We start from the raw sequence: 230,686 nt of genomic DNA, 5'->3' as shown, positions 1-230,686 counted from the left end.
AACGCCCGACGAATTACTTGTTGAGGTTGTAGTCTTTTTCCGCTGCATCAAAACGCTCGACCATACCGGCGGTCGGTGCGCCCATCTTGCTCACGAAGTAGATCGCCAGGCTGGCGAAGATGAAGCCTGGGATGATTTCGTACAGACCCAGCAATTCGAAGTGCTTCCACACGATCACGGTGATCGCGCCCACCAGGATACCGGCCAGCGCGCCGTTGCGGGTCATGCCCTTCCAGATCACCGAGATCAGCACCACCGGGCCAAACGCAGCACCGAAACCGGCCCAGGCGTAGCTGACCAGACCGAGCACGCGGTTCTCAGGGTTGGCGGCCATGGCGATGGCGATCAGGGCAACCAGCAGCACCATCAGTCGGCCAACCCATACCAACTCAACCTGGGAGGCGTTCTTGCGCAGGAAGGTCTTGTAGAAGTCTTCGGTCAGGGCGCTGGAGCACACCAGCAGTTGGCAGCTCAGGGTGCTCATCACCGCAGCCAGAATGGCCGACAGCAACACACCCGCAATCCATGGGTTGAACAGCAACTTGGCCAGTTCAATGAACACACGCTCGTGGTTCTCGTTCACCGGGCCGGCGACTTCAGGGTGCGCCGAGAAGTAGGCGATACCGAAGAAGCCCACCGCCACGGTGCCGCCCAGGCACAGGATCATCCAGGTCATGGAGATGCGACGCGCGTTGGCGATCGACTTCACCGAATCCGCCGCCATGAAGCGCGCAAGGATGTGTGGCTGGCCGAAGTAGCCCAGGCCCCAGCCCATCAGCGAAATGATGCCGATGAAGGTGGTGTTTTTCAGCATGTTGAAGTTGTCAGGGTTCTTGGCTTCGATCGCCAGGAAGGTGGTGTCGACGCCACCGGTCGCCAGCAGCACGATGATCGGCGTGAGGATCAACGCGAAGATCATCAGCGTGGCTTGCACGGTATCTGTCCAGCTAACTGCCAGGAAACCACCCACAAAGGTGTAGGCAATCGTCGCCGCAGCACCGGCCCACAGTGCGGTCTCGTAGGACATGCCGAAGGTGCTTTCGAACAAACGGGCACCGGCTACGATGCCGGAAGCACAATAGATGGTGAAGAACACCAGGATCACCACCGCAGAGATGATCCGCAGCAGGCCACTTTTATCTTCGAAACGGCTGGAGAAGTAGTCCGGCAGGGTCAGGGCGTCGCCGTTGTGTTCGGTTTGTACCCGCAGGCGACCGGCCACGAACAGCCAGTTGAGGTAGGCACCGACGATCAGGCCGATGGCGATCCAGCTTTCCGACAGGCCGGACATGTAGATCGCGCCCGGCAAGCCCATCAACAACCAGCCGCTCATATCCGAAGCACCGGCCGACAAGGCCGTGACCACGCTACCGAGGCTGCGACCGCCGAGGATGTAATCGGAAAGGTTGTTGGTGGAGCGATAGGCCATGAAGCCGATCAGCACCATTGCTGCGATGTAGATCACAAACGTGATCAGGGTTGGATTACTAACGCTCATAAGAGTGACGCCCTGGCTTTGTTTTTATGTAGCAGCGGTCTGTCAGACGGCCACCCACTGATAAGTGAGTAAACGTAACTGCGTGCCGCGCATTTATGACTGACGTTTCCCCAGGAAAGCCGTCAGCCGATGAACCAACTGTTTAAGTGGTTGCACCTTGGGCGCGAATGCTATTCAACAAAGCAAATAAGGTGCAACCAGTTTCTTGAGAATAAGTTGCACCTAAGTATGTTTTAAGCAAAACACCGGTTTTTTGCTCCTTTTCGGAGCAAGAACAGCCGATCTCAGAAGAAAATGCACCACGTCGAAGCGGTTTCGGCTGAGGGTGTGATTTTTTCTCGATCACCTTCAAAAAATTCCTGAATAAAAAGGGTTGCACCCGGTTGCACCTCTTATCACGCAAAGCTAATCTTGCCGCCAGCTAATGCCACTCGGTAGTGGCACCCATGAGGATAAGAAAATGGCTACGACCACCCTTGGGGTCAAACTCGACGACCCGACCCGCGAGCGCCTAAAGGCAGCCGCGACCTCCATTGATCGCACGCCGCACTGGCTGATCAAGCAGGCGATTTTCAATTACCTGGAGAAACTCGAGGGTGGTGCAACCCTGACCGAGCTCAATGGCTTGAGCAGCAAGGACGCCGAAGACGCAGGCGAGGTCCAGACCGACCACGCCCACCAGTGCTTCCTCGAATTCGCCGAGAGCATCCTGCCGCAATCCGTATTGCGCGCCTCGATCACCGCCGCTTACCGCCGCCCGGAGCCGGAAGTGGTGCCGATGCTGATCGAGCAGGCCCGCCTGCCGGTACAAATGGCCGAAGCCACCAACAAGCTGGCCGCTTCTATTGCGGAAAAATTGCGCAATCAGAAGAGCGCCGGCGGCCGTGCCGGGATTGTTCAGGGCCTGTTGCAGGAATTTTCCCTGTCATCCCAGGAAGGTGTAGCCCTGATGTGCCTGGCCGAGGCGCTGCTGCGCATCCCGGACAAGGGCACCCGCGACGCACTGATCCGCGACAAGATCAGCACCGGCAACTGGCAGCCGCACCTGGGCAACAGCCCGTCGCTGTTCGTCAACGCCGCCACCTGGGGCCTGCTGCTGACCGGCAAGCTGGTCGCCACCCATAATGAAGCGGGTTTGACCTCGTCCCTGAGCCGCATCATCGGCAAGAGCGGCGAGCCGATGATCCGCAAGGGCGTCGACATGGCCATGCGCCTGATGGGCGAGCAGTTCGTCACCGGCGAAACCATCGCTGAAGCCCTGGCCAACGCGAGCAAGTTCGAAGCCAAGGGCTTCCGCTATTCCTACGACATGCTCGGTGAAGCCGCGCTCACCGAACACGACGCGCAGAAGTACCTGGCCTCGTACGAACAAGCCATTCACTCCATCGGCAAAGCCTCTCACGGCCGTGGGATTTACGAAGGTCCGGGCATCTCCATCAAGCTGTCGGCACTGCACCCGCGCTACAGCCGCGCCCAGTACGAACGCGTGATGGACGAGTTGTACCCGCGCCTGCTGTCCCTGACCTTGCTGGCCAAGCAATACGATATCGGCTTGAACATCGACGCCGAAGAAGCCGACCGCCTGGAACTGTCCCTGGACCTGCTGGAACGCCTGTGCTTCGAGCCGCAATTGACCGGCTGGAACGGCATCGGCTTCGTGATCCAGGCCTACCAGAAACGTTGCCCATACGTGATCGACTACGTAATCGACCTGGCGCGCCGCAGCCGCCATCGCCTGATGATCCGCCTGGTAAAAGGCGCGTACTGGGACAGCGAAATCAAGCGCGCCCAGGTCGAAGGCCTGGAAGGCTACCCGGTGTACACCCGCAAGGTGTACACCGACGTTTCCTACATCGCCTGCGCACGCAAACTGCTGTCGGTGCCGGAAGTCATCTACCCGCAGTTCGCCACGCACAACGCCCATACCCTGTCGGCCATTTACCATATCGCCGGTCAGAACTATTACCCCGGCCAGTACGAGTTCCAATGCCTGCACGGCATGGGTGAACCGCTGTACGAGCAGGTTGTAGGCAAGGTCTCCGAAGGCAAGCTGAACCGTCCGTGCCGCGTGTACGCCCCGGTTGGTACCCACGAAACACTGCTGGCCTACCTGGTGCGTCGCCTGCTGGAAAACGGCGCGAACACCTCGTTCGTCAACCGTATTGCCGACCAGTCCATTTCCATCCAGGAGCTGGTGGCCGACCCAGTAGCCAGCATCGAGCAGATGGCGACGCTGGAAGGCGGCTTCGGCCTGCCGCACCCGCGTATTCCACTGCCGCGTGACCTGTATGGCAGCGACCGCGCCAACTCGGCGGGTATCGACCTGGCCAACGAACACCGCTTGGCCTCGTTGTCCTGCGCCTTGCTGGCCACCGCGCATAACCATTGGAAAGCCGCGCCGATGCTCGGTTGCGCTTCCAGCAATGAAGCTGCCGCACCGGTGCTGAACCCGTCCGACCTGCGTGATGTGGTCGGCCATGTACAGGAAGCCACCGTCGAAGACGTCGACAACGCGATCCAGTGCGCCATCAATGCCGGCCCGATCTGGCAAGCCACCCCGCCCGCCGAGCGCGCCGCGATCCTGGAGCGCGCCGCCGACCTGATGGAAAGCGAGATCCAGCCGCTGATGGGCCTGCTGGCCCGCGAAGCCGGCAAGACCTTCGCCAACGCCATCGCCGAAGTGCGTGAAGCCGTGGACTTCCTGCGTTACTACGCGGTGCAGGCGCGCAACGACTTCACCAACGACGCCCACCGCCCGCTGGGCCCGGTGGTGTGTATCAGCCCGTGGAACTTCCCCCTGGCGATTTTCAGCGGTCAAGTCGCCGCCGCACTGGCCGCAGGTAACCCGGTTCTGGCCAAACCTGCGGAACAGACCCCGCTGGTGGCCGCCCAGGCCGTGCGCATCTTGCTCGAAGCGGGCATCCCGGAAGGCGTGCTGCAACTGCTGCCGGGCCAAGGCGAAAGCGTCGGTGCGCGCCTGGTGGGTGATGATCGCGTCAAGGGCGTGATGTTCACCGGCTCCACCGAAGTGGCGCGCCTGCTGCAACGCAACGTCGCCGGCCGCCTGGACGCCCAGGGCCGCCCGATTCCTCTGATCGCCGAAACCGGTGGCCAGAACGCAATGATCGTGGATTCCTCGGCCCTCACCGAACAAGTGGTGATCGACGTGGTGTCCTCGGCCTTCGACAGCGCCGGCCAACGCTGCTCGGCCCTGCGTGTATTGTGCCTGCAGGAAGATTCGGCAGACCGTGTAATCGAAATGCTCAAGGGCGCCATGGCTGAATGCCGCCTGGGCAACCCGGAACGCCTGTCGGTGGATATCGGCCCGGTGATCGACGCCGAAGCCAAGGCCGGCATCGAGAAACACATCCAGGCCATGCGTGACAAAGGCCGCGCTGTGTACCAGGTGGCGATTGCCGACGGCGAAGAGATCAAGCGCGGCACCTTTGTGATGCCAACCCTGATCGAGCTGGAAAGCTTCGACGAGCTGCAACGCGAGATCTTTGGCCCAGTACTGCACGTGGTGCGCTACAAGCGCAAAGAGATCGACCAGTTGATCGGCCAGATCAATGCGTCCGGCTACGGCCTGACCCTGGGCGTGCATACCCGTATCGACGAGACCATCGCCAAGGTGATCGACAACGTCAACGCCGGTAACGTGTACGTCAACCGCAACATCGTGGGTGCCGTGGTCGGCGTGCAGCCATTCGGCGGCGAAGGCCTGTCGGGTACTGGCCCGAAAGCCGGTGGCCCGCTGTACCTGTATCGCCTGCTGTCGACTCGTCCTACGGATGCGATTGAGCAATCCTTCGTACGTGGCGACAAGTTGGCCGCACCGGATGTGCGCCTGCGTGATGCCATGAGCCAACCGCTGACCGCCCTGAAAGCCTGGGCCGACAGCCACCAGTTCAGTGAGCTGAGCGCATTGTGCAGCCAGTTCGCCGCGCAATCGCAAAGCGGTATCACCCGCCAACTCGCCGGCCCGACCGGCGAGCGCAACAGCTACGCGATCCTGCCGCGCGAGCACGTGCTGTGCCTGGCCGAGGTGGAAGGCGATCTGCTGACCCAACTGGCGGCGGTCTTGGCCGTCGGCGGCTCGGCGGTATGGCCGGAAACCGAGCTGACCAAGGCCTTGTTCTCACGCCTGCCGAAGGACATTCAGGCGAAGATCAAGCGCGTGGCCGACTGGACCAAGGATGAGGTGGTGTTCGACGCGGTCATTCATCACGGCGATTCCGACCAACTGCGCGCGGTGTGCCAGCAAGTGGCACAGCGTGGTGGTGCGATTGTTGGCGTGCATGGTTTGTCGCAGGGTGAGACATCAATTGCCTTGGAGCGCTTGGTGATCGAGCGCGCGCTGAGCGTCAATACCGCTGCGGCAGGCGGTAACGCCAGCCTGATGACCATCGGGTAATTAATGTGGGAGGGGGCTTGCCCCCTCCCACATTGGACCTCATTTCAATTCACTGCCTGCGTTCTGCCCCTCCATCACCCAGATCAATCTTGCTATCCACCCTCCATTCGCGCACTTAGACTCAGGCCTATTCCCACATAGGTAAGCCGCCATGTCCGAGACGCTGCTCAGTTCCCGCAATCTGGCTTTCGAGCTGTACGAAGTCCTCGATGCCGAGGGCCTGACCCAGCGCGAGCGGTTTGCCGAGCACAATCGCGAAACCTTCGATGCGGCCATCAGCACCGCGCGCAACATCGCCGAAAAATTCTTCGCGCCCCACAACCGTAAAAACGATGAAAACGAACCGCGCTATGAAGACGGTAAGGCGATTCTGATTCCGGACGTGAAACCGGCCGTGGATGCCTTCCTCGAAGCCGGCTTTCTCAACGCAGCGCGCAGTTTCGACGCCGGTGGCATGCAACTGCCTACCCTGCTGTCCCAGGCCTGTTTCGCGCATTTCCAATCTGCCAACGCGGCATCTACGTCCTACCCGTTCCTGACCATGGGCGCCGCCAACCTGATCGAAAGCTTCGGCACCGAGGAGCAGAAAAAACGCTTCCTGCAGCCGATGATCGACGGACGCTTCTTCGGCACCATGGCCCTCACCGAGCCCCATGCTGGCTCATCCCTGTCGGATATTCGTACACGCGCAGAGCCTGCGGCCGACGGCAGCTATCGACTCAAGGGCAATAAAATCTTTATCTCCGGCGGTGATCATCCATTGTCGGAAAATATCGTCCATATGGTGCTGGCCAAGCTGCCGGACGCACCTGCCGGGGTTAAGGGCATTTCGCTGTTTATCGTGCCCAAGTTCCTGGTCAACGAGGATGGCAGCCTGGGCGAGCGCAACGATGTGCTGCTGGCCGGGCTGTTCCACAAGATGGGCTGGCGCGGCACCACCTCGACGGCGCTGAATTTCGGCGATAACGGCAACTGCGTCGGCTATCTGGTGGGCAAACCGCACCAGGGCCTGAGTTGCATGTTCCAGATGATGAACGAGGCACGCATCGGCGTCGGCATGGGCGCGGTCATGCTCGGTTACGCCGGCTACCTGTATTCGCTGGAATACGCCCGCGAGCGCCCGCAGGGTCGCCTGCCCGACAGCAAAGACCCGAGCACCGCGCCGGTTTCGATCATCCAGCACGCCGATATCAAGCGCATGCTGCTGACCCAGAAAGCCTATGTAGAAGGCGCTTTCGACCTGGGCCTGTATGCCGCACGGCTGTTCGACGACACCACCACCCTGGAAACCGAGGCCGAACGTAAACAGGCCCATGAACTGCTGGACCTGCTGACCCCCATCGTCAAATCCTGGCCATCGGAGTTCTGCCTCAAGGCCAACGAGCTGGCGATCCAGATTCTCGGCGGCCACGGCTACACCCGTGAATACCCGGTGGAGCAGTACTACCGCGACAACCGCCTGAACCCGATCCACGAAGGCACCCATGGCATCCAGTCCCTGGATTTGCTGGGGCGCAAGCTGGCGCAGAATGGCGGTGCGGGCTTGAAACAGCTGGTTCGCCTGATCGCCGAAACCGGCGCGCGGGCGCAGGAGTACCCATCGCTCACAGCATTACGAGAACCTTTGGAGCAACTGGTCAATCGCCTGCAAAGCGTGACCATTGGCCTGCTGACAGACCTCGCCCACGGCAAAGTCAACAGCAGCCTGGCGAACTCGGCGCTGTACCTGAAGGTATTCGGGCATACGGTGATTGGCTGGCGCTGGCTGGAACAGGCGATTCGCGCCGAAGAGGGGTTGGCCAAGGGTAATGCGGCGGACGTTGCCTTCTATAAAGGCAAGCTCCAGGCCGCCCGGTACTTCCTGACCTGGGAAGTACCGAGCTGCCATCATGAACTGACGATCCTGGAGGCACGTGATGACACCTGCCTGGGGATGCAGGATGCGTGGTTCTAAGGCTGGATCGCCTTGGAAATCACCTCGACCGTGGCGCTGACTTGCTCTTGGTAACGGTCGAGTTCCTGCTGGTGAGCCTGCTGCAGCTCGATTTGCTCGGCGCACAGGTTAAGCGCCGCCAGCACCAGTAATTTGTCACCGATCAGGGTCGGGTACTTTTTCTTGGTGGTGGCCAGGGACGCCTTGAGCATGGTCACGGCGTGCATCAGGGTTTTATCTTCCCCGGGCGGTGCCTTGATCGAGTAATCCTCTCCGAGAATCGAAACGACCTTTATCCCTTCATTCATGCGCTGACAGGCCCTGCGCTCACACGCTCAACCAGCGCCTGGATACGCGCAGCGGTAGCGCCGTGCTTCTCTTCCTGCTCCATCAGGTTCAATTGCAGGCTGTCGTTTTCATCCTTGGCGCGGGCCAGTTCCGCCTTGAGGGATTCGTTGCTGCCAAGCAGGTCCTGGTTCTGTTGTACGAGGTCAGTGACAAGCTGTTCAAGCTGGCTGAGGGATGCTTCTAACATTTTGATTTCTCGGGTTTTTTCAAAGGGCGGTGAAGATAAAGAAAATTCACCTCGCAAGCCAGGGTTATCCCCGGCGCGCAGCCCGTTTTTTAAGGGCCGGGCCGCACTTTCGAGCCTTAGTGACTGCATTTACCCCATCTGGTTCCTGAAACCGCGAAACCCCTCGTCAGATGCGACAAAAACGCACATGCCCCTTTAGACTTTAGTCGTACGTCCGATAGAGAAGCACACCCCGTCTTACGCCCGCATGGATCGCGCTTCTCCCCAGGATTCCAGCATGTCGCTTCGTAATATGAATATTGCTCCGAGGGCCTTTCTCGGCTTCGCGTTGATTGGTGCCCTCATGTTGTTTCTCGGCGTGTTCGCCCTGAACCAGATGAGCAAGATCCGTGGCGCCACCGAAGACATCACTCTGTCCAGCGTGCCGAGCATTCGCGCGCTCGACGATTTCACCCAACTGACCCTGCGCCTGCGAGTGCTGTCGTATCGCTTGCTGACCAACCGTGAGCCGGAGGTCCAGCAAAAGACCCTGGAATCCTTCGAGCTGCGCAACCAGCAGATCCGCGCGGCCCAGGCGGTCTACGAAAAGCTGATCGACAGCGGTGAAGAGCGCTCAATCTACGATGAATATGTGCGCCTGCTCGCCCAGTACCATCAGATCGAAGACCGCATGAAGAGCTTGTCGCAGGCCAATCAGGTCGACGAGTTGCGCAAGCTGCTCAACACCGAGTTGCTGAGCAACTCCGAGCAGGTCAACTCGGTGCTGAACCGCCTGCTGGACTACAACAACAAGTCAGCCCTGGCCACCAACCAGCAGGCCAAAGACCAGTACGACCTGGCTTTTGATCTGGTGGTGGGCTTGCTGGTGATCGCCACCGCGCTGACCCTGTTGTTCGCCTGGCTGCTGACCCGCAGCATCACCCTGCCGATTTCCCAGGCCCTGGATGCCGCCGAAAAAATCGCCGAAGGCAACCTGACGCGCCCGATCCAGGTCGATGGCAACGACGAAGCCGGCCGCCTGCTGGCCGCCATGGCCAAGATGCAGGAAAAGCTGCGCGACACCCTGCAACGCATCGCCGGCTCCGCCACCCAGTTGGCCTCCGCCGCTGAAGAACTGAACGCCGTCACCGATGAAAGCGCCCGTGGCCTGACCCAGCAGAACAACGAAATCGAACAGGCCGCCACCGCCGTCAACGAGATGACCAGCGCCGTCGAAGAAGTCGCCCGCAATGCGGTGAGCACTTCCGAAGCCTCGCGCAACGCCACCACCTCGGCGGGCGACGGGCGTGACCTGGTGCAGGAAACCGTCAGCGCCATCGAACGCATGAGCGGCGATGTGCAAGCCACCGCCACGTTGATTGGCGACCTGGCCAACGAATCACGCGATATCGGCAAGGTGCTGGACGTGATTCGCGGCCTGGCCGACCAGACCAACCTGCTGGCGCTGAACGCCGCCATTGAAGCCGCCCGTGCGGGTGAGGCCGGTCGTGGCTTTGCGGTGGTCGCCGATGAAGTGCGGGCCCTGGCCCATCGCACCCAACAGTCCACCAGCGAGATCGAGCGGATGATCGGCAGCATCCAGGCCGGTACCGAACACGCCGTGGATTCGATGCGCAACAGCACCGAACGCGCGGAATCGACGCTGAACATCGCCAAAGGCGCGGGGATGTCGCTGGATACCATCAACACCGCGATTGTCGAGATCAACGAGCGCAACCTGGTCATCGCCAGCGCGGCGGAAGAACAGGCACAAGTGGCGCGGGAGGTGGACCGCAACCTGGTGAACATTCGTGATCTTTCAGTGCAATCGGCGACGGGTGCCAGCCAGACCAGTGCGGCGAGCAGTGAATTGTCGCGCTTGGCGGTGGATTTGAATGGGATGGTCGGCCGTTTTCGTCTGTAACTGACACCACTTGGCCAAAATGTGGGAGCAAGCCCCCTCCCACATTTGTATCCGTGCGATTCAGCAAAAGCTTTTTGACAGCGCAGCAATTCAACAGGTTAGAATCGCTGGCACGCAGACTGCATGGTCAGTTTGCGCCCCGTCTTGTTTGCTCATGGAGTACTGCCTTTGAATGCGACGACCATCAACAGCCTGTTCTTGATCGGCGCGTTGCTGGTGAGTGCGAGCATTCTGGTGAGTTCTCTTTCGTCCCGCTTAGGCATCCCGATCCTGGTGATCATCCTGGCCGTGGGCATGGTCGCCGGCGTCGATGGCGGCGGCATCATTTTCGATAACTACCCGACCGCCTACCTGGTGGGCAACCTCGCCCTGGCGGTGATCCTGCTCGACGGCGGCCTGCGCACACGCGTGGCGAGTTTCCGCGTGGCGTTGTGGCCGGCGTTGTCGCTGGCCACCGTGGGGGTGCTGATCACCACCGGCCTTACCGGCATGGCGGCGGCCTGGCTGTTTGACCTCAATATCATCCAGGGCCTGCTGATCGGCGCCATCGTCGGCTCCACCGACGCCGCCGCGGTGTTCTCGCTGCTCGGCGGCAAGGGCCTGAACGAGCGGGTGACCGCCAGCCTGGAAATCGAATCCGGCAGTAACGACCCGATGGCGGTGTTCCTCACCGTCACCCTGATCGACATGCTTGCCAGCGGCCAGACCGGCCTGCACTGGAGCCTGCTGACCCACTTGGTGCGTGAATTCGGCATTGGCGGCATCGTCGGCCTCGGCGGCGGCTGGCTGATGCTGCAGATGGTCAACCGCATCAACCTGGCCACCGGCCTGTACCCGATCCTGGTGATCGCCGGCGGCCTGTTCGTGTTTGCCGTGACCAACGCCCTGCACGGCAGCGGCTTCCTCGCCGTGTACCTGTGCGGCCTGGTGATCGGCAACCGCCCGGTGCGCAGCCGTCATGGCATTTTGCATATGCTCGACGGCATGGCCTGGCTGGCGCAGATCGGCATGTTTTTGGTGCTGGGCCTGCTGGTCACGCCCCATGATTTGCTGCCCATCGCCTTGCCGGCGCTGGGCCTGGCGCTGTGGATGATCCTGTTCGCGCGGCCGCTGTCGGTGATGGTCGGCCTGCTGCCGTTCAAGGCGTTCCACGGTCGCGAAAAGGCCTTTATCGCCTGGGTCGGCCTGCGCGGCGCGGTACCGATCATTCTGGCGGTGTTCCCATTGATGGCCGGCCTGCCCCATGCGCAGCTGTACTTCAACCTGGCGTTCTTTATCGTGCTGGTCTCACTCCTGGTGCAGGGTACAAGCCTGCCGTGGGTGGCCAAGCTGCTGAAAGTGACTGTACCGCCGGACCCCGCCCCCATCTCGCGCGCGGCCCTGGAAGTGCATGTCACCAGCGAGTGGGAGCTGTTCGTTTACCGCCTGGGCGCAGAAAAATGGTGCATCGGCGCAGCCCTGCGCGAGCTGAAAATGCCCGAAGGCACGCGCATCGCCGCCCTGTTCCGTGGCCAGCAACTGCTCCATCCGTCGGGTAGTACGGTGCTGGAAGTCGGCGACCTGCTCTGCGTGATCGGCCACGAACACAACCTCCCGGCCCTGGGCAAATTGTTCAGCCAGGCGCCGCAACGCGGCCTGGATTTGCGCTTCTTCGGCGACTTCGTACTCGAAGGCGACGCCCAGCTGGGCGCGGTTTCGGCGCTGTATGGCCTCAAGCTCGAAGGTATCGACCCGGACATGCCACTGAGCCGCTTCATCACCCAGAAAGTCGGTGGCGCGCCAGTCGTCGGCGACCAGGTGGAGTGGAACAACACCATCTGGACAGTCGCGGTCATGGACGGGAACAAGATTGGCAAAGTGGGCGTCAGATTCCCCGAAGGAAGTCGCCCGGGCCCCGGACTCTTCCTCTAAACTGCGGGGCGACGACGCCCCCGATTCTTCACCTTGCAAGACCGGTCACTATGCCAACCCTGCGCACTTTTCTCGCCACTGCCCTGCTGGGCCTGACCCTTTGTGTCGGCAGCGTCTACGCCGCCGACCCGCCCAGCGCCGATGCCATCCAGCAAACCCTGGACAAGCTGCCCGACCGCAAGCTGCCCGACGCCGACATGAAGGCGCTGCAGAGCATCCTGCAACAGACCCTGACTTACCTGGGCAACAAGCAGGATTACGAGCAGCGCCTGGCCGACCTCAAGCGCCAGCTCGAAGACGCGCCGCGCCAGACCAGCGACAACCAGCGCGAACTGACCCGGCTCAAGGCCACCAAAATCATCCCGGTGGCCCAACGCTACGCCACCCTGCCGGTGCCGCAGCTTGAGCAATTGCTGGTGCAGCGCACCACCCAGCAAGGTGACCTGCAAAAAGAGCTGGCCGACGCCAACAGCCTGACCATCGCCGCCCAGACCCGCCCCGAGCGCGCCCAGACCGAAATCAGCAGCAGCCAGACGCGCATCCTGCAGATCAACTCGATCCTCAAGGCCGGCAAAGACAATGGCAAAACCCTCAGCAGCGACCAACGCAACCAGCTGAACGCCGAACTGGCCGCCCTGAACGCGCTCATCCCACTGCGCCGCCAGGAGCTGGCCGGCAACAGCCAGTTGCAAGACCTGGGCAACAGCCAGCACGACCTGGTGATGGAAAAGACCGCGCGCCTGGAACAAGAGATCCAGGACCTGCAGACCCTGATCAACCAGAAACGCCTGGCCCAGTCCCAGCAAACCGTTACCCAACAATCGATCGAAGCGCAGAAGGCCGGCGGCAGCAGCCTGCTGGCCACGGAAAGTGCAGCCAACCTGAAGCTGTCCGACTACCTGCTCAAGAGTACCGACCGCCTCAACGACCTGACCCAGAAAAACCTGCAGACCAAGCAGCAACTGGACACCGTGACGCAAAGCGACTCGGCCCTGGACGAGCAGATCAACGTGCTCAAGGGCAGCCTGCTGCTCTCCAAGATCCTCTATAAACAGAAACAGGCACTGCCGCGCCTTACCGTGGACCGCGACCTGGCGGACGACATCGCCAACATTCGCCTGTACCAGTTCGAGGTCAACCAGCAGCGCGAGCTGATCAGCTCTCCCAGCACCTACGTGGATAACCTGCTGGCCAACCAGCCACCGGACGATATCACCCCACAACTGCGGCGCACCCTGCTGGAACTGGCGATTACCCGCAGCGACCTGCTGGAGCGCCTGAGCCGCGAGCTGAGCGCGCTGCTGAACGAATCCATCACCCTGCAACTGAACCAGAAACAACTGCTGAGTACCGCCACCACTCTGCGCGCGACCCTCGATGAGCAGATGTTCTGGATCCCCAGCAACAAGCCGCTGGACACCGAGTGGCTGGAAACCGTGCCGGCGCACTTGAGCAAGCAGGTCACCACCCTGCCCTGGGCCTCCAGCGTCAGCGAACTGTACGACGGCCTGACCCAGCGCCCGCTGCTGTTCCTGCCGCTGCTGTTGTTGATCGGCGCGCTGCTGTGGCGCCGCAAAAACCTGTACCAGCGCCTGAACAAGGTGCATCTGGACATCGGCCACTTCAAACGCGACAGCCAGTGGCATACGCCGCAGGCCATCCTGATCAATATCCTGCTGGCCATGCCGGTCGCCCTGGGGCTGGCGCTGTGTGGCTATGCGCTGCAGATCGACGCCCGTGGGCAAAACGCCAACCTCGGCGCGGCGTTGCTGCAAATCGCCCAGGCGTGGCTGGTGTTCTACACCGCGTACCGCATCCTGGCGCCGGGTGGCGTGGCCGAACTGCATTTCCGCTGGGAAAAACCCCAGGTCGAATTCCTTCAAGGCTGGGTGCGCAAGCTCGGGCTGGTGGTGCTGGCCCTGGTGGCCGTGGTGGCGATTGCCGAGCATCAACCGGCGGCGCTTGCCGACGACGTGCTGGGCATCGGCGTGGTATTGACCTGCTACGCGCTGATGGCCTGGCTGCTCGGCCGCCTGCTGCTGAATAGCCCGACCCACGAAAAAGCCTCGCTGTTCCGCAAAGCCGTGGGCCTGGTGTTTACCGCCCTGCCCGTCGCGCTGTTTATCGCGGTGTGCTTCGGCTACTACTACACCGCGCTCAAGCTCAGCGACCGCTTGATCAACACCCTGTACCTGCTGATGTTCTGGCTGGTGATCGAAGCCACCTTCGTACGCGGCCTGGGCGTTGCCGCACGGCGCCTGGCCTATGCGCGGGCGCTGGCCAAACGCCAGGCCGCCAAGGAAGCGGGCGACGGCGAAGCGGTGATCGAGGAACCGACCCTGGATATCGAGCAGGTCAACGAACAGTCCATGCGCCTGATTCGCCTGGCCTTGCTCGGTGGTTTTATCGCCGCGCTGTACTGGGTGTGGTCCGACCTGATCTCGGTGTTCTCGTACCTCGACAACGTCACCCTGTACGAATACACCAGCGGCACCGGCGCCAATATCAGCATGGTGCCGATCAGCATCGGCGACTTGCTCGGCGCGCTGATCATCATCGGTATTACCTTCGCGCTGGCGCGTAACCTGCCGGGTTTGCTGGAAGTGCTGGTGCTGTCCAAGCTGGAGCTGGCCCAGGGCAGCGCCTACGCGACCACCACGTTGCTGTCCTACGTGATTGCCGGCGTAGGTTTTGTCTCTACCCTGTCCACCCTCGGCGTGAGCTGGGACAAGTTGCAATGGCTGGTGGCGGCGCTGTCGGTGGGGTTGGGATTCGGGATGCAGGAGATCTTCGCCAACTTCATCTCCGGCATCATGATCCTGTTCGAGCGCCCGGTGCGCATTGGCGACACCATCACCATCGGCAACCTATCGGGTACGGTGAGCAAGATCCGTATCCGCGCCACCACCATCACCGACTTCGACCGCAAGGACATCATCGTCCCGAACAAGACGTTCATCACCGGGCAACTGATTAACTGGTCGCTGACCGACACCATCACCCGCGTGACCTTGAAGCTGGGTGTGGACTACGGCTCCGACCTCGACCTGGTGAAGGAACTGTTACTCAAGGCCGCCAGGGAAAACCCGCGCGTGCTGAAGGAACCAGAACCGCACGTTTACTTCCTCAACTTCGGCGAAAGCACCCTCGACCACGAGCTGCGCATGCACGTGCGTGACCTGGGTGACCGCAACCCGGTGCTGGATGAGGTCAACCGCTACATCAACCGTGAGTTCAAGAAACAGCACATCAACATCTCGTTCCGGCAGATGGAGGTGTACCTCAAGAACATGCACGGCCAAGAGTACAAACTGGTGCCGGTCGAGGATGATCGCAAGACCATCGCCGGGCCTGCCGCAGAGCAGGACGCGCCCGAGCCGCCCCCCGGCAAAGTCGAGGATGCGCCGGAACCACCGCCCAGCAAACTCGACTAAACGCCCTATCCCCAGCAGAATGCTCGGACATTCTGCTGGAGATGGCCGGTGAAAGCCCTCGACGAACTGACCTTCGACAACCGCTTCGCACGCTTGGGCGACGCGTTTTCAACCCACGTGCTGCCCGAGCCCCTCGACGCGCCGCGCCTTGTCGTGGCAAGCAACGCCGCCATGGCCCTGCTCGACCTCGACCCCGCCGTGGCGGAAACGCCAGTGTTCGCCGAGCTGTTTGGCGGGCACAAGCTGTGGGCCGAGGCGGAGCCACGGGCGATGGTCTATTCCGGGCACCAGTTCGGCGGCTACACCCCGCAATTGGGCGATGGCCGTGGGTTGTTGCTGGGCGAGGTGTATAACCAGGCTGGCGAGCACTGGGACCTGCACCTCAAGGGCGCCGGGATGACCCCCTACTCGCGCATGGGCGATGGCCGCGCGGTGCTGCGTTCCTCGATTCGTGAGTTTCTTGCCTCCGAAGCCCTGCATGCCCTGGGCAGTCCCAGCAGCCGCGCACTCTGCGTGATCGGCTCCGACACCCCGGTATGGCGCGAAAAACAGGAACGCGGCGCCATGGTGCTGCGCCTGGCGCCCAGCCATATCCGCTTCGGGCATTTCGAGTATTTCTACTACACCAAAAAGCCCGAGCAACAGGCGGAACTGGCCGAGCACGTTTTGAACCTGCACTACCCCGAGTGCCGCGAACAGCCCGAGCCCTACCTGGCGATGTTCCGTGAAATCGTCGAGCGCAACGCCGAGATGATCGCCAAATGGCAGGCCTATGGCTTTTGCCATGGCGTGATGAACACCGACAACATGTCGATCCTGGGCATCACCTTCGACTTCGGGCCATTTGCGTTCCTGGATGACTTTGACGCGCACTTCATCTGCAACCATTCCGACCACGAAGGGCGCTACTCCTTCAGCAACCAAGTGCCGATCGGCCAGTGGAACCTGAGTGCGCTGGCGCAGGCGCTCACGCCGTTTATCAGCGTCGACGCCTTGAAGGAAGCCTTGGGCCTGTACCTGCCGCTCTACCAGGCCCATTACCTGGATTTGATGCGCCGCCGCCTGGGGCTCACCACCGCCGAAGACGACGACCAGGCCCTGGTGGAGCGCCTGCTCAAACTGATGCAGAACAGCGGCGTGGATTACACCCTGTTCTTCCGTCGCCTGGGGGATGAGTCGGCCGCGCTGGCAGTGACGCGGTTGCGCGATGATTTTGTCGATATGGCCGGGTTTGATGCCTGGGCTGAGGCATATAAAGCCCGCGTCGCCCGGGACGGCGATAGCACCGAGGCAGAGCGCCGCGAACGCATGCACGCGGTAAACCCGCTGTACATCCTGCGCAACTATCTGGCGCAAAACGCCATCGCCGCCGCCGAGTCAGGCGACTACAGCGAAGTGCGGCGCCTGCATGAGGTGCTTTCCAAGCCGTTTGAGGAACAAGCCGGGAGGGAGCAATACGCACAGCGGCCGCCGGATTGGGGCAAGCATTTGGAGATAAGTTGCTCGTCTTGAAAGCCTCAGATAAAGGTTTCCACTGACACGCCAAACCGCTCAGCCAGCCAACGGATTTGCCGCACGTTGAGCTGGCGCTTCCCGCTCAGCACTTCGGAAACCACCGATTGGGCGCCAACGCCCGGAAGGTCGCTTTGGGTGAGGTTGTGTTCACGCATCATGTAGCGCAGCACATCGACACCACTGGCGACGGGCATTGGGCGATGCTCGCGGTCGTAGGCTTCGATCCAGTCGCTGAGGATGTCCACCAGGCTCATCAGCGGGCTGTTCTCATCTTCACCGACCAGGCTCATTAACTCGTCCAGCCCCCACACCAGGGCATCGTAGTCCGCCTCACTTTCTGGTTTGCGCAGCACGGGCGCAACAAATTGCCAGTGCTCTGCCGCCGTTCGCATAAGCGCGCTCATCTTGATTTTTCCTTCCATTTGTCTTTCTCATAATCGCGATGATCAAGCACATTCTTGATGTAAACGCGCTGCAACTGATACAGCACACAAGCAATCAACCTCAGCTTGTTACCCCCGATATCAAACACATGAAATTCTCCGACCTTATCCGTGGCGGGGAACATGGTTTTCATCGCCGCAAAGTCTCTGGGGGCGTTGCGCTTGATCACGCGGTACCACTGATCCAATGCCGTTGCGGAGCGCGGCCAATTTTCCTTTGCTTCCCAAATCTTTTTTTCACTGATGACTCGCATGCAACATCCTTATCGCATCTTGCTATGAAGGTTAGGCCTGATTCCTGAATATCGCAATTTGCTATAGCGGCAAGCAGACGAGCGGCGCAAACCAGAACAGGCTCTAACAGCCTAGATAGAGGGGCCGACATCAGCCTGAGCAAACTGTGAGCGGATGCGTCCTGCGCTCGCCTCCTTGATAAACCAGAGGCCTGACTCCAAATACACTCCATTGGCCATACTCCAGGAGCCCACCATGTCCGACCCTCTCGTCATCCCCTGCCCGCATTGCAACGGCCTCAACCGCATCCCCGGCGAACGCCTGGCTGATGCGCCCAAATGCGGGCGCTGCAAGCAGCCGGTGTTGTTGAACAAGCCGTTTGAGCTGAAGCAAGGCGACTACGCCAGCCAGATCAAGGGCGATTTGCCGTTGCTGGTGGACGTGTGGGCCGAGTGGTGCGGGCCGTGCAAGTCGTTTGCGCCGGTGTTTGAGCAGGCGGCCGGGCAGTTGCAGGGCAAGTGCCGGCTGGCCAAGCTGGACAGCGAGGCTAACCAGCAGCTGTCAGCGCAGTTGGGGATTCGTTCGATTCCCAGCTTGATTCTGTTCAAGAACGGCCGCGAAGTGGCGCGCCAGAGTGGGGCGCTTCCCTTGCCACAGTTGATGAGTTGGTTGCGTAGCCAAGGGATCTAACCCGGTCTCAAGAACACTGTGGTCAACATGTGAGAGGGGCAAGTCGAATCGTCGCACCGCCCCTCCCACATTTTTTACCGCGTTTTACCTTGAGGCCAAAGGTGCCTCGCGGTCCATCATCTGGCCCACCAGCAACACGCCCAGCTCACTCAATTGATGAATCGCCAGCGCCACGTCGCGGTGTTCGCCGGTGAGGTCGTTGGATAGGTTGAGCAATAACGTGCGGACAGAGGAGAAGGTTTCGTAGCTGTTGAGCACGAGCGTTTCGGTGGGGAGGTTGGGTGCAACGGTATAAAGGTTAACCATGGAACGTCTCCGAGTAAGAGCCGCAACCAGCCGCTACTAAACGGAGGGTGGCAGCTGTACGCAGGTTAGTAGACCGGGGAGACTCACCGGCGCGCTCGAAAGCGCCCTCCGTACAGCCACCATCAAATACAGGACAGTCCTGATCAATGATTTGCTGTACGTCTCACCACGGGCTACTAAACCCGATCACCGAACATTCAGTGACCGGCAAACCTTAGAGACGCCCATCCAGACGCACAAGCCGGGCGATTCTGGCTTAGCTGTAGGCAATGAGACAAGGCACAAGGCCCATTGCCAGACCCTTCCTACAGCCTCTGTGGGAAAAATCCAATCCACCTATAGAAACACAATACAAATGTGGGAGGGGCGGTGCGACGATTCGACTTGCCCCCGATGGCGGTGTATCAGTACCAGGTAGGCTGGCTGACACACTGCTATCGGGGGCAAGCCCCCTCCCACATTGGTTCTTCGTAGTGCTTCAGATCAGGCGTTTTCCAGCAGGTTGTGCAGCTCCACAAACTGCAATGTCAGCTTGTGCCGGGGGTCGAGGTGAATCAGCGGTTTACTCTCCTGGTGCGACTCGCGCATGCGCACGGAGCTGGCCAGGTACACCGGCAGCACTGGCAACCCTTCGGCGATCAACTCATCGAGCATCTGCTGCGGCAGGCTCGCCCGGGCCTGGAACTGGTTGACCACGATGCCTTCCACTTCGAGGCCTTCGTTGTGGTCGTCCTTCAATTCTTCGATTTCACGCAACAGGCCATAGAGCGCCTGGCGGGAGAAGCTGTCGCAGTCGAAGGGGATCAGCACGCGATCAGCGGCGATCAGCGCCGAAACCGCGTAAAAATTTAAAGCCGGCGGGGTATCCAGGTAAATCCTGTCGTAGTCTTCGCTCAACTCATCGAGCAGCTTTCGCAGCTTGTTGATCTTGTGCTTGGCTTCCAGCTTGGGTTGCAGGTCGGCCAGCTCGGCGGTGGCGGTGATGACGTGCAGGTTGTCGAACGGTGTTTCGTAGATATCCACCTGGTTTTTCTTGGAAAACGGCCCGGAAGACAGGGTTTGCTTGAAAAAATCCGCGATCCCCATAGGGATGTCGTCGCCCGTCAACCCAGTCAGGTACTGGGTCGAATTGGCCTGTGCATCGAGGTCCACCAACAGGGTTCGATAGCCTTCGCTGGCGCTGACCGCCGCCAGGTTGCAGGCAATGCTGGACTTGCCAACGCCGCCTTTCTGATTGAACACCACACGCCGCATGGAAAAACCTCCGTGTATCAATGAATGTCCGAGTGTAGAGGGCAAAAGCGCCTGTTAGCTACCTCGTTCATCGATGCATTTCTGCATCAACGGCAAGTCACGTACATGCGAATAGGAACGGTCCGACAACCCAACCAGACCCCAGGTAAAGGACAATCTGTAAATCTTTTCCAGCAAATTGTATTTAGCCATGCACAATTCTTTACCAAAGTTTGCTAGAACCCCACAGCACCGGGATAATGCGCGCCATTCGGCTATTGCTCCCTGTCCCGGTATTCGGGGCCAAAAGCCGCACATGGAAGCCCGCAGGGGCGGGATACTTTCTCAGTGATCACTTTCAACATCGCCCAATGGCGTGCCTGGGGCCCTGGCCTTGAGAGCGCGGACGACTGGCACGCCTGGTGCCGGAACCCGGTGTTGCTGCCCATAAGTGATGCGGCCCCCGATGTGTCGTTCCTGCCGGCAATGCAACGCCGCCGCCTGAGCCGCCTGGCGCGCATGGCCTTCAGCGTGGGCTGGCCGCTGGCCGAAGGCCTGCAGGATCTGCCGCTGGTGTTTGTTTCGCGTCACGGCGAAACCCCGCGCACCCTCGATATCCTCAGTGACCTGGCCAACGAACAGCCGCTGTCGCCGACCCAGTTCAGCCTGTCGGTGCATAACGCGGTGATTGGCCTGTGGTCGATCCTGCGCAATGAAACCAGCGAAATGACCGCCCTCGCCGCCGCCGGCGACGGCCTGGAACACGGCATGCTCGAAGCCGCCGCGCTGCTCAATGAAGGCGCGCCGGCCGTGTTGCTGGTGATCACCGAAGAACAGCCGCCCGAGGCCTATGCCGGCTGGATCCAGGACGTGCCGTTCCCCTACGCCCTCGGCCTGCTGCTGACGCCGGGCGACGAATGGCAGCTGGAACTGAGTACCGGCACTGTCCAACCCACTCAAACCCAGTGGCCCCACGCCCTGAACCTGCTGCGCACCCTGCTCACCGAACAGGTCGCCTGCCAACATGCCTGGAAGAACCGCGTATGGAACTGGCAACGCAAGCCCTGACCGACAAACCACGGGACGCCTACTACTGGCGCCTGTTTGCCACCGCCGCCAGCTTCGCGCTGTTCGGCTTCGGTGGGCTGTGCCTGCGGCTGCTGGTTTTTCCCCTGCTCAGTTGCCTGCCGGGGGACGCCGCCAAGCACCGGTGTCGTGCGCGCCACACCATCAGCTGGTTGTTCTGGTTCTTTATCCAGCTGATGCAAAAGGCCGGCGTGTTGACCTACAGCGTCGAAGGCGCGGAAAAACTCGGCCGCCCCGGCCAGATGATCATCGCCAACCACCCGTCGCTGATCGACGTGGTGTTTCTGATCGGCCTGGTGCGCCAGGCCAACTGCGTGGTCAAGCAGAGCCTGTGGCAGAACCCCTTCACCCGTGGCCCGGTGCGCGACGCCGGCTACATCAGCAACGACGGCAGCGCTGAAATGCTCGATGCCGCCGCCGATGCGCTGAAAAGCGGCCAGACCCTGATCATCTTTCCAGAGGGCACCCGCACCACACCCGGCGCGGCTCCTGCCTTTCATCGCGGGGGCGCCGCCATTGCGTTGCGCGGTGCGACAATCATCACCCCCGTGGTGATCAAGGTCAGCCCCACCACGCTGACCAAGGCCGAACCCTGGTATCGCATCCCAAAATGCCGCGTGCACTTCAGTTTGCGGGTGGGTGCCGATATAGAACCACAGGCCTTTGCTGCACTCGGGCCTGCGCCCCAGGCTTCACGCAAGCTCAACGATTACCTGCATCACTATTTTATTAAGGAGCTCGCCGAAGATGAGCGACCAACACCGCCTTGAGCACGACATAAAGACGCTGATCATCGAGGCCCTGGGCCTGGAAGACATCAGCGCCGACGACATCGGCAGCGAGCAAACCCTGTTCGGCGAAGGCCTGGGCCTGGATTCGGTAGACGCCCTGGAATTGGGCCTGGCGATCCAGAAAAAGTACGGCATCAAAATCGATGCCGACGCCAAGGACACCCGCAATCACTTCACCAACGTGGCGAGCCTTGCGGCCTTCGTCACGGCCAGACAGGCAGCTTGAGACCGGACCATGCAAACTCGTGACGATATTTTCAACACCCTGCGCGATGCCTTGGTGGAACTGTTTGAACTGCCGCCTGAGCGCGTCACCCTCGATGCCAACCTGTACCAGGACCTGGAAATCGACAGCATTGATGCCGTGGACCTGATCGACCACATCAAGCGCCAGACCGGCAAGAAGATCGCCGCCGAAGAGTTCAAAGCGGTGCGCACCGTGAATGACGTGGTAGAGGCGGTGTACCGTCTGGTCACGCCTGCCGCATGAGCCGGCTGATCGGCCTCGGCCTGTTGCTGGCGGGGCTGCTGTACCCCTTTGCGGTGTATTACGGCACCGAGCATTTTGCGCCGTGGCAATTCGGCTTGTTGCTGGGCAGCTTGTGGCTGTTGCGCGCACTCACCGGCGCACGGCGCCCTGGCAGCCGCTGGATGGCCTTGGCCGTGATCGTGTTTTGCCTGCTGCTGGCCTGGTTCGACAACCCGCACCTGCTGCGTTGGTACCCGAGCCTGGTCAGTGCGTTCATGCTCTCGCTGTTCGGCTTGAGCCTGAAATACGGCCCGCCGATGGTGGAGCGCCTGGCGCGCATGACCGACCCGGTGCTGCCGCCGCACGCCATTGTGTATACACGCCAGGTCACCGTGGTGTGGAGTGTGTTTTTTCTGTGTAATGGCCTGCTCGCCGCCGCGCTCACCCTGTGGGCGCCGCTGAGCTGGTGGACGTTGTACAACGGCCTGATCGCCTACGGGTTGATGGGCCTGTTGTTTGCCGTGGAATGGCTGGTACGACAAAGGGTTCGAGGCCGCGTATGAATGGGTTGAAACTTGAGCACTTGCTGCTTGAGCCGCTGGAACAGCGTTGGGTCACCACCGAACCTGCAATGAATCACGCCCAGTTGTGGGCACACGCCCTGAGCCTCGCGGCAGGCCTGCAGGCGCGCGGCATCCGGCGCCTGGCACTGCATCTGGAAGACGCCGGCCTGCTGGCGATTGCGCTGCTGGGCGCCTGGCGGGCCGGGGTCAGCGTGCTGCTGCCCGCCGACCTGCAAGCGCAAACCCGGCAACGCTGGGACACATCCGTCGATGCCTGGCTGACCGACGCGGCCGATCTCGACGCGCTCTACCAGGCCCCCTTGCCGCCGGCCGCCCTCGACCTTGACGCCTGCCAACTGAGCCTGTGCACCTCCGGGTCCAGCGGCGAGCCCAAGCGCATCGACAAGACCCTGCGCCAACTGGCCAACGAAGTCCAAGCGCTGGAAGCCCTGTGGGGCGCCGATCTTAAAGACGCGTGCATCATCGGCAGCGTCGCGACCCAGCACATCTACGGTTTGCTGTTCCGCGTGCTGTGGCCGTTGTGCGCCGGCCGCAGCTTTGCGCGCAAGCAACTGGCCTTTCCCGAGGATATGCAGCGCGCCAGCCGCGAGCACGCGCAATTTGCCTGGGTGGCCAGCCCGGCGTTGCTCAAGCGCATGGGCGACAACCTCGACTGGCCCGCGCTGAGCAAGGTGTGTCGAGTGTTTTCCTCCGGCGGCGCGTTGCCCGTCGAGGCCGCCGGAAGCCTTTACGACCGCCTGCAGCAGTGGCCAACGGAAATCCTCGGCAGCTCGGAAACCGGCGGCATTGCCTGGCGCCAAGGCGCGCAACCCTGGCAGCCGTTCGCCGATGTGCACCTGAGCCAGGATGCCGACGGCGCGCTGCGCATTGCCTCGCCCTACCTGCCCGCCGGGCATATCGAACAAACCGCCGACGCGGCGCGCATCCACGCCGATGGCCGCTTCGAGCTGCTTGGGCGCCTGGACCGCATCGTCAAGCTGGAAGAAAAACGCATCTCCCTGCCGATGCTCGAACAGGCATTGATGACCCACCCGTGGGTCGCCGAGACCCGCTTGGGCGTGGTGCAGGAGAACCGTGCCTCCCTCGGCGCGCTGGTGGTACTCAGCGCCGAGGGCCTGCATGCCCTGCGCAACCAGGGTCGTCGCACGCTCACCCAGACCCTGCGCCAGCACTTGAGCCAACATTGCGAAGCCCTGGCGTTGCCGCGCCGCTGGCGATTGCTGAGACAGTTGCCGCTGAACAGCCAAGGCAAACTACCCCAGGCCGACGTCGAGGCGCTGCTGCTGGCAGCCCGCCCGAAGGCGCCGGAAGTGCTGGAGCAGGTCGAAGCCGACGGCGAGTGGACCTTGCAACTGAGCGTGCCGCCGGACCTGGCCTACTTCAGCGGGCACTTCCCGGTCACGCCGGTGTTGCCCGGCGTGGTGCAGGTGGAATGGGCCTTCAACCTGGGCCAGCAACTGCTGGACCTGCCGCCAACCTTTGCCGGCATGGAAGTGCTCAAATTCCAGCAACTGGTACGCCCCGGCGACCGCATCGAACTGCACCTGCGCTTCGACGCAGAGCGCGGCAAGCTGTATTTCGCCTACCGCAATGGCGTCGCCGCCTGCTCCAGCGGCCGCATTCAGCTGGAGAAGGTTGATGGATAAGCTTCCGTGGCGAGCGGGCTTGCGGTGGATAACGGCCTTGCCGTGGCGAGCGGGCTTGCGGTGGATAACGGCCTTGCCGTGGCGAGCGGGCTTGCTGTGGCGAGCGGGCTTGCCCGCGTTGGGCTGCGCAGCAGCCCCAAAACTACCACCCGAAATTATCCTGACACTCCGCGGCGCCTGGATGGGGAGTGCTTCGCACTCCAACGCGGGCAAGCCCGCTCGCCACAGCAAGCCCGTTATCCACAGCAAGCCTGCTCGCCACAGGGATTGCAGCAATCACGGGAACTTCCAGTATGCATAACCCCTGCGCCTTGATCCCGGTCTACAACCATGAAGCCGCTGTGCCGGCCGTGATCCGCAGCCTGCTCAACAGCGGCTTGCCCTGCCTGTTGGTGGACGACGGCAGCAGCCCGGCGTGCGCGGCGGTACTGGCGCAGTTGGCGAGCCTGGATAACGTCACCCTGCTGACCCTGCCGAATAATCAAGGCAAAGGCGGCGCAGTCATGGCCGGCTTCCGCGAAGCCGCGCGCCTGGGCTACACCCATGCCCTGCAAGTGGACGCCGACGGCCAGCACGACCTGCGTGAAGTCGAGACCTTTATCGACACCTCGCGCCGGCACCCCGACGCAATCATCTGCGGCTACCCCGAATACGACGACAGCGTGCCCAAGGGCCGCCTGTACGCGCGCTACCTGACCCACGTGTGGGTGTGGATCAACACCCTGTCGCTGCAGATCCGCGACTCGATGTGCGGCTTTCGCGTGTACCCGCTGGCACCGGTACTGGCATTGATGGACTCAGCCTACATCGGCACGCGCATGGACTTCGACTCGGACATCCTGGTGCGCCTGGCCTGGCGCAACCAGCCGATGCGCTGGCTGCCAACCCAGGTGCATTACCCCGCCGACGGGCTGTCGCACTTCCGCCTGTTCCGCGACAACGTGCGCATTTCCGCCATGCACACCCGGCTGTTCTTCGGCATGTTGGTGCGTGCACCGATGATTTTATGGCGACGGTGGCAAGCATGAGCGACAGCAGCAAACACTGGGCCGACCGCGAGGAACGTGGCAGCTTCTGGTTGATGAAACTCACCGCCGTCGCCGCCAAGGTCCTCGGCCGCCGGCTGCTGAGCCCGGTGCTGTACGGCATCGTGCTGTACTTCTTCCTGTTCGGCCGCACCGCGCGCCAGAGCGCCTGGCAATACCAGCAGCGCCTGGCCGACTGGAGCGGGCGCGACGCGCTGCGCCCCACCCAGCGCAAAGTCTTCGGCCAGTTCATGGCTTTTGCCGACGCCCTGCTCGACAAGCTCGACGTGTGGAACGGCAAGCTGCGCCTGGAGCAGATCGAGATCAACGACCCGGCGCAATTACGCGGGCAACTGCGTGGCGAGCGCGGGCAGATGTTGGTGGGCGCACACCTGGGCAACCTCGAAGTGTGCCGCGCGCTGGCCGAAATCGGCGAGCAAGTGACCATGAATGTGCTGGTGCACACCAAGCACGCCGAGCGTTTCAACCGCCTGCTGGGCGAAGCCGGCGCGACCCACTTGCGCCTGATCCAGGTCAGCGAGCTGGACCCGGCCACCATGCTGCTGCTCAGCCAGCGCCTGGACGACGGCGAGTGGCTGGCGATTGCCGGTGACCGCGTGCCATTGCATGGCGGGCGCACGGTGCGCGTGGATTTTCTCGGCCATGACGCGGCCTTCCCCCAAGGCCCGTGGCTGCTGGCCGGCCTGCTCAAATGCCCGGTGAACCTGCTGATGTGCCTCAAGCACAACGGCCGCTATCGCCTGACGATTGAGCCGTTCGCAGCGTTGATCGAATGGAAACGCAGTACCCGCGAGCAGGTGATTGCCCTGTGGACCGCGCGCTACGCCGCACGCCTGGGCCAGTTCTGCCTGGAAGCGCCCCAACAATGGTTCAACTTTTACCCTTTCTGGAAGACCGATGACGACGCATCTTGAGCCAGTAACCTTTGGCGAACGCCCCCTGCGCATCGAAGACGTGCTGGCCCTGGCCAACCGTCAGGCGCCTACCCAGCTGCAAGGCGATGCCGCCTATCGCCAGCGCATCGCCAAGGGCGCGCAGTTCCTCGACTCGCTGCTGGACAAGGAAGGCGTAATCTACGGCGTCACCACCGGCTACGGCGATTCGTGCGTGGTGGCCGTACCGTTGCAGCACGTCGAGGCCTTGCCACGTCACCTGTACACCTTCCACGGCTGCGGCTTGGGCAAACTGCTTGACGCCCAGGCCACCCGCGCGGTGCTGGCCGCGCGGTTGCAGTCACTGTGCCATGGCGTATCCGGGGTGCGCGTGGAGCTGCTGGAGCGCCTGCAGGCGTTCCTTGAACACGATGTGTTGCCGCTGATCCCGGAAGAAGGTTCGGTGGGCGCCAGCGGTGACCTGACGCCGCTGTCGTACGTGGCCGCGACCTTGTCCGGCGAGCGCGAAGTGCTGTTCCGTGGCGAACGTCGCCAGGCCGCCGATGTGCACCGCGAACTGGGCTGGGACCCGCTGGTTTTGCGCCCCAAGGAAGCCCTGGCGCTGATGAACGGCACCGCCGTGATGACCGGCCTGGCCTGCCTGGCCTTCGCCCGCGCCGACTACCTGCTGCAACTGGCCACGCGCATCACCGCGCTGAACGTGGTGGCGCTGCAAGGCAACCCGGAACACTTCGACGAGCGCCTGTTCGCCGCCAAGCCGCACCCGGGGCAGATGCAAGTGGCCGCCTGGTTGCGCAAGGACTTGGCCATCGACGCACCGACCGCGCCGCTGCATCGCTTGCAGGATCGCTACTCGCTGCGCTGCGCGCCCCATGTGCTCGGCGTGCTGGCCGACAGCCTGAGCTGGCTGCGTTCGTTCATTGAAATCGAACTGAACAGCGCCAACGACAACCCGATCATCGACGCCGAAGAAGAGCGCGTGCTGCACGGCGGGCACTTCTATGGCGGGCATATCGCGTTTGCCATGGACAGCCTCAAGACCCTGGTGGCCAACGTCGCCGACCTGCTCGACCGCCAGCTCGCACTGCTGGTGGACGTGCGCTACAACCACGGCCTGCCGAGCAACCTGTCGGGCGCTCCGGCTGATCGCGCGATGATCAACCATGGCTTCAAGGCCGTGCAGATCGGTACCAGCGCCTGGACCGCCGAAGCGCTGAAAAACACCATGCCGGCCAGCGTGTTCTCGCGCTCCACCGAGTGCCACAACCAGGACAAGGTCAGCATGGGTACCATCGCCGCCCGCGATGCGATCCGCGTGCTGGAGCTGACCGAACAGGTCGCCGCCGCCACCCTGCTCGCCGCCAACCAGGGCGTGTGGTTGCGCGCCCAGGCCGAGGACGCGCGCCCACTGCCACCGGCATTGGCCAGCATGCACGCAGAGCTGGCCGAGGACTTCCCGCCAGTGATCGAAGACCGCGCCCTGGAAGGCGAACTACGCCTGTGCCTCAAGCGCATCGCCGAGCAACACTGGAGGCTGCATGCGTAGCCCAGGCGTGTTGCACTGCGACACTGAAATCCTCGTACCGTTTTTCGACGTCGACACCATGAACGTGGTGTGGCACGGGCATTACGTGAAGTACCTGGAAGTGGCGCGCTGCGCGCTGCTGGACAAGCTCGGCCACAACTACACGGCGATGCTCGAAGCCGGCTACGCCTGGCCGGTGATCGACATGCAACTGCGCTACGTGCGTGGCGCGGTGTTTGGCCAGACGATCAACGTGCGCGCCAGCCTGGTGGAATGGGAGAACCGCTTGAAGGTGAACTACCTGATCACCGACCTCGCCAGCGGCGAACGCCTGACCCGCGCCACCACCGTGCAGGTCGCCGTCGAAATCGCCAGCCGCGAGATGCAGTTGGCCTCACCCAAAGTCTTCACCGACGCCGTAGAGAGAGCCTTGAAATGAGATCCCCTGTGGGAGCGGGCTTGCTCGCGAAGGTCGTTAACGATAACGCTGGTCAACTGACACTGCGCGGCGCCCTCCGGCTCTTCGCGAGCAAGCCCGCTCCCACATTACTCGCGCTGTTCCTGTTGCTGGGTATTCCAGGATTCGCCCACGCCTTTGACCTGCAGCAACTCAGCGAACAGTTAGCCAAGCCCTCAGTGATCCACGGCAGCTTCACCCAGGAAAAACACCTGCGCGCCCTGCCCCAGCCCTTGGTCAGCAAAGGCACCTTCGTGCTCGCCAAAGACCACGGCCTGCTCTGGCTGCTCAAGACCCCGTTGCAACAGGACTACCGCATCAGCGCCCAAGGCATTGCGCGGCGTGACGCCACGGGCTGGCAATTGCTGCCGAACAAGAGTGCCGGAGCCGAACAGAATCGCCTGTTCCTTGCCGTACTGCAGGGCGACAGCAGCGGCTTGCAACGTGACTTCGAGCTGCAACTGCACGGCGAAGCCAGCCAGTGGAAGCTCACCCTGATTCCGCGCTCACTGTTGCTCAAACAGGTCTTCACCCAGATCAATATCGACGGCGGCGAGTTGGTGCAGACCATCGAACTGCTGGAAACCCAGGGCGACAGCACCGTGCTGCGCATGCAGGACAGCACGGCCAAACAGCCGCTGAGCGAAACGGAGAAACACAACTTTGCCCAGTGAGCGCCTGCTGCCCCGCCTGTTCCTGATCCTGCTGGTGGCCGTGCTGGCTTTGGCCGGCTGGCAATGGCGCCACGGTGCGCCGCTGTCGGCCAACCTGATGGAACTGGTACCGGGCAGCACGCCGGACGCCCTCGAGTTGCAAGCCGAACAGCGCATGCAGGAGCCACTCAACCGCGAAATGCTGGTATTGGTCGGGCACACCGACCGCCAGCAGGCCGTGGCCGTGGCGCAGCAGTTGGGCGAACGCTGGCAGGCCAGCGGCCTGTTTGAAAAGGTCCAGTGGAACTTGCAAGCCGACCTGCCGGCCTTGCGTGAGCAATTGCTGCGCGGCCGCCTGGCGATGCTCTCGGCCAAGGACCGCGAGCAACTGATCGAGCAGCCCGACGCGTTTATCCAGCAACGCGTGCAAGCACTGTTCGACCCGTTCACCGGCTTCAGCCTGGTGCCGAGCCAGGACGACTGGCTGGGCCTGACCGGGCGCATCCAGAACAGCCAGCCGCAGCACGGCTCGGTGCAACTGGATATCGGCAGCGGCGCGTTGATCGCCGACGCCGACGGCAAAAGCTGGGTGCTGCTGCGTGCGCGCACCACCGGCAATGCCTTCGATATGAAATTGCCGCTGCAAGTGGCGGATTTGCTCCAGGCCAGCCGCGCGCAAGCCGGCGAGCACGGCGCACAATTGCTCGCGGCCAGCGGCTTGCTCTACGCGGCCAACGGCCAACAGCAAGCCACCCGGGAAATCACCTGGGTCGGTGGCGGTGCCACGCTTGGCATCCTGTTACTGCTGTTGCTGGCGTTTCGCCGATGGCGGGTGCTGCTGGCCTTTGTGCCGGTGCTGGTGGGCATGCTGTTTGGCGCGGTGGCCTGTGTGGCGCTGTTCGGCCATATGCATGTGATGACCCTGGTCTTGGGTTCCAGCCTGATTGGCGTTGCCGTGGATTACCCGCTGCACTACCTGTCGAAAAGCTGGAGCATGAAACCCTGGCGCAGTTGGCCGGCGTTGCGCCTGACCCTGCCGGGGCTGAGCCTGAGCCTGGCCACCAGTTGCATCGGCTACCTGGCGCTGGCCTGGACGCCCTTCCCCGCCTTGACGCAAATCGCGGTGTTCTCCGCCGCCGGCCTGGTCGGCGCCTACCTTTGCGCCGTGTGCCTGCTGCCCGCGCTGCTCAAGGGCGTGGAGCTGCGCCCGGCGCAATGGCCGCTGCGCATCGCGCAAGGCTTGTGGCAGATACGCGCGGCGTTGCTGAAACGCGTGCCGAGTGCGGCGCTGCTGGCGCTGGTGCTGCTGTTTTGCGCCGGTGGCCTGTGGCAGCTGAACAGCAAAAACGACCTGCGCCAATGGATCGGCGCCCCGCCGCAATTGCTGCAAGAGGCCCAGGCCGTGGCGCGCATCACCGGGTTCCAGCCCACCAGCCAGTTCTTCCTGGTGCGCGCAGACAACCAGCAGCAGTTGCTGGAGCGCCAGGCCGCGTTGGCCCAGCGCCTGGATCAACTGGTGAATATGGACAAGCTGCAGGGCTACCTGGCGCTCAACCAACTGGTCAACCTGCCCGCCGAACAGCAGCAACTGCGCGAGGCGCTCAACAGCCTGGCGCAACATTGGCAACCGCTGCTGGACCTGGGCGTGCCCGCCAGCGCCCTGCAAGCCGAAGTCGCGCAACTGCAGGCGCTGCCCACCGAAGACATCGACGCCGCGCTGGTTGGCCCGTTGGCCGAGCCTTGGCGCACGCTGTGGCTCGGCCCGGTGGACGGCGGCGTGGCGGCGATGGTCAGCCTGCAAGGCCTGAACAACCCGGCGCTGCTGCGCGTGCAGGCGCTGGATCTACCCGGCGTACAGCTGGTGGATCGCCTGGGCGATTTGAACCGGGTGTTTGCCGACACGCAGATCAGCGCGGCTGAATTGAAGTTGATGTCGTGTGTGCTGATCGTGCTCTTGCTGATTGCGCCCTTCGGCGTTGGCGGTGCCTTGCGCATCGTCGCCCTGCCGCTGCTGGCCGCGCTGTGCAGCCTGGCGAGCCTGGGTTGGCTGGGCCAGCCGCTGACCCTGTTCAGCCTGTTCGGCCTGCTGCTGGTCACGGCCATCAGCGTCGACTACGCGATCTTGATGCGCGAGCAGATCGGCGGCCCCGCCGTGAGCCTTCTGGGCACACTGCTGGCGGCGCTGACGACCTGGTTGTCGTTCGGCCTGCTGGCGGTGTCCAGCACCCCGGCGGTGAGTAATTTCGGTCTATCGGTCAGCCTGGGCCTGGCGTTCAGCTTTATGCTGGCGCCCTGGGCCGGCCAACAGAAGCACGCCTTATGAATGTGATTATCGCCAATGCGGCAAGGAGCCCTCGTGCCCACAGTTGAAATGGAACGTCGCCAGGTCGTGGTAATCGGTGCCGGCCCGTCCGGAGCCATCGCCGCGGCGCTGTTAAAGCGCAACGGGCATGATGTATTGATCATCGAGCGCCAGCATTTCCCGCGTTTCTCCATCGGCGAAAGCCTGCTGTCGCACTGCATCGACTTTATCGAAGAAGCCGGCATGCTCGACGCGGTGCAGGCCGCCGGCTTCCAAGTGAAAACCGGCGCCGCGTTTGCCTGGGGCGAGCGCTACAGCGCGTTTGATTTCAGCGACACCTTCAGTAACGGCAAACCCACCACGTTCCAGGTGCAGCGCGGTGAGTTCGACAAGTTGCTGGCCGACCAGGCCGCGCTGCAAGGCGTGGAGATTCGCTACGGCGAAACCATCGTCGGCGTAGACTTCAAAGGCGAATGCCGGTACCTGCATGTGCGCCGCGAGAACGGCAGCGAATACCACCTCAAGGCCAAGTTCGTGCTCGACGCCAGCGGCTACGGCCGCGTACTGCCGCGCCTGCTGGACCTGGAGGCGCCGTCGAACTTCCCGGTACGCCAGGCGGTGTTCACTCACGTTGAAGACCGTATCGAACACCCAGGTTTCGACCGCACCAAGATCCTCGTCACCACCCACCCGACCCAGCGCGATATCTGGTTCTGGACCATCCCGTTCAGCAACGGGCGTTGCTCGGTGGGTGTGGTCGCGGCCAAGGAGCATTTCGACGGCCGCGACAGCGACCTCGACGCCTGCCTGCGCGGCTTTATCGACGAAACCCCAAGCCTGTCCGGCGTGCTGCACAACGCCGTGTGGGATACCCCGGCGCGCACCATCGGCGGTTACTCGGCCAACGTCAAAACCCTGCACGGCCCTGGCTTTGCGCTGTTGGGCAATGCGGCGGAATTCCTCGACCCGGTGTTCTCATCGGGCGTGACCATCGCCATGCGCTCGGCGAGCATGGCCGCCGGCCTGTTGCACCGTCAGCTGCAAGGCGAAACCGTGGACTGGCAAACCGAATTCGCCGAGCCACTCAAGCGCGGCGTCGACACTTTCCGTTGCTACGTCGAGGGTTGGTACGCCGGCACGTTCCAGGATGTGATTTTCCACCCGGGCAGCTCGCCGGACATTCGCCGCATGATCAGCTCGATCCTCGCCGGCTACGCCTGGGATGAGCGCAACCCGTTTGTCAGCGAGCCCAAGCGGCGGTTGCGGATGTTGTCGGAAATCTGTGCGAGTGAGCCGGTATGAGCAGCCCTGCCGTTGAAAAAAACTACCTGAGTAAAAACTACGTCGAAGAAACCAGATTCGGCTTCTGGTTCCTGCGCAGCCACACGTGGCAGCACCACGTGCTGCGCGTAGCGATCAATGACCTGCGCAGCCTGTTCAGCGAGCCGCTGCCCGAGGCGCCGGTATTGCTGGATGCCGGTTGCGGCCAGGGCAAGTCGTTCCAGTATCTGCAGCAAGTGTTCGCCCCCGAACGCCTGATCGGCCTGGATGCCGACCCCCACAGCCTGGCACTGAGCAAGGTCGAAGCCGCGCGCCAGGGCCTGGCCGTGGAGCTGATCGGCAGCGACTGCGCCACCCTTGAGGTGCCGGACGCCAGCGTCGATATCCTGTTCTGCCACCAGACCTTTCACCACCTGGTTGAACAGCAGCGCGCACTGCAAGAGTTCTACCGCGTGCTCAAGCCCGGCGGTTACCTGCTGTTTGCCGAATCCACCGAAGCCTATATCGACACCTGGGTGATCCGCTGGCTGTTCCGCCACCCGATGCATGTGCAGAAAAGCGCCGAAGAGTACCTGCAGATGCTGCGCGAACAGGGCTTCGAGTTTGGCGCACAGAACGTCTCGTACCCGTATTTGTGGTGGAGCCGTTCCAGCGATTTCGGCTTGCTGGAACGCTGGGGGTTGCGCAAGGCGCCGCCGGTGGGCCAACGCGAGGAAACCCTGGTCAATTGCGTGGCGCGCAAACCGCTGGCGAGCGCTGCACCATGATGCGCTTGCTGCTGATCAGCTGCCTGTTGCTGCTGAGTGCCTGCGCCAGCCAGGCGCCGCTGCCCGAGAAAATTCCGGCGCTGACGCTGCCGATGCAATTGCATGTGCAGCGCCAGGCCGATGGCCAGAGCCAGGACTGGCTGCTGGTGATCCAGCGCGAAGGCGCTGGCATTCGCTGGTCGATGATGGACCCGTTGGGCATCCCCCAGGCCCGGCAAAAATTGATCGATGGGCAGTGGCAGGCCGACGGCTTGCTGCCGCCCAACCCCCAGGCCCGCGAGCTGTTTGCCGCCTTGCTGTTCGCCCTGGCCTCGGCGGATGACCTGCGCGCGCTGTACCCCAACGCCCAGGCGCGCGACCTGACGCGCACGCTGCCGGGGCATTGGCAGATCGTGTATCAATCCTCGGAGGTGTTCAGCGTGAACATGGCGGGCCAGCCGTTGAGCTATCGAATCACGCCACTTGGGGCTGCCCGATGACGGCTTATCTGAATGCCCTCGGCGTGATCTGCGCCCTCGGCCGTGGCCAGGCCGACGTTAGCCGCAGCCTGTTTGCCGGCGACTGTTCAGGCATGCGCGCCGAAAGCGGCTGGGTGCCGGAGCGCGTGCTGCCGGTGGGCGGCGTGCGCGGCGAACTGGCGACCATCCCGCCCGAGCTGGGCCAACAAAGCAGCCGCAATAACCAACTGCTGCTGGAAGCCGCGTTGCAGATCGAGGGCGAGATCCGCCAGGCAATCGGCACCTACGGCGCCTCCCGGGTCGGCATTGTGCTGGGCACCAGCACCTCGGGTATCGACGAAGCCAGCCGCGGCATCGCCCATTACCTGCGCGACCAGCAGTTCCCCGGCGACTACGACTACCAGCAACAGGAACTCAGCGCGCCGGCGAATTTCCTCGCCGACTGGCTGCAATTGAGCGGCCCGGCCTATGTGATTTCCACCGCGTGCACCTCCAGCGCCCGCGCGCTGATGAGTGCCCAGCGCCTGTTGGATTTGGGCGTGTGCGACGCGGTGATCTGCGGCGGCGTCGACAGCCTGTGCAAGCTCACGCTCAATGGCTTCAGCGCGCTGGAAGCCGTGTCCAACAAACGCTGCAATCCATTTTCGGTGAACCGCGACGGCATCAATATCGGCGAAGCGGCGGTGCTGTTTCTGATGACTAAAGCGCCGGCGGCGGTTGCCCTGTTGGGCAGCGGCGCCAGTTGCGATGCACACCATATCTCCGCCCCCGAGCCGAGCGGCAAAGGCGCGTTGCAGGCAATGCGCAAGGCCCTGGCCAGTGCGAAACTTGCGCCCGAGCAGATCGGTTATCTGAACCTGCACGGCACCGCCACCCAACACAACGACGCCATGGAAAGCCAGGCCGTCGCCAGCCTGTTCCCGGGCGGCGTGGTGTGTTCGTCGACCAAACCCATGAGCGGCCACACCCTGGGCGCCGCCGGTGCGCTGGAAGCGGCGTTCTGCTGGCTGAGCCTGACCCACGGCCGTGTGCCGCCCCATGTGTGGGATGGCCAGGCCGACCCGGCGCTACCCGCCCTGCGATGGGCGCACACCGGCGACACCTTGGAAAAACGCTGCCTGATGAGCAACTCGTTTGCCTTCGGCGGCAATAACGTCAGCCTGATTATTGGAGAGGCCCCATGATCGATTGGCCACTCGCCGAACTGCTGCCCCATGCGGGCGACATGATCCTGATCGACCAGGTGCTGTCGTTTGATGAAGAGCAGATTCACACCCGCGCCACGGTCAAGCCCGGCGGGCTGTTCAACCGCCCCGACGGCAGCCTGCCGGCCTGGGTCGGCATCGAGCTGATGGCGCAAAGCGTCGCCGCCTACGCCGGTTGCCGCGCCCGCCAGCACGGCGCAGCGGTGGAGCTGGGCTTCCTGCTCGGTACACGCAAGTTCGAGTGCAACGTGGATCATTTCCCGGCAGGCACAGAGCTGACAATCCACGGCCTGCGCTCCCTGGAAGACGACAACGGCATGGGTGTGTTCGAATGCCACCTCACCGGTAGCGGTATCCAGGCCAGCGCCCGCTTGAACGTATTTCGACCGCCCCAGGCGGCCAACTATTTAGATGAATCGAAGGACGAAACGCCATGACTGAATCCGTACTGGTCACCGGCTCCAGCCGTGGCATCGGCCGCGCCATTGCCCTGCGCCTGGCCCAGGCCGGCCATGACATCGTGCTGCATTGCCGCAGTGGCCGCTTAGAGGCGGACGCGGTGCAGGCCGAAATCGAGGCCCTGGGCCGCCAGGCGCGGGTGCTGCAATTCGACGTGGCAGACCGGGCAACCTGCAAGCAAATCCTGGAGGCCGATGTGGAGCAGCATGGCGCCTATTACGGCGTGGTGCTGAATGCCGGCCTGACCCGCGACGGCGCCTTCCCGGCCCTGTCGGAGGACGATTGGGACGTGGTGATGCGCACCAACCTGGATGGTTTCTACAACGTGCTGCACCCGGTGATGATGCCGATGATCCGGCGTCGTGCCGCTGGCCGCATCGTGTGCATCACTTCGGTTTCCGGCCTGATCGGCAACCGTGGCCAGGTCAACTACAGCGCCTCCAAAGCCGGCCTGATCGGCGCGGCCAAGGCGTTGGCCATCGAGCTGGGCAAGCGCAAGATCACCGTCAACTGCGTGGCCCCCGGCTTGATCGACACGGCGATGCTGGATGAGAACGTGCCGGTGGAAGAGTTGATGAAGATGATCCCCGCGCAACGTATGGGTACCCCGGAAGAAGTGGCCGGCGCGGTGAATTTCCTGATGTCGGCTGAAGCCGGCTACATCACGCGCCAAGTGCTGGCCGTGAACGGAGGCCTGTGCTGATGAAACGCGTGGTAGTAACCGGCATGGCCGGCATGACCTCCCTGGGCGGCGATTGGGACACCATCGCGGCCAACTTTCGTGCTAACCGCAGCGGCATCCGCCGCATGGACGAATGGGACCGTTTCACCGAACTGAACACGCGCCTGGCCGGGCCGATTGATGATTTCGTGGTGCCTGCCCACTGGACGCGCAAGCAGCTACGCAGCATGGGGCGCGTGTCGCGCCTGGCGGTGTGGGCGGCGGAGCAGGCGTTGCAGGATGCCGGCTTGCTGGGCGACGAATCGATCAAGGACGGACGCATGGGCGTGGCCTGCGGTTCGTCCACCGGCAGTACCGACGAGATCAAGGCGTTCGGCAATATGCTGCTGAACTCGGTGGCCGAGGGGCTGAATGCCAACTCCTACGTGCGCATGATGCCGCACACCACAGCGGCGAATATCAGCATCTTCTTTGGCCTCACCGGGCGCTTGATTCCAACATCCAGCGCCTGCACCAGCGGCAGCCAGGGCATCGGCTATGCCTATGAGGCGATCAAGTTCGGCCGCCTGCCGCTGATGCTCGCCGGGGGCGCCGAAGAACTCTGCCCTACCGAAGCCATGGTGTTCGACGCGCTGTACGCCACCAGCCTGAAAAACGATGCCCCGCAAACCAGCCCACGCCCCTACGACAGTGGCCGCGATGGCCTGGTGATTGGCGAAGGCGGCGGCATGCTGGTACTCGAAGAACTCGAGCACGCCCTGGCGCGCGGTGCGCATATCCATGCGGAACTGGTCGGTTTTGGCAGCAACGCCGACGGCCAGCACACTACCCGCCCGGAGCAGAAAACCATGCGCCGCGCCATGGAGCTGGCCCTGGAAGATGCCGGGCTGGAGCCATCCGCCATTGGCTACGTGAACGGCCATGGCACCGCCACCGATCAGGGCGACATCGCCGAAACCCTGGCCACCAGCAGCCTGTTCGGCAGCCGCATGCCGATCAGCTCGCAGAAAAGCTTCCTCGGCCACACCTTGGGTGCGTGCGGCGCGCTGGAATCCTGGTTCAGCATCGAGATGATGAACCGCGACCAGTACGTGCACACGTTCAACCTGGACGCCGTCGACCCGCAATGCGGCGCGCTGGATTACCTGCAAGGCGGGTTCCGCGAGATGCACAACGACTATGTGATGAACAACAACTTTGCCTTTGGCGGCGTCAACACGTCGCTGATCTTTCGCCGCTGGTCCTGACTTTTTAATCGATTGGAGAATACGGAATGTCTTCCTTGCTACGCGCCACCCTGATCACCTTGGCCCTGCTGACCACCGCCGGTTGCACCAGCAAACCGGTGCTCAACACCCAGCACGACCTGCCGGCCAACACCCAGGCCAGCGAAGAAAAGATCAAAACGGTCATCATCAACGCCCTGCAAAAGCGTGAATGGACCGTGCAACGCCTGAGCCCGCAACTGGTGCAGGCCGAGATCACCGTGCGTAACCAGTTCTACGCGGCCATCGACATCCACTACACCCGCACCAGCTACGCCATCACCTACCGTGACAGCCGCGACCTGGGCTACAAGGACGGCAAGATCCATCGCAACTACAACCGCTGGATCAACATGCTGGACCGGGACATCCTGGCGGGCTTGCGCAACTACGGCGTGAATGAAGCGAATACTTCGCCGCAAAACTAATCGGCCCCGTACCTGTGGCTGCACGCGCTGAATGGCAAGCAGCCTTGTGTGGGGAGCGGGCTGTTGTGGCGAGCGGGCTTGCCCGCGTTGGGCTGCGCAGCAGCCCCATCAAGGCCCCCGCGTTCTAACAGACAGCTCACAGTGTCAGGTTTTGGGGCTGCTTCGCGGCCCAACGCGGGCAAGCCCGCTCGCCACAACAAGCTCGCTCGCCACAGCAGCCCCGTTCGCCACCAATAACTCCACAAACGCCTTCGCCATCGGCGTTTGCACGCCTTTGCGTTGTACCAGCCACACGGCCGTCACCGCCTCCTGATCGAGCAGGGTGCGGTACACCACGCCGTCGATGCGGATGCGCTGGTAGGACGCCGGCAACACCGACACCCCCAGCCCCGCCGCCACCAGACCGATGATGGTCATCGCCTCCCCGGCCTCCTGGGCAAAGTGCGGGCTGAAGCCGGCATCACGGGCCAGGTTGAGCAGTTGGGCATACAGGCCGCTGCCGTAGGTGCGTGGGAAAAACACAAAGGGTTCGTCAGCCAGTTGCGCCAGATGCAAGCCGCGCTCGCTGCCTTCCGCTAACGGGTGACCGGCGCTCAGCACTGCGACCAGCGGTTCACGCATCAACTCGATAACCCCCAGCGAGTCAGGCAACGGCAGCGGCCGCATCAGTCCCACCTGGATCGACTCATCCACCAGCGACTCGGCCACCTCGGTACTGCTCATTTCCTGCAAATTCAAATGCACTGCAGGGAAGGCCTGGCGAAACGCGAAGATCGCCTGGGGGATGCTGGAGTTGAACGGGGCCGACGAAGTGAAGCCGATCTTCAATTCGCCCAGTTCACCCAATTGCGCGCGGCGCGCCACGTCGGCGGCCTTGTCGACCTGGGCCAGCACCAATCGCGCCTCTTGCAGGAACAACCGCCCGGCCTCGCTCAGCTCAACCCGACGGTTGGTACGCTCAAACAAGCGCGCGCCCACCTCTTGCTCCAGCGCCTGGATCTGCTGGCTCAGGGGCGGTTGCGAGATGCCCAGCACCTGCGCGGCGCGGCCAAAATGCAGCTCTTCGGCGACGGCAATGAAGTACCGCAGATGACGTAATTCCATGCCAGCCTCATTAGGTCGTTAAAGCTATCAAACAGGTCGAACAATATATTGGAAAGAATCATTAGGCAGCTATATTCTTTTTTGCATTGCCCGCCCTGGCCGGCTTTCCCGCCCCGAGGTCCCCGTGAAATCTGCTGTCGCTCCACTCGCTCAAGAAGTCCCGCCCACCGCCCTCGATGAAGTCGTGGCGCAACTCAACGAGCAGTACATCGAAAAAGGCACGCCGATGTTCATGCGCACGGTGCTGGCGCTGTTCTCCGGCGGTTTTGCCACCTTTGCGCTGCTGTATTGCGTGCAGCCGATGATGCCCGCGCTGTCCCATGAATTTTCCATCAATGCGGCGCAAAGCAGCCTGATCCTGTCGGTGGCCACGGCGATGCTCGCCTTTGGCCTGCTGATAACCGGGCCGATTTCCGACACCCTGGGGCGCAAACCGGTGATGGTCGCCGCATTGTTCTGCGCGGCCCTGGCCACCATCGCCAGCGGCCTGATGCCGTCCTGGGAAGGTATCCTGCTGATGCGTGCGCTGGTGGGCCTGTCCCTGAGTGGGCTGGCCGCTGTGGCGATGACCTACCTGAGCGAAGAGATCCACCCGCAACACATCGGCCTGGCCATGGGCTTGTACATTGGCGGCAACGCGATTGGCGGCATGAGCGGGCGCCTGATAATGGGCGTGCTGATCGACTTCGTCAGTTGGCACACCGCAACGCTGATCATCGGCGCGCTGGCGCTGATCGCGGCCACGGTGTTCTGGAAGATCCTCCCGCAATCGCGCAACTTCCGCGCCAGCAGCCTCAAGCCGCGCAGCCTGGTGGACGGCTTTGTGATGCACTTCAAGGACGCCGGCCTACCGTGGCTGTTCCTCGAAGCCTTCCTGCTGATGGGTGCGTTCGTGACGATGTTCAACTACATCGGCTATCGCCTGCTTGCCGATCCGTATGACCTGAGCCAGGCGGTGGTCGGCCTGCTGTCGCTGGTGTACCTCTCGGGCATCTACAGTTCGGCAAAAATCGGCTCCCTGGCCGACCGCCTCGGCCGCCGCCGCGTGCTGTGGGGCACCATCGTGCTGATGCTCGCGGGCATGGCCCTGACCTTGTTCACCCCACTGTGGCTGGTGGTGCCGGGCATGCTGATCTTCACTTTCGGATTTTTCGGCGCCCACTCGGTGGCCAGCAGCTGGATCGGCCGCCGCGCGGTCAAGGCCAAGGGGCAGGCGTCGTCGCTGTATCTGTTCTGCTACTACGTGGGGTCGAGTATCGCGGGGACGGCGGGCGGGTTCTTCTGGCACTTCGGCGGGTGGAACGGGATTGGGGCGTTTATCGTGGCGCTGTTGATTGGCGCACTGCTGGTGGCGTTGAAGTTGGCGAAGTTGCCACCGTTGGGGCATGTGAAAGCCTGAGGCAATTTTGCTTTTAATGTGGGAGCGGGCTTGCTCGCGAATGCGCTGGTTCAGTCACGAATTTGTCGACTGACATACCACATTCGCGAGCAAGCCCGCTCCCACATTGGTTTTGCGTTTATTCGTGGTACTGCGCGGACAGCTCGTGCACCGCGCGCAGGAACGCGCCCGCATGCTCCGGGTTCACTTCAGGCGTAATGCCATGGCCGAGGTTGAACACATGCCCGGTGCCCTTGCCGTAGCTGGCCAGGATCCGGCCGACTTCGGTGCGGATGGCTTCCGGCTTGGCGTACAGCACGGTCGGGTCCATGTTGCCTTGCAGCGCCACCTGGTTACCGACGCGGCGGCGAGCTTCGCCGAGGTCGCAGGTCCAGTCCAGGCCCAGTGCGTCGGCACCGGCATCGGCGATGCTTTCCAGCCACAAGCCGCCGCCTTTGGTGAACATGATCACCGGCACTTTGCGCCCTTCGTGCTCGCGGATCAGGCCGCTGACGATCTTGCGCATGTAGGCCAGGGAGAACTCCTGGTACGCCGCCGCCGACAGGTTGCCGCCCCATGTGTCGAAGATCTGCACCGCTTGCGCGCCGGCCATGATCTGGCCGTTGAGGTAGCTGGTGACCGACTGTGCGAGCTTATCCAGCAGCAGGTGCATGGCTTGCGGGTTGTCGTAGAGCATGGCCTTGGTCTTGCGGAAGTCTTTCGACGAGCCGCCTTCGACCATGTAGGTGGCCAGGGTCCACGGGCTGCCGGAGAAGCCGATCAACGGCACGCGACCGTTCAGCTCGCGGCGGATGGTGCTTACGGCGTCCATCACGTAGCCAAGGTCTTTGTGCGGATCAGGGATCGGCAAGGCTTCGATATCGGCCAGGGTGCTGACGACTTTCTTGAAACGTGGGCCTTCGCCGGTTTCAAAGTACAGGCCTTGGCCCATGGCATCGGGGATGGTGAGGATATCGGAGAAGAGGATGGCCGCGTCCAGTTGTGGATAGCGGTCCAGCGGCTGCATGGTGACTTCGCAGGCGAACTCCGGGTTCATGCACAGGCTCATGAAATCGCCGGCGTTGGCGCGACTGGCGCGGTATTCCGGCAGGTAGCGACCGGCCTGGCGCATCATCCACACAGGGGTGACGTCCACGGGTTGCTTGAGCAGGGCACGAAGGAAACGGTCGTTCTTGAGGGCAGTCATGTCGGCATCCGCAAAAAAAGTGCGGGCATTTTCTCAGAGCGCGACGCAAAAGGCACGGAGTGAGCCGTGCCTTTTGTCTATCGGGTCAATTTGTCGCGGTAGCTTGAACACACCGCAAAACAAATGTGGGAGGGGGCTTGCCCCCGATTGCGCTAGTTCAGTCAATGAATCTGTTGACTGACACTCTGCTGTCGGGGGCAAGTCGAAGCGTCGAACCGCCCCTCCCACATTTTGATCCCATTCCAAGCCTGGGATCTGGATCAGACCTGCAAGTAATCCAGGATCCCTTCAGCCGCGTTACGGCCTTCGAAGATCGCGGTTACCACCAGGTCAGAGCCGCGCACCATATCGCCGCCGGCGAAGATTTTCGGGTTGCTGGTCTGGTGCTTGTACTGGCCTTGTTCCGGGGCAACAACGCGGCCCTGGCTGTCGGTCTGGATTTCGAACTGCTCGAACCACGGCGCCGGGCTTGGGCGGAAACCGAAGGCGATCACCACGGCGTCGGCCGGGATGATTTCTTCGGAACCCGGGATCGGCTCAGGGCTGCGACGGCCACGGGCATCCGGCTCGCCGAGACGGGTCTCGACCACCTTCACGCCTTCAACGCGGTCTTCACCGACGATAGCGATCGGCTGGCGGTTATAGAGGAATTTCACGCCTTCTTCCTTGGCGTTCTTCACCTCTTTGCGCGAGCCCGGCATGTTGGCTTCGTCACGACGGTACGCACAGGTCACCGACTTGGCGCCCTGGCGGATCGAGGTACGGTTGCAGTCCATCGCCGTGTCACCACCGCCCAGCACCACGACCTTCTTGCCTTTCATGTCGACGAAATCTTCCGGCGACTTTTCAAAGCCCAGGTTGCGGTTGACGTTGGCGATCAGGAAATCCAGAGCGTCGTAAACGCCCGGCAGGTCCTCACCGGCGAAACCGCCCTTCATGTAGGTGTAGGTGCCCATGCCCATGAACACGGCATCGTATTCTTCGAGCAGCTGCTCCATGGTGATGTCTTTGCCGATTTCGGTATTGAGACGGAACTCGATACCCATGCCGGTGAAGACTTCACGACGATGGCTCAGCACGGTTTTTTCCAGCTTGAACTCGGGAATGCCGAAGGTCAGCAGACCACCGATTTCCGGGTTCTTGTCGAACACCACCGGGGTCACGCCGCCACGCACCAGCACATCGGCACAGCCCAGGCCCGCCGGGCCCGCGCCGATAATCGCGACGCGCTTGCCGGTCGGCTTGACCTTGGACATGTCGGGGCGCCAGCCCATGGCGAACGCGGTGTCGGTGATGTACTTCTCCACCGAACCGATGGTCACCGCGCCGAAGCCGTCGTTGAGGGTGCACGCACCCTCGCACAGACGGTCCTGCGGGCACACCCGGCCGCACACTTCCGGCAGGGTGTTGGTCTGGTGCGACAGCTCGGCGGCCGCGAGGATGTTGCCCTCGGCCACCAATTTCAGCCAGTTCGGAATGAAGTTGTGCACCGGGCACTTCCATTCGCAATACGGGTTACCGCAACCCAGGCAGCGGTGGGCCTGGTCGGCCGAGTGCTGGGGTTTGAAGGGTTCGTAGATCTCCACGAACTCTTTCTTGCGTTGACGCAACAGTTTCTTCTTCGGATCTTTGCGCCCGACATCGATGAACTGGAAGTCGTTATTCAGACGTTCAGCCATGTTAAAACCTCATCAAACTCTTCAGGCGCATATCACTGCGGGTTGGCACGGATGCTGGAAAGCAACGATTTCAGGTTGGCAGCCTTGGGCTTGACCAGCCAGAAACGACGCAGGTAGTCATCGAGGTTCTCGGCGAGGTTACGACCCCATTCGCTGCCGGTTTCCTCGACGTACTCGTCCAGCACGTGCTGCAAGTGGTTCCGGTAGGATTCCATGGCTTCGCCGCTGATCCGCTGGATCTCGACCAACTCGTGGTTGACCTTGTCGACGAAGGTGTTGTCCTGGTCGAGCACGTAGGCGAAACCGCCGGTCATGCCTGAACCGAAGTTGTAACCGGTCTTGCCCAATACCGCGACAAAGCCACCGGTCATGTACTCACAGCAGTGATCGCCGGTGCCTTCCACCACGGTGTGGGCACCGGAGTTACGCACGGCGAAACGCTCACCGGCAGTACCGGCGGCGAACAGCTTGCCACCGGTGGCACCGTACAAGCAGGTGTTGCCGATGATGGCACTGTCCTGGGTCTTGTAGATGCTGCCTTTAGGCGGAACGATCACCAGCTTGCCGCCGGTCATGCCCTTGCCCACGTAGTCGTTGGCGTCGCCTTCCAGGTACATGTGCAGGCCGCCGGCGTTCCACACGCCAAAGCTCTGGCCCGCAGTGCCCTTGAAGCGGAAGGTGATCGGCGCCTTCGCCATGCCCTGGTTGCCGTGCTTGCGCGCGATTTCGCCGGAGATGCGTGCGCCGATGGAACGGTCGCAGTTGCAGATATCCAGGGCGAATTCGCCACCGCTGGCGTCATTGATCGAGGAGCCGGCCATGTCGACCATCTTCTCGGCCAACAGGCCTTTGTCGAACGGCGGGTTGCGCTCCACACCGCAGAACTGCGGTTTGTCAGCCGGGATGTGATCGCTGCCCAACAGCGGCGTCAGGTCCAGGTGGTGCTGCTTGGCGGTCTGGCCCTGAAGGATTTCCAACAGGTCGGTACGCCCGATCAACTCTTCCAGCGAACGTACGCCCAGCTTGGCCAGCCACTCACGGGTTTCTTCGGCGACGTAGGTGAAGAAGTTCACCACCATGTCGACGGTGCCGATGTAGTGATCCTTGCGCAGCTTCTCGTTCTGGGTGGCCACGCCGGTAGCGCAGTTGTTCAGGTGGCAGATGCGCAGGTATTTGCAGCCCAGGGCGATCATCGGCGCGGTGCCGAAACCGAAGCTTTCGGCGCCGAGGATCGCGGCCTTGATCACGTCGAGGCCGGTTTTCAGGCCGCCGTCGGTCTGTACCCGCACCTTGCCGCGCAGGTCGTTGCCGCGCAGGGTCTGGTGGGTTTCGGCCAGGCCGAGTTCCCACGGCGCACCGGCGTACTTGATCGAGGTCAGCGGCGAGGCGCCGGTGCCGCCGTCGTAGCCGGAGATGGTGATCAGGTCGGCATAGGCCTTGGCCACACCGGCGGCGATGGTGCCTACGCCGGCTTCAGCTACCAGTTTCACCGAGACCAGCGCCTTCGGGTTGACTTGTTTCAGGTCAAAAATCAGCTGCGACAAGTCTTCGATCGAATAAATGTCGTGGTGCGGCGGAGGCGAAATCAGGGTCACGCCTGGCACTGCGTAACGCAGCTTGGCGATCAGACCGTTGACCTTGCCACCTGGTAGCTGGCCGCCTTCACCGGGCTTGGCGCCCTGGGCTACCTTGATCTGCAGCACTTCGGCGTTGACCAGGTATTCCGGGGTCACACCGAAACGGCCAGTCGCAACCTGCTTGATTTTCGAGCTCTTGATGGTGCCGTAGCGCGCCGGGTCTTCGCCACCTTCGCCGGAGTTGGAACGCGCACCCAGGCGGTTCATGGCTTCGGCCAGGGCTTCGTGAGCCTCCGGCGACAAGGCGCCCAGGGAAATACCGGCGGAGTCGAAGCGCTTGAGGATCGATTCCAGTGGTTCGACTTCGCTGATGTCCATCGGCGTGTCCAGGGTCTTCACCTTGAACAGGTCGCGGATCATCGACACCGGGCGGTTATCCACCAGCGAGGTGTATTCCTTGAACTTGGCGTAGTCGCCCTGCTGCACAGCGGCTTGCAGGGTGTTGACCACGTCCGGGTTGTACGCGTGGTACTCGCCACCGTGCACGAACTTGAGCAGGCCGCCTTGCTGGATCGGCTTGCGCGCGCTCCAGGCTTCGGCCGCCAGGGCTTTCTGCTCGGCTTCGATATCAACGAAACGCGCGCCCTTGATGCGGCTCGGCACGCCACGGAAGCTCAAGTCGCAGACTTCTTCGGAGAGGCCGATGGCTTCAAACAACTGAGCGCCGCGGTAAGACGTGACCGTGGAGATGCCCATCTTCGACAGGATCTTCAACAGGCCCTTGGTGATGCCCTTACGGTAGTTCTTGAACACCTCATAGAGGTCGCCCAGCACTTCACCGGTGCGGATCAGGTCGCCGAGCACTTCGTACGCGAGGAACGGATAAACCGCCGAGGCGCCAAAACCGATCAGCACCGCAAAGTGGTGCGGGTCGCGGGCGGTAGCGGTTTCCACGAGGATGTTGGAGTCGCAACGCAGGCCCTTTTCGGTCAGGCGGTGGTGCACCGCGCCGGTGGCCAGGGAGGCGTGGATCGGCAGCTTGCCCGGGGCAATATGACGGTCGGTCAGCACGATCTGGGTGCGACCGGCACGCACAGCTTCTTCGGCCTGGTCGGCGACGTTGCGCACAGCGGCTTCAAGGCCGAGGCTTTCGTCGTAGTTCAGGTCGATGATCTGGCGGTCGAAGCCCGGGCGATCCAGGGTCATCAACGAGCGCCACTTGGCCGGCGAAATCACTGGTGAGCTGAGGATCACGCGGGAAGCGTGCTCAGGCGATTCCTGGAAGATGTTGCGCTCGGCACCGAGGCACACTTCCAGGGACATCACGATGGCTTCGCGCAGCGGGTCGATCGGTGGGTTGGTCACCTGGGCGAACTGCTGGCGGAAATAGTCGTACGGCGTGCGCACGCGCTGGGACAGCACGGCCATCGGCGTGTCGTCGCCCATCGAGCCGACGGCCTCGTAGCCTTGCTCGCCGAGCGGGCGCAGCACCTGGTCGCGCTCCTCGAACGTGACCTGGTACATCTTCATGTACTGCTTGAGCTGGTCCACGTCATAGAAAGCCGAACCGTGGTCGTTGTCTTCCATGGTCGCCTGGATGCGCAGGGCGTTCTTGCGCAGCCATTGCTTGTACGGGTGGCGCGACTTCAAGCGGTTGTCGATGGCGTCGGTGTCGAGGATCTGCCCGGTTTCGGTGTCCACCGCCAGGATCTGGCCTGGGCCGACACGGCCTTTGGCGATCACGTCTTCGGGCTTGTAGTCCCACACGCCGATTTCCGACGCGAGGGTGATGAAACCGTTGGTGGTGGTGACCCAACGCGCCGGGCGCAGACCGTTACGGTCGAGCAGGCACACGGCGTAGCGGCCGTCGGTCATGACCACGCCGGCCGGGCCGTCCCACGGCTCCATGTGCATCGAGTTGTACTCGTAGAACGCACGCAGGTCCGGGTCCATGGTTTCGACGTTCTGCCACGCAGGCGGAATGATCATGCGCACGCCACGGAACAGGTCGATGCCGCCGGTGACCATCAGCTCGAGCATGTTGTCCATGCTGGAGGAGTCGGAACCCACACGGTTGACCAGCGGGCCGAGTTCTTCCAGGTCCATCAGATCGTTGGCGAACTTGGTGCGACGGGCCACGGCCCAGTTGCGGTTGCCGGTGATGGTGTTGATCTCGCCGTTGTGGGCGAGGAAGCGGAATGGCTGGGCCAGCGGCCATTTCGGCAGGGTGTTGGTGGAGAAGCGCTGGTGGAACACGCAGATTGCGGTTTGCAGGCGCTCATCGCTCAGGTCTGGATAGAAGGCGGTCAAATCCGCCGGCATCATCAGGCCTTTATAAATGATGGTCTTGTGGGAAAAGCTGCAGATGTAATGTTCAGCGTCTGCGGCGTTGGCCACGGACGAGCGACGACGCGACGTGAACAGCTTGATCGCCATGTCCTGGTCGCTCAAGCCGTCGCCGGCGATAAACACTTGCTCGATCTGCGGCAGGCGCTCCAGGGCCAGGCGGCCGAGCACGCTGGTGTCGATCGGCACTTTGCGCCAGCCGACGAGCTGCAGGCCGGCGGCCAGGATCTCGCGGTTCATGTTTTCGCGAGCGGCCTCGGCTTTTACCGGGTCCTGGTTGAAGAACACCATGCCCACGGCGTACTGCTTGGGCAAATCGGCGCCAAAGGTTTCCTTGGCGATTGCGCGCAGGAACTGGTCGGGCTTTTGAATCAGCAAGCCGCAACCGTCACCGGTTTTGCCGTCGGCGTTGATCCCACCGCGGTGGGTCATGCAGGTCAGGGCCTCGATGGCCGTTTGCAAAAGGGTATGACTGGGCTCGCCCTGCATATGGGCTATCAGGCCGAAACCGCAGTTATCCTTGAATTCATCGGGTTGGTACAGACCTGCTTTCATAGACACTTTCTCACCAGGCTGCCTCTTATACCGAGGCAAATTTCTTTTCAATTCAACCGGTTACCTTCCACGCCGAACGTACGCCGGCTTAGCGGGGGCAAAAGGGAGGTCATTGTACACACCGACACAGACGCTCACAAATTTAGCGACGAAATGTCGCAAATCTATGTCGCATTTATGAAAGGTTTAAAGCGACATGCTGTGCTAGTCAAAACTTTTTTAATTCTGACCGCTACGACTCAAAAGCTACTGTGACGCAGACACCACAAAGCGCGCGGCCTGTAGAGGTCGCACGCACTTGCGGTTTTAATTTTGAGGTGCCGGGAGGGCGGCCTGGGTAAGGCCGCCGGATCTTCAGCGAGTTGTTGCCAGTTCTTGTTGAACGCTGGCGACAGTGCGAGGCCAAGGTTTACCAGCCTGAACCTTCGCTGGCAAGGCCTTGATGGCAGAATCAGCGGCTGCACGGCTGGCAAAGTTGCCGTAGGTGATCACGTAGAGAGGCTTGCCGTTGAGCACTTTCTTGAAATAACGGTACTCGCCGCCCTGCTCTTTCACGAACGCCTGGGCGTTGGCTTCGGAGCTGGTGCCGAGGATCTGCACCACGAAGTTGCCAGTAGGCTGGCTGGCGTACCAGCTGCTGCCTGCGGCACCGGCCTTGGCAACGGTGGCGGCTGGTTTTTCAGCAGGCTTGGCTGCCGGTGCCGGGGCTGGCTTGGCGGCTGGCGCAGGCGCGACCGGCTTGGTCACTGGCGCAGGCTTGGCGGTGGCGACCGTTGGCGCAGGTGTCGGCTTGGCAGCCGGCTGACCCGCTGGCACGCCCGCAGGTGGCGCGGTAGTGGTCACAGTCGGCGGCGTAGCGCTGGAGCCTTCCACCGGCACACCGTCGTCACCTTCGGAGATACCACCGGCCTCTTCAGCGAGCGGGCCGCGCATTACCGGCTGGCCGACCATCGGCAGGTTGGTGGGTTGGCCGGAGTTGGCGAATTCGACATTTGGCGTTGGCTTGCCCAGTGGCAATTGCGCCTGCTCGGTTGGCGCGCCGGCGGTGGTCGGTGCCTTGCTGCGACCTGGAATCAACCAGGCGGCGGCAACAGCGACCACAACCACGGCGGAAATGGCCAGTACGTGTTTCTTAGGCATGGTGAACCCCATCTTTGGACGCTTGACCGCAGAGCGGCTGGCAATCATGGCTTCGATCATGGCATCGCGGGCAACCTGGTTGATGGTGCCAGGCCAGCCGTCGGAGCTTTCGTGAATATCAGAGATCTGCGCTGCGGAGAAAAGTTCGATACCGGCCCCGGCGCCTTCGAGGCGTTGAGCCAGGTATTCGCGGGTTTCTTCCTCTTCGTACGGCTGCAGCTCGATGACGTGGAACAGTTCCTGATCACCGCTGATCTGCTCCAGTTCGGCGATCAACGACGACTCACCAAACAGGAATACGTGCGGGCGACCTTCCGGGGTGCCCGCTGCCAGCGCCAGCAGCGCCTCCAGGGCAGATTCGTCGAGCTGCTCGGCGTCATCCACCAGCAGGTAGACTTCCTGGCCGGTCAGCCCCAGCTGCACAACCTGCTTGAGGATCGCGTTCGGCTCAGCGGTGGCTACATCCAGCGCCTGGGCCACTTGGCGCAGCACGCCAGCCGCATCACCGGCACCACGGGCCGACACCACCACGCTCTGTACCGATTGCTTGTTGGTGCTGGCCACCAGCGCCTGGCGCAACAGGGTCTTGCCGCTGCCCAACGGGCCGGTGACCACCAGCAGCAACTGGCTGTAGCGCGCGAGGTGGTGCAACTGCCCAAGCACCGGCTTGCGCTGGGCCGGGAAAAATTTGAAACCAGGCACCCGTGGAGCAAAAGGGTCGTGGCTTAACTGGTAATGGCCGAGGAACGCCTCGTCGGCATGCAAACTAGTCATCGGGATCTTATTAACCTTTAAGCTGAGCCAGGGCGCGGTAATCCGCTCCCAGCGTGGCCTGTAAAATCTCTTTCGGATAATCGTCGGTCACCACCGCTTCGCCCATGTGGCGCAGCAACACCAGTCGCAGTCGACCGTCGATCACTTTCTTGTCTATTGCCATATGTTCGAGGAAGTCCGCCTCGGTCATTTCCTCAGGCGGAATGACCGGCAAACCGGCGCGCTGGAACAGGCGGATACCGCGATCGCGCTCTTGGGCGCTGATCCAGCCCAGGCGTTGCGACATCTCCAATGCCATCACCGTGCCAGCCGCTACGGCCTCCCCATGCAACCACACACCATAGCCCATGTGCGTTTCGATCGCATGGCCGAAGGTGTGACCCAGGTTCAGGGTGGCCCGCACACCGGACTCCCGTTCGTCGGCATTCACCACCAGGGCCTTGGCGGCGCAGGAGCGCGAAATCGCTTCGGTGAGTGCCACCTGGTCGAGGGCGCGCAGGGCGTCCACGTGTTGTTCCAGCCAGGTCAGGAACGGCTCGTCGCAGATCAGCCCGTACTTGATGACTTCCGCCAGGCCCGCCGACAGCTCGCGCGGTGGCAAGGTGTTGAGGGTTGCGGTGTCGATCAGCACGGCCTGGGGCTGGTAGAACGCGCCAACCATGTTCTTGCCCAGCGGGTGGTTGATGCCGGTCTTGCCGCCCACCGACGAATCGACCTGGGACAACAGGGTGGTCGGCACCTGGATAAAGTCCACGCCACGCTGGTAGCAGGCCGCTGCGAAACCGGCCATGTCGCCGATCACACCGCCGCCCAGAGCGATCACGGTGGTGCGGCGGTCATGCCGCGCAGTCAGCAGGCCATCAAAGATCAGTTGCAGGGTTTCCCAGTTCTTGTGGGCTTCGCCGTCGGGCAGAATCACAGAGATCACGGAATACGCCGCCAGGCTGCGGCTCAGACGCTCAAGATACAGCGGCGCGACCGTTTCGTTGGAGATGATCGCCACTTGCCGCCCGGCAATATGCGGTGCGAGCAACTCGGGCTGGTCCAACAGACCTTCGCCAATATGGATCGGGTAGCTGCGCTCGCCTAGATCGACCTTAAGTGTCTGCATGTGTCCCCGCGTTGAAGATATATTGACGACCGGCGATGTCGATATTCGACGTCGCCTGATGGCTCTACGCCACACCCCACAGGCTGTTGGCGCGCCGCCGAGAATAGCGCATTTCGGGCCAGGCTTTAACGGGGTGGCAGCCGTTGCAGGCGCTCAAGAATGTCGAGTACCACCATCCGCGGTGGCCGCTCATCGGTTTCCACCACCAGATCAGCGATTTCCCGATAAAGCGGATCGCGCAGCGTGAGCAGATCCCGCAAGGTTTTTTCCGGGTTGGCCGTCCGTAGCAGCGGGCGATTGCGATCGCGGGCGGTGCGGCCCACCTGCTGCTCGACCGACGCATGCAGATAGACCACCCGACCGCCGGCATGCAGCGCGCGGCGGTTTTCATCGCGCATCACCGCGCCACCGCCGGTGGCCAATACCACGCCATCGCAGCCGCACAGCTCGGCAATCATCGCCTGCTCGCGGTCGCGAAAGCCCAGTTCGCCTTCCTTATCGAAGATCCATGGGATATTGGCACCCGTGCGCAATTCAATTTCCTTGTCGGAATCTTTGAATGGCAGGCGCAGCTCTTTGGCCAGCAAACGGCCGATGGTGCTTTTTCCAGCCCCCATCGGTCCTACAAGAATCAAATTTCGCACAGAATCAACGACTCACAGCAATCGCCTGGTTATTCATAATACGCGGAGTCAGGAATACCAGCAGCTCGGATTTTTTCTCCGCCAGCACATCGCGCCGGAAAAGGCGGCCAAGATACGGCACATCGCCCAAAAATGGCACTTTATCTACCACTTTGCTTTGGGTATTGGAGAAAACCCCGCCGATCACGATGGTCTCGCCATCCTTGACCAGCACTTTGGCGTTGACCTCGTTTTTCTTGATCGGTGGCACGTCGTTGAGTTTGTTCAGGTAGTCGGGCTCATCCTTGGTGACTTTCACCTCCATGATCACGCGGTCGTCAGGCGTGATTTGCGGGGTGACTTCCAGGGACAACGAGGCCTCCTTGAACGACACCGAGGTGGCGCCACTGGAGCTGGATTCCTGGTAGGGAATCTCGGTGCCCTTGAGGATGCGCGCGGTTTCCTTGTCGGAAGTGACCACCTTGGGTTGCGAGACAATTTCCCCATTGCCGGTTTTCTCCATGGCGGTCAGTTCCAGGTCCAGTAACAGGTTGTCGGTGATAAAGGCGATGCCCAGGCCCGACGTACCGGTCAGCGACCCCAGGTCGACAAACGGTGAGCTGGGCGGGTTTTCAGGTGGCTCAGACCCTTCCGGCACAGGCTTTTGAATACCCCCCGCGCCCCAGTTGCCTCGATTGAGACGCCCACCCCAGCGCATGCCAAGGCTTTTGTCGTAGTCGACGTTGGCCTCGACAATCCGCGCCTCAATCATCACCTGGCGCACCGGGATATCCAGTTGCGCCACGATCCGCCGCAGTTCTTCCAGGCGTTCCCCGGTCTGGTAGGCGATGATGTTATTGGTGCGATCGTCCACCGCCACCGAACCGCGCTCATCGGTGGTGCCCTCAAGGCCGGTCACCGATTGGAACAGCTTGGCCAGGTCCGCTGCCTTGGCGTAATTGACCTGCAACAGCTCCCGGCGCAAAGGCGCCAGCTCGGCCATTTGCTTGCGCGACTCCAACGCCAGCAGTTCACGGGCGGCCAACTCCTCGGCCGGCGCTACCAGCAATACGCCGGCCTTCACCCGCTTATCCAACCCCTTGGCTTGCAGCACCAGGTCCAGCGCGTGATCCCAGGGCACGTTCTTGAGCCGCAGGGTGATCGAGCCCTGCACGTCGTCGCCGGCCACCAGGTTGAGGCCCGCGACATCGGCGATTTGCTGCAAGGCGGCGCGCAGCTCGATGTTCTGGAAGTTGAGGTTCAGGGTGTCGCCGCTATAGGTGCCTGACACAGCGCTGCCAGGGGGCGGCAGCTGGATCAAATCCACACGATTGGGCACAGCAGCAGCCATCGGTGCCGTGAACGCTATCCATAGCGCCACACCGAAGGACGAAAAAGTCCTTTTCATTTTTTTGCTTCCGTTATGAGTTGACGTTCAAAACCAGGGTTCGCGAGCGCTCCAACCACGCGCCGCGCTCATCAGGGAACAGCTCCACCAGTTCGATATAGCCATCATGGATGGCCGCTACCCGGCCGTGGTCCGGCCCCAGGTAATCACCAAGTGCCAGGCGATACACCGTAGATGCGGCCTGCAGCAAAGCGAAGGTCTGCAGCCCACGGGACAGCGTTCCGACCATTTCGAATTGATCCACCGCGACGCGTTCCAGGGCGCCACGTGGTCGGCTCAGGTCCGGCGCCGGGGCGGGTCGCCCAGGCAAGTGATCGACCTGAACAGCCAGCGGCTGGAACGGATCACGCAGACCAGCGGCGTCATAGACAAAAGGCCGCGCCAGTACCACCGCCGCGCCCAGCCTGTCACCTTGCAGCCTGTGCCAATAAGTCTTGGCCAGCAGCTCAAGGTGCAGCTGGTCGCCATCGCGTCGCAAAGCAACGTCGTGCACCGTGGCGATTCGCGAAAGGCCACCCAGGGCGCCCATGAACGTCGCCAGGTCGTGATAGGCGCCAGTCACGCCGATTTGCACAGGCTGCTCGTCATAGAACGACTGCGATTGCGCATCCAACGGGGTCACGCTTTCGATCAGCAAACCGTTGGCCAGCGCAGCCCGCGCGATGTCTTCCAGCATGCCGGGCATTTGCGACCGGCCAGGAATCGCCTGCAACAGCCCATCGAGCTTCGCCTGCATCAGCCCCAGCTCACGCGTCCGCGCCTCCAGGCTGGCGGATACGGCTAACTTTTGCGCAAGCTGCTGGCGCAGCGCCACTTCCTGCGCCTCTACCTGGTGCAACCGCGCCCGTGACGGACTCAGGCACGTGAGGTCACCCACCACCCACACCACACCGGCCAGCGCACAGCCCAGCAGAGCCTTGCCGGGAAGTGGCCATTTTGCAGCGTTGTGGGTAAGCGCGCAGATATCGAGCCTGGGCAGGCTCATGGTTGGGCCTCGGTGGACGCTCCCTGGCGCACCATCAGCTGGAATTCATTATTACCGCCAGCGCCTTCGGCTCGCACATGCTGCAACCGGGTGGCGTGCGCCCCTTCGGTAGCCTCCAGACGGCGCATGAGTTGAGCGATATCCTGGCTGGATTCAGCACTGCCGCTGATGCTGAGCGCGTTGCCCTTGGCCACCACTTCATGCAGATGCACGCCGTCGGGCACTGCACGCGCCAACTGGTCCAGCAACTGCGCGCCGGACGAACGGGAGTCGTGCAGGTCTTGCACGACTTTCATACGTTGCGCCAATTGCTGGCTTTGCTCCTGCAGGTCGTCGATGGTTTTGATGCGCGCATCCAGCAGGCCGACGTCCTTGCCCAGATGCTCATTGCGCGTCACTTGCCGGTCTATCGCCTGGTCGATCACCTGGTCTGCCAGCCACACGGCCGCGAGCGCCACACCGGCGAACGCCAGCAAAAACGCCAGGAAGTACTTGCGCCGCCGCTCTGCCAGCGCCTGGCGCCAAGGCAAAAGATTGATTCGTGTCTTCAAGCGAAACTCCTCAGGGCCAACCCGCAAGCAATTCCCATCCCATGGGCATCCACGGCCCACTGTGCACCATCGACGCGATGGCCCGGCGTGAAGCTGGCGAAATCCTGACCGCAAGCGCGTGCCAATGCAAACGCTTCGACGTCGACAACCTTGGGCACCAGCCCGGCCAGGGCCAAAACCGCCTCGCGGGCTTCTACCTGCGCCTTCAGGCAGGCCGCCAGCAGCACCTGCACTCGCGCCGGGGCCTGGGTCGACGGCCCCTGTACCTGGAAGTCGATGGCCACCTCATCCAGTGGATACGGAATGTACTGGTCGGCCTCCATTTGGATCATCCATGTCATCTCGTCATCGCTCAGCCCGGCCTCCATCTCGACCAGCCGCGTAATGACCGACGGCCCGGCCACCGCCACTGCGGCGCCACGGGCTGACGTACCCAGCCGGGACAACGCAGCATGCAGGGCACCCGCGACCCCTTCAAGATCCAGCACAGTACCATCAGCCACAGCATGGGCCGGCAACGCCTGCGTGGCGTAGCCCTGAATGGCGTAGCCGGAGCTTGAACGGCTTAGCTCGACCAGCCGGATGGCCGTGTCATTGATGTCGACACCCAGGAGGATGCCGCCTTTTCGCCTGAAAAATCCCTTTCCCATAAAACTCCCTAAAACTTTGCCTGTCATACCGCCTGATTGGCGCCGCGCATCATGCATTCGGTCGACTTGTTTGAGCGGTGCGAATGACGCCCCAGGCCGAAAATGCTTTAATGCCCAGCGTTTTTCCCCGCTTTTTATCTGCCGCCCGGGTTGATCCATCGTTTGCCATGCATGCCCCGACGCCTAACTCATTCTTTTCTCTGGAAATCCAAAAGCCTTGATTCGTCTGCTGAAGTTTTTCGGGTACTCCATTGTCGCGATCGTCTGCGGGTTGATGCTCGTACTCAGCGGGGCATACCTCTACCTTAGTCCGGGTTTGCCCTCCGTAGAGGCCCTGAGAAGCATCCAGTTGCAGATTCCTTTGCGGGTCTACAGCAGCGATGAAAAGCTGATCGCGGAGTTCGGCGAAATGCGCCGCACACCGATCCGTTTTGCCGATATTCCGCCCAATTTCATCAGCGCCCTGCTGTCGGCCGAAGACGATAATTTTGCCAACCACTATGGCGTCGACCCCAGCAGCCTGGTGCGCGCGGCCACGCAATTGGTAAAAAGCGGACACATTCAATCCGGTGGCAGCACCATCACCATGCAGGTGGCGAAGAACTTCTTCCTCACCAGCGAGCGCAGTTTTTCGCGTAAAGCCACCGAGATTCTGCTGGCCCTTCAGATAGAGCGCCAACTGACCAAGGACGAGATCCTTGAGCTGTACGTCAACAAGATCTACCTGGGCAACCGCGCCTACGGGATCGAGGCGGCATCGCAGGTGTACTACGGCAAGTCGATTCGTGACGCCAGCCTGGCGCAGATGGCCATGATTGCCGGCCTGCCCAAGGCTCCGTCGCGCTTCAACCCCCTGGCCAACCCGGCGCGCAGCAAAGAGCGGCGCGACTGGATCCTGGGGCGCATGTACAAGCTGGGCAAGATCGACCAGGCCGCGTATGAAAGTGCTATCGCCGAGCCGTTGAACGCCAGCTACCACGTGCCGACGCCGGAAGTGAACGCCCCTTATATTGCCGAAATGGCCCGCGCCGAGATGGTCGGCCGCTATGGCAGCGAGGCCTACACCGAAGGTTTCCGCGTAACCACGACGGTTCCGAGTGACCTACAGGAAATCGCCAACACCTCGGTACATTCCGGCCTGATCACCTACGACCAGCGCCACGGCTACCGTGGCCCTGAATCACGCCTGCCGGGCAAGACCCTGAGCGCCTGGACCGCCGAACTGGGCAAACAGCGTGCAATCAGCGGCCTGGAACCGGCCATCGTCACCCAAGTGAAGAAAGACGGCGTACAGGTACTGACCCGCACCGGCGAAGCGCATGTGGCCTGGGACAGCATGAAGTGGGCGCGCCCCTTCCTGAACACCAACAGCATGGGCGCACTGCCCAAGCAGCCGTCGGACGTGGCACAAGTCGGTGACTTGATCCGCGTGCAACGCCAGCCGGACGACAGCCTCAAATTCAGCCAAGTGCCGCTGGCCCAAGGCGCCCTGGTGTCGCTGGACCCGCAAAACGGTGCAATTCGCGCCCTGGTGGGTGGCTTCGCTTTCGAGCAGAGCAACTACAACCGCGCCACCCAGGCCAAGCGCCAACCGGGTTCGAGCTTCAAGCCGTTCATCTACAGCGCCGCCCTGGATAACGGCTACACCGCGGCCAGCCTGGTCAACGATGCACCGATCGTGTTTGTCGACGAGTACCTGGACAAGGTCTGGCGCCCGAAGAACGACACCAACACCTTCCTCGGCCCGATTCGCATCCGCGAGGCGCTGTACAAGTCGCGCAACCTGGTGTCGATCCGCTTGCTGCAGGCGATGGGCGTGGGCAAGACCATCGACTACATCACGCGCTTTGGTTTCAACAAGTCGGACCTACCGCCTAACCTGTCCCTGGCCCTGGGCACCGCGACCCTCACACCGATGGAAATCGCCACCGGCTGGAGCACCTTTGCCAACGGCGGCTACAAGATCGCGCCGTACCTGATCGACAAGATCGAAAGCCGCAACGGCGACACCCTGTTCACCGCCAACCCGCCACGTGTGCCGGGTGACGTGGTCAACGGCGTCGCAGCCACCGACGGCCTGGCAGCGCCAAGCCACGGCGGTATCACCATCGAGCCAACCCCAGGCGCGGTAACGGCCACCAACACTGCAGCCCCGGCCGAACCGCAGGCGCCAGCCGTGGCGGAGCGCATCGTCGATGGTCGCACCACCTATATCCTCAACAGCATCCTTGAAGACGTGATCAAGAAAGGTACCGGCCGCCGTGCCCTGGCCTTGGGCCGTGCGGATATCGCGGGCAAGACCGGTACCACCAACGAATCCAAGGACGCCTGGTTCTCCGGCTATAACGCCGACTACGTGACCACCGTATGGACCGGCTACGACCAGCCGGAAAGCCTTGGCCGTCGCGAATTTGGTGGCACCGTCGCGCTGCCGATCTGGATGAGCTACATGGGCGCAGCCTTGAAGGACAAGCCCCTGCACACCCAGCCGGAACCGGAAGGCATCCTCAGCCTGCGGATCGACCCGGTCAGTGGCCGCGCCGCATCGCCTAGCACACCGAATGCGTATTTCGAGCTGTTCAAGAGCGAAGACACGCCGCCGTCGGTCAATGAACTGGGCAATGGCGTTGCACCAGGCAGCCCGCTGCCGGCGGATGAGGCGGCGCCGATCGATTTGTTCTAACCCGATCTGTGACTCAGCGCAGATCCAATGTGGGAGCGGGCTTGCTCGCGAAGGCGGTAGATCAGTCAGCATTTGCAGGGACTGACACACCGCATTCGCGAGCAAGCCCGCTCCCACATTTGGATCGTCACAAGCCTTTGAGCTGATCAACAGGCTAAAAAAAAGCCCCGACTCGCGAGAGCCGGGGCTTTTTTTGGTGCGCTACAACGGCTTAGCCGTTGAACACATCATCCACGCTTTGCAGCGGGTAGTGTTTCGGATACGGCAGAGTGGCCACACCGGTCTCGATGGCGGCTTTGGCCACGGCATCGGAGATCAGCGTGATCAGGCGCTTATCCATTGGTTTCGGAATGATGTACTCACGACCGAATTCCAGCTTGATGCCGCCGTAGGCGTCGCACACTTCCTGAGGCACCGGCAGCTTGGCCAGTTCGCGCAGGGCGTTGGCGGCCGCTACTTTCATCTCTTCGTTGATGCGCTTGGCGCGAACGTCCAGGGCACCACGGAAGATGAACGGGAAGCCCAGTACGTTGTTGACCTGGTTCGGGTAGTCCGAACGGCCAGTGGCCATGATCACGTCATCACGGGTGGCGTGCGCCAGTTCAGGGGAGATTTCCGGATCAGGGTTGGAGCACGCGAACACGATCGGGTTGGCCGCCATGGACTTGAGGCCTTCGGCGCTCAGCAGGTTCGGGCCGGACAGGCCAACGAACACGTCGGCACCGTCGAGGGCGTCAGCCAGGGTGCGCTTGTCGGTGGCGTGGGCAAACATCGCCTTGTACTGGTTCAGGTCGGTACGCTCGGACTGGACCACGCCCTTGCTATCGACCATGAAGATGTTTTCCAGCTTGGCGCCCATGCTCACCAGCAACTTCATGCAGGAGATGGCCGCAGCGCCGGCGCCCAGGCAGACGATCTGTGCGTCGCCGAGGGTTTTGCCAGCGATTTCCAGGGCGTTGATCATGCCGGCGGCGGTAACGATCGCGGTGCCGTGCTGGTCATCGTGGAATACCGGGATGTCGCACTGCTCGATCAGGGCCTTTTCGATCTCGAAGCACTCAGGTGCCTTGATGTCTTCCAGGTTGATGCCACCGAAGGTGATGGAAATGCGCTTTACGGTGTCGATGAAAGCCTGCGGGCTCTCGGAATCGACTTCGATGTCGAAAACGTCGATGCCGGCAAAGCGCTTGAACAGCACGCCTTTACCTTCCATGACTGGCTTGGAAGCCAATGGGCCGAGGTTACCCAGGCCCAGAATCGCGGTGCCATCGGAAATCACTGCAACCAGGTTGCCTTTGCCGGTGTACTTGTACGCCAGTTCAGGGTCGCGCGCGATTTCACGTACGGGCTCGGCCACGCCAGGGCTGTAGGCCAGCGACAAGTCGCGGGCGGTGGCAGTGGCTTTGGTGAGCTCTACACTCAGCTTTCCTGGACGAGGATGGGCATGATATTCGAGAGCGGCAGTTTTCAAATCAGACATATCGGCATTCCGCTTTTACTGTTGGTCGACGGACCGCCGAGGATACGCGTGTCGTAAAGCCCCTACAAGACTGGTCAGTCACAGGTGTCAAGGGCCCGAAGCGACGTACTTTAGTCTAAAGCCACGCTGCACAAGGGCTGGACTGTTCACAATCGACTTAAAAAATGTCTACAATTTTTTCTTAATGCGTCGATTTGAGCATGCCGGGATCGGTCAACGGCAGCAGCCAGCGCGCCTGGTCGTGTTTCAGGCCGCCGCGCCTGGATCGATCCTGCACCCAGCCACGCGCCTCGATGGTCTTGCCTTGCAGACCATTGAGCTGGGCGACGTCGAATTGGCTGATGAGATTCGGTGCAATACGTAATACCAGTGAACCGTGCAATTCGATCCAGATTCCGCCGCGATTGCGCTCGATCTTGCTCACCCGACCACTGACCAGGGCGAAGCCGGATTGCCTGAGCTGCGCCACGCTTTGCACCGGCGACTGCCGCCACACGCCCAACCGTGCCGCGCGGGCGGTGTTTTCGGCAGCCTGCTGGCAGGCCACAAGTGCGACGTTCGGCGCCACGCCCACCTGGAAGCCCAGGCCTTCAGCGAGCAATTGCGCCTCGAGGTTCTCACCGTCGGCGCCATAAAGGTGCGCCAGGGTACGGCCGTAATGATCCTTGCCCTCACGCCCCGGCGCCAGGCCGACGCGACCGCCACTGGCGGCCACCAAGGCCTGCAAGCGCTGGCGGGCAGCAACCGCATAGGGCTCGTCTGCGCGAGCCTTTTTGCCGGTTTCCGGCGCATTGAGGCCGATCATGCGCACACTGCGGCCATCCTTGAGGCGTACCGTGTCGCCATCCACCACGCGCTGCACGTCTACCTGCGCCAGGGAGGCGGGGGCCGGGCAATACACCTGGGCCTGGGCGACGCCGGGCCAAATCCAAGGCACAAAAAAGGCGCCCGCAAGGGACGCCTTTTTCAACAGCTGGCAAAAGCCCATAAGGCTTTTGAGCCTTACTCTGCTGGAGTAGCAGCAGGCTTCTTGCCGAAAGCACCAAAGCGATCAGCAAAGCGCTGTACACGGCCGCCGGTGTCCAGAGTTTTCTGCTTACCGGTGTAGAACGGGTGGCACTCGTTGCATACGTCAGTACCCAGTGGCTTGCACAGGTTCGAACGAGTTTCGAACTTGTTGCCGCAGCTGCAGGTTACTTCGATGGTTTCGTACGCTGGATGGATATCGGCTTTCATGGCACTTCCTCGGGCTAGCGTGCCGCCACTCGACACTATTGTCGAATACCGCACGTAATTAGGCCGCGGATTCTACCAGACCTTTTTAAACGCGCAAGCGGCGGCGCCTATGGTTTGCGCCTATAAAAGCCCCTTTCATCAGAAAATAGCCGCGACAGCTATACGGTTTTATCGACCGATATGGCGAGCGGGCTTGCCCGCGTTGGGTTGCGAAGCAGCCCTAAAACCGGCCAGCGCGGTTTGTCTGGAAAAACGCGGTGTTCTTGCTGGGGCCGCTTCGCAGCCCAACGCGGGCAAGCCCGCTCGCCACACAAGCCCGCTGCACACACAAGCCCGCTCGCCACATGAGCGCGCTCCTCATATAAGCCCGCTCACCCTATAAGCGGGCTTGCAAACTTACGCCCGCCGGTTATAACAGCGCGTCGCCTGCGATTTTGGGGTTATAGGCAGTTGTGTAGATACCGATGCCGCCGGTCTGCTAGGCTCCCGCCCCTGCGCCACCGCCTGCCTTTATAGATGAGACCCCTCGCGTGCCCGACGCCATTTTGCGCCTAGCCCTGCCCTCGCCCCTGCGCCGCCTGTTCGATTACCGCGCCCCGGCCGGTGTGCTGCGGGCGCAGTTGCAACCGGGCATGCGCGTGCGCGTACCGTTCGGCCGGCGGGAAATGATCGGTATCCTGATCGAAATCGCCGACCACAGCGAAGTGCCTGCCGAAAAGCTCAAGCCGGCCCTGGCCATCCTCGACGCCACGCCGCCGCTGCCGCCCGCACTGTTCAAGCTGTGCCTGTGGACGGCCCAGTATTACCAGCACAGCCTGGGCGACACCCTGAGCTGGGCGCTGCCGGTGCTGTTGCGCCAGGGCGAATTGGCCGAAGCGCGCCAGGAACGGTTCTGGTCGATGGTGCCCGGGGCGCGTCTCGACGATCCGCGTATCGCCCGCGCCCCGCGCCAGCGTGAAGCCCTGGCGACCCTGGCCCAGCACCCCCACGGCGTGGCCCATCAGCTGTTGAGCAAGCTGATGCTGAACAAAGACAGCCTCGACCTGCTGCTGGCCAAGGATCTGGTGCAAGTGGAAATCCGCAAGCACGCCCCCGACCCACGCCACGAACACTGGCTGGCCCAGCCGGAACTGCCGCTGAACCCCGAGCAGCGCGCCGCGTATGAGGCGATTCGCGCTGGTTTCGACAGTTTTCATGCGTTTCTGCTGGCCGGCGTCACTGGCAGCGGCAAGACCGAAGTGTATTTGCAACTGATCCGCGAAACCCTGCAGGCCGGCAAACAGGCGCTGGTGCTGATCCCCGAGATCAACCTGGGCCCGCAAACCCTGGCGCGTTTCGAGCAGCGCTTCAACGCGCGCATCGCCCTGGTGCACTCGGCCGTCAACGACCGTGAGCGCCTGGAAGCCTGGCTGGCTGCGCGGGACGGCGAGGCCGACATTATTATCGGCACCCGTTCAGCGCTGTTCACGCCGATGAAAAACCCCGGGCTGATCATCATCGACGAGGAGCATGACGGCTCCTACAAGCAGCAGGAAGGCCTGCGTTACCACGCGCGCGACCTGGCACTGGTGCGTGCGCGCCAGGAAGACATCCCGATCGTGCTGGGCTCGGCCACGCCGTCCCTGGAAAGCCTGCACAACGCGTACACCGGCCGTTATGGGCTCCTACGCTTGAATGAGCGCGCCGGTGGCGCCAAGCAACCGCGTTTCCTACGCCTGGACGTAAAAAGCCGCCCATTGGACAGCGGCATTTCCGGGCCGATGCAACAAGCCATCGGCCAGACCCTCGCCGCCGGCCAGCAGGTACTGGTGTTTCTCAACCGCCGTGGCTTTGCACCGACCCTGCTGTGCCATGACTGCGGCTGGATGTCCGAGTGCGAGCGCTGCGACGCGCGCATGACCGTGCACCAGCGCCAAGGCGAACTGCGCTGCCACCATTGCGGCCATGTGGAACGCGTGCCGCGAAACTGCCCGCAGTGCGGCAAAGTCGACCTGCGCCCGGTTGGCGCGGGCACCGAGCGTGCCGAAGAGCGCCTGGGCATTCTGTTTCCGGATTACCCGGTGCTGCGGGTCGACCGTGACAGCACCTCGCGCAAAGACGCGATGAACCAGCTGTTCGCCACCATCCAGAAGGGCCAGCCGTGCATCCTGGTGGGCACGCAGATGCTCGCCAAAGGGCATCATTTTCCACGGGTCACCCTGGTGTCGATCCTGGATGCCGACGGCGGCCTGTTCTCCGGCGACTTCCGCGCCAGCGAGCGCATGGCGCAGCTGATCGTGCAGGTTGCCGGGCGCGCCGGGCGGGCCGAAGAGCCGGGCAAGGTAATTATCCAGACCCACCTGGCCGACCACCCCCTGCTGATCCAACTGACCGAACAAGGCTACTTTGCCTTCGCCGAGCAAGCCCTGAGCGAACGCCGCGCCGCCGGCCTGCCGCCGTTTGCGCACCTGGCGCTGTTGCGCGCCGAAGCCCACAAGCCGGGCCAGGCCGAAGGTTTTCTGGATGAAGCCTGCAGCGTCGCCGAAGGTTTGCTGGGCGAGCTCGGCCTGAGCGGCATCGAATTGCTCGGCCCGGTGCCCGCGCCCATGGAGCGCCGCGCCGGGCGTTACCGCGCTCAGCTACTCTTGCAGGCAACCTCCCGCGCGCCGCTGCATCGGCTATTAAGTAGCTGGTTGCTTGCCCTGGAGCAAATGCCCAGCGGCCGGCAAGTGCGATGGTCGCTGGATGTAGACCCGGTAGATTTGTATTGATGGCAATTACGCCATCGCAGGCAAGCCAGCTCCCACATTTTGAAATGTGAACACCCTTAAATGTGGGAGCGGGCTTGCCCGCGATGAGGCCCGCAGGTCCGCCATCTGGTCTGAACGGTTGGCAAGCCCGCCCTCGCCACGGATAATGCCCAGTTTTTCCACCTGCGCATCGCGCACCGCCGCTTGCGGTCGAAAGAGAACACCATGAAAGACACCATTCGCCAGCTGATCCAACAAGCCCTCACCCAACTCGTCAACGAAGGTGTGTTGCCTGAAGGCCTGACGCCGGCGATCCAGGTGGAGAACACCCGCGACAAGACCCACGGTGACTTCGCCAGCAACATCGCAATGATGCTGTCCAAGCCTGCGGGCATGAAGCCGCGCGACCTGGCGGAAAAAATCATCGCTGCGCTGCCGGCCGACGAGAGTGTGACCAAGGCCGAAATCGCCGGCCCGGGTTTCATTAACTTCTTCCAGAACACCCAGGCATTGGCCAGCCGTCTCGACGCGGCCCTGGCCGACGCCAAGATCGGCGTGCGCAAGGCCGGCCCGCTGCAGCGCGTGGCGGTCGACCTGTCGGCCCCCAACCTGGCCAAAGAGATGCACGTGGGCCACTTGCGCTCCACCATCATCGGCGACGGCGTGGCACGGGTGCTGGAGTTCCTTGGCGACACCGTGATCCGCCAGAACCACGTGGGCGACTGGGGCACCCAGTTCGGCATGCTGATGGCTTATCTTCAGGAAAACCCGATCACCAGCAACGAGCTGTCGGACCTGGAGAACTTCTACCGCGCCGCCAAAAAGCGCTTTGACGAATCCGAAGAGTTCGCCGACCGCGCCCGGGGCCTGGTGGTCAAGTTGCAGGCCGGCGACAAGGAATGCCTGGAACTGTGGGGGCGCTTCCGTGAGATTTCGCTGTCCCACTGCCAGGAAATCTACGAGTTGCTCAACGTTAAGCTGACCATGGCCGACGTGATGGGCGAAAGCGCCTACAACGACGACCTGATCAACGTGGTCAACGACCTCAAGGCCGCCGGCCTGCTGGTGGAAAGCAACGGCGCGCAGTGCGTGTTCCTCGAAGAATTCAAGACCGCCGACGGCGAGCCACTGCCGGTGATCATCGTCAAGGCCGATGGCGGCTACCTCTACGCCACCACCGACCTGGCGGCCGTGCGCTACCGCAGCGGCGTGCTCAAGGCTGATCGCGCGCTGTATTTCGTCGACCAGCGCCAGGCCCTGCACTTCCAGCAGGTGTTCGAAGTGGCGCGCCGCGCGGGCTTCATCACCCACCCGATGCACATGGAGCACATGGGCTTCGGCACCATGAACGGCGCCGATGGCCGCCCGTTCAAGACCCGCGACGGCGGCACTGTGAAGCTGATCGACCTGCTCACCGAAGCCCAGGAACGTGCCTACACCCTCGTGAAGGAGAAGAACCCTGAGCTGGCCGAGGCCGACCTGCGCAACATCGCCCGCGTGGTGGGGATTGGCGCGGTGAAATACGCCGACCTGTCCAAGCACCGCACCAGCGACTACAGCTTCAACTTCGAACTGATGCTCAACTTCGAAGGCAACACCGCGCCGTACCTGCTGTACGCCTACACCCGTGTGGCCGGTGTATTCCGCAAACTGGGCAAGGACTTCAGCGAAGTCGAAGGCCAGATCGTGCTGGATGCCCCGCACGAACAGGAACTGGCGGCCAAACTGGCGCAATTCGGCGAAGTGCTGAACAGCGTCGGCGAGAAAGGCACGCCGCATATCCTCTGCACTTACCTGTACGAAGTCGCCGGTCTGTTCTCCAGCTTCTACGAGAACTGCCCGATCCTCTCCGCCGACGACGAAGCCCAGAAGCAGAGTCGCCTGCGCCTCGCCGCACTGGCCGGACGGACCCTCAAGCAAGGCCTGGAACTGTTAGGCCTGGAAACCCTGGAGCGTATGTAAGTTGGCTGCCAAGAAAAAACCTGCACCCAAGCGCGGCGCCAGCCGCTACCAGGCCCCGGCAAAGAAGCCGATTCCAGGCTGGTTGTGGATGGCCATCGGCCTTACGGTCGGCGCGTTTATCGTGTTCCTGATGAAGCTGGACCCGGGAAAAGGCGATGACGTCAAACGGGTCAAGCAGGAACAGCAGAAGGCCACGAAAATGGCCGAAGCCAACAAAACCGCGCCGAGCCCGACCGCACCGGTGAAGCCGAAGTACGACTTCTACACCCTGCTGCCGGAATCGGAAGTGATCGTGCCGCCCGACGCCGTGCCGGAGAAAACCCTGCCGACGCCGCAAGTGCCGACCACGCCGGTAACGCCAGCGGAAGCGGCCAAAATCGACACCGCCCGCGCCCAGGCCGCATTGGCCGGGATCACCCCGCCACCGCCGCCGCCGGTTGCAGAAACCAAGGCGGCGCCGGTAACCAAGTTCTTCCTGCAAGCGGGCTCGTTCCCGAAACAGGCGGATGCGGATCGTGTGCGGGCGCAGATCATTTTGCTCGGGCAGGCGGTGACCGTGGAGTCCGGCACGGTGAAGGATGCGACCTGGTATCGCGTGCTGGTAGGCCCGTTCAGCAACCGTGAACAGCTGACTGTGGCGCAGAAACAACTGGCCGGCGCAGGGTTTAGCAACCTGTTGTTACAACAACGCCAGAGCCGCTGATCCAAAGATCACAGCGGGCCATATGTGGGAGGGGGCTTGCCCCCGATGGCGGTAGATCAGTCAATATTTTCGGTGACTGATGCACCGCTATCGGGGGCAAGCCCCCTCCCACATTTGGTTTTGTGGTGTTTATGAAAATGTGTAAAACACATAAACACCGCTCGTCCGCACTGAAGTCCTACGGTTGAAATCATCCCCACCACCCCCATATCAGTTTCCATCAGGGCATTTTCGCCCCGCTGCGTGGAGACTCTCCCCTTGACCACCATCGTTTCAGTACGTCGCCACGGCAAAGTCGTCATGGGCGGCGACGGCCAGGTTTCCCTGGGTAATACCGTGATGAAAGGCAACGCCAAGAAAGTGCGTCGCCTGTACCACGGCCAGGTGCTTGCCGGTTTCGCCGGCGCTACCGCCGACGCCTTCACCCTCTTCGAGCGTTTCGAAGGCCAGCTGGAAAAACACCAGGGCCACCTCGTGCGCGCCGCTGTCGAGCTTGCCAAAGAATGGCGCACCGACCGCTCCCTCAGCCGCCTGGAAGCCATGCTGGCCGTGGCCAACAAAGACGCCTCCTTGATCATCACCGGTAACGGCGACGTGGTTGAGCCCGAGCATGGCCTGATCGCCATGGGTTCCGGTGGCGGCTACGCCCAAGCCGCAGCCAGCGCACTGATGAAGAAAACCGACCTGTCGGCCCGCGAAATCGTCGAGACTGCCCTGGGCATCGCCGGTGATATCTGCGTGTTCACCAACCACAACTTCACCATTGAGGAGCAGGACCTCGCCGAGTAAGCCGTAGGCTTATTCCCGCTTGAGGCCGCCAGACACTATGTCCATGACCCCCCGCGAAATCGTCCATGAACTTAACCGCCATATCATCGGCCAGGACGATGCCAAGCGCGCCGTAGCCATCGCGCTGCGTAACCGCTGGCGCCGGATGCAATTGCCCGAAGAGCTGCGCGTTGAAGTAACCCCCAAGAACATCTTGATGATCGGTCCTACCGGCGTCGGTAAAACCGAAATCGCCCGGCGCCTGGCCAAGCTGGCCAATGCGCCGTTCATCAAGGTCGAAGCCACCAAGTTCACCGAAGTCGGCTATGTGGGCCGTGACGTCGAGTCGATCATCCGTGATCTGGCCGACGCCGCCCTGAAGCTGCTGCGCGAACAGGAAATGACCAAGGTCAGCCACCGCGCCGAAGACGCCGCCGAAGAACGCATCCTCGACGCCCTGCTGCCCCCGGCACGCATGGGTTTCAACGAAGACGCCGCGCCGGCCTCGGATTCCAACACGCGCCAGCTGTTCCGCAAGCGCCTGCGTGAAGGCCAGCTGGATGACAAGGAAATCGAGATCGAAGTCGCCGAAGTCGCAGGCGTCGACATCTCCGCACCGCCTGGCATGGAAGAAATGACCAGCCAGCTGCAGAACCTGTTCGCCAACATGGGCAAGGGCAAGAAGAAAAGCCGCAAGCTCAAGGTGAAGGAAGCGCTGAAACTGGTGCGCGACGAAGAAGCCGGGCGCCTGGTGAATGAAGAAGAACTCAAGGCCAAGGCCCTGGAAGCGGTCGAGCAGCACGGCATCGTGTTTATCGACGAAATCGACAAGGTGGCCAAGCGCGGCAACTCCGGCGGCGTCGATGTGTCCCGCGAAGGCGTACAGCGCGACCTGCTGCCGCTGATCGAAGGCTGCACCGTGAACACCAAGCTGGGCATGGTCAAGACCGACCACATCCTGTTTATCGCCTCCGGCGCGTTCCACCTGAGCAAGCCAAGCGACCTGGTGCCGGAGCTGCAAGGCCGCCTGCCAATCCGCGTGGAGCTCAAGGCGCTGACCCCGGGCGACTTCGAACGCATCCTCAGCGAGCCGCATGCGTCGCTCACCGAGCAGTACCGTGAGCTGCTGAAAACCGAAGGCTTGGGCATTGAGTTCCTGCCGGATGGCATCAAGCGCCTGGCGGAGATCGCCTGGCAGGTCAACGAGAAGACCGAGAACATCGGTGCCCGTCGCCTGCACACCTTGCTTGAGCGCTTGCTTGAGGAAGTGTCCTTCAGCGCCGGTGATATGGCCGGCTCGCAGAATGGCGAAGCGATCAAGATCGATGCTGAGTACGTGAATAGCCACTTGGGCGAATTGGCGCAGAACGAAGATCTGTCTCGCTACATTCTGTAAGCCTCACTCAGAACTGCTTTGCTTTATTGCTTCAATGTGGGAGGGGGCTTGCCCCCGATTGCAATGTGTCAGTCAGTACATCTGATACTGATACACCGCAATCGGGGGCAAGCCCCCTCCCACATTTTGATGTCGGTTCCTTCAGGATGATCATCAATGACCAAATTCCCCACGGCTGTAAACCTGCACAAAACCTCCAACACCCTCGGCCTCACCTACGGGCCCGACGAGGTGTACCAACTTTCCGCCGAGCTGCTGCGCACCCACTCGCCTTCCGCCGAGGTCCAGGGCCACGGCAAACCCATCCTGCAATTCGGCAAACTCAACGTGCGGTTGACCAAGATAGAACCCGCCGGTCAGTACGCACTGAAATTGACCTTCGATGACGGCCATGACAGCGGGCTGTTCACCTGGGACTACCTCTACCAACTGGCCGTGCGTCAGGACGCGCTGTGGGCCGATTATCTCGCCGAGCTCAAGGCCGCCGGAAAAACCCGCGATCCGAGTGAGTCGGTCGTGCGGCTGATGCTCTAGCCCGAGCCTCTTGCTCTTTAGAGGGCATTTTCTAATTTCATCTGCTTGAATGCCCTGTCGCGTGGCCAACGATTGGCCCGCTTGCGAAAAAAATTAAACTCGGGTAACCAATGGAACTGGCAAGTTCCCTGCATTTGACGATGCGGTATCAACGGTCACCCGAGTCGCAGTACCAGGCTTGTGTTGTGTATCGAAACTTCGTACGCAGCGGTACCCGGTACTCGTCTTTCGGACAATGGAGCGTCGTAGATGAGTAACAAGAACAACGATGACTTGAAACGCCAGGCCTCGGAAAACACCCTGGGGCTCAACCCGATCATCGCGTTACGGAAAAAGGACTTACTCGCCTCGGCGAAGATGGTGCTGACCCAAGCCATCAAGCAACCGTTGCACAGCGTCAAGCATGTCGCCCACTTTGGCGTCGAATTGAAGAACGTGATGTTCGGCAAATCCGAGCTGGTACCCGAGAGCGACGACCGTCGCTTCCACGACCCGGCCTGGAGCCAGAACCCGCTCTATAAACGCTACCTGCAAACCTACCTGGCGTGGCGCAAGGAACTGCACGACTGGATTGGCGACAGCAACCTGTCGGAGCAGGACATCAGCCGTGGCCACTTCGTGATCAACCTGATGACCGAAGCCATGGCCCCCACCAACAGCGCGGCCAACCCGGCGGCGGTCAAACGCTTTTTTGAAACCGGCGGTAAAAGCCTGCTCGACGGCCTGTCCCACCTGGCCAAGGACATGGTGCACAACGGCGGCATGCCGAGCCAGGTCAACATGGGCGCGTTTGAAGTGGGCAAGAGCCTGGGCACCACCGAAGGCGCCGTGGTGTTTCGCAACGACGTGCTGGAGCTGATCCAGTACAAGCCGATCACCGAACAGGTGCATGAGCGTCCGTTGCTGGTGGTGCCGCCGCAGATCAACAAGTTCTATGTATTCGACCTGAGCCCGGACAAGAGCCTGGCGCGCTTTTGCCTGCGCAATGGCCAGCAGACCTTTATCGTCAGCTGGCGCAACCCGACCAAGGCCCAGCGCGAGTGGGGCCTGTCGACCTATATCGAGGCGCTCAAGGAAGCGGTCGATGTGGTCACCGCGATTACCGGCAGCAAAGACATCAACATGCTCGGCGCCTGCTCCGGCGGCATTACCTGCACCGCCCTGCTCGGCCACTACGCGGCGCTGGGCGAGAAGAAGGTCAACGCCCTCACCCTGCTGGTAAGCGTGCTGGACACCACCCTGGATACCCAGGTGGCGCTGTTCGTCGACGAACAGACCCTGGAGGCAGCCAAGCGCCATTCCTACCAGGCCGGCGTGCTCGAAGGCCGCGACATGGCCAAGGTATTCGCCTGGATGCGCCCCAACGACCTGATCTGGAACTACTGGGTGAACAACTACCTGCTCGGCAATGAGCCGCCGGTGTTCGACATCCTGTTCTGGAACAACGACACCACGCGCTTGCCGGCGGCGTTCCACGGCGACCTGATCGAACTGTTCAAGAACAACCCACTGGTACGCGCCAACGCCCTGGAAGTGTGCGGCACGCCCATCGACCTCAAGCAGGTCACCGCCGATATCTACTCACTGGCCGGCACCAACGACCACATCACGCCGTGGCAGTCCTGCTACAAGTCGGCGCAGCTGTTTGGTGGCAAGGTGGAGTTTGTATTGTCCAGCAGTGGGCATATCCAGAGCATCCTCAACCCCCCTGGCAACCCCAAGGCGCGCTACCAGACCAGCGACAGCCTGGCGGGTAAACCGCTGGAGTGGCAGGAGAATGCGACCAAGCACACAGACTCGTGGTGGCTGCATTGGCAGGCATGGCAGGCGGAGCGGGCAGGTAAGTTGAAGAAAGCACCTACGAGTTTGGGTAATAAAACCTATGCCGCCGCTGAGGCTGCGCCGGGAACCTATGTACACGAACGCTAGATTGAAATGCGTTCAAATGTGGGAGGGGCGGTGCGACGATTCGACTTGCCCCCGATTGCAGTGCACCAGACACAGATCTGTAGCTGACACACAGCCATCGGGGGCAAGCCCCCTCCCACATTGATTGCATTCCAACCGCACACCTCACAGGGCTTGAACATGCCGCAACCGTTCATCTTCCGTACCATCGACCTGGATGGCCAGACCATCCGCACGGCGGTGCGCCCGGGCAAGCCTCACTTGACGCCGCTGCTGATCTTCAATGGCATCGGCGCCAACCTTGAGCTGGTGTTTCCGTTCGTCCAGGCGCTGGACCCGGACCTGGAAGTGATCGCCTTTGATGTGCCGGGCGTGGGCGGCTCCTCAACGCCCAACCGGCCCTATCGTTTTCCCGGCCTGGCCAAGCTCACCGCACGCATGCTCGACTACCTGGATTATGGCCAGGTCAGCGTGGTCGGGGTGTCGTGGGGCGGGGCGTTGGCGCAGCAGTTTGCCTACGACTACCCGGAACGCTGCAAGAAGCTGATCCTGGCAGCCACGGCGGCGGGTGCGGTGATGGTGCCGGGCAAACCCAAAGTACTCTGGCTGATGGCGAGCCCGCGGCGTTATATCCAGCCGTCCCATGTGGTGCGCATTGCGCCGATGATCTACGGCGGCTCGTTCCGCCGCGATTCAAAACTGGCCGCCGAGCACGCCAGCAAAGTGCGCTCGGCCGGCAAGCTGGGTTACTACTGGCAGCTGTTTGCGGGGCTGGGCTGGACCAGCATCCACTGGCTGCACAAGATCCGCCAACCGACCCTGGTGCTGGCCGGGGACGACGACCCGCTGATTCCCTTGATCAACATGCGCATGCTGGCCTGGCGCATTCCCAACGCGCAACTGCACATCATCGATGACGGGCACCTGTTCCTGATTACCCGGGCCGAAGCCGTGGCGCCGATCATCATGAAGTTTCTTGAGGAGGAGCGCCTGCGCGCAGTGATTCACCCGCGACCGGCCGTGTAAGGACTACACCGCCTCGCAACTTGCCCAGAACCAACTATGGTTCTGAATTGGCGTGCCCGTTGTTGGCTTGACGAAGGAGTGTTGGCTCATGCGAGAAAGACCCGTGACGAACCCAGCCCCCACCCCCGCTGCGTTCATCAACGCGCAAAATGCGATTACCGGCCTGCGCGGCCGGGACCTGCTCTCGACCCTGCGCAGCGTGGCCGTGCACGGCCTGCGCAACCCGGTGCATACCGCCCGCCACGCCCTGGCCCTGGGCGGTCAACTGGGCCGCGTGCTGCTGGGTGAAACGGTGCATGAGCCCAACCCACGCGACAGTCGCTTCCTCGACCCGACCTGGGCCCTCAACCCGTTTTACCGCCGCAGCCTGCAAGCCTACCTGAGCTGGCAAAAGCAAACCCGCCACTGGATCGACGACAGCTCGTTGAGCGCCGACGACCGCGCCCGCGCGCACTTCGCCTTCGCCCTGCTCAACGACGCGGTATCCCCCTCCAATACCCTGCTTAACCCGCTGGCCATCAAGGAGCTGCTCAACTCCGGCGGCAACAGCGTGGTGCGCGGCGTGAGCAACCTGTTCGACGACCTGCTGCATAACCACGGCCTGCCGCGCCAGGTGAGCAAGCAGGCGTTCGAGGTGGGCAAGACCGTGGCCACCACCCCGGGCTCGGTGGTATTTCGCAATGAGCTGCTGGAGCTGATCCAGTACAAGCCCATGAGCGAAAAACAGTACGCCAAGCCGCTGCTGATCGTGCCGCCGCAAATCAACAAGTACTACATTTTCGACCTGAGCCCGGCCAACAGCTTTGTGCAGTACGCGCTGAAAAACGGCTTGCAGACTTTTATGGTCAGCTGGCGCAACCCGGATGTGCGGCACCGTGAATGGGGCCTCTCCACCTATGTCGCGGCACTGGAGGAAGCACTCAACGTGTGCCGCGCGATCACCGGCGCCCGCGAAGTCAACCTGATGGGCGCCTGCGCCGGCGGCCTGACCATTGCCGCCCTGCAGGGCCACCTGCAGGCCAAGCGCCAGCTACGACGCATCTCCAGCGCCAGCTACCTGGTGAGCCTGCTCGACAGCCAGATCGACAGCCCGGCCACGCTGTTTGTCGACGAGCAAACCCTGGAGGCGGCCAAACGCCGCTCCTACCAGCAAGGCGTACTCGACGGCCGCGACATGGCCCGCGTATTCGCCTGGATGCGCCCCAACGACCTGATCTGGAACTACTGGATCAACAACTACCTGCTGGGCAAAGAACCGCCCGCGTTCGACATCCTTTACTGGAACAACGACAACACCCGCCTGCCCGCCGCGCTGCATGGCGACCTGCTGGACTTCTTCAAGCACAACCCGCTGAGCCATCCCGGGGGCCTGGAGGTGTGCGGCACGCCCATCGACTTGCAGAAGGTCACGGTGGACAGCTTCAGCGTGGCCGGGATCAACGACCACATCACGCCGTGGGACGCGGTGTACCGCTCCACGCAGTTGCTGGGCGGCGAGCGGCGCTTCGTGCTGTCCAACAGCGGGCATATCCAGAGCATCCTCAACCCGCCGGGCAACCCCAAGGCCAACTATGTGGAAAACCCCAAGCTGAGCAGCGATCCGCGCGCCTGGTACTACGATGCCAACCACGTCGAAGGCAGTTGGTGGCCGCAGTGGCTGGACTGGGTCCAGCAACGCTCCGGCGTACAGCGCGAAACCCTGACCGCACTGGGCAACCAGAACTACCCACCGATGGAAGCGGCGCCGGGCACTTACGTGCGGGTGCGCTAGCTCAACGCTCACATTAAGAAGACTGGATGAAGACCCGCGACCGTATCCTTGAATGTGCCCTGCAGTTGTTCAACCAGAAGGGCGAGCCGAATGTGTCGACCATGGAGGTGGCGAATGAAATGGGGATCAGCCCCGGCAACCTCTACTACCACTTCCATGGCAAGGAGCCGCTGGTGCTCGGGCTGTTCGAGCGTTTTCAAAATGAGCTGGCACCGCTGCTCGACCCACCGGCGGATGCGCAACTGGAGGCTGAGGATTATTGGCTGTTCCTGCACCTGATCGTCGAGCGCATGGCCCATTACCGGTTTCTGTTCCAGGACCTGTCGAACCTGGCGGGGCGCCTGCCGAAGTTGGCCAAGGGGGTTCGTGGCCTGTTGACCGCCCTCAAGCGCACCCTGGCTTCATTACTGGCACGCCTGAAGGCCGCGGGGCAATTGGTCAGCGATACCCAGGCGCTGGGGCAACTGGTGGAGCAGATCACCCTGACCCTGCTGTTTTCCCTGGACTACCAGCGGATTCTCGACCGTGAAGGCGAGGTGCGCGTGGTGGTTTACCAGATCATGATGCTGGTAGCGCCGCATTTGCTGGTGCCAGCCCGTCAGGCAACGGAGCGGTTGGCCCTCAAATACCTGGATGACCCGGATTAAAAAAGGTGGGAGGGGCGGTGCGACGATTCGACTTGCTCGCTCCCACATTGGAACGATGGTGTTCATAAGACCGCCAATAAAAAACGCCCGACCTTTGCAGGCCGGGCGTTTTTGTATCCTGGAAAAATCAGGACTGACTGGATGGCGTCGGGGTTACCGGCGTTGCAGTCGGGGTTACGGCAGCAGGCGTCGGTGCGGAGACCGAGTTGGCTGTCGAAGCCGTGGGTGCCGGGGTTGCAGGTTTGGCGGCAACAGCTGGCTTGGCGGCGGCTGGCTTTTTCGCTACTGCGGGTTTCTTCGCGGCGGCTGGTTTTGCCGCTGGCTTGGCGGCGGCCGGCTTGGCTGCAGGTTTCGCAGCGGCTGGCTTGGCAGCAGGTTTGGCCGCAGCGGTTTTAGCTGCAGGTTTCGCAGCCGGTTTGGCAGCGGCTTTAGCTGCTGGCTTAGCGGCAGCCTTCACGGCAGGTTTGGCAGCAGCTTTAGCAGCCACTGGTTTGGCCGCAGGCTTGGCGGCCGGTTTGGCCGCAGCAGTTTTGGCCGCTGGCTTGGCTGCAGGTTTAGCTGCGGCTTTTACCGGCGCCTTGGCTGCAGGTTTTGCAGCGGCTTTCGCTGCCGGCTTGGCGGCGGCTTTCACCAGTGGCTTGGCAGCCGGCTTCGCGGCCGGTTTGGCAGCAGCGGTTTTAGCGGCAGGCTTGGCAGCGGGTTTAGCGGCTGCAGTTTTTACCGGAGCCACTTTGGCGCCGGTGAGTTTTTCGATCTGCTTGGTCAGGGTATCGACCTTGCTGTGCAGCGTCTTCAACTCTGCTTTGCTAGGCACGCCCAGTCGCGAAATGGCACTGTTGAGGCGTTTATCGAAAGTTTCTTCCAACTTGCCCCAAGTGTCAGAAATGCTCGACTTGGCGGAACCGGCAGTTGCCTTGGCAGCTTCAACTTTTTTACCAACCGTGGTTTTGGTCAACTTCTCGGCCTTCTCGCCGTCCTTGACCAAAGTCTCGAAGTATTTGCCGCCGTCACTGCTAACCTTCGAGTACACGCCTAAACCAGCAAGCCAGATCTTACGGGAATATTTTTCAACTTCCCCGACCCACGAGCTGCCTTCTTTCTGAGTAGTCTTTTTAACAGCCATCCCGATGTCTCCTTAGTGTTTACGCGCGACACGTTCGAGCAATGCCGTCAGCTCTTCGAGCTTAGCAGAGAGTGTCTCAACGTCATGTTTAGACGCAATGCCGATTCGATTCAAGGCACTGGCAACACGAGTATCAAAAGCTTTTTCAACTTTATCCAGCTGAACTTCTACCAGACCTTTGACCGCGGAGACATTACTCTTTACTTGGTCAATCTGACTGTTGGCGGCATCAAGTTGTTCAATAGCAACTTTTTTGCCTTTACTTTCAACATGTTGACCGGTCTTAACCAGCTCTTTGAAGTAGTCGCTGCCCTCGCTTCCGACCTTGGCATAAGCACCAAGACCTGCCAGCCAGATCTTGCGGGCGTAGCTTTTAACGTCGCTCAGGGCAGTAGTCTGGGCGTCGATTTTTTTCTTCAAGATAACTTTGGCCATGGTGCACCTCACGCAGAAAAGGGGGGAGGAACGGCCCACAGGAGTTGAGGGCTTGGGCACAAAGTAGGCTGGAAAATTAGAATCGGCACCCTAACAACTGTCAGGTCAGGCCAGCGCCTTATCCAAGGCTTTCTCGATTTCGGACTTGATAGTGCCACTCATGGCCGACATCAACAGGCCCAGTTCCACATCAATACGCAGCGAATCATCCGCGACTAATACCGTGCCCTTAACCCCCGAACGCTTGAGGTTCAAGGTATCGCCGGACCATGAAGGTTCCAGGCCATATTGCTCCTGGAGTTTTTGCGCCAACTTGTCGGCCTTGGCGCGCGCGCCTTCTTTACCCAGGGAATGTGCACGCTCAACGGTAATACGGGCCATTGCAATGACTCCTCTTTATACGACTCGGAACACCGGCCATGCGGCAAAAAGCCTCGGTGACCGCCTATCTTACCTTCAGCCTTGCCAAGACAAAGCAGGCCTTGGGGATTATCATGTCCCGCATTCTCTTTTGGTGACAGCGATATGACTGATCAGCGCAAAGGCAGCGATGCCGAACCCACCACTCACTTCGGCTTCAAGAACGTTCCGGAAAGCCAGAAAGCGGAAAAAGTCGCTGAGGTGTTCCACTCCGTCGCCGCCAAGTACGACCTGATGAACGACGTGCTCTCCGGCGGCATGCACCGCCTGTGGAAGCGCTTTACCATCGAGTTGTCGGGCGTACGCACCGGCAACCGCGTGCTGGACATCGCCGGCGGCACGGGCGACCTGGCGGCCAAATTTTCCAAGCTCGTCGGGCCTACCGGCCAGGTGGTATTGGCCGACATCAACGGCTCGATGCTCAAGGTCGGCCGCGATCGCCTGCTGGATAAAGGCGTGGCCGGCAATATCGAATTCGTCCAGGCCGACGCCGAAAAACTGCCGTTCCCCGACAACCATTTCGATTGCGTGACCATCGCCTTCGGCCTGCGCAACGTGACCCATAAAGAGGACGCGATCCGCTCGATGCTGCGCGTGCTCAAGCCGGGCGGCCGCCTGTTGGTGCTGGAGTTCTCCAAGCCGACCAACGCGCTGATGTCCAAGGTCTACGACACTTACTCGTTCGCCTTCATGCCGTTGATGGGCAAGCTGATCACCAATGACGCCGAGAGCTATCGCTACCTGGCCGAATCGATCCGCATGCACCCCGACCAGGAAACCCTGAAGTCGATGATGGTGGAAGCCGGTTTCGACCGCGTGACCTACCACAACATGACCTCGGGCATCGTCGCCCTGCACCGCGGCATCAAGCCCTGATGCTGTTCGCAGGCCTTCTCGCCAGCGTCGAACACGGCCTCAACCGTGTGCTGCGCCTGGACAGCACCGCCCTGGCGCGGCTGGCGCACTTGAACGGCAAGGTGATTGCCGTCGACTGCAGCAGCCCCGCCGTGCAGCTGTTTATCCTGCCCAGCGATGAAGGCCTGCTGCTGGCCACCCAATGGGCCGCCGAGGCTGACTGCACGCTGCGCGCACCGGCGTCGAGCCTGTTACACCTGGCACTGAGCCGCAACAAGACCGCGATCATGCATGGCCCTGAAGTGCATCTGGAAGGCGACAGCGCGGTGCTGATGGACCTGGCCGCCGTGCTGCAAGACCTGGAGCTGGATTGGGAATACGAGCTGTCGCGCTGGATCGGCCCCGTTGCCACCCAGCTGATCAGCGGGCACCTGCGCAGCCGCTCGCGCTGGTACCAACAGGGGTTTGCCAGCCTCAACCAGAACCTCGCCGAATACCTGAGCGAAGAATCGCGCACCCTGGTCGGAGAACGTGAAGCGCAAGCGCGCTTTCGCGAACTCGACAAGGCCAAAATCGACCTGGAACGCCTTGAGGCGCGCTTCGAGCGCCTGAGCCGTTCCCTTGATCCAAGCGATAACGCATGAAGCTGCTCGCCGTCCGCCGTTTGTTTCGTATCCAGCGCGTCGTAATCCGCTACCGCCTCGATGACCTGCTGTTCGCCCTGCCCCTGCCGTGGTTCCTGCTGGCCGTGCGCTATGTGCTGCCGTGGCGCTGGTTTCCGCGCAAGCCGCTGGAGCTGAGCCGTGGCGCGCGCCTGCGCCTGGCGCTGCAGGACCTGGGGCCGATCTTCATCAAGTTCGGGCAGATCCTCTCGACCCGCCGCGACCTGCTGCCCGAAGACATTGCCGACGAACTGATGCTGTTGCAGGACCGCGTGCCGCCGTTCGACTCCCAGCAATCGATGAAGCTGATCGAAGAACAGCTGGGCCACAAGATCAGCGAGGTGTTCAGCCGTTTCGACGTTGAGCCCCTGGCGTCGGCCTCGGTGGCCCAAGTGCACGCCGCGCAGCTCAAGACCGGCGAAGAAGTGGTGGTGAAGGTGATCCGCCCGGGCCTCAAGCCGATCATCGGCCAGGACCTGGCGTGGCTGTTTATCCTTGCGCGCGCCGCCGAGCGTTTCTCTGCCGATGCGCGCCTGCTGCACCCGGTGGATGTGGTCGCCGACTACGAAAAAACCATCTACGACGAACTCGACCTGCTGCGCGAGGCTGCCAACGCCAGCCAGCTCAAGCGCAACTTCGAAGGCTCGCCTTTGCTGTATGTGCCGCAAGTGTACTGGGACTGGTGCCGCCCCAAAGTGCTGGTGATGGAGCGCATCTACGGCGTGCAGGTCACCGACCTCGCAACCCTGGCCGACCAGCGCACCGACATGAAGATGCTCGCCGAGCGCGGCGTGGAGATCTTCTTCACCCAAGTGTTCCGCGACAGTTTCTTCCACGCCGACATGCACCCGGGCAACATCTTCGTCAGCACCGTCAACCCGTGGAGCCCGCAATACATTGCGATCGACTGCGGCATCGTCGGCAGCCTGACCCCGGAAGACCAGGACTACCTGGCCCGCAACCTGTTCGCCTTCTTCAAGCGTGACTACCGCCGCGTAGCGCAACTGCATATCGATTCGGGCTGGGTACCGGCGGAAACCAAGCTGAATGAATTCGAAGCGGCGATCCGCACGGTGTGCGAGCCAATCTTTGAAAAACCGTTAAAAGATATTTCCTTCGGCCAGGTGCTGATGCGCCTGTTCCAGACCGCGCGGCGCTTCAATATGGAAGTGCAGCCGCAGCTTGTGCTGCTGCAGAAAACCCTGCTCAACATTGAAGGCCTCGGCCGCCAGCTGTACCCGGATCTCGACCTGTGGAACACCGCGCAGCCGTTCCTGGAGCGCTGGATGCGCGAGCGCGTCAGCCCGAAAACCCTGCTGGGCAACCTGCACAGCCAATTCGAACAACTGCCGCACCTGGCCAACATGACCCGCGACCTGCTGGAGCGCATGTCCCAGCCTCACGCCAAGGACCCGCCGCCGCCGTGGCACAAGCGCAAGGACGACTGGTTCCTGCGCCTGCTCGGCGCCGCGCACTTGGTGGGCGGGGTGATGCTGGCGATTGGCGGGCCGTTGAACCAGTTGGGCCACTGGCCCGCCGGGATCATGGTCGCCGTGGGTATTTATCTGATCGTGCGTCGGTAGCCAATCCGGTTATACACTGTCGCAAATTGCCGGAGCCGAACATGAAAGACTGGCTGGACGAGATCAAGTGGGACAGTGACGGCCTGGTGCCGGCCATTGCCCAGGACTACAAGACCGGGCGCGTGCTGATGATGGCCTGGATGAACCGCGAGGCCCTGAGCCTGACTGCCGCTGAGCAGCGCGCCATTTACTGGTCACGCTCGCGTGGCAAACTGTGGCGCAAGGGCGAAGAGTCCGGGCACGTGCAGACCCTGCACGAGATGCGCATCGACTGCGACGCCGACGTGGTGATCCTCAAGGTCGAGCAGATCGGCGATATCGCCTGCCACACCGGCCGTCACAGCTGTTTCTATCGCGTGTTCGAGAACGGCGAATGGAAGGTTGTGGAACCGGTGCTCAAAGACCCGCACGCCATCTATTCCGCAGGACACTGAACATGAGCGATACCCTGAACCGTGTGGCCCAGGTGCTGGAAGACCGCAAAGGCGCGGACGCCGACAGCTCCTACGTCGCCAGCCTGTACCACAAGGGCCTGAACAAGATCCTGGAAAAGCTCGGCGAAGAATCCGTCGAGACCATCATCGCCGCCAAGGACGCGCAAATCAGCGGCGATTGCAGCGATGTAATCTACGAAACCGCCGACCTGTGGTTCCACAGCCTGGTCATGCTCGCCCAACTGGGGCAGCATCCGCAGGCCGTACTGGATGAACTGGACCGTCGCTTCGGCTTGTCCGGGCATGCCGAAAAGGCCTCGCGCCCGTCCGCTTGAATAACTTAAGACTAGAGGATTTGCAGCATGGGCATTTTTGACTGGAAACACTGGATCGTCATTCTGGTGGTGGTAGTACTGGTGTTCGGCACCAAGAAGCTCAAGAACCTGGGCACTGACGTGGGCGAGTCGATCAAGGGCTTCCGTAAAGCCATGAACGATGACGAAAAGCCCGCCGACCCAGCCGCCAACCCAGTGCCGCCGGCGCAGCCTGTACACCCGCAGGCCACTCAGCCGATCACCGAGCGTCGTACCTTCGACGTGCAGGCTGAGAAAGTCGAAGAGCCAACCCGCAAAGACGTGTGAGCACTGACTAATGTTTGGTATCAGCTTCTCTGAACTGCTCCTCGTCGGCCTCGTGGCCCTGCTGGTACTGGGGCCGGAACGCCTGCCCGGTGCCGCGCGCACGGCCGGCCTATGGATCGGGCGCCTGAAACGCAGTTTCAACGCCATCAAACAGGAAGTTGAACGGGAAATCGGCGCCGACGAAATCCGTCGGCAACTGCACAACGAACACATCCTGTCGTTGGAGCAGGAGGCGCGCAAGATTCTGTCGCCCGTGCAAGAGCCGGCCAAACCGGTAGAGCCTGTGGTTGAAAACAGCATCGCACCGGCGCCTGTCGCCGAAGCCGCACCTGTTGCCCCCACCCCGACCGAGCCAGCGCCGGCGCCTGTTGCGGCGCCCGCTCCCCATGACCCTACATTGCCGCCGCGAGCCCCATGAGCGCTGATAAACCGGAAAACGACCAGCATATGCCGCTGGTCTCGCACCTCACCGAGCTGCGTACCCGCCTGCTGCGTTGCGTAGCGGCTATCTTCATTATCTTTGCCGGGTTGTTTGCCTTTACCCAGCAAATCTACACCTTTGTCTCCACGCCACTGCGCCAGTACCTGCCGGCCGGCGCGACGATGATCGCCACCGATGTGTCGTCGCCGTTCCTAACGCCATTGAAGCTGACCATGATGGTCTCGCTGTTCCTGGCGATCCCGGTGATCCTGCACCAGATCTGGGGCTTTATCGCACCGGGCCTGTACAAGCATGAAAAGCGCATCGCCGTGCCGCTGCTGGTGTCGAGCATCCTGCTGTTCTACACCGGCATGGCGTTCGCCTACTTCCTGGTGTTCCCGCTGATCTTCAAGTTCTTCGCCGCCGCCACCCCGGCCGGTGTGGAGATGATGACCGACATCACCAGCTACCTCGACTTCGTGATGACGCTGTTCTTCGCCTTTGGCGTGGCCTTCGAAATCCCGGTGGCGGTAGTGCTGCTGGTGTGGATCGGCGTGGTCAACGTGGCGTACCTGAAGAAAATCCGCCCGTACGTGATCATCGGCTGCTTTGTGGTCGGCATGATCCTCACGCCGCCGGACATCTTCTCCCAGACCCTGTTGGCCGTGCCGATGTGGATGCTGTTCGAAATCGGCATCCTGTTCAGCAGCTTGATCACCAAGCGTGGCGAACACCCGGATGACCAACCCGCCGACGACGACCAGCCGCCAGCGACGCAGCCGTGAACCTGCTGCTGTTGGAAGAGGCCGACTTTATCGCGGCCGACCGGGTGGTGCTGCGTGATCGACGCCTGGTGCACATGCAGGAAGTCCACCGCGCGGCGGTGGGTGACAACCTGCGTGTCGGCCGCATCGGCGGGCTGATGGGCAACGCGCAATTGCTGCGCCTGGAGGCCGGTGAAGCCGAGTTGCAGGTCAGCTTCGACCTGCCGCCCCCGGCCAAGCTGCCGCTGACCCTGCTGCTGGCACTGCCGCGCCCGAAGATGCTGCGTCGAGTGCTGCAAACCGTGGCGGCCATGGGCGTGCCCAAGGTGGTGCTGGTCAACAGCTATCGGGTCGAAAAGAGTTTCTGGCAAACCCCGTTCCTGGAACCCGAAGCGATTCGCGAGCAACTGATCCTCGGCCTGGAACAGGCGCGCGACACCGTGCTGCCGGAAATCATTATCGAGAAGCGCTTCAAACCGTTCGTCGAAGATCGTCTGCCGGCCATGACCGAAGGCACCCTGGGCCTTATCGGCCATCCAGGCGACTACCCCGCGTGCCCGCGCGGGCTGGACGAGCCGGTGACCCTGGCGATCGGCCCCGAAGGTGGCTGGATCCCTTATGAGGTGGACCTGCTGAGCAAAGCCGGCCTGCAACCGGTACAGCTCGGCGCCCGCATCCTGCGGGTCGAAACCGCCGTGACCGCCCTGCTCGCCCGCTTGTTCTGAACACAGCGCAAATCCAATGTGGGAGGGGGCTTGCCCCCGATGGCGGTGTATCAGTCACCCAATGTATTCACTGAACCACCGCCATCGAGGGCAAGCCCCCTCCCACATTGGTCTAGCGTCCTACAGAATCCCGCATGCAGGCCGATAACCCCTGAATAAGTCCAAGCCTTGTTCCAGGGGAGTTCGCAGCATGTATCGTTGGTTAGCCGAAAAGCTGGGGAATGTCAGCGTAAAAACCAAACTGGGCGTGGGTTTTGGCCTGGTATTACTGCTCACATTGATGATCACCTTCACCGGCTGGACCGGCCTGGGCGACGTGATCAGTCGCGGCGACAAACTGGGTTATATCTCCAGCCTCAACGGGCTGACCAAGGATTTGCGCCTGGCACGCCTGGACTTCGAAATGCGTCGCGGCGAACAAGGCACGGGCGCGGTCACCGAGCTGCTGACACAGCTGGACGCTGGCCTGAAAAAGGCCGCCGAGCTGATCGAGCAGCCCGACGACAAGGCCTTGGTCGAACAGCAACAGGACGCCTTGAACCAATACAAAAAGGCCTTCGGCGCCATGGTCCAGGCCGGCCTCAAGCGTGAAGGCGCGCGCAGCAAGCTCGGCGACACCGCCGACAATGCCGTGGCCAAGACCAACGAAGTCGAAAAAACCCTGCTGCAAGGCGACAGCGTCACCCAGTTCAATAGCGTGGTCGACCTGAGCAAGCTGATCCAGCAAGCGCGCTTCCAGGTGCGCGGCTACACCTACAGCGGCAAGGTCGAGGCTGAACAGCCGGCCCTCGACGCCATCGACAACGCCCTGAAAAAAATCACCGAACTCGAGGGCCAACTGCCCGCCCAGCTCCAGGCCAACCTGCAGGAAGCCAGTGCCTCGCTGCAGGCCTACCGCGCCGCCGTCAGCCAATACCGCGACTCCCAGGTTGCCAGTGCAGCCGCGCTGAAAATCATGGTTACCCAGGGCGATATCCTGCTCGGGCATAGCGAAAAGCTCACCACTTCGCAGACTGTGGTGCGTGACAACGACGCGGCGCGCGCCAAACAACTGTTGCTGCTGGCCACTGTGCTCGCGCTGATCTTCGGCCTGGTTGCGGCCTGGGCCATCACCCGCCAGATCACCATTCCGCTGAACCAGACCCTGCAAGTCGCTGAGCGCGTGGCCTCGGGCGACCTGAGCCACAACCTCACATCCCTGCGCCAGGACGAACTGGGCCAGTTGCAACGCGCCATGCAGAGCATGAGCGTGGGCCTGCGTGAACTGATCGGTGGCATCAGCGACGGCGTCACCCAGATCGCCAGCGCCGCCGAGCAACTGTCGGCCGTGACCGAACAGACCAGCGCCGGGGTCAACAGCCAGAAGGTCGAGACCGACCAGGTGGCCACCGCCATGAATGAAATGGCCGCCACCGTGCAGGAAGTTGCGCGTAACGCCGAGGAAGCCTCTGAAGCCGCTGTAGCCGCCGACCAACAGGCCCGCGAAGGTGACAAGGTGGTCGGTGAAGCCATCGCCCAGATCGAACGCCTGGCCACCGAGGTGGGCAACTCCACCGAGGCCATGGGCCATCTGCAACGCGAAAGCGACAAGATCGGCAGCGTGCTCGACGTGATCAAGTCCGTGGCCCAGCAAACCAACCTGCTGGCCCTCAACGCCGCGATTGAAGCGGCGCGCGCCGGTGAAGCCGGGCGTGGTTTTGCCGTGGTGGCCGACGAAGTGCGCAGCCTTGCCCAGCGCACGCAAAAATCCACCGAAGAAATCGAAGAACTGATTGTTGGCCTGCAAACCGGCACCCAGCAGGTGGCAAGCATCATGGACAACAGCCGCAGCCTCACCGACAGCAGCGTCGAACTGACCCGCCGCGCCGGCAGCGCCCTGGGCAACATCACCCGTACGGTCTCGACCATCCAGGCGATGAACTCGCAGATCGCCACCGCCGCCGAGCAACAGAGCGCCGTGGCCGAGGAGATCAACCGCAGCGTGCTCAACGTACGCGATGTGTCCGAACAGACGTCGGCCGCCAGTGAAGAAACCGCCGCCTCCAGCGCCGAACTGGCGCGCCTGGGGATTTACCTGCAAACCCTGGTAGGCCGCTTTAAGGTCTGAAGCCCTTTCGCGGCGGCTATCAGAGCCGCCGCCTTTTAATTTGTGAAATTTCCTACGCGTTTTTCAGGTCGTGAATCACACGCCCAGCGCCGAATAAAAGTAGCGTTTCAATTCTCCTGACGTGTGTCAGGCGGTTCCCGAAACGCTCCTTTTAATTCGTTGGAGATTGACCATGTTTCGTCCACTGACCCGCCTGCTGGAAAATATCAGCATCAGCCTCAAACTCGCCCTGGGCTTTGGCTTGGTGCTCAGCCTCAGCCTCGTCATCGCCGTCACGGGCTGGCAAGCCTTGAACACCTCACTTGATCGCTCGCAAACCCTGATCCAGCTCTCGCAATTGGCCGCGGTAGGCGAAGAGTTACGCGCCGATCGGATTGTGTATCGAACCGTCAATGATTCCGAGAGCCTGAGCAAGATCGGCCTGCACATGGAGAAAATCGACCGGCACCTGGTCGAGCTCTCGCCACGGCTGCCCGACCCGCTCAACCAACAACAACTGCAGGAAGGCCGCCGCATTGCGACCAGTTTCAAAACTGCTCTGGGTGGCCTGGAGGGGTTGATCAAGCAACGCGAAAACGCCCGTGAACAGCTCAAGCGCAGCTCAGTGCAGAGCAGCGACAGCCTCTCGGAGCTGGCGAGCAACTTGCCCAATCAAGACGACGAAAAAGCCCTCGATGCCATAGAGCAACTGCGCCAAACCATGGAGCAAGCCGAAGATCGCGCCCAGAGCCCCGCCTGGGCCAGTGACACATTGGAGGCCTACACCAACGGCGTGAATGACGCGTTGCTGGCCCTTGATCGCGCCCAGGCGGTGGTAAGCGCATTGCCGGTGGATGCTGGCGCGCTGAAAAACGCCCTGCTCGACTACCGCACCCAACTGACAGGCCTCAGGGAGGCCCAGCTCACCACCGAGACCAGCCAGAACCAACTGGAGCAATGGCTGGATCAGTTGCTCAAAGAAAGCGACCTGTTGAGCCAGGACCAAACCGCCAAGCGAGACCGCGAAGCCAGCCTCGCGCGCAGCGTATTGCTCTACATCACTGCCGCCGCGTTGTTGCTCGGTAGCCTGGCGGCCTGGTTGATCGCCGGCCAGATCGTCGCACCGCTGCGCCAGGCCCTGCAGGCGGCCAACAGCATTGCCGAGGGCAACCTCACCCAAGCCATCCAGACCCAGCGCCGCGACGAACTGGGACAGTTGCAGCGCAGCATCGGCCAAATGACCAGCAACCTGCGCGGGCTGATCGGCGGCATCGGCGCGAGCGCACAGCAGATTGCCAGTGCTGCCAAGCAACTGTCCGCCGTCACTGCGCAAACCCGCGCCGGAATCGACGACCAGAAGCTCGAAACCGAACAGGTGGCCACCGCCATGAACCAGATGCTCGCCACGTCCCAGGAAGTCGCACGGCATGCCGAGCAAGCATCCGTTGCAGCCACTGAGGCCGACCAACAGGCAGGTGCCGGCGACCAGGTGGTGGCGGAAGCGATCACCCACATCGAACACCTGGCGCAAGAGATGGCGCGCTCAAGCCAGGCCATGCGCGGGTTGCAACAGGAAAGCCAGAAGATCGGCAGCGTACTGGAAGTGATCAAGTCGGTCTCGGAACAGACCAACTTATTGGCCCTCAACGCCGCCATCGAAGCGGCGCGTGCCGGGGAAGCAGGGCGCGGTTTTGCGGTGGTCGCTGACGAAGTGCGCGGGCTGGCGCAACGCACGCAACAATCGGCGGAGGAAATCGAAGCGCTGATCAGCGGCCTGCATCGGGGCACACAGCAGGTGGCCGACATCATGGACAACAGCCGCAGCCTCACGGACAACAGCGTGCAATTGACCCGCCGCGCAGGTGATGCGCTGGCCAGCATCACGCGCACCGTGTCGGTGATCCAGGAAATGAACCCACAGATCGCCGCGGCGGCCGAAGAGCAAACGGCGGTGGCCGAAGAGATCAACCGCAGCGTGCTGAAGGTCAAGGATGCGTCGGAACAAACCTCGGCCGCGAGTCAGGAGACGGCGGCGGCGAGTGTCGAACTGGCCCGCCTGGGCATGGATCTGCAGGCGCTGGTGGGCAAGTTCAACGTTTAGTCGTTACAACACCTGGCGCAGGAAGGCCTGGGCACGAGGGTCCTGGGGCGCATCGAAGAACTGCGCCGGGGCGGCATCTTCCAGCAGTTTGCCGTGGTCGAAAAACAGCACGCGGTCAGCCACTTCGCGGGCAAAGCCCATTTCGTGGGTGACGCAGACCATGGTCATGCCTTCCAGGGCCAGGGTCTTCATCACATCCAGCACTTCGCCGACCATTTCCGGGTCGAGGGCCGAGGTGGGCTCGTCGAACAGCATGACCTTGGGCTCCATCGCCAGCGCCCGGGCAATTGCCACGCGCTGTTGCTGGCCGCCGGAAAGGCGCGACGGAAATTCGTTGGCCTTCTGTGCAATGCCGACTTTTTCCAGCAGCGCGAGGGCCTTGGCCTCACGCTCTTTCTTGCCGCGTTTGCGTACGACTTTTTGCGCCAGGCAGAGGTTTTCCAGCACGGTCATGTGCGGGAACAGGTTGAAATGCTGGAACACCATGCCGACTTCGCGGCGATAGGCGTTCACGTCGGTTTTCGGGTCGGCCAGTTGCAGGCCGTCGATGCTCACCGAGCCCGAATCGAACTCTTCCAGGCCATTGAGGCAACGCAGGAAGGTCGATTTGCCGGACCCCGACGGGCCGATCACTACCAGCACTTCGCCCTTGGCCACCTGAGTGGTGACGTTATCCACCGCGCGCACCACATGGCCACGGGTGTCGAAGACTTTTACCAGATCGCGGACTTCAATCACTTTGCGCGAGCCTCCGCTCAAGCCGGCTGGCCATTTTCGACAGCGGCAGGTTGATCAACAGGTACAGGCCTGCCACGCAGAACAGGATTTCAAACGGCGAGAACGAGGTGGTGATCACTTCGCGGCCGCTTTTGAGCAGTTCGGTAATCGCGATCACCGACACCAGGGACGTGTCCTTTACCAAGCTGATAAATTGCCCCGCCAGTGGCGGCAGCACGCGCTTGAAGGCCTGCGGCAGCACCACATGGCGCATCGACTGGCCCGCACTCATGCCCAGGGAGCGTGCGGCTTCATTCTGGCCACGGGTGATGGACTGCACGCCGGCGCGCACGATTTCCGCCACGTACGCACCGGTGAACAACGACAGCGCGGCGATCCCGGCAAACTCCCGGGACAGGTTGAGCACCGTGCCGATAAAGAAATAGAAGATGAAGATCTGCACCAACAGCGGCGTTCCGCGCACCAATTCGACGTAGATCGTCGACAGATCGCGCAAGGTCGGGTTACTGGACAGTCGGCACAGGCCTGTTGCCAAGCCAATCGCCAAGCCCAGGACGCCGGACACCACCGACAGCCACAAGGTGGTCCACAAGCCCCACATCAACGGCCCCAGCGCCCATTGCCGGGTAACGCCGACCACGTCGCCTTCGGCCACGTCGTCGCCGCGCGCCACTTGCAGGCTGTTGTCCGCCACGATCAGCTTCTGCTCGGCACCCGCATCGTTGCGCAGGGTCACTTCGGCGACATCGCCTTTGCGCACCAGCTCAACGACGGTGGAGATATCCGCCGCGCGCTGGGAGGTTTCGGCCTGATAGGCGAAGTATTGCGGCACACGGTTCCAGCGCCACTCGTAGGACATCAGCGAGGTGGCGTAGTACAAGGCGCCAGCCAGGCCGACCAGCACGACCACGGTCAGCAGGTGCCAGGGCCATTGGGCTTTTTTCTGTTTCATTTTACTTTCCGGGATTGATGTCGCCTGTCAGGCCGCTTTCGCGAGCAAGCCCGCTCCCACCCTTGACCGAGTTCCAACATGAGAATGCGGTCAAAATGTGGGAGCGGGCTTGCTCGCGAAGGACGCGACTCGGTATTCAGCCGAACTTATTCCATGTCCTTGAGCCACTCGGAGCTCTTGAACCACTTGTCATGGATGCGATCGTAGGTGCCGTCGTTGCGGATCTGGTGCAGGAAATTGTTGATGAAGTTGATGCTGTCGTAATCGCCTTTTTTCAGGCCAAACGCCAGGGGTTCGAAGGTGAAGGGTTCTTCCAGGAACACCAGCTTGCCGTTGCCGACTTTCTTCTCGGCAACCACGTTGTACGGCGCGTCATACACAAAGGCATCCGCCTTGCCGTTGACCACGTCCAGCACACCTTCCTGCTCGTTGTCGTAGCCGTGGTACTTGGCCTTGGAAATCAGCTTCTTGGCGACCATCTCACCGGTGGTGCCGAGCTTGGAGGTGAGGCGGTATTTCTCGTCGTTCAAGTCTTTGTAGGACTTGATGGTGCCTTCCAGGTCCTTGCGGATCAGCAGGGTCTGGCCCACCACGATGAAGGGTTCGCTGAAGTTCAGGCGCAGGTTGCGTTCCTGGGTCAGGGTCATGCCGCTGCCGATCATGTCGAACTTGCCGGTCAGGAACGCCGGGATAATCCCGTCGTAGCCAGTGGACACCAGCTCCAGCTTGACGCCCATGGACTTGGCCATGGCCTTGAGGATGTCGACTTCAAAGCCGATGATTTCACCGCGCTTGTCGGTCATTTCGAACGGCATGTAGGTCGGGTCCATGCCGACTTTCAGCGTGCCGCGCTTGACCGCATCATCGATGGCGCCGGCCTGGGCCGCATTCGCGGCAACCAGTGCGGTGACGCCTAGCAGCAGCATCGAAAGATACTTTTTCATCATCAAGTCCCCTGAACGATTCTTATGAGGTCGGCGCGCAAAAGGGCTGCACCATTTCGGGGTGCGATCCTAACCCACTCGCCTCCTGTCACAAAGGTTTCACGGGTAATTGTTATTGCGTATGTCGGAAAGGCCCCACAACAGTGCAGCTGAACACAAGGGATAGACCGATCAGCGCGCGACGCGGGTAATTGGCTGATGTGTAAGAAGTTATGACGGTCAGTCGATCTCGGCCATCCAGGCGGTGTCCTTGAACCACTTGTCGTGCAGGCGATCGTAGGTGCCATCCTGGGCGACCTGGCTGAGGAAATGGTTGATCCAGTTGAGGCTGTCGTAGTCACCTTTCTTCAGGCCAAACGCCAGCGGCTCAAATGTGAAAGGCTGCTCCAGGGCCAACAAGCTGCTGTTCTCCGGCCGGGTTATCGCGATCAGGTTGTACGGCGCGTCATGGATAAAGGCATCGGCCTTACCCTCTACCACTCGGCGTATGCCTTCTTGCGAAGTGGCGAAACTGCTGAGCTGGGCCGACGTCAGAAAGCGTTGTGCCGCGGTCTCGCCGGTGGTGCCCTCGGTAGCCGCAATGCGGTAGCCGGCCTCGTCGAGGTCTTCGATACTGGACACCTTGTCGGCCAGGCTCGGATGCAGCAACACGGTCTGCCCCACCACGATAAAGGAGTCGCTGAAATTCAGCTTGAGGTTGCGCTCCTGGGTGACCGTCATGCCGCTGCCGATCAGATCGAATTTGTTCGCCAGCAACCCCGGCAGCAGCTCGGTATAGGGCACCGCCACCAGTTCCAGCTCGACGCCCAGCGCGCGGCTCATGGCCTGCAGCAAATCGATTTCGAAGCCGACGATACGCCCCTGCTTGTCCTTCATTTCGAAAGGGATATAGGTCGGCGTGGTACCGACCTTCAGCACCCCGCGCCGCACGGCGTCGTCAATGGCACCCGCCTGCACCAGGCCGAGCTGAATGAATGCCAGGGCGCCGGTCAGCAGCGCCAAACAATAGCGTTTGTTCATGAATACCCCTGTGGCTACGTCAAATTCGGGGCGATGCTAACTCAGCCACAGGCACGGCAATACGCCTTGAACCAGGGTCTTTTGTTTCGAAATAACAAGGAGTTAGGGCGATAGAGAACGGACTTGAAACGCTGTAGGACCAGCGCTTCGAACGCCCCCGAAGTGAACCCTCGGGGGCGTCTGAATCAGGCCGGTTGGGCCTGGGACGACAGCGGTTGCAGCGGCAGCAACGGCGCGTGCGGGTCGGACTTGATCGAATCACGCCACGCAGCGAGCCATTCGGCATGCCCTTCGCTCCAGACCTGCTCGTGCAGGCGCGCCAGGGCTACCGGATCGCTGAGCAAGGCCAGGCGTTCGCCGTTATTGAGGCCGGCCGGGCCGACTTTCAATGCATGACGCACACGCTCGACACGCAGGTACTCGATCGGCTCCGCCTCACGGTGACGCGAGGTCGCCAGGGCGCAGGCCAGGGCGTTCTGCTGCGGGTCGACCACCGAACGTACAAACCCGTCGTTGAGGGCGTGCCAACGGTTTTCGTGGGTGTACTTCTCCGTCGACAGCAGTGCTTGCGGCGGGTTGTATTCCTCAGGAATCAGGAACAGGCTCTCGTCGCGCGACTTGAGGCCCAGCTTGACCCGGCTGGAAATCACCGACACCGGGATCGACAGCATCAGCGAGCCGACAATCGGGATCAGCCACCACAGGAAGCTCGGGTTCAACCACACCACCAGCAGGGCCCACAGGAAGCCGAGTACGGTTTGCGGACCGTGGCGTTTGACCGCCTCGCTCCACGGGGTGGAGTCGTCGTCACGCTGCGGCGAGTTCCAGGTCGCAGCCCAGCCGAGGAACGCGGCGAGTACGAAACGCGTGTGGAAAATCATCCGCACCGGCGCCAGCAACATGGAGAACAACATCTCCAGCAGCATCGACAGGGTCACCTTGAACTTGCCGCCGAACTCTTTCGCGCCCTTGGCCCAGATCAGGATGATGCTCAGCAGTTTAGGCAGGAACAGCAGCACGATGGTGGTGGAGAACAACGCCACGGCCTTGTCCGGATGCCATTGCGGCCACAGCGGGTACAGCTGGCGCGGCGCCATGAAGTACTGCGGCTCCATCAGGGTGTTCACCGCCAGCAACGCTGTCGACAACACCAGGAAGAAGAACCACAACGGCGCCGACAGGTAGGACATCACGCCCGTCAGGAACACCGCACGGTGCACCGGGTGCATGCCTTTAACCAGGAACAGGCGGAAGTTCATCAGGTTGCCGTGGCACCAGCGACGGTCACGCTTGAGTTCGTCCAGCAGGTTCGGCGGCAGTTCTTCGTAGCTGCCCGGCAGGTCGTAGGCAATCCACACGCCCCAACCGGCGCGGCGCATCAGCGCTGCTTCAACGAAGTCGTGGGACAGAATCGCACCGGCGAACGCGCCTTTACCCGGCAACGGCGCCAGGGCGCAGTGCTCGATAAACGGCTTCATACGGATGATTGCGTTGTGGCCCCAGTAGTGCGATTCACCCAACTGCCAGAAGTGCAGGCCGGCGGTGAACAGCGGGCCGTACACGCGGGTAGCGAACTGCTGCATGCGCGCATACAGGGTGTCCATGCCCGACGCCCGTGGCGCGGTCTGGATAATCCCGGCATCCGGCGTGGCTTCCATCAGGCGCACCAGGCTGGTCAGGCATTCGCCGCTCATCACCGAGTCAGCGTCGAGCACCACCATGTACTTGTAGTCACCGCCCCAACGACGGCAGAAGTCGTCGAGGTTGCCGCTCTTGCGCTTTACACGACGGCGACGGCGGCGATAGAAGATCTTGCCGAAACCACCGGCTTCGCGGCACACGTCAAGCCAGGCTTGCTGTTCGGCGATGCAGATGTCGGCGTCGTTACTGTCGCTGAGTACGAAGAAGTCGAAGCGGTCGAGGTCACCCGTGGCCGCCACCGATTCAAACGTGGCGCGCAGCCCGGCGAACACCCGCGGCACGTCTTCGTTACAGATCGGCATCACCAGCGCGGTGCGGGCGTCTTTCGGAATCGGCTCGTCGCCGGCACTTTTACCGGAGATCCGGTATTTATCGTGACCGGTAAGCAGCTCGAGGAAGCCCATCAACGCGGTCCAGAAACCCGCCGACACCCAGCAGAACAGAATCCCGAACATGATCAGGATGCTGGTTTGCAGGGCGTAAGGCAGTACCTGGGTAGCGGTTTGCAGCAGGGTCTGGTTGCGGATTTCGTCGAAGTCGACCAGCGACCAGCCCTGGTACGGCATGATGCCTTTCATGTACCAGCCGGCCACGATGGTCTGGCCGAGCATCAGCACCAGCAGGATATAACGACGGATCGAACCAACGGTGCGCCAGCGCGCAGCCGGCAGCACACGGTCGTCTTTCGGCGGCTTCGGCGGGTTGGTGCGACCGGTCAGGCGGCGCCAGCCACGCACCAGGATATTGGTGCGCCACGGCTCCGGCACGACCTTGGTGCGACGGATCGGTGGCGTGGCCTTGAGGCACACACGACCGCTGGCGTCGAGCGCCAGCATTTCGGCGTCCTCCAGCTCTTCGGCCGTGTTGAGGGTCAACCGGCGGCCAACCGAGGCTTGGGCAGCGTCGGCCGGCGCATCGAACGTGGAGGACGACAAGCGCTGGTGCAGCTCGCTGAAGGATGAGCAGCCGGCCAGTTCGGCGCGCTGCTCAGCGGTCATTGGGAGGTGCGCCAGATACTCGGACAGAGTCTCTGGCTGGACTTGAGAATTACTCATCGGCAGGCAACTGATAGCTCCAGGTTTCGGTCAGGACTTGCTCGGTCTTGATCGGCTCCGGTGTGGCTGGGGCAGCTTCTGGCTGCTTGGCTTCCTTGTCTTTCGCGTCTTTCTTGGCCTGTTTCTCGTGTTGCTTGGCCAGGACCTTGTCAGCCTTGAGCACCTGGGTGGAGACTTTCTCCGGCTCAGGCGGCGTGATGTCTTGCACCAGCGCTGCACGCATCTCGGTCGGCTTGCCTGCGTCCTTGATCTTCAAGCGCAGGGTCAGGCGCCAGCCTTTGGTGTGCTCGTTGTAACGCACGCTGTTTTCAACCACTTCAGCGTTGTCACCGACGCTCACCTGGCTGCGCACCGGTGCGTCCGGCAGCAGTTTTTTCAGGGATGGGCCTTCGAAGTCCACCAGGTACGCAACGCTGCCGTCCGGCTGACGGATCAGGTTGGACTGCTTCACATCACCGGTGGAACGCAGGGTCTGCTTGACCCAGGCGCTCTCCGGCGAATGGAATGCGGCATCGTCCAGGGTCCAATGCAGGCGGTAGGCGACGTCCAGCGGCTCGCCGACTTTCGGCAGCTCGGCCGGGCTCCAGAAGGCCACGATGTTGTCGTTGGTTTCGTCGGCGGTCGGGATCTCCACCAGGTCGACGGAACCCTTGCCCCAGTCGCCTTCAGGCTCGATCCAGGCGCTTGGGCGCTTGTCGTAGTTGTCGTCCAGGTCTTCGTAGTGGCTAAAGTTGCGGCCGCGTTGCAGCAGGCCGAACCCGCGCGGGTTCTCGACGGTGAAGTTGCTGACCGACAGGTGTTTAGGGTTGTTCAGTGGGCGCCAGATCCACTCGCCGTTGCCGGCATGGATCGACAGGCCGCTGGAATCATGCAGCTCACGACGGTAGTTGAGCACCTTGGACGGCTGGTTCGCGCCGAACAGGAACATCGACGTCAACGGGGCAACGCCCAGCTTGCTGACCTTGTCGCGCAGGAACATCTGGGATTTCACATCGACAACAGTGTCGGTGCCTGGGCGCAGGATCAGGCGATAGGCGCCGGTGGCACGTGGCGAATCCAGCAGGGCGAAGATCACCAGGTGCTTGTCACCCGGCTTCGGACGTTCGATCCAGAACTCGGTGAAACGCGGGAATTCTTCGCCGGACGGCAGCGCGGTATCGATCGCCATGCCACGGGCGGACAGGCCGTACACCTGGTCCTTGCCCACGACGCGGAAATAGCTGGCGCCGAGCATGGTCATGATTTCGTCTTGCTTGTCACCCTTGTTGATCGGGTACAGCACACGGAAGCCGGCATAACCCAGCTGTTCGGTGGCCTTGGGATCAACCTTGACGTCGCCGAAATCGAAGCGCGACGCGTCGTACTTGATTTCCTGCACGCTGTCGGCGGTGACTTCGTTGATTTTCACCGGTGTATCGAAGTGCATACCCTGGTGATAGAAGGACAGCTTGAACGGGGTGTTCTGATCGGCCCATTCGGCTTTGTCGGTGCGGAAACGAATCTTCTGGTAATCAGCGAATTTCATTTCGCGGAATTCGTTCGGCAGATTGCTGCGCGGAGCTTCGTATTTCTGCCCGGCCAGCTCTTTTGCCTTGGCCGACACATCATCCAGACTGAATGCCCACAGTTGACCGGCGCCGAACAGGCAAAACAGGGCAGAGCCCGTCACCAGTGCGTTTCGTAACCGTTTGGCAGACAATTTTGGTGCATTACAGGGACTAACAATCACGAGCAACCCTCGCCGAAAACAGATCAAAAAACCAACTGCCAGCTATCTATATGCCAGGTTGGCGAGCATTGTTCCGACTCCCCCTGGGCAAAATGATTCCCCAATGGTTGTCGGACAAGTCTCTACCTAAGTCAAAAATGGACCAACCAACGCTGATCCCCGTAGCGCGCGATTATCTAGTAGCCCGCGAAACAACGCATCAGGGACAACGAAGTATTTGTAGCGAAACCCTGCGTTTTTAGGCATTAAAGTCGTTTTTAATACATTCACGTCTGTAAGAGGAAGGTCACAGGGCCATCATTGACCAAATGCACCTGCATATCGGCGCCAAAACGCCCCGACGCCACCTTGCCATGCAATTGTTGCGCTTGTAACAGCAAGTGATCAAATAGCGCTGCTCCCAGGGCCGGAGGGGCCGCCGTGGAGAAGCTCGGCCGCAGCCCGCTTTTGGTATCCGCCGCCAGGGTGAACTGCGACACCAGCAGAAGCCCGCCGTCGATGTCCTTCAACGACAGGTTCATCTTGCCCGCGTCGTCGCTGAACACCCGGTAGTTAAGCAGCTTGTGCAGGAGTTTGTCGGCGCTCTCGGGTGTATCCGACGGTTCGACGGCCACCAGCACCAGCAAACCCTGGTCAATCGCCCCTAGGGTTTCGCCTTCTACCTCGACCCGGGCGCCACGCACCCGTTGCAACAGGCCCTTCATGCTTCTTCTGGCGGCAGATCAAGCAGGCGCCGTGCCATATCGGCAGTCGCGCGTACCAGCGCGTCGGTAATACCGGGCTCGGAGGCCGCATGGCCCGCCTCGCGGATTACTTGCAGCTCGCTGTTGGGCCACGCCTGATGCAGCTCCCAGGCGTTATCCAGCGGGCAGATCATATCGTAGCGACCGTGAATGATTACGCCAGGCAGATGGGCGATCTTGTGCATGTCGCGAATCAGTTGGTCAGGCTCCAGGAAGGAGTTGTTGGTGAAGTAGTGGCACTCGATGCGCGCAATGGACAGGGCCCGCTGCGGCTCGGAAAAGCGTTCTACATGCTGCGGGCTCGGGCACAGGCCGAGCATGCGCCCTTCCCAACCGGACCAAGCCTTGGCCGCGTGCATCTGGGCGATCTGGTCGTTGCCGGTGAGGCGCTTGTGGTAGGCCGCGATCATATCGTGGCGCTCGTCCGCCGGGATCGGTGCGATGTAATCCTGCCAGTAGTCCGGGAACAGGCGGCTCGCGCCTTCCTGGTAAAACCAGTGAATGTCCTGTGGGCGGGCGAGGAAGATACCGCGCACGATCAGGCCATGCACGCGCTCGGGGTGGGTTTGCGCGTAGGCCAGGGCCAGCGTCGAGCCCCAGGAGCCGCCAAACAACACCCATTTATCGATGCCCAGGTGTTCACGAATGCGCTCGAGGTCGGCAACCAGGTCCCAGGTGGTGTTGTTTTCCAGGCTGGCGCGGGGGGTGGAGCGCCCGCACCCACGCTGGTCGAAGGTGACGATGCGGTACAGGTTCGGGTCAAAATAGCAGCGGCTCTGGGCGTCGCAACCGGCACCGGGGCCGCCATGGATGAAGACAACGGGCAAACCTTCGGGGGAGCCACTCTCATCGACATACAGTGTGTGGGTGTCATCGACGGCCAGATCGTGCCGGGCGTAGGGTTTGATCTGCGGGTACCAAGTCTGCATTGCGCGCTCCGTAGGGGGTCGGGTTCATCCCTGGGGGGACGTCTTTTATTTTGCCGTCTGGCACTATAAACCCGAATTGTGCAATGAGCATGTCCTTGAGCGCTTAGAGCTGTGTCAGTAGTTCGCGCCTCAGGTAATCCAGGAGATGCGCAACGAGCGGTGGAGAAAGCCGATATATGTGCGCCATCTCTGACAACGGCGACCAATAGGTGGGAGCGGGCTTGCTCGCGAATGCGCTGAGCCAGTCGCCAGATATGCTGACTGACAAACCGCTTCCGCGAGCAAGCCCGCTCCCACATTTGGCCGGTGCAGGTTCCTAAGGTTTGAGTCTGGCTTTTACGACTTCGACACCAAACTACCGGTAGTGACCCTGCCCCCAGGCGAGCAAACCCTGCAGCAACTGCTTCAACACTACCCGCGTCGGCTCGGCCAGGTCCGGGCGATAACGGAACGGCTCGAACTCTTCCATATACGTGCTCTGGCACAGCTCCAGTTGCACGGCATGAATATCCTGCGCCGGGTCGCCGTAATGGCGGGTGATATGGCCGCCTTTGAACCGCCCGTTCAGCACGTGGGTGTACTGGGGATGGCCCGCGCAGATGGCTTCCAGTCGGGTCGCCAACGCGGGATCACAGGCGGCGCCATTGAAGGTGCCGAGGTTGAAGTCCGGCAGCTTGCCGTCGAACAGGTGCGGGATCACCGAGCGGATCGAGTGCGCGTCGAACAGCAGCGCGTAGCCGAACTCGGCCTTGAGCCGCGCGAGTTCCTCTTGCAACTGCCGGTGATACGGGCCCCAGATCTTTTGCAGGTAGCTCGCGCGCTCGGCCGCGCTTGGCTCCAGCCCCTCGCGGAACAGCGGCACACCGTCGAACAGCGTCGCCGGGTACAGCCCGGTGGTGGCGCCTGCATACAGTGGCTTATCGTCCGACGGCCGATTCAGGTCGATGACAAACCGCGAGTATTCGGCCGACAAGGTGCTGGCACCGAGCTCTTCGGCAAAGTCATACAGCGCAGGAATGTGCCAGTCGGTGTCCGGCAGGCTTTGCGCCTCGGGGATCAACCCGGCCTCGACCGCAGGCGTCAGGCGCAGGCCGGCGTGGGGCATGCTGATCAGCAGCGGCACACGGCCTGGTTTGAAGTTGAGAACCTTATCCACAGCAGCACTCCTTAGATGTTTACGTCAACGCCATGGCGCACGACGCGTTTATCCAGCTCGCCGCCCAGCCAGTAGGCCAGGTCGGCCGGGCGATCGATCTGCCAGGCGACAAAATCGGCGACCTTGCCCACTTCCAGCGAACCATGGGTGTCGCCCATGCCCAGTGCGGTGGCCGCGTGCTGGGTGGCGCCGGCCAGGGCTTCTTCCGGGGTCATGCGGAACAGGGTGCAGGCCATGTTCAGCATCAGGCGCACCGAGAGTGCCGGCGAGGTGCCGGGGTTGAGGTCGCTGGCGATGGCGATTTTCACCCCGTGCTTGCGCAGCGCGTCCATCGGCGGCAACTGGGTTTCCCGCAGGAAGTAAAACGCCCCCGGCAGCAGCACGGCGACGGTGCCGGACGCAGCCATGGCAATGGCGTCTTCTTCGGTCATGAATTCCAGGTGGTCAGCCGACAGCGCGTGGTAACGCGCGGCCAGGCTGGAGCCGTGCAACGACGACAGCTGCTCGGCGTGCAGCTTCACCGGCAGGCCGAGTTGCTGGGCGACTTTAAATACCCGCTCGACCTGCTCGGTGGAAAACGCCAGGTACTCGCAGAACGCATCCACCGCATCCACCAAGCCTTCCGCCGCCAGGGCCGGCAGCATTTCGTTGCAGATGTGGTCGATGTAGGCGTCGGCGCGGTCTTTGTATTCCGGCGGCAGGGCGTGAGCCGCGAGGCACGTGGCGCGCACGCTGACCGGCAGCGCTTCACCGAGGCGCCGGGCCACGCGCAACATCTTGCGTTCGTTGGCCAGGTCCAGGCCGTAGCCGGATTTGATCTCTACCGTGGTCACGCCGTCGCGCAGCAGACTGCGCAGGCGCTTGTGGGCGCTGGCAAACAGTTCATCCTCGCTGGCGGCACGGGTGGCGCGCACAGTACTGGCAATACCGCCACCTTTGGCGGCGATCTCGGCATAGCTCACGCCTTCAAGGCGTTGCTCGAATTCGCCGCTGCGGTTGCCACCGAACACCGTGTGGGTGTGGCAGTCGATCAGCCCGGGGGTGACCCACGCACCTTGCAGGTCATGCACCTGGGTGTAGTCCGCCGGCGGCACCTGGCTGCGTGGGCCGACCCACTCGATCAGCGCACCGGCGGTGACCAGGGCGGCATCCTCGATGATCGAGTATTTGCCCTGGGCCATGGTTGCGACGTGGCAGTGTTGCCAAAGCGTTTTCATCCCACCCTCCTCGGTTACAGGCTTGGCAGCAGCTTGGCCGGTACCAGCTCATTCAGGCAGCGGCTGGCCAGCAGCTCAGTGGCGGCAATGATGTCCGGGGCAAAGAAGCGGTCCTTGTCGTAGAACGCTACTTCGCCGCGCAGGGTGCCGCGCGCCTGTTCAAGCTTGGGCGAGGTTTTCAGGCCTTCGCGCAAGTCCAGGCCCTGGCAGGCGGCCAGCCATTCCACGGCGAGGATGCCACGGGTGTTTTCGGCCATTTCCCACAGGCGCTTGCCTGCAGCCGGGGCCATCGAAACGTGGTCTTCCTGGTTGGCGGATGTCGGCAGGCTGTCGACGCTGTGCGGATGGGCCAGCGCCTTGTTCTCGCTGGCCAGCGCGGCGGCGGTGACCTGGGCGATCATGAAACCGGAGTTGACCCCGCCATTGCCCACCAGGAACGGCGGCAATTGCGACATGTGCTTATCCATCATCAACGAGATGCGCCGCTCGCTCAGGGAGCCGATTTCGGCAATGGCCAGGGCCATGTTGTCGGCAGCCATGGCCACCGGTTCGGCGTGGAAGTTACCGCCGGAAATCACGTCACCTTCGGCCGCAAACACCAGCGGGTTGTCCGACACGGCGTTGGCCTCCACCACCAGCACTTCGGCGGCCTGGCGGAACTGGGTCAGGCAGGCGCCCATGACTTGCGGCTGGCAACGCAGGGAGTACGGGTCTTGCACCTTGTCGCAGTTCTGGTGCGACTGGGACACTTGGCTGCTTTCGCCCAGCAGATCGCGATAGGCCGCCGCCGAGTCGATCTGCCCACGCTGACCGCGCGCCGCATGAATACGCGCATCGAACGGCGAGCGCGAGCCAAGCACGGCTTCCACCGTCAGGCCGCCGCACACCAGCGCGCCGGCGAACAAGTCTTCACCTTCGAAAAGGCCGCGCAAGGCGTAGGCGGTGGACACCTGGGTGCCATTGAGCAGCGCCAGGCCTTCTTTGGCGGCGAGGGTCAGCGGCGTAAGGCCGGCGACTTTCAGCGCGTCGGTGGCTTCCAGCCATTCGCCTTTGTAGCGCGCCTTGCCTTCGCCCAGCAGGACCAGGGACATGTGCGCCAACGGCGCGAGGTCGCCGGAAGCGCCTACCGAACCCTTGAGCGGGATGTGTGGGTAGACCTCGGCGTTGATCAGCGCGATCAGCGCGTCGATCACCTGGCGGCGAATCCCCGAGAAACCCCGGCTCAGGCTGTTGACCTTGAGCACCATGACCAGCCGCACCAACGCATCGCTGATCGGTTCACCGACGCCCGCGGCGTGGGACAGCACCAGGGAACGCTGGAGGTTTTCCAGGTCTTCGCTGGCGATACGGGTCGAAGCCAGCAGGCCGAAACCGGTGTTGATGCCGTAGGCGGTGCGGTTCTCGGCGAGAATCTGCTCCACGCAGGCCACACTGGCTTCGATCTGCGCCGTGGCGCTGCCATCCAGGCTGAGGGTTACCGGCTGCTGATAGATGGCCCGCAGTTGGGCAAGGCTCAGTTGGCCTGGAATCAGATTTAGCGCAGTCACGTTCATGCTCCTTTTGAATTCTTTTTTTAATAAGTGATTAGTGCAAATGGGGGATGGCTGAGTGCAGCAAAGCACTGTCCTTGAGCAACGCCGCGGCGCTCGCAATGTCCGGCGCCAGCCAGCGGTCCTGTTCATACGCGGGGACCACTTCACGCAGCAAACGCCAGGCTGTGTCGGTGCCCGCGCCGAAGCGCTGGTCCTTGAGAAATTCGAAAGCCTGGGCCGCCAGCAGGTACTCGATAGCGAGGATCTGCGTGACGTTGGCCAACAGCTGATGCAGCTTGAGCGCGGCGTTGGTGCCCATGCTCAGGTGGTCTTCCTGCAAGCCCGAGGTGACGAAATTGTCGAGCACCGCCGGTTGCGCCAGCTGGCGGTTTTGCCCACACAGCGAGGCGGCGACGTACTGCACGATCATCATCCCGGAGTTGACCCCGGGGTTGCTGACCAGGAAGGCCGGCAGGCCGCTGACGTGCGGGTTGATCAGGCGGTCCAGGCGGCGCTCGGCCACCGAGCCGATTTCGGCCATGGCAATGGCCAGCATGTCGGCGGCCAGCGCCACGGACTGCCCGTGGGGGTTGGCCTGGGACACCACGCGATAGTTGTCCGGTGTGCCGAGTACCAGCGGGTTGTCGGTGGCGCTGTTCAGTTCGGTTTCGATCTGGCGCGTGGCGTGGTCCACCTGGTCACGCGCCGCGCCGTGGATCTGCGGGATCGAGCGGATGCTCAGCGCGTCCTGGGTGCGGATGCCTTTGCTGCTGGCGATCACTTCACTGCCATCGAGCAATGCGCGCAGGTTGATGCCCACATGCTGCATGCCCGGGTGTGGCTTGAGGGCGATGATGTGTTCATCGAAGGCATCGATCTGGCCGCGTTGGGCCTCAAAACTCATGGCGCCGATCACGTCGGCCCATTGCAGCAGGTGGTGCGCGTCGGCCAGGGCCAGGCAGCTCAGGCCGGTCATGCACGGCGTGCCGTTGACCAGGCATAGGCCGTCCTTCGCGCCGAGGATTACCGCCTGCAAACCTTCCTCATTCAGGGCCTGTTGCGCCGGAACGATCTGGCCGCGATAGCTCACATTTCCCACGCCCAGCAGCGCCACGCCAACATGGGCCATGTGGGTCAGGTAACCCACCGAACCCTGGGACGGCACTTGCGGCGTGATGCCGTGGTTGAGCAGCGCCAGCAATGCGTGCACCACTTGCGGGTGCAGGCCGGATTTGCCGTGGCTGTAGTTGATGATGGCGGCGCAGATGATCGCGCGAGTCTGCTCGTCGCTCAGCACCGGGCCGACGCCGCAGGCGTGGCTCAGCAGGGTATTGCGCGACAACTGGCTGAGTTGCTCACCCGCCAGTGACACATTGCACAGCGCGCCCAGGCCGGTGTTCACGCCATAGGCGCGCTCGCCGCTGGTGACGATGCGCTGCACGATGGCTTGGGCATTGTCGATGCGCGCCCAGGCGTGGCCCGAGAGTTCGAGCACCGCACCAAAGCGGGCGACGGCGACTACGTCGTGCCAGCGCATTGGGGTGTCGGCGATGATGATCTTTGCTGCCTGGGACATCTTCATTCCTTCTTTAATTCTTGTGCAGCTTTGCCGGCCTCTTCGCGAGCAAGCCCGCTCCCACAGGGGGAATGCGTTCCAACTGTGGGAGCGGGCTTGCTCGCGAAGAGGCCAGCCAACTCACCACAAAACCTGGGTCAAACCACCGCCGCCCGCCGCTGAACAAACCGGTCCACATACTCATCCGCCGGCGAATGCAGGATCTCCCGCGGCGTGCCGACCTGGATCAGCTTGCCGTCCTTGAGGATCGCAATACGGTTGCCGATACGCACGGCCTCGTCGAGGTCGTGGGTGATAAACACGATGGTCTTGTGCAGGGTCTTCTGCAGCTCCAGCAACTGGTCCTGCATCTCGGCGCGGATCAGTGGGTCGAGCGCACTGAAGGCTTCGTCCATCAGAATGATGTCGGTATCGGCAGCCAAGGCGCGGGCCAGGCCCACGCGCTGGCGCATGCCGCCGGAGAGCTGGTGCGGGTATTTGTTTTCGTAGCCCTTGAGGCCCACGGTTTCGATCCAGTGCAGCGCGCGTTCGGCGCACACCTGCTTGGTTTCGCCACGCACCTTGAGGCCGTAGGCAACGTTGTCGAGCACGCTCTTGTGGGGCAGCAGGCCGAAGCTCTGGAACACCATGCTGATTTTGTGCCGACGGAATTGGCGCAGCGCGTCCATGTCCAGTTGCAGGATGTCTTCGCCGTCCACCAGGATTGCGCCGCTGGTAGGATCGATCAGGCGGTTGAAATGGCGCACCAGCGTGGATTTACCGGAGCCCGACAGGCCCATGATCACGAAGATTTCGCCGGTACCGATGCTCAGCGACAGGTCATTCACACCCACCACGCAGCCGGTTTCGGCCAGCACCTGGTCCTTGGTCTTGCCCTGGCCGACCATGGCCAGCGCGTCCTTGGAACGCGCGCCAAAGATCTTGAAGACGTTTTTAACTTCGATTTTGCTGACAGTAGTCATTTGCTCGCCTCATGCCGTGGACGACCATAGGCCTGGGTAATGCGGTCGATGACCACTGCGAGAATCACGATCGCCAGCCCGGCTTCGAGGCCACGGCCGACGTTAAGGGTCTGGATGCCGACGAGCACGTCTTCACCCAAGCCACGGGCGCCGATCATCGAGGCGATCACTACCATCGACAACGCCATCATGGTGGTCTGGTTGATGCCGGCCATGATGCTGGGCAACGCCAGCGGCAGTTGCACACCGAACAGTTGCTGCCAGCGGTTGGCACCAAAGGCGTTGATGGCTTCCATGACTTCGCCGTCGACCTGGCGAATGCCCAAGTCGGTCAGACGAATCAGCGGCGGCGCGGCGTAGATCACCGTGGCGAAAATCGCCGGGACCTTGCCCAGGCCGAACAGCATCAGCACCGGGATCAGGTACACGAAGCTGGGCATGGTTTGCATGATGTCGAGCAGCGGCATCAGCACCGAACGCAGGCGATTACTGCGCGCCGAGAGAATGCCGAGGGGGATGCCGATCAGCACCGAGATCACCGTGGCGACCATCATCAGCGCCAGGGTTTGCATCAGCTTGTCCCATAGGCCAACCGCGCCCACCAGGAACAACAGGCCGACGATCACCGCCGTGGTCAGCACCTTGCGGGTGGCATGCCAGGCAACGCCGCCAACGATGGCCAGCATCAGCCACCAGGGCGCCGCGCGCAGCACCCCTTCCAGGTTGACGATGGCCCACAACAGGGTGTCGGAGATGTGCCGGAACACATCCCCGTAGTTGGTGACCAGTGAATCCACCCAACCGTTAACCCAGTCGGCAATGGAAAACGTAAAACTCTCAGGAAACATATCGTGCTCTCGATCCAGTGGGTTGAGGCCAGGCACCCGGCTACCCCAAAGGGTAGCCGGGCACACTTGACCTACAAGGCCGCGTCGATTTTCTTGGCTGCGTCGTCGCTCACCCAGGCGTGCCAGACTTCAGGATGTTCCTTGAGGAAAATTTTCGCCAGCTTCGGCGACTCAATTCGCTCCTTGGCCATGCGGCCCAGGTTCTGGTTCAGCAGGTCGATGGGCAGGTTGACCTTTTCCAGCACGGCCACCAGCTCTGGCGCTTGCTCGTGGAACGTCTTGGACAGGCCAACTTTGATGCTCACGCTCTTATCCACACCGGGCTTTTCTTCCAGCTTGACCAGGTCGACCTGGCCCATCAGCGGCGTCGGCGACCAGTAGTAGAACAGGATCGGCTCGCCACGCTTGTAGCTCGACAGCACGGCCGCATCCAGCGCCGGGCCGGTGCCTGGGCGGAAGTTTGTGTAGGAATTTTCCAGGCCGTAGCTTTTCAGCATTTCGCTGTTATCCAGCTCGCAGGTCCAGCCGGCCGGGCAGTTGTAGAAACGGCCCTTGGACGGCTCTTCCTGGTCCTTGAACACGGCGGCGTACTTGGCCAGGTCGGCGATGTTTTTCAGGTCCGGTGCCTTGGGTTCCAGCTTGCGCTTGGCATCACCCTCGATCACATAACGCGGCACGTACCAGCCTTCGATCGCACCCACCACCGGGGCGCCGACACCGACGACTTTGCCGGCCTTCTCGGCCTTGTTCCAGACTTCGCTGCGGCCTACCCATTCTTCGGCAAACACTTGGATATCGTTGCTGCTCAGGGCGTTTTCCATGGTGATGGAGTTACCCGGCAGGCTGTCGGTTTTGCAGTCGTAGCCTTTTTCCAGAACGGTTTGCAGGATGTCGGTAAGCAACATGCCGCTTTCCCAGTTCAGGCCGGCGAATTTCACCGGTTTACCGGACTCGCACCAACCTGCCGCCTGGGCGCCAGCACTGGCCAATACGCCCGCAGAGAGCAAGGTGGCCAACAGGGTCTTATGCATTTTCATTGTTGTGACGCTCCCAATCTTGAAATGGATTACGGCAGTCAGTAGGCATCCTGCCCTGTCCACGTCCCATCAGGCCTGTGATACCAGCCCGTTTGTCGTCGTCGGTGCAGCGCCCTGCTCTGTCGGCAGGATCAGGTGTTCAGGGTGTGTATGCGGCCATTTTTTCGCTGCCCAGTAGTACAGCGCAGCGGGCAGCACCAGGCCGATGATCCAGGAAATGTCCACATCCCCCAGGGCCGCCACCAGCGGGCCGGTGTAGAACTTGGTGGAGATGAACGGCAATTGCACCAGCACGCCGAACACATACACGCTGATACCAATCGGGTTCCAGCGGCCGTAGCGGCCATTGGGGTTGGCCAGCGCCGGCACGTCATAGCGGTCGCGGGTGATGCAGTAGTAGTCCACCAGGTTGATCGCGCTCCAAGGCGTGAAGAACGCCAGCAGGAACAAGATGAACGACTTGAACGCCCCCAGGAACGAGTGCTGGCCGAGCAACGCGATCAGGGTTGCCGTACCGACGATGGCCAGTACGAACAGCAGGCGCTGCAAACGCGTGACCTCCAGGCGGCCACGAAAGCCGCTGATGATGGTCGCGATGCACATGAAGCTGCCGTAGGAGTTCAGCGTGGAGATAGTCACCTTGCCGAACGCGATGCTGAAATACAGCAGCGCCGACGTGGCCCCCGTACCGCCGAGGCCGACGATGTAGGCCACTTCATGACCGGCAAATTTCCCGTTGGACATCGCAGCGGCAAACACCCCGAGGATCATCGCCACCTGCGCGCCCACCACCGAACCTGCACCGGCGGCGAGAAAGGTTTTCACCGAAGACGTCTTGCTCGGCAGGTAGCGCGAATAGTCCGCCACGTAAGGGCCGAAGGCGATCTGCCAGGAGGCCGCGAGCGACACCGCCAGCAGGAAGCTGCTCCAGCTGAAGTGGCGGATTTGCAGGAGTGCACCGACGTCGGCCTGGCCCATCAAGCGGCTGAACAGGTAGACAAAGGCAATCACGCCAATGACGCTGGCGACCCGGCCAATGAAGTGGATCACCCGGTAACCCAGCACCGTGACCAGCACGATGACACTGGCGAAGAGCAAGATGCCAACACTGTCGCTGACCCCAAACAACTGGCCCAGCGCCTGGCCGGACAGCACCGTGCCAGTGGCGGTGAAACCCAGGTACATCAAGCACACCAGCACGATCGGGATGGCCGCGCCATACACACCAAATTGCACGCGGCTGGAGATCATCTGCGGCAGGCCCAGCTTGGGCCCTTGCGCCGCATGCAACGCCATGACCCCACCGCCCAGCAGTTGGCCGATCAACAGACCGATCAACGACCAGAACACATCACCGCCCAGCACCACGGCCAGGGCCCCGGTGACAATCGCGGTGATCTGCAGGTTGGCACCCAGCCACAGGGTGAACTGGCTCAATAGACGACCATGTCGTTCCGCTTCCGGGATGTAGTCGATCGAACGTTTCTCGATCAACGGGGTGGTGTCATTTGCAGCCATGGGTGTTCAACCTCTGATGGATTGTTTGCTGGTTCAGTGTGGGAGGGGGCTTGCCCCCGATTGCGGAGCTTCAGCCAATTGATCAAGTGACTGACCCACTGCTATCGGGAGCAAGCTCCCTCCCACCTTGGTTACTTGATCATCGGGAGATTGAGGCCTTGCTCCTTGGCGCAATCGATCGCGATCTGGTAACCGGCGTCCGCATGACGCATCACCCCGGTGGCCGGGTCGTTGTGCAGCACGCGGGCAATGCGCTCGGCCGCTTCGTCGGTACCGTCACACACGATGACCATGCCGGAGTGCTGCGAGAAGCCCATGCCCACGCCGCCGCCGTGGTGCAGCGACACCCAGGTCGCGCCGCTCGCGGTGTTGAGCAGGGCGTTGAGCAATGGCCAGTCGGATACGGCGTCGGAACCATCCTGCATGGCTTCGGTTTCGCGGTTCGGGCTGGCGACCGAGCCGGAGTCGAGGTGGTCACGGCCGATCACGACCGGCGCCGACAGCTCGCCACTGCGTACCATTTCGTTGAACGCCAGGCCGAGCTTGGCGCGCTGGCCCAGGCCAACCCAGCAGATACGCGCCGGCAGGCCCTGGAAGCTGATGCGCTCGCGCGCCATGTCCAGCCAGTTGTGCAGGTGCGCGTCGTCGGGGATCAGCTCTTTGACTTTGGCGTCGGTCTTGTAGATGTCTTGCGGGTCGCCGGACAGTGCCGCCCAACGGAACGGGCCGATGCCACGGCAGAACAGCGGGCGGATATACGCCGGTACGAAGCCTGGGAAATCGAAAGCGTTTTCCACGCCTTCTTCCTGGGCCATCTGGCGGATGTTGTTGCCGTAGTCGAAGGTCGGAATGCCTTGTTTCTGGAATTCCAGCATGGCTTTGACGTGCACGGCCATCGACTGCTTGGCAGCCTTGATCACGGCAGCCGGCTCGGTCTTGGCGCGGGCGCGGTATTCGTCCCAGGTCCAGCCGGCGGGCAGGTAGCCGTTGAGTGGGTCGTGGGCGCTGGTCTGGTCGGTGACCATGTCCGGGCGCACGCCGCGCTTGACCAGTTCCGGCAGGATCTCGGCCGCGTTACCCAACAGGGCGATGGAGATGGCCTTGCCTTCCTTGGTGTATTTGGCGATACGGGCCAGCGCGTCGTCGAGGTCGGTGGCTTGCTCGTCGACGTAACGGCTGTTCAGACGGAAGTCGATGCTGACCTGTTGGCACTCGATGTTCAGCGAGCAGGCACCGGCCAGGGTTGCCGCCAGTGGCTGTGCGCCGCCCATGCCACCGAGGCCGGCGGTGAGGACCCAGCGGCCTTTGAGGTCGCTGTTGTAATGCTGGCGCCCGGCCTCGACGAAGGTTTCGTAGGTGCCTTGGACGATGCCCTGGCTGCCGATGTAGATCCAGCTGCCGGCGGTCATCTGGCCGTACATGGCCAGGCCCTTGGCGTCCAGTTCGTTGAAGTGCTCCCAGCTGGCCCAATGCGGCACCAGGTTGGAGTTCGCGATCAGCACGCGCGGGGCGTTGCTGTGGGTCTTGAATACGCCAACCGGCTTGCCGGATTGCACCAGCAGGGTTTCGTCGTCATTCAGGTTGGTGAGGCTTTCGACGATCTGGTCGTAGCACTCCCAGTTGCGCGCTGCACGGCCGATACCGCCATACACCACCAGTTCTTTCGGGTTCTCGGCCACTTGCGGGTCGAGGTTGTTCATCAGCATGCGCAGCGGCGCTTCAGTCAGCCAGCTTTTGGCGGTGAGCTTGTTACCGTGGGCAGCACGGATTTCGACATCACGGTATTTAGTAGGCTTGGTCACTGCTAGGACTCCTCGGCGATCGATGCGCGAACATTGATGGTGCGAAGGAGAGTCTTACGCACACATCTTTACTTGTATGTACAAGCATATGCAATCAAGCGGCCAACTTTTCCGTCGAGGGCTTTGGTTTTTTTTAGAAAGCGTGTGGGGGCCTTGGAAATTAAGGCTTCAAGGCTTGATGAAATTTCTTGGGAGGGGGTTTTACAGCGAGGGCGGTTTGTCACGACAGTGTGGTTTTGCGCCACGCTGGGGCATTCGGTAACAATTTGGTGCGGGGGCTGGAAACAGATTTTATGAACAGTGGAAAACAAATGTGGGAGGGGGCTTGCCCCCGATAGCAGTGTTTCAGTCATAGATGTACCGACTGATCCACCGCCATCGGGGGCAAGCCCCCTCCCACATTTTTAATCGCGCTGAGTCAGTTCGATCAGGCAGCAACGACCTGTTACAGAGATATCCAAGAGGCCGTTGTTACCGTCCACCTGCAGGCAGTCATGATGCCCCAGCTTCTCGCCCAGCACCTTCACCTCATCCGCCACGCTGAACACCAGCACGGTCTGCGCCGAGCTGAAAAAGCGCTGCTCACCGTCTACCCATTGCAAGCGCGCGTGGTAACGCTGGGGCGAGTAGATCAGGTTGAAGTCGCGGATCGGCCCGGTGATCAGGCGGCACGACACCTGGCTGTCACCCTTGAACGCGAATGGCTGCAGCGGTAACAGGCCGCGCTGTTCTTCGCCATCCACGGTCAACACCATGCCCGCGCCCTTGATCACGGTGATCACGCGCTGGTAGCCGGCAAACGTGGAAAACCCGCCCGACTCACCGATGTCGGCAATCGACAGGCGCCAGCCGAAGCCATCCAGGCCAGCGCCGGCATCACGGGTGATTTCTTCGGTGCTGCCGCCGCCGTTTTTCCACGGCATGCGCACGTAATCGGTGGCGCGCCAGACTTTCACTGCAGTCATTTACTGAAACGTCCTTCGAGGCTATGTCGGGAACCGGGGTGGATCAACCGCGCGGCGGTCACCGGCTGGCGACCGGACCACGTGCGCCGGCGAATCAACAGGCACGGCTCGCTGGGTTCGATCTGCAACAGCTTGCACTCGGCGGCGTCGGCGAGGATCGCTTCAACCACGTGCTCGCCTTCGGTCAGCGGCGCGACCTGGTTCAGGTAGGCATAGGGGGTTTGTTGGGTGAAATCCTGTTGCAGGTATTCCGGCGCGACCAGCGCGTTAACGAAGCGGTCTTCGATTTGCACCGGGATATCGTTTTCAAAGTGCACGATCAACGAGTGGAACACCCGCCCGCCTTCGCGCATCTCCAGGGCCACGGCGCGCTCGGAGCCTGCGGCCTCTTCGCCCAGGTGGATGACCTGGCAAGTATGCCGATGACCACGCGAGGCGATCTCATCGGCAATGTTGTGCACTTCAAACAGCGCAGACTGGCTTTTGGGCTCGGCGACGAAAGTACCCACACCCTGCATGCGCACCAGCAAACCTTCGGCGGTCAGCTCGCGCAGGGCGCGGTTGATGGTCATGCGGCTGAAGCCCAACTGGCTGACCAGCTCGCTCTCCGACGGTACGCGGTAGTGGGGCGGCCAGTTGCCGTTGAGGATCTGCTGGCTGATCATCTGTTTGACGCGGGCATACAAGGGCGCCGGACTTTCGTCCATGTGGGCAGCCAGCGAAGACTTGGCAGGCGGAGTCGGCACAGGGAATCCTTGCAGGGGGAAAAGATGCATAGATTGCCGGAGTTTACCGAGCAGGCAAACGTCTGTATATGTATATACAAATAAACACACGACCGGGGTGCTCTGATCATGTCCGCTTTCTTTGCCGAACGCGCACTGCTGCCTAATGGATGGGCCAACGATGTACGCTTTGAAGTCAGCGCCGATGGCCTGCTGACCCACGTTGAGGCCAACGCCAGCGCAGACGCCGCCGAACGGCTAAGAGGCCCGGTATTGGCGGGGATGCCGAACCTGCACTCCCATGCGTTCCAGCGCGCCATGGCGGGTTTGGCCGAAGTGGCCGGCAACCCGAATGACAGTTTCTGGACCTGGCGCGAGCTGATGTACCGCATGGTCGGCAAGATCAGCCCGGACCAATTGCAGGTCATCGCGCGCCAGCTGTATATCGAAATGCTCAAGGCCGGCTACACCTCGGTGGCCGAATTTCACTACGTGCACCACGACGTCAACGGCCAAGCGTATGCCGACCGTACGGAGCTGTCGCGGCAGATCAGCCAGGCGGCCGCCAGCAGCGGGATTGGCCTGACACTGGTGCCGGTGCTGTACACGCACTCCGGGTTCGGCGGCCAGGCACCCAATGCGGGCCAGCGGCGATTTATCAACAGCACGGAAAACTATCTGGACTTGCAGGCGCGCCTCAAGCCCATCCTCGCGGCGCAACCGGCGCAGCAGCTGGGCCTGTGCTTTCACTCGCTGCGCGCGGTCACACCGGAGCAAATCAGCGCAGTGCTGGCAGCCAGCGACAAGGCGTGCCCGGTGCATATCCACATCGCCGAGCAGCAAAAGGAGGTCGACGACTGCCTGGCCTGGAGCGGCAAACGCCCGCTGCAATGGCTGTATGACAATGTTGACGTGGATGAGCGCTGGTGCCTGGTGCACGCCACCCACGCGGATGCCGACGAAGTGGCACGCATGGCCAAAAGCCGCGCGATTGCTGGTTTGTGCCTGACCACCGAGGCCAACCTGGGCGACGGAATTTTCCCGGCCGTGGATTTCCTCGCCCAGGGTGGGCGCATGGGTATCGGCTCCGACAGCCATGTATCACTCAGCGTGGTGGAAGAACTGCGCTGGCTGGAATACGGCCAACGCCTGCGCGACCAGCGGCGGAACCGCTTGTATCGCAGTGATCAGCCGATGGTCGGGCGTACGTTGTTTGATGCGGCATTGGACGGCGGCGCCCAGGCGCTCGGGCAGCCGATTGGTCGCTTGGAAGTGGGTAAGCGTGCGGATTGGATTGTGCTGGACGGTAATGATCCGTACCTGGCCACGGCGACAGAGGATGGGATTCTCAACCGCTGGCTGTTCGCCGGGGGTGATCGGCAAGTGCGTGATGTGCTGGTGAACGGCAAGTGGGTGGTGCGCGATGGGCATCATGCCGGCGAGGAAGACAGCAGCCGGGCATTCACACAAGTATTGAGGGATTTGCTGAGCTAACAGGCAACACACAACAAATGTGGGAGCGGGCTTGCTCGCGAATGCGGAGTGTCAGTCAATAAATCAGGTGACTGAACCACCGTATTCGCGAGCAAGCCCGCTCCCACATTTGGACTGGCGGTGACCCGAATTTACTGCGAAGTCTTCGCCATCTGCTTGTCCGACGTACGCCAGATCAACCGCGTGGTGTCATACCCCTGCTGCCGCGCCCTGCTCAGCAGGTCTTCGCGGGTGTCGGTGCTCACCGTCGGTGTGCGCGACAGAATCCACATATAGCGCCGGCTCGGGCTGCCGACGATAGCGGTCTTGTAGTCATCGCTGACGTACAGCACCCAGTAATCGCCCTTGGCAACGCCCGGCAGCAGCGCCGTAAACCAGTTATTGAATTCGACCCAGAGCTTGTCGGTCTTGCCGGGCACTTGCGGGGTAGCCGTGCCCTTGGCTTCTTCCCACTTCCATTCGGTGGTCAGGCAGCGGTTGAACACCGACATGTCACCGTCAGGCAGCAAGGTGTAACGGGCTTCGGACTGCGCGCAGTTGCGCTGGAAGTACATCGGCAATCGGGCCAACTCATACCAGGTGCCCTGGTAACGCTTGAGGTTGACGTTGCTCGCGGTCTTGGGTTGCAGATCATCGCCAGAATGGCTGGCACAGCCCGCCAATAACAGGCTGGCACAAAGGAACAAAACAAAACGCATCATTCTTCTTCTCCCGCAGGCTCTCGCCCCGGTTTACTTCAGGCCTTGCCCGGAAAACATCAGAACCTTGTCACCGGCATATTGAACGCTGATAAAGCTGTTTTTATCGCCCCAGGTGCAGCTGGACATACCCAGCGCGCCGGAACAATCGGTCGGTTTACCCAGCAACGATTCCACCTCAGCCTTGGCCATGCCAGCCGATAACTTCGCGTAGTTTTCTTGGTTGACCTTGCTGCAAGCGGCCAACAGCACGCAAAAAGCCAGCAAAGCGAGACGGCGTAACGACATGGAAAAACTCCTGGAGGGACAACGCAGCTCTGGTATCTGCCAGAAGCTTAGAAGGGAAAAGAGGTGTCTGGTTCCCGACGAACGAAAACAAAAAAGCCCCGAAAACGCTGAATCGTTTCGGGGCTTCTTCAAGGGTGAACCGGCTCACAACAACGCGGTTCACTTATCGCAACAGGTTACTTCTTGTGGTAGGCCGTTACGCGTTCAACTTCTTCCTTCGAACCCAGGAAAACCGCCACACGCTGGTGCAGGCCTTCCGGTTGAATGTCGAGGATGCGCTGGTGGCCGTCGGTGGACGCGCCGCCTGCCTGTTCAACCAGGAACGACATCGGGTTGGCTTCGTACATCAGGCGCAGCTTGCCCGGCTTGGACGGCTCGCGGCTGTCGCGCGGGTACATGAACAAGCCACCACGGGTCAGGATACGGTGCACGTCAGCCACCATCGCCGCCACCCAACGCATGTTGAAGTTCTTCTTCAGCGGGCCTTCTTCGCCGGCCATCAACTCGCCGACGTAGCGGGTCACCGGCTCTTCCCAGTGGCGCTGGTTGGACATGTTGATCGCAAATTCCTGGGTGGAGGCAGGAATGGTGATGTCTTCGTGGGTGAGTACGAAGCTGCCCATTTCGCGGTCCAGGGTGAAGCCTTTGACGCCATCGCCCAGGGTCAGTACCAGCATGGTCTGCGGGCCGTAGATCGCGTAACCGGCAGCGACCTGCTCGGTGCCTGGCTGCAGGAAGGCCTTTTCATTCAGCGCTTCGTTCTGGCTCAGGTATTCGTTGGGGCAACGCAGTACCGAGAAGATGGTGCCGACCGGTGCATTGATGTCGATGTTGGACGAACCGTCCAGTGGGTCGAACACCAGCAGGTAGGCGCCTTTCGGGTATTTGCCGGGGATCTGGTAGGCATTGTCCATTTCTTCGGACGCCATGCCGGCCAGGTGGCCGCCCCATTCGTTGGCTTCGAGCAGGATTTCGTTGGAAATCACGTCGAGTTTTTTCTGCACTTCGCCCTGCACGTTTTCTGTGCCCATGCTGCCCAGGACACCACCCAGCGCGCCTTTGGACACGGCGTGGCTGATTTCCTTGCAGGCACGCGCCACCACTTCGATAAGGAAGCGCAGATCGGCAGGCGTGTTGTTGCTGCGGGTCTGCTCAATCAAATAGCGACTCAAGGTAACGCGGGACATGGAAGGCTCCGGAGAATGGGGGGGCTAAAAACCCGCGCAGTTTAGCGCGAGTCGGGGCGTATTTCCTCCTATCAGAGGATTTAAACCCAATAGAGTTCATGGACTTTATTTAACGTGCCACCGGCGGCTTGCGCAGCAAACTGTAGGCCATGGCGCCCAGTGCCGCCACGCCAAGCAGCAGTACCGCCCAGAGCCCGAGCTTTTTCCAGCCCGGCCCACTGTCCGTAGCGGCTACGACCGCCGGCGACGCGACCACGATGTCCCCGGCCACCTTGGCCTGTCCCAGCGTGTTGAGGCGCTCGGCACTGTAGCCGGGAATCAACGTCGACAGCGGCAGGCTCGCCGCCTTCACCGTGGCGTTGCCCAGCGCCAGGCTGAACGGCGGCTCACCACGCGCCAGGAACACCAACTGCGTGGCGCGCACCGCAAAGCGCAGGGCCGGCGCGTCAACGCCTAGGCCGCCACCTCGCTCGTCCACCTGCAACTTGAGTTCGGTGACGGCCTGGCCTGGCAGCTGCAATTCATCCTGGACCACGTCCTGGCCATTCTGGGTCAGGCGATACAACAAACCATTGCTCAACGGCTGCCAGGCCTGCTTGCTGTCCCGGCGCCCCGATAACGTCACCGGGGCCAGCGTGTTGGGCTGTTTCAGCTCAACACGCAACCGCTCAAGATTCAGCCCGGTAGGCAACTGCCAGCTGTATTCCCCCGCCTTGAGCCGCGTGCCGGCGACGGGCTGTGACCACACCAGCGGCATCGGCAGGCTGCTGCTGGACGCGCTGGCCAATTTGGCCGAGGTCAGCAGCGGCGCCGCCTGCCCCTGCCACACCAGGCGCAGGTACCGCGCCGACTGCCCCGGCAGGCTGACGTCATGCTGCTCCACCCGTTCGTCGGCAAACGACAGCCGCGCCACTTGCCCATCGCCCCAGGATTGCCAATGCTGCAAGTCATCGCTGGCTTCAATGCTGAAACGCTGGAAGCCCTCCTGCTCGTGGCTCCAGTCGAGGCTCAATTGCTGCAACGGCGCCTTGATTGCGCTGGCGTCGAGTACCCAGCCACGCAGCACCTGCTTGCCGGGCTTGGGCGCGGTGGCCGGTTTGATTTCCACCAGGGTGCCTTCGGTCGTGGCTTTCATCACCACGCCGGGCAGGCTTTGCTGGGTGTCGGCGGCGTACAGCGGGAACCACTTCACCTCGGTGACGTTGCGGCTTTCGGTACGCGCAGCGGTCTGTCGCGACAGCGCGTAGGCCTGTGGCTCGCCGGCCGCGTTGAATACACGCACATCGCTGAGGTCAGCCTGGCGCGCGCTCAACTGCACGGCCAAGGGCAACTCAAGGCGATACCACGGGCCGCTGCCACTCACCGCCAGCGGCACTTGGGTGGTGAAGTCGCCGGGCGCTTCTTGGGCCCACACCGACCACGTCGTACACACGCCCAGCACAACCATGCTCAACTTACCGATCAAGAGGATGCTCCTTCAGTTTCCACCACAGGTTCGGCGCGCTTGGGCGGCAGCGGGGCAAAGTAACCCACCACCAGCAAGAGGCCGCCCACGCCGATAAACGAGACGATCCGCGCCAGACCGCCACGGTTGCTCAACTCGACAAAGAACAGCTTGGCGACCACCACCGCAATCAACGCCGCACCGATCAGCCACACCTCGCGACGATGGCGCAGGTGGCCGCCGATCATCAGGCCGAGGGCGATCAGGGTCCAGACAATCGACAGGCCGGCCTGCACCAGCATCGATGCCAGCAATGCGTCCAGATGAAACGGCACGCCGCCCCAATGGTGAGCGGTGCGCATGACCAGCGCGGTAAAGAACGCGAACAGCGAAACACCCGCGACACCCTGGGCGAGCAATTCGGCACGCGGCCCACGTTGCGGTGCCACGCTGCGCGACAACAGGTACACGCCCAGCAACGCAAACAACAGGCCCAGGTCCAGCGGGTTAAGCAGCGGCACATAGGGCAGCGGCTTGGCCGTGCCATCACTGAAGATATTCGCCAGCCAGAACCAGCCGAGCATCAGCACCGCCAGGGGCAGTGCCGCCAATACGCGATATTCCCTTGCATACGTCGACAGCGGCCACGGCCAGTTGCGCGGCGCAGCGGCCAGCACCAGGTACAGGCTCGGCAGAATCGCCCAACCCAGCCAGCGCCAGGCGTTGTATTCGGCTGACAAGCGCAGCAGGCCGTAGCGCAACTCCAGCGCCAGCATGCCGATCAACATCCAGCAGCCGAGCACGTGGGCGATGCTCAGCGCCGTGCGCGGAACCACGCTCGCCAAGCGCCGCAGCGAGATGAAATGCACCACAAACACCGCCAGCCAGGCCAGCCAGCCGTAGTTCGCCGCCGGGTGGTAATAGTCGCTGGCAGACACCAGCAACCCCACGCCCGCCGCCGGCATCAACAAGGTGCACAGCACACCCAGCGAGGCCCAGCGCAGCCGCACCGCGAGCAGCGCCCAGATCGCGACGCTCACCGCCGCAAGCCCCAGCAGGCACGCGCCCAGCAGCTCTTTCGGGATAAAGCGCAACACTTCACCCGCCAGGGCCAACGTCCACCAGCCTGCGCCCCACACCAACAGCACATCGGACAGGCGCTGCAGTTTCAACACGGTAAACACCGGCGCCTGCGGTTCACGCTGCAAGCGCCAGGCGCCGACCAGGGCGGCCAGGCCCAACACCATCGGCGTCCAGAACCCGCTGTGGGCCAGTGGGCGCAAGCCCTCGCCGGTCAGCGGCCCCAGCAGCTGCGGCACCGCCAGCAGGAACGAGGCGCCGCCGACCACTTGCAGCAGCAACCCGAACACAAAACTGACGCGCTGCTGCAGGTACAGGCTCAACCAGATGATCAACAGACCACTGGCCGCCCACACGCCGCTGGCGCTTTCCCACGGCAGCACGAACAGCACCGCGAGGTTGATCAGCATCAGCCCGGCCAGCAGTACCACCGACAGCCCACGCAGCAGGCGCACGTCGCCGCGCACCATATCGTCGCGTGCCGCCAGCAGCATGCCGCCGACCAGGGCCAGGCCGATCAACGAGGCGGTCAGCAACCCGCTCCAGCCAGCATTGAACACCGCCGCACCGTCACCGCCCTGTAAGCGCAGCAGGAACAACGCGCCGCCCAACAGCTGCACGGCGAAAGCGCTGAACAGGAAGGTGCGCGAGCCAATGCGCAAGCCGACAAACAGCGTCACCAGGCCGGCGATAGCCCAACTGATGGCCGTGCCTTGGGTCAGCAGCAACAGCGGCGCCAGCAGGTACACACAGCTCAGTCCCAGGCTCGCCAGCACCGGCAGGCCTTTGCGCTCCCAACTCGACGCCTGCTCGGCGGGGGCCTTGCGCAACTGGTCGAAGCTGAACAGCAACGCCGCACCAAGCAACAAAGCGCCCAACGGCGCGCCATCGAGCAAGCTGAGTTCGCCGACACGCAATTCACTGAGGAACGCCAACGCCGAACCTAGCTGCAATAACAGGCCAAACGCGCGCGCCAATGGGCGCTGCTGGCGCAGGCCGAGCCAGAAGATGCCCGCGCCCTCTACCGCCCACGCGGCAGCGGTCCAGCGCGCATCCAGGCCCAAAGGAATCGCCAGGCTGGCAAAAATCACGCCCAGTGCCAGGCAGGTTTCTGCCAGCAGCAAAGCGCGCCCGCCACTGAGCACGCGGGCCAGGCCCATGTAGATAATCCCCAGGCCCAACGCGCTGAACGCAGCGGCGAACTCCAGGTGCTGCACCAGTGCGAACTGCAAGCCAAAGCCCACCAGTGGCGGGCCGAAGAGCATGCTGCCGTCGACGTAATCGCCCTTGGCCGCCGACCATCGCAGCAGTGCCTCACGGCCCGCGGGCGCGTCGCCCATCTCCAACAGTTTGCGCCGTGCGAACAACAGGCCGATGGCCAGGTACATCAGGAAAAACACGATCAGGAACGGCTCGGTGCTCCACAGCAATTCAGGCGTATACGAGCGCATACCCCAGGCAAACCCGATCCCAAAGGTGCCGACAAACCCGATCAGGTTGAGCAGGCGCCAGGCCTTGAACCAGGCGATGGCGAGAATGCCCGCGTTAAGCAAGGCAAAGTAACTGAACAGCGCCACATGGTTGCCGGCGCCGGTGGACGTGAGGATCGGCGCCGCAAAACCGCCGAGCGCCGCTGCACAGGCCAGCCCGAGCGCATCCTGGGTAATCGCCAGGATCGCCGAAAACACCGTGACCGCCACCAGCAAGCCCAGGGCCGCACCAGGATCGATCAACGGGTGCAGGCGCATCGCAGCAAACACCGTGAGGTACAACACCGCGATCCCGGTGCCTTGCAGCATCAGACCATAGTTGCTGTTGCGCAGCCGCAGCCACCAGCCCAACCCCAGCAGGCCCAATGCGGCAGCGGCCACCCCGGCGTAACGCAATTCGATTGGCACCACCATGCCTTCGGTGGCATAACGCAACAGGAACGCCAGGCCGAGGAACAACAGCACCACGCCGACACGCAGCACGGTGTTGCCGCCGAACAACCAATTGCGCGCGCCACTGATGGCGCGCTCGATCAAGTTGGGGCCACGGGGGATCGCAGGTTCTTTGGGTTCTGGTATCGGGGCGGGCGCCCATACATCAGCCGGCAGCGGCTGGCTTGGTTCGGCAACGATGGCAACCGGCGTTAATTCGGCAGGCAGCTCCCAAACCAGCTCGGGCGCCTTGGCAACAGGTGTGGGTTCAGGGATTGGGGCTTCAACGACAGTAGTGCTCGGCGGCGTGGGCACTTCCAGCTGCCGCAGACGATCACCCAGCGCAATCAACGCCTTCTGCGTGGTTTCCAACTGACGCGCCTGTTGGTCCGCCTGAGTCGCCAGCTTTGACAGGCGAATCGCCTGGCCAATGCCCAAGCCCAACAGCGCACCGATACCCGCGTCACTGAACGACTCATCGAGCGTCCAGCCGAGCACCAGGCCAATCAGCATGAAAATCCATTGCATGGTCGATATTCCCTAGACGAACCGAGGCCTAGTATATCGACGCGCAATCAATGTGGGAGCGGGCTTGCTCGCGAATGCGGTGTGCCAGTCGACATATTTGTTAACTGACACTCCGCATTCGCGAGCAAGCCCGCTCCCACATTTGGATTTGTGGTGCTTAATCCAATGCTTTCCAGATCTCCGTCGCGTACTCGCGGATCGTGCGGTCCGAGCTGAACCAACCCATCCGCGCCGTGTTCAGCACCGCCGAGCGCCACCAGGCCTTGGAGTCATGCCAATGCGCTTCGACCCGCGCCTGCGCGTCCCAGTAGGAGTCGAAGTCAGCACACACCAGGAAGCGGTCGTAGTCGATCAAGCCGTCAATCAGGCCCACATAACGGCCCGGATCATCCGGCGAGAACACCCCGCCGCGAATCGCTTGCAGCACATCGTTGAGGCGATGGGAGGCGGCGATGTCCGGCCCGGCGTTGAATTCGCCAGCGTGCTTGCGGGCTTCCACCTGCTGCGCGCTGAGGCCGAAGATAAACATGTGGTCGGCACCGACGCGCTCATGCATCTCCACGTTGGCGCCGTCCATGGTGCCGATGGTCAGCGCGCCGTTGAGGCCGAACTTCATGTTACTGGTGCCCGACGCCTCAAAGCCTGCGGTAGAGATCTGCTCCGACAAGTCCGCCGCTGGGATGATGCTTTCCGCCAGGCTCACGTTGTAGTTGGGCAGGAACACCACCTTGAGCAAACCGCGCACGGTCGGGTCGTTGTTGACGGTGCGCGCGATGTCGTTGGTCAGCTTGATGATCAGCTTGGCCTGGTGATAACTGGCCGCAGCCTTGCCGGAGAAGATCTTCACCCGCGGCACCCAGTCGGTGCCCGGCTCGGCACGGATCGCCTGGTACAGCGCCACGGTGTGCAGCAGGTTGAGCAGTTGGCGCTTGTATTCGTGAATCCGTTTGACCTGCACATCGAACATCGCCGCCGGGTTCACCGAAATGCCCAGGCGCTCATGGATGATCTCGGCCAGCGCACGCTTGCTGTGCAGGCGCTGCTCAGAGAAGGCTTTGCGGAACGCCTGCTTCTCGGCGAAGGTTTCCAGCTCGGTGAGGCGGGTTTCCATGGTGTCGAGAATGTCCGGCCCCAGGGCATCCACCAGCATCTCGGTGAGCTTGGGGTTGGCCTGGTACAGCCAGCGGCGGAAGGTAATACCGTTGGTTTTGTTGTTGATGCGCTCCGGATAGAGCTTGTGCAGTTCGGAGAACACTGTGCTGCGCATCAATTGGGTATGCAGGCCGGACACGCCGTTGACGCTATGGGAACCGAGGAACGCCAGGTTGCCCATGCGCACGCGGCGGCCGTTGTCTTCTTCGATCAACGACACGGCGCGCAATACGTCGAAATCGTGAATGCCCTTGGCGCGCAGCGAGTCGATGTGCTGGGCGTTGATCAGGTAGATGATCTGCATGTGCCGCGGCAGCATGCGTTCCATCAAACCTACAGGCCAGGTCTCCAACGCCTCGGGCAACAAGGTGTGGTTGGTGTAGGAAAGGGTTTCAACCGTCACGTCCCACGCGGCTTCCCACGGGATGTCGTGCAAATCCACCAACTGGCGCATCAATTCGGCCACGGCGATGGACGGGTGGGTGTCATTGAGCTGGATCGCCGCGTGCTCGCCCAGGCTCAGTACCGAGCCGTGCATGTTCTTGTGGCGGCGCAGCAGGTCTTGCAGGGAGGCGGAGACGAAGAAGTATTCCTGGCGCAGGCGCAGTTCCTGCCCTGCTTCGGTGCTGTCGGCCGGGTAAAGCACTCGGGAGATGCTTTCGGCGCGGGCCACTTCGGCCACGGCGCCCAAGTGGTCACCAGCGTTGAAGCGCTCCAGGTGCAGGTCTTCCACGGCGCGTGCACGCCACAGGCGCAAGGTGTTGACGCTGGCACCACGCCAGCCGACTACCGGGGTGTCATAGGCAACGGCGCGCACGGTTTCATTCGGCGTCCACACCTGGATCAGCTTGCCGGAGGCATCCGGCAGGGTCTCGACGCTGCCGCCAAAGCCAATCGGGTAGATCACCTCTGCGCGCTCGAACTCCCACGGGTTACCGAAATCCAGCCAACGCTCGGTCTGTTCCTGCTGCCAGCCATCGACAATCGCCTGGCGGAACAGGCCGTGTTCATAACGGATGCCATACCCATGGCCGGCGATGCCCAAGGTCGACATGCTTTCCATGAAGCACGCCGCCAGGCGCCCCAGGCCACCGTTGCCGAGCGCCGCGTCGGGCTCCAGCAGGCGGATGCGTTCGAGGTCCACGCCCAGTTCGGACAAGGCTTCGCGGGCAATTTCGAGCACCCCGAGGTTGCTCAGGCTGTCGTAGAGCAAGCGGCCAATGAGGAATTCCAGGGAAAGGTAATAGACCCGCTTCTGGCCTTTGCGGTAAATACGCCGCGTGTGGTCCATCCAGTGATCGACCATCTGGTCGCGGGCGGCCAGGGCAATCGCTTCAAACCAGTCATGGTCGAAGGCGTGATCCGGGTCCTTGCCCACCGCATAGGTGAGTTTGGTCAAGACAGCATCGCGGAATGCGGCTACCTCTGCTTCTCGTGCAAGTGGTTCCTGAGACATCAGATGCGACCTCGGGCGAGATAGAAGGAGTTGCTAGAGCCTAGACGGTCTGACAAACGGTGACCGCTCTGGTTCGGCACTTTTTTAACGCATTTTTAACCCATGAACTTTTGCCGGGTTTTGATGCATTGGCCGTGCCTGCTTTTGCCAGGCGCACCGTTCACGCTGAAATTCTGAAAATATTGTTCAAAAAACCACCAATCCCGGTATGATCGCGCGCCCGGATACAGCCCCACCTTGGAACCCTGATGAAGCCTCAACTGATCGCCGCCGCGGAACTCGACCGTTTAGAGACCTGGCAGAAATATTCCGCCCACATGTGCGGCGGCTGCGTGTCCAGCTGCTGCACGCTGCCGGTCGAGGTGAAGATCAAGGACCTGATCCGCATTGGCATCGTCGATGAGTTCGAGCGTGGCGACCCGCCGAAGAACATCGCCAAGCGCTTGCAGAAGGAAGGCATCGTCGAGCGCTACAACAATAAATCCGAGATCTTTACCCTGCAGCGCATGAGCAACAACGACTGCCTGTACCTGGATCGTAAGACGCGCTTCTGCACTATTTATGACAAGCGCCCGGATACCTGCCGCAACCACCCGAAAATCGGGCCGCGCCCGGGGTATTGCGCATATAAGCCGAAGGAAGTGGTGCGCGAGACCAAGTTCAAGACCCTCGATAAGTTCTGATCAGGGTTTTGTGGGGCTCCCAAGGGCCCCATCGGGGGCAAGCCCCCTCCCACCTTTGAAATGCATTCCCCTGTGGGAGGGGGCTTGCCCCCGATAGGGCCGGTACAGCCACCACAAAAACTACAGGCACAAAAAAACGCCCCCGGCCTTTCGACCGGGGGCGTTTTTCATTCAGCCTGAGTTAACTCAGTTCTTGGCTTTCTTGGCAGCGCGGGTACGCTCGCCTTCGTCCAGGATCTTCTTACGCAGGCGGATCGACTTAGGCGTAACTTCGCACAGCTCGTCGTCCTGGATGAATTCCAGGGCCTGTTCCAGAGTGAAGCGAACAGGTGGGACCAGAGCGATGGTTTCGTCTTTACCCGAAGCACGCATGTTGTCGAGCTTCTTGCCTTTGGTTGGGTTGACGCCCATGTCGTTGTCACGGCTGTTCAGACCAACGATCTGACCGTTGTAGATCTCTTGACCGTGTTCAACGAACAGCTTGCCACGCGCCTGGAGGGTTTCCAGGGAGTAGGTCAGTGCCTTGCCGGTTTCTACCGATACCAGAACACCGTTCTGACGGCCGGACATGTCGCCGGACTTCATGGTGTCGTAGCGATCGAAGATCGAGGTCAGGATGCCAGCACCGTTGGTCAGGGTCAGGAACTGGTTACGGAAACCGATCAGACCACGAGCAGGGATGTTGTATTCCAGACGCACACGGCCTTTGCCATCCGGCACCATGTTGGTCAGGTCGCCCTTACGCAGGCCCATCTCTTCCATGACCTTGCCCTGGGATTCTTCAGGGGTGTCGATGGTGACGTTTTCGAACGGTTCCTGCTTCACGCCGTCAACCTGACGGATGATCACTTCTGGACGACCAACGCCCATTTCGAAGCCTTCGCGACGCATGGTTTCGATCAGTACCGAGAGGTGCAGCTCACCACGGCCGGAAACCTTGAATTTGTCAGCCGAGTCGCCTTCTTCAACGCGCAGTGCAACGTTGTACAGCAGCTCTTTGTCCAGACGTTCCTTGATGTTACGGGAAGTCACGAACTTGCCTTCTTTACCGCAGAAAGGCGAGTCGTTTACCTGGAAGGTCATGGAAACGGTTGGCTCGTCAACGGTCAGAGGCTTCATCGCCTCAACGTTGTCCGGCTGGCACAGGGTGTCGGAGATGAACAGGGAGTCCATACCGCTCACGCACACGATGTCGCCGGCGAAAGCTTCTTCAACGTCGATGCGGTGCAGGCCGTGGTGACCCATCAGCTTCAGGATACGACCGTTACGCTTCTTGCCGTCGGCGCCAATGGCCACGACTGGAGTGTTCGGCTTGACGCTACCACGAGCGATACGGCCAACACCGATAACACCCAGGAAGCTGTTGTAGTCCAGTGCCGAGATTTGCATCTGGAACGGGCCGTCACGGTCAACTTTTGGCGCTGGTACGTTGTCGACGATCGACTGGTACAGCGGGGTCATGTCTTCAGCCATGTCGGTGTGTTCCAGACCGGCAATGCCGTTCAGGGCCGAGGCGTAGACGACTTTGAAGTCCAGCTGTTCTTCGGTAGCACCCAGGTTGTCGAACAGGTCGAAGATCTGGTCCAGAACCCAGTCCGGACGCGCGCCTGGACGGTCAACCTTGTTGATGCACACGATCGGACGCAGGCCGGCTTCGAAAGCCTTCTTGGTCACGAAACGGGTTTGCGGCATAGGGCCGTCCTGGGCATCAACCAGCAGCAGAACGGAGTCAACCATCGACATTACGCGTTCTACTTCGCCGCCGAAGTCGGCGTGGCCCGGGGTGTCCACGATGTTGATGTGGTAGCCGTTCCAGTTGATAGCGGTGTTTTTAGCCAGGATGGTAATACCGCGCTCTTTTTCCTGGTCGTTGGAGTCCATCACGCGCTCGTCGTTGAGCTCGTTGCGCTCCAGGGTGCCGGATTGACGCAGGAGTTTGTCTACCAGGGTGGTTTTACCATGGTCAACGTGAGCAATGATGGCGATGTTACGTAGATTTTCGATCACTTGTGTATCTCGATCAGAGGATTCGGTGTGCTGACAGGTCGTGGCAGCGATTAACAGTAGAGTCAGGCCTTGCCGTTACAGCTTGACGGCAGAGTCGGGGGGCCGGTGACGCAGGCCACAGGCAAACAGCCCCGGGCTCTTAGCTCGGTCGATAAACGCGCACATTGGCATGCCCCTCACTGAGCAAATGGTGGGCATGCAGGCGACTCATCACGCCTTTGTCGCAATACAGCAGGTACTGACGGCTGTTATCCAGTTCCTTGAAACGCGCGTTCAGTGCGTAGAACGGCAGCGTTTGCACGTCGATGCCAGCGATTTCCAGCGGCTCATCTTCGGCGGCATCCGGGTGACGGATGTCGACGACGATCTGGCCGGCCAGGGCTTCGCTGACTTCTTCGATCTGCACATCCTGGCCCAATTCGTCGATTACGCGATCGATCGGGACCAGCTTGGCGTTCTCGAGCGCACGCTCCAGAATCGCCATATCAAACTGTTGTTCTTCATATTCCACGCGGTTGCGCTTGGCGTGGGTCTTGGGGTTCACCGAAATGACCCCGCAGTATTCAGGCATGTGCTTGGCAAAGTCGGCGGTGCCGATTTCTTCTGCCAGGTCGATGATGTCCTGTTTGTGGCTGGCGATCAGCGGGCGCAAGACCAGCTTTTCGGTGACGCAATCAATCAGCGACAGGTTCGGCAGCGTCTGGCTCGATACCTGGGAGATCGCTTCACCGGTCACCAGCGCGTCGATCTGCAATTGATCGGCGATTCGGGACGCAGCGCGCAACATCATACGCTTCAATACTACGCCCATATGACTGTTATCGACTTTGCCGAGAATTTCGCCCAACACTTCCTCGAACGGTACGCTCACAAATAGCACGCGCTGGGAGCTGCCGTACTTCTTCCAGATAAAGTGCGCAACTTCCATCACGCCCAATTCGTGTGCACGCCCACCCAGGTTAAAGAAGCAGAAGTGGCTCATCAGGCCGCGACGCATGATCTGGTAGGCCGCCACGGTGGAATCGAAACCGCCGGACATGAGTACCAGGGTCTGTTCCAGGGCGCCCAGCGGGTAGCCGCCGATGCTGTTGTGCTGGCTGTGGATCACAAACAACCGTTGGTCGCGAATTTCCATGCGCACTTCAATTTGCGGCGCTTTCAGGGAAATTCCGGCGGCGCCGCACTCGCGACGCAGCTTGCTGCCGACGTATTTCTCGACGTCCATGGAGCTGAACGTGTGCTTGCCGGCACGCTTGCAGCGCACCGAAAAAATCTTGCCCTCGAGTTCGCTGCCGTAGTGCTGTTTGCACTTCTCGGTGATGTCGTCGAAGTCGCCCAGCGGGTACTCATCCACCTGCAGGAAATGCGCGATGCCCGGCATGCAGCTGAGGCGCTCGGTCATGTCCTTCAAGGCTTTGGCGTCGGTGATGCGGGTTTCCAGCTCGAGGTTGTCCCACACGCCATTCACCACCACAGCCGGGTCCAGGTCACGGAGCACGGCACGGATGTTCTTGGCCAACTGACGGATGAAACGCGTCCGTACCGGTCGGCTTTTGATGGTGATCTCGGGGAAGACTTTAACGATTAATTTCATGGAAACAGCGCGCGCCGGGCCTGCTGAAAAAGGGGGGCGCGGATTATAGCGGAAATCGCTCAAGGTTTAACCAGTTAATATGCACAGACCTCGATGCGCACTAAAGCAGTGCATTTTCGACAGTTGGCGCCACATTGCGGTGCGCTATTTTCAGGCATTTGTCGCAATGCACCTTTATAGGGGCGTTTTTGGAGCAGAAAACCCATGTTGGCGCACTGGCATGCAATTTGCTCTCTTGTGAGGCAGGTTGCCATGGCGGACTATCCGCGCCGGCATCACCCACATTCTAAGGGCTAACTCCACTACCCCAGCCCGAAGCCACCCGGAGGACACTATGTCGAAGTCGGTTCAACTCATCAAAGATCATGACGTTAAATGGATTGATCTGCGCTTCACGGACACCAAAGGCACTCAGCACCACGTGACCATGCCGGCTCGCGACGCGCTGGATGATGCTTTCTTCGAAGAAGGCAAAATGTTCGACGGCTCCTCCATCGCTGGCTGGAAAGGCATCGAAGCCTCCGACATGATCCTGATGCCGGACGACAGCACTGCCGTGCTGGACCCGTTCACCGAAGAAGCCACCCTGATCCTGGTGTGCGACGTGATCGAGCCTTCGACCATGCAAGGCTACGACCGCGACCCACGTGCGATCGCCAAGCGTGCCGAGGAATACCTGAAGTCCACCGGTATCGGTGACACCGTATTCGTAGGCCCGGAGCCAGAATTCTTCATCTTTGACCAAGTGAAGTTCAAATCCGACATCTCCGGCTCCATGTTCAAGATCTACTCCGAACAAGGTTCGTGGATGTCCGACCAGGACGTGGAAGGCGGCAACCATGGCCACCGTCCAGGTATCAAAGGTGGCTACTTCCCAGTTCCGCCGTTCGACCATGACCACGAAATCCGTACCTCCATGTGCAACGCCATGGAAGACATGGGCCTGGTCATCGAAGTGCACCACCACGAAGTGGCCACTGCCGGCCAGAACGAAATCGGTGTGAAGTTCAACACCCTGGTGGCCAAGGCTGACGAAGTTCAGACCCTGAAGTACTGCGTACACAACACTGCCGTTGCCTACGGCCGTACCGCTACCTTCATGCCTAAGCCTCTGTACGGCGATAACGGTTCGGGTATGCACGTTCACCTGTCCATCGCCAAAGATGGCAAGAACACCTTCGCTGGCGAAGGTTATGCCGGCCTGTCCGACACTGCCCTGTACTTCATCGGCGGTATCATCAAGCACGGTAAGGCCCTGAACGGCTTCACCAACCCGTCGACCAACTCCTACAAGCGTCTGGTCCCAGGTTTCGAAGCACCGGTAATGCTGGCCTACTCGGCCCGTAACCGTTCCGCCTCGATCCGTATTCCTTACGTGTCCAGCCCACGCGCTCGCCGTATCGAAGCTCGCTTCCCGGATCCAGCAGCCAACCCATACCTGGCCTTCGCGGCCCTGGTAATGGCTGGCCTGGACGGCATCCAGAACAAGATCCACCCTGGCGACGCCGCCGACAAAAACTTGTACGACCTGCCGCCTGAAGAGGCCAAAGAGATCCCACAAGTGTGCGGCAGCCTGAAAGAAGCCCTGGAAGAGCTGGACAAGGGCCGTGCGTTCCTGACCAAAGGCGGCGTGTTCAGCGACGACTTCATCGACGCTTACATCGGCCTGAAAAGCGAAGAAGAAATCAAGGTTCGCACCTTCGTACACCCACTGGAATACGAGCTGTACTACAGCTGCTGATCCAGTAGCGCTGGCTCTTAAAGCAGCGTGACGAAAAAAGACCTCCTTCGGGAGGTCTTTTTTTTGCCTGGGGTTCAGGCATACCTGCATACAACCACGCAAGGTAAGGTAGCCTCAGACTGACGCAGCCCCAAACCTGCAAACCCAATCAAAAATGTGGGAGGGGGCAACCCCCTCCCACAAGGAGATCGCCGTTGAAACATAGCCTTTTGTTCGCCCTGCTCTTCATCAGTGCCAGTGCCAGCGCTGCGCCCACCACTCTAGCCCCCTTACTCAACAGCATCGCCGAACGCCTGGCCATCGCTGACCAAGTGGCCCTGAGCAAATGGGACAGCCACAAAGCCGTGGAAGACCGCCCAAGGGAACGCGACGTGATCGCCAGCGTAAGAGCCCAAGCGCCCGACTATAAAGTGGCGCCCGATGCGGCAGAGCAGTTTTTCTCTGCCCAGATAGAAGCGAACAAGTTGGTGCAATACACCCATCTGTCCGACTGGCAGCTTCAAGGCAAGGCTCCCGATACCCCGCGCCCCGACCTGGTCGGCAAGATCCGCCCCCAACTGGACCAACTGCAAAAACGCCTGCTGCAACAACTGGCGGACTTCAGCCCGGAACGTAACCACCCGCAGTGTCCACAATGGCTAGCCCAGGCCGTGCACGACCCGCGCTACGACCCATTGACCCAAATCGCAATGACGCGCGCCACCGCCGAACTGTGCATCCACACCCCTTGACTGGCTGGGGCCTGCACCACTCAAGGGGCTTTTATGCTTTCTGGTTAAACCGCGGAAATGTCTGATACATCCCAAGTAGCCGCCCCCCTACGATGCAGCGTCCAGCCGCCATCCGTCGACGTAACCCTTGATGAATCCGACCCGCAAGACCCTATATTCGCTGACGCTTCTGCTCGGCCCGCTGAGCGGAGCACAGGCCATCCCGGCACCTTCAGCCACTGCCATCATGCCGAATGCCTGGACAGTGGAGGCACCCACCCCAACAAGCACGCTTATCAGCGCCCGAATCGCTGGCTTCGCCGCCCACGCTGACGAGACCAGCATTGCGTTCCTGCATGTCGCCTGTTATCGCTCGCCGTTACGCCCAATCATCTCGCTTTACACCCACACCGATGAGCTGCGCTTCAACCCCAATATCTATGAAGGCCCGGACGCCAGGTCGACCGGCCCGCTAAGCCTCACAACTGGCGCATTGCCCACCCATACCTACCGCGTAAACGGCTATTACAGTGCCGAACCCACGCAGCAACACGGCGTGCTGTTCAAATTCACAATGCCTGCCAATCGCCAGGAGCTGCGCGAATGGATCAGCGACGACATGGGCGGCAAAATCATCAAGATCAAATTACCCTCAGCCATCCCCGGCGACGCGCCACTGACCGCCGACTTCGTACTGCCCCACCGCAACAGCGGCTTGCGCGAGGTGATCACGCCCTGCCTCAACAATCGAAAAACCACACCCAAAAAACCCTCCTGAACCCACGCAGCTAAACGCCAGCAACCTCCCTCACCTAGCCACTGCAGGAAAGCCTTTGAGCTTTCCTGAACAGGCCGGCCAAATTCGCACTATATTGGTGCGATACGTTGCACCCTTCCCACCTGTCCAGCCCATTTTGGTTCGAAACTTCTCGAGTAAGCTGGCAGAACGCCACAGTTTCGAGCCTTAAACCCTTATTTCAGGGGTTCAGCGCTTCTTTTCGGAGCCTTGGTTTGGTTTTTGCATTTTCCTTGTATCAGCGTGTGCCTCAAGCCCACGCCTTGCTCCAAAAGAGGTCCTGATGACCATCAGCGATGCACTGCACCGTTTGCTACTCGACAACCTGACCACCGCGACCATCCTGCTCAATGACGACCTGCGCCTTGAGTACATGAACCCGGCGGCAGAGATGCTCCTGGCCATCAGCGGCCAGCGCAGCCATGGGCAGTTCATCAGCGAGCTGTTCACCGAGTCGGCTGAAGCCCTGAGCTCGCTGCGCCAGGCCGTAGAACAGGCACACCCGTTCACCAAGCGCGAGGCAATGCTCACGGCCCTGACAGGCCAGACGCTGACCGTCGACTACGCCGTGACCCCCATCTTGAGCAATGGCACCACCTTGCTGCTGCTCGAAGTGCACCCGCGCGACCGGCTACTGCGCATCACTAAAGAAGAAGCGCAGCTGTCCAAGCAGGAAACCAGCAAGATGCTGGTGCGCGGCCTTGCCCATGAGATCAAGAACCCGCTGGGCGGCATTCGCGGCGCAGCGCAGCTGCTGGCCCGCGAGCTGCCGGACGAGCATCTCAAGGACTACACCAACGTCATCATTGAAGAGGCCGACCGCCTGCGCAACCTGGTGGACCGCATGCTCGGCTCCAACAAGTTGCCGTCCCTGGCGATGACCAACGTGCACGAGGTGCTGGAGCGCGTGTGCCAGTTGGTCGAAGCCGAAAGCCAGGGCTGCATCACCTTGGTGCGCGACTACGACCCGAGCATTCCCGACGTATTGATCGATCGCGAACAGATGATCCAGGCGGTGCTCAATATCGTGCGCAACGCCATGCAGGCCATCAGCAGCCAGAACGAGCTGCGCCTGGGCCGCATCAGCCTGCGCACCCGCGCCTTGCGCCAGTTCACCATCGGTCACATACGCCATCGCCTGGTCACCAAGGTCGAGATCATCGACAACGGCCCGGGCATTCCTGCGGAACTCCAGGAAACCATCTTCTTTCCCATGGTCAGTGGCCGCCCGGACGGTACCGGGCTGGGCCTGGCCATAACCCAGAACATCATCAGCCAGCACCAGGGTCTGATCGAATGTGAGAGCCATCCCGGCCACACCACGTTCTCGATCTTTCTGCCTCTGGAACAAGGAGCCCCATCGACATGAGCCGTAGTGAAACTGTCTGGATCGTCGATGACGACCGTTCTATCCGCTGGGTCCTCGAGAAAGCCTTGCAACAGGAAGGCATGACCACCCAGAGCTTCGACAGCGCCGACGGGGTGATGAGCCGCCTGGCCCGCCAGCAGCCCGACGTGATCATCTCCGACATCCGCATGCCCGGCGCCAGTGGCCTGGACCTGTTGGCGCGTATCCGTGAGCAGCACCCGCGCCTGCCGGTGATCATCATGACCGCGCACTCGGACCTGGACAGCGCTGTCGCGTCCTACCAGGGCGGCGCCTTTGAATACCTGCCCAAGCCGTTCGACGTGGACGAGGCGGTGGCGCTGGTAAAACGCGCCAACCAGCACGCCCAGGAACAACAGAACCAGGAAGCCCCACCGGCCCTGACCCGCACCCCGGAAATCATCGGCGAAGCGCCGGCGATGCAGGAAGTGTTTCGCGCCATCGGGCGCTTGAGCCACTCCAACATTACCGTGCTGATCAACGGCGAGTCGGGTACCGGTAAAGAGCTGGTCGCCCACGCCCTGCACCGTCACAGCCCACGGGCGGCTTCGCCGTTCATTGCGTTGAACATGGCGGCGATTCCGAAAGACTTGATGGAATCCGAGCTGTTCGGCCATGAGAAAGGCGCCTTCACCGGCGCGGCCAACCTGCGTCGCGGGCGTTTTGAACAGGCTGACGGCGGCACGCTGTTCCTCGACGAAATCGGCGACATGCCAGCCGACACCCAGACCCGCTTGCTGCGCGTACTGGCCGACGGCGAGTTCTACCGCGTCGGCGGGCACACCCCGGTCAAGGTTGATGTGCGCATCATCGCGGCCACCCACCAGAACCTCGAAACCCTGGTGCACGCGGGCAAGTTCCGTGAGGACTTGTTCCACCGCCTCAACGTGATCCGCATCCACATCCCGCGTATGTCGGACCGCCGCGAAGATATCCCGACCCTCGCCCGCCATTTCCTCAGCCGGGCCGCCCAGGAGCTGGCTGTAGAGCCCAAGCTGCTGAAAAGCGAGACCGAGGAATACCTGAAGAACCTGCCATGGCCCGGCAACGTGCGCCAGCTGGAGAACACCTGCCGCTGGATCACCGTGATGGCGTCCGGGCGCGAGGTGCATATCAGCGACCTGCCACCGGAGCTGCTCAGCCTGCCGCAGGATTCAGCACCGGTAACCAACTGGGAGCAGGCCCTGCGCCAATGGGCCGATCAGGCGTTGGCACGCGGCCAGTCGAACCTGCTGGACAGCGCCGTGCCGGCGTTCGAGCGGATCATGATCGAAACCGCCCTGAAGCACACCGCCGGCCGCCGCCGCGACGCCGCCGTGCTGCTGGGCTGGGGCCGCAACACCTTGACCCGCAAGATCAAGGAGCTGGGGATGAAGGTGGATGGTGGCGATGATGACGAGGGCGATGAGGGCTAACACCCTCTAAGATCAAGCAAAGATCCAATGTGGGAGCGGGCTTGCTCGCGAAGGCGGGGTGTCAGTCAATAAATGCATCGACTGATACCCCGCCTTCGCGAGCAAGCCCGCTCCCACATTTGGTTCTCCACAGGGTTTCATGACCGTGCACCGCTTCAATGCACCACGAACCGGCATCGGGCACTGATCCAAAGCCTGAAACACCCGCCCAATTAACAAAATATTAAATCGCAAAAACACCAAAGCCCCGTATTCCGGGGCTTTGCGCTTTCTGATGAAATTATTTGGCACAACTTGGCCACTCTGGCACGCGCCCTGCAATAACCCCTGTACAACCCAGTTTCGGGGACCTTGGTACAGGCAGGCCGAGAATCCCCTCTTTACACCCGGGGTGCTTGATGCGAACCGCGTCGCGCTCCACACCGCTTTGGGGAACCTCGGTACAGGCAGGCCGGGGATTCCCTCTTTAACATCGCAGCCTCTGGCTTCACTCCGTTTTGGGAGCCCTGGTACAGGCAGGCCGGGAACTCCCTTCTTTACACCCGGGGCTTATGCGGCGCAGCGCCCATAGCCCCAGCCCGTTTTGGGGACCTTGGTACAGGCAGGCCGGGGATTCCCTCTTTTATTGCTCCTGGAGATGGATCTCCAACCGCCAGCGGCCATCGGCCTCCTCGCCCTTCCACTCCCCACGCAACGGCCGAGCCGCCACCAGGTTCAGCAGCAAGCCGCCATCGGTCTTGCGCACGCGCCAGTTCACGTCCTTTTCGTTGACCTTGAGCTGCCCACTGGCGGCCTTGCCTTGCGCGTCGAACAACAGCGCTACGGTGCCGTCGATATGCTCGCCGTGCAGCTTGGGTTCGCTGTTGAACCACACCACCACCGCATCCGCCGCCGTCTCTACCTGCTGCAGTTCAACCGGGTCCGGGGTGGTGAGGCGGCCGATCATCAAGCCCACCATCACGCCGACAATCGCCAAAGAGCCCATGACCTTCGGCATTAGCTTCGGCCTTGGGTCCTCTTCGGGGGTAGAATGCAGCGCATCTTTACCTTCGGAGCCGTGCATGTTTCACGTCATCCTTTTTCAACCAGAAATTCCGCCGAATACCGGCAACGTTATCAGGCTGTGCGCCAACAGTGGCTGCCACCTGCATTTGATCGAGCCCCTGGGCTTCGACATGGACGACAAGCGCCTGCGCCGTGCCGGGCTGGACTACCACGAGTACGCCACGCTCAAGCGCCATGCCGACCTCGCCAGCTGCCTGGAAAGCCTCGGCCACCCACGGCTGTTCGCGTTCACCACCAAGGGGTCGCGGCCGTTCCATGATGCCAGCTTCGCCGAGGGCGACGCCTTCCTGTTCGGCCCGGAAAGCCGCGGCCTGCCCGCCGAGGTGCTCGACGCCCTGCCCGACGGCCATCGCCTGCGCTTGCCGATGCGCGAGGGCTGTCGCAGCCTGAACCTGTCGAACACCGTTGCTGTTGCCGTGTACGAAGGCTGGCGCCAACTCGGTTTCAAATAACACACCAGACGAAATGTGGGAGGGGGCTTGCCCCCGATGGCGGGTTGTCAGTCGACATCTATATGACTGATCCACCGCTATCGGGGGCAAGCCCCCTCCCACATTTTTTACCGCATCGACTTACTGAACCGTCGACGAACCTTCCTGTTGCATACGCTGCAGCTCTTGGGCGTACAGGGCATCGAAGTTCACCGGAGCCAGCATCAGCGCCGGGAACGAGCCACGGGTCACCAGGCTGTCCAGGGTCTCACGGGCATACGGGAACAGGATGTTCGGGCAGAACGCGCCCAGGGTGTGGCTCATGGACGCTTCGTCCAGGCCCTGGATCAGGAAGATACCAGCCTGTTGCACTTCAGCAATGAAGGCGACTTCTTCGCCGTTCTTGACGGTAACCGACAGGGTCAACACCACTTCATGGAAGTCGCCTTCCAGCGCCTTTTGACGGGTGTTCAGGTCCAACGCAACGCTTGGGGTCCATTCCTGACGGAAGATGGCCGGGCTTTTCGGCGCTTCGAACGACAGGTCACGCACGTAGATCCGCTGCAACGAGAATTGTGGCGCTTGAGCTTCTGCTGCTTCGGTGTTCTGTTGGTCAGTCATCGCAGATCCTTCTTGATCTTGGGGTCTTTTAGGGTTTAGGAGTCAGACGAGCAGCAGCGCATCGAGTTTACCGGCGCGCTCCAGGGCGAACAGGTCATCGCAGCCACCGATGTGCTTGGCGCCGATCCAGATCTGCGGCACGGACGTGCGCCCCGCTTTCTGGGCCATTTCGGCGCGCACCTGGGGTTTGCCGTCGACCTTGATCTCTTCGAAGGCAACGCCCTTCTTCTCCAGCAAGGCCTTGGCCCGCATGCAGTAAGGGCACCAATCGCTGGAGTACACGACAACCTGGCTCATATCACTTCACCAGCGGCAGGTTATCGGCCTTCCAGCTGCCGATACCGCCGGACAGTTTGGCGGCGGTAAAACCGACCTTGAGCATTTCGCGGGCGTGGGTGCCGGCGTGCTGGCCTTGGGCGTCGACCAGAATGATGGTCTTGGCCTTGTGTTTTTCCAGCTCGGGCAAGCGCGCGATCAGCTTGTCCTGCGGAATGTTCAGGGCGCCGACGATATGGCCGGCGGCAAAATCCTTGACCGGGCGGATATCCACGACAACGGCCTCATCCTTGTTGACCAGTGCGGTCAGCTCCGACGTGCTCAGGCTGCGGCCACCGCGGCTCAATTCATGAGCGATCAGCAGCGCCAGCAGGATGACGAAGGCACCCACGAGCAAGTAGTGGGCAGTGGCAAATGCAATCAGGTGATCAACCATCAAGGAGGTTCCAGGGCGTTAAAATGGCGGTAAGTATACACAGCCGTCAGGGGGGGCCAACCCCCGTAAAGCGGTGACGTGGTCGGAACTTCGCTTTAAACTGCCACTCCCTTTTCAATTGTCTTCCTTTATTACCGCCGCGAGAGGATCTATGACTACTACGCCTAAACCTTTGGTCCTGATAATTCTCGATGGCTTCGGACACAGTGAAAGCCACCACGACAACGCGGTGTACGCGGCCAAGAAGCCGGTACTCGACCGCTTGGTAGCCACCGTTCCCAATGGCCTGATCTCCGGTTCCGGCATGGACGTAGGCCTGCCGGACGGCCAGATGGGCAACTCGGAAGTTGGCCACATGAATCTCGGCGCCGGACGAGTGGTCTATCAGGACTTCACCCGCGTGACCAAATCGATCCGCGATGGCGAGTTCTTCGAGAACCCGACCATCTGCGCAGCGGTAGATAAAGCAGTCGCCGCCGGCAAGGCCGTGCACTTCATGGGCCTGCTGTCGGACGGCGGGGTACACAGCCACCAGGACCACCTGGTCGCGATGGCAGAGCTGGCGTTCAAGCGTGGCGCCGACAAGATCTACCTGCACGCCTTCCTCGACGGCCGCGACACCCCGCCGAAAAGCGCGCAATCCTCCATCGAGCTGCTCGACGCCACTTTCGCCGCCCTGGGCAAAGGCCGCATCGCCAGCCTGATCGGCCGTTACTTCGCCATGGACCGCGACAACCGCTGGGACCGCGTAGCCCAGGCCTACAACCTGATTGTCGATGGCCAGGCCGAATTCAACGCCGCCACCGCCCAGGAAGGCCTGGAAGCCGCCTACGCCCGCGGCGAAAGCGATGAATTCGTCAAGGCCACCACCATCGGCGAGCCGGTGAAGGTTGAAGACGGCGATGCCGTGGTATTCATGAACTTCCGCGCCGACCGCGCCCGCGAGTTGAGCCGCGTGTTTGTCGAAGACGGTTTCAAGGAGTTCGAGCGCGCGCGCCAGCCAAAGGTCCAGTACGTGGGCCTCACCCAATACGCCGCCAGCATCCCGGCCCCGGCCGCCTTCGCCGCCAGCAGCCTGGACAACGTGCTGGGTGACTATCTGGCCAAAAACGGCAAGACCCAACTGCGTATCGCCGAAACCGAGAAATACGCCCACGTGACTTTCTTCTTCTCCGGCGGCCGTGAAGAGCCGTTCCCAGGCGAAGAACGCATCCTGATCCCGTCGCCAAAAGTCGCCACCTACGACCTGCAGCCGGAAATGAGCGCGCCGGAAGTCACCGATAAAATTGTCGACGCCATCGAACACCAGCGTTACGACGTCATCGTGGTCAACTACGCCAACGGCGACATGGTGGGCCACAGCGGCAACCTGGAAGCCGCCACCAAGGCCGTGGAATGCCTGGACCTGTGCGTCGGCCGCATCGTCGACGCCCTGGAAAAAGTCGGCGGCGAAGCGCTGATCACCGCCGACCACGGCAACTGCGAGCAGATGTCCGACGAATCCACCGGCCAGGCCCACACCGCCCACACTACCGAACCGGTGCCGTTCATCTACGTCGGCAAGCGCGATTTGAAAGTGCGCGAAGGCGGCGTGCTGGCAGATGTGGCACCAACCATGCTGAAGCTGATGGGCCTGGAGAAGCCGGTGGAAATGACCGGGACCTCGATTCTGGTGTGATTCCAGCCTCACCGAAAATCAATGTGGGAGGGGGCTTGCCCCCGATAGCAGAGGGTCAGTCGACATCTATTCGACTGACCTGCCGCCATCGAGAGCAAGCCCCCTCCCACATTTTGATCTTCGGGGTTTGGTAGATATCTTTTTGCCATACCATCGCCACTCGGCACCTATCTTGCCTCTGAGCCCGAATTGGGCGTTTTTTTTGCGGCGCTTGGCGGGCATACTAGGCCGTCCCTTTCCCTGGTGTCGCCCGCCTCTATGCTTCGCGCCTTGATTACCCTTGCTCTTGTCTGCCTGCTCCAACCGGCGTTTGCCGATGAGCGCGCACAAACCCAACAACAGTTGGACGCTACGCGTCAGGACATTACCGAGCTGAAAAAACTGCTCGGCAAGCTCCAGGAAGAAAAGTCCGGCGTGCAAAAAGACCTGCGCGGCACGGAAACCGAGATGGGCAAGCTGGAGAAGCAGGTCCAGGAGCTACAAAAAGAATTAAAGAAGAGCGAGTCGGAACTGGAGCGACTCGACGCTGAGAAAAAAAAACTCCAGAGCGCGCGCGTTGAACAGCAACGGCTGATCGCGATCCAGGCCCGTGCCGCCTACCAGAGCGGCCGCCAGGAATACCTCAAGCTGCTGCTCAACCAGCAGAACCCGGAGAAATTCGCGCGCACCCTCACCTACTACGACTACCTGAGCAAAGCCCGCCTGGAGCAATTGAAAAGCTTCAACGAGACCCTGCGCCAGCTGGTCAATGTCGAACAGGAAATAGCCAATCAGCAGTCGCAGTTGGAGGACCAGAAGAGCGCCCTCGACACCCAGCGCGACGAGCTCGACAAGGTTCGCAAGGAGCGCCAGCTGGCCCTGGCCAAGCTCAATGACGACGTAAAGGCCCGTGACGCCAAGTTGCAGGCCCGCGAGCAGGACCAGGCCGACCTGGCCAAAGTGCTCAAGACCATCGAAGAAACCCTGGCCCGCCAGGCACGTGAGGCCGAAGAAGCGCGGCAAAAAGCGCTGATCGCCCAGCAGGAAGCCGAAAAAAAGCGCCAGCGTGAGGCCGAACTGGCAGCCACCACGGACGCCCCGGCGCCGCGTAAACCGGTGCATGCAGCCCCTGGCCCGCTGGTATCCAGCGCCGGCGAGTCGTTCGGCGGCCCTTTTGCTTCAGCCCGCGGCAAACTTCCATGGCCAGTTGATGGTCGACTACTGGCACGCTTCGGTGAAACCCGTGGCGACGACACCCGCGCCAAGTGGGACGGGGTGATGATCAGCGCCTCCGCCGGCAGCCAGGTGCACGCCGTTCACGGTGGGCGCGTGGTGTTTGCCGATTGGCTGCGCGGCGCCGGTTTGTTGGTGATTCTTGACCACGGTAATGGCTATTTAAGCCTTTACGGCCACAATCAGACTTTACTCAAGTCGGCAGGTGATGTTGTAAAAGCCGGTGAATCCATCTCCACTGTGGGTAACAGTGGTGGCCAGGACACCCCGGCGCTGTACTTCGCTATTCGTCAGCAGGGTCGCCCGAGCGATCCTGCACAATGGTGCCGTTCCCAAGGATAGGGCCGCATCTACATTAGGAGTTCGTTCGACATGCTGCATTTGTCCCGCCTCACTTCGCTGGCCCTGACGATCGCCCTGGTGATCGGCGCGCCCCTGGCTTTCGCCGACCAGGCCGCACCGGCTGTACCCGCCGCCACGGCCGCGACCACCAAGGCGCCATTGCCGCTGGACGAGCTGCGCACCTTTGCCGAGGTGATGGACCGGATCAAGGCAGCGTATGTCGAACCCGTAGACGACAAGACCCTGCTGGAAAATGCCATCAAGGGCATGCTCAGCAACCTCGACCCGCACTCCGCCTACCTGGGCCCGGAAGATTTTGCCGAGCTGCAGGAAAGCACCAGCGGCGAGTTCGGTGGCCTGGGCATCGAAGTCGGCTCCGAAGACGGCAATATCAAGGTGGTTTCGCCGATCGATGACACCCCGGCGTCCAAGGCCGGCATCCAGGCCGGCGACTTTATCGTCAAGATCAACGGCCAGCCGACGCGCGGCCAGACCATGACCGAAGCCGTCGACAAGATGCGCGGCAAGATCGGCCAGAAAATCACCCTGACCCTGGTGCGCGACGGTGGCAACCCGTTCGACGTGACGCTGACCCGCGCGACCATCGTGGTCAAGAGCGTGAAGAGCCAGCTGCTGGAGTCGGGCTACGGTTACATCCGCATCACCCAGTTCCAGGTCAAGACCGGCGACGAAGTGGCCAAGGCCCTGGCCAAGCTGCGCAAGGACAACGGCAAGAAGCTCAGCGGCATCGTGCTCGACCTGCGTAACAACCCGGGCGGCGTGCTGCAGGCGGCGGTGGAAGTGGTTGACCACTTCATCACCAAAGGCCTGATCGTGTACACCAAGGGCCGTATTGCCAACTCCGAGCTGCGCTTCTCGGCCACCGGCAACGACCTCAGCGAAAACGTGCCGCTGGCCGTGCTGATCAACGGCGGCAGCGCCTCGGCGTCGGAAATCGTCGCCGGTGCCCTGCAGGACCAGAAACGCGGCGTGCTGATGGGCACCACCAGCTTCGGTAAAGGCTCGGTGCAAACCGTGCTGCCGCTGAACAACGATCGCGCGCTAAAGATCACCACCGCGTTGTACTACACGCCGAATGGCCGTTCGATCCAGGCCCAGGGCATCGTGCCGGACATCGAAGTGCGCAAGGCCAAGATCACCAACGAGATCGACAGCGAGTACTACAAAGAGGCAGACCTGCAAGGTCACCTGGGCAATGGCAACGGCGGCGCCGACCAACCGACCGGCAGCGGCGCCAAAGCCAAGCCGATGCCGCAGGACGACGACTACCAACTGGCCCAGGCGCTTAGCCTGCTTAAAGGCCTGAGCATCACTCGCAGCCGTTGATATGCGCTTTGCTCTGATCATTGCCCTGCTGTGCAGCCTGGCAGGGGTCGCCCACGCGGCCCCTGCCGGCGAACCACACAAAGCCTACCTCACCTTGATCATCGACGACCTGGGGCAAAACCTGCCCCGGGATCGGCGTGTGCTCGCGCTGCCCGGCCCGGTGACCACGGCGATCATGCCTGACACACCCCACGCCGCCGAATTCGCCCGCGAAGCGCACAAGGCCGGCAAGATCGTGATCCTGCACATGCCCATGGACCCGGCCACCGGGCCGTTCGCCTGGCACCCCGAGCTGCCCATCGAGGAGCTGGGCAAGCGCCTGGACGCGGCCTTCAACGCCGTACCCTACGCGGCCGGCATCAACAACCATATGGGCAGCCGTATGACCGCGCAGCCAGAGGCCATGGCCTGGCTGATGGGCGAGCTGCAACGGCGCCACAAGTTCTTTGTCGACAGCCGCACCAGCGCCAAGACGGTGGCCGCCGCCGAGGCACAGAAGATTGGCCTGGCCAGCGTCTCACGGGATGTATTCCTCGATGACGAGCGCACCGAAGCGGCGATCACTACCCAGTTGCAAACCGCGATCACGCTGGCCCACAAGCAAGGTTCGGCGGTGATGATCGGCCATCCATACCCACAGACCCTCGCGGTGCTGGAGCGCGAGCTGCCCAAGCTCAAGGCCCAGGGCATCGAGTGGATCAATATCAAGTTGATGATCAGCCTGCGCAGCAATCGCGCCATGGCGGGTCATGGTAAAGACGGCACTTACCGCTGATACCCTGCCTTACATAGCTACCGCTTTGCCCCTTCCGTTTTATTCAATAGTTGCAGCGCAGCCAAACAGGCCACGCAAGTGCAGGCCTGCAACTTTTATAAAATTGGGAAGATAAACAATGCAGCCCATCCGTTTTAAAGATCTGTTGATCAATTTCACAACAGAGTTTGATCTGCTCTGGAGCGCCAAAGACTCAGGCGCAGATAACGCCGCCACGTTTTGGCGCCCCAATACCACGGCGGATTCGCTGAACAGTTTCTCTTCGTTGGGTGACGTGATCGCCAACGACTATCGCACGATCAATAACCGCAAGTTCGTCGCCGTGGTCAGCGAAGCAGACACCGTCAATGGCACCGCCCTGCGGGCGCCGGTAGGCTTTAACCTGGTCTGGAAAAACGCCGCCAAGAAAGTTCGCTCCGAATTCTCCGTATGGAAACCGGTGCCTCCCGAAGGGTATGTGGCCATGGGCATGGTCTGCTGTATCGGGTATGACAAACCGACACTGAATGCGGTGCGCTGTGTCAGGGCGGATCTTGCCGTCGACGCCTATATCGGCAACTCGATATGGAACGACAAGGGCAGTGGCGCTCATCTTGACTTCAGCGCATGGGATGTTCATACCCCCGACGTAGAGCCTGGCGCAGCCTACATCGCCACCGGCACCTTTTACGGGACGGACGGATGGACCCGGCCCTCGTTCGGTGCCAGGCCTTATGCCTTGCGCATGGAACTGGCGCTCCAGGAAAGCCCTCTGCCCGCACCACCCGCGCCGCTTGCAGCGGTGGAAACGGAGCCGTCTGCCACTGTGTGCGAACTGCCATGGTTCACTGTAAAGGACAGCAACCTGACGCCGTTTGAACAGCTGCATTACTCGCCGATGTATCGACTGCAAAGAATCGATCGATACCTGGCAGTAGGCGTTGGGCAGAACACCACACCGCAGGGCAAAACGTTCAACTGGACGGCATACAAGGGCGAGGTCGACGACCATTCAATAGACTTCACAACGCTGACGGGCATTCAGCTCGCGTATGAGTGGTCACCCATTTCCCGACCGGTGATTTTTTCTGCGCAGTTGAGCAAGTCGTTCACCCATACCACGCAATCGGCCAAGGGCTGGGGCGCTTCAATGCCGCTGGAAGTGGCGGCGTATGTGCCGGCAAGCCAGACCATCGCCGCCTACGTCATACGCAGCGAGTATACGTTGTACCGCCAGGACGGCAGTCAACTGGCCTCTACCGTGAGTTACACCAACGGCGACACGGTGTACTTCAGCGAAGCATCTGAGGCGGCGCCTGAGGATGAAGAAAACCTGCCGGCCCCGGCGCCGCCCGAAGTACCCGAGATCGTCGAGGAAGCACTTGCTCAGCCTTCCGTCGAACCCGTGCTAGAGATAACGCCCCATGATTTCACCGACAACACCCTCTTCCCGTAACTGATCAAGGGCCTTTTGAAGCTTGGCCACCTGTTCATCCGGCACGTTCTTGTTCAGCGCCAGGTACAACTCGGCGCTGTTGAATCGCAGCACGGTCTTGAGCCCGGTCACCCCGACCTGGCGTGCCAGGTAACGGCCCGCCGGGTCGCCGGTGGCCCACAGGTCGATCTGGCCATCCATCAGCTTTTGCGCGTTGTCCTGGTCGCGCAGCACCACCAGTGGGTTGAGGCCCTGCTTTTCCAGGGTCTCGGCGATGGCATCGCCTTTATAGGCGCCGATCTTGTAACGGCGTGCATGCTCAAGGTCGGCCAGCTGGATTTTGCTGTCGGCTTTGGCCAGCAACACCCAATCATCCGGGCCAATCGGGCCGACCCATTTGAACAGCGCTTCGCGATCGGGCAGGCGCGCCATCACGAATACGCCGTAGCCGGGCTTTTCCAGGGCGAGCTTGTAGATTCGCTCCCACGGAAAACGCAGGGTCAGATTGTAGGAAATGCCGGCGCGCTTGAAGGTCTCGCGGACAATGTCCACGGCGATGCCTTCGATGTTTTCTTCCTTCGCGAAGTTCTTGCCGTTCTTGGCCATGTTGTAGGGCGGGAAATTTTCCGTCAGCAACACCAGAGAGGCGTCAGACGGTTCTTCGGCGTGGGCCGAACCTGCCAACAGCAGGGAGGTACTGGCGAGGGCGAGCAACAGGGTCTTGAACATGAAGGCTACCGGGATCCATGGCAAGCGCAGAGAGTGCCGCGCGCCCGCCATGGTGTCCAGCAACGTTTAGCGAACGACGATACCTCGCGCCGCCATGTAGGCCTTGGCCTCGGGAACGGTGTATTCGCCAAAGTGGAAAATACTCGCCGCCAGCACTGCGCTGGCGTGGCCTTCGATCACACCGTCGGCCAGGTGTTGCAGGTTGCCCACACCGCCCGAAGCGATTACCGGAATGCCCAGCGCGTCGCTGATGGCGCGGGTCACGCCCAGGTCGAAGCCATTTTTCATGCCGTCCTGGTCCATGCTGGTGAGCAGGATTTCGCCAGCGCCCAGGGCTTCCATCTTCATCGCCCACTCCACCGCATCCAGGCCGGTCGGCTTGCGACCACCGTGGGTGAAGATCTCCCAGCGCGGGGTTTCACCCGGGCCGGAAACCTTTTTGGCGTCGATGGCTACCACGATGCATTGCGAGCCGAAGTGTTGCGCCGCTTCGCCGACAAACTCCGGGTTGAACACCGCAGCCGTGTTGATCGAGACCTTGTCCGCACCGGCATTGAGCAGGTTGCGGATGTCTTGCACGGTGCGTACGCCACCGCCCACGGTCAGTGGGATAAACACCTGGCTGGCCATGCGCTCGACGGTATGCAACGTAGTGTCGCGGCCGTCGACGCTGGCGGTGATGTCGAGAAAGGTAATCTCGTCGGCACCCTGCTCATCGTAGCGACGGGCGATTTCCACCGGGTCGCCGGCATCACGGATGTTCTCGAACTTGACGCCCTTGACCACGCGACCGTTGTCGACGTCCAGGCAAGGGATGATGCGTTTGGCCAGCGCCATGGTCAGTCCTCAGCCGTTGTAGGCGTCGCAGTAAGCCTGGGCTTCGGCGACGTCCAGGGTACCTTCGTAGATCGCACGGCCGGTGATGGCGCCGATGATGCCGGGGGCCTTGGCGTCCAGCAGCGACTTGATGTCGCCCAAGTTGTGGATACCGCCGGAAGCGATCACCGGAATCTTCGTGGCCGCAGCCAGCGCAGCGGTGAACGGCACGTTGCAGCCCTGCATCATGCCGTCTTTGGCGATATCGGTATAAACGATAGCGGACACGCCGTCGGCTTCAAACTGCTTGGCCAGGTCGATCACCTGCACGGTGCTGATTTCAGCCCAGCCATCGGTGGCGACGAAACCGTCTTTGGCATCCAGGCCGACGATGACCTTGCCCGGAAACGCGCGACAGGCTTCGGCAACGAACGCAGGGTCTTTCACCGCCTTGGTGCCGATGATCACGTAGCTCACGCCAGCCTTGACGTAGTGCTCGATGGTTTCCAGGGAGCGGATACCGCCACCGATCTGGATCGGCAGGTTCGGGTAGCGCTTGGCAATCGCGGTGACCACTTCACCGTTGACTGGCTGGCCTTCGAAGGCGCCGTTCAAGTCCACCAGATGCAGACGACGGCAGCCCCCTTCCACCCATTTGGCGGCCATGCTCACCGGGTCATCGGAGAACACCGTGGAGTCTTCCATACGGCCTTGGCGCAGACGTACGCAGGCGCCGTCCTTGAGATCGATAGCGGGGATAATCAGCATCTGGCAAACCTTATTCGATATTCAGCAATGCTTGGGAAATCAGGGTTTCTCAAGCGACCACAGGTCGCTTTCGATGCTTTCGAACCTTTCTTTAAGGAGCGTCTGCGCGTCGAAAACCGCCCGGTTGTAATAGTGCGGAGCCACTTCGGTGGTGAACAGCTCAAGAATCTCGGCGACCTCGAACGAACCCAGCTTGAGTTCGAAGCGGTCTTCCATGAAGCGCTTGATCTTGAGGGTAGCCTCACTCTCCTGTTCGGGCGTGAGGTTCAAGATAGGCTGCTTCGGCTTCCTGGCCATTTACCAGCGCCCGTCCCAGGCGGCGAAGTTCTGCAGCAATTGCAGGCCATGGGTATGGCTCTTCTCCGGGTGGAACTGCACGGCAAACCGCGAGCCTTCGGCCAGCGCGGCAGCGAAGTCGACGCCGTAGTGCCCGCCACCCACCACCTGGCCGGGTTTACCGGCGGCGATGTAATAGCTGTGCACGAAGTAGAAGCGCGCCATGTCCGGCACTTCGTGCCACAACGGGTGATCGACGCTCTGGCGCACTTCGTTCCAGCCCATGTGCGGGACTTTCAAGTGTTCGCCGTCTTCATGCAGGTCTTTGCCGAAGAACTTCACCTGGCCCGGGAACAGGCCGATGCAGTCGACGCCGTCGTTCTCTTCACTGCTGTCGAGCAAGGCTTGCATGCCCACGCAGATCCCGAGAAACGGGCGGTCCTGGCTGACTTCACGCACCAGGCTGTCAAAGCCCAGGCGGCGGATCTCGGCCATGCAATCGCGAATCGCGCCGACGCCCGGGAACACTACCCGGTCGGCTTCGCGAATCACGTTGGCATCGCTGGTGATCAGCACCTTGCCGGCGCCTACGTGCTCGAGGGCCTTGGCCACCGAGTGCAGGTTACCCATGCCGTAGTCGATAACCGCGACCGTCTGCATTACAGAACGCCCTTGGTCGAAGGCATTTGCCCGGCCATGCGGTCATCCAGCTCCACCGCCATGCGCAGCGCGCGGCCGAAAGCCTTGAACACGGTTTCGATCTGGTGGTGGGTGTTGGTGCCACGCAGGTTGTCGATGTGCAGGCTGACCAGTGCGTGGTTGACGAAACCCTGGAAAAATTCCTGGAACAGGTCGACGTCGAAGCCGCCCACGGTGGCGCGGGTGTACGGCACGTGCATCTGCAGGCCTGGGCGGCCCGAGAAGTCGATGACCACACGCGACAGCGCTTCGTCCAGCGGGACATAGGCGTGGCCGTAGCGACGGATGCCTTTTTTGTCGCCGATGGCCTTGGCAAAAGCCTGGCCGAGGGTGATACCCACGTCTTCCACCGTGTGGTGGTCGTCAATGTGCAGGTCACCCTTGCTGACGATATCCAGGTCGATCAGCCCGTGACGGGCGATCTGGTCCAGCATGTGCTCAAGAAAAGGTACACCGATATCAAATCGGGCCTTTCCGGTGCCATCCAGGTTGATCGAGGCTTTGATCTGGGTTTCCAGAGTGTCGCGCTCGACGGACGCCTTACGTTCGGCCATCACCAGCTCCGCAAAATCATTGGGCGAAAAAGGCAGCCATTATAGGGGCGCGGGCGCTAAACAGAAACATCGAAGGGGATAAGACTGATGGAGTGTCGGGGATAGACATGTCAGTACAAGTGTGGGAGCTGCTTTGTGTGGGAGCGGGCTTGCTCGCGAAGGCGGCGTGTCAGCCAATACATGCGCTGACTGATCCAACCCATTCGCGAGCAAGCCCGCTCCCACACGAGCCCGCTCCCACAAGGTTCATGCGGTGTTAGTGGAACAGTACCGCCGTCTTCTGCAGGGTCACCCACACACCCCACGCCAACGGAATACCCACCACCAGCCAGGCGGCGATCGCCAATGGCTTGCTGCCGGCTGCGGCTTTCCACTCCAGGGAAGTGGTGGCATCAGCGCCCTTGTCATGACCCAGCGCCTGTTCGGCAGCCAGTTCGGCGTCGGTCATGAAGTACTTGTCGGCCACCGGGCGAACCAGCAGGTTGCAAATGAAACCCAGCACCAGCAGGCCAGCGAGGATATACAAGGTGATGTCATAGGCGGCGGCGCGTTCAACGCCGATGCTCAGCTGATATTCACGCAGGTAGTTGACCAGCACCGGGCCCAATACGCCCGCTGCGGCCCAGGCCGTGAGCAGACGACCGTGGATCGCGCCGACCATCTGGGTACCGAACAGGTCGGCCAGGTACGCAGGCACGGTCGCAAAACCACCGCCGTACATCGACAGGATGATGCAGAACGCCGCCACGAACAGCGCCACGTTGCCCAGGTGCCCCAGGTTCGGGATCAGCGCATACAGGGCAAAGCCCAGGGCGAAGAACACGAAATAGGTGTTTTTACGGCCCAGGTAGTCGGAGAACGACGCCCAGAAGAACCGGCCACCGATGTTGAACAGGCTCAACAGACCGGTGAAGCCCGCAGCGATAGCAGCAATCGAGGCCAATTGCCCGGCGTCCAACTGGCCGAACGGCACATCCACACCCAGCAACTTGCCGCCGAACACTTCCTGCAGCAGCGGCGAAGCCATGCCGAGGATGCCGATACCGGCCGATACGTTCAGGCACAGCACCAGCCATACCAGACGGAATTGCGGGGTTTTCCACGCCACGTTCACATGCACGTGACGGTGAGTGATCATTGCGTTATTGGCTTTTTTCGCCGGCGCGGTCCAGCCCTCAGGCTTCCAGCCGGTTGGCGGAACGCGATAGGAGAGTGCGCCGCCGATCATGAACACGAAGTAGATCGCAGCCATCACCAGGAAGCTCTGCCACACGCCCACGCCGGTCGGCGAAGCAAAGTGGCCCATCAGCGCTGCGGCCAGGGGTGCACCGACCATCGCGCCGCCGCCGAAGCCCATGATCGCCATGCCGGTGGCCATGCCACGCTTGTCCGGAAACCACTTGATCAGGGTCGACACGGGCGAGATATAGCCAAGGCCCAGGCCGATACCGCCAATGACCCCGGAGCCGATCCACATCAGCCAGATCTGGTGGGTATAGATACCCAACGCCGAGATCAACAGGCCGCCACACCAGCACAGTGCCGATACAACGCCAGCCTTGCGCGGCCCGGCATGTTCCAGCCAGCCGCCCCAGATCGCTGCCGAGCAGCCCAGGAAGATGAAGAACAGGGTGTAGATCCAGCCCAGCATGGAGATGGGCCAGTCGCATTGGGACGAGAAGACTTGGGCGATGAAGCTCATGTCCGGCGCACAGGCGACCGGCTTGGTGACACCCAGCGCCTTCGACAGTGGCAACCAGAACACCGAGAAACCGTAGGCCATGCCGATGCAAAGGTGGATGGCCAGGGCGGCCGGTGGAACCAGCCAGCGGTTGAACCCGGGCTTGGCGATAATGCGTTCCTTGGACAGGAACGCAGGCTGCGCGGCGCTATGGCCGGCCGCAGTACTAGTGCTCATTGGTGTTTCCCCCAGTTATTGGTATGCGTCCGTCAGGCGCTCTCTCCCTCGGCCTTGCACGCAAAGCGTTGGCCGTTGTTGTTGAGTAAAGCTCCATTTTGGCGCGACGATACGTCGCAGAAGGCGGACGAACACGCAGAGATTAGCACCAGTGGATGACAGAAAAACCAAACTGATATCACTTTTTTCAGTAAATCGTCTTTTCCTGACGCCAAAATTCTGTTCCCTCGCCTTGGATACAATGTAACGATCGGTGAACTGACGCCGACTGTCGGCGCGTTATACTCTGCGGCTAAATTTTGAAATCGACATACAAGGACTCGCCCATGAAAGCGTTCGGCAAAATCCTGGGTCTGGTACTTCTCGGGCTGTTGCTGATCATTGTGGCTCTGGGCTTTGCCCTGACCCATCTCTTCGATCCCAACGACTACAAAGACGAGATTCGCCAGATAGCCCGCGACAAGGCCCACATCGAGCTGACGCTCAATGGCGATATCGGCTGGAGCCTGTTCCCCTGGCTGGGCCTTGAACTGCACGAAGCCAGCGTGGCAACCCTGACCAACCCGACCCAGCCATTTGCCGACCTGCAGATGCTCGGCCTGTCGGTGCGCGTGCTGCCGCTGCTGCGCCGTGAAGTGCAGATGAGCGACGTGCGTGTCGAAGGCCTCAACCTGCGACTCACCCGCGACAAGCAAGGCCATGGCAACTGGGAAGACATTGGCAAGAATGTGACTGTGGCGACCACCACCGGCACCCCTGCTCCAGTGGAACAACCGGCCGAGGCCGAGCCGGAAAAACCGGCCAAGCCGATTCGCCTGGATATCGACAGCCTCACCGTCAACAACGCCCGCGTTGAATACAACGACGAACAGACCGGCAAGCAGTTCAGCGCCGAAAGCATCCAGTTGAGCGCCGGCGCCGTGCACGAAGGTGCCAGCATTCCGGTGAAGCTCACCGCCTTTTTCGGCAGCAACCAGCCGGTGATGCGCGTCAAGACCGAGCTGAATGGCAACCTGCGTATCCAGCGCGCCCTCAAGCGCTACCAGTTCGAAGACATGAAGGTCACCGGCGAAGCCACCGGCGAACCGCTGCAAGGCAAGACCGTGACCTTCTCCACCCAGGGCCAACTGCTGGTGGACCAGGCGGCGAATATTGCCGAATGGACCAACCTGAAACTCTCGGCCAACCAACTGCGCGCCTTGGGCGAACTGAAGGTCAATGACCTGGACAAGACCCCGCAGCTCAGCGGCGCGCTGTCCATCGCCCAGTTTGACCTGGCCAAGTTCCTCGACAGCGTTGGTAGCCCGTTGCCGCCGATGGCCGAGGGCAGCCTGAGCAAGGTCGAGCTGGTCAGCCGCCTCAAGGGCACGCCGACCAGCCTGGCCCTGGAAGACCTGAACCTGAAACTCGATGGCAGCACCTTTACCGGCCGCCTTGCCGTGGACGACTTTGCCAAGCAATCGCTGCGCGTGCAGCTCAAGGGCGACAGCTTCAACGCCGACAACTACCTGCCGGCCAAGTCCGAATCCGCCAAGGGCGCAAGCGCCGCACGCCAGGCCGAAGTGCAGAACAGCGAAGCCGGCGCCATGGCCGCCGGTGGCACTACACCGCTGCCGGATGCACCGACCAAAGGCGCCTGGAGCACCGACAAACTGCTGCCACTGGCCCACCTGCGCAAACTCGATGTAGACGCCGACCTGGCCTTTGGCCAACTGACCCTGAGCAAATTGCCGATCCAGAATGCCGCGTTGAAAGCCTCCGGCATCGACGGCCAGCTCAAGCTCGACAGCCTCAGTGGTGGCCTCTACAACGGCACGTTCCAGGCCAACGGCACACTCGATGTGCGCCAGGACATCCCGGTATTGGCGCTGCAAAGCCATATCAAGCAAGTGCCGGTCGAACGCATCCTGCAAGCCCAGGGGCAAAACCCGCCGGTAAAAGGCCAGGTCACCCTCGACAGCAACCTCACTGGCCGCGGCAACAGCCAGAAGGCGCTGATCGATAGCCTCAACGGCACGGCCAGCTTTGTGATCAACAACGGTGTGCTGCTCAACGCCAACCTCGAACAGCAACTGTGCACCGGTATCGCCCTGCTCAACCGCAAGACCCTGAGCAGCACGCCACAAGGCAAGGACACGCCGTTCCAGGAGCTGAAAGGCAACCTGACCTTCCGTAACGGCGTGGCCAGCAATCCCGACCTGAAAGTGCGTATCCCCGGGCTCGCCGTCAACGGCAACGGTGACGTCGACCTGCGCGTGCTGGGCATGGATTACCGCGTCGGCATCATTGTCGAGGGCGACCAGCGCGACACACCGGACCCGGCCTGCCAGGTCGGGTCCAATTTCCAGAACATCGAAGTGCCGCTGCGCTGCCGTGGCCCGCTGGAGCTGGGCGCCAAGGCCTGCCGCCTGGACAAGGACGGCTTGAGCCAGGTTGCGATCAAGGCGGCCGGCAACAAGCTCAGCGAGAAGCTCGAAGAGAAGCTCGACAAGGTGAACCCGCAGTTGAAAGATGCGTTGAAGGGCCTGTTCAAACGATGAGAAGCGAGCAGTTTTCAGAGGCGGTACTTAACTGGTACGACCGCCACGGCCGCCATGACCTGCCCTGGCAACAGGGCATCACGCCGTACCGGGTGTGGGTGTCGGAGATCATGCTGCAGCAGACCCAGGTGAGCACCGTGCTGAATTATTTCGACCGGTTCATGGCATCGCTGCCGACGGTCGAGGCCCTGGCTGCCGCGCCGGAAGATGAAGTGCTGCATCTGTGGACCGGCCTGGGTTACTACACCCGTGCACGCAACCTGCAGAAGACCGCGAAGATTGTCGTGGCCGAGTACGGTGGCGAGTTTCCCAAGGATGTTGAAAAGCTCACCGAGCTGCCCGGCATCGGCCTGTCCACTGCCGGCGCAATCGCCAGCCTGAGCATGGGCCTGCGGGCGCCGATCCTCGACGGCAACGTCAAGCGCGTGCTGGCACGTTTTACCGCGCAGGAGGGCTACCCAGGCGAACCCAAGGTGGCCAAGCAGCTGTGGGCCACCGCAGAGCGCTTCACACCCCATGATCGCGTCAACGCCTACACCCAGGCCATGATGGACATGGGCGCCACCCTCTGCACCCGCAGCAAACCCAGCTGCCTGCTGTGCCCGCTGGAAAAGGGCTGCGAAGCCCATATGCTCGGCCTGGAGACCCGCTACCCGATCCCCAAGCCGCGCAAGACCATCCCGCAGAAGCGCACGCTGATGCCGCTGCTGGCGAATGCCGAGGGCGCGATCCTGCTTTATCGCCGCCCGTCCACCGGCCTGTGGGGCGGTTTGTGGAGCTTGCCCGAGCTGGATGACTTCGCAGACCTGGAACACCTGGCCCACCAACACGCGCTGGAACTGGGCAAACACCAGGAACTGCCGGGGCTGGTCCACACCTTCAGCCACTTCCAACTGGCCATCGAACCCTGGCTGGTCCAGGTCGAGGAATCCGCCCACCACGTGGCCGAGGCCGACTGGCTCTGGTATAACCTCGCCACCCCGCCGCGCCTGGGCCTTGCCGCCCCGGTCAAGAAACTGCTGAAGCGCGCGGCCGACGTATTGAATGCAGGAGTGTCGTCATGACCCGCACCGTAATGTGCCGCAAGTACAAAGAACAACTGCCAGGCCTGGAACGCCCTCCGTATCCGGGCGCCAAGGGCCAGGACATTTTCGAGAATATTTCCACCCAAGCCTGGGGCGACTGGCTGAAACACCAGACCCTGCTGATCAACGAAAAGCGCCTGAACATGATGAACGCCGAAGATCGCAAATACCTGGCGGGCGAGATGGACAAGTTCTTTTCCGGCGAGGAATACGCCAAGGCCGACGGCTACGTGCCGCCTGCTCAATAATTGATCAAAAACCAGGGTCGGCACGTAAGCGACGGTAATAATTAAATATTTTTTGAAAACTTGCTTGACGACCCCCTGAAAAACCCGTTTAATGCGCCCCGTTGCCCAGATAGCTCAGTCGGTAGAGCAGGGGATTGAAAATCCCCGTGTCGGCGGTTCGATTCCGTCTCTGGGCACCAAATACCGAAACCCCTGATTCCGCAAGGAATCAGGGGTTTTTTCGTTTCTGGGCCTTTAGGCGTACAAAGTGGGTGCAATGTCACAACCACTCAAACGCCCAAATCAGTTCATGCTGACTGCTCAAAGGCATCACGGCCGATACAACGGGAACGCCTCTATCAGCGGCACTATTTCCCGACCCGTCTCTATCGCGCTTTCCGAGGGATCATTCGGTCTTGGAATATTCCTGGCAAAGTGAAAGATGATGGTCTGCCCGGTGGTGCTGTCCTTGTAGTACTTGAAATAACTGATTTCCGAGAATTGCCCGTCTTTGCGCAATGCAGCGGGATAAAAATGCATCGCGTAATCGATTCCGGTTTTATTGTCGGTCAGCAGGATCGCCGGCTGGTTCGGATTTTCTTGCTGGTGAAGCTGGATGGCGCGCTTGGCGAGGTCGAGGGGTTTGAAGCGGCTCATCTCGCGAGGTACGACGGTAAAGTCCAGCATTTCATTCCAGGCATCGACGCTTTCCTCTGCTGGGAAATACTCCCACAAGCCCGGCTTTTGGAATTTCAGGACGAAGGTCTTGCCACCGAACACTACCGTTTTGGTGTCGGCAATTGACGGGCTGGACATGTTGGCGGTTTGCGGCGTGGTGCAGCCGCAGAGCAGGACAAGGGCGGATAACACAAGCAATGTGGCTTTCATTTCAATCCTTGAAAAGGTACGTCAGTGTATTTTGCGCAAGCAACAGTAGCCCAACGCGTCACTGAATACTGCCTTTAACGGGTCACTTCAGCAAAAACACCATCAACGGATTGTCATTCAAGCGGCCTTCAAAACTCGGCGCCAGATGCTCCAGGGATGTGTCCTTGAGCAACGCGGCTTGTTTGCGCGCGACAATCACCCATGAAGGCCGAGGCAATGCATCCAACCGCTGGGCCTCAGAGGCGCCGATAAACACCGGCTGCTCATCGTGATCCAGGTTCATCATGTAGCGCACTGCCCAGGTGTCGCGCCCCAGATCGACAAACACCAATGGCCCAGGCTCCGCCGCGCGAAGTGCCTCTACCTGGCTGACAAACTGCCGGGTGTCAAACTGCAAGTCCTTCGACGGTTCCACCACCGCCACCAGCAGTGACCACTGCGCTACCAGCGCAATCAGGCTAAGCCACACCAGCCGCCCCGCCCGGCGCCAGGCGAGCAGCGCCGCCACTTGCAGCAGCACTAGCACGCCAATCAGCAGCGGCAGCGAAACGTCAGGCCAGTAACCGTGCTTTTGCCACCCGTGCCGGCAGACAAAGACTACAACCACGCATAAAGCCGGCAGCGCGACGATCAGCCCCTCGTAGCCTCGACGTACGCCTGCAAGCCAGCCTTGCGCCTGGAGCAGCCCATAGGCGGCGACAGCGGCAAACATCGGCACCATCGGCAAGATGTAATAGGCGCGCTTGAAGTGCGGCACTGACAGCCCAAGCAGAATCATCAAACCGCAGGCACCCAGCCGCACCACCAGTTGCATCGGCTCATCGAACCGCTCAGGCCAGCGATGACGCAGCGCAACCATGGTGGCCAATGCCAGCGGCACTACTGGGAAGTAACGGTACAAGCTCAGTTGGAGATAGAAGTAGAACGGTTCGCCGGCTTCATCGAGACGCCCACCCACCTGCATCTTGAACACTTCATCGGCAAACGCATCGCCCCCACTGATACGCGCCAGTTTCACCAGCAGCCACCAACAGGCCGCCAGCAATACCAGGCCGACCAGGCCGTGAACCAACACCTGTCTGACGCGCTCCCCTGGGCGGCCCAGCGCCCAATACACGCAGACCACGCCGCAGACCTCGATCAACCCCAGCGGCCCGCGTATCGCAAAGCCCAGGATAAACAGCGGGAACACCGCGAGCTGCCGCCACCGCGAGCCGAGACGCTGCCCGCTGTGCAGCAGGTAGAAACTGCCTACGCAAAGCAGCGCCACCATCTGATCCAGGCACACCGAGCGCGACTTTTCGAGCAGTTGGGTAGTGAGCAAGGTCAGCAACACCGTGAGCAGCGCCCAATGGCGCTCATACGCAACCAACAACCGATAGATCAGCGCCACCACACCGGCAGACGCCAGCGCCGTGGGCAAGATATTCGCTAAATGGTTAGGCGCGCCGAATAACCGGGCAAACATAAAACTCAGAAACGTCGCGGTACCGGGGTAATCCGCGTAGGGCTGCCCGTAGGTCGTGGGAAAAAGACTCGCACCATGGCGAAACATTTCCTGCAGGAACAGCGCCCAGCGACCGTCAAAGCCTTGAGGCTGCTGATCCCAGATGCCCAAGGTAAACAGCAACAACGCAAACAGGAAAATGCCCAGGGTTTCCAGGCGAAAGCGGTTGCGATGATCCATCGATTGACCTGTCAGGTGGGGAGCGCTGGCCTATGGTGCCGAGCGCGCCCCTGAATAGCGCCTGAACAAACCTGAACATTCGCGCTTTTACCGACCTGCGGGCCACACCCACTTCGGGATCAGCCGCACGTAAAGCAACTCGCCCACCAACTCGACCAGGGTTTGCAGGATCACCGCCGTCGCCGCCAGCCCGCGCACGTCCTCCGGCAACGCGAGGGCCAGGGGCAGCACCACCAGCGAGTTACGCGTCGACGCGCTGAACGTCACCGCCCGTGCCGTCAACGCCGGCAATGCGAACAGCCGCGCAGCCAGCGCACCCAGCAGCGGCGCCAGTAACAGAAAGCCGATGTACACCGGGATCACCGGCAACAACAGGTTTAAATCGCGCACCACCGAAGTGATCTGCGAGGCAATCACCACAAACAACACCAGTGCCATGGCCGGCACCGGCAGCCACGCCCAGGCGTTGTTCCAGGCACTGACGAGCGGCGACCGACGCGCCAGGGACGTGGTGACTACCGCCAGCACCATCGGCACCACGATCAGCAGCAGGAACGCCTCGACAAACGGCCCCGCCGCCACCACCACGTCGGGCTGCTCGCCCAGCATAAAACCCAGGTACAGCGGCAACAGAATCAACTGCAGCAGCAACAGCACCGGCGTTGCCGCCAACAGCAACCGCGAGTCGCCCTTGCCGATATGGGTAAACACCACCACGTAGTCGATACACGGCGTGAGCAATACCAACAACGCCCCCACCAACAACGCCGGGCGCCCCACCAAGCCACGGGTGAGCGCCCACACCAGCAACGGCACCAGAATGAAATTGGCCAGCAGCAGCGCCGACAGAAAACGCTTGTTACCAAAAGCCTGGCGCAGGTTCAGAAACGGGATTTGCAGGAACATTGCGTACATCAGCACTGCGATCGCCGGTGTGACCAGTGCGCCGAGCGCGTGCCCCACTGAAGGCGCCAGCACACCGAACAGCGCTGCCAGGAGGACCGCGACGAAGTACACAGGAATCTGGTTGTGCTCGAGGGTGTCACGGGTCATGGGCGGGCTCAGATCGATCAAAGGTTCGCCAGCCTAAGCATCCACGCCAATAAGGTCGAGCATCGTGAAAATCTGCGCACCTATGGCCCGCCAAATTTGTTAGTTTCGATTTCCTATAAAAGCGCGTGCGCCTCCAAGGCCACCCATAAAAAGCGCCAGGACCCAACTGACCATGAACTTGCCGACCCGCCCCACGCCCGAATCCTTCAGCGAACTCACTGCCGACAACCACGCCATCGGCGGCTTCACCTGGCGCCACTTGCGCACCGACCTCGAACGCCCGGTCGTGATCATCAACGCCGCCACCTCCGTACGCTGCCGCCACTATTCGCGTTTCGCCGACTACCTGTTCGCCAATGGCCTCGACGTGATCACCTACGACTATCGCGGCATCGGCGAGTCGCGCAGTGGTTCGTTACGGGGCTTCAAGGCGTCGTGGTCGGATTGGGGCACGCTGGATTTCGAGGCGATGGTGCTGCGCGCGCAGCGGGAATTTCCGGGCCAGCCGATTGACGTGGTCGGCCACAGCTTCGGCGGCTGCGCAGCGGGGCTGGGCGCATCCGGCGCGCTGATCCGGCGGATCGTGACGGTGGGCGCGCAGTTCGCCTATTGGCGCGACTACGAGGCCAGCCGGCGCTGGCGGATGTTCGCCAAATGGCATGTGCTGATGCCGCTGGTCACGGCGCTGTGCGGGTATTTTCCCGGCAAGCGCCTGGGCTGGCTGGAAGACACGCCGGCAGGCGTGGTGCGGGATTGGAGCACGCCGACGCCCAGATACGAGACGCGCCCCAGCGGGCGCTCCCTGGCTGGCTTGCCATTCAGCCGCGTAAAGGCGCAGATGCTGGCGATCAGCATCACTGATGATCCATTCGGCACCGTGGCCGCGATTGAACGGTTGCTGGGTTACTTCGACGGCTGCGAACGCACTCATCTAAGGATCGCCCCCGACGATATCGGCGAAAAACAGGTCGGGCATTTCGCGTTTTTTCGTAGCGAATACCAGGATCGGTTGTGGCCGATTGCATTGGCATGGCTTCAAAACGCCCAATTAGCTACGGATACCCTTGGGATTTCCCCAAACCTGCGCTTCAATACCCTACCCAGATCCTGACCCAAGGACGTGAGCCCATGGCTTCGCCGAACAAACAGCAAAAACGTGCCCACCGGGCGAAGGCCAAGGCCAAGCAGAACCGTACCCAGCGCGCCGTCGCCAGCAAGCCGGATGCGTTCGCCGGCGATGACAGCCGTATTGACCTTGAGTCGGTGGACCTGACCGAGCTGTTCGTAGAGATGCGCACCGCTGGCGAAACCAGCCAGCAGGCGTTGTGCGCAGTTTTCCTGGCACACCCGCTGTTGGCGCTGGTGCTGGAGCAGGAGGGTGAAGAAGAAGCCACCGACTTTATCCTGGCGGCCCTGATCGAGTATCGACAGTGGGCTACCGACAGCGACGATGAAGCCGCCGCACTGGCATGGATTGAGTCGCCAGAATTCCAAGCGGATTACGTGGCGGCGTCTCAGGCGCTGGTCAACTCCCAAGACTGATACAAAACCAAATGTGGGAGCGGGCTTGCTCGCGAAAGCGAAGTGTCAGTCAAAGTAAATATTGACTGTTCCACCGCTTTCGCGAGCAAGCCCGCTCCCACATGGTTTTAGCTGCGTTTCAGCAACCGCATCACATCAATTGAGTACCGCTGCGCCCACCTTCTGCGCCTTGCGACGGCTTGACACAAACAACCCCGCCGCCACCACCAGCAAGCTCAGAACGCCAGTCGCGATAATCTCGACCCGGTGCGCTTCCTGGAACAGCATGATGGTCAACGTACCGACGATAAACACCATCACCGCATAGGTCAGGCCGGGGAACAGCCACATCTTGAAGACGATCTTCTCGCCCGCCGCCGTGCGCTTCTGGCGCATGCGCAGCTGCGACACTGCAATCACCAGGTACACCAGCAACGCGATGGCGCCAGAGCTGGCCAGCAGGAACTCGAACACGGCTGCCGGTGCCACGTAGTTGGCGAATACCGCCAGGAACGCTGCGCCGGTCGACAGCAACACCGCCCAGTAAGGCGTGCCGCTCTTGTTGGTGCGCTTGGCCACGGCCGGTGCGTCACCGCGACGACCCAACGAGAACAGCATGCGCGAAGCGGTGTACAGCGCCGAGTTCAGGCAGCTGGTCACGGCAACCAATACCACCAGGTCGACGATCAGCTTGGCGTTCGGGATGCCCATGCGTTCCAGCACGGTCTGGTAGGAACCTACCGCCGCCAGGGTCGGATCGTTCCATGGCACCAGGGACACCACGATGAAGATCGACAGCAGGTAGAACAAGCCAATCCGCCAGATCACCGAGTTGGTGGCCTTGGTGATTTGCTGGCCCGGGTTCTTCGATTCCGCCGCCGCGATGGTGACGATCTCGGTACCCATGAAGGAGAACATGGTGGTCAGGATCGCTGCCAACACCGCGCCCATGCCGTTGGGCATAAAGCCTTGGGTGTCGAACAGGTGCGAAACGCCGCTGACCTGGCTGGTCGGCAGGAAGCCGAAAATCGCCGCGAGGCCGAGGATCACGAAGCCCACGATCGCCACGACTTTGATCAGCGCAAACCAGAACTCGAACTCACCGTAGTTCTTGACGCTGAACAAGTTGGTCGCGGTCAGCAGCAAGGTGATGATCAGGGTAAAGGCCCAGATGGCCACATCGGGGAACCAGGCATGCAGGATCGTCGCAGCGGCGTTGGCTTCCAACGGAATTACCAGCACCCAGAACCACCAGTACAGCCAGCCGATAGTGAAACCGGCCCAGTGGCCGATCGCGCGGTCGGCGTAGGTGGAAAACGAACCGGTGTCCGGCGATGCCACGGCCATTTCGGCCAGCATGCGCATCACCAGCACCACCAGCGTACCCGCAGCGGCATAGGCCAGCAGTACGGCGGGACCGGCGGCAGCAATCGCGTGGCCGGAGCCTACAAACAAACCGGCGCCGATTACGCCGGCAATCGACAGCATGGTGACGTGACGCGGTTTGAGCCCCTGTTCGAGGTCATTGGAGCTTTGCGTACTACTCATTGACACACCTTTACGAGGAATTGCGAAAACGGTCCACCCGGCCTGGGATCTTTCTCGTGAAAAGAAACCAACGGGGCGTTGTTTATTTTTTACGCAAGATTTGCGCCAAAATGTTACAGAGCCGCGATTGACGCGGGCTGTAGGACAATTCGTCAGAAATCGCAAGTCATTGAGAACAATGGCATTCCGCTATAGCGTTACCGTGCGACCCACTTTAAAGACGAGCACGCGCACCAAAAACACACACAAAAAGTACGTGACGCCTCACAAAGGTGCTGATAAGCACCGTTTGCCCGGTTAACCCTTCCAACACCCGGCCAAAGCTGGCACCATCGCGCCCTTTTTTACGCGAAGCCTACGGTTTTTCGGGTTCAAACGGCTGTTCGGTTGTTGATGGCGCGACACGCTACTGTGCCGATGCGACACTCTGCCGCACACCGCCTGATTACCGCCGGCCGCGCTGTTGGCTGCCATCAAGTCGCTATGCTAGCTTGGCGCCTCGCCAGGAAGGCGGCCCAACAGCGTCGAACGCAACGAACACAATGAGGACCCCACATGGCCGAGGCCGCGCCCGCGCTAGAAATCCGCAACTTGCATAAACGCTATGGTGAGCTGGAGGTACTCAAAGGTATCTCGCTGACCGCCCGTGACGGCGACGTGATCTCGATCCTGGGTTCCTCCGGTTCCGGCAAGTCCACGTTCCTGCGTTGCATCAACCTGCTGGAAAACCCGCACCAGGGGCAGATCCTGGTGGCCGGCGAAGAACTCAAGCTCAAGGCCGCAAAAAACGGCGAGCTGATGGCCGCCGACGGCAAGCAGATCAACCGCCTGCGCAGCGAAATCGGTTTTGTGTTTCAAAACTTTAACCTGTGGCCGCACATGAGCATCCTCGACAACATCATCGAGGCGCCGCGCCGTGTGCTCGGCCAGAGCAAGGCCGAAGCCATCGAAGTGGCCGAAGCCCTGCTGGCCAAGGTCGGCATCGGTGACAAACGCCACGCCTACCCCGCGCAATTATCTGGCGGCCAGCAGCAACGGGCGGCCATTGCGCGCACCCTGGCGATGCAACCCAAGGTCATCCTGTTCGACGAGCCCACTTCGGCGCTTGACCCGGAAATGGTTCAGGAAGTACTTAATGTGATCCGCGCGCTGGCCGAGGAAGGCCGCACCATGCTGCTGGTCACCCATGAAATGGGCTTCGCCCGCCAGGTGTCCAGTGAAGTGGTGTTCCTGCACCAGGGCCTGGTCGAAGAGCAAGGATCGCCACAGCAGGTGTTTGAAAACCCGCTTTCGGCGCGCTGCAAACAATTCATGTCCAGCAACCGCTAACGGAGCAACATGCATGCAGAACTATAAAAAATTCCTTCTGGCCGCGGCCGTCTCGATGGCGTTCAGCGCCACGGCCATGGCAGAAACCTTGAAAATGGGGATCGAAGCGGCCTACCCGCCGTTCAACAATAAAGACGCCAGCGGCAACGTCGTCGGCTTCGACAAAGACATCGGCGACGCCCTGTGCGCCAAGATGAAAGTCGAGAAGTGCGAAGTGTATGTATCCGACTGGGACGGCATCATCCCGGCCCTGAACGCCAAGAAGTTCGACTTCCTGGTGTCCTCGCTGTCGATCACCGATGAGCGCAAGCAGGCCGTCGACTTCACCGACCCGTACTACTCCAACAAGCTGCAGTTCATCGCGCCAAAAGCCACCGCAGACTTCAAGACCGACGCCGGCTACCTGAAAGGTAAAGTCATCGGTGCACAACGCGCGACGCTGGCCGGTACCTACCTGGAAGACAAGCTGCCGGAAACCGAAGCCAAGCTGTACGACACCCAGGAAAACGCCTACCTCGACCTGACGTCCGGGCGCCTGGACGGCATCCTCGCCGACAAGTACGTGCAGTACGAGTGGCTCAAGAGCAAAGACGGTTCCGCCTACGAGTTCAAGGGCGACCCGGTTGTAGAGAGCGACAAGATCGGTATCGCCGTACGCAAGGGCGACCCACTGCGCGAGCGCCTGAACAAAGCCCTGGCAGAGATCAAGGCAGACGGCACCTACAAGAAGATCAACGACAAGTACTTCCCGTTCAGCATCGAATGATCTGAATGGCCTGACCGACGCGCTCGCCTGAGCGCGCCGGCTTTCAGCAATGCCTGCCGCGATATGAAAACACCATGAATTTTGATCTTTACGGATTCGGCCCGGCGCTCGCCGCCGGCGCGCTGATGACCGTCAAACTGGCGCTCACGGCCCTGTGCCTGGGGCTGGTGCTCGGCCTTGCCGGCGCCTTGGCCAAGACCTCACCGTACAAGCCATTGCAGTGGCTTGGCGGCGCTTACTCGACCATCGTTCGCGGTATTCCCGAACTGCTGTGGGTCTTGTTGATTTATTTCGGCACGGTCAACCTGATGCGTGCCCTGGGGGAGTTTTTTGGTAACCCCGACCTTTCTCTAAGCGCCTTTGCCGCCGGGGTGATCGCCCTGGGCCTGTGCTTTGGCGCCTACGCCACGGAAGTGTTCCGTGGCGCGATCCTCGCCATTCCCAAGGGCCACCGCGAAGCCGGTGTGGCGTTGGGCCTGTCGAAGTTTCGCATCTTCACCCGGCTGATCATGCCGCAGATGTGGCGCATCGCCCTGCCGGGCCTGGGCAACCTGTTCATGATCCTGATGAAAGACACCGCGCTGGTGTCGGTCATCGGCCTGGAAGAAATCATGCGCCACGCGCAGATCGGCGTGACGGTCACCAAGCAGCCGTTCACCTTCTTCATGGTCGCAGCCTTCATGTACCTGGGCCTTACCGTGCTGGCGATGACCGGCATGCACTTCCTGGAAAAACGCGCCGCCCGCGGCTTTGCAAGGAGCACCCAATGAGCGGCGACTACAGCTGGCTGGCGCATTTCGACCTGGGCCTGAACTGGGCCGTGATCATCAAATGGCTGCCGAAACTGGCCCAGGGCGCAACCCTGACCCTGGAGCTGGTGGCCATCGCGGTGATCGCCGGCCTGCTGCTGGCAATCCCGCTGGGCATCGCGCGCTCCTCGCGCCGCTGGTACGTGAGTGCCCTGCCCTACGCCTACATCTTCTTTTTCCGTGGGACGCCGTTGCTGGTGCAGTTGTTCCTGGTCTACTACGGCCTGGCGCAATTCGACACGGTGCGTGAGAGCTTTATGTGGCCGTACCTGCGCGATCCGTTCTGGTGCGCCACCGCCACCATGACCCTGCACACCGCCGCTTATATCGCCGAGATCCTGCGCGGCGCGATCCAGGCCATCCCGCCAGGCGAAATCGAAGCGGCGCGCGCCTTGGGCATGTCCAAGCCAAAAACGCTGTTCTACATCATCCTGCCCCGCGCCTCGCGCATCGGCCTGCCGGCCTACAGCAACGAAGTGATCCTGATGCTCAAGGCCAGCGCCCTGGCCAGTACCGTGACCTTGCTGGAGCTGACCGGCATGGCGCGAACCATCATCGCGCGCACCTACCTGCCGGTGGAGATCTTCTTCGCGGCCGGCCTGTTCTACCTGTTGATGGCCTACATCCTGGTGCGCGGCTTCAAACTGCTGGAACGCTGGCTGCGCGTCGATGCCTGCCAGGGACGTTGAAGCACGCTTCCAGGCCCTCGATGGGTTTCTGATCGAGCACCAAGGGCTGTGGCGACCACGGCCCTTTACCCATCGGCAGTTACCCTGGGAAAGCGCACACCCTGAACTCGCCCATTGGCTGCGCAAACGTACGTTGGCCGAGGCCGAAGCCAGTCACAACACACCCCATGAACTACCGGCGCCCGCGCCTTTTCCACAACTGGCTGAGCAGGCCCGGCGCCTCAGCGCTGTGGATAAGTTACCCACGCACCCGCTGGCACCCGCGCGCCATCGCCTGAACGTCGACGTGCCCGGGCGCAAATGGCAACAGATCGAAGCCTTCGGCGCCGCGCTGCAGTTTGCGCAACCGCCCAAGCACTGGCTGGACTGGTGCGCCGGCAAGGGCCACCTCGGCCGCCGCCTGCTGCAATCCGGGCAACAGCTGACCTGCCTGGAATACGACCCGGCGCTGATCGCGGCGGGCCAGGCCCTAAGCGAGCATCACCAGCTACCCGCCGCGCATCGCCTGCAGGACGTGATGGCGCAGGTGACGATCCACCCCGATCAAACCCCTGTGGCCCTGCATGCCTGCGGCGACCTGCATGTACGCCTGCTGCAACTGGCTAGCGCCGCGGGCTGTAAACAACTCGCCCTGGCGCCCTGCTGCTACAACCGGATCAACGCCGACACCTACCAGGCGCTGTCCACGGCGGGTAGGGCTTCACGCTTGCAGTTATCGATCGATGACCTCGGCCTGCCCCTCAGCGAAACCGTTACCGCCGGCAACCGAGTGCGCCTGCAACGGGACACCTCCATGGCCCGGCGCCTGGGCTTCGATCAGCTGCAACGGCAACTGCGCGGCTGCGACGAGTACCTGCCCACGCCGTCCCTGCCTGCCGGTTGGCTGGAAAAGCCCTTCGCCGACTACTGTCAGGCACTGGCGAGCCGCAAGGGGTTATCCACAGGTGAGCAGGACTGGGCGGGGCTGGAGGCGTTTGGCTGGCAGCGGTTGGCCGAGGTCAGAAACCTGGAATTGTTGCGTGGTCTATTTCGGCGCCCGCTGGAGCTATGGCTGGTGCTGGATCGGGCATTGTTTCTTGCCGAGAACGGCTACAGGGTCGAGGTGGGCAGCTTCTGTGAACCTGCATTGACGCCGCGCAACTTGATGGTGCTTGCCGAGCGCGATTAAAGGGCAAAATTGTCGCACCACAGCCTGTGGATAACTCTGTTGATGGATTCTTAACAGAGCCCGTAGAAATCTGCCTTACAGCCCGAAAGTCGCCTTGATCATTTTTTGTTCAAAAAATAAAACACAGGCAAAACAGCCAGTTGCGACTTAATGAGAACTGCTTCATAAAATGGCTTACCGTCAGCAGTAACAACCAACCAATTGTGCATAAGCGTTGCGCGTCAAGCCTATAACGCGGCCGCCAAAGGGCTGGCTTTTGCGCTGATCAGCCATTTGCACAACTCGTTGATTTCGTCGCTGGCCAGGCTCTGGGCCACGTTGTCCAACGGGTCCGAGCCAAACGCCAGGGCTTCGCTGATGGACGGATCGCGGTGCACGACCTCCAACAGGTTTTCGCCCAGGCGCAGCTTGAACGCATCGACCATTTCCAGGCTGAACGCCGAATGCTCATCCAGCTGGTTGATCACAAAGTGGCAACGCGGCGGAAAATTGCGCGCAAGGTAAGGCGCCAGCAAGGCATCCATCTGCTCCAGCGTGCCCAGGCACGCGGCATCAGGCTGGACCACCACCAACACCAGGTCAGCTACATTCAATGCCTGATGCAGGTACACGTTATTCCCGGCCGGGGTATCGACGATCACGGTGTGGCGTTCACTCAAACCACAAGAAGACAACTGCTGTGCCAACCACTTGGGCTCACGCGTGAGCCAGCGCCGCAGGTTTTCCTGCTGCTGCATATCGGTATCGCCAAAGGGCATCATCCGGCAGCCGGCGAACCCCGTTTGCAACACCGTTTCCCACTGCCCATTGAGCAGGCTGGTTGGGCCGATACCCGGTAGGTCATGATTCACACCAAAGTGCTGGCGCAGTGCGTTTTGAGGGTCGAGGTCCAACGCCACCACCGACTCGCCCAAACGCTGCAAGCCGCTGCTCAAGGCCGTAACCAGCGTACTGCGGCCAACGCCGCCATTGACGGACACCAGCGCGACCACACTCGGGCGCGGCGCGTTTGCGTCATAGGGCTGGGGTTGTTCGTTGGCACACGGGCCATTGGCGCTGAAGCGCAAACCGTCCGTCACGTTCACGCGGGTGCCATCATCGAAGGGAATGCTGCCGAAAAAGTGCAGCCGCGCGTTGCGCCCTTGCGGGTCGCGGGCAACGCTCTTGCCGAACAGGGCAAACAGATCATCAGTGCGGCTCATGGCCGAGGCTCCTCACGGCGCGGTTAAAGACGTGGGAGGTCGGCAAGAAGCAGGGGGCTTACCGCAAGTCTTTTTGTGTGCGCTTCGTTGACACATTCTGTGTCAGCGACAGTGAAGTGTCATTATTTTGATGAATTTACCGAAGACCTTTCGGACGAGTGGAAAATCGCCAATTTACTGACGACGCATTATTGAAATATGGCCCTAAGTGATTTCATCGTGCCATTGTTTTTTACCCATTATCACCGCACCATTGCCGCACCTTCAATGCTGCAAGCTCTGGAATTCGCAGTGGCGATACGCTTTAAACTCCGTCGAATTCTGCTCGGTTTTGCCATCACGCTGATGATCGGTAGCGGCCTGCCGGGCTATTTGCTTGCCGATTGGGATTTCAGCCAGATCAGCCGCCGCGCCGAGTCGCTTTACGGGCCGTTGGGCGCCGGCCGACAACGCATTGATGCCTGGCAGCAATTGCTGTCGACGCAAAAGCAGATCAGCGAGCTGGAGCAGCTCAAAGTGGTCAACTTGTTCTTCAACCGGCAGTTGCACTACGAGGAAGATATCGACCTGTGGCATGAGGTTGATTACTGGGCGACCCCCATTCAATCCCTGTGGAAGGGCGCAGGCGACTGTGAAGACTATGCCATCGCCAAATACTTCAGCCTGCGCCACCTCGGAATCGCGGCCGACAAACTGCGGATCACCTACGTAAAAGCCCTGCGCCAGAACCGCGCGCACATGGTGCTGACTTACTATGCAAGCCCCGAAGCCATGCCTCTGGTACTCGACAGCCTGATGGACCCGATTCTGCCCGCCAGCCAGCGTACGGACCTGTTGCCCGTGTACGCGTTCAACGGTGAAGGCCTGTGGTTGACTGGCGCGTCAGGCAACAAAAAAGTCGGTGACACCAAGCGTCTGTCACGCTGGCAGGATGTCTTGAAAAAAATGACCGCCGAAGGGTTTCCGGCCAGTCCGGATAATTAACAGGAGCTACGATGTCACTGTTCAAACAATTGCTGATCGCTATTTGTGTGTTTCTCGTGGTCGCCTTCAGCGGTAGCTTCGTGGTCAGCCTGGAAAGCTCGCGTACGCAGTACGTCAACCAGCTGCGCTCGCACGCCCAGGACGCGGCCACCGCGCTGGCGTTGTCGCTGACGCCGAACATCGATGACCCGGCGATGACCGAGCTGATGGTCAGCTCGATCTTTGACAGTGGCTACTACGCCAGCATCCGCGTGATCGACCTGAGCAATGACCAGGTGCTGGTGGAGCGTGCCGCCGAGCCGGATGCCAGTGGTGTACCGGCCTGGTTCGTGAAGATGATCGGCCTGGCACCGGCCGGCGGCGACGCCATCGTCAGCCGAGGCTGGCAGCAGGCGGCGCGGGTCGAGGTGGTCAGCCACCCGATGTTTGCCGTGGCCAAGCTCTGGCAAAGCGCCTTGGGCAGCCTCGGCTGGTTGCTGCTGTGCGGTGCCGCGAGTGCGGTACTTGGGGCATTGTTGCTGCGTCGTCAGCTCAAGCCGCTGGACTACATGGTCGAGCAATCCCATGCGATTGCCCGCCGCGAGTTCCTCAGTTTGCCCGACCTGCCCCGCACCCCGGAATTGCGCCGCGTGGTCCAGGCCATGAACCAGATGGTGGAGAAGCTCAAGGCGCTGTTCCACGAGCAGACCGAACGCAGCGAGAAGCTGCGCGTGGAGTCCTACCAGGACAGCCTGACCGGGCTGGCCAACCGTCGCTATTTCGAGATGCAACTGAGCTCACGCGTCAGCAATCTGGAAGAGGACAGCTCCGGTTACCTGTTGATGTTGCGCATCAATGACCTGGCCGGCCTGAACCAGCGCCTCGGTGGCCAGCGTACCGACCAACTGCTGCAAGCCGTCAGCCAGCAACTGGTGCGCACCTGTGCCAAATACCCGGAAACCCACAACCTGATCACCCGCAGCCGTGGTGGTGAGTTCGCCGTGCTCGCCCCAGGCCTGGTGCGAGACGAAGCCCTGCAACTGGCCCAGGAACTGGAAACCACCTTGCAGAGCCTGTACGAAACCGGCGCCACCGACATGCCCACCGTGGCCTACATCGGCCTGGCCCCCTACCACCCCGGCGACGCCTCGGCAGACCTGTTGATGCTGGCCGACCAGGCCTTGGTGCAAGCAGAAGCCAACAGCGGCCAAAGCTGGGTCTGCCTGGAACACCAGACGCCCGACACCGTCAGCGATGACCCACACAGCTGGCACACCCTGCTCGACAATGCCCTGAACCAGGGCCGCTTCCGCTTGTTCTTCCAGCCAGTGGTCAGCAGCAGCGATACCCAACGGGTGCTGCATTACAAAGTGCTGTCGCGCCTGCTCGACAACCAGGACCAGACCATCGCCGCCGGCCACTTCCTGCCATGGCTGGAACGCTTCGGCTGGACCGCACGCCTTGACCAACTGATGCTCGACCTGGTGATCAAACAACTGGCCCAGCACAACCAGTCCGTGGCCCTGAACCTCTCAGCCGCCACCTTGAACGACCCACAGGCCCTGGAGCGTATCTTCGAGCGCCTGGCCCAGCATCCGGCCCTGGGGTCGCGCCTGTTCCTGGAAATCGGTGAAGAGCAAGTACCCGAGCAAACCCAACTGGAGCTTATGATCCGACGCATGCGCAACCTGGGCTACAGCCTTGGCCTGCAGCGTTTCGGCGGGCGCTTCAGCATGATCGGCAACCTGGCGCACCTGGGCCTGGCCTACCTCAAGATCGACGGCAGCTACATCCGCGCCATCGACCAGGAAAGCCACAAACGCTTCTTTATTGAAGCGATCCAGCGGGCCGCCCACAGCATTGACTTGCCGCTGATTGCCGAGCGCGTGGAAACCGAGGGGGAGTTGCGGGTAATCCGCGAGATGGGTGTAGAAGGGGTGCAAGGCCAACTGGTCGGTGAACCGGCGCCCTGGAAGTAAAACGCTGAACCCTCGTGCCTCCCTTACGCTGATGCCGTGAAGGAGGCGCGCAGGCTCAGATCAAACCCGTTTCGTCGTCATTGATCAGCTCGCTCAACCCACCCAGCGCTGCCCGGGCCTGGGTACGCTCGAGGAACTTGGCCTGTGCCGCCGGCGGCAAGTCGGTGATGCGAATCACGCCCTTGGACGTCAGCACGTGGATCAAGTCGTCCAGCACGCGAATCATCTCAAGGTCGCTGCTCTTGAGCTGCTTGAGGCTGTTTTCGATCTGGTCATCAGCAAACCATGCCTGGATCTCATGATGGTCCGCTGGCAGCGTCTCAGTGGCTTCCGCGTAGGCCTGCGCCTCGACGCGCACCAGTGCGTTATGTTGATCGCGTTGCACGTAGAACATCAGCGTTCTCCCAATAAAAATCCCTGCAGGCGCCGCGCACGGCGCCTACAGAGATTACACGCATTTTCCCGAAGCCGATGCCAATGGGCGCCAATCCCGAAAGATTGACGCCCCAGAGGATCAGTCGTGGTGCTTGACGGTCAGGTCGCCACCGGCGATCAGGTTGGTGATCGCGGTGCTGCCACTGCCCCAGTTCGCGCCATCGACCTTGATGGTGACATCGGCCGTGCCGCCACCGGAGGTCGTGAACGTACCGGTACTGCTCACGCTCAGCGTCGAGTTGCCCGCCGAGTCGGTGGTCAGTTGCAGGTATTTGGACAGGTTGGTGTCGTTATTGCCTTGCAGCAAGTCGGACAGATCCAGCTTGTCGCCTTCACCGTGCTTGAAGTCAGTGATGCGATCAAAGCCGCCGTTGGTATTGGTGTCGCCTTTGAGCCACACAAAGGTGTCGGCACCCGCGCCGCCGGTGAGGATGTCATTGCCCTTGCCGCCCACCAGGATGTCGTTGCCGGCGCCGCCGGAGAGCGTGTCGTTACCGCCCTGGCCGAACAGGATGTCATCGCCGGCATTGCCGATCAGGGTATCGCCGCCATCGCTGGTGCCGTAGATGTTCGACGCGTTGGCCAGCGCACCGACGTCCTGCACATGCTCAGTAATGTACTGATGCAAAGTGCGGTCATCGATCTGATCGACCGTGGTCGCCAGCTTCTCGGCAGCGAATGCCTTGAGTGCCGCGCTGCCTTCCTGGCCTTTGTAGCTGATCAGGTCGCCAAAGATGATGTCGTTGCCCGAACCGCCGTAAACGGAGTCGGCACCGGTATCGGCGGTGTGGCCGGTAATAGTGTCCGCCAGCTTGGCGGTGTCGATCGTGCTGACGGTCTTGTCGGTATCGAAGTACTTCTGCAGCATGTCCTTATCGACGCTGCTGCCCAGGCCGATGGCCTGTACTTCCACCCCACCGGTGACCGCCGTGGTCAACGCCGTGTAGGCAGCCTTGGCGTATTCCAACGCATAATCGGTGCGGCCGGAACTGCTGGCCGCCCCCGCTACGTCGAAACCACCATGACCATCGGACACAACATAACCTTCAAAGGCCTTGTTGCCTGACGAGTCGTACGAGTAGACCTTGCCTTCAGCGTCAACGATGACCCGCGTCTGGCCGTAGACCGTGGCGGTGACCGCAGTGGACTGGCCCAAGGTGTAGGTGTTGCCATTGACCTTGTTGTCAAAGGTAACGTTGGAACCCCACCAACTGCTGGTGTAGCCCAGGCTGATGTTGTCATACGTGGCGTTGTAGACGTTCGGCGCACCGTCGGTAATGAAGTACGTGAGGTTTTTCGCGCTGGTGTTGCTGGTGGCGTCGGTGCTCTTGAACCAGGCCGTTGCGGCGTTGAAAGCATCCTGGTAGTTGGTCAGGTCGGACGCGTTGGAGGACATCGCGTTCAGCACGTTCATCAGCGCAGCCTTCGCTGCAGCCTGGTCCGCCAGGTTGACCGACACCTGCGATTCAACTTTGGTGTCGAAGTCGACCAGCAGCACTTTCACCACACCCGATCCCGTCAGCTTCGCGTTGGCGATCAAGGTATCGAAGATGCTGGAGAGCTGGTTCTTGATCGACGTCATCGCGGAAGACCCGATACTGCCCGAGGTGTCGACGATAAACGCGATGTTGTAGTTGGTGCCCGGCGTGGTGATACCACCTTTGTCGCCAACCACAATGTTGTTCGCCGAACTCGAGCCCAGGTCGACGGTATCCGCCGCCGCACCGCCTTCCGTGACAGGGGTATAGACCTGAGGCTTGACCGTGATGGTGGTGGTCGCCACGTTCGAACTAAGGCTGTTGCCGCTTTCGCTGTCAGTGACGGCGATATCGATGGTGCGATCACCCAGGGCTGGGTATTTGCTGGTGCTGGAGTACTGGAACGACTCAAGCAGCGTCTTGTAGGTCGCCGCGTCCGCCACGCCCGACAGGGTCAGCACGATCTTGCCGCTGACATCGGCCCCGACGCTGGTCACGGTGATGCCTTTGTAGGTGCCACCCACCGATACCAGGCTGGAGGTCAGCACATCGCCCGAACTGGCGTTTTTCAGGGTGATGGTCGCACTTTGCATCTGGGTGCTGTCGACGTCAGCGATGGCCACGCTGCCGGTAATCGCAACACCGTTGGTGCCACGCTCGGTGTACGAGGTGCTGAAGCCAGTGGCGACCGAACCGTCGGCAGTGCTGAGGTCCAGGGTTGGCGCGTCGTTGACCGCAGTGATCACGATGCTGACCTTGCCGGTCGTCACCGCCGAAGCGCCGGTGCTCAACTCTGTGGCGGTGGCTTTCACGGTGATGTCGAAGCTGGCGGTCGAATCCTTGAGCGGCGTGACCGTCAGGGTTTTCAGGTTCCAGGTGCTCACATCATAGAGCGTGCCGCTGCCGTTCGAGGTGATGCTGTGCCCAGTGGTGCCGTCGGTAATCACGGTGCCGGCTGGCAAGCCGCTGATTTCCACCTTGTGCGACTCCGAGCCATCGTTGTCGACAAACGTGGTGGTAATCGGGCTGACCTTGATCGCGGTGTCTTCCAGGCCACGGTTGTAGACGTAGCCGGTGTAATAGCCTTCGCCGTTGACGATATGGCTATCGCCCAGCACCGCACCCGCGGCTTTCAATGCTTCCACGCTGGTGTAAGTCTGCAGGCCGCTGTTGCCCAGGGACATCGACACGCCGTTGTTGATCGACACATTGACGTCGTAGTTGCCCGCGCCTGCCTGGTTGTAGTGGTAGATGTCGAGGGTGTAGTAGCCCGACTCAGTCGGCGTGTAGCTCGACCCGGTAATCGCGCTGCCCTTGCTCCATGTCTCGGTGGCAACCAGCTTGCCGCCCACGGTGATTGCCAGGCTGTCGTCGGCCGTACCAGTGAAGGTGTAGCTCTTGCCGGCTTCCAGGTAGATCAGGCCGGAGACTTTGGTCGCGGTGCCGTCGACCACATTGCTGTTGCTGACGTTGCTTGTTACACCGGTGGAGGCCGCGCTGGCAGCGGTCTTGGCGTCGATCACACGGATCAGGTCGCTGGAATTGACCACACCGTTACCGTTGGTGCCCAGGTCATTGCGCAGAGTGCCGCCGGTCCAGGTTTGAATGACCAGACCTGTCGGCACCGCGCCGAACGCGCCAACCGTCACCACAGGAACGTCCGCCACCGGGTGGATATCCACGGTGATGACCTTGGTGTCGCTGTAGGAATTGCCGTCGGTAGCCTGGAATTTCAGCTGGGTGTAATCGCTCTGCTTGTTGCCCACACCTGTGCCTGCGAAGGTGTTGTCACCCGATTCGTTGGCCGCCGGGGTGTAACGCACAGTGTGGTTGTCGAAATCAGCCTGGCTGAACGACTTGCCGGCCGAGGTAGCGGTTTTCAGGTCACTCGCGGTAAGCGCGACCCACACGCCGTTGACGTTGTACTCGATGGACCCGGCCGGCAGGCTGGTGAACACCACTTTCGGATTTGCGGAGTCCTCATCGCTGACGCCGAAGGTCGCCCAGGTCAATTCGATCGGGGTGTCTTCGTTGCCCTGGATGTAGCCGTTGCTGGCGATTGGCGTGTCGTCAACCAACGTCACGGTCGGCTGGCCGGTGCTGTGTGAGTTGGCGCCGTCAGCGTCGGTCACGGTCAGGTCAATCTTCGGCAACTGATGACCGGAGTTGACGTAATCCGCGCCCTTCTGCGTCAGTACAACGTTAGTGCCGGACAGGCTGTAGTAGCCATCCGCGTTGGTGCCGGTGGTGAAGGTGATCTTCAGTTGGGCGACCGGTGTTTCTTCGTCGCTTGCCGTGAAGGTACCGGCCACAGTGCCGACTTTGGCGGTGTCTTCAACGATCGTGGCAGGCGTGATCGCGATCACTGGCACGTCGTTATGCAGGTTGACGGTCGGTTGCGCTGCGTTATGCGAGTTTAGGCCTTCTGGATCGGTGACGGTCAGGTCAATCTTCGGTAGCTGGTTGCCCGAGTTAACGAAGTCAGCACCTTTTTGCGTCAACACCACGTTGTTGCCGGAGATGCTGTAGTAGCCGTCCGAGTTGGTGGTGCCGGTGAAGGTAATTGTTAGACCCGAGCGCGGGGTTTCTTCATCGGTTGCGGTGAAGGTACCGGCGACCGTGCCCGCTGTAGCCGAGTTCTCTTCGAGCGTGTTAGCCACGACGGAGATCACCGGCACATCGTTGTGCAGATTGACGGTTGGCTGCGCAGCGTTATGCGAGTTCAGACCTTCTGGATCGGTAACGGTCAGGTCGATTTTCGGCAGCTGGTTACCGGCGTTAACGAAGTCCGCGCCCTTCTGGGTCAGCACCACGTTGTTGCCGGAGATGCTGTAGTAGCCATCCGAGTTGGTGGTGCCAGTGAAGGTGATCGTCAGGCCCGAACGCGGGGTCTCTTCATCGGTTGCGGTGAAGGTACCGGCGACGGTGCCCACAGTGGCCGAGTTCTCTTCCAGGGTATTCGCCACGACGGAGATCACCGGCACATCGTTGTGCAGGTTGACGGTTGGCTGCGCTGCGTTATGCGAGTTCAGACCTTCTGGATCGGTGACAGTCAGGTCAATCTTCGGCAGCTGGTTGCCGGCGTTAACGAAGTCCGCGCCTTTCTGGGTCAGCACAACATTGTTGCCGGAGATGCTGTAGTAGCCATCCGAGTTGGTGGTGCCGGTGAAGGTAATTGTCAGGCCCGAACGCGGGGTTTCTTCATCGGTTGCGGTGAAGGTACCGGCGACCGTGCCCGCTGTAGCCGAGTTCTCTTCAAGCGTGTTAGCCACGACGGAGATCACCGGCACATCGTTGTGCAGGTTGACGGTCGGCTGCGCTGCGTTATGCGAGTTCAGACCTTCTGGATCGGTGACGGTCAGATCGATTTTCGGCAGCTGGTTGCCGGCGTTGACGAAGTCAGCGCCTTTCTGGGTCAGCACCACGTTATTGCCGGAGATGCTGTAGTAGCCGGATGCGTTGGTGGTGCCTGTGAAGGTGATGGTCAGGCCCGCACGTGGAGTCTCTTCGTCGGTCGCCGTGAAAGTACCGGCGACGGTGCCTGCAGTAGCCGAGTTTTCTTCCAGGGTGTTAGCCGAAACTGTGATTACCGGCACGTCGTTGTGCAGATTGACGGTTGGCTGCGCTGCGGTATGCGAGTTCAGACCTTCTGGATCGGTGACAGTCAGGTCGATTTTCGGCAGCTGGTTGCCAGCGTTAACGAAGTCCGCGCCTTTCTGGGTCAGCACAACATTGTTGCCGGAGATGCTGTAGTAGCCATCCGAGTTGGTGGTGCCGGTGAAGGTAATTGTCAGGCCCGAACGCGGGGTTTCTTCATCGGTTGCGGTGAAGGTACCGGCGACCGTGCCCGCTGTAGCCGAGTTCTCTTCAAGCGTGTTAGCCACGACGGAGATCACCGGCACATCGTTGTGCAGGTTGACGGTCGGCTGCGCTGCGTTATGCGAGTTCAGACCTTCTGGATCGGTGACGGTCAGATCGATTTTCGGCAGCTGGTTGCCGGCGTTGACGAAGTCAGCGCCTTTCTGGGTCAGCACCACGTTATTGCCGGAGATGCTGTAGTAGCCGGATGCGTTGGTGGTGCCTGTGAAAGAGATGGTCAGACCCGAACGCGGGGTCTCTTCATCGGTTGCGGTGAAGGTACCGGCGACGGTGCCCACAGTGGCCGAGTTCTCTTCCAGAGTATTCGCCACGACGGAGATCACCGGCACATCGTTGTGCAGGTTGACGGTCGGCTGCGCTGCGTTATGCGAGTTCAGACCTTCTGGATCGGTGACAGTCAGGTCAATCTTCGGCAGCTGGTTGCCGGCGTTAACGAAGTCCGCGCCCTTCTGGGTCAAGACCACGTTGTTGCCGGAGATGCTGTAGTAGCCGTCCGAGTTGGTGGTGCCAGTGAAGGTGATCGTCAGACCCGCACGTGGGGTCTCTTCGTCGGTCGCGGTGAAGGTACCGGCGACGGTGCCTGCAGTAGCCGAGTTCTCTTCCAGGGTGTTAGCCGAAACTGTGATTACCGGCACGTCGTTATGCAGGTTAACGGTCGGCTGCGCTGCGTTATGCGAGTTTAGGCCTTCTGGATCGGTGACGGTCAGGTCGATTTTCGGCAGCTGGTTGCCGGCGTTGACGAAGTCCGCGCCTTTCTGGGTCAGCACCACGTTGTTGCCGGAGATGCTGTAGTAGCCGGATGCGTTGGTGGTGCCTGTGAAAGAGATGGTCAGACCCGAACGCGGGGTCTCTTCATCGGTTGCGGTGAAGGTACCGGCGACGGTGCCCACAGTGGCCGAGTTCTCTTCCAGAGTATTCGCCACGACGGAGATCACCGGCACATCGTTGTGCAGGTTGACGGTCGGCTGCGCTGCGTTATGCGAGTTCAGACCTTCTGGATCGGTGACAGTCAGGTCAATCTTCGGCAGCTGGTTGCCGGCGTTAACGAAGTCCGCGCCCTTCTGGGTCAAGACCACGTTGTTGCCGGAGATGCTGTAGTAGCCGTCCGAGTTGGTGGTGCCAGTGAAGGTGATCGTCAGACCCGCACGTGGGGTCTCTTCGTCGGTCGCGGTGAAGGTACCGGCGACGGTGCCTGCAGTAGCCGAGTTCTCTTCCAGGGTGTTAGCCGAAACTGTGATTACCGGCACGTCGTTATGCAGGTTAACGGTCGGCTGCGCTGCGTTATGCGAGTTCAGACCTTCTGGATCGGTGACGGTCAGGTCGATTTTCGGCAGCTGGTTGCCGGCGTTGACGAAGTCCGCGCCCTTCTGGGTCAAGACCACGTTGTTGCCGGAGATGCTGTAGTAGCCGGATGCGTTGGTGGTGCCTGTGAAAGAGATGGTCAGACCCGAACGCGGGGTCTCTTCATCGGTTGCGGTGAAGGTACCGGCGACGGTGCCCACAGTGGCCGAGTTCTCTTCCAGAGTATTCGCCACGACGGAGATCACCGGCACATCGTTGTGCAGGTTGACGGTCGGCTGCGCTGCGTTATGCGAGTTCAGACCTTCTGGATCGGTGACAGTCAGGTCAATCTTCGGCAGCTGGTTGCCGGCGTTAACGAAGTCCGCGCCCTTCTGGGTCAGCACAACGTTGTTGCCGTCGATGCTGTAGTAGCCGTCGGCGTTGGTGGTGCCAGTGAAGGAAATCGTCAGACCTTCGCGCGGCGTTTCTTCATCGGTCGCAGTGAAGGTCCCGGCAACAGTACCTACTGCGGCGGAGTTTTCTTCAATCGTGGCCGGAGCGACTTCAATTACCGGCACATCGTTGTGCAGGTTAACGGTCGGCTGGCCTTCGCCATTCGAGCTTGCGCCCGATGGATCGGTAACAGTCAGGTCAATCTTAGGTAGTTGATTACCAGCGTTAACGAAGTCCGCGCCTTTCTGAGTCAGCACAACGTTGTTGCCGGAGATGCTGTAGTAGCCATCTGCGTTGCTGTTGCCTGTGAAGGAGATGGTCAGACCCGAACGCGGAGTTTCCTCATCGGTCGCAGTGAAGGTCCCGGCAACAGTACCTACTGCGGCGGAGTTTTCTTCAATCGTGGCCGGAGCGACTTCAATTACCGGCACATCGTTGTGCAGGTTAACGGTCGGCTGGCCTTCGCCATTGGAGCTTGCGCCCGATGGATCGGTAACGGTCAGGTCGATCTTCGGCAGCTGATTACCGGCGTTAACAAAGTCAGCACCTTTTTGCGTCAGCACCACGTTGTTGCCGGAGATGCTGTAGTAGCCGTCTGCGTTGGTGGTACCGGTGAAGGTGATGGTCAGGCCCGAGCGCGGCGTTTCTTCGTCGGTCGCGGTGAAAGTACCGGCAACAGTACCTACTGCGGCAGAGTTTTCTTCAATCGTTGCCGGAGCGACTTCAATTACCGGCACATCGTTATGCAGATTAACGGTCGGCTGGCCGGAACCATTGGAGTTCGCGCCCGATGGATCGGTAACAGTCAGGTCGATCTTAGGCAGTTGATTACCAGCGTTAACAAAGTCAGCACCCTTCTGAGTCAGCACAACATTGTTGCCGTCGATGGCGTAGTAGCCGTCAGCGTTGCTGGTGCCAGTGAAGGAAACGGTCAGACCTTCGCGTGGCGTCTCTTCATCGGTCGCGGTAAAGGTCCCGGCAACAGTACCTACTGCTGCGGAGTTTTCTTCAATCGTGGCCGGAGCGACGTCAATTACTGGCACATCGTTATGCAGATTAACGGTCGGCTGGCCGGAACCATTGGAGTTCGCGCCCGATGGATCGGTAACAGTCAGATCAATCTTCGGCAGCTGGTTACCAGCGTTAACAAAGTCAGCACCCTTCTGAGTCAGCACAACATTGTTGCCGTCGATGGCGTAGTAACCATCAGCGTTGCTGGTGCCAGTGAAGGAAACGGTCAGACCTTCGCGTGGCGTCTCTTCATCGGTCGCAGTGAAAGTACCGGCAACAGTACCTACTGCGGCAGAGTTTTCTTCAATCGTAGCCGGAGTAACTTCAACCACCGGCACGTCATTAACCAACGTCACATCCGGCGTAGCAGCAGCGTGCGAGCTGCCCTTATCGGCATCCGTCACGGTCAAATCAATCGCAGGCAGTTTGTTACCCGCGTTGACGAAGTTCGCGCCCGCCAGGGTCAGCACCACGGCGTTGCCGACGAGGGTGTAGTAGCCATTTTTGTTGCTGTCGCCGGTGAAGGTGACTTTCAGATCGGCAACCGGGGTTTCAACATCGCTGACGGTAAAGTGACCGGCAACGGTGCCTTCAGCCACGGAGCCTTCTACCAGGGCGTTGGCCACGATATCGATGACTGGCAGGTCGTTGACCGAAATCACATTGATCGGCAGCGTGATCGACTCGGACTTAGGCGCCGCATCACCATCCTGCGCAGTGGCGGTAACGGTGAGGTTCACCAGGCCGTAGGCGTTGGGCACCGGGTTGTAGACCAGCGTGGCTTTGCTCCAGTCGCTGATGTCGATGCTTTGGGTATTAGCCGAGGCAGTGAAGGTGTGGCCCGCGCCATCAGAAATGGTCGCGCCTTGCGGAATACCGCTGATTACCAGCTTGAGCGTCTCGGAACCATCCTTGTCGGTGGCGTAGGCGTCGATGGCGGACAACTTGATCGCGTGGTCTTCCAGGCCAGTGTTCAATACCTGGGTGACGCTGATGTTGTCCAGCACGCCGCCCAGGGAGTTGTTGGCTTCGCCAGCCGGGGCTTTGAATTCGAGTTTGGCGTCACCGTCAGCAGTCACCGGCACCACGAAGGTGTAGGTCTTCATGCCAACGACGGTGGTATCCAGGGTGCCGACTTTGACGCCGCCCCAGAATACATCGATGACCGAGTTGTTCTCGGCGCCGGCACGCGGCGAGTAATCGACCGAGATGGAGTACGCGGTACCGCTTTCAGCCTTGATGATGGTGTACAGGCTGGAGTCGTCGCCGGTATTTTTCTCGAGCTCGATGACCTGGCTGTTGCCCGGGGTCTCGACGCCATAAATGCTGCTCTGGCCGATTTCGACTTGGCCGTCGCTGTTACCGGTCAGCCATGGGGTGCCCGGAGTGGCGCCGTTGCCGGCGGCGTTGTTGGCATCACCAACGGCAACCGTGCTCCACGAACCGTTGAGGTGTGCGCTGTCGAAGTTGATCGCGCTGACGACGCCACCGCCGAGCAGGCCCAGGTGCGGGGTATCGGTGACCGGGGCGATGGTCACTGGCGCAGTGGTTTCGACGCTGGCTTTACCGGCATTGTCGACCGCAGTGAAGGTGAGCGCGGTATTGCCGCTCCAGTCTGCGGTTGGTGAGAAGTAGACCGATGCCTTACCGTCAGCGCCTGCAGGCACCGAGTCACCGACTTTGAGCTCGGTGGTCAGGTTGGCATCGCTGTACAGCTTGCCGTTTTCCGGCAGGGAGGTGATGACGAACTTGGCGACGCTGCCGTCCACATCGGCGCCGCTCAGGACGATCGTGGCCGCATGGTCTTCGTCAGCGCCGGCAGTGCTCGCGGTTGCCGTCGGTGCATCGTTGAACAGCTCGACGGTGACCTTGCCAGTGGCGGTACCGGTTTCCGGTTGCTCACGGGCGAGGTTGCCGCCGCCGATGTCGGTGACGTCGATGGTCACAGTACGATCAGTACCGACCGGGTTGTTGCCCGGGGCCTGGAAGGTGATTGCCTCAACCAGCTTGATGAAGTCGGCGGCACTGCTGCCGGCTGCCGAGTTGCTGGTCAGGGTGTAGATGACCTTGCCATCGGCGGCGCTGCCGCTTTCGGTGATGGTGATACCCGCAACGGCGAGTGCCTTAAGCACATCGGCGTTGCTGAGCAGGTCGCCGGACACCAGGTGATCAACGGTGACCACGACCTTGCTGAAGGTTTTGTTGTCGACGTCGGTGATGCTCAGGTTTTCAACCAGTGCCACCGCACCTTTTTGCTCGACAAACTTAGTGCTGTCGAAACTGATAACCGGTACATCGTTGACCGGCACCACGTAGACCACGGAAGTCACCGGCGCCGAATCCGCCTGGCCGTCGTTCACGGTGATGGTCAGGTTACGGTTGGCCGGGCTTGGGTCTTCGCTTTCGCTGGCGAAGTGCACCGAGCGCAGGACTTCCTGGTACTCAGCTTTGGTCGCTTCACCGGACAGGGTCAGTACGCCGGTGTTCTTGTCATAGCTGACGGTGATTTTGGTGTTGCTGACATCCGCGATCAGCACGTCATCGGTCAAGTGGTTGACCAGCGTGACCTTGGCGCTTTGCAACGTGCTGTTGTCGACGTCGGTGATGGTCAGGTTCGCCGCGACGTAGCCGCCTGGCTTGCCTTCGATGTAGGTGTCGCCAAACGCGTTGGTCGAACCGTTGCCCAGTACCGGCGCGTCGTTGACCGCGGTGACCACGACGCTGATCTTGCCGGTCGTGACTTCTTCAACACCGGTGCTCAATTCTTTGGCCGTAGCCTTCACGGTCAAGTCGAAACTGGCCGTCGAGTCCTTGAACGGCGTAACCGTCAGGGTGCTCAGGTTCCAGGTGCTCACGTCATACAGCGTGTTCGCGCCGGTCGAGGTGATGCTATGGCCGGTAGTGCCGTCGGTGAGCACCGTGCCTTCCGGCAAGCCGCTGATTTCCACCTTGTGGGATTCCGAGCCGTCGGCGTCGACAAAGGTGGCGGTAATCGGCGCGATCTTGATCGCGGTGTCTTCCAGGCCGTGGTTGTAGACGTTGCCGGTGTAATAGCCTTCGCCATTCACCACGTGGCTGTCGCCCAGCACCATGCCAGCAGCTTCCAACGCGGCTGCACTGGTGTAGGTCTGCAGGCCGCTGTTACCCAGCGACACCGACGGACCGTTGTTGATCGACACATTGACGTCGTAGTTGCCCGGGCCGTTCTGGTTGTAGTGGTAGATGTCGAGGGTGTAGTAACCCGACTCGGTCGGCGTGTAGGACGACCCGCTGATCCCGCTGCCCTGGCTCCAGGTTTCGGAAGCGACCAGCTTGCCGCCCACGGTGATTGCCAGGCTGTCGTCGGCCGAACCGGTGAAGGTGTAGCTCTTGCCGGCTTCCAGGTAAACCAGACCGGACACTTTGGTCGCGGTGCCTTCGGCCACATTGCCGTTGCTCACATTGCTGGTGACGCCCGTGGAGGCGGCGCTGTCAGCGGTTTGGGCGTTGATCACCTTGATCAGAGTGCTGGACTGGCTGACGCCTTGGCCGTTGGTGCCCAACTCACCCGGCAGGTTGCTGCCAGTCCAGGTTTGAATGGTCAGACCGGTTGGCACTTGGCCGATGGTCAGCACCGGCACATCCGTCACCGGATGAATATCCACGGTGATGGTTTTGGTGTCGCTGTAGGAGTTGCCGTCGGTGGCTTGGAACTTCAGCTCGGTGTAATCACCTTGCTTGTTGCCCACACCGGTGCCGCCGAAGCTGTTGTCACCCGATTCGTTGTCTGCCGGGCTGTAACGCACGTTGTGGCCATCGAAATCAGCCTGGGTGAAGACCTTGCCCGACGAGGTGTCGGTTTTCAGATCGGCCGTGGTGAGCTTGACCCACTCGCCGTCGACTTTGTATTCGATCGAACCGGCAGGCAGGCTGGTGAACACCACACCTGGGTTAGCGGAGTCTTCATCCTGAACACCGAACGTCGCCCAGGTCAGTTCGATCGGGGTGTCTTCGTCGCCCGAGATGTGGTTATCGATGGCGGTTGGGGTGTCGTCAACCAGGTTAACGGTCGGCTGGCCTTCGCCATTGGAGCTTGCGCCCTGAGGGTCGGTGACGGTCAGGTCGATTTTTGGCAGTTGGTTGCCGGCGTTGACGTAGTCGGCGCCTTTCTGGGTCAGCAAGATGTTGTTGCCGGAGATGCTGTAGTAGCCATCGGCGTTGCTGGTGCCGGTGAAGGAGATGGCCAGGCCTTCGCGTGGGGTTTCTTCGTCGGTCGCGGTGAAAGTACCGGCGACGGTGCCGACTGCGGCGGAGTTTTCTTCCAGGGTGTTGGCAACGACTTCAATCACTGGCACGTCGTTGTGCAGGTTGACGGTCGGTTGGTCACTGTTGCTGGAGTTGGCGCCCTGAGGGTCGGTGACGGTCAGGTCGATTTTTGGCAGTTGGTTGCCGGCGTTAACGTAGTCGGCGCCTTTCTGGGTCAGCACGACGTTGTTGCCGTCGATGGCGTAGTAGCCGTCGGCGTTGCTGGTGCCCGTAAAGGAGATCGTCAGGCCTTCGCGCGGGGTTTCTTCGTCGGTCGCGGTGAAGGTGCCGGCGATGGTGCCGACTGCGGCGGAGTTTTCCTCCAGGGTGTTGGCCGCAACAGTGATTACCGGCACGTCGTTATGCAAGTTGACGGTCGGTTGGCCGCTGTTGCTGGAGTTGGCGCCCTGAGGATCGGTGACGGTCAGATCGATCTTTGGCAGTTGGTTGCCGGCGTTAACGTAGTCGGCGCCTTTCTGGGTCAGCACGACGTTGTTGCCGTCGATGGCGTAGTAGCCGTCGGCGTTGCTGGTGCCCGTAAAGGAGATCGTCAGGCCTTCGCGCGGGGTTTCTTCGTCGGTCGCGGTGAAGGTGCCGGCGATGGTGCCGACTGCGGCGGAGTTTTCTTCGATCGTGGCCGGAGCGACGTCAATTACCGGCACATCGTTGTGCAGATTAACGGTCGGCTGACCTTCACCATTGGAACTTGCGCCCGATGGATCAGTAACAGTCAGGTCGATCTTCGGCAGCTGGTTGCCGGCGTTAACAAAGTCCGCGCCTTTCTGGGTCAGCACGACGTTGTTGCCGTCGATGGCGTAGTAACCATCCGTATTGCTGGTGCCCGTGAAGGAGATCGTCAGACCTTCGCGCGGTGTTTCTTCATCGGTCGCGGTGAAAGTACCGGCGACGGTGCCGACTACGGCGGAGTTTTCTTCAATCGTGGCCGGAGCGACGTCAATTACCGGCACATCGTTGTGCAGATTAACGGTCGGCTGACCTTCACCATTGGAGCTTGCGCCCGATGGATCAGTAACAGTCAGGTCGATCTTCGGCAGTTGATTGCCAGCGTTAACGAAGTCAGCACCTTTCTGGGTCAGCACAACGTTGTTGCCGTCGATGGCGTAGTAGCCATCGGCGTTGCTGGTGCCAGTGAAGGAGATGGTCAGGCCTTCGCGCGGGGTCTCTTCGTCGGTCGCGGTGAAGGTCCCGGCGACGGTGCCAACTGCTGCGGAGTTTTCTTCGATCGTGGCCGGAGCAACTTCAATCACCGGCACATCGTTGTGCAGGTTGACGGTCGGTTGGCCACTGTTACTGGAGTTGGCGCCCTGAGGATCGGTGACCGTCAGGTCGATCTTTGGCAGTTGGTTGCCGGCGTTGACGTAGTCCGCGCCTTTCTGGGTCAGCACGACGTTGTTGCCGTCGATGGCGTAGTAGCCGTCGGCGTTGCTGGTGCCCGTGAAGGAGATGGTCAGGCCTTCGCGAGGGGTTTCTTCGTCGGTCGCGGTGAAGGTACCGGCGACGGTGCCCACAGCGGCCGAGTTTTCTTCGATCGTGGCCGGAGCAACTTCAATTACCGGCACATCGTTGTGCAGGTTAACGGTCGGTTGGCCCTCGCCATTGGAGCTTGCGCCCTGAGGATCGGTAACGGTCAGGTCGATTTTTGGCAGTTGGTTGCCAGCGTTAACGAAGTCCGCGCCTTTCTGGGTCAGCACAACGTTGTTGCCGTCGATGCTGTAGTAGCCGTCAGCGTTGCTGGTGCCCGTGAAGGAAATCGTCAGACCTTCGCGTGGGGTCTCTTCGTCGGTCGCCGTGAAGGTACCGGCAACGGTGCCTACGGCGGCGGAGTTTTCTTCGATCGTGGCCGGAGCAACTTCAATCACCGGCACATCGTTGTGCAGGTTGACGGTCGGTTGGCCACTGTTGCTCGAGTTCGCGCCCTGAGGATCGGTAACGGTCAGGTCGATTTTTGGCAGTTGGTTGCCAGCGTTAACAAAGTCAGCACCCTTCTGGGTCAAAACTACATTGTTGCCGTCGATGCTGTAGTAGCCGTCAGCGTTGCTGGTGCCCGTGAAGGAGATCGTCAGACCTTCGCGCGGGGTCTCTTCATCGGTCGCGGTGAAAGTACCGGCGACGGTGCCGACTGCCGCGGAGTTTTCTTCGATCGTGGCCGGAGCAACTTCAATCACTGGCACGTCGTTGTGCAGGTTGACAGTCGGTTGGCCTTCGCCATTGGAGCTTGCGCCCGATGGATCAGTAACAGTCAGGTCGATCTTCGGCAGCTGGTTGCCGGCGTTAACAAAGTCCGCGCCCTTCTGAGTCAGCACAACATTGTTGCCGTCGATGGCGTAGTAGCCGTCGGCGTTGCTGGTGCCAGTGAAGGAGATAGTCAGGCCTTCGCGCGGGGTCTCTTCGTCGGTCGCGGTGAAGGTCCCGGCGACGGTGCCAACTGCTGCGGAGTTTTCTTCGATCGTGGCCGGAGCAACTTCAATCACCGGCACATCGTTGTGCAGGTTGACGGTCGGTTGGCCACTGTTACTGGAGTTGGCGCCCTGAGGATCGGTGACGGTCAGGTCGATCTTTGGCAGTTGGTTGCCGGCGTTGACGTAGTCCGCGCCTTTCTGGGTCAGCACGACGTTGTTGCCGTCGATGGCGTAGTAGCCGTCGGCGTTGCTGGTGCCCGTGAAGGAGATGGTCAGGCCTTCGCGAGGGGTTTCTTCGTCGGTCGCGGTGAAGGTACCGGCGACGGTGCCCACAGCGGCCGAGTTTTCTTCGATCGTGGCCGGAGCAACTTCAATTACCGGCACATCGTTGTGCAGGTTAACGGTCGGTTGGCCCTCGCCATTGGAGCTTGCGCCCTGAGGATCGGTAACGGTCAGGTCGATTTTTGGCAGTTGGTTGCCAGCGTTAACGAAGTCCGCGCCTTTCTGGGTCAGCACAACGTTGTTGCCGTCGATGCTGTAGTAGCCGTCAGCGTTGCTGGTGCCCGTGAAGGAAATCGTCAGACCTTCGCGCGGGGTCTCTTCATCGGTCGCGGTGAAAGTACCGGCGACGGTGCCGACTGCCGCGGAGTTTTCTTCGATCGTGGCCGGAGCAACTTCAATCACTGGCACGTCGTTGTGCAGGTTGACAGTCGGTTGGCCTTCGCCATTGGAGCTTGCGCCCGATGGATCGGTCACAGTCAGGTCGATCTTAGGCAGTTGATTACCGGCGTTAACAAAGTCCGCGCCCTTCTGAGTCAGCACAACATTGTTGCCGTCGATGGCGTAGTAACCATCGGCGTTGCTGGTGCCAGTGAAGGAGATGGTCAGGCCTTCGCGAGGGGTTTCTTCGTCGGTCGCGGTGAAGGTACCGGCAACGGTGCCGACTGCGGCAGAGTTTTCTTCGATCGTGGCCGGAGCGACGTCAATTACCGGCACATCGTTATGCAGGTTAACGGTCGGCTGGCCTTCGCCATTGGAGCTTGCGCCCGATGGATCGGTCACAGTCAGGTCGATTTTTGGCAGTTGGTTGCCGGCGTTAACAAAGTCCGCGCCTTTCTGAGTAAGCACAACGTTGTTGCCGTCGATGGCGTAGTAACCATCAGCATTGCTGGTGCCAGTGAAGGAGATAGTCAGGCCTTCACGTGGGGTTTCTTCGTCAGTCGCGGTAAAGGTACCGGCGACGGTGCCAACTGCTGCGGAGTTTTCTTCCAGGGTATTGGCAACGACCTCAATCACTGGCACGTCGTTGTGCAGGTTGACAGTCGGTTGGCCTTCGCCATTGGAGCTTGCGCCCGATGGATCAGTAACAGTCAGGTCGATCTTCGGCAGCTGGTTGCCGGCGTTAACAAAGTCCGCGCCCTTTTGAGTCAGCACAACATTGTTGCCGTCGATGGCGTAGTAGCCGTCGGCGTTGCTGGTGCCCGTGAAGGAGATGGTCAGGCCTTCGCGAGGGGTTTCTTCGTCGGTCGCGGTGAAAGTGCCGGCGACGGTGCCTACGGCGGCGGAGTTTTCTTCGATCGTGGCCGGAGCAACTTCAATTACCGGCACATCGTTGTGCAGGTTAACGGTCGGTTGGCCTTCGCCATTGGAGCTTGCGCCCTGAGGGTCGGTGACGGTCAGGTCGATTTTTGGCAGTTGGTTGCCAGCGTTAACAAAGTCAGCACCCTTCTGGGTCAACACAACGTTATTGCCGTCGATGGCGTAGTAACCATCGGCGTTGGTGGTACCAGTGAAGGAGATCGTCAAACCTTCGCGTGGCGTTTCTTCGTCGGTAGCGGTGAAAGTACCAGCAACGGTGCCGACTGCGGCGGAGTTTTCTTCCAGAGTGTTGGCAACGACTTCAATCACTGGCACGTCGTTGTGCAGGTTGACGGTCGGCTGGCCACTATTGCTGGAGTTCGCGCCCTGAGGGTCGGTAACGGTCAGGTCGATTTTCGGCAGTTGATTGCCGGCGTTAACGAAGTCCGCGCCTTTCTGGGTCAGTACAACGTTGTTGCCGTCGATGCTGTAGTAGCCGTCAGCGTTGCTGGTGCCCGTGAAGGAAATCGTCAGACCTTCGCGCGGGGTTTCTTCGTCGGTCGCGGTGAAAGTACCGGCGACGGTGCCGACTGCAGCGGAGTTTTCTTCCAGGGTGTTGGCAACGACTTCAATCACTGGCACGTCGTTGTGCAGGTTGACGGTCGGTTGGCCTTCGGCAGTGGAATTGGCGCCCGATGGATCGGTAACAGTCAGGTCGATCTTCGGCAGTTGGTTGCCAGCGTTAACGAAGTCCGCGCCTTTCTGGGTCAGCACGACGTTGTTGCCATCGATGGCGTAGTAGCCGTCAGCGTTGCTGGTGCCCGTGAAAGAGATGGTCAGGCCTTCGCGCGGGGTTTCTTCGTCGGTCGCGGTGAAAGTACCGGCGACGGTGCCGACTGCAGCGGAGTTTTCTTCCAGGGTGTTGGCAACGACTTCAATCACTGGCACGTCGTTGTGCAGGTTGACGGTCGGCTGGCCTTCGCCAGTGGAGTTCGCACCCTGAGGGTCAGTAACGGTCAGGTCGATCTTCGGCAGCTGGTTGCCAGCGTTAACAAAGTCCGCGCCCTTCTGGGTCAGCACAACGTTGTTGCCGTCGATGGCGTAGTAGCCATCAGCGTTGCTGGTACCAGTGAAAGAAATCGTCAGACCTTCGCGCGGCGTTTCTTCGTCGGTCGCGGTGAAGGTACCGGCAACGGTGCCGACTGCGGCAGAGTTTTCTTCAATCGTGGCCGGAGCAACCTCAATCACCGGCACGTCATTCTGCAAGGTCACGGTCGGTTGACCAGTGCCATTGGAGTGCTCGCCCACCGGGTCAGTAACCGTCAGGTCGATTTTCGGCAGCTGGTTGCCAGCGTTAACAAAGTCAGCACCCTTCTGTGTCAACACAACGTTATTGCCGTCGATGGCGTAGTAGCCGTCGGCGTTGCTGTTGCCCGTGAAAGCAATGGTCAGGCCTTCACGTGGCGTTTCCGCATCAGTGGCAGTAAACGTGCCGGCGACTGTACCCACCGTTGCGGAGTTTTCATTGATGGTGGCCGGCGCGATGCTGATCACCGGCACATCGTTAACCGGTGTCACCGTCACATTCAGCGTGCTGCTCGAGCCGGTGTTGGTGGTGTAGCCAATCGTTGGCACCTCACCGTTGTAATCCTTGACCGGCGTAAAGGTGTACGCACCATCCGCCCCGATGGTGATGGTGCCAACCCCGTCGATCGTGGCGGTATCACCGGCTTTATAGCTGGTATTACCCACTTTGAAGGTCGCAACCGCCAACTCGTTGTCGATATCGCTGTCATTGCTCAACACATTGCCAGTCGCGAGGCTATCTTCGGCGATCGTGTTGGTATCAGCCACCAAAACACTAGGATCATCCACAGCGACGACTGTAGAAGTGGCCGCCGCTGGATTGATCGCCAGGTTCTCGTAGTTGCCGCCGGTCGCGCTGGTGATGGTGGCGCTGACGCTGAGGTCTTTGCCATCGGCCAGGTTGGCGGGCGTGTCGACCGTGACCGTGCCGGTGGTTTTACCAGCCTCGATGGTGATGGTCTTGTCGTTGGACAGCTTGATCACTACGTCGGTCTGCGCGGCGTTGGTCACGGTCGCGGTATAGACGATCTGGCCGCCTTCATTTACCGATGCGGTGGCGGTCAGCGTGACGGTAGTGGTGTCGATGGTGTCAGCGATCTGCGTAACAGCCGGCGCCGGGTCGGTGGTGATGATCAGGTTGCCGCCGCCGGAAGTGCCGGCAATGGTGGCGGAGATCGACGAGGCGTCCAGGTAAGGCGTGTCATTCCCGGCGAAAGTGACGTTCAGCACGCCCGACGTCTGGCCGGCGGCGATCACCACGGAGAGGCCGTTGGACAGGGTGACGGTCAGGTCGCTGGTCGGTGCCTGGGTAATGAATACGGTGTAAACGACGACGCCGCCAGCTTCGGTAATGCTCGGCGTAGCGGTCAGGGTAATGGTGACGTTACGTGGGTCGACGCCGTTATTGTCGGCGCCGGTATCGAGGGTGGTAACGGCATCAGCAGCATTCAGGCCGGTAGTCGGGTAACCAATGGTGGGGTCAACCACACCTGCGGTGGCCTCCAGCACGATAAAGCTGTGGCTGCCGCCCGCACCGCCTTCTGAACCCGCGGCGGTTTGGCCGGCAGCGGTGGCTTCGAGGTCTTGGGTCGGGTCGGCGCCCGCAGCGATGGCTTGCTGCAGTTCGGCAACGGACGGTGCGGCCTGGGCAGTTGCGGCGCTGAGGTCGGTGACGGAATCAGGAGCGTTTGCGCTCCACTGAGTGTCACGTCCCAGGTCGATGGTGCGGCCGTCAGCCAATTCCAGAGAGACAGCGCCCGATGCGCCGGTATCGACTTGCTCACCCGCGAACAGGCGATCCCCTTCTACAAGCAGGCGACGAATCCCTTCCGGGGAAACCGCGAACACTTGACCGACAATGCTTTTGACGACCGCAACGCTGCTCATAAAAGACTCTCCGTGTATTACCGATCAGGGGGTATCCATCATGGAGACCGGCCTCATTACCTATGCCGATTCGATAGCTGGAGTACTTAAATTAGTGTGATAATTTTGGCGTCAATAATTTGTTGTTTCAGCCAGCAAATTACTTTTCCGTCAAGGTATTGACCTATTTGGCGCCATCCTAAACAATCCGCCGGGTAATGTCACATTGATATTTATTCGGCTAGCGACTTTCTGTTTGGGCTACCAGGTCCCTATGACAAGCAGTCATTTCGGTTGCCAAATCCAATGCAAGATTTCAAGTTTGTTGCGTTTTTAAGGCAACCACTCCCGGGGATACATCAGAATGCGTTTGCACCTTTTTAAAGCAGTGCCGTTTGTTCTCGCCGCCAGTTTCGTCCAGGCTCAAACCTTGACGGAGGCGATGCAAACCGCTGTGGAAAATCACCCGGAGATCCAGGCAGCTATTAATGCGCGCATTGCCGCCGACTATCAGGTCAGAGAGGCCCAGGGCGGCTACCTGCCTAAACTCGACGTGTTGGGCGGTTACGGCCGTGAAAGCTCCGACAACACTTCGACCCGTGCCGCCAGCAACAGCCATGACTGGAAAACCTTGAACCGTGGCGAATCGACCGTTCGCCTTCAGCAAAATTTGTTCCAGGGTTTTGGCACCATCAATGAAGTCGGCCGCCAGCAAGCCACCGCCAATTCCCGTGGGTATGCACTGCTCAATACCTCTGAGCGCACTGCGCTGACGGTCGCCCAGGTTTACCTGGATGTGCTGACCCGCCGCGAGATGGTGAACCTGGCCCAGGACAACCTGAAAAGCCACGAACGCATTTTTGACCAGATCAAACTGCGCACCAGCCGTGGCGTCGGTAGAATGGCGGACATGGACCAGGCCGAAGCCCGACTGGCTCAAGCGCAAAACAACCTGATCACCGAGCAGACCAACCTGGCGGACGCCAATACCAACTTCCTGAGTGTGGTCGGCAAAGAACCTGACCAGTTGGAACGGCCGATGGGCGTTGTGACCGAGTTGCCTGCCAGCCTGGATGAAGCCCGTCGCCAGATGATCGCCGACAGCCCGGTGCTGCGCTCGGCCGAATCGGATATCGCCGCTGCCGAGAAGCAGTACGAAGCCGCCAAGTCGACCTTCTACCCGCGTTTTGATGCGGTGCTGCAACGCTCCGCCAACAACAACATCGGCGGTGAAGAAGGCCATGACAATGGTTACTCGGCGATGCTGAACATGCAGTTCAACCTGTACAACGGCGGCAGCGACAAGGCCAGCCTGCAGTCCAAGGCCTCTCAGGCGACCCAGGCACTGGATATCCGCAACAACGCCCTGCGCCAGCTGAACGAAGAACTGGGCCTGGCGTGGAACGCCTTCAACAATGCCAGCCAGCAGGTGCCGATCGCGCAGCAATACGTGGACCGCAGCACCAAGGTGCGTACTTCATACCAGCAGCAGTTCAGCCTGGGTGAGCGTACACTGCTCGACCTGCTCGACAGCGAGAACGAACTGTTCACCGCTCAGCAGCGCTTGGCCCAGATCAAAAGCCTGTACATCTATACGCAGTACCGTATCAAAGCCGACATGGGCCAACTGCTGAGAAGTCAGGGCGTGGTTGCCCCGCTGGCATCAGTTGTGCAGAACGATATTAAACCGTCGGTAAACCTGCCAGGGATGAACTGATTCTTGACGGCGATGAACCTCAAAACCGTTTTAAGAGAGAGTCAGCTTGGATCCTGAAATTGGTTTGGCGCAACTTAACCATGACCCGCGCACTCAGCACGACGACCCACTGCTAGATGGGTTGTTGGCTCTCTGCTCGCTGCATTACAAGCCTGCCAGCCGGGCGATGCTGACCACCGGCCTGCCCTTGGCGGGGCAACGCCTGAGCGCCGACTTGCTGCCTCGCGCAGCAGCGCGGGCGGGTTTGCAGGGGCGTTTGCTGCAGCGCAAGCTGGAGCAGATCCCGTCCATCGCGTTGCCGGCCTTGCTGCTATTGAAGGAAGGCCGCAGTGCCGTGCTGTTGAGCTGGGAGGGTGATAGCGCCCGCCTGTTGCTCAGCGAAAGCGACGGCGGCGAAGTGCAGGTCAGCCGTGAGGCGTTGAGTCAAGATTACAGCGGTCGGGTTTTCTTCGCCCAACCGCAGCATAAATTTGACGTCACCAGCGGCACGCTGATCCCACGCGCGCGCTCGTGGTTCAAGGACACCCTCAAACGCTCGCGCTGGCTGTATGCCGACGCCATCGCCGCCAGCCTGGTGATCAACCTGATCGCCCTGGCCGCGCCGCTGTTTGTGATGAACGTATACGACCGCGTCGTGCCGAACCAGGCCACGGCCACCCTGTGGGTGCTGGCCATCGGTATCTGCGGCGCCTACCTGTTCGACCTGCTGCTCAAGAGCATGCGCAGCCTGTGCCTGGACCTTGCGGGCAAAAAAACCGACCTGATCATTTCCGCGACGCTGTTCGAGCGCATCGTCGGCATGTCGATGAAAATGCGCCCAGCGCGGGTCGGCAGCTATGCCTCCAACATTCACGAGTTCCAGGGCATGCGGGACTTCCTCACGTCCCTGACCCTCGCCAGCCTGATCGACCTGCCCTTTACCCTGATCATCCTGGGGGTAATCGCGCTGCTGGGGGGCCACTTGGTGTGGATCCCTATCGTCGCCTTCCCGCTCGCCTTGGGTATCGGCCACTTCCTGCAAAAGCCGCTGACCGCGACACTTGAGCGCACCATGGCCCTGGGCGCCGAGCGCCAGTCGAGCCTGATCGAAACCCTCGCCGGGCTGGATGCGGTAAAGGTCAACAACGCCGAAAGCGAGCGCCAGTACCAATGGGAACAAACCATTGGCACGCTTAGCCGCCTGGAACTGCGGGTCAAGGTTCTGTCTGGGCTGGCGATGAACATCACGCTGCTGATCCAGCAAGTGGCGGGCGTGGCGATGATCATCTTCGGCGTGTACCAGATCATTGATGGCACCCTGAGCATGGGCGGCCTGGTGGCGTGCTACATGCTCAGCGGCCGTGCACTCGGCCCGCTGGCCCAGCTGTCGGGCCTGCTGACGCGTTACCAGCAAGCGAAAGTGACGATGGTTTCGGTCGACCAGATGATGGAGCTGCCGCAGGAGCGCAACTTCGACGAGCGCCCCCTCAGCCGCAAATCGCTGCAAGGCGCGATGACGTTCCGCGAAGTCGACTTTACCTACCCGAACCAGCAAAACCTGGCCCTGCGCGGGATCAACCTGAACGTTCGGCCTGGCGAAAAAATCGGCATCATCGGCCGCAGCGGCTCGGGCAAAAGCTCGCTGGCCAAGCTGTTGGTGGGCCTCTATCAGCCGGACTCCGGCTCGTTGCTGGTGGACGGCGTAGACATCCGCCAGATCGATGTCAGCGAATTGCGCCACAACATCGGCTACGTCGCCCAGGATATCCAATTGCTGGCCGGCACCCTGCGCGACAACCTGGTCTCAGGCGCGCGCTACGTAGATGACGAAATGGTACTGCAAGCCGCCGAGCTTGCCGGCGTGCATGAATTCGCCAGGCTGCATCCGCAAGGGTACGAGCTGCAAGTAGGCGAGCGCGGGCAAAACCTGTCCGGTGGCCAACGCCAAAACGTCGCCCTGGCCCGTGCACTGCTGCTGAACCCGCCTATCCTGTTGCTGGACGAACCCACCAGCGCCATGGATAACACCGGCGAAGAACGCCTGAAACAGCGCTTGCAGAGCGTTATCGAGAACAAGACCGTGATTCTGGTCACGCACCGCGCCTCGCTGTTGAGCCTGGTCGATCGCCTGCTGGTGATCGACCGCGGCCAGATACTTGCGGACGGTCCAAAAGCGGCCGTTATGGAAGCGCTGAAAAAGGGGCAGATCAGTGTTGCTTAAGTCCGGCCCAGGCCATTGGAAAGACGTCATCTTCCGCTACTTCAAGGGCAGCGATTCCCTCGACGACCAGCCATTGCCCGAGGTCGAGAAGGCGCTGATCGACGACGCACCGCGCATCGTCCGCCTGACCATCTGGGCCGTGATCGGCTTCTTCGTGTTCTTGGTGCTGTGGGCCCACTTCGCCATCATCGACGAAGTGACCAAGGGTGAAGGCAAGGCGATCCCATCGTCACGCATCCAGAAGATCCAGAACCTGGAAGGCGGCATCGTCGCCCAGATCTACGTGCACGAAGGGCAGATCGTCGAAGCCGGTGCTCCGCTGATTCGCCTGGACGATACCCGCTTTGCGTCCAACGTCGGCGAAACCGAAGCCGACCGCGTGGCCATGGAACTGCGTGTGGAACGCCTGAGCGCAGAAGTCGACAACCGCCCACTGAACATCACCGACGAAGCGCGCAAAGCCGTGCCCAACCAAGCCTCGAACGAAGAGTCGCTGTACCTCAGCCGCCGCCAGCAACTGGCGGATGAAGTCGGCGGCCTGCAACAACAGCTGTTGCAACGCCAGCAAGAGCTACGGGAATTCAGCTCCAAGCAGGACCAATACCGCAACAGCCTGAACCTGCTGCGCCAGGAAATCGGCATGTCCGAACCCCTGGTGCAACAGGGCGCGATCTCGCCGGTGGAAGTGCTGCGCCTCAAGCGCTCGGAAGTTGAAACCCGCGGCATGCTCGACGGCACCACCCTGGCCATCCCCCGCGCCCAGGCCGCCATCAACGAAGTGCAGCGCAAAATCGACGAAACCCGCGGTAAATTCCGCAGCGAAGCCCTGGCCCAGCTGAATGAAGCACGCACCCAACTGAGCAAGGCCCAGGCCACCTCCAAAGGCCTGGAAGACCGCGTCAGCCGCACCATGGTCACCTCCCCCGTGCGCGGCATCGTCAAGCAGATGCTGGTCAACACCGTCGGCGGCGTGATCCAGCCCGGCAGCGACATGGCCGAAGTGGTCCCCCTGGACGACACCTTGCTGGTCGAAGCGAAAATCCGCCCACAAGACATCGCCTTCCTGCACCCCGGCCAGGAAGCCATGATCAAATTCACCGCCTACGACTACACCATCTACGGCGGCCTCAAAGGCAAACTCGAAACCATCGGTGCCGACACCGTGATGGACGAAGAGAAGAAAAACACCTTCTACATCATCAAACTGCGCACCGACCGCAGCCACCTCGGCACCGATGAAAAACCGCTGCTGATCATCCCCGGCATGGTTGCGTCGGTCGACATCATCACCGGCAAGAAAAGCATCTTGAGCTACCTGCTCAAGCCAATCATCAAATCCCGTGCAGAGGCCATGCACGAGCGCTGATCACCAGTAAAAGCGCGGAGAATTGCGAAAACTGGGGTTTTCGCAAAAATAGTCAGAATTCAGGGGTTTACAGAACCTTTGCAGTCGCTATAATCGTCGCCCTAACACGCCGGTATAGCTCAGTTGGTAGAGCAACTGACTTGTAATCAGTAGGTCCCGGGTTCGACTCCTGGTGCCGGCACCATATCTCAAAGCCCCGCAATGCGGGGCTTTGTGGTTTCTGAGATTTGGAAAACACTGAAAATCCATACTGCGGTTTTCAGGATAATGTCCACAAAACGTCCACACTCAAAAAACCACCGCCCGCATTTCCGCAAACTTCACTTCTTTTTGTTTGCCTCACCGGTCAGCTCACGGCCGATTTTCAACGCTGCCTCCAACAGATCTGCTGCCTCACAGAAGCTATCTGGATCTGTAGTCCCTTCGAAAAGTGATCCACCGGCGGTGACATCTAATCTCACGCTGTCAGCCAATTGATAGAAACGGACAATTTGTTTGGCCTCATTCGGCGACAACCCACCGAGCCGAGTCACGTTTGCCTGATACACCCGGTTGTAATACTCGTGAATATTGACGGAGTACTTTAAAAACCTGGGCTCAAAGATTTCTGTTACTGAGGCACCTTCGGGTGGCGATAGATAAGCCTGGGCCTCTCTCAAACCTTCGACATATCCACGTAACTCTACCAGTTCAACCAACGCCAATACTTCCGCCATTAACGCCGCACGGACGCTCTCACGCTCTCTCGCCGCCTGACGATGCCAAATCCAAAACGGTCCGCCTGCAGCAGATACTGCCGTAATCAAAGCAACAGAAACCGTGGTCCAATCAATTCCAACGCTCATGGATTGCCCTTTTTCGTCAATTGAACTGCCGCTAAAGGATTCAGCAACACCACCTCCGCCAAATGCCCCGGACTAAAATGCGCATACTTCATCGTCATCGCCAACGACCCATGCCCCAACACCCGCTGCAACGTCAGAATATCCCCTCCATTCATCATGTAATGGCTGGCAAATGTATGCCACAGGACATGAGTCAACTGCCCCGCCGGCAGATCTAACTTCACTGCATCCACCGACGCTTCAAACTTCTTGTAGCAATCCCCGAAGAAAGGCAGCCCCGCCTTGATCTGCGTTTGCAGCTCCTCAGAAATCGGCACCGTACGATTCTTCGACGACTTCGTTCTCTCAAAATGAATACGCCCGCCCCGCACCTGGCGGTTCGTCAGCCCTTCGGCCTCAGACCACCGGGCGCCAGTGGCCAGACAAATCCGGGCAACAACACCCGTCGCGGAAATAGGGGTCTGACCCCGTTTTTTGAAGAAATTTTTGGGTGTCTTGACTGCTTGAAAGGTTCACAGAAAAATTCAGGTAGTAATCTTTCATGGCATGAGGCCGCGCGTAAGTACAAGCTCATTTCGTAAGCATAATTTTTGCCAGGAGTTAAGTCATGCAAAAAATTACGAACAAATACAAACTCCCTGGGTTTTCGCTTCCAGCGCTTGAGCTAGAGCATCACCTTAACGATCTGCGAGAAATAAAGAGCTTCTTTGAGGATCGAAATATATCTACGAAGTCAACTAGAATATCAAGGTATATAAAATACCTTGAGGAGAAAACTTCTAATGGTTGCAAAACAAACGAGGACTTATTCAAAAACACTAAGGCCAATTTTCTAGACAATGATTTAACCTGGCACCTTTATGTATTAAGGGAAGTACATGAACTAATGTTTATTCTTAAAGGATTAAAGGTTCATGTCCCCAAAGGAGTTGACGAGAAACTCTCAAAAATCACCGCGGGCAGTGATTTTGCAGCATCAGATAAAAATACAGAGCACAGAAATACACAGTTTGAGCTAAGAATTGCTAGCTACTTCTGTCAGGCGGGTTATTCGGTAGATTTATCAACTGACACAGATATCATCGCAGAAAACGAAGAAAGGATTTATTACATAGAATGCAAAAGAATTGCTAGCCATAGGGCTATAAAAGCAAACTTAGAAAAAGCCAAAAGCCAAATCTCTTTAAGAATGCCCAATTATACTATTGAGAAAAAAGCATTTGGCATTATTGCTGCAGACGTGACAAAAATTGCATACAACCATAATGGGCTGACATTTGGCATTACGCCTGAGCATTCTAGGGATGTTGTAAGGGAGGGATTATATAAGGTGTTGGAGACGGTGAGAAAAGTCGACATATTTACCCCCGATCTACCGTTAATAGGTTGTTGGCTACAGATCCACATACCTGCGCTAATTGAAAAGCCATTTTCAATAACTACAAGGTTTTCATCACTACTTGAAGGCTACCCCATTGACGAAGCTGCATGTGATGAAGTAAATAATATAATTGCATCTGGAAGTAAGGATGATGAAAGATGCGCGCCCCCAGAGCCTCTAAAAATTAGAGATCGAGTAGATGTTCCTGCTGGGACTTTATTCCGTATAAGTGATGACCTAGTATTTTTTTTCATGTCCGGCCAACCACCTGAAAACCTTAATTTTGATGACTACTCTATAGTTTCAACGCTGATCATGAATGAAGAGAAGCATGATTTTTTATTTTTTGATTACAAGAGAATCTGTAATAATTACACAGCTTACGAGCGGAAAAACATGTTTAAAGATATGGAACATGCGAGAGTTGGCGTGATACTGGAAATGTATGCCGAAAGGTTTCGTTACTTATAAATCTTACTTTGCCTACCTCATAATAACTTGATTGGCACGACCACCTCTGAAACCACTCAGCCCTATTAAACCAGTCAAACAGTAGCAACTTCTGCTTTAATTTTATATTCCAGCGTGGGAATGCGCAAAAACGGTGTTGTGAAAAATTGATGAAGGTATTTTGTCCAAAAGGGACCGAATCTACTTATTTCACATTCCATTTTCTCACAGATTACATTCAAGGATTGGCTTTAGAGCTAGACCCCAACCCCGCGATTACGATATGAGCCTGCAATGATTCTGATCTGCTCAAATGTCTCCGTAAATCCAGACAAATCCACATTATTAAACGGGGCAGTCTTGGTAACAATATTATCAGCGAAAGCATTTTTCGATAAAGCCACATTCTTTTTCTCTACCATATCAATGATATCGCTATCGTAGATAAGAGAGTTTTTGTTTGGAATTCGGCAAAATAGAGGTCTGTCGCCCTTAAAGCAACTTACAGCGTCGAAATCCTCTTTTGAAAATAGCCTTCGCCCCTCAACATCTTCACGATATAGATCTTCATCGCGATAAAGATGCTCAATACATACAAGATCGGTGTCGCGAAAATCTGGCACAGGTATCACAAGGCTAAAGACGTTATTACCATGATCTTTATAACTACCAGGCGACCCACCCATACTTTTTATATACTCACGTTCATCCCTATCAAAAATACAAATTGTTAGATGTCTTTGCTGAGCCTCGCTGAGATTCTCACATAAGACCTTTAACACCGAACTGCCTGCTTTCTTTGTCCGATTAAAAATCAATTTGAGATCTTGAAACTCACCACGCGATTGATACACTTCAAAGGCATTACTAAGATGCTTAATATCAGTTGGACCCTCGGTATATATTTGAATTTCTTCCGCTATTGCCTTTCTTATTTTACGCTCATCTAACTTAAAGCTATCATCTAATGCTGCCAGTCTACGAGCAAGGCCTAAGTAGACAGAATCAGAATACCCCTTAACGTGTCCAACATGATTAATTTGCCCCCTTAACACCCAACGAAATCTTGGTGAAGACCTCTCATGCCGACTCTTCTTATCTATATTACGAGCCCAAAACTTCTCAGCATCTTCTAACCCGAAACTTTCCCAAGAGTATAGTGCCGCTCGGATTGAACGTACAAATTCCCTTGGAACATTTATTTTTTTGTTTACGACTAATCCGGTAACTATCTGTCGCTCCGCCCGACTTCTCAAAAATACCTTTTTCAGGTTAACTTTAAAGCCGGCATTGGAAACTACCTCACAAAAACTTTCGCTGAGTTCAACACTTCCGTCCTCTAACTTTTCAGCAATAGTTCGTGGGAACGAAGCACCACTATTTGATATAAAAATATCATCGGCATATCGAGTATAGTAACATTTGTTTTTTGCAGACAACTCCTTCAGCTTATAGTCCAACCCCCGACATATTATATTGCTCAATATTGGACTTGTGGGTGCACCTTGAGCAAGCCTTCCGTTCATAGTACAAAGAAAGCTTAGTGTTCTAGCTGCATCGTGAGACATCGAAAAAGGCTGACTACTAAATACGCCAACCAACCGCTTTTGCGTAATAGAATGAAAAAAGTCCGTGAGGTCTACTCGCAAAATCCAACGTTGCAAATCGTGGACATCAGCATTTTCAACAATCCCTCGCCCCTCGACGTACGCAAACACACATGATCTTGGCTTAAAAAATGTTGTGAGGTATTCGACAATCTTCTTTTGTAGATCTTTAAGCCCTTTTACAGGAGCTTCGATAAGCCGTTCCCCACCACCTCTTTTTGATATATTAAAAGAGGAATACTTTTCATCTGCTGATAGATAATAAGCATAGTAGGTCAATCGACCCACGCTAATACCAAGGACCTCCGCTAACTCTTTATTGTTTTTAATCTTTACTTCAGGAGCGGGCGAATTAAGAAAAGAACTGAATGAAAACTTCCTTGGTAGCTTAGCCATGCATCCGTTCTCTAATGATCTAAAAGAGATCACCTAGAGCTCCAACCCCGCCAGTTCGATCAATTTGGCGGCAAACTCGATAGAGTCAAAGGTAAAAGCACTACAAGCCGAAGCGAATGCGCTTCAGAAATGCGAGCTCTAGGCAATCAAAAAATATAGTAATGGCAAAATGCCAAATTTGGAAGTCTAGCGATTTCAATGGCATGCATTAGCACGTATCCCTTAAAAAGGTCGCGGCCAAGCAAACGTTTTCGATTCGGGTATTTTTAGAGATACAAAACCCTAAAAACATTACAAAAAACCAATGAAATCAATATGTTACTAATATATTCGACTCCTGGTGCCGCACCATATCTCAAAGCCCCGCAATGCGGGGCTTTGTGGTTTCTGGCGTTCGCAATACTTAGAAGGTTTGGTGGGTCGATTTCGCCAAAACGTCCACAAAACGTCCAAACCTGAAATCGATGGCTGCTTGCCTCCGACCGGCTTTCGATAACTACGAAGCCTCGCTCAACCCAACACTCCCCCATAAAAACCTCCTTACGCGAACCGCCCACCCTTCTTGCGCAGATAAAACATCTGCGCCGTCACGCCGATGACGAGTACCAACGCTATACCGGCTTGCGCGCCTATCAGTACGGGCGATTGCAAGTCAGTGGCGAAGGGATGCCCATCGGGCACGCGGCGCAGGGTCTCTGAGACAGTGGGGACCACCAGGAAAAACGCGGTCAGGCTGAGGAACACGGTTTCCAGGTACACGCGTGCGCGGCCCAGTCAGGCCAGGTGCCCTACTTCCGTAACCGGCCGCCGGCAAGGCGATGGTGATAATGCCAATGATATTGCTGACCGGCTGCTTCGCGACCAGAAACACGCTGAAGGCGCCGATCAGCATCGATCCGAGGTAAAACCTGCCCGCTGTTGTCGGTCACCACGGGAAGACAACACCTAGTTCGCCAGCTTGCAACGGCATATATGGCACTTAGCCACTTTTCCAATTGACACCCCCTCCCCGCTCCGTTAAAACCCCTACCTTGCTTGTGCTTTTTATCGAGACATGGATGTTGTCGACCCCTCCGCTGTTCAAACACCGCCGCTATTGGCTGGCGGCAATCATCGTGCTCCTGGCGATCCTCGATCCTTTTGGCTTGGCCAGCTCCAGCGATAAGGCGTCGGCGCAATGGCTCAACCGCATGTTCGCCAGCCATTACGGCGGCGAGGGGCAACAGCGTGTGGTGGTGGTGTTGATCGACGATGCGTACCTGATGCGCAACGGCACCTCATGGCCTATGCCCTATGGCGAACAGAGCAAATTGTTCAAACGCCTACTGGCGTACAAGCCGCAGGCTGTCTTTGTGGATTTGCTGTACAGCCATGACCATTCTTTCGGCGACCCGGCGCGAGGCAGCCAGTTACTGGCGAACGTGTTTGAGCGCTATCAGCGTCAGGGCATCCCGCTGTGGCTGGCCAATACCGGCGTCAAACGGGGTGACGCCGGCCAGGCCAATACGCTGGAACCCTTCGCTGAGGTCAGTCGCCCGGGCCTGGTGGCGTGGGAGGGTGTGGGCGACCAGTACCCGCTGGCCGTTGAAACGCCTTTGGGGCTGATGGAAACCCCGGCCATGGCGCTGTACCGCGAGTGGTGTACGAAGCAAGCGTGCAGGTCGCTGCCGGTGGATGCCCAAACCGCCGCGCACCGACAGCCGATCGCCGTGCAATGGGGCCTGAAGCTGGCGCCGGAACAGGCGCGTATAGCCGATGTACGTCACTGCGCCCCGGCGCGGCATTTTGTGCTGGATGGGGTGGCGCAGTTTTTTCAGGCGGTGTTCTGGAAACTCGACGACTCGGCCCAGGCCCGCTGCCCTTATACGTTGACGCTGTCGGCCAGCGACCTGGAAGTCAGCGACCCGCAAGACCAGGCCCTGCTCACCGAATTGCTGCGCGATCGCCTGGTGGTGGTGGGGGCCAATATCAAGTCCACCGGTGATCTGGTGGAGTCGCCGGTACACGGCCAACTGCCTGGCGTTTATCTGCATGCGATGGCCTTGGACAACCTGATCAACGCGGGCATGGATTACGAGCACGAACCCGCTGATTTCCGCGGCCTGCCGTTCAGTTGGCTGGACCTGCTGGAGCTCGGCCTGTTGGCCCTGATCGCAGTGCTCAAGGCGCTGCACGCCCGACGGCTGGCGGGCCACCGCACCTGGAGCCGTTGGCGGCGCCTGGAAATTCGGTTTTTCTCTTCGCCATGCCCCTCATGGCTGCTGGTGATGTCGGTGCTGATTGTGGTGAGTGTGCTGCTGAGCGTTAACCACATCACTCCCGTCAACGTGCTGGGCATTGTGTTGCTGTCACTGGTGTTGTTCAGCGAGCGGATCGAAGCATTCTTCGACCGTGATCGCTGAGCGTGCCGCTTTGTTGATTGACTCAAGGAACCCAAGGATGAACAGAAGCCTCATCGTATTGCTCGCCGCCCTCTTCACTCAGGGCGCCTGGGCGGAAACCCACAGCATCAAGGCATTCCTGGCCGACCCGGTAGCGGTGTTGGATGAGCAGGGAAAACAACAGCGCGAAATGCCGAAAAAGGATGCGCCAACCCAGCCCGTGCCGGTGTTGCAGTACAACAAGGCGCTGGACCTGGTGCAGGTGGACCTGGCGGGCCAGAAGGTCTGGCTGGACACCATGGACCTGCGCATCGAGCCGCCACTGAATGTGGTGGACCTGCCTTGCCAGGGTCTGACAAAAAGCCAGACCAAAGACAGCCGCAATAACTCCACCATCGGTTTTGGTGCGGGCTGCAAGCAATAAAAGGAGCACTGCGGTGAAGGGATCTCTATTGGCGGCCAGCCTGCTGGCAAGCACGGTACTCAGCGGGTGCGCGACGTTAAAGGGCGCCGACCAGGCGTTCATGAACCTGGTGGGCCCTTCGACCCAATCCAGGGTCCAGGGCCACTATGTGGATAACACCGACGTACGCCAGTATTACAAGCTCGACCCGCAACGCCAGAGCCAGCAACGCCTGAGCTATGACGGGCGCGCCGTGCCGGCTGCCGAGGCACGCCAGCAGAACCTGGTGGATATCCCGCTGCTGCAAACGTATCTGCAAGGCATTGTCACCCGCTTGTCCAAGGGCTGGCCGGGGGAGTTACCTACCCTGCAGGTCAAGATCACCGACATCTACAGCTTCGGCCCCTCAGCGGACCCATACGGCAACGTGTTCGTGCCCCTTGGAATGCTGGATAACGTCGGCAGCGAAGACGAAATCGCCGCAATGCTCGGCCACGAAATGAGCCACGTCCTGCTGCACCACCATGACCGCATGGCCGCCTTCCAACAGCAGAAAGAGATGTTCACCACTGTCGCCTCCACCGTCGCCTTGGCCACCCTGGCAGCAGACACCGGGGTAGACCGCAGTTCCGGCACCATGAAGCTGTTCAGTAAAGACCCGGCCGGCACCCAGAAGACCATCGGTAATACCGTGCTGTACACCGCGCTCGCGAACACCTTTTCCGACCACGTGTGGAGCACCGCCTGGGGCCGCACCCAGGAAGACCAGGCCGACCTGCTTGGCACCGATTTGATGATCCGCGCCGGTTACGCGCCCCGCGCTGCTACCCATAGCCTGGAGCGCCTCAACGACTTCCAGGGCAAGCAGAAACCCTTGCTCACAGGTTTCCTGACCGCGCGTAAAAACGCCATGCAGGATTCACTGCAGCAGTTCAACCTCAACCGCTTTACCCAGGAGCTCGATGTGCTGGTCAAGGACGGCTTGACCACGAGCATCACCGCGACTGCCCAATACTTCAATCGCTCACATATGTCGACAACCGACCGCGACACCGAGTTGCGCCAGTACCTGCAACGTGAATACCGCCAGGAGCGTCGCGCGCGCATCAACAGCGAAAGCTGGACGAAGATCAAGGGCACCCCGCAGGTAGCAAAAGCCCTGCAGGGTTACAAGGATGCCTACTTCGCCAACGACGCTTTGGAAAAAAACAAAGTCTCCGAGGCCGATGGGTTTATCCGCAAAGCCTTGGCTTCGCCGGTCAAGGATCAGCCAGGTATCCGTCGCACCGCCTATACCGTGCGCCTGGCCCAGGGTCGCAGCAACGAAGCCTTGAAAGAACTGCAAGCCATCAAGGACTGGAGCCTGGCGGGCCCTTCAACCTACGACCTGATGATCAGCTACCACCTCAAGCGGGGTGACGGGCAATCGGCGCTGACGATGATCGACCAGGCGGAACGCCACCTGGGTTCCGAAGAGCTGTTCATCACCGAGAAGCTGTTGGCCAACCAGCAAATACAGAATGCGCAGCAGGTGCAAACCGTGCTGCGCAAATGCGAGCAATACCCTGCGCGCAAGGAAAACTGCAAGAAACTCGCGCCGGTCAAAGCCTGAGGCTCAATGCCCGGCGCTTTGCCCGCCATCCACATGCAGAATCTCGCCGGTCACGAAGCCGGCGTTTTCCAGGTAGATAATCGCCTGGGCGATATCACTTACCTCGCCCATGTGCCCCACCGGGTGCAATCGCCCGAGCGCCGCGTGGGTCTCTTCGCCATGCATCGGCGTCTTGATGATGCCTGGGCTCACCGCGTTCACGCGGATCCCGCGCTTGGCGTATTCGATCGCCAGGGATTTGGTTGCCGAATTCAGCCCGCCTTTGGTGAGGTTGGCGAGCACCGAGGGCACGCCGTCGATGGCATGGTCCGCCAGGCTGGTGGTGACGTTGACGATATGGCCGGCGCCCTTTTTCTCCATCTCGGCAATGGCCAGTTGGGTGATGTAGAAGAAGCCGTTGAGGTTCACCGCGAGCACGTTGGCGTAGTCCTCCGGGGTGTAGGCGGTGAAGGGTTTGGCAATGAAGATGCCGGCATTGTTAACCAAGCTGTCGACGCGGCCGAAGGCGGCCAGGGCTTCGCGGATTACACGCTGGGCGGTGGCCGGGACAGCGATGTCGCCGGCGACGGTGAGGATATTCGGGTCGGTCGACGGCTGGATCGAACGCGAGGTGGCGACCACGCGGTAGTCGAGGGCGCGGTAGGCCTGGACCACGGCGGCGCCGATGCCTTGGGAGGCGCCGGTGATGATGACGACTTTGCTCATGAGGATGCTCCAGTAGGTTTCAGGCTTGAGAGTTGCGGTATTCGGTGGTGGTGATGCCGGCGTAGCCCCAGTTATCGGTGTCGATTTCTTCGATGACGATGTGGGTCAGGTCCGGGCGTTTGTGCAGGACGCGTTCGAGGGTTTCGGTGAACTCGGCGATGACCTGGGCTTTTTGCTCAGGGGTAACGCCATCACGCGTGATGCGCAGGCTGACAAAGGGCATGGCAATGGCTCCAGTGGTCGGCCATCGAAGTGATGGGCCGGCAGTGGGGCCAATTTAGGCTTGCATCGGGAGGGGATAAAGGTGGGGCGGAGTACTTCATTAGTGATGCGGTGTAACAGGTTTCGCGGCATGTACTTCCAGGTTTTTATCTCCAACCTGAGCAGCCAACCGCCGCGAAGCTGGCGCGCAGGCATAAAAAAACCCCGAGCCAGTCGGGGTTTTTTATCGCCTTGAATCAGGCGCGACGCCGGATCAATTAGAAAACGTTGATCGGGTAGTCAGCGAACAGACGCAGTTCGTTACCGCCAATGTTGTACTTGTCAGCATTGCTGGAAACGCGCAACCAGGACGCACGAGCACGCAGGCTCAGGTCTTTGGCTGGGCCGCTCTGCACGACGTATTTGAACTGGTTGAAAATTTCGCGCTCGGTGCCATTGCCGCGGTTGGAACCGTCGTCAATGTTGGTGCCGCGCACGTAGGCGATGTTGTAGCTCAGGCCAGGCACGCCGAAGGCGCTGAAGTCCAGGCCGTAGCCGGCTTGCCAGGAGCGCTCATCCTTGCCGTTGAAGTCGGACCAGTAGGAGTTGGCCAGCAGGATGGTGTTGCCACCGTCGCCGATGCCGCTGTCCTTGTTGTCCTGGTGGTAGCCGCTGTACAGGTAGCCGGTGTCACCGGTGCTGCGCTGGTGAGCGACGGTGAAGCTGTGCGGGCCAACAGCCCAGGTAGCCGCCAGGCTCCAGATTTTGTTGTCGCGGGCGTCTTCATCACCTTGGGTCAGCTGGGCGAAGCTCTTGTCCAGCTTGGTTTTGTAGCCGTTGAAGTCAAAGGTCAACGATTGTTTCTCTGGCAGCGCCAGTACGTAGTTCACGTTGACGTATTGCTTCTTCAGCACGTCCTGCATGTCGGAAGCGTAGAGCGCAGCCGACAGGCTTTCGGTGAATTTGTAGCTGCCGCCGAGGTAGTCGATGCTCTTGAGGTGGCCGCTGTCGCTGCCCTCGGCGCTCTTGCGACCTTGCTTGGTGAAGTGACCGGCGTCCAGTTGCAGACCTTCGATCTCTTTGGAAACGATCGAGGTGCCCTCGTAGGTTTCCGCCAGCAGACGGCCGCTGTCGTAGCTCAGCACGGGTACAGTTGGAAGCTGTTGGCCGTATTTCAGCACGGTGTTGGAGATCCGCGCCTTGACCGCCGCGCCGCCTTTGGCCAGGTCGTTGGCCGCCGAACCGCTGTCGCCCTTCTTGAAGAAGTCGATGCCGCCGCCGCCGCTGCGACCTTTACCGCCGTCCAGACGGATAGCGTATTGGCCCAGAACGTCCACACCGACACCGATGGTGCCTTGGGTAAAACCGGACTCGAACTTGCCGATGAAGCCTTGGCCCCACTCCGCTTTATCCTGGTTGTGGTTTTTGTAGTCACGGCTGATGTACGCGTTACGTGCTGCGATGTTCAGGTGGCTGTCTTCAACGAAACCCTTGGATTGATCCTGGTCGTTAGCCATTGCGGTCGATGCGCTCAAAATCCCCAGAGCGATCAGACTCATCCGTTGCTTCAACATTTCTTATATTCCTTATTACTGGTTGAGTACGCTCTACGACACCAGGCTCCGTATTGCTTTCTGGTGTCGACTTTTTCCGAGAAAAAGAAAGCCCGCGGGACGACTTAACATGCCGCGGGCCTTTTTTTATTGGATGAGTCATGGCGGTTAGCCACAGGCGTTGGGCGCAATCCTAGTCGCGCGTTGAACTATGTGTCAATTTCGTGAATCGTCTGTATTTAGGCGAAATAATTCTAAGCAAAGGCCTCTGGCCTTTCTGAAAACGACATAAATCTTTCTTCACCGACCAGAAAGACACATTTAGCAACACATTTCAAAGCCGATACATTTGGGAATATGTAACGCGCGCAAATGCAAAGCATTACCATTAACGCGCAGTTTTCCTCCCTAACAATTCGGATACATTCCTCCATGCCTGCCCCTCGCCTGACGCCCATCACCCTTGGGCTTTCTGTTCTGCTGTCTGCCGGTTTTGCCTGTGCGGCCACCACCTTGCCCGAAACCTCGATCAGCGCCGAAGCTGACGAGGACGACCCGCGCGTCAAGGACACCGGCACCGCCACGCGCACCGCCACACCCGTGCGTTATGTGCCCCAGGCCATCGACTCGGTAAAAACCGAAAGCCTGCGGTCCTACGGCACCAATGACCTGGGCCAGGCCTTGAGCGGCATCCCCAACGTGAGCAGCGGCGCCGATACGCGCTTCGACAGTTTGCGCATCCGCGGTTTTGACGCGAGCAACGACTTCTACCTGGATGGCATTCGCGACGACAGCCAATACGTGCGCGACCTGCATAACATCGAGCGCATCGAAGTGCTCAAGGGCCCGGCAGCCGTACTTTACGGGCGAGGCGGTCAGGGAGGGATCGTCAACCGCTTGAGCAAGCTGCCAACGGCCGGGCACAAGTCGAGCATCGAAGCCCAGGGCGGCAGCAATGACCTGCGCAGCCTGTACGCGGACTTGAGCACCGACCCTAGCGACACCATCAGCCTGCGCCTGAACATGGGCAACCAGGACAACAACAGCTTCCGCGACGGCGTCAGCGGCAATCGCCAGCTGTTTGCACCGTCCATGAGCTGGCAACTGACACCGGACCTGAACTGGCTGGTGCAATACGAATACAGCCGCTACAACCGCACGCCGGACCGTGGTATTCCCGGGGTCAACGGCCGCCCGGCAGACGTGAGCCGCAGCACTACCTACTTTGATAGCAACGATTACATCGACGACAAAACCCAGTCGCTGCGCTCCAAGCTGGCCTATGAACTCAATGACAATTGGCAACTGCGCCAGACCCTGGGCGTGTTCAAGCTCGACAGCGATTTCGACAACACCTACCAGACCGCCTACGCCCCGGCGACCAACAGCGTCACGCGCCAGCACTGGCAGCAGGACCTGACCACACTCAACATTTTCAACAACGTTGAGCTCGAAGGTGGCTTCAGCACCTATGGCCTGGAACACCGCCTGCTCACTGGCGTGGAGCTGGGTCAGCAGCGCCGCGATCCCAAGCTGTATACCGCAACGGCGGTGAGCCGTGGCGGCCGGGCGGTACCGAGCCTGGACCTCAACCAGCCCAATCGCCACCTGAGCCACACCGGATCGATGAGCGTGTCGAGCAACAACCACACCGAAGTCGAAAGCCGCGCCGTTTACGTGCAGGACCAGCTGCGCCTGAATGATCAATGGCAATTGCTCGGTGGCCTGCGCTACGACTACTTCGAAGTGGACACCAAAAACAAGCTGCTCAACACCCAGCAAGCCGTCGAGAGCCGCAGCACCAGCCCGCGCTTCGGCGTGGTGTGGACGCCGCTGGAACACCACTCCTTCTACGCCTCGTGGAGTAAAACCTTCTCCCCGGCGGGTGGCGGTTTGATCGGCATCACGCCGAACGCGGCTGGCAGCGTCAACGACCTGAGCCCTGAGCTGACCAAGCAAAAAGAAATCGGCGTGAAGAGCGATTGGCTCGACGACCGCCTCAGCACCACCCTCGCCGTGTATGAGCTGGAACTCTACAACCGCCGCACCAGCGACCCGCTGGACCGTACCGTCACCCTGCTCAGCGGCCTGCAGCGCTCGCGTGGTGTGGAGCTGACGGCCACCGGCAAACTCGTTGGCAACTGGTATGTGCGCGGCGGTATCGGCCTGCAGGATGCCACGGTGGTAAAGGACAACAACGGCTTCGAGGGCAAGCGCGTCAGCGACGTCGCCAAGCGCAATGCCAGCCTGTTCATCACCTGGAAACCGGAAATGGGTTGGTACGCGGAAACCGGGCTGACGCTGGTGGGCGACCGCTACGCAGACAGCCTCAACACCGTGGTACTGCCGGGTTATGGTCGCTGGGACGCGTTGGCCGGATTCCGTCAGAAGGAATGGGACGTGAGGGCTGCGCTGAACAATATCGCCGACAAGACTTACTACGCGTCGGCGACCAGTGTGGCGCAGATTCAGCCGGGGGAGCCGCGTAGTTTGGTGGTTACCGGCACTTACAGTTTCTAACGCCAGACTCGAGTCAATGTGGGAGCGGGCTTGCTCGCGAAGGCGGTGTGTCAGTTTCAGATGTACCGACTGATACACCGCATTCGCGAGCAAGCCCGCTCCCACATTTTTTGATCTCGGTGTTCCTTACCTGTTCAGCAGATCACACAACGCGTGCACCTCATCCTCACTGAACAACCCCTGCGGGTAACGCTCACTCATCACGCTGCGCAAGTCGGGCTGCTGCCGGATCTGCCGCGAACCGTTTTCTTTCAACCAATGCGCCAGCGCATGAATCGCGTCGCCGTTGACCCGTAAAGGGTGGAACGTGCGCGTGTACATCCGGTTGATATCGGCATTCATTTCAGCGCTCTCTCCTACTGCGTGAGCGGCTAACTTACTCAAGGTTTATGACAGAACCGCTTAGTCATTAGCTTGGGCCACTGTGGCAGCACCGATACAAGAGCTATGCCAATGTCTCGGGTTTATAGGCCTGTGAACACAAAAAAGCCCGCGACCTTGCTAGGTCGCGGGCTTGCCGAGGGCGCTACAACCGGGTAACGCCCGGTCGCCGTCGAAGCGCTGTTACAACTGCACTCAATTTTTCTGCGGGGCGGGCTGTTGTTGGGTCAGGCAATGAATATTGCCGCCGCCCAGTAACAGTTCACGGCCCGGCACCATCACCACTTCGTGCTGCGGGAACAGGCTCTGCAGGATGGCCTTGGCCTGGCTGTCCAGCGGGTCGTCGAAGCTTGGCGCGATAATGCCGCCGTTGACGATCAGGAAGTTCACGTAGGAGCCCGCCAGGCGCACGCTCGGGTTGCGCTCCTGGGTACCGTCCACCGGGTCCACGCCTGCACATTCTTCCTCGGTGGCGTACAGCGGCCCCGGGATCGGCATTTTGTGCACTGTGAACGCGCGGCCCTGGGCGTCGGTGCTGCTTTGCAGCACATCCAGGGCGGCGTGGCAGCGCGCGTAGTTGGGGTCTTGCGGGTCGTCGGTCCAGGCCAGCAATACTTCGCCTGGGCGCACGTAGCAGCAGAAGTTATCCACATGGCCGTCGGTTTCGTCGTTAAACAGGCCGTCCGGCAGCCAGATGATCTTATCCACAGCCAGGTTGGCGCTCAGCACCGCTTCGATTTCAGCGCGGTCCAGGTGCGGGTTACGGTTTCGGTTCAGCAGGCATTCTTCGGTGGTGATCAGCGTGCCTTCGCCGTCGACATGAATCGAGCCGCCTTCCAGCACAAAGCCTTCGGTGCGATAGCGCGAAGCGCGTTCGATCTCGAGGATCTTGCCGCCCACCTGCGAGTCACGGTTCCACGGCGAGTACAGGCCGCCGTCAAAACCGCCCCACGCGTTGAAATCCCAGTTTACGCCGCGCACTTCACCGCTGTTGTTGATCACGAAGGTCGGGCCGGTGTCGCGTACCCAGGCATCGTCGCTGGACATCTCCACCACCCGGATATTCGGCACATCCAAACGGGCACGGGCGTTTTCGTACTGGCCGGCGGAAACCGCCACGGTCACCGGTTCAAAGCGCGCAATGGCCTTGGCCACCGCCACATGAGCCGCCTGCGCCGGCTTGCCGCCCAGGCGCCAGTTGTCTGGGCGCTCGGGCCAGACCATCCAGGTTTGGGTCTGTGGCGCCCATTCGGCAGGCATATGAAAGCCATCGGCGCGGGGAGTGCTGTGCAGGGTGGTCATGGCGTTCAGGGCTCCGAATGGGGGTAAAGGCCGACTTTATAACGGATAAAAATCGGCTTTAAAAGCTATACAAGATCATAGTCGATAAATATGACAATAAATAGCCGATAACAATCGACATTTATAGCTGTTCATCCAGCACCTTCGACAGCATGTCGACAAAGAAATCCACGCTGCGCCTGGACGTGACCATCGGCGGCTTGATCTTGAGGATGTTCAAGTAGTCGCCGGTGGGCTGCATGAAAATCCCCAGTTCACGCAGGCGATCGCACAGCAGTGTGGTCTCTTCAGTAGCGGGTTCCAGGGTTTGTCGGTCGCGCACCAGCTCCAGGCCCAGATAGAAGCCAGAACCGTGCACGGCGCCCACCAGAGGGTGACGGCCGATCAGTTCTTCCAATCGCGCCTTGAAATGCCCACCTACAACCTGGGCGTTTTCCCACAGTTTCTCTTCCTCCATCACATCCAGCACCGCCATGCCGATCCGGCAACTGACCGGGCTGCCACCCGACGATGAGAAGAAATACCCCTCGGCTTCCAGCGCCTCGGCAATCTCGCGACGGGTAATCACCGCGCCCAACGGCTGGCCATTGCCCATCCCTTTGGCCATGGTAATGATATCGGGCACCACGCCCTGCTCTTCAAAGCCCCAGAAGAAATGCCCCATGCGGCCATACCCCACCTGCACTTCATCGGCGATGCACACACCGCCCTGGGCACGCACCAACGCATACACCTGCTGCAAGTAGCCCGGTGGCAGGGAGATGCCACCCGCATTGCCATACACCGGCTCACAGATAAAACCCGCCAGTTGGCGTTTGCTCGCAGCTATTTTCGCCAGGTTGTGTTCCACACTTCGCACGTAATCCGGCGCGCTGTCCTGCCCCCGGAACTCTCCTCGATAAGTATTCGGTGCCGTCACCGGGTGTACCCAATCCGGCCGGCTGCTCAGTGCCTGGGGGTTGTCGGCGATCGAGGTGGACACCGCGTCCGCCGCCACCGACCAGCCGTGGTAGGCCTCCAGCACGCTGAGCATGTCGCGCCCGCCGCTGTAGGCCCAGGCCAGCCGGATTGCCAGGTCGTTGGCTTCGGTACCGCTATTGACCAGGAACACCCGGTCCATGCCCGCCGGCGCCAGCGCCAGCAAACGCTCGGAAAACTCGGCAATCGCCGCATAGTGGAAACGCGAGTTGGTGTTGAGCAGCGACCACTGACGCGCCGCCACCGCCGCCATGCGGGGGTGGCCATGGCCCAGCACTGCGACGTTGTTGAGCATGTCGAGGTAGGAACGGCCCTGCATGTCGATCAGATGATTGCGCCAGCCGCGCTCGATGCGTGGCGGGTCGACGTAATAGTGTTTCTGCGAGCGCGCGAAGCTGGCGTCGCGGCGAGCCAGCAGGGCCTCGGGATCCAACTCAGGCTCGGCATCACAGGCCAGTCCCAGCAGCGTGGCGGGCGATGGGCACAGTACCTGCCACGCGGGCGCTCGGGAGGGCGTGCAGAACAGCGGGGTCGGCAAGTCGGTACGACACAGTTGCACAACCAACGAGCCTTCGACCTCGCCGATCACCTGGCCCTTGAGCACGGCAGCACCGGCCTGTAGCAGCGCTTTTACGCCCCACAGTCGTACGCTTGAACCGCTGTTGTGCAGGTAGAGTTCACCGCCGGCACGTAAATGCAGGGTGCCTGCAAACGGCGCTTCGACAGAGGCGCCCACGGGCACATGCAGTTCCACGTGCAGGGGGAATGTCTCCGGTTCATCGGCGCTGTCGGGCTGGGTGCGCGACAAACGGTATTGCCCATAACGACTCGCTGCCAGGCCATGCACCGCCGCCGCGTCCTGCAATAAATGCCGATCGATACCGGCTTGCTCCCAGTTACCCGCCTCGAAATGCGGGCTGAGTACGCCCAGGTCGATCAACGCAAATTCACGGCCGACCAACCCCGGCAACAGTGGCGCGAAGCCTTGGCTGGCAATCGGCGCCGGTGCCTGCCCGACGCTGCTCAGAATCGCCGCCTCCATCAGCTCAAACGGCACCGATGTGGCCACATGGAAAATTTCCCACTCGTGTTCGGCGTTCTTCAGCAGGTAGCTGTTATCCGGGTCCAGGCGTTGCTGCTGTTCGCTGCTCAGCACCAGCACCGCCGCACGGGCGACGATCAGCGGCCACAACGCCTGCAGCTCCGCATGCTGCAACGGCGTGACGGCATGGCAAGCCTGGATCGCCGGCAGGATCGCGAAGGGGTCGCCGCCGGCATGGTGTAACAGGGCGGCGCAGGTCACCGATAAATCCGCGATGCGCCAAGTGTGTACCAGGTCGCCGAAATCAATCACGCCCTGCAGCTGCCAGCGCCGCTGTGCATCGCGCTGCCACACCACGTTGTCGTCGGTGATGTCCATGTGCACCGCTTGCCACGGCAGCCGCTCGGCCAAGGGCCGGACGCGCGCTTCTACCTGCTCGGCGACCTGCTCGAGTGCGGCGCGGTGCGGCAGGTTTGGCAACGTGGCCAGCAGATGGGTGATCAGTTCCTGGGCATGGCGCGGGTCCCATTGCAGGGTGCGGTCCAGGCCCGGGTGGGTGAAGCCCGCCAGCGCCAGGCTCATGCGCCCACATAACTCGCCGAAGCCTGCGATCACGTCGCGCCCCAGATGAGGCAGGTGGGTCAGCGGCTGGCCGTCGATATAGTCCAGCAGCCGCACGTGCAGGGTTTGTCCGTCGAGCGTCAGGGTCAGCAGCTCTTCACCTGAGAGGGCCGCGATGACGTTGGGCACGCGCACGCCCTGCAAGGTGTTGAGGGCGGCGTGCTGGGCCTGCAGCTCGATGGCGGCGTAGTCACCCCGGCAGATTTTCAGCACAAACCGGCCGCGGGCACTGTCGACCTTATAGTTGAGGTCCTGTTGGCTACCCAGTGACTGCAACGTGCCAGCAAGGCCGTAATGCTGCTCGAGCAGTTGCGCCGCCTGATCGGGGCCTACTTGTGGGCAGGGTAGACTGGCGCGATGGATCAGCGTGGCGAGCAGCATGGGGGTGGCCTCGGTTTTTTTTCAGGGGTGTATATCGCCATTGTTCGGGTGAATTAGGCAACCCCCTACACATACCGTGCTTGCGCCGACTCGCCGCACGACTCAAGCTATGCTTCATTCGCTTAATGTCCGTCTAAGGAAAAGGCCCTCCGACATGCGCATTCTCATTACAGGCGGCGCTGGGTTTATCGGCTCTGCCCTGATTCGCCATCTGATTCAACACACCGAGCACGAAGTGCTCAACCTGGACAAGCTCACGTACGCCGGCAATCTGGAATCGCTGACCAGCATCGCTTCGAACAGCCGTTATGAGTTCGTCCAGGCCGACATCATCGACCAGGCCACCGTCAGTGCTGTGCTCGCGCGTTTCGAGCCCCAGGCGATCATGCACCTGGCTGCAGAATCCCATGTCGACCGCTCCATTGACGGTCCATCGGATTTTATCCAGACCAATATCGTCGGCACCTACAGCCTGCTGGAAGCCACGCGCGCCTATTGGCTCACGTTGGCCGAGCCGGCCAGAACCGCCTTCCGTTTCCATCACATTTCCACCGACGAAGTGTATGGCGACCTGCACGGCGTGGACGATCTGTTCACCGAAACCACGCCCTACGCGCCGAGCTCTCCGTACTCCGCAAGCAAGGCGGCATCCGATCATCTGGTCCGCGCATGGCATCGCACATATGGCCTGCCGGTGTTGCTGACCAACTGCTCGAACAACTACGGGCCATTCCACTTCCCCGAGAAGCTCATCCCGCTAGTGATCCTCAACGCCCTCGCGGGCAAGCCGCTACCGGTCTATGGTGATGGTTTACAGGTGCGGGACTGGCTGTTCGTGGAAGACCATGCACGTGCATTGCTTAAAGTGGTAACCGAAGGTGTAGTCGGCGAAACCTACAATATCGGTGGGCACAACGAGCAAAAGAACATCGACGTGGTACGCGGCATCTGCGGACTGCTGGAAGAGCTGGCCCCCCAACGCCCGGCCAGTGTCGAAAAATTTACCGACCTGATCACATTCGTCAAGGATCGCCCAGGCCACGATCAGCGCTACGCGATCGACGCCAGCAAGATAGAGCGCGAACTGGGCTGGGTTCCCGAAGAAACCTTCGAGACCGGCCTGCGCAAGACCGTGCAGTGGTACCTGGATAACCTTGGATGGTGTCGCAGGGTGCAGGACGGCAGTTATCAGGGTGAACGATTGGGCAACACAGACATGAAGGATTTGATTGCATGATGAAGGGAATCGTATTGGCGGGTGGCTCGGGTACCCGTCTGCACCCCATTACCCTAGGCGTGTCCAAGCAACTGCTGCCGGTGTACGACAAGCCGATGATCTACTACCCGATCTCGGTGCTGATGCTGGCTGGGATCAAGGAAATCCTGGTGATTTCCACCCCGGTGGATTTGCCGCAGTACCGTAACCTGCTGGGCGATGGCAGCCAGTTTGGCGTGCGTTTCAGCTATGCCGAACAGCCCTCGCCGGATGGTTTGGCCCAGGCCTTTATCATTGGCGAAGAGTTTATCGGTGACGATCCGGTTTGCCTGATCCTGGGCGACAACATCTTCCACGGCCAGCATTTTGGCGACCAGTTGCGCACTGCCGCCGAGCGCCCTAGCGGTGCCACGGTCTTTGGCTACTGGGTCAAGGACCCGGAGCGTTTTGGCGTCATCGACTTCGACAAAGAGGGCCGCGCCCTGTCCATCGAAGAAAAACCGGCCAAGCCTAAATCACCCTACGCGGTAACCGGCCTGTATTTCTACGATAACGACGTGATCAGCATCGCCAAGGCGGTCAAGCCGTCGCCCCGTGGCGAACTGGAAATTACCGACGTCAACAACGCTTACCTTAAGCGCGGTGACCTGCATGTGGAGCGTTTCGGCCGTGGCTTTGCCTGGCTGGACACCGGTACCCATGACAGCCTGCTCGAGGCCTCCACCTACGTGCAGACCATTGAACATCGCCAAGGCTTGAAGGTTGCCTGTCTGGAAGAGATCGCCTACGAAAACGGCTGGATCGACCGCGATCACCTGCTGGAGCGCGCCAAGTACTTTGGCAAGACCGGTTATGGTCAATACCTTTTCACTCTCGCTGGGGAAAACCCATGAATGTAACCGCCACTGAGTTGCCCGGTGTACTGATCATCGAGCCGAAGGTTTTTGGCGATGAACGCGGCTTTTTTTATGAGAGTTTCAATGCCCGCAACTTTTCCCAGGCCACAGGGTTGCAGCAGCATTTCGTGCAGGATAATCACTCGCGCTCGCAAAAAGGCGTGTTGCGCGGCCTGCACTATCAGGTCGAGCACGCCCAGGGAAAACTGGTGCGCGTGACGGCGGGTGAAGTATTGGACGTAGCCGTGGATATCCGCCGCAGCTCGCCGCATTTTGGCAAATGGGTCAGCGTGCGGCTTTCTGCCGAAAATAACCGCCAGCTGTGGGTACCAGCGGGATTTGCCCACGGTTTCGTGGTGCTCAGCGACTACGCCGAATTCCTCTACAAAACCACCGATTATTACACCCCGTCTGCCGAGCGCTGCATTCGCTGGGATGACCCGGATCTCGATATCGACTGGCAGTTGACGGGTACCCCAACCCTATCCGCCAAAGACCAGAGCGGCAAAAGCCTGAAAGAAGCCGACCTGTTCCCATGAAAATCCTCATCACCGGCCTTCACGGCCAAGTCTCCCAGGCGCTGCAACAGCAGCTCCAAGGCCTCGGCGAACTCATCGTGTTGGGCCGCGACCAGCTGGACCTGGCCAACACCGACCAGATCCGCCAGCAGGTGCGCGCCCACTGCCCCGACTTGATCATCAACGCGGCGGCCCACACCGCTGTCGATCAGGCCGAGAGCGAGCCTGACGCGGCCTTCGCCATCAATGCCATAGGTCCCGGCATCCTGGCGGAGGAAGCCAAGGCGCTGGGCATCCCGTTGATCCACTATTCCACCGACTATGTGTTCGACGGCAGCAAGCCCGCGCCCTACACCGAAGCCGATATGCCGAACCCGCTGGGCGTCTACGGGCAGAGCAAACTCGCCGGTGAACAGGCGATTGCAGCGGTCGGCGGCAAATATCTGATCCTGCGTACCAGTTGGGTCTACTCCAGCCACGGCAAGAATTTCCTGCTGACCATGCAGCGCCTGCTGCAGGAAAAGCCGCATATGCGCATCGTCGCCGACCAGATCGGTGCGCCGACCTGGGCCGGTACCATCGCCAACAGTACCCGCGCCCTGATCGAGCGCTGGCAAGTCGGTGCAGCCGGGGAGTGGGGTGTCTATCACCTGACCGCCCAAGGGGAAACCTCGTGGTTCGGCTTTGCCGAGGCGATCGCGCAGCAGTTGCGCGCCGAGGGCAAGGCCTGCGCCGAGCTGGAGGCCATCCCTTCCAGCGCCTACCCGACCCCCGCCAAGCGCCCGCTGAACTCGCGCCTCGATTGCGATCGTCTGCAGCAGCAGTGGCACGTCAGCCAACCGCAGTGGCAGGACGCATTGCGCGAGTGTCTTGCCGGGCAGCACTAGGCATAATGCGCCTGTACCCACAGGCGCACGACTCCCATGACTCCACCCCTTCCGCGAAGACCCCGCTGGCGCAGCCTCGCGCTGCTGGCGTTGTGCCTGGCACCGCTGCTGTGGCCGCTGGAGCACCTGGCCGAGCGCTATTACCGCAGCGAACTGGCCGGGCAGAACCGCCAGACCCTCGATCTGTACGTGGCCAACCTGCTCGGTACGTTGCACCGCTATGAGGTGCTGCCGCAGATCCTCGGGGACTTGCCGGCCCTACGCACCGCGCTGGATGCGCCAGAGGTGAGCACCAACCTGGTCAGCGCCAACCTGCTGCTCAAGGACGTCGCCGCCCAGGCCGGAGTGGAGGTGATGTACCTGATGGACACCACCGGCAAGACGCTTGCTGCGTCCAATTGGGACAAACAGGACAGCTTCGTCGGGCGCAATTTCTCGTTTCGCCCGTATTTCAGCGAAGCCATGGCCGGGCGCCTGGGGCGGTTCTTCGGCCTGGGTACCACCTCGGCCAAGCGTGGCTACTTTTTTGCCGCCGCCGTGCGTGATGGCGCGCGCATCATCGGCGTGCTGGTGGTCAAGGTCGACCTGGACCACACCGAAAGCCTGTGGGGCAACACCCCGGAACAACTGTTGGTGACCGACCACAATGGCGTGGTGATCCTCACGTCACGCCCGCAATGGCGGTTCCGCGCCACGCGGCCGCTGACCGCCGAAGAACGCCAGGCCATCATTGCCATCCAGCCCTACCCGACCCGCGACCCGCAGCCGCTGGCCCTGAGTTCCACGGCCTGGCTGCGCCAATCCACGGCCATCGCCGAGACGGGTTGGAACGTGGAAATCCTTGCGCCGCGCTCACTGATCAACCGCCCGGTGCGCACGGTGGTCGCCGTCGGTGGCGCCACGTTGCTGGTGTTGATGCTGTTGCTGGGCTTGATGATGCAACGCCGCCGCCATTACCTGGAGCGCATCGCCTTCGAAGCCAAGGCCCGGCGTGAGCTGGAGGCCCGCGTGGTCGAACGCACCAGCGATCTCGAAGGCCTCAACCGGCGCCTCAAACAGGAGGTGTTGGAGCGCGAGCACGCCCAGCAGGAACTGGTGCGCGCCCAGGATGACCTGGTGCAGGCCGGCAAGCTGTCGGCGCTGGGCACCATGTCGGCGAGTATCAGCCATGAACTCAACCAGCCCCTGGCAGCGATCCGCAGCTATGCGGAAAACGCCGAGATCCTGCTTGACCACGAACGCACCAGCGACGCGCGGGGCAACCTCAAGCTGATCAGCGAACTGACCGGACGCATGGCCTCTATCATCGCGCACCTGCGCGCCTTCGCCCGCCGCGACCGCCATGCCCCGGAAAGCGTGGCGCTGCAACCGGCGCTGGACGATGCGCTGGCCTTGCTGGCCAAGCGGCGGCGGTCGATGGAAGTCGAGTTGATCCGCGACCTGCCGGAAGCGACCCTGTGGGTGCAGGCCGGCGAAACCCGCTTGCGCCAGGTGCTCGGCAACCTGCTGGCCAACGCCCTCGATGCCCTCACCGAAAAAGGCCCTCCGCGCAAACTATGGCTAAGTGCCCAAACCACCGAACAGGGCGTCAACCTGTACATTCGCGACAACGGCCCGGGCTTTTGCATGGAAGCCCTGGGCCGCGCCAGCGAGCCGTTCTACACCACCAAGACCCGCACCCAGGGCCTGGGGCTGGGCCTGGCGATCTGTGACACCCTGATGCGTGCCTTTGGTGGCGAACTGCTGTTCGCCAACCACAAGGAAGGCGGCGCGCTGTTAACCCTGAAATTGCGTGCCGGCTCGCCGGGCGTCAGTCTGCAACCGTCCGAGGACCGCAGTGTATGAGTATCGATAACCAGATTCAGGTGGTGTTGATCGACGACGATCCACACCTGCGTCAGGCCCTGTGCCAGACCCTGGACCTGGCCGGGCTGAAAGTCCTGACCCTGGGCGAAGCCACCGGCCTCACCGCGCGCTTGTCCCGGGATTGGCCGGGCGTGGTGGTCAGCGATATCCGCATGCCGGGCATGGACGGGCTGGAATTGCTCGCCGAACTGCACGGCCAGGACCCGGACCTGCCGGTGCTGCTGATCACCGGCCACGGCGATGTGCCGTTGGCGGTGCAGGCCATGCGCGCCGGTGCCTATGACTTCCTGGAAAAACCCTTCGCCAGCGACGCGCTGCTCGACAGCGTGCGCCGCGCCCTGGCCCTGCGCCGCCTGGTGCTGGACAACCGCAGCCTGCGCCTGGCCCTGAGTGATCGCCAGCAACTGAGCACACGCCTGGTGGGCCACTCGCCGCAAATGCTGCGCCTGCGTGAGCAGATCGGCGCGCTGGCGGCGACCAAGGCCGACGTGCTGATCCTCGGCGAAACCGGCGCCGGCAAGGAAGTGGTCGCCCGCGCGCTGCACGACCTGTCGAGTCGGCGCAGCGGGCCGTTCGTGGCGATCAACGCCGGTGCCCTGGCCGAATCGGTGGTGGAAAGCGAACTGTTCGGCCACGAGCCGGGGGCGTTCACCGGCGCGCAGAAACGCCGTATCGGCAAGTTCGAATTCGCCAATGGCGGCACGCTGTTCCTCGATGAAATCGAGAGCATGAGCCTGGACGTGCAGGTCAAGCTGCTGCGCCTGTTGCAGGAGCGCGTGGTCGAGCGCCTGGGCGGCAACCAGTTGATCCCGCTGGATATCCGCATCATCGCTGCCACCAAGGAAGACCTGCGCCAATCCGCCGACCAGGGTCGCTTCCGCGCCGACTTGTACTATCGCCTCAACGTCGCACCACTGCGCATTCCGCCACTGCGCGAGCGCGGTGAAGACGCGTTGATGCTGTTCCAACACTTTGCCGATGAAGCCAGCAGCCGCCACGGCCTGCCGCTGCACGAGCTGCAACCGGGCCAACGCGCGCTGCTGTTGCGTCACAGCTGGCCGGGCAATGTGCGCGAGTTGCAGAACGCCGCCGAGCGCTTCGCCCTGGGCCTGGAGCTGGCGCTGGACAACACGCCGGACACCCCATCGGCGAGCGTGCTGACCTCCACCCCCGGCGGTTTGAGCGAGCAAGTCGAGCAGTTCGAAAAGAGCCTGATCGCCGCCGAACTCACCCGCCCCCACAGCTCCGTGCGCAGCCTCGCTGAAGCCCTGGGCGTGCCACGCAAGACCCTGCACGACAAACTGCGCAAGCACGGCCTGAACTTCGCCGACAGCGGCAACCACAGCACAGACGACGAATGACCCCGCCCACCAGACGAGAGGCCGCCATGAGCCGCGACAGCCGTTACCTGGAATCCATCCTGCACCACGACATCCCCCTCACCCGGGACATGGGCCTCAAGGTGCTCGACTGGCAACACGGCCAATTGCAACTGCACCTGCCGCTGCAAGCCAATATCAACCACAAGAGCACGATGTTCGGCGGCAGCCTCTACTGCGGCGCGGTGCTGGCGGGCTGGGGCTGGCTGCACCTGCAACTGCGCGAAGAAGGCATCGAGGACGGGCATATCGTGATTCAGGAAGGGCAGATCAGTTACCCGCTGCCGGTGACACAGGACGCGACCGTGATTTGCCAGGCGCCGGAAGAGAAGGTGTGGAAACGTTTTGTGGCGACGTACAAGCGCTATGGTCGGGCGCGGTTGACGCTGGAGACGTGGATTGTGAATGCGGGCAGTGAATCAAGAGCAGTGGCCTTCACTGGCCAATACGTCCTGCACCGCTAACCGCCTCAACACAAAACCAAATGTGGGAGCGGGCTTGCTCGCGAATGCGGTGCATCAGATACCTATTCAGTGGCTGACACTCCGCATTCGCGAGCAAGCCCGCTCCCACATTCTGATTTGTTGTGGCCTTATGAACGGGCCAGGGTCAACAGCCGTTCACGCCATGCCGCTTTAGCCGGCAACGCCAAAAAGAACGGGTTCAGCAACGACTCCCGCGCCGGGTAGCTGAACGGCTCACCGCTCAACTCCAGCACCTCGCCGCCTGCGCCTTCCAGCACGCCCTGGGCCGCTGCGGTGTCCCATTGCGAGGTCGGTGCCAGGCGTGGGTAGCAATCGGCGCTGCCCTCGGCCAATAGGCAAAACTTCAACGAGCTGCCGATATTCGCCAGTTTCAACGCGCCCAAGTCTTCGCTCAGCCCGTCCAGCAAACGCTCCTGCTCGGGGCTGGTATGCCGACGGCTGGCCACCACGGTAAACGACTCGCCCGCGGCCGGCGTCTCACGCACCTGGATCTGCTTGGGCGCCTCATTCACATCCGAGCGCCAGGCGCCCAAGCCCGCGCCACCGAAATAGCAACGGCCGCTGGTGGGCATGGACACCACGCCAAACACCACACGGCCCTGTTCGATCAGCGCGATATTCACGGTGAACTCTTCGCTGCCGGCGATAAATTCCTTGGTGCCATCCAGCGGGTCCACCAGCCACCAGCGCTGCCAACCGGCGCGCACGCTCTGGTCGATATCGGCGTCCTCTTCAGACAACACCGGGATGCTCGGGTCCAGCGCCGTGAGCCCGGCGAGGATCAGGTGGTGGGCCGCCAGGTCCGCTGCCGTCACGGGCGAGTCATCGGCCTTGGACGTCACCGCCACGTTGGCACGCCAATACGGCAGGATCACTTCACCCGCCTGGCGAGCCAGCTCGATGACCGGGGCGATAAACGGGTGGCCTAAAAACAGTTCGCTCATGCGGTAAACGCTCCACGCTGAATCAACAAATCTCGTACCAGGTACAGCGCGGCCAGGGCGCGGCCTTCGCTGAATTGCTCGTTTTGCGCGAGTTGCGACAACTCACGCAGGTTGACCCTGTCCACGCGCATCGGTTCGGGCTCATCGCCTTCCAGGCGCTCTTCGTAGAGGTCGGTGGCGAGCACCACCTGGATTTTCTGGCTCATGTAGCCGGGCGACAGCGAAAGCTCGGTGATGTGCTCCAACTGACGTGCGCCGTAGCCCGCCTCCTCCTTGAGCTCGCGGTCCGCCGCCGCCAGTACATCCTCGCCAGGCTCGATCAAGCCCTTGGGCAAGGACAATTCATACTCGTCGGTACCGCCGCAGTACTCTTCCACCAGCAACGCGTGATCTTCATCGATCATCGCCACGATCATCACCGCGCCGTAGCCGGCACCGCGGCCTACCAGGCGCTCGTAGGTCCGTTCAACGCCATTGGAAAAGCGCAACTGCACTTCCTCCACGCGGAACAAACGGCTACTGGCGACTATTTCGCGGGCGAGGACGGTGGGTTTCTGGCGCATAAGCGGCTCCTTGGCGTGATCGGGTTACTATACCGTGGCTTTTCCGATTGTCTGTGTCGGATATCTTTACTTACATGAGAACGCCCCATGCCCTCTTTGCCCTGGCACGCCATCGACACCGTCCTGCTGGACATGGACGGCACCCTGCTGGACCTGCACTTCGACAACCACTTCTGGATGGAACACCTGCCCCAGCGCTACGCCGAGCTGCACGGGGTGAGCCGGGCCATGGCCGAGATGGAGTTGCAGCCGCTGTTCGAGCGTAACGCCGGACAGTTGCAATGGTATTGCCTGGATTTCTGGAGCACCGAGCTGAAGATTCCGGTGCGCGAACTCAAGCTGGAAACTGCCCACCTGATCGCGCTGCGCCCGGATGCAGACACCTTTCTGGCGGCGATCAAACGCGCCGGCAAGCGGGTGATCCTGATCACCAATGCTCACCGCGATTCGCTGTCTTTGAAGTTGGAACGCATTGAACTGGCGCCGTATTTCGAGCGGTTGATCAGCTCCCACGACTACGGTTTCGCCAAGGAAAACCCGCAGTTCTGGGATGCACTGCAAGCCGACATCCAATTCGACCCGGCCCGCAGCCTGTTTATCGATGACACTTTGCCGATCCTGCGCAGCGCCCAGGCGTTTGGCGTGGGGCATTTGCTGGCGGTGAAAGAACCGGACAGTCAGAAGGGGCCCAAGGACACCGGGGAGTTTGCCGCCGTCGACGACTACCGCGATCTCATAGCCGGACTCTAATCTAATGTGGGAGGGGGCCTGCCCCCTTCCACATTTCTACTGATGTATTACTCAGGAATACGCAGCGTTTGCCCTGGGTAAATTTTATCCGGATGCGACAACAGCGGCTTGTTGGCCTCGAAGATCTTGTTGTACTGGTTGGCATTGCCGTAAACAGCCAGGGAAATCGCGCTCAGGGTGTCGCCCTTTTTCACCACGACGAAACGGGCAGCGGCAACCACCGGCCCGGATACGGTGATCTGGTCATCCACACTGGCCACCCCGGCAATATTGCCCAGTGCCAGCAGAATCTTCTCTTTCTCTTCCTGGGAGGCAACTTCGCCAGTCACGGTCACTTTGTCGCCATCAACCGTGGTCTGCACATTCGGGTTACCCAGGCCCACCTTGGATACGTGTTCCTTCAACTGCTCACTGGCGTTGGCATTACCCGGCGTCAACAGGTCGACAATTTTTTCGCCGGCTTCTTTGATAAAGCTGAAAATGCTCATGGTGCGCTCTCCTTGGGATTTGGTTTCCAGATGCCCAAGACTAGACCAGTCTCACCGATTTGGGTTCCAGCCCGGCCCAAGACCCAAACGCGCTAGAATCCCCCCGCCATTGGAATAAGCCCTGGAGCGAAGATGGACATCAAACAGCTGAAATTCCTCATCGCCCTGGACGAAACCCGTCACTTCGGCCAGGCGGCCGCACGTTGCCACATCACCCAGCCGACCTTGTCGATGCGCCTGCGCAGTCTTGAAGAAGAACTGGACCTGCCGCTGGTCAATCGCGGCCAGCGTTTTGAAGGCTTCACCGCGCCCGGTGAGCGCGTGCTGGCCTGGGCGCGCACCGTGCTGGCGGCGTACGACGGCTTGCAGGCCGAAGCGGCGGCCTGCCGTGGCAACCTCGTCGGTACGTTGCGCCTGGGGGTGGTGCCGTTGTCGAGCTTCGATCCGCTGGCCTTGATGCAGCAATTGCACAAAGAACACCCGAGCCTGCGTTTTGAGCTATCGGCGCTCAGCTCCGAGCAGATCCTTGAACAGCTGGCGAGCAACCGCCTGGACCTCGGTGTGTCGTACCTGGAGCGCCTGGACAACGAGCGCTTCGACTCCTTCGCGCTCGGCGAAACCCGCATGGGCCTGCTCTACGACCAGCGCTATTTCAGCTTCGGCGACACGCCTTTGAGTTGGGAGGCGCTGACCGAGCTGCCCCTGGGCATGCTCACCAGCGGCATGCACTTTCGCCAGTCCATCGACCATAACTTCCATAGCCGGGGTCTCAACCCGCAACCGCTGTTGCAGACCGACGCCGTCCATCAGTTGTTACAAGCCGTGCACGGCGGATTGTGTTGCGCAGTAATGCCACTGGACGGTGGCCTGGATGCACTCACCGAGCATTTGCGCCTGCAACCCATTGAAGACGCCCACACGCTGGCGCGCCTGGGGCTGATCATGCGCCGTAGCGCACCGCGCTCGGCGCTGGCGGAAGCGTGTTTCGCGCTGTTTCAGAAATCGCAAACCGCGCCTTGATCGACGTCATCTATCGATAGATCAGTACTGGCAATTAGACGCGACGCTTTGTCGCGCCTAGTCTAAACACTGATCAATCCGTCGGTGGTACTGCCCCATGAACGCCAAGCGCCCAGTCTGCGCGGCGCCCGTCCCTGAAACGCCCGCGCCCGCCGCCAGCCAGAGCTACCAGTTTTGCAACCTCGAACACACAGAAGTCGCCAGTACTGCATTGGCGGAAGAAGTGGCGTTGGCGATTGCCTATAACGACATCAGCCAGGCAGTCATGCTGGTGACACCCACCGACCTGGAAGACTTCATTGTCGGCTTTAGCCTCGGTAGTGGAATTATCGCCGACGTTAGCGACATTTATGATCTCAAACTCAGCGGCTCGGGTTCGGCCCAATACGCTCAAGTGCAGATTTCCAGTCGCGCCTTCTGGAACCTCAAGCAACAACGCCGCCAGTTGGCCGGCACCAGCGGCTGTGGCCTGTGTGGCGTGGAAGCAGTGGAACAGGCCTTGCCGGACCTGCAAGTGCTGCCCGGTGCACCGTTGCCGCCTGCCGCATGGCTCGACGGCCTGCGCCAACGCATCAGCGCGTTCCAGCCCCTGGGCCAACACAGCGGCGCAGTGCACGCCGCGGTATTTATGAACAACCAGGGTGAATTGCTGCTGGGCCGTGAAGACATCGGCCGGCACAACGCCCTGGACAAGCTGATTGGCGCGTTGATCCGCCAAAAAATCCCGACTGACGGCGGCCTGGCAATTGTCACCAGCCGTTGCAGCCTCGAATTGATACAGAAAGTCCTGCGCGCGGGCATCCAGACCCTGGTAAGCCTGTCGTCACCCACTGGCCTTGCCCTGCAATGGGCGCGCCGGCACAACCTCAATCTCATCCACCTGCCGCAGAAAAGCGCGCCGCGGGTCTACAGCCCTGCGATGGAGTACCAGCCATGAGCAATCACCACCAAGCCGACCAAACCCCAACCCCGCGCTACAAGCCCTATAAAGGCCCGGCAGGCGGCTGGGGCGCTTTGATCAGCGTGGCCCAAGCGTGGCTGACCAGCGACAACGCGCTGAAAAACCTGCGCATGATGCTCAAGACCAACCAGAACGGCGGCTTCGACTGCCCTGGCTGTGCCTGGGGCGATTCGCCGGAAAGCGGCATGGTCAAGTTCTGTGAAAACGGCGCCAAGGCGGTCAACTGGGAAGCCACCAAGCGTCGGGTCGACGCCGCATTTTTCGCCAAGCACAGCGTCACCGCGCTGCTGGAGCAAAGCGACTATTGGCTGGAATACCAGGGCCGCCTGACCGAACCGATGCGCTATGACGCCGAAACCGACCGCTACCTGCCCATCAGCTGGGAAGCCGCGTTCGATCTGGTCGGCAAGCACCTCAATGCCCTGCCGAGCCCGGACATGGCCGAGTTCTACACCTCGGGCCGCGCCAGCAACGAAGCGGCCTATTTGTACCAGCTGTTTGTGCGCGCCTACGGTACCAACAACTTCCCGGACTGCTCGAACATGTGCCATGAGGCCAGCGGCGTAGCCCTGGCGCAAAGCGTAGGCGTCGGCAAAGGCACCGTGACCTTTGACGACTTCGAACATGCCGATGCAATTTTTGTCTGGGGCCAGAACCCTGGCACTAACCACCCGCGCATGCTCGAACCGCTGCGTGAGGCCGTTAAACGCGGCGCTCAAGTGGTGTGCATCAACCCACTCAAAGAACGCGGCCTGGAACGCTTCCAGCACCCGCAACACCCGCTGGAAATGCTCACCAACGGCGACAAGCCGACCAACACCGCGTACTTCCGCCCGGCGCTGGGTGGCGACATGGCCATTCTGCGCGGCATGGCCAAGTTCCTGCTGCTGTGGGAACGCCAGGCCCAGGCCGAAGGTAAAGAAGCCGTGTTCGACCACGACTTCCTCAACGAACACACCGCCAATGTGCTGGATTACCTGGGCAAGATCGACGACACCTCGTGGGATGAAATCGTTGCGCAGTCCGGCCTGCCTCTGGTCGAGATCGAGCAAGCGGCGCGCATGTACGCCAAAGGCAAGAACGTGATCATGTGCTGGGCGATGGGCATCACCCAGCACCGCCACTCGGTACCAACCATCCAGGAAATCGCCAACCTGATGCTGCTGCGCGGCAATATCGGCCGCCCGGGCGCGGGCCTGTGCCCGGTGCGTGGCCACAGTAACGTGCAAGGCGACCGCACCATGGGCATCAACGAGCGCCCACCCGTGGCGTTCCTCGACTCGCTGGAGCGCCGCTTCCAGTTCCAGGTGCCGCGCACCAATGGCCACAACGTGGTCGAAGCGATTCACGCCATGCTGGAAGGCCGCTCCAAGGTATTTATCGGCCTGGGCGGCAACTTCGCCCAAGCCACCCCGGACAGCCCGCGCACCTTCGAAGCGCTGCGCAATTGCGACCTTACCGTACAGATCAGCACCAAGCTCAACCGCAGCCACCTGACCCACGGCAAAGACGCGCTGATCCTGCCGTGCCTGGGCCGTACCGACATCGACATCCAGGCCGAAGGCCCGCAGGCGGTGACGGTAGAAGACTCGTTCAGCATGGTTCACGATTCCAATGGCCAGCTGCAGCCGCTGTCGAAGCAGATGAAGTCGGAGCCGGCCATTCTCGCCGGCATCGCCGCCGCGACCCTGGGCAGCAAACCGGTGGACTGGAACTGGCTGGTGGCCGACTACAGCCGCATTCGTGACCTGATCGCCGACACCATCCCCGGCTTCAAGGATTTCAACGAGCGCCTCAAACACCCTGGCGGTTTCTACCTGGGCAACTCCGCCGGTGCGCGGCGCTGGAATACGCCTTCGGGCCGCGCCAACTTCCGCGCGAATATCCTGCCCAAAGACCTGATCCACGAACGCACCCACGCCACGGGCCGCGTTCCGGACCTGATCATGCAATCGATGCGTTCCCACGATCAGTACAACACCACCATCTATGGCCTGGACGACCGCTATCGCGGGGTGAAAGGCCAGCGTGACGTGCTGTTCGTCAACGAAGCCGACATCATCCGCCTGGGCTTCAAGCCGGGGCAGAAGGCCGACATCGTGTCTTTGTGGGAAGACGGGCGCGAACGCCGGGTCAAGGGTTTCACCTTGCTGGCGTTTGATATTCCGGCGGGGCAGGCAGCCGCCTATTACCCGGAAGTAAACCCACTGGTGCCGCTGGAAAGCACCGGGGACGGCAGCCATACACCCACGTCGAAGTTCGTGGCGATCCGCCTGGAAGCGGCGAGTGACAGCGGGCTGATCATGGCCAGGTCGGCCTGATCACTTCGGGCATAAAAAAGGCCGCTTTTGCATAAAAGCGGCCGCTCCGAAGTAACTAAAGACCTGCAAAAACAACTTAAGTTCCCTAGTAAAAACAGTAACTTATAGAATTGTGTACAATTCGTGTTACTGGTCGGATTTCTATTGTCACACTGTCAATACAGCCTCAGGATCGCGCCGTCATCCTCTTGAGGTCTCCCTATGAAGTTCTCCTCGATTCTCTTGTTGTCCCTTGGCCTGGTCAGTGGCGCAGCCATGGCCGGTGGCACCACCGAAGCCGGTGTGGGCGGCGCATTGGGCGGGGTTTTAGGTTCGGTTGTCGGTCAGCAGCTCGGCGGCAATACCGGCTCCACCATCGGTGCAGCCCTGGGTGGCGCCGGCGGTAGCGCGGTAGGCGCCGATAAACGCAGCCGCGGTGAAGCAGCCATCGGCGGCGCCCTGGGTGCAGCGGGCGGCAACGTGGTAGGCCGCAGTGTCGGCGGCAGCACCGGTGCACTGATCGGCTCGGCGGCCGGCGGTGGCGCGGGTGGTGCATTGGGTAACTACATGGGCAACAAGAGCGATGACGATGATCGCCGTTCCCGTGACAACCGCCGTTACGATCGTGACGATCATCGCGGCCGTGGCCATGCCTATGGGCATCGCAAGAACAAGCATCACTACCGTCACCGGTAAAATCTAAAGAACACCGAAAATCCAATGTGGGAGGGGGTTTGCTCCCGATAGCGATGTGTCAGTCATAACTTTATCGACTGATACACCGCAATCGGGGGCAAGCCCCCTCCCACATTGGTTTCTGCTGTGCTTATCAGATCGAGTCAGGCCACCAACCGCTGCAACGCCTCGCGCAACGTCCCGGGAATCGTCACCGGCTGGTTCGACGCCCGATCCACAAACACATGCACAAAGCGCCCCGCCGCACAGGCCTCCTCCTCGCCTGCCTTGAACACCGCCAGCTCGTACTGCACCGAGCTGTTGCCCAACTTACCCACGCGCAGCCCAATGTCTATGCGATCCGGGAAAGCGATCGAGGCAAAGTAATCGCACGCCGAACTCACCACAAACCCCACCACCTCGCCGTCATGAATATCCAACCCACCTTGCTCAATCAGGTAGGTATTCACCGCCGTGTCGAAGAAGCTGTAATAGGTCACGTTGTTTACATGGCCATACACATCGTTGTCGTGCCAACGCGTGATGATTGGCTGGAAGTGACGGTAATCGGCGCGTTGCGGCATTGAGTCAGGCATGGGCACGTCTCATGAAAGTAGGTTTACAGGTCATTCAGATGGGCTTGGGCCCACTCACGCACGTCGGCGTAGGGGTAGTCTTCCAGCGCAGCAAAACCGGGAATGCCCCGCGCCTTCAACTTGGTAAACAACGGCACGCTGATACCACCCAGGAACCGAGTCAGCCGCTCGGCACCAGGCAAGCTACCGGTGTGCTCATGATGCCTGTGGATAAAATCACCGCACAGCCCCATGAAGTTTTTATCCACAAGCGGCGGCAAACTTGGCGGCGCCGGCAGGTGCGCAATATGGCCGTGGCAGACCGAACAATGCCCGCAACGCTGCGGGGCTTTTTCATCACCGAAATACTGCGCCAGGCGCTGCCCCAGGCAATGCTCGGTGGCGAACAGATCGAGCATGGCGTGAATCCGCGCCACCTCCCCCACTTCGTGTTGCTTGAAGCCTGTGTATAACTCCGCGCTCAGCGCCTGGGGATCGAAGTCGGTATTGAGCAGGCTGTAGACCTCGGTCATCTGCTTGCTTTCCAGTTCGATCAAGCCCTGCTCCTGGAAGTAATCCAGCGCTTTCACCACCCGGCTGCGCTCGGCATTGTGCAGTTGGTAAAGCGCGTCGAAATCCACCGTCGCCCAGGTTTTAGCGCGCTTGCACACCTGGATAATTGCCGCGACAAACTGCTGCCGCTCGCCGGAAAAGCGTGCCAGCAAGGCCTCGGGCTCGATCAGGTACTTGAAGCGGTATTCGGCGTAGAACGCATAGCGCGGCGCGATCACGCCCTTGAGCTCCAATTGCACCAGCAGTGTCTTCAGCGGCAGCTCGCGGATATTGCTGTGATCCGACAACGACCGCAGCAGGAACTCCCACTGCCCCTCACTGCGCGACGCCTGCAACTCCTCCAGCACACGGCGGATACCGTCCTGCTCGGGCGTATCGCCATACACGAAGTTTTCCAGCACATTGAGGCTGTCGCGGTTCGCCAGCACCAGGCATTCGGATGGCTGCCCATCACGCCCCGCCCGGCCGATTTCCTGGCTGTAGTTCTCGATGGATTTGGGCAGGTCGAAGTGCACCACATTGCGGATGTCACTTTTGTCGATGCCCATGCCGAACGCGATGGTGGCCACGATGCAATTGGAGCGCCCGCTCATGAAGCGCTGCTGGATACCTTCACGTTTATCGTGGGGCAAACCTGCGTGATAGGCCTCGGCCTGGATGCCGTTGCGGTTCAGGTGCTCGGCAATCTGCTCGGCGGTCTTTTGCAAGGTCACGTAGACGATGCTCGGCTGGTTGGCCCGCTCGCTCATCCAGGCTATCAGCCGGCGGCGCTTGTCCTGGCCGCTGACCGGCTCCACCAGCAGGTTGAGGTTGGGCCTGTAGAAGCCTGTGGTGATCACATCCCCGGGGGCAATGGCGAACTTGGCCTGCATGTCGCCAATTACCTTGGGGGTGGCCGTGGCCGTCAACAGCAGCGCCTGTGGGATGTTGAACTGGCGCTGGTAGTCCGGCAGCTTCAAATAGTCCGGGCGGAAGTTGTGGCCCCACTCGGAAATACAGTGCGCTTCATCCACCACCAGCAGCGAGATCTGCACACTTTGCAGGAAGTTGCGAAAGCGCTCGTTCTTCAGGCGCTCCACCGAAATCATCAGGATTTTCAGCTCGCCCGAACGCGCTCGGGCCATGACGTCATTGGCGTCTTCACGACTTTGCGCCGAATCGATACTGCCCGCTGAAATACCATGGCGCTGCAAAAAACCAAGCTGGTCCTGCATCAACGCCAACAGCGGCGACACCACCAGTGTCAGGTGCGGCAGCAACACCGCCGACAGCTGGTAACACAGGGACTTGCCCGAACCCGTCGGGAAAATTGCGGCCGCAGAACGCCCGGCCAGAACGGCACTGACGGCTTCTTCCTGGCCCAGACGAAACTGTGGATAACCAAAGACCTGCTGGAGGGTGTCGTGCATAGGCTGTCACTCCATTGACCGCTGAACGTGGCTTAAAAACATAGCCCGCAAATCTCAGCGAATCGAGAAAGGTCGCATGGAAAAAAGAGACAGGATGATACACAGGGAGGGGATGGCCTAGGGCCGAAGTGGGAATATTCCGAGGTGGTAGCAGGAATACGCATATCCAAATGTGGGAGCGGGCTTGCTCGCGAAAGCGTCTTGTCAGCCAACACATGTGTTAACTGATTCAGCGCATTCGCGAGCAAGCCCGCTCCCACATTTTTAGATCGCTCGTACAACCAAATCAGCGGTTCTGCACCCGCTCAATCGCGGTGTCATACACCGGGTTGGCCTTCTGCTCTTTCGCCAACTGGTAGTGACGCAACGCATCCGCAAACTGCCCTGCCGCTTCGTAGATCCGGGCAATGTTGTAGTAAGCGCCGGCGCGCACGGTAGCGGCATTCGCGCCGGTAGCGAGGGCGATAGCCTTGCGGTTGGCCCAGATCGATTCAGCGGTGTTGCCCGCCTTCTGGTAGGCCAGGCCCAGGTTGCCGTAGGCCTTGCCAAAGCTGTTGTCCAAATCGATGGCTTGGCGGAACAGCTCGATCGCCTGATCCAGCTTACCAGCCTGGTAGGCCGCTTCACCCTGCACGTTCAGACGCTTCGCATCGGTTTGTGCGGAAGAGCTGACCGCCACGGCAGACACTGCAACGCTGTCATCCAGCAACGGTTTGACTTCGTTGAGCACGTCCTTGGCTTCCACATTCACACCGCTGAAGGTGTTGATGTCCTGGAAGTCGCCGCTGCCGGTCATGCGGAACACAGTCCAGAGGTTGCCGCTGCGGTTTTTTGGCACGTAGTAGGTGCGCACCAGCGACTGGCCCATGTACACGAACACCTTGGCCTCGCTGTTGGACAGCTGGCGCGAACCCGGGTTGGCCAGGTTGGTGAAGTCATGCACGGCGTACACGTAGCTTTCGCCGTAGTGTTTTTTCTGCAGGGTGATGGTTTCCGGGCCGTAGCTGTCGACGTCGTCCACGTCCAGCTCAGCGTCATCGCCTTTCTGGTTTTCGAAGTAGATGTTGTTGCCCGGGAAGATCATGTGGGAATCGAGGTCTTCCGGGGTCTTGCCCCAGGTCAGCACCACGCGCAGGCCGTCGAGGTTTTCCATCACCGGGCTGATGGCATAGGTCATGCCCTTGCACGGGCACTTCACCACCAGGTTGGAATAGCCAGGCTTCTTGATGATCAGCAGGTTGCTGGCATCATCGGCGGCTTCGCTGGTGAGGGTCACCTGGCCCTGGGCGTTCGTACGACCCACCACGTTCTGTGCGCCGTTGCGTTGCAGCAACACTTCGGCGTCGGCAATTTTCTGGTCCTTGACCACGGCACTCAGCACTTCGATCGGCAACTGCTCGGCCTGGACCGTAAAAGCCACCGCACACAATGACATCGCCGAAGCAACACGCAGCAAACCCATGCTTAACTCCCTTTAAGTAGTGGACGGGATCGTCCTACAAGATTTTGCGGTGAAACATACGCTGAATTCAGGGCGCTGGCGGATTTTTTGCACAGAATGTGACGTGGTTTTATCTGGCCCCAATCGAACTGCCGACTGATTAAACCATGCGTTTATTGCTCCCCACTATGCTCACTACTAAGGTTCGCTCAGTCGTTGCCAAATCAGCGACCGGGCTTGGTCACCCGAATAACAGCAGAGATCAACATGCCAATTTTCTTGGCGTATTTCTTTGAAATTGTATCGGAGTGCCTGTTATGAAAACGCCCAATTTTCCCGCCAATCGCTATCGCCTTCTACGCACCAACTTCACCGACACCCACCCCCTCGTCATAAACACCGAAGCCACCGCCGAAGACATCCAGTCCGCCGCACACCAACGCATCCGCGCTGCCACCGACCTGCTCGAAACCTTCTCCTGCCTGACCTACGAACACGCCGACCTCAAAGACATCTCCCATATCATCAACGGCCTGTACCTGCTCGTTCAGGATGGCTGTGATTTGTTGGAAGCTGCGCAGCACGTCCAGTTGCAACCGACGGTTGATAAGCAATCACCACCCAGCCAGCCACTGAGCTAAAACTGTGGGAGCTGGCTTGCCTGCGATAGCGGATTTTCAGGCTATATGTCTATAGCTGACCCACCGTCATCGCGGGCAAGCCCGGCTCCCACAATGGGTAGGTGTTGGTAAAAAAATCACTGTCAAACCGCAAATGCCGGAAGCCTCTGTAAGAAGCCAACAAACGGTACGTAGCCCTTTTCCGAAACTGCTTAAAATACCCTCTCAGCCCTCTACAGAACCCCCCTTCGACTAACCGACACTAACAACTTCTCAACTTTGTCGGCATAACCACGTGAATATCGAAAGGACTCAACACTTCGGCCACTACGGTGTCTGGCAGTCGTCACGCCTTGCTTCACCCTCAACGACCAATTGCAGCCTTTGGCCGACCGTACCGAGGCAGGTAACACGATGACCGAATATTCTCCATGGATCATTCTCATCATCTTCGCCGCACTCGCCTTCTTGTTCGACAGAAAGATGAGGCGTCCTGCCTTCAGAACGTGCGTTGGGGTCGCACTCGTAGTCACAGGTCCGGCACTCTTGTTTGGCGCCACACGCTGGATAACAGAGTTACAATTTGACAGCATTCCGTTACTCGCTTTGAGCTACGGCATCAGCTTGTTGATCACCCGAAACAAATACCGCCGCCAACACAACCAGCCCCTTCACCCACTCCTGCGTGCCCCCACCATGAAACTCGCCCCCAACTTCCCCGAAGACCCCGCCATGCAGCGCCTCCTGCAACTGCTGCACGAGGAAATCGGCCTGCCGAAACACAAGACCATTCGCCTGCAAACCTCGATCAACTTTGACCTGGGTTGCGACGGCGGTGAGGCCAAGCAACTCATGGAAGCGCTGGAACAGGAATTTGCCCTCGACCTGGGCGACTACGACACTTATCGTTACTTCAACCCGCCGATCTTTGATGTGTTCCTCAAGCGCCGAGCGAAGGGGCGTGGCGAGAAGGTGCCGTTGACCATTGGGATGCTCTACCTGGCCATCAAAACCAACAGCTGGGATACGCAGACGCTGGAAAACCTGAGCTGAGTAAACACAAACTCCAGCCTCACCGACATTCAAATGTGGGAGGGGGCTTGCCCCCTCCCACATTGATTAGTTCTGCGCTAAATCGGACAAGGACCTTACATGGACGTAATGATGGGCCTGCTGGCCGCCCTGCTCTGGGGCGGTACGGATTTTCTCGTGGGCCTCAATGCCCGCGCCGTAGGCGTTAAACGCGCGGTGTACTTCGGCCAGGCCCTTGGCTTCCTGATCATGACCCTGCTGCTGGCCATCTTCCCTGCCTTCCTGTTAAAAGCCCTCGATGCCCCGCTGAGCGTCTGGTTGATGGGCATCGCCGCCGCGCTGTTCACCGTCTCCGGCGCCCTGGCGCTGTCCAAGGCCTTCGCCCTGGGCAAAGCCGCCATCGTCGCGCCGCTGGTGACCTCCTACGGCGTTGTCACCACCCTGCTGTCGTGGGCCAGTGGCGAACACATCAGCGTGGTCCAACTCGGCTGCATCGCCCTGTGCGT

At 60.9% G+C, this 230,686-nt stretch carries 181 protein-coding genes, 2 tRNA genes and 5 pseudogenes (1 of these 188 running past the window's edge); 102 read left to right on the top strand and 86 right to left on the bottom strand.

The window, feature by feature from the left end:
* Positions 1-13: 13 nt before the first annotated feature.
* Positions 14-1,498 (bottom strand): sodium/proline symporter PutP, encoded by a 1,485-nt coding sequence (gene putP, locus CXQ82_RS02350; RefSeq protein WP_101265784.1) that lies wholly within the window; start codon positions 1,496-1,498, stop codon positions 14-16.
* 142 nt (positions 1,499-1,640) lie between these two features.
* Entirely contained in the window at positions 1,641-1,877 is a 237-nt protein-coding gene (locus tag CXQ82_RS31215) for a hypothetical protein (RefSeq protein ID WP_177409880.1), read from the bottom strand.
* A gap of 81 nt (positions 1,878-1,958) precedes the next feature.
* Between CXQ82_RS31215 and putA the strand changes: the two genes are divergently transcribed.
* Both putA and CXQ82_RS02340 read left to right on the top strand, forming a co-directional pair.
* On the top strand, positions 1,959-5,912 hold the full coding sequence (gene putA / locus CXQ82_RS02345; RefSeq protein ID WP_101265782.1) for a trifunctional transcriptional regulator/proline dehydrogenase/L-glutamate gamma-semialdehyde dehydrogenase: 3,954 nt from the start codon (positions 1,959-1,961) through the stop codon (positions 5,910-5,912).
* A 151-nt stretch (positions 5,913-6,063) separates the two neighbouring features.
* Positions 6,064-7,866 (top strand): acyl-CoA dehydrogenase, encoded by a 1,803-nt coding sequence (locus tag CXQ82_RS02340; protein WP_101265780.1) that lies wholly within the window; start codon positions 6,064-6,066, stop codon positions 7,864-7,866.
* Here CXQ82_RS02340 and CXQ82_RS02335 read toward each other — a convergent pair.
* Together CXQ82_RS02335 and CXQ82_RS02330 are read right to left on the bottom strand one after the other, a co-directional pair.
* Positions 7,863-8,153 carry a cell division protein ZapA gene (locus CXQ82_RS02335; protein WP_101265778.1) on the bottom strand — a complete coding sequence of 97 codons (291 nt, stop codon included), beginning with the start codon at positions 8,151-8,153 and terminating at the stop codon, positions 7,863-7,865. The genes CXQ82_RS02340 and CXQ82_RS02335 overlap by 4 nt on opposite strands.
* Entirely contained in the window at positions 8,150-8,380 is a 231-nt protein-coding gene (locus tag CXQ82_RS02330) for a hypothetical protein (RefSeq protein WP_101265776.1), read from the bottom strand. The genes CXQ82_RS02335 and CXQ82_RS02330 overlap by 4 nt, the downstream gene beginning before the upstream one ends.
* Before the next feature lie 247 nt (positions 8,381-8,627).
* Between CXQ82_RS02330 and CXQ82_RS31805 the strand changes: the two are divergent.
* From CXQ82_RS31805 to selO, 5 genes and pseudogenes are all read left to right on the top strand, one after another.
* A pseudogene (locus CXQ82_RS31805) lies at positions 8,628-9,428 on the top strand (MCP four helix bundle domain-containing protein); the annotation flags it as partial.
* Complete coding sequence (locus tag CXQ82_RS31800; RefSeq protein ID WP_371917348.1) at positions 9,411-10,283, top strand: methyl-accepting chemotaxis protein; 873 nt, start codon at positions 9,411-9,413, stop codon at positions 10,281-10,283. The pseudogene CXQ82_RS31805 and the gene CXQ82_RS31800, both read left to right, overlap by 18 nt.
* Positions 10,284-10,451: 168 nt before the next feature.
* A complete protein-coding gene (locus tag CXQ82_RS02320) occupies positions 10,452-12,194 on the top strand; it encodes a potassium/proton antiporter (protein ID WP_101265772.1) in 1,743 nt (580 codons plus the stop codon).
* A gap of 50 nt (positions 12,195-12,244) precedes the next feature.
* Entirely contained in the window at positions 12,245-15,628 is a 3,384-nt protein-coding gene (gene mscK, locus CXQ82_RS02315) for a mechanosensitive channel MscK (RefSeq protein ID WP_101265770.1), read from the top strand.
* Between the two features lie 48 nt (positions 15,629-15,676).
* Positions 15,677-17,140 carry a protein adenylyltransferase SelO gene (selO, locus tag CXQ82_RS02310; RefSeq protein ID WP_101265768.1) on the top strand — a complete coding sequence of 488 codons (1,464 nt, stop codon included), beginning with the start codon at positions 15,677-15,679 and terminating at the stop codon, positions 17,138-17,140.
* 5 nt (positions 17,141-17,145) lie between these two features.
* On the opposite strand, the gene CXQ82_RS02305 is transcribed toward selO, so the two are convergent.
* Together CXQ82_RS02305 and CXQ82_RS02300 are read right to left on the bottom strand one after the other, a co-directional pair.
* The gene (locus CXQ82_RS02305; protein ID WP_101265766.1) at positions 17,146-17,547 is read right to left on the bottom strand and encodes a type II toxin-antitoxin system HigA family antitoxin; all 402 of its coding nucleotides are present in this window, start codon (positions 17,545-17,547) and stop codon (positions 17,146-17,148) included.
* Positions 17,544-17,840 carry a type II toxin-antitoxin system HigB family toxin gene (locus CXQ82_RS02300; RefSeq protein ID WP_101265764.1) on the bottom strand — a complete coding sequence of 99 codons (297 nt, stop codon included), beginning with the start codon at positions 17,838-17,840 and terminating at the stop codon, positions 17,544-17,546. The genes CXQ82_RS02305 and CXQ82_RS02300 overlap by 4 nt, the downstream gene beginning before the upstream one ends.
* A gap of 235 nt (positions 17,841-18,075) precedes the next feature.
* Between CXQ82_RS02300 and trxC the strand changes: the two genes are divergently transcribed.
* Positions 18,076-18,510, top strand: a complete 435-nt coding sequence (gene trxC, locus CXQ82_RS02295) for a thioredoxin TrxC (protein WP_101265762.1) — start codon at positions 18,076-18,078, stop codon at positions 18,508-18,510.
* 84 nt (positions 18,511-18,594) lie between these two features.
* On the opposite strand, the gene CXQ82_RS02290 is transcribed toward trxC, so the two are convergent.
* On the bottom strand, positions 18,595-18,816 hold the full coding sequence (locus CXQ82_RS02290; RefSeq protein ID WP_101265760.1) for a DUF6124 family protein: 222 nt from the start codon (positions 18,814-18,816) through the stop codon (positions 18,595-18,597).
* A gap of 483 nt (positions 18,817-19,299) precedes the next feature.
* Positions 19,300-20,070 carry a ParA family protein gene (locus CXQ82_RS02285; protein WP_101265758.1) on the bottom strand — a complete coding sequence of 257 codons (771 nt, stop codon included), beginning with the start codon at positions 20,068-20,070 and terminating at the stop codon, positions 19,300-19,302.
* Between the two features lie 327 nt (positions 20,071-20,397).
* On the opposite strand from CXQ82_RS02285, the gene CXQ82_RS02280 reads away from it, so the two are divergent.
* From CXQ82_RS02280 to CXQ82_RS02180, 20 genes are all read left to right on the top strand, one after another.
* Positions 20,398-21,117 carry a beta-ketoacyl synthase chain length factor gene (locus CXQ82_RS02280; RefSeq protein ID WP_101265756.1) on the top strand — a complete coding sequence of 240 codons (720 nt, stop codon included), beginning with the start codon at positions 20,398-20,400 and terminating at the stop codon, positions 21,115-21,117.
* On the top strand, positions 21,093-21,905 hold the full coding sequence (locus tag CXQ82_RS02275) for a 1-acyl-sn-glycerol-3-phosphate acyltransferase (protein WP_101265754.1): 813 nt from the start codon (positions 21,093-21,095) through the stop codon (positions 21,903-21,905). Before CXQ82_RS02280 ends, CXQ82_RS02275 begins: the two co-directional genes overlap by 25 nt.
* The gene (locus tag CXQ82_RS02270; RefSeq protein ID WP_065899982.1) at positions 21,883-22,152 is read left to right on the top strand and encodes a phosphopantetheine-binding protein; all 270 of its coding nucleotides are present in this window, start codon (positions 21,883-21,885) and stop codon (positions 22,150-22,152) included. The genes CXQ82_RS02275 and CXQ82_RS02270 overlap by 23 nt, the downstream gene beginning before the upstream one ends.
* 9 nt (positions 22,153-22,161) lie before the next feature.
* Positions 22,162-22,416 carry an acyl carrier protein gene (locus tag CXQ82_RS02265; RefSeq protein WP_016979215.1) on the top strand — a complete coding sequence of 85 codons (255 nt, stop codon included), beginning with the start codon at positions 22,162-22,164 and terminating at the stop codon, positions 22,414-22,416.
* Positions 22,413-22,958 carry a hypothetical protein gene (locus tag CXQ82_RS02260; protein ID WP_101265752.1) on the top strand — a complete coding sequence of 182 codons (546 nt, stop codon included), beginning with the start codon at positions 22,413-22,415 and terminating at the stop codon, positions 22,956-22,958. The genes CXQ82_RS02265 and CXQ82_RS02260 overlap by 4 nt, the downstream gene beginning before the upstream one ends.
* Positions 22,955-24,625 carry an acyl-CoA synthetase family protein gene (locus CXQ82_RS02255; protein ID WP_101265750.1) on the top strand — a complete coding sequence of 557 codons (1,671 nt, stop codon included), beginning with the start codon at positions 22,955-22,957 and terminating at the stop codon, positions 24,623-24,625. The genes CXQ82_RS02260 and CXQ82_RS02255 overlap by 4 nt, the downstream gene beginning before the upstream one ends.
* Before the next feature lie 293 nt (positions 24,626-24,918).
* Positions 24,919-25,653 carry a glycosyltransferase family 2 protein gene (locus tag CXQ82_RS02245; protein ID WP_101265748.1) on the top strand — a complete coding sequence of 245 codons (735 nt, stop codon included), beginning with the start codon at positions 24,919-24,921 and terminating at the stop codon, positions 25,651-25,653.
* Complete coding sequence (locus tag CXQ82_RS02240; protein WP_101265746.1) at positions 25,650-26,585, top strand: glycosyl transferase; 936 nt, start codon at positions 25,650-25,652, stop codon at positions 26,583-26,585. The genes CXQ82_RS02245 and CXQ82_RS02240 overlap by 4 nt, the downstream gene beginning before the upstream one ends.
* The gene (gene hutH / locus CXQ82_RS02235; RefSeq protein WP_101265744.1) at positions 26,569-28,110 is read left to right on the top strand and encodes a histidine ammonia-lyase; all 1,542 of its coding nucleotides are present in this window, start codon (positions 26,569-26,571) and stop codon (positions 28,108-28,110) included. The genes CXQ82_RS02240 and hutH (CXQ82_RS02235) overlap by 17 nt, the downstream gene beginning before the upstream one ends.
* Positions 28,103-28,528, top strand: coding sequence for a thioesterase family protein (locus tag CXQ82_RS02230; protein ID WP_101265742.1), 426 nt, complete (start codon positions 28,103-28,105; stop codon positions 28,526-28,528). The genes hutH (CXQ82_RS02235) and CXQ82_RS02230 overlap by 8 nt, the downstream gene beginning before the upstream one ends.
* On the top strand, positions 28,525-29,220 hold the full coding sequence (locus CXQ82_RS02225) for an outer membrane lipoprotein carrier protein LolA (protein WP_101265739.1): 696 nt from the start codon (positions 28,525-28,527) through the stop codon (positions 29,218-29,220). Before CXQ82_RS02230 ends, CXQ82_RS02225 begins: the two co-directional genes overlap by 4 nt.
* Positions 29,210-31,522 (top strand): MMPL family transporter, encoded by a 2,313-nt coding sequence (locus CXQ82_RS02220; protein ID WP_101265737.1) that lies wholly within the window; start codon positions 29,210-29,212, stop codon positions 31,520-31,522. Before CXQ82_RS02225 ends, CXQ82_RS02220 begins: the two co-directional genes overlap by 11 nt.
* A gap of 33 nt (positions 31,523-31,555) precedes the next feature.
* Positions 31,556-32,803 carry an NAD(P)/FAD-dependent oxidoreductase gene (locus CXQ82_RS02215; RefSeq protein WP_101265735.1) on the top strand — a complete coding sequence of 416 codons (1,248 nt, stop codon included), beginning with the start codon at positions 31,556-31,558 and terminating at the stop codon, positions 32,801-32,803.
* Entirely contained in the window at positions 32,800-33,549 is a 750-nt protein-coding gene (locus CXQ82_RS02210; RefSeq protein ID WP_101265733.1) for a class I SAM-dependent methyltransferase, read from the top strand. The genes CXQ82_RS02215 and CXQ82_RS02210 overlap by 4 nt, the downstream gene beginning before the upstream one ends.
* Positions 33,546-34,028: a hypothetical protein gene (locus tag CXQ82_RS02205; protein ID WP_101265731.1), complete on the top strand. Its 483-nt coding sequence runs from the start codon at positions 33,546-33,548 to the stop codon at positions 34,026-34,028. Before CXQ82_RS02210 ends, CXQ82_RS02205 begins: the two co-directional genes overlap by 4 nt.
* Entirely contained in the window at positions 34,025-35,191 is a 1,167-nt protein-coding gene (locus CXQ82_RS02200) for a beta-ketoacyl-[acyl-carrier-protein] synthase family protein (RefSeq protein WP_101265729.1), read from the top strand. The genes CXQ82_RS02205 and CXQ82_RS02200 overlap by 4 nt, the downstream gene beginning before the upstream one ends.
* The gene (locus tag CXQ82_RS02195; protein ID WP_101265727.1) at positions 35,188-35,649 is read left to right on the top strand and encodes a hotdog family protein; all 462 of its coding nucleotides are present in this window, start codon (positions 35,188-35,190) and stop codon (positions 35,647-35,649) included. The genes CXQ82_RS02200 and CXQ82_RS02195 overlap by 4 nt, the downstream gene beginning before the upstream one ends.
* Entirely contained in the window at positions 35,646-36,374 is a 729-nt protein-coding gene (fabG, locus tag CXQ82_RS02190) for a 3-oxoacyl-ACP reductase FabG (RefSeq protein ID WP_101265725.1), read from the top strand. Before CXQ82_RS02195 ends, fabG begins: the two co-directional genes overlap by 4 nt.
* Positions 36,374-37,600, top strand: coding sequence for a beta-ketoacyl-ACP synthase (locus CXQ82_RS02185; protein ID WP_101265723.1), 1,227 nt, complete (start codon positions 36,374-36,376; stop codon positions 37,598-37,600). Before fabG ends, CXQ82_RS02185 begins: the two co-directional genes overlap by 1 nt.
* 26 nt (positions 37,601-37,626) lie before the next feature.
* Entirely contained in the window at positions 37,627-38,046 is a 420-nt protein-coding gene (locus tag CXQ82_RS02180; protein ID WP_101265721.1) for a hypothetical protein, read from the top strand.
* Positions 38,047-38,190: 144 nt separating this feature from the next.
* Here CXQ82_RS02180 and CXQ82_RS02175 read toward each other — a convergent pair whose 3' ends face one another.
* Positions 38,191-39,150, bottom strand: coding sequence for a LysR family transcriptional regulator (locus CXQ82_RS02175; RefSeq protein ID WP_256581873.1), 960 nt, complete (start codon positions 39,148-39,150; stop codon positions 38,191-38,193).
* 124 nt (positions 39,151-39,274) lie between these two features.
* On the opposite strand from CXQ82_RS02175, the gene CXQ82_RS02170 reads away from it, so the two are divergent.
* On the top strand, positions 39,275-40,549 hold the full coding sequence (locus CXQ82_RS02170; protein WP_101265719.1) for an MFS transporter: 1,275 nt from the start codon (positions 39,275-39,277) through the stop codon (positions 40,547-40,549).
* A gap of 118 nt (positions 40,550-40,667) precedes the next feature.
* On the opposite strand, the gene hemE is transcribed toward CXQ82_RS02170, so the two are convergent.
* From hemE to pilM, 10 genes and pseudogenes are all read right to left on the bottom strand, one after another.
* Complete coding sequence (gene hemE / locus CXQ82_RS02165) at positions 40,668-41,735, bottom strand: uroporphyrinogen decarboxylase (protein ID WP_032893941.1); 1,068 nt, start codon at positions 41,733-41,735, stop codon at positions 40,668-40,670.
* A 260-nt stretch (positions 41,736-41,995) separates the two neighbouring features.
* Complete coding sequence (locus CXQ82_RS02160; protein ID WP_101265717.1) at positions 41,996-43,414, bottom strand: FAD-dependent oxidoreductase; 1,419 nt, start codon at positions 43,412-43,414, stop codon at positions 41,996-41,998.
* Between the two features lie 32 nt (positions 43,415-43,446).
* The gene (gltB, locus tag CXQ82_RS02155) at positions 43,447-47,892 is read right to left on the bottom strand and encodes a glutamate synthase large subunit (protein WP_101265715.1); all 4,446 of its coding nucleotides are present in this window, start codon (positions 47,890-47,892) and stop codon (positions 43,447-43,449) included.
* 354 nt (positions 47,893-48,246) lie between these two features.
* Positions 48,247-49,806, bottom strand: a complete 1,560-nt coding sequence (locus CXQ82_RS02145) for an SPOR domain-containing protein (protein WP_101265713.1) — start codon at positions 49,804-49,806, stop codon at positions 48,247-48,249.
* A 10-nt stretch (positions 49,807-49,816) separates the two neighbouring features.
* Positions 49,817-50,917: a 3-dehydroquinate synthase gene (gene aroB / locus CXQ82_RS02140; protein ID WP_101265710.1), complete on the bottom strand. Its 1,101-nt coding sequence runs from the start codon at positions 50,915-50,917 to the stop codon at positions 49,817-49,819.
* A 125-nt stretch (positions 50,918-51,042) separates the two neighbouring features.
* Positions 51,043-51,561 (bottom strand): shikimate kinase AroK, encoded by a 519-nt coding sequence (aroK, locus tag CXQ82_RS02135; RefSeq protein ID WP_010213757.1) that lies wholly within the window; start codon positions 51,559-51,561, stop codon positions 51,043-51,045.
* Positions 51,562-51,565: 4 nt separating this feature from the next.
* Positions 51,566-52,819 (bottom strand): annotated as a pseudogene (locus CXQ82_RS02130) (type IV pilus secretin PilQ); the annotation flags it as partial.
* 142 nt (positions 52,820-52,961) lie between these two features.
* Positions 52,962-53,933, bottom strand: a complete 972-nt coding sequence (locus CXQ82_RS02125) for a pilus assembly protein PilP (protein WP_101265706.1) — start codon at positions 53,931-53,933, stop codon at positions 52,962-52,964.
* Positions 53,930-54,484 carry a PilN domain-containing protein gene (locus CXQ82_RS02120; RefSeq protein WP_101265704.1) on the bottom strand — a complete coding sequence of 185 codons (555 nt, stop codon included), beginning with the start codon at positions 54,482-54,484 and terminating at the stop codon, positions 53,930-53,932. The genes CXQ82_RS02125 and CXQ82_RS02120 overlap by 4 nt, the downstream gene beginning before the upstream one ends.
* Positions 54,481-55,134, bottom strand: a complete 654-nt coding sequence (gene pilM / locus CXQ82_RS02115) for a type IV pilus biogenesis protein PilM (protein WP_177409936.1) — start codon at positions 55,132-55,134, stop codon at positions 54,481-54,483. The genes CXQ82_RS02120 and pilM overlap by 4 nt, the downstream gene beginning before the upstream one ends.
* Before the next feature lie 220 nt (positions 55,135-55,354).
* On the opposite strand from pilM, the gene CXQ82_RS02110 reads away from it, so the two are divergent.
* The gene (locus tag CXQ82_RS02110) at positions 55,355-57,817 is read left to right on the top strand and encodes a penicillin-binding protein 1A (protein WP_371917347.1); all 2,463 of its coding nucleotides are present in this window, start codon (positions 55,355-55,357) and stop codon (positions 57,815-57,817) included.
* A 211-nt stretch (positions 57,818-58,028) separates the two neighbouring features.
* Here CXQ82_RS02110 and CXQ82_RS02105 read toward each other — a convergent pair whose 3' ends face one another.
* The 3 genes from CXQ82_RS02105 to rpmE all read right to left on the bottom strand — a co-directional run bounded on the left by CXQ82_RS02105 (position 58,029) and on the right by rpmE (position 60,533).
* Positions 58,029-59,297: a malic enzyme-like NAD(P)-binding protein gene (locus tag CXQ82_RS02105; RefSeq protein WP_101265698.1), complete on the bottom strand. Its 1,269-nt coding sequence runs from the start codon at positions 59,295-59,297 to the stop codon at positions 58,029-58,031.
* Positions 59,298-59,478: 181 nt separating this feature from the next.
* Positions 59,479-60,285 (bottom strand): thermonuclease family protein, encoded by an 807-nt coding sequence (locus tag CXQ82_RS02100; RefSeq protein WP_101265696.1) that lies wholly within the window; start codon positions 60,283-60,285, stop codon positions 59,479-59,481.
* 14 nt (positions 60,286-60,299) lie between these two features.
* Entirely contained in the window at positions 60,300-60,533 is a 234-nt protein-coding gene (rpmE, locus tag CXQ82_RS02095) for a 50S ribosomal protein L31 (RefSeq protein ID WP_005784030.1), read from the bottom strand.
* A 530-nt stretch (positions 60,534-61,063) separates the two neighbouring features.
* Here rpmE and CXQ82_RS02090 point away from each other — a divergent pair.
* The 10 genes from CXQ82_RS02090 (at position 61,064) to CXQ82_RS02045 (ending at position 73,977) form a co-directional block, all read left to right on the top strand.
* Positions 61,064-63,283: a primosomal protein N' gene (locus CXQ82_RS02090; RefSeq protein WP_101265694.1), complete on the top strand. Its 2,220-nt coding sequence runs from the start codon at positions 61,064-61,066 to the stop codon at positions 63,281-63,283.
* Between the two features lie 204 nt (positions 63,284-63,487).
* Positions 63,488-65,224 (top strand): arginine--tRNA ligase, encoded by a 1,737-nt coding sequence (argS, locus tag CXQ82_RS02085; RefSeq protein WP_101265691.1) that lies wholly within the window; start codon positions 63,488-63,490, stop codon positions 65,222-65,224.
* 1 nt (position 65,225) lies between these two features.
* A complete protein-coding gene (locus CXQ82_RS02080; RefSeq protein WP_017738858.1) occupies positions 65,226-65,927 on the top strand; it encodes an SPOR domain-containing protein in 702 nt (233 codons plus the stop codon).
* A gap of 258 nt (positions 65,928-66,185) precedes the next feature.
* The gene (hslV, locus tag CXQ82_RS02075) at positions 66,186-66,716 is read left to right on the top strand and encodes an ATP-dependent protease subunit HslV (protein ID WP_101265689.1); all 531 of its coding nucleotides are present in this window, start codon (positions 66,186-66,188) and stop codon (positions 66,714-66,716) included.
* 37 nt (positions 66,717-66,753) lie between these two features.
* Positions 66,754-68,091, top strand: coding sequence for an ATP-dependent protease ATPase subunit HslU (gene hslU, locus CXQ82_RS02070; RefSeq protein ID WP_101265687.1), 1,338 nt, complete (start codon positions 66,754-66,756; stop codon positions 68,089-68,091).
* A gap of 156 nt (positions 68,092-68,247) precedes the next feature.
* Complete coding sequence (locus CXQ82_RS02065) at positions 68,248-68,625, top strand: gamma-butyrobetaine hydroxylase-like domain-containing protein (RefSeq protein WP_101265685.1); 378 nt, start codon at positions 68,248-68,250, stop codon at positions 68,623-68,625.
* Between the two features lie 249 nt (positions 68,626-68,874).
* Positions 68,875-70,554, top strand: coding sequence for a class II poly(R)-hydroxyalkanoic acid synthase (gene phaC / locus CXQ82_RS02060; protein ID WP_101265683.1), 1,680 nt, complete (start codon positions 68,875-68,877; stop codon positions 70,552-70,554).
* A 159-nt stretch (positions 70,555-70,713) separates the two neighbouring features.
* The gene (phaZ, locus tag CXQ82_RS02055) at positions 70,714-71,559 is read left to right on the top strand and encodes a poly(3-hydroxyalkanoate) depolymerase (protein WP_101265681.1); all 846 of its coding nucleotides are present in this window, start codon (positions 70,714-70,716) and stop codon (positions 71,557-71,559) included.
* 88 nt (positions 71,560-71,647) lie between these two features.
* The gene (phaC, locus tag CXQ82_RS02050) at positions 71,648-73,330 is read left to right on the top strand and encodes a class II poly(R)-hydroxyalkanoic acid synthase (protein ID WP_101265679.1); all 1,683 of its coding nucleotides are present in this window, start codon (positions 71,648-71,650) and stop codon (positions 73,328-73,330) included.
* Between the two features lie 26 nt (positions 73,331-73,356).
* Positions 73,357-73,977 (top strand): TetR/AcrR family transcriptional regulator, encoded by a 621-nt coding sequence (locus CXQ82_RS02045; RefSeq protein ID WP_101265677.1) that lies wholly within the window; start codon positions 73,357-73,359, stop codon positions 73,975-73,977.
* Positions 73,978-74,104: 127 nt separating this feature from the next.
* Here the strand turns inward: CXQ82_RS02045 and CXQ82_RS02040 are convergent, their stop codons facing one another.
* From CXQ82_RS02040 to CXQ82_RS02030, 3 genes are all read right to left on the bottom strand, one after another.
* Complete coding sequence (locus CXQ82_RS02040; RefSeq protein WP_101265675.1) at positions 74,105-75,100, bottom strand: phasin family protein; 996 nt, start codon at positions 75,098-75,100, stop codon at positions 74,105-74,107.
* A 12-nt stretch (positions 75,101-75,112) separates the two neighbouring features.
* Positions 75,113-75,535 (bottom strand): phasin family protein, encoded by a 423-nt coding sequence (locus CXQ82_RS02035; RefSeq protein WP_101265672.1) that lies wholly within the window; start codon positions 75,533-75,535, stop codon positions 75,113-75,115.
* Positions 75,536-75,640: 105 nt separating this feature from the next.
* Positions 75,641-75,916, bottom strand: coding sequence for a polyhydroxyalkanoic acid system family protein (locus tag CXQ82_RS02030; RefSeq protein WP_101265670.1), 276 nt, complete (start codon positions 75,914-75,916; stop codon positions 75,641-75,643).
* A gap of 144 nt (positions 75,917-76,060) precedes the next feature.
* On the opposite strand from CXQ82_RS02030, the gene ubiE reads away from it, so the two are divergent.
* From ubiE to CXQ82_RS01975, 12 genes and pseudogenes are all read left to right on the top strand, one after another.
* A complete protein-coding gene (gene ubiE / locus CXQ82_RS02025) occupies positions 76,061-76,831 on the top strand; it encodes a bifunctional demethylmenaquinone methyltransferase/2-methoxy-6-polyprenyl-1,4-benzoquinol methylase UbiE (RefSeq protein WP_003171186.1) in 771 nt (256 codons plus the stop codon).
* A complete protein-coding gene (locus CXQ82_RS02020) occupies positions 76,831-77,454 on the top strand; it encodes an SCP2 domain-containing protein (protein ID WP_101265668.1) in 624 nt (207 codons plus the stop codon). Before ubiE ends, CXQ82_RS02020 begins: the two co-directional genes overlap by 1 nt.
* Complete coding sequence (gene ubiB, locus CXQ82_RS02015) at positions 77,451-79,055, top strand: ubiquinone biosynthesis regulatory protein kinase UbiB (protein WP_101265666.1); 1,605 nt, start codon at positions 77,451-77,453, stop codon at positions 79,053-79,055. The genes CXQ82_RS02020 and ubiB overlap by 4 nt, the downstream gene beginning before the upstream one ends.
* 41 nt (positions 79,056-79,096) lie before the next feature.
* The gene (gene hisI, locus CXQ82_RS02010) at positions 79,097-79,489 is read left to right on the top strand and encodes a phosphoribosyl-AMP cyclohydrolase (RefSeq protein WP_101265664.1); all 393 of its coding nucleotides are present in this window, start codon (positions 79,097-79,099) and stop codon (positions 79,487-79,489) included.
* A 2-nt stretch (positions 79,490-79,491) separates the two neighbouring features.
* On the top strand, positions 79,492-79,824 hold the full coding sequence (locus tag CXQ82_RS02005; RefSeq protein ID WP_003209299.1) for a phosphoribosyl-ATP diphosphatase: 333 nt from the start codon (positions 79,492-79,494) through the stop codon (positions 79,822-79,824).
* Between the two features lie 27 nt (positions 79,825-79,851).
* Positions 79,852-80,130: a twin-arginine translocase TatA/TatE family subunit gene (locus CXQ82_RS02000; protein WP_101265662.1), complete on the top strand. Its 279-nt coding sequence runs from the start codon at positions 79,852-79,854 to the stop codon at positions 80,128-80,130.
* 10 nt (positions 80,131-80,140) lie between these two features.
* Positions 80,141-80,548, top strand: a complete 408-nt coding sequence (gene tatB, locus CXQ82_RS01995) for a Sec-independent protein translocase protein TatB (protein WP_101265659.1) — start codon at positions 80,141-80,143, stop codon at positions 80,546-80,548.
* Positions 80,545-81,336 carry a twin-arginine translocase subunit TatC gene (gene tatC, locus CXQ82_RS01990; RefSeq protein WP_101265657.1) on the top strand — a complete coding sequence of 264 codons (792 nt, stop codon included), beginning with the start codon at positions 80,545-80,547 and terminating at the stop codon, positions 81,334-81,336. The genes tatB and tatC overlap by 4 nt, the downstream gene beginning before the upstream one ends.
* Positions 81,333-82,040 carry a 16S rRNA (uracil(1498)-N(3))-methyltransferase gene (locus CXQ82_RS01985; protein WP_101265655.1) on the top strand — a complete coding sequence of 236 codons (708 nt, stop codon included), beginning with the start codon at positions 81,333-81,335 and terminating at the stop codon, positions 82,038-82,040. The genes tatC and CXQ82_RS01985 overlap by 4 nt, the downstream gene beginning before the upstream one ends.
* 190 nt (positions 82,041-82,230) lie before the next feature.
* Positions 82,231-83,289: pseudogene (locus tag CXQ82_RS31795) on the top strand (methyl-accepting chemotaxis protein); the annotation flags it as partial.
* A complete protein-coding gene (locus CXQ82_RS31790; protein WP_371917346.1) occupies positions 83,275-84,147 on the top strand; it encodes a methyl-accepting chemotaxis protein in 873 nt (290 codons plus the stop codon). The pseudogene CXQ82_RS31795 and the gene CXQ82_RS31790, both read left to right, overlap by 15 nt.
* Positions 84,148-84,319: 172 nt before the next feature.
* Positions 84,320-86,227 (top strand): methyl-accepting chemotaxis protein, encoded by a 1,908-nt coding sequence (locus CXQ82_RS01975; protein ID WP_101265652.1) that lies wholly within the window; start codon positions 84,320-84,322, stop codon positions 86,225-86,227.
* 3 nt (positions 86,228-86,230) lie between these two features.
* Here CXQ82_RS01975 and CXQ82_RS01970 read toward each other — a convergent pair whose 3' ends face one another.
* The 19 genes and pseudogenes from CXQ82_RS01970 to hutC form a co-directional block, all read right to left on the bottom strand.
* Positions 86,231-86,965, bottom strand: coding sequence for an amino acid ABC transporter ATP-binding protein (locus CXQ82_RS01970; protein ID WP_101265650.1), 735 nt, complete (start codon positions 86,963-86,965; stop codon positions 86,231-86,233).
* Entirely contained in the window at positions 86,958-87,917 is a 960-nt protein-coding gene (locus CXQ82_RS01965) for an amino acid ABC transporter permease (RefSeq protein WP_101265648.1), read from the bottom strand. Before CXQ82_RS01965 ends, CXQ82_RS01970 begins: the two co-directional genes overlap by 8 nt.
* Before the next feature lie 146 nt (positions 87,918-88,063).
* Positions 88,064-88,861, bottom strand: coding sequence for a transporter substrate-binding domain-containing protein (locus CXQ82_RS01960; protein WP_026137058.1), 798 nt, complete (start codon positions 88,859-88,861; stop codon positions 88,064-88,066).
* Positions 88,862-89,080: 219 nt separating this feature from the next.
* Complete coding sequence (locus tag CXQ82_RS01955) at positions 89,081-89,881, bottom strand: transporter substrate-binding domain-containing protein (protein WP_101265646.1); 801 nt, start codon at positions 89,879-89,881, stop codon at positions 89,081-89,083.
* 183 nt (positions 89,882-90,064) lie between these two features.
* Positions 90,065-92,637, bottom strand: a pseudogene (gene mdoH / locus CXQ82_RS01950) (glucans biosynthesis glucosyltransferase MdoH); the annotation flags it as partial.
* Positions 92,630-94,366 carry a glucan biosynthesis protein G gene (locus tag CXQ82_RS01945; protein WP_101273711.1) on the bottom strand — a complete coding sequence of 579 codons (1,737 nt, stop codon included), beginning with the start codon at positions 94,364-94,366 and terminating at the stop codon, positions 92,630-92,632. The gene CXQ82_RS01945 and the pseudogene mdoH, both read right to left, overlap by 8 nt.
* Before the next feature lie 266 nt (positions 94,367-94,632).
* Positions 94,633-95,070, bottom strand: a complete 438-nt coding sequence (gene dtd / locus CXQ82_RS01940) for a D-aminoacyl-tRNA deacylase (RefSeq protein ID WP_101265642.1) — start codon at positions 95,068-95,070, stop codon at positions 94,633-94,635.
* Positions 95,067-96,038: a prolyl aminopeptidase gene (gene pip, locus CXQ82_RS01935; RefSeq protein ID WP_101265640.1), complete on the bottom strand. Its 972-nt coding sequence runs from the start codon at positions 96,036-96,038 to the stop codon at positions 95,067-95,069. Before pip ends, dtd begins: the two co-directional genes overlap by 4 nt.
* 355 nt (positions 96,039-96,393) lie before the next feature.
* Positions 96,394-97,194, bottom strand: coding sequence for an N-formylglutamate deformylase (gene hutG / locus CXQ82_RS01930; RefSeq protein ID WP_101265638.1), 801 nt, complete (start codon positions 97,192-97,194; stop codon positions 96,394-96,396).
* 11 nt (positions 97,195-97,205) lie between these two features.
* The gene (gene hutI / locus CXQ82_RS01925) at positions 97,206-98,411 is read right to left on the bottom strand and encodes an imidazolonepropionase (protein ID WP_101265635.1); all 1,206 of its coding nucleotides are present in this window, start codon (positions 98,409-98,411) and stop codon (positions 97,206-97,208) included.
* A gap of 14 nt (positions 98,412-98,425) precedes the next feature.
* Entirely contained in the window at positions 98,426-99,964 is a 1,539-nt protein-coding gene (hutH, locus tag CXQ82_RS01920) for a histidine ammonia-lyase (protein ID WP_101265633.1), read from the bottom strand.
* A 31-nt stretch (positions 99,965-99,995) separates the two neighbouring features.
* Positions 99,996-101,519, bottom strand: coding sequence for a histidine ammonia-lyase (hutH, locus tag CXQ82_RS01915; RefSeq protein ID WP_101265631.1), 1,524 nt, complete (start codon positions 101,517-101,519; stop codon positions 99,996-99,998).
* A 137-nt stretch (positions 101,520-101,656) separates the two neighbouring features.
* Positions 101,657-102,481, bottom strand: a complete 825-nt coding sequence (locus CXQ82_RS01910) for a glycine betaine/L-proline ABC transporter ATP-binding protein (protein ID WP_016972280.1) — start codon at positions 102,479-102,481, stop codon at positions 101,657-101,659.
* The gene (locus CXQ82_RS01905; protein WP_101265629.1) at positions 102,478-103,329 is read right to left on the bottom strand and encodes a proline/glycine betaine ABC transporter permease; all 852 of its coding nucleotides are present in this window, start codon (positions 103,327-103,329) and stop codon (positions 102,478-102,480) included. The genes CXQ82_RS01910 and CXQ82_RS01905 overlap by 4 nt, the downstream gene beginning before the upstream one ends.
* 71 nt (positions 103,330-103,400) lie before the next feature.
* Complete coding sequence (locus CXQ82_RS01900; protein ID WP_101265627.1) at positions 103,401-104,366, bottom strand: ABC transporter substrate-binding protein; 966 nt, start codon at positions 104,364-104,366, stop codon at positions 103,401-103,403.
* A gap of 69 nt (positions 104,367-104,435) precedes the next feature.
* Entirely contained in the window at positions 104,436-105,884 is a 1,449-nt protein-coding gene (locus tag CXQ82_RS01895) for a cytosine permease (protein ID WP_101265625.1), read from the bottom strand.
* A 131-nt stretch (positions 105,885-106,015) separates the two neighbouring features.
* Positions 106,016-107,686 carry a urocanate hydratase gene (gene hutU / locus CXQ82_RS01890; protein WP_101265623.1) on the bottom strand — a complete coding sequence of 557 codons (1,671 nt, stop codon included), beginning with the start codon at positions 107,684-107,686 and terminating at the stop codon, positions 106,016-106,018.
* A gap of 404 nt (positions 107,687-108,090) precedes the next feature.
* Positions 108,091-108,651: a HutD family protein gene (locus CXQ82_RS01885; protein ID WP_101265621.1), complete on the bottom strand. Its 561-nt coding sequence runs from the start codon at positions 108,649-108,651 to the stop codon at positions 108,091-108,093.
* The gene (gene hutC / locus CXQ82_RS01880) at positions 108,648-109,358 is read right to left on the bottom strand and encodes a histidine utilization repressor (RefSeq protein ID WP_017738808.1); all 711 of its coding nucleotides are present in this window, start codon (positions 109,356-109,358) and stop codon (positions 108,648-108,650) included. Before hutC ends, CXQ82_RS01885 begins: the two co-directional genes overlap by 4 nt.
* Before the next feature lie 147 nt (positions 109,359-109,505).
* Between hutC and CXQ82_RS01875 the strand changes: the two genes are divergently transcribed.
* The gene (locus CXQ82_RS01875; RefSeq protein WP_101265618.1) at positions 109,506-110,870 is read left to right on the top strand and encodes a formimidoylglutamate deiminase; all 1,365 of its coding nucleotides are present in this window, start codon (positions 109,506-109,508) and stop codon (positions 110,868-110,870) included.
* 131 nt (positions 110,871-111,001) lie between these two features.
* Here the strand turns inward: CXQ82_RS01875 and CXQ82_RS01870 are convergent, their stop codons facing one another.
* The 6 genes from CXQ82_RS01870 to CXQ82_RS01840 form a co-directional block, all read right to left on the bottom strand.
* On the bottom strand, positions 111,002-111,571 hold the full coding sequence (locus CXQ82_RS01870; RefSeq protein WP_101265616.1) for a lipocalin family protein: 570 nt from the start codon (positions 111,569-111,571) through the stop codon (positions 111,002-111,004).
* A gap of 30 nt (positions 111,572-111,601) precedes the next feature.
* Positions 111,602-111,856, bottom strand: coding sequence for a hypothetical protein (locus CXQ82_RS01865; protein WP_017849914.1), 255 nt, complete (start codon positions 111,854-111,856; stop codon positions 111,602-111,604).
* A gap of 176 nt (positions 111,857-112,032) precedes the next feature.
* Positions 112,033-113,043, bottom strand: coding sequence for a class 1 fructose-bisphosphatase (locus CXQ82_RS01860; protein ID WP_003237460.1), 1,011 nt, complete (start codon positions 113,041-113,043; stop codon positions 112,033-112,035).
* 109 nt (positions 113,044-113,152) lie between these two features.
* Positions 113,153-114,505 carry a DUF3999 domain-containing protein gene (locus CXQ82_RS01855; RefSeq protein WP_371917345.1) on the bottom strand — a complete coding sequence of 451 codons (1,353 nt, stop codon included), beginning with the start codon at positions 114,503-114,505 and terminating at the stop codon, positions 113,153-113,155.
* On the bottom strand, positions 114,505-118,017 hold the full coding sequence (locus CXQ82_RS01850) for a DUF2339 domain-containing protein (RefSeq protein ID WP_101265614.1): 3,513 nt from the start codon (positions 118,015-118,017) through the stop codon (positions 114,505-114,507). Before CXQ82_RS01850 ends, CXQ82_RS01855 begins: the two co-directional genes overlap by 1 nt.
* Before the next feature lie 157 nt (positions 118,018-118,174).
* Entirely contained in the window at positions 118,175-120,625 is a 2,451-nt protein-coding gene (locus CXQ82_RS01840; protein WP_101265612.1) for a glycogen/starch/alpha-glucan phosphorylase, read from the bottom strand.
* A 248-nt stretch (positions 120,626-120,873) separates the two neighbouring features.
* Between CXQ82_RS01840 and CXQ82_RS01835 the strand changes: the two genes are divergently transcribed.
* Positions 120,874-121,308 (top strand): YkgJ family cysteine cluster protein, encoded by a 435-nt coding sequence (locus CXQ82_RS01835; protein ID WP_024072902.1) that lies wholly within the window; start codon positions 120,874-120,876, stop codon positions 121,306-121,308.
* Between the two features lie 186 nt (positions 121,309-121,494).
* Here CXQ82_RS01835 and typA read toward each other — a convergent pair whose 3' ends face one another.
* The gene (gene typA, locus CXQ82_RS01830) at positions 121,495-123,315 is read right to left on the bottom strand and encodes a translational GTPase TypA (protein ID WP_032890153.1); all 1,821 of its coding nucleotides are present in this window, start codon (positions 123,313-123,315) and stop codon (positions 121,495-121,497) included.
* 139 nt (positions 123,316-123,454) lie between these two features.
* Positions 123,455-124,909: a tRNA uracil 4-sulfurtransferase ThiI gene (gene thiI, locus CXQ82_RS01825; protein WP_101265609.1), complete on the bottom strand. Its 1,455-nt coding sequence runs from the start codon at positions 124,907-124,909 to the stop codon at positions 123,455-123,457.
* A gap of 334 nt (positions 124,910-125,243) precedes the next feature.
* On the opposite strand from thiI, the gene glnA reads away from it, so the two are divergent.
* The 5 genes from glnA to ntrC all read left to right on the top strand — a co-directional run bounded on the left by glnA (position 125,244) and on the right by ntrC (position 130,958).
* Entirely contained in the window at positions 125,244-126,650 is a 1,407-nt protein-coding gene (glnA, locus tag CXQ82_RS01815; RefSeq protein ID WP_032890148.1) for a type I glutamate--ammonia ligase, read from the top strand.
* Positions 126,651-126,844: 194 nt separating this feature from the next.
* A complete protein-coding gene (locus tag CXQ82_RS01810; protein ID WP_101265605.1) occupies positions 126,845-127,381 on the top strand; it encodes a chorismate mutase in 537 nt (178 codons plus the stop codon).
* Between the two features lie 130 nt (positions 127,382-127,511).
* Positions 127,512-128,138 (top strand): hypothetical protein, encoded by a 627-nt coding sequence (locus CXQ82_RS01805; RefSeq protein WP_101265603.1) that lies wholly within the window; start codon positions 127,512-127,514, stop codon positions 128,136-128,138.
* 301 nt (positions 128,139-128,439) lie between these two features.
* Complete coding sequence (gene glnL, locus CXQ82_RS01800; RefSeq protein ID WP_101265601.1) at positions 128,440-129,525, top strand: nitrogen regulation protein NR(II); 1,086 nt, start codon at positions 128,440-128,442, stop codon at positions 129,523-129,525.
* Complete coding sequence (gene ntrC / locus CXQ82_RS01795; RefSeq protein ID WP_003218003.1) at positions 129,522-130,958, top strand: nitrogen regulation protein NR(I); 1,437 nt, start codon at positions 129,522-129,524, stop codon at positions 130,956-130,958. The genes glnL and ntrC overlap by 4 nt, the downstream gene beginning before the upstream one ends.
* Positions 130,959-131,580: 622 nt before the next feature.
* On the opposite strand, the gene CXQ82_RS01785 is transcribed toward ntrC, so the two are convergent.
* Positions 131,581-132,021: a hypothetical protein gene (locus CXQ82_RS01785; protein WP_101265599.1), complete on the bottom strand. Its 441-nt coding sequence runs from the start codon at positions 132,019-132,021 to the stop codon at positions 131,581-131,583.
* Between CXQ82_RS01785 and CXQ82_RS01780 the strand changes: the two genes are divergently transcribed.
* Entirely contained in the window at positions 132,020-132,475 is a 456-nt protein-coding gene (locus CXQ82_RS01780) for a tRNA (cytidine(34)-2'-O)-methyltransferase (protein ID WP_003171120.1), read from the top strand. The genes CXQ82_RS01785 and CXQ82_RS01780 overlap by 2 nt on opposite strands.
* Positions 132,476-132,595: 120 nt before the next feature.
* On the opposite strand, the gene secB is transcribed toward CXQ82_RS01780, so the two are convergent.
* The 3 genes from secB to CXQ82_RS01765 are packed head-to-tail and all read right to left on the bottom strand — an operon-like array spanning position 132,596 to position 133,787.
* Complete coding sequence (gene secB / locus CXQ82_RS01775) at positions 132,596-133,075, bottom strand: protein-export chaperone SecB (RefSeq protein ID WP_010213875.1); 480 nt, start codon at positions 133,073-133,075, stop codon at positions 132,596-132,598.
* A 42-nt stretch (positions 133,076-133,117) separates the two neighbouring features.
* On the bottom strand, positions 133,118-133,372 hold the full coding sequence (gene grxC / locus CXQ82_RS01770; RefSeq protein WP_010213876.1) for a glutaredoxin 3: 255 nt from the start codon (positions 133,370-133,372) through the stop codon (positions 133,118-133,120).
* A gap of 1 nt (position 133,373) precedes the next feature.
* A complete protein-coding gene (locus CXQ82_RS01765) occupies positions 133,374-133,787 on the bottom strand; it encodes a rhodanese-like domain-containing protein (protein WP_101265597.1) in 414 nt (137 codons plus the stop codon).
* A 151-nt stretch (positions 133,788-133,938) separates the two neighbouring features.
* On the opposite strand from CXQ82_RS01765, the gene gpmI reads away from it, so the two are divergent.
* The 5 genes from gpmI (at position 133,939) to CXQ82_RS01740 (ending at position 140,576) form a co-directional block, all read left to right on the top strand.
* The gene (gene gpmI, locus CXQ82_RS01760) at positions 133,939-135,465 is read left to right on the top strand and encodes a 2,3-bisphosphoglycerate-independent phosphoglycerate mutase (RefSeq protein WP_101265595.1); all 1,527 of its coding nucleotides are present in this window, start codon (positions 133,939-133,941) and stop codon (positions 135,463-135,465) included.
* A 258-nt stretch (positions 135,466-135,723) separates the two neighbouring features.
* Positions 135,724-137,019, top strand: a complete 1,296-nt coding sequence (locus tag CXQ82_RS01755; protein ID WP_101265592.1) for a murein hydrolase activator EnvC — start codon at positions 135,724-135,726, stop codon at positions 137,017-137,019.
* 30 nt (positions 137,020-137,049) lie between these two features.
* Entirely contained in the window at positions 137,050-138,366 is a 1,317-nt protein-coding gene (locus tag CXQ82_RS01750) for a S41 family peptidase (protein ID WP_101265590.1), read from the top strand.
* A gap of 1 nt (position 138,367) precedes the next feature.
* A complete protein-coding gene (locus CXQ82_RS01745; RefSeq protein WP_101265587.1) occupies positions 138,368-139,141 on the top strand; it encodes a divergent polysaccharide deacetylase family protein in 774 nt (257 codons plus the stop codon).
* Between the two features lie 118 nt (positions 139,142-139,259).
* Entirely contained in the window at positions 139,260-140,576 is a 1,317-nt protein-coding gene (locus tag CXQ82_RS01740) for a Vps62-related protein (protein ID WP_101265585.1), read from the top strand.
* Here the strand turns inward: CXQ82_RS01740 and CXQ82_RS01735 are convergent.
* The 7 genes from CXQ82_RS01735 to CXQ82_RS01705 form a co-directional block, all read right to left on the bottom strand.
* Positions 140,529-141,284, bottom strand: a complete 756-nt coding sequence (locus CXQ82_RS01735; RefSeq protein ID WP_101265582.1) for an ABC transporter substrate-binding protein — start codon at positions 141,282-141,284, stop codon at positions 140,529-140,531. The genes CXQ82_RS01740 and CXQ82_RS01735 overlap by 48 nt on opposite strands.
* 66 nt (positions 141,285-141,350) lie before the next feature.
* Positions 141,351-142,121 (bottom strand): imidazole glycerol phosphate synthase subunit HisF, encoded by a 771-nt coding sequence (gene hisF, locus CXQ82_RS01730; RefSeq protein WP_017138643.1) that lies wholly within the window; start codon positions 142,119-142,121, stop codon positions 141,351-141,353.
* 9 nt (positions 142,122-142,130) lie between these two features.
* Positions 142,131-142,868, bottom strand: coding sequence for a 1-(5-phosphoribosyl)-5-[(5-phosphoribosylamino)methylideneamino]imidazole-4-carboxamide isomerase (gene hisA, locus CXQ82_RS01725; RefSeq protein ID WP_003187784.1), 738 nt, complete (start codon positions 142,866-142,868; stop codon positions 142,131-142,133).
* Positions 142,869-142,907: 39 nt separating this feature from the next.
* Positions 142,908-143,165: a DUF2164 domain-containing protein gene (locus CXQ82_RS01720; RefSeq protein ID WP_101265579.1), complete on the bottom strand. Its 258-nt coding sequence runs from the start codon at positions 143,163-143,165 to the stop codon at positions 142,908-142,910.
* Positions 143,166-143,804, bottom strand: a complete 639-nt coding sequence (gene hisH, locus CXQ82_RS01715; protein ID WP_012721746.1) for an imidazole glycerol phosphate synthase subunit HisH — start codon at positions 143,802-143,804, stop codon at positions 143,166-143,168.
* Positions 143,804-144,397 carry an imidazoleglycerol-phosphate dehydratase HisB gene (gene hisB / locus CXQ82_RS01710; protein WP_003218037.1) on the bottom strand — a complete coding sequence of 198 codons (594 nt, stop codon included), beginning with the start codon at positions 144,395-144,397 and terminating at the stop codon, positions 143,804-143,806. The genes hisH and hisB overlap by 1 nt, the downstream gene beginning before the upstream one ends.
* Positions 144,398-144,653: 256 nt before the next feature.
* On the bottom strand, positions 144,654-146,315 hold the full coding sequence (locus CXQ82_RS01705; RefSeq protein WP_101265577.1) for an OFA family MFS transporter: 1,662 nt from the start codon (positions 146,313-146,315) through the stop codon (positions 144,654-144,656).
* A gap of 326 nt (positions 146,316-146,641) precedes the next feature.
* Here CXQ82_RS01705 and CXQ82_RS01700 point away from each other — a divergent pair, with 326 nt between their 5' ends.
* The 4 genes from CXQ82_RS01700 to CXQ82_RS01685 all read left to right on the top strand — a co-directional run bounded on the left by CXQ82_RS01700 (position 146,642) and on the right by CXQ82_RS01685 (position 150,367).
* Positions 146,642-148,855 (top strand): AsmA family protein, encoded by a 2,214-nt coding sequence (locus CXQ82_RS01700; protein WP_101265574.1) that lies wholly within the window; start codon positions 146,642-146,644, stop codon positions 148,853-148,855.
* A complete protein-coding gene (mutY, locus tag CXQ82_RS01695; RefSeq protein WP_101265572.1) occupies positions 148,852-149,919 on the top strand; it encodes an A/G-specific adenine glycosylase in 1,068 nt (355 codons plus the stop codon). Before CXQ82_RS01700 ends, mutY begins: the two co-directional genes overlap by 4 nt.
* The gene (locus CXQ82_RS01690; protein WP_101265570.1) at positions 149,916-150,188 is read left to right on the top strand and encodes an oxidative damage protection protein; all 273 of its coding nucleotides are present in this window, start codon (positions 149,916-149,918) and stop codon (positions 150,186-150,188) included. Before mutY ends, CXQ82_RS01690 begins: the two co-directional genes overlap by 4 nt.
* A gap of 103 nt (positions 150,189-150,291) precedes the next feature.
* Positions 150,292-150,367 (top strand) — tRNA-Phe (locus CXQ82_RS01685).
* Positions 150,368-150,497: 130 nt separating this feature from the next.
* Here CXQ82_RS01685 and CXQ82_RS01680 read toward each other — a convergent pair.
* The 3 genes from CXQ82_RS01680 to CXQ82_RS01670 all read right to left on the bottom strand — a co-directional run bounded on the left by CXQ82_RS01680 (position 150,498) and on the right by CXQ82_RS01670 (position 153,795).
* A complete protein-coding gene (locus tag CXQ82_RS01680; protein WP_101265568.1) occupies positions 150,498-151,055 on the bottom strand; it encodes a hypothetical protein in 558 nt (185 codons plus the stop codon).
* 82 nt (positions 151,056-151,137) lie between these two features.
* A complete protein-coding gene (locus CXQ82_RS01675; protein ID WP_101265566.1) occupies positions 151,138-152,742 on the bottom strand; it encodes a glycosyltransferase family 39 protein in 1,605 nt (534 codons plus the stop codon).
* 87 nt (positions 152,743-152,829) lie between these two features.
* On the bottom strand, positions 152,830-153,795 hold the full coding sequence (locus CXQ82_RS01670; RefSeq protein ID WP_101265563.1) for an arsenic resistance protein: 966 nt from the start codon (positions 153,793-153,795) through the stop codon (positions 152,830-152,832).
* A gap of 172 nt (positions 153,796-153,967) precedes the next feature.
* Between CXQ82_RS01670 and CXQ82_RS01665 the strand changes: the two genes are divergently transcribed.
* Both CXQ82_RS01665 and CXQ82_RS01660 read left to right on the top strand, forming a co-directional pair.
* On the top strand, positions 153,968-154,906 hold the full coding sequence (locus CXQ82_RS01665; protein ID WP_101265560.1) for an alpha/beta fold hydrolase: 939 nt from the start codon (positions 153,968-153,970) through the stop codon (positions 154,904-154,906).
* A gap of 17 nt (positions 154,907-154,923) precedes the next feature.
* The gene (locus CXQ82_RS01660; RefSeq protein ID WP_101265558.1) at positions 154,924-155,337 is read left to right on the top strand and encodes a hypothetical protein; all 414 of its coding nucleotides are present in this window, start codon (positions 154,924-154,926) and stop codon (positions 155,335-155,337) included.
* Positions 155,338-155,472: 135 nt separating this feature from the next.
* Here the strand turns inward: CXQ82_RS01660 and gabP are convergent, their stop codons facing one another.
* Positions 155,473-156,864 carry a GABA permease gene (gene gabP, locus CXQ82_RS01655; protein ID WP_101265556.1) on the bottom strand — a complete coding sequence of 464 codons (1,392 nt, stop codon included), beginning with the start codon at positions 156,862-156,864 and terminating at the stop codon, positions 155,473-155,475.
* Between the two features lie 555 nt (positions 156,865-157,419).
* Between gabP and CXQ82_RS01650 the strand changes: the two genes are divergently transcribed.
* The 5 genes from CXQ82_RS01650 (at position 157,420) to CXQ82_RS01630 (ending at position 161,625) form a co-directional block, all read left to right on the top strand.
* Positions 157,420-158,193: an ABC transporter ATP-binding protein gene (locus tag CXQ82_RS01650; protein ID WP_101265554.1), complete on the top strand. Its 774-nt coding sequence runs from the start codon at positions 157,420-157,422 to the stop codon at positions 158,191-158,193.
* 13 nt (positions 158,194-158,206) lie between these two features.
* The gene (locus tag CXQ82_RS01645) at positions 158,207-158,959 is read left to right on the top strand and encodes an ABC transporter substrate-binding protein (protein ID WP_101265552.1); all 753 of its coding nucleotides are present in this window, start codon (positions 158,207-158,209) and stop codon (positions 158,957-158,959) included.
* Positions 158,960-159,033: 74 nt separating this feature from the next.
* Positions 159,034-159,729 (top strand): ABC transporter permease, encoded by a 696-nt coding sequence (locus CXQ82_RS01640; protein WP_053253867.1) that lies wholly within the window; start codon positions 159,034-159,036, stop codon positions 159,727-159,729.
* 38 nt (positions 159,730-159,767) lie between these two features.
* The gene (locus tag CXQ82_RS01635; RefSeq protein ID WP_101273709.1) at positions 159,768-160,457 is read left to right on the top strand and encodes an ABC transporter permease; all 690 of its coding nucleotides are present in this window, start codon (positions 159,768-159,770) and stop codon (positions 160,455-160,457) included.
* Positions 160,438-161,625: a methyltransferase gene (locus CXQ82_RS01630; protein ID WP_101265550.1), complete on the top strand. Its 1,188-nt coding sequence runs from the start codon at positions 160,438-160,440 to the stop codon at positions 161,623-161,625. The genes CXQ82_RS01635 and CXQ82_RS01630 overlap by 20 nt, the downstream gene beginning before the upstream one ends.
* Positions 161,626-161,852: 227 nt before the next feature.
* On the opposite strand, the gene bcsQ is transcribed toward CXQ82_RS01630, so the two are convergent.
* Positions 161,853-162,827: a cellulose biosynthesis protein BcsQ gene (gene bcsQ / locus CXQ82_RS01625; protein ID WP_101265548.1), complete on the bottom strand. Its 975-nt coding sequence runs from the start codon at positions 162,825-162,827 to the stop codon at positions 161,853-161,855.
* Between the two features lie 267 nt (positions 162,828-163,094).
* On the opposite strand from bcsQ, the gene lapG reads away from it, so the two are divergent.
* On the top strand, positions 163,095-163,811 hold the full coding sequence (gene lapG / locus CXQ82_RS01620) for a cysteine protease LapG (RefSeq protein WP_101273708.1): 717 nt from the start codon (positions 163,095-163,097) through the stop codon (positions 163,809-163,811).
* Positions 163,812-163,822: 11 nt separating this feature from the next.
* Positions 163,823-165,769: a cyclic di-GMP receptor LapD gene (gene lapD / locus CXQ82_RS01615; RefSeq protein ID WP_101265546.1), complete on the top strand. Its 1,947-nt coding sequence runs from the start codon at positions 163,823-163,825 to the stop codon at positions 165,767-165,769.
* Between the two features lie 55 nt (positions 165,770-165,824).
* On the opposite strand, the gene CXQ82_RS01610 is transcribed toward lapD, so the two are convergent.
* Both CXQ82_RS01610 and CXQ82_RS01605 read right to left on the bottom strand, forming a co-directional pair.
* Positions 165,825-166,163 carry a tryptophan synthase subunit beta gene (locus CXQ82_RS01610; protein ID WP_101265544.1) on the bottom strand — a complete coding sequence of 113 codons (339 nt, stop codon included), beginning with the start codon at positions 166,161-166,163 and terminating at the stop codon, positions 165,825-165,827.
* Between the two features lie 120 nt (positions 166,164-166,283).
* Positions 166,284-185,561, bottom strand: coding sequence for a retention module-containing protein (locus CXQ82_RS01605; protein WP_101265542.1), 19,278 nt, complete (start codon positions 185,559-185,561; stop codon positions 166,284-166,286).
* Between the two features lie 343 nt (positions 185,562-185,904).
* Between CXQ82_RS01605 and CXQ82_RS01600 the strand changes: the two genes are divergently transcribed.
* From CXQ82_RS01600 to CXQ82_RS01585, 4 genes are all read left to right on the top strand, one after another.
* A complete protein-coding gene (locus CXQ82_RS01600) occupies positions 185,905-187,257 on the top strand; it encodes a TolC family outer membrane protein (protein ID WP_101265540.1) in 1,353 nt (450 codons plus the stop codon).
* Positions 187,258-187,303: 46 nt separating this feature from the next.
* On the top strand, positions 187,304-189,457 hold the full coding sequence (locus tag CXQ82_RS01595) for a type I secretion system permease/ATPase (protein WP_101265537.1): 2,154 nt from the start codon (positions 187,304-187,306) through the stop codon (positions 189,455-189,457).
* Positions 189,447-190,823, top strand: coding sequence for an HlyD family type I secretion periplasmic adaptor subunit (locus tag CXQ82_RS01590; protein ID WP_101265535.1), 1,377 nt, complete (start codon positions 189,447-189,449; stop codon positions 190,821-190,823). The genes CXQ82_RS01595 and CXQ82_RS01590 overlap by 11 nt, the downstream gene beginning before the upstream one ends.
* A gap of 108 nt (positions 190,824-190,931) precedes the next feature.
* Positions 190,932-191,007 (top strand) — tRNA-Thr (locus tag CXQ82_RS01585).
* A gap of 136 nt (positions 191,008-191,143) precedes the next feature.
* On the opposite strand, the gene CXQ82_RS01580 is transcribed toward CXQ82_RS01585, so the two are convergent.
* Complete coding sequence (locus CXQ82_RS01580) at positions 191,144-191,668, bottom strand: hypothetical protein (RefSeq protein WP_157832140.1); 525 nt, start codon at positions 191,666-191,668, stop codon at positions 191,144-191,146.
* Positions 191,665-192,120 (bottom strand): annotated as a pseudogene (locus tag CXQ82_RS01575) (tyrosine-type recombinase/integrase); the annotation flags it as partial. The pseudogene CXQ82_RS01575 and the gene CXQ82_RS01580, both read right to left, overlap by 4 nt.
* A 155-nt stretch (positions 192,121-192,275) precedes the next feature.
* Between CXQ82_RS01575 and CXQ82_RS01570 the strand changes: the two are divergent.
* Positions 192,276-193,520, top strand: a complete 1,245-nt coding sequence (locus tag CXQ82_RS01570) for a hypothetical protein (protein ID WP_101265531.1) — start codon at positions 192,276-192,278, stop codon at positions 193,518-193,520.
* Between the two features lie 236 nt (positions 193,521-193,756).
* Here the strand turns inward: CXQ82_RS01570 and CXQ82_RS01565 are convergent, their stop codons facing one another.
* On the bottom strand, positions 193,757-195,502 hold the full coding sequence (locus tag CXQ82_RS01565; protein ID WP_101265529.1) for a reverse transcriptase domain-containing protein: 1,746 nt from the start codon (positions 195,500-195,502) through the stop codon (positions 193,757-193,759).
* A gap of 540 nt (positions 195,503-196,042) precedes the next feature.
* A complete protein-coding gene (locus CXQ82_RS31530) occupies positions 196,043-196,261 on the bottom strand; it encodes a hypothetical protein (protein WP_256581871.1) in 219 nt (72 codons plus the stop codon).
* Positions 196,262-196,560: 299 nt separating this feature from the next.
* Between CXQ82_RS31530 and CXQ82_RS01555 the strand changes: the two genes are divergently transcribed.
* From CXQ82_RS01555 to CXQ82_RS01545, 3 genes are read left to right on the top strand one after another with little or no spacing between them, the layout of a single operon-like run.
* A complete protein-coding gene (locus CXQ82_RS01555) occupies positions 196,561-197,904 on the top strand; it encodes a CHASE2 domain-containing protein (RefSeq protein ID WP_101265526.1) in 1,344 nt (447 codons plus the stop codon).
* A 37-nt stretch (positions 197,905-197,941) separates the two neighbouring features.
* Positions 197,942-198,307 carry a hypothetical protein gene (locus tag CXQ82_RS01550; protein WP_101265524.1) on the top strand — a complete coding sequence of 122 codons (366 nt, stop codon included), beginning with the start codon at positions 197,942-197,944 and terminating at the stop codon, positions 198,305-198,307.
* 13 nt (positions 198,308-198,320) lie between these two features.
* Positions 198,321-199,898, top strand: a complete 1,578-nt coding sequence (locus CXQ82_RS01545) for a M48 family metallopeptidase (RefSeq protein ID WP_101265522.1) — start codon at positions 198,321-198,323, stop codon at positions 199,896-199,898.
* 3 nt (positions 199,899-199,901) lie between these two features.
* Here the strand turns inward: CXQ82_RS01545 and CXQ82_RS01540 are convergent, their stop codons facing one another.
* The 3 genes from CXQ82_RS01540 to CXQ82_RS01530 all read right to left on the bottom strand — a co-directional run bounded on the left by CXQ82_RS01540 (position 199,902) and on the right by CXQ82_RS01530 (position 202,378).
* Positions 199,902-200,603 carry an SDR family NAD(P)-dependent oxidoreductase gene (locus tag CXQ82_RS01540; protein ID WP_101265520.1) on the bottom strand — a complete coding sequence of 234 codons (702 nt, stop codon included), beginning with the start codon at positions 200,601-200,603 and terminating at the stop codon, positions 199,902-199,904.
* A 19-nt stretch (positions 200,604-200,622) separates the two neighbouring features.
* The gene (locus CXQ82_RS01535) at positions 200,623-200,826 is read right to left on the bottom strand and encodes a 4-oxalocrotonate tautomerase family protein (RefSeq protein ID WP_101265518.1); all 204 of its coding nucleotides are present in this window, start codon (positions 200,824-200,826) and stop codon (positions 200,623-200,625) included.
* A 256-nt stretch (positions 200,827-201,082) separates the two neighbouring features.
* Positions 201,083-202,378 (bottom strand): OprD family porin, encoded by a 1,296-nt coding sequence (locus tag CXQ82_RS01530; RefSeq protein WP_101265516.1) that lies wholly within the window; start codon positions 202,376-202,378, stop codon positions 201,083-201,085.
* A 411-nt stretch (positions 202,379-202,789) separates the two neighbouring features.
* Between CXQ82_RS01530 and CXQ82_RS01525 the strand changes: the two genes are divergently transcribed.
* A complete protein-coding gene (locus CXQ82_RS01525) occupies positions 202,790-204,877 on the top strand; it encodes a TonB-dependent siderophore receptor (RefSeq protein WP_101265514.1) in 2,088 nt (695 codons plus the stop codon).
* A gap of 126 nt (positions 204,878-205,003) precedes the next feature.
* On the opposite strand, the gene CXQ82_RS01520 is transcribed toward CXQ82_RS01525, so the two are convergent.
* From CXQ82_RS01520 to CXQ82_RS01510, 3 genes are all read right to left on the bottom strand, one after another.
* A complete protein-coding gene (locus CXQ82_RS01520; RefSeq protein WP_101265512.1) occupies positions 205,004-205,219 on the bottom strand; it encodes a hypothetical protein in 216 nt (71 codons plus the stop codon).
* A 234-nt stretch (positions 205,220-205,453) separates the two neighbouring features.
* Positions 205,454-206,560, bottom strand: coding sequence for an agmatine deiminase (gene aguA / locus CXQ82_RS01515; RefSeq protein ID WP_101265510.1), 1,107 nt, complete (start codon positions 206,558-206,560; stop codon positions 205,454-205,456).
* A gap of 121 nt (positions 206,561-206,681) precedes the next feature.
* Complete coding sequence (locus CXQ82_RS01510; protein ID WP_101265508.1) at positions 206,682-209,582, bottom strand: aminotransferase; 2,901 nt, start codon at positions 209,580-209,582, stop codon at positions 206,682-206,684.
* Between the two features lie 154 nt (positions 209,583-209,736).
* On the opposite strand from CXQ82_RS01510, the gene rfbB reads away from it, so the two are divergent.
* The 7 genes from rfbB to CXQ82_RS01475 are packed head-to-tail and all read left to right on the top strand — an operon-like array spanning position 209,737 to position 216,808.
* Entirely contained in the window at positions 209,737-210,819 is a 1,083-nt protein-coding gene (rfbB, locus tag CXQ82_RS01505) for a dTDP-glucose 4,6-dehydratase (protein ID WP_101265506.1), read from the top strand.
* Entirely contained in the window at positions 210,816-211,691 is an 876-nt protein-coding gene (gene rfbA / locus CXQ82_RS01500; protein ID WP_101265503.1) for a glucose-1-phosphate thymidylyltransferase RfbA, read from the top strand. The genes rfbB and rfbA overlap by 4 nt, the downstream gene beginning before the upstream one ends.
* The gene (gene rfbC / locus CXQ82_RS01495) at positions 211,688-212,233 is read left to right on the top strand and encodes a dTDP-4-dehydrorhamnose 3,5-epimerase (RefSeq protein ID WP_101265501.1); all 546 of its coding nucleotides are present in this window, start codon (positions 211,688-211,690) and stop codon (positions 212,231-212,233) included. Before rfbA ends, rfbC begins: the two co-directional genes overlap by 4 nt.
* Positions 212,230-213,099 (top strand): dTDP-4-dehydrorhamnose reductase, encoded by an 870-nt coding sequence (gene rfbD / locus CXQ82_RS01490; RefSeq protein WP_101265499.1) that lies wholly within the window; start codon positions 212,230-212,232, stop codon positions 213,097-213,099. Before rfbC ends, rfbD begins: the two co-directional genes overlap by 4 nt.
* A gap of 36 nt (positions 213,100-213,135) precedes the next feature.
* Entirely contained in the window at positions 213,136-214,944 is a 1,809-nt protein-coding gene (locus CXQ82_RS01485) for an ATP-binding protein (protein ID WP_101265497.1), read from the top strand.
* Complete coding sequence (locus CXQ82_RS01480; protein WP_101265495.1) at positions 214,941-216,326, top strand: sigma-54 dependent transcriptional regulator; 1,386 nt, start codon at positions 214,941-214,943, stop codon at positions 216,324-216,326. Before CXQ82_RS01485 ends, CXQ82_RS01480 begins: the two co-directional genes overlap by 4 nt.
* Before the next feature lie 26 nt (positions 216,327-216,352).
* A complete protein-coding gene (locus CXQ82_RS01475; protein ID WP_101265493.1) occupies positions 216,353-216,808 on the top strand; it encodes a thioesterase domain-containing protein in 456 nt (151 codons plus the stop codon).
* Between the two features lie 128 nt (positions 216,809-216,936).
* Here CXQ82_RS01475 and cysQ read toward each other — a convergent pair whose 3' ends face one another.
* Positions 216,937-217,773 (bottom strand): 3'(2'),5'-bisphosphate nucleotidase CysQ, encoded by an 837-nt coding sequence (gene cysQ, locus CXQ82_RS01470; protein ID WP_101265491.1) that lies wholly within the window; start codon positions 217,771-217,773, stop codon positions 216,937-216,939.
* The gene (gene nudE / locus CXQ82_RS01465; protein ID WP_101265489.1) at positions 217,770-218,336 is read right to left on the bottom strand and encodes an ADP compounds hydrolase NudE; all 567 of its coding nucleotides are present in this window, start codon (positions 218,334-218,336) and stop codon (positions 217,770-217,772) included. The genes cysQ and nudE overlap by 4 nt, the downstream gene beginning before the upstream one ends.
* A gap of 87 nt (positions 218,337-218,423) precedes the next feature.
* Here nudE and yrfG point away from each other — a divergent pair, with 87 nt between their 5' ends.
* A complete protein-coding gene (gene yrfG / locus CXQ82_RS01460) occupies positions 218,424-219,086 on the top strand; it encodes a GMP/IMP nucleotidase (protein ID WP_101265487.1) in 663 nt (220 codons plus the stop codon).
* 47 nt (positions 219,087-219,133) lie between these two features.
* Here yrfG and lysM read toward each other — a convergent pair whose 3' ends face one another.
* The gene (gene lysM, locus CXQ82_RS01455) at positions 219,134-219,574 is read right to left on the bottom strand and encodes a peptidoglycan-binding protein LysM (RefSeq protein WP_101265485.1); all 441 of its coding nucleotides are present in this window, start codon (positions 219,572-219,574) and stop codon (positions 219,134-219,136) included.
* 132 nt (positions 219,575-219,706) lie between these two features.
* On the opposite strand from lysM, the gene CXQ82_RS01450 reads away from it, so the two are divergent.
* The 4 genes from CXQ82_RS01450 to CXQ82_RS01435 all read left to right on the top strand — a co-directional run bounded on the left by CXQ82_RS01450 (position 219,707) and on the right by CXQ82_RS01435 (position 224,551).
* Positions 219,707-220,594, top strand: a complete 888-nt coding sequence (locus CXQ82_RS01450) for a LysR family transcriptional regulator (protein WP_101265483.1) — start codon at positions 219,707-219,709, stop codon at positions 220,592-220,594.
* Positions 220,595-220,691: 97 nt separating this feature from the next.
* Positions 220,692-221,531: a formate dehydrogenase accessory sulfurtransferase FdhD gene (gene fdhD / locus CXQ82_RS01445; protein WP_101265481.1), complete on the top strand. Its 840-nt coding sequence runs from the start codon at positions 220,692-220,694 to the stop codon at positions 221,529-221,531.
* Complete coding sequence (locus CXQ82_RS01440; protein WP_101265479.1) at positions 221,528-223,876, top strand: FdhF/YdeP family oxidoreductase; 2,349 nt, start codon at positions 221,528-221,530, stop codon at positions 223,874-223,876. Before fdhD ends, CXQ82_RS01440 begins: the two co-directional genes overlap by 4 nt.
* A gap of 201 nt (positions 223,877-224,077) precedes the next feature.
* Positions 224,078-224,551 (top strand): glycine zipper domain-containing protein, encoded by a 474-nt coding sequence (locus tag CXQ82_RS01435; protein ID WP_053140314.1) that lies wholly within the window; start codon positions 224,078-224,080, stop codon positions 224,549-224,551.
* 143 nt (positions 224,552-224,694) lie between these two features.
* On the opposite strand, the gene CXQ82_RS01430 is transcribed toward CXQ82_RS01435, so the two are convergent.
* The 3 genes from CXQ82_RS01430 to CXQ82_RS01420 form a co-directional block, all read right to left on the bottom strand.
* Positions 224,695-225,126 carry a thioesterase family protein gene (locus CXQ82_RS01430; RefSeq protein WP_101265477.1) on the bottom strand — a complete coding sequence of 144 codons (432 nt, stop codon included), beginning with the start codon at positions 225,124-225,126 and terminating at the stop codon, positions 224,695-224,697.
* A 23-nt stretch (positions 225,127-225,149) separates the two neighbouring features.
* A complete protein-coding gene (locus tag CXQ82_RS01425; protein WP_101265475.1) occupies positions 225,150-227,087 on the bottom strand; it encodes an ATP-dependent DNA helicase RecQ in 1,938 nt (645 codons plus the stop codon).
* Between the two features lie 286 nt (positions 227,088-227,373).
* The gene (locus CXQ82_RS01420) at positions 227,374-228,549 is read right to left on the bottom strand and encodes a tetratricopeptide repeat protein (protein WP_101265473.1); all 1,176 of its coding nucleotides are present in this window, start codon (positions 228,547-228,549) and stop codon (positions 227,374-227,376) included.
* A 296-nt stretch (positions 228,550-228,845) separates the two neighbouring features.
* Here CXQ82_RS01420 and CXQ82_RS01415 point away from each other — a divergent pair, with 296 nt between their 5' ends.
* The 3 genes from CXQ82_RS01415 to CXQ82_RS01405 form a co-directional block, all read left to right on the top strand.
* Positions 228,846-229,169, top strand: a complete 324-nt coding sequence (locus CXQ82_RS01415; RefSeq protein ID WP_101265471.1) for a hypothetical protein — start codon at positions 228,846-228,848, stop codon at positions 229,167-229,169.
* A 675-nt stretch (positions 229,170-229,844) separates the two neighbouring features.
* Positions 229,845-230,201, top strand: a complete 357-nt coding sequence (locus CXQ82_RS01410; RefSeq protein WP_101273707.1) for a DUF1493 family protein — start codon at positions 229,845-229,847, stop codon at positions 230,199-230,201.
* Between the two features lie 99 nt (positions 230,202-230,300).
* Positions 230,301-230,686, top strand: partial view of a DMT family transporter gene (locus tag CXQ82_RS01405; protein ID WP_256581870.1) — the 5' portion only. 478 nt of this gene lie beyond the right edge of the window; the window shows 386 of its 864 coding nt (coding positions 1-386); it begins with the start codon at positions 230,301-230,303; its stop codon lies beyond the right edge, outside the window.

The sequence above is a fragment of the Pseudomonas sp. S09G 359 genome (assembly GCF_002843605.1).
Classification (GTDB): Bacteria; Pseudomonadota; Gammaproteobacteria; order Pseudomonadales; family Pseudomonadaceae; genus Aquipseudomonas.
The sequence above is the reverse complement of the archived record's forward strand: the minus strand, read 5'-3'. Positions and strand labels throughout refer to the sequence as shown.

Bases quoted from the DNA above. Each gene is read 5' to 3' on its own strand.
- hslU (WP_101265687.1), top strand. From the start codon at position 66,754: ATGTCCATGACCCCCCGCGAAATCGTCCATGAACTTAACCGCCATATC.
- hutC (WP_017738808.1), bottom strand. From the start codon at position 109,358: ATGGACGAAAGTCCGGCGCCCTTGTATGCCCGCGTCAAACAGATGATC.
- CXQ82_RS02300 (WP_101265764.1), bottom strand. From the start codon at position 17,840: ATGCGAGTCATCAGTGAAAAAAAGATTTGGGAAGCAAAGGAAAATTGG.
- CXQ82_RS02270 (WP_065899982.1), top strand. From the start codon at position 21,883: ATGAGCGACCAACACCGCCTTGAGCACGACATAAAGACGCTGATCATC.
- CXQ82_RS01410 (WP_101273707.1), top strand. From the start codon at position 229,845: ATGAAACTCGCCCCCAACTTCCCCGAAGACCCCGCCATGCAGCGCCTC.
- CXQ82_RS02195 (WP_101265727.1), top strand. From the start codon at position 35,188: ATGATCGATTGGCCACTCGCCGAACTGCTGCCCCATGCGGGCGACATG.
- pilM (WP_177409936.1), bottom strand. From the start codon at position 55,134: ATGGGAAAGGGATTTTTCAGGCGAAAAGGCGGCATCCTCCTGGGTGTC.
- ntrC (WP_003218003.1), top strand. From the start codon at position 129,522: ATGAGCCGTAGTGAAACTGTCTGGATCGTCGATGACGACCGTTCTATC.
- CXQ82_RS01690 (WP_101265570.1), top strand. From the start codon at position 149,916: ATGACCCGCACCGTAATGTGCCGCAAGTACAAAGAACAACTGCCAGGC.
- ubiE (WP_003171186.1), top strand. From the start codon at position 76,061: ATGACTGATCAGCGCAAAGGCAGCGATGCCGAACCCACCACTCACTTC.
- CXQ82_RS01660 (WP_101265558.1), top strand. From the start codon at position 154,924: ATGGCTTCGCCGAACAAACAGCAAAAACGTGCCCACCGGGCGAAGGCC.
- CXQ82_RS01960 (WP_026137058.1), bottom strand. From the start codon at position 88,861: ATGAAAAAGTATCTTTCGATGCTGCTGCTAGGCGTCACCGCACTGGTT.
- CXQ82_RS01555 (WP_101265526.1), top strand. From the start codon at position 196,561: ATGTTGTCGACCCCTCCGCTGTTCAAACACCGCCGCTATTGGCTGGCG.
- bcsQ (WP_101265548.1), bottom strand. From the start codon at position 162,827: ATGAGCCGCACTGATGATCTGTTTGCCCTGTTCGGCAAGAGCGTTGCC.
- CXQ82_RS02275 (WP_101265754.1), top strand. From the start codon at position 21,093: ATGGAACTGGCAACGCAAGCCCTGACCGACAAACCACGGGACGCCTAC.
- CXQ82_RS01835 (WP_024072902.1), top strand. From the start codon at position 120,874: ATGAAGCCTCAACTGATCGCCGCCGCGGAACTCGACCGTTTAGAGACC.
- CXQ82_RS01975 (WP_101265652.1), top strand. From the start codon at position 84,320: ATGTTTCGTCCACTGACCCGCCTGCTGGAAAATATCAGCATCAGCCTC.
- hutI (WP_101265635.1), bottom strand. From the start codon at position 98,411: ATGAAAACGCTTTGGCAACACTGCCACGTCGCAACCATGGCCCAGGGC.
- CXQ82_RS01805 (WP_101265603.1), top strand. From the start codon at position 127,512: ATGAATCCGACCCGCAAGACCCTATATTCGCTGACGCTTCTGCTCGGC.
- CXQ82_RS01475 (WP_101265493.1), top strand. From the start codon at position 216,353: ATGAGCCGCGACAGCCGTTACCTGGAATCCATCCTGCACCACGACATC.
- CXQ82_RS02000 (WP_101265662.1), top strand. From the start codon at position 79,852: ATGGGCATTTTTGACTGGAAACACTGGATCGTCATTCTGGTGGTGGTA.
- lapD (WP_101265546.1), top strand. From the start codon at position 163,823: ATGTCACTGTTCAAACAATTGCTGATCGCTATTTGTGTGTTTCTCGTG.
- CXQ82_RS02185 (WP_101265723.1), top strand. From the start codon at position 36,374: ATGAAACGCGTGGTAGTAACCGGCATGGCCGGCATGACCTCCCTGGGC.
- CXQ82_RS02045 (WP_101265677.1), top strand. From the start codon at position 73,357: ATGAAGACCCGCGACCGTATCCTTGAATGTGCCCTGCAGTTGTTCAAC.
- hutH (WP_101265631.1), bottom strand. From the start codon at position 101,519: ATGTCCCAGGCAGCAAAGATCATCATCGCCGACACCCCAATGCGCTGG.
- yrfG (WP_101265487.1), top strand. From the start codon at position 218,424: ATGCCCTCTTTGCCCTGGCACGCCATCGACACCGTCCTGCTGGACATG.
- CXQ82_RS01485 (WP_101265497.1), top strand. From the start codon at position 213,136: ATGACTCCACCCCTTCCGCGAAGACCCCGCTGGCGCAGCCTCGCGCTG.
- rfbD (WP_101265499.1), top strand. From the start codon at position 212,230: ATGAAAATCCTCATCACCGGCCTTCACGGCCAAGTCTCCCAGGCGCTG.
- phaZ (WP_101265681.1), top strand. From the start codon at position 70,714: ATGCCGCAACCGTTCATCTTCCGTACCATCGACCTGGATGGCCAGACC.
- CXQ82_RS02040 (WP_101265675.1), bottom strand. From the start codon at position 75,100: ATGGCTGTTAAAAAGACTACTCAGAAAGAAGGCAGCTCGTGGGTCGGG.
- gpmI (WP_101265595.1), top strand. From the start codon at position 133,939: ATGACTACTACGCCTAAACCTTTGGTCCTGATAATTCTCGATGGCTTC.
- CXQ82_RS01525 (WP_101265514.1), top strand. From the start codon at position 202,790: ATGCCTGCCCCTCGCCTGACGCCCATCACCCTTGGGCTTTCTGTTCTG.
- CXQ82_RS01535 (WP_101265518.1), bottom strand. From the start codon at position 200,826: ATGCCCTTTGTCAGCCTGCGCATCACGCGTGATGGCGTTACCCCTGAG.
- CXQ82_RS01850 (WP_101265614.1), bottom strand. From the start codon at position 118,017: ATGCAATGGATTTTCATGCTGATTGGCCTGGTGCTCGGCTGGACGCTC.
- CXQ82_RS01765 (WP_101265597.1), bottom strand. From the start codon at position 133,787: ATGGTTGATCACCTGATTGCATTTGCCACTGCCCACTACTTGCTCGTG.
- CXQ82_RS02020 (WP_101265668.1), top strand. From the start codon at position 76,831: ATGCTGTTCGCAGGCCTTCTCGCCAGCGTCGAACACGGCCTCAACCGT.
- fdhD (WP_101265481.1), top strand. From the start codon at position 220,692: ATGAACGCCAAGCGCCCAGTCTGCGCGGCGCCCGTCCCTGAAACGCCC.
- CXQ82_RS01510 (WP_101265508.1), bottom strand. From the start codon at position 209,582: ATGCTGCTCGCCACGCTGATCCATCGCGCCAGTCTACCCTGCCCACAA.
- CXQ82_RS31800 (WP_371917348.1), top strand. From the start codon at position 9,411: ATGGCCAAGATGCAGGAAAAGCTGCGCGACACCCTGCAACGCATCGCC.
- CXQ82_RS01530 (WP_101265516.1), bottom strand. From the start codon at position 202,378: ATGTTGAAGCAACGGATGAGTCTGATCGCTCTGGGGATTTTGAGCGCA.
- CXQ82_RS01705 (WP_101265577.1), bottom strand. From the start codon at position 146,315: ATGAGCACTAGTACTGCGGCCGGCCATAGCGCCGCGCAGCCTGCGTTC.
- CXQ82_RS01875 (WP_101265618.1), top strand. From the start codon at position 109,506: ATGTCCGCTTTCTTTGCCGAACGCGCACTGCTGCCTAATGGATGGGCC.
- CXQ82_RS01570 (WP_101265531.1), top strand. From the start codon at position 192,276: ATGCAAAAAATTACGAACAAATACAAACTCCCTGGGTTTTCGCTTCCA.
- CXQ82_RS02160 (WP_101265717.1), bottom strand. From the start codon at position 43,414: ATGGCTGAACGTCTGAATAACGACTTCCAGTTCATCGATGTCGGGCGC.
- CXQ82_RS01630 (WP_101265550.1), top strand. From the start codon at position 160,438: ATGCCTGCCAGGGACGTTGAAGCACGCTTCCAGGCCCTCGATGGGTTT.
- CXQ82_RS01670 (WP_101265563.1), bottom strand. From the start codon at position 153,795: ATGACCCGTGACACCCTCGAGCACAACCAGATTCCTGTGTACTTCGTC.
- CXQ82_RS01480 (WP_101265495.1), top strand. From the start codon at position 214,941: ATGAGTATCGATAACCAGATTCAGGTGGTGTTGATCGACGACGATCCA.
- CXQ82_RS01955 (WP_101265646.1), bottom strand. From the start codon at position 89,881: ATGAACAAACGCTATTGTTTGGCGCTGCTGACCGGCGCCCTGGCATTC.
- CXQ82_RS01785 (WP_101265599.1), bottom strand. From the start codon at position 132,021: ATGCACGGCTCCGAAGGTAAAGATGCGCTGCATTCTACCCCCGAAGAG.
- CXQ82_RS01580 (WP_157832140.1), bottom strand. From the start codon at position 191,668: ATGAGCGTTGGAATTGATTGGACCACGGTTTCTGTTGCTTTGATTACG.
- CXQ82_RS02230 (WP_101265742.1), top strand. From the start codon at position 28,103: ATGCGTAGCCCAGGCGTGTTGCACTGCGACACTGAAATCCTCGTACCG.
- CXQ82_RS01740 (WP_101265585.1), top strand. From the start codon at position 139,260: ATGCAGCCCATCCGTTTTAAAGATCTGTTGATCAATTTCACAACAGAG.
- CXQ82_RS01865 (WP_017849914.1), bottom strand. From the start codon at position 111,856: ATGTCGTTACGCCGTCTCGCTTTGCTGGCTTTTTGCGTGCTGTTGGCC.
- cysQ (WP_101265491.1), bottom strand. From the start codon at position 217,773: ATGAGCGAACTGTTTTTAGGCCACCCGTTTATCGCCCCGGTCATCGAG.
- CXQ82_RS01435 (WP_053140314.1), top strand. From the start codon at position 224,078: ATGAAGTTCTCCTCGATTCTCTTGTTGTCCCTTGGCCTGGTCAGTGGC.
- CXQ82_RS01965 (WP_101265648.1), bottom strand. From the start codon at position 87,917: ATGAAACAGAAAAAAGCCCAATGGCCCTGGCACCTGCTGACCGTGGTC.
- glnL (WP_101265601.1), top strand. From the start codon at position 128,440: ATGACCATCAGCGATGCACTGCACCGTTTGCTACTCGACAACCTGACC.
- CXQ82_RS02255 (WP_101265750.1), top strand. From the start codon at position 22,955: ATGAATGGGTTGAAACTTGAGCACTTGCTGCTTGAGCCGCTGGAACAG.
- CXQ82_RS01550 (WP_101265524.1), top strand. From the start codon at position 197,942: ATGAACAGAAGCCTCATCGTATTGCTCGCCGCCCTCTTCACTCAGGGC.
- putP (WP_101265784.1), bottom strand. From the start codon at position 1,498: ATGAGCGTTAGTAATCCAACCCTGATCACGTTTGTGATCTACATCGCA.
- CXQ82_RS01905 (WP_101265629.1), bottom strand. From the start codon at position 103,329: ATGTTTCCTGAGAGTTTTACGTTTTCCATTGCCGACTGGGTTAACGGT.
- phaC (WP_101265683.1), top strand. From the start codon at position 68,875: ATGAGTAACAAGAACAACGATGACTTGAAACGCCAGGCCTCGGAAAAC.
- CXQ82_RS01610 (WP_101265544.1), bottom strand. From the start codon at position 166,163: ATGTTCTACGTGCAACGCGATCAACATAACGCACTGGTGCGCGTCGAG.
- hisA (WP_003187784.1), bottom strand. From the start codon at position 142,868: ATGCTGATTATCCCCGCTATCGATCTCAAGGACGGCGCCTGCGTACGT.
- CXQ82_RS01440 (WP_101265479.1), top strand. From the start codon at position 221,528: ATGAGCAATCACCACCAAGCCGACCAAACCCCAACCCCGCGCTACAAG.
- CXQ82_RS01430 (WP_101265477.1), bottom strand. From the start codon at position 225,126: ATGCCTGACTCAATGCCGCAACGCGCCGATTACCGTCACTTCCAGCCA.
- pip (WP_101265640.1), bottom strand. From the start codon at position 96,038: ATGCAGACTTGGTACCCGCAGATCAAACCCTACGCCCGGCACGATCTG.
- rfbC (WP_101265501.1), top strand. From the start codon at position 211,688: ATGAATGTAACCGCCACTGAGTTGCCCGGTGTACTGATCATCGAGCCG.
- hisI (WP_101265664.1), top strand. From the start codon at position 79,097: ATGAAAGACTGGCTGGACGAGATCAAGTGGGACAGTGACGGCCTGGTG.
- aguA (WP_101265510.1), bottom strand. From the start codon at position 206,560: ATGACCACCCTGCACAGCACTCCCCGCGCCGATGGCTTTCATATGCCT.
- CXQ82_RS02265 (WP_016979215.1), top strand. From the start codon at position 22,162: ATGCAAACTCGTGACGATATTTTCAACACCCTGCGCGATGCCTTGGTG.
- CXQ82_RS01840 (WP_101265612.1), bottom strand. From the start codon at position 120,625: ATGTCTCAGGAACCACTTGCACGAGAAGCAGAGGTAGCCGCATTCCGC.
- mutY (WP_101265572.1), top strand. From the start codon at position 148,852: ATGAGAAGCGAGCAGTTTTCAGAGGCGGTACTTAACTGGTACGACCGC.
- CXQ82_RS02245 (WP_101265748.1), top strand. From the start codon at position 24,919: ATGCATAACCCCTGCGCCTTGATCCCGGTCTACAACCATGAAGCCGCT.
- CXQ82_RS02035 (WP_101265672.1), bottom strand. From the start codon at position 75,535: ATGGCCAAAGTTATCTTGAAGAAAAAAATCGACGCCCAGACTACTGCC.
- CXQ82_RS02240 (WP_101265746.1), top strand. From the start codon at position 25,650: ATGAGCGACAGCAGCAAACACTGGGCCGACCGCGAGGAACGTGGCAGC.
- dtd (WP_101265642.1), bottom strand. From the start codon at position 95,070: ATGAAGGGCCTGTTGCAACGGGTGCGTGGCGCCCGGGTCGAGGTAGAA.
- hisB (WP_003218037.1), bottom strand. From the start codon at position 144,397: ATGGCCGAACGTAAGGCGTCCGTCGAGCGCGACACTCTGGAAACCCAG.
- CXQ82_RS02005 (WP_003209299.1), top strand. From the start codon at position 79,492: ATGAGCGATACCCTGAACCGTGTGGCCCAGGTGCTGGAAGACCGCAAA.
- CXQ82_RS01540 (WP_101265520.1), bottom strand. From the start codon at position 200,603: ATGAGCAAAGTCGTCATCATCACCGGCGCCTCCCAAGGCATCGGCGCC.
- CXQ82_RS01650 (WP_101265554.1), top strand. From the start codon at position 157,420: ATGGCCGAGGCCGCGCCCGCGCTAGAAATCCGCAACTTGCATAAACGC.
- CXQ82_RS02225 (WP_101265739.1), top strand. From the start codon at position 28,525: ATGAGATCCCCTGTGGGAGCGGGCTTGCTCGCGAAGGTCGTTAACGAT.
- CXQ82_RS02260 (WP_101265752.1), top strand. From the start codon at position 22,413: ATGAGCCGGCTGATCGGCCTCGGCCTGTTGCTGGCGGGGCTGCTGTAC.
- ubiB (WP_101265666.1), top strand. From the start codon at position 77,451: ATGAAGCTGCTCGCCGTCCGCCGTTTGTTTCGTATCCAGCGCGTCGTA.
- glnA (WP_032890148.1), top strand. From the start codon at position 125,244: ATGTCGAAGTCGGTTCAACTCATCAAAGATCATGACGTTAAATGGATT.
- nudE (WP_101265489.1), bottom strand. From the start codon at position 218,336: ATGCGCCAGAAACCCACCGTCCTCGCCCGCGAAATAGTCGCCAGTAGC.
- aroB (WP_101265710.1), bottom strand. From the start codon at position 50,917: ATGCAGACACTTAAGGTCGATCTAGGCGAGCGCAGCTACCCGATCCAT.
- CXQ82_RS02100 (WP_101265696.1), bottom strand. From the start codon at position 60,285: ATGGGCTTTTGCCAGCTGTTGAAAAAGGCGTCCCTTGCGGGCGCCTTT.
- CXQ82_RS01600 (WP_101265540.1), top strand. From the start codon at position 185,905: ATGCGTTTGCACCTTTTTAAAGCAGTGCCGTTTGTTCTCGCCGCCAGT.
- CXQ82_RS01895 (WP_101265625.1), bottom strand. From the start codon at position 105,884: ATGGCTGCAAATGACACCACCCCGTTGATCGAGAAACGTTCGATCGAC.
- CXQ82_RS02200 (WP_101265729.1), top strand. From the start codon at position 34,025: ATGACGGCTTATCTGAATGCCCTCGGCGTGATCTGCGCCCTCGGCCGT.
- CXQ82_RS01780 (WP_003171120.1), top strand. From the start codon at position 132,020: ATGTTTCACGTCATCCTTTTTCAACCAGAAATTCCGCCGAATACCGGC.
- CXQ82_RS01640 (WP_053253867.1), top strand. From the start codon at position 159,034: ATGAATTTTGATCTTTACGGATTCGGCCCGGCGCTCGCCGCCGGCGCG.
- putA (WP_101265782.1), top strand. From the start codon at position 1,959: ATGGCTACGACCACCCTTGGGGTCAAACTCGACGACCCGACCCGCGAG.
- CXQ82_RS01645 (WP_101265552.1), top strand. From the start codon at position 158,207: ATGCAGAACTATAAAAAATTCCTTCTGGCCGCGGCCGTCTCGATGGCG.
- CXQ82_RS01910 (WP_016972280.1), bottom strand. From the start codon at position 102,481: ATGACTACTGTCAGCAAAATCGAAGTTAAAAACGTCTTCAAGATCTTT.
- CXQ82_RS02330 (WP_101265776.1), bottom strand. From the start codon at position 8,380: ATGTTAGAAGCATCCCTCAGCCAGCTTGAACAGCTTGTCACTGACCTC.
- trxC (WP_101265762.1), top strand. From the start codon at position 18,076: ATGTCCGACCCTCTCGTCATCCCCTGCCCGCATTGCAACGGCCTCAAC.
- hemE (WP_032893941.1), bottom strand. From the start codon at position 41,735: ATGACTGCCCTCAAGAACGACCGTTTCCTTCGTGCCCTGCTCAAGCAA.
- CXQ82_RS01755 (WP_101265592.1), top strand. From the start codon at position 135,724: ATGCTTCGCGCCTTGATTACCCTTGCTCTTGTCTGCCTGCTCCAACCG.
- CXQ82_RS01450 (WP_101265483.1), top strand. From the start codon at position 219,707: ATGGACATCAAACAGCTGAAATTCCTCATCGCCCTGGACGAAACCCGT.
- CXQ82_RS02205 (WP_101265731.1), top strand. From the start codon at position 33,546: ATGATGCGCTTGCTGCTGATCAGCTGCCTGTTGCTGCTGAGTGCCTGC.
- fabG (WP_101265725.1), top strand. From the start codon at position 35,646: ATGACTGAATCCGTACTGGTCACCGGCTCCAGCCGTGGCATCGGCCGC.
- gabP (WP_101265556.1), bottom strand. From the start codon at position 156,864: ATGAGTAGTACGCAAAGCTCCAATGACCTCGAACAGGGGCTCAAACCG.
- mscK (WP_101265770.1), top strand. From the start codon at position 12,245: ATGCCAACCCTGCGCACTTTTCTCGCCACTGCCCTGCTGGGCCTGACC.
- gltB (WP_101265715.1), bottom strand. From the start codon at position 47,892: ATGAAAGCAGGTCTGTACCAACCCGATGAATTCAAGGATAACTGCGGT.
- CXQ82_RS02030 (WP_101265670.1), bottom strand. From the start codon at position 75,916: ATGGCCCGTATTACCGTTGAGCGTGCACATTCCCTGGGTAAAGAAGGC.
- CXQ82_RS31790 (WP_371917346.1), top strand. From the start codon at position 83,275: ATGCAGAGCATGAGCGTGGGCCTGCGTGAACTGATCGGTGGCATCAGC.
- CXQ82_RS01750 (WP_101265590.1), top strand. From the start codon at position 137,050: ATGCTGCATTTGTCCCGCCTCACTTCGCTGGCCCTGACGATCGCCCTG.
- CXQ82_RS01665 (WP_101265560.1), top strand. From the start codon at position 153,968: ATGAACTTGCCGACCCGCCCCACGCCCGAATCCTTCAGCGAACTCACT.
- secB (WP_010213875.1), bottom strand. From the start codon at position 133,075: ATGACTGACCAACAGAACACCGAAGCAGCAGAAGCTCAAGCGCCACAA.
- CXQ82_RS01885 (WP_101265621.1), bottom strand. From the start codon at position 108,651: ATGACTGCAGTGAAAGTCTGGCGCGCCACCGATTACGTGCGCATGCCG.
- tatB (WP_101265659.1), top strand. From the start codon at position 80,141: ATGTTTGGTATCAGCTTCTCTGAACTGCTCCTCGTCGGCCTCGTGGCC.
- rfbA (WP_101265503.1), top strand. From the start codon at position 210,816: ATGATGAAGGGAATCGTATTGGCGGGTGGCTCGGGTACCCGTCTGCAC.
- CXQ82_RS01420 (WP_101265473.1), bottom strand. From the start codon at position 228,549: ATGGGTTTGCTGCGTGTTGCTTCGGCGATGTCATTGTGTGCGGTGGCT.
- CXQ82_RS02290 (WP_101265760.1), bottom strand. From the start codon at position 18,816: ATGGTTAACCTTTATACCGTTGCACCCAACCTCCCCACCGAAACGCTC.
- rpmE (WP_005784030.1), bottom strand. From the start codon at position 60,533: ATGAAAGCCGATATCCATCCAGCGTACGAAACCATCGAAGTAACCTGC.
- argS (WP_101265691.1), top strand. From the start codon at position 63,488: ATGAAAGACACCATTCGCCAGCTGATCCAACAAGCCCTCACCCAACTC.
- CXQ82_RS01675 (WP_101265566.1), bottom strand. From the start codon at position 152,742: ATGGATCATCGCAACCGCTTTCGCCTGGAAACCCTGGGCATTTTCCTG.
- CXQ82_RS02125 (WP_101265706.1), bottom strand. From the start codon at position 53,933: ATGAGCCTGCCCAGGCTCGATATCTGCGCGCTTACCCACAACGCTGCA.
- CXQ82_RS01735 (WP_101265582.1), bottom strand. From the start codon at position 141,284: ATGTTCAAGACCCTGTTGCTCGCCCTCGCCAGTACCTCCCTGCTGTTG.
- CXQ82_RS02065 (WP_101265685.1), top strand. From the start codon at position 68,248: ATGACCAAATTCCCCACGGCTGTAAACCTGCACAAAACCTCCAACACC.
- thiI (WP_101265609.1), bottom strand. From the start codon at position 124,909: ATGAAATTAATCGTTAAAGTCTTCCCCGAGATCACCATCAAAAGCCGA.
- CXQ82_RS01745 (WP_101265587.1), top strand. From the start codon at position 138,368: ATGCGCTTTGCTCTGATCATTGCCCTGCTGTGCAGCCTGGCAGGGGTC.
- hisH (WP_012721746.1), bottom strand. From the start codon at position 143,804: ATGCAGACGGTCGCGGTTATCGACTACGGCATGGGTAACCTGCACTCG.
- CXQ82_RS01720 (WP_101265579.1), bottom strand. From the start codon at position 143,165: ATGGCCAGGAAGCCGAAGCAGCCTATCTTGAACCTCACGCCCGAACAG.
- tatC (WP_101265657.1), top strand. From the start codon at position 80,545: ATGAGCGCTGATAAACCGGAAAACGACCAGCATATGCCGCTGGTCTCG.
- CXQ82_RS02145 (WP_101265713.1), bottom strand. From the start codon at position 49,806: ATGACTAGTTTGCATGCCGACGAGGCGTTCCTCGGCCATTACCAGTTA.
- CXQ82_RS01605 (WP_101265542.1), bottom strand. From the start codon at position 185,561: ATGAGCAGCGTTGCGGTCGTCAAAAGCATTGTCGGTCAAGTGTTCGCG.
- CXQ82_RS02180 (WP_101265721.1), top strand. From the start codon at position 37,627: ATGTCTTCCTTGCTACGCGCCACCCTGATCACCTTGGCCCTGCTGACC.
- CXQ82_RS02210 (WP_101265733.1), top strand. From the start codon at position 32,800: ATGAGCAGCCCTGCCGTTGAAAAAAACTACCTGAGTAAAAACTACGTC.
- CXQ82_RS01900 (WP_101265627.1), bottom strand. From the start codon at position 104,366: ATGAAAATGCATAAGACCCTGTTGGCCACCTTGCTCTCTGCGGGCGTA.
- lysM (WP_101265485.1), bottom strand. From the start codon at position 219,574: ATGAGCATTTTCAGCTTTATCAAAGAAGCCGGCGAAAAAATTGTCGAC.
- phaC (WP_101265679.1), top strand. From the start codon at position 71,648: ATGCGAGAAAGACCCGTGACGAACCCAGCCCCCACCCCCGCTGCGTTC.
- CXQ82_RS02105 (WP_101265698.1), bottom strand. From the start codon at position 59,297: ATGTCTGATTTGAAAACTGCCGCTCTCGAATATCATGCCCATCCTCGT.
- CXQ82_RS02175 (WP_256581873.1), bottom strand. From the start codon at position 39,150: ATGGAATTACGTCATCTGCGGTACTTCATTGCCGTCGCCGAAGAGCTG.
- CXQ82_RS02305 (WP_101265766.1), bottom strand. From the start codon at position 17,547: ATGAGCGCGCTTATGCGAACGGCGGCAGAGCACTGGCAATTTGTTGCG.
- lapG (WP_101273708.1), top strand. From the start codon at position 163,095: ATGCTGCAAGCTCTGGAATTCGCAGTGGCGATACGCTTTAAACTCCGT.
- CXQ82_RS01680 (WP_101265568.1), bottom strand. From the start codon at position 151,055: ATGAAAGCCACATTGCTTGTGTTATCCGCCCTTGTCCTGCTCTGCGGC.
- CXQ82_RS01565 (WP_101265529.1), bottom strand. From the start codon at position 195,502: ATGGCTAAGCTACCAAGGAAGTTTTCATTCAGTTCTTTTCTTAATTCG.
- hutH (WP_101265744.1), top strand. From the start codon at position 26,569: ATGACGACGCATCTTGAGCCAGTAACCTTTGGCGAACGCCCCCTGCGC.
- CXQ82_RS01425 (WP_101265475.1), bottom strand. From the start codon at position 227,087: ATGCACGACACCCTCCAGCAGGTCTTTGGTTATCCACAGTTTCGTCTG.
- CXQ82_RS02335 (WP_101265778.1), bottom strand. From the start codon at position 8,153: ATGAATGAAGGGATAAAGGTCGTTTCGATTCTCGGAGAGGATTACTCG.
- grxC (WP_010213876.1), bottom strand. From the start codon at position 133,372: ATGAGCCAGGTTGTCGTGTACTCCAGCGATTGGTGCCCTTACTGCATG.
- hutH (WP_101265633.1), bottom strand. From the start codon at position 99,964: ATGAACGTGACTGCGCTAAATCTGATTCCAGGCCAACTGAGCCTTGCC.
- CXQ82_RS01415 (WP_101265471.1), top strand. From the start codon at position 228,846: ATGAAAACGCCCAATTTTCCCGCCAATCGCTATCGCCTTCTACGCACC.
- rfbB (WP_101265506.1), top strand. From the start codon at position 209,737: ATGCGCATTCTCATTACAGGCGGCGCTGGGTTTATCGGCTCTGCCCTG.
- CXQ82_RS02340 (WP_101265780.1), top strand. From the start codon at position 6,064: ATGTCCGAGACGCTGCTCAGTTCCCGCAATCTGGCTTTCGAGCTGTAC.
- CXQ82_RS02285 (WP_101265758.1), bottom strand. From the start codon at position 20,070: ATGCGGCGTGTGGTGTTCAATCAGAAAGGCGGCGTTGGCAAGTCCAGC.
- CXQ82_RS01520 (WP_101265512.1), bottom strand. From the start codon at position 205,219: ATGAATGCCGATATCAACCGGATGTACACGCGCACGTTCCACCCTTTA.
- CXQ82_RS01860 (WP_003237460.1), bottom strand. From the start codon at position 113,043: ATGTCCCGCGTTACCTTGAGTCGCTATTTGATTGAGCAGACCCGCAGC.
- hisF (WP_017138643.1), bottom strand. From the start codon at position 142,121: ATGGCGCTGGCCAAACGCATCATCCCTTGCCTGGACGTCGACAACGGT.
- CXQ82_RS01700 (WP_101265574.1), top strand. From the start codon at position 146,642: ATGAAAGCGTTCGGCAAAATCCTGGGTCTGGTACTTCTCGGGCTGTTG.
- CXQ82_RS01870 (WP_101265616.1), bottom strand. From the start codon at position 111,571: ATGATGCGTTTTGTTTTGTTCCTTTGTGCCAGCCTGTTATTGGCGGGC.